The sequence below is a fragment of the Acidisoma sibiricum genome (assembly GCF_057837225.1).
In genome coordinates, this window is sequence record NZ_JBYQFD010000002.1 from 57,672 (window position 1) to 286,327 (window position 228,656).

Annotated in this window: 204 protein-coding genes, 1 pseudogene and 2 riboswitches (2 of these 207 cut by a window edge); of the genes and pseudogenes, 111 read left to right on the forward strand and 94 right to left on the reverse strand. The window is 64.0% G+C overall.

Annotated features, from left to right (window positions below; all coding sequences use genetic code 11):
* The 6 genes from AC3G7M_RS18705 to AC3G7M_RS18730 form a co-directional block, all read right to left on the reverse strand.
* A protein-coding gene (locus AC3G7M_RS18705; RefSeq protein ID WP_489216747.1) for a MarR family winged helix-turn-helix transcriptional regulator crosses the window boundary here: on the reverse strand, window positions 1–401 show its 5' portion. The gene continues 52 nt to the left of window position 1, outside the view; the window shows 401 of its 453 coding nt (coding positions 1–401); its start codon is at window positions 399–401; its stop codon lies off the left edge, out of view.
* A gap of 77 nt (window positions 402–478) precedes the next feature.
* A complete protein-coding gene (locus tag AC3G7M_RS18710; RefSeq protein ID WP_489216749.1) occupies window positions 479–1,726 on the reverse strand; it encodes an acyltransferase family protein in 1,248 nt (415 codons plus the stop codon).
* 206 nt (window positions 1,727–1,932) lie between these two features.
* Window positions 1,933–2,841, reverse strand: a complete 909-nt coding sequence (locus tag AC3G7M_RS18715) for a DMT family transporter (protein WP_489216750.1) — start codon at window positions 2,839–2,841, stop codon at window positions 1,933–1,935.
* Between the two features lie 131 nt (window positions 2,842–2,972).
* The gene (locus AC3G7M_RS18720) at window positions 2,973–3,884 is read right to left on the reverse strand and encodes a carbohydrate ABC transporter permease (protein WP_489216753.1); all 912 of its coding nucleotides are present in this window, start codon (window positions 3,882–3,884) and stop codon (window positions 2,973–2,975) included.
* The gene (locus AC3G7M_RS18725; protein WP_489216754.1) at window positions 3,877–4,767 is read right to left on the reverse strand and encodes a carbohydrate ABC transporter permease; all 891 of its coding nucleotides are present in this window, start codon (window positions 4,765–4,767) and stop codon (window positions 3,877–3,879) included. Before AC3G7M_RS18725 ends, AC3G7M_RS18720 begins: the two co-directional genes overlap by 8 nt.
* 30 nt (window positions 4,768–4,797) lie before the next feature.
* Window positions 4,798–6,063: an extracellular solute-binding protein gene (locus AC3G7M_RS18730; protein ID WP_489216757.1), complete on the reverse strand. Its 1,266-nt coding sequence runs from the start codon at window positions 6,061–6,063 to the stop codon at window positions 4,798–4,800.
* 169 nt (window positions 6,064–6,232) lie between these two features.
* On the opposite strand from AC3G7M_RS18730, the gene AC3G7M_RS18735 reads away from it, so the two are divergent.
* From AC3G7M_RS18735 to AC3G7M_RS18745, 3 genes are read left to right on the forward strand one after another with little or no spacing between them, the layout of a single operon-like run.
* Entirely contained in the window at window positions 6,233–7,450 is a 1,218-nt protein-coding gene (locus AC3G7M_RS18735) for an ROK family protein (RefSeq protein WP_489216760.1), read from the forward strand.
* 35 nt (window positions 7,451–7,485) lie between these two features.
* On the forward strand, window positions 7,486–8,568 hold the full coding sequence (locus tag AC3G7M_RS18740; protein ID WP_489217146.1) for a Gfo/Idh/MocA family protein: 1,083 nt from the start codon (window positions 7,486–7,488) through the stop codon (window positions 8,566–8,568).
* A 16-nt stretch (window positions 8,569–8,584) separates the two neighbouring features.
* Complete coding sequence (locus AC3G7M_RS18745) at window positions 8,585–9,232, forward strand: ThuA domain-containing protein (protein WP_489216762.1); 648 nt, start codon at window positions 8,585–8,587, stop codon at window positions 9,230–9,232.
* A 5-nt stretch (window positions 9,233–9,237) separates the two neighbouring features.
* Here AC3G7M_RS18745 and AC3G7M_RS18750 read toward each other — a convergent pair whose 3' ends face one another.
* From AC3G7M_RS18750 to AC3G7M_RS18810, 13 genes are all read right to left on the reverse strand, one after another.
* Window positions 9,238–10,011, reverse strand: coding sequence for an ABC transporter ATP-binding protein (locus AC3G7M_RS18750; protein WP_489216764.1), 774 nt, complete (start codon window positions 10,009–10,011; stop codon window positions 9,238–9,240).
* A 25-nt stretch (window positions 10,012–10,036) separates the two neighbouring features.
* Window positions 10,037–11,377: an ABC transporter substrate-binding protein gene (locus AC3G7M_RS18755; RefSeq protein ID WP_489216766.1), complete on the reverse strand. Its 1,341-nt coding sequence runs from the start codon at window positions 11,375–11,377 to the stop codon at window positions 10,037–10,039.
* 70 nt (window positions 11,378–11,447) lie between these two features.
* A complete protein-coding gene (locus AC3G7M_RS18760; RefSeq protein WP_489216767.1) occupies window positions 11,448–12,518 on the reverse strand; it encodes a branched-chain amino acid ABC transporter permease in 1,071 nt (356 codons plus the stop codon).
* A gap of 2 nt (window positions 12,519–12,520) precedes the next feature.
* Window positions 12,521–13,402 carry a branched-chain amino acid ABC transporter permease gene (locus AC3G7M_RS18765; RefSeq protein ID WP_489216769.1) on the reverse strand — a complete coding sequence of 294 codons (882 nt, stop codon included), beginning with the start codon at window positions 13,400–13,402 and terminating at the stop codon, window positions 12,521–12,523.
* Window positions 13,403–13,414: 12 nt separating this feature from the next.
* The gene (locus AC3G7M_RS18770; protein WP_489216771.1) at window positions 13,415–14,182 is read right to left on the reverse strand and encodes an ABC transporter ATP-binding protein; all 768 of its coding nucleotides are present in this window, start codon (window positions 14,180–14,182) and stop codon (window positions 13,415–13,417) included.
* Window positions 14,179–15,210, reverse strand: coding sequence for an AMP-binding protein (locus tag AC3G7M_RS18775; protein ID WP_489216775.1), 1,032 nt, complete (start codon window positions 15,208–15,210; stop codon window positions 14,179–14,181). The genes AC3G7M_RS18770 and AC3G7M_RS18775 overlap by 4 nt, the downstream gene beginning before the upstream one ends.
* A gap of 291 nt (window positions 15,211–15,501) precedes the next feature.
* Window positions 15,502–16,671: a Gfo/Idh/MocA family protein gene (locus AC3G7M_RS18780; RefSeq protein WP_489216776.1), complete on the reverse strand. Its 1,170-nt coding sequence runs from the start codon at window positions 16,669–16,671 to the stop codon at window positions 15,502–15,504.
* Window positions 16,672–16,682: 11 nt separating this feature from the next.
* On the reverse strand, window positions 16,683–17,735 hold the full coding sequence (locus tag AC3G7M_RS18785) for a sugar phosphate isomerase/epimerase family protein (RefSeq protein ID WP_489217147.1): 1,053 nt from the start codon (window positions 17,733–17,735) through the stop codon (window positions 16,683–16,685).
* Between the two features lie 90 nt (window positions 17,736–17,825).
* Window positions 17,826–18,647 (reverse strand): carbohydrate ABC transporter permease, encoded by an 822-nt coding sequence (locus AC3G7M_RS18790; protein WP_489216777.1) that lies wholly within the window; start codon window positions 18,645–18,647, stop codon window positions 17,826–17,828.
* Entirely contained in the window at window positions 18,644–19,546 is a 903-nt protein-coding gene (locus AC3G7M_RS18795) for a carbohydrate ABC transporter permease (RefSeq protein ID WP_489216778.1), read from the reverse strand. The genes AC3G7M_RS18790 and AC3G7M_RS18795 overlap by 4 nt, the downstream gene beginning before the upstream one ends.
* Before the next feature lie 22 nt (window positions 19,547–19,568).
* Window positions 19,569–20,795, reverse strand: a complete 1,227-nt coding sequence (locus AC3G7M_RS18800; protein WP_489216780.1) for an ABC transporter substrate-binding protein — start codon at window positions 20,793–20,795, stop codon at window positions 19,569–19,571.
* Window positions 20,796–20,849: 54 nt separating this feature from the next.
* The gene (locus tag AC3G7M_RS18805; RefSeq protein WP_489216782.1) at window positions 20,850–21,743 is read right to left on the reverse strand and encodes a sugar phosphate isomerase/epimerase family protein; all 894 of its coding nucleotides are present in this window, start codon (window positions 21,741–21,743) and stop codon (window positions 20,850–20,852) included.
* A gap of 9 nt (window positions 21,744–21,752) precedes the next feature.
* Entirely contained in the window at window positions 21,753–22,775 is a 1,023-nt protein-coding gene (locus AC3G7M_RS18810; protein WP_489216784.1) for a Gfo/Idh/MocA family protein, read from the reverse strand.
* 128 nt (window positions 22,776–22,903) lie between these two features.
* On the opposite strand from AC3G7M_RS18810, the gene AC3G7M_RS18815 reads away from it, so the two are divergent.
* Window positions 22,904–23,974 carry a LacI family DNA-binding transcriptional regulator gene (locus tag AC3G7M_RS18815; RefSeq protein WP_489216786.1) on the forward strand — a complete coding sequence of 357 codons (1,071 nt, stop codon included), beginning with the start codon at window positions 22,904–22,906 and terminating at the stop codon, window positions 23,972–23,974.
* Window positions 23,975–24,040: 66 nt separating this feature from the next.
* On the opposite strand, the gene AC3G7M_RS18820 is transcribed toward AC3G7M_RS18815, so the two are convergent.
* On the reverse strand, window positions 24,041–28,852 hold the full coding sequence (locus tag AC3G7M_RS18820; RefSeq protein ID WP_489216787.1) for a Hint domain-containing protein: 4,812 nt from the start codon (window positions 28,850–28,852) through the stop codon (window positions 24,041–24,043).
* Between the two features lie 632 nt (window positions 28,853–29,484).
* Between AC3G7M_RS18820 and AC3G7M_RS18825 the strand changes: the two genes are divergently transcribed.
* The 10 genes from AC3G7M_RS18825 to AC3G7M_RS18870 all read left to right on the forward strand — a co-directional run bounded on the left by AC3G7M_RS18825 (window position 29,485) and on the right by AC3G7M_RS18870 (window position 43,025).
* Entirely contained in the window at window positions 29,485–31,380 is a 1,896-nt protein-coding gene (locus AC3G7M_RS18825) for an alkaline phosphatase family protein (RefSeq protein WP_489216790.1), read from the forward strand.
* A 54-nt stretch (window positions 31,381–31,434) separates the two neighbouring features.
* On the forward strand, window positions 31,435–33,324 hold the full coding sequence (locus AC3G7M_RS18830; RefSeq protein WP_489216791.1) for an SPFH domain-containing protein: 1,890 nt from the start codon (window positions 31,435–31,437) through the stop codon (window positions 33,322–33,324).
* Complete coding sequence (gene hflC / locus AC3G7M_RS18835; protein ID WP_489216794.1) at window positions 33,321–34,445, forward strand: protease modulator HflC; 1,125 nt, start codon at window positions 33,321–33,323, stop codon at window positions 34,443–34,445. The genes AC3G7M_RS18830 and hflC overlap by 4 nt, the downstream gene beginning before the upstream one ends.
* Window positions 34,442–35,530 carry an SPFH domain-containing protein gene (locus tag AC3G7M_RS18840; RefSeq protein ID WP_489216795.1) on the forward strand — a complete coding sequence of 363 codons (1,089 nt, stop codon included), beginning with the start codon at window positions 34,442–34,444 and terminating at the stop codon, window positions 35,528–35,530. Before hflC ends, AC3G7M_RS18840 begins: the two co-directional genes overlap by 4 nt.
* Window positions 35,527–37,500 (forward strand): heavy metal translocating P-type ATPase, encoded by a 1,974-nt coding sequence (locus AC3G7M_RS18845; RefSeq protein ID WP_489216797.1) that lies wholly within the window; start codon window positions 35,527–35,529, stop codon window positions 37,498–37,500. Before AC3G7M_RS18840 ends, AC3G7M_RS18845 begins: the two co-directional genes overlap by 4 nt.
* Before the next feature lie 4 nt (window positions 37,501–37,504).
* Window positions 37,505–38,101, forward strand: a complete 597-nt coding sequence (locus AC3G7M_RS18850) for a hypothetical protein (RefSeq protein ID WP_489216799.1) — start codon at window positions 37,505–37,507, stop codon at window positions 38,099–38,101.
* A 93-nt stretch (window positions 38,102–38,194) separates the two neighbouring features.
* Complete coding sequence (locus tag AC3G7M_RS18855; RefSeq protein ID WP_489216802.1) at window positions 38,195–39,235, forward strand: PilN domain-containing protein; 1,041 nt, start codon at window positions 38,195–38,197, stop codon at window positions 39,233–39,235.
* The gene (gspM, locus tag AC3G7M_RS18860; RefSeq protein WP_489216803.1) at window positions 39,232–39,882 is read left to right on the forward strand and encodes a type II secretion system protein GspM; all 651 of its coding nucleotides are present in this window, start codon (window positions 39,232–39,234) and stop codon (window positions 39,880–39,882) included. Before AC3G7M_RS18855 ends, gspM begins: the two co-directional genes overlap by 4 nt.
* Window positions 39,883–39,918: 36 nt before the next feature.
* Window positions 39,919–42,198 (forward strand): type II secretion system secretin GspD, encoded by a 2,280-nt coding sequence (gene gspD, locus AC3G7M_RS18865; protein WP_489216805.1) that lies wholly within the window; start codon window positions 39,919–39,921, stop codon window positions 42,196–42,198.
* Window positions 42,199–42,209: 11 nt separating this feature from the next.
* Window positions 42,210–43,025 (forward strand): type II secretion system minor pseudopilin, encoded by an 816-nt coding sequence (locus AC3G7M_RS18870; protein WP_489216807.1) that lies wholly within the window; start codon window positions 42,210–42,212, stop codon window positions 43,023–43,025.
* A gap of 12 nt (window positions 43,026–43,037) precedes the next feature.
* Here the strand turns inward: AC3G7M_RS18870 and gspG are convergent, their stop codons facing one another.
* Window positions 43,038–43,460 (reverse strand): type II secretion system major pseudopilin GspG, encoded by a 423-nt coding sequence (gene gspG, locus AC3G7M_RS18875; protein ID WP_489216809.1) that lies wholly within the window; start codon window positions 43,458–43,460, stop codon window positions 43,038–43,040.
* Between the two features lie 93 nt (window positions 43,461–43,553).
* Here gspG and AC3G7M_RS18880 point away from each other — a divergent pair, with 93 nt between their 5' ends.
* Entirely contained in the window at window positions 43,554–43,970 is a 417-nt protein-coding gene (locus tag AC3G7M_RS18880; protein WP_489216811.1) for a lytic transglycosylase domain-containing protein, read from the forward strand.
* On the opposite strand, the gene AC3G7M_RS18885 is transcribed toward AC3G7M_RS18880, so the two are convergent.
* On the reverse strand, window positions 43,941–44,750 hold the full coding sequence (locus tag AC3G7M_RS18885) for a prepilin peptidase (protein WP_489216812.1): 810 nt from the start codon (window positions 44,748–44,750) through the stop codon (window positions 43,941–43,943). The two genes, AC3G7M_RS18880 and AC3G7M_RS18885, sit on opposite strands and share 30 nt — an antisense overlap.
* A gap of 98 nt (window positions 44,751–44,848) precedes the next feature.
* Between AC3G7M_RS18885 and AC3G7M_RS18890 the strand changes: the two genes are divergently transcribed.
* Genes AC3G7M_RS18890 through AC3G7M_RS18915 form a run of 6 tightly spaced genes read left to right on the forward strand, consistent with a single transcriptional unit; the run spans window position 44,849 to window position 49,818 of the window.
* Window positions 44,849–46,573 carry a GspE/PulE family protein gene (locus AC3G7M_RS18890; protein ID WP_489216814.1) on the forward strand — a complete coding sequence of 575 codons (1,725 nt, stop codon included), beginning with the start codon at window positions 44,849–44,851 and terminating at the stop codon, window positions 46,571–46,573.
* Window positions 46,574–46,581: 8 nt separating this feature from the next.
* Entirely contained in the window at window positions 46,582–47,799 is a 1,218-nt protein-coding gene (locus tag AC3G7M_RS18895; RefSeq protein WP_489216816.1) for a type II secretion system F family protein, read from the forward strand.
* Window positions 47,789–48,235 (forward strand): GspH/FimT family pseudopilin, encoded by a 447-nt coding sequence (locus tag AC3G7M_RS18900; protein WP_489216817.1) that lies wholly within the window; start codon window positions 47,789–47,791, stop codon window positions 48,233–48,235. Before AC3G7M_RS18895 ends, AC3G7M_RS18900 begins: the two co-directional genes overlap by 11 nt.
* Window positions 48,225–48,659: a type IV pilus modification PilV family protein gene (locus AC3G7M_RS18905; protein WP_489216818.1), complete on the forward strand. Its 435-nt coding sequence runs from the start codon at window positions 48,225–48,227 to the stop codon at window positions 48,657–48,659. Before AC3G7M_RS18900 ends, AC3G7M_RS18905 begins: the two co-directional genes overlap by 11 nt.
* Window positions 48,656–49,258, forward strand: a complete 603-nt coding sequence (locus tag AC3G7M_RS18910) for a PulJ/GspJ family protein (RefSeq protein WP_489216821.1) — start codon at window positions 48,656–48,658, stop codon at window positions 49,256–49,258. The genes AC3G7M_RS18905 and AC3G7M_RS18910 overlap by 4 nt, the downstream gene beginning before the upstream one ends.
* Before the next feature lie 35 nt (window positions 49,259–49,293).
* Window positions 49,294–49,818 carry a QcrA and Rieske domain-containing protein gene (locus tag AC3G7M_RS18915; protein ID WP_489216823.1) on the forward strand — a complete coding sequence of 175 codons (525 nt, stop codon included), beginning with the start codon at window positions 49,294–49,296 and terminating at the stop codon, window positions 49,816–49,818.
* Between the two features lie 6 nt (window positions 49,819–49,824).
* Here AC3G7M_RS18915 and AC3G7M_RS18920 read toward each other — a convergent pair whose 3' ends face one another.
* From AC3G7M_RS18920 to AC3G7M_RS18935, 4 genes are read right to left on the reverse strand one after another with little or no spacing between them, the layout of a single operon-like run.
* On the reverse strand, window positions 49,825–50,790 hold the full coding sequence (locus AC3G7M_RS18920) for an ABC transporter permease (protein ID WP_489216824.1): 966 nt from the start codon (window positions 50,788–50,790) through the stop codon (window positions 49,825–49,827).
* Window positions 50,787–51,764: an ABC transporter permease gene (locus tag AC3G7M_RS18925; RefSeq protein ID WP_489216825.1), complete on the reverse strand. Its 978-nt coding sequence runs from the start codon at window positions 51,762–51,764 to the stop codon at window positions 50,787–50,789. The genes AC3G7M_RS18920 and AC3G7M_RS18925 overlap by 4 nt, the downstream gene beginning before the upstream one ends.
* Before the next feature lies 1 nt (window position 51,765).
* Window positions 51,766–53,241 (reverse strand): sugar ABC transporter ATP-binding protein, encoded by a 1,476-nt coding sequence (locus tag AC3G7M_RS18930; RefSeq protein WP_489216827.1) that lies wholly within the window; start codon window positions 53,239–53,241, stop codon window positions 51,766–51,768.
* 32 nt (window positions 53,242–53,273) lie between these two features.
* Window positions 53,274–54,293, reverse strand: coding sequence for a substrate-binding domain-containing protein (locus tag AC3G7M_RS18935; RefSeq protein WP_489216829.1), 1,020 nt, complete (start codon window positions 54,291–54,293; stop codon window positions 53,274–53,276).
* A gap of 237 nt (window positions 54,294–54,530) precedes the next feature.
* On the opposite strand from AC3G7M_RS18935, the gene AC3G7M_RS18940 reads away from it, so the two are divergent.
* From AC3G7M_RS18940 to AC3G7M_RS18955, 4 genes are all read left to right on the forward strand, one after another.
* Window positions 54,531–55,298: a cytochrome b561 domain-containing protein gene (locus tag AC3G7M_RS18940; protein WP_489216831.1), complete on the forward strand. Its 768-nt coding sequence runs from the start codon at window positions 54,531–54,533 to the stop codon at window positions 55,296–55,298.
* A complete protein-coding gene (locus AC3G7M_RS18945) occupies window positions 55,273–56,268 on the forward strand; it encodes a LacI family DNA-binding transcriptional regulator (RefSeq protein WP_489216833.1) in 996 nt (331 codons plus the stop codon). Before AC3G7M_RS18940 ends, AC3G7M_RS18945 begins: the two co-directional genes overlap by 26 nt.
* Window positions 56,269–56,611: 343 nt before the next feature.
* Window positions 56,612–57,664: an NAD(P)-dependent alcohol dehydrogenase gene (locus AC3G7M_RS18950; RefSeq protein WP_489216834.1), complete on the forward strand. Its 1,053-nt coding sequence runs from the start codon at window positions 56,612–56,614 to the stop codon at window positions 57,662–57,664.
* Between the two features lie 108 nt (window positions 57,665–57,772).
* Window positions 57,773–57,865: riboswitch (glycine riboswitch) on the forward strand.
* A riboswitch (glycine riboswitch) is annotated at window positions 57,866–57,965 on the forward strand.
* 26 nt (window positions 57,966–57,991) lie between these two features.
* A complete protein-coding gene (locus AC3G7M_RS18955; RefSeq protein ID WP_489216836.1) occupies window positions 57,992–59,266 on the forward strand; it encodes a D-amino acid dehydrogenase in 1,275 nt (424 codons plus the stop codon).
* Window positions 59,267–59,313: 47 nt separating this feature from the next.
* On the opposite strand, the gene AC3G7M_RS18960 is transcribed toward AC3G7M_RS18955, so the two are convergent.
* Window positions 59,314–60,015, reverse strand: coding sequence for a M24 family metallopeptidase (locus AC3G7M_RS18960; protein ID WP_489216838.1), 702 nt, complete (start codon window positions 60,013–60,015; stop codon window positions 59,314–59,316).
* 237 nt (window positions 60,016–60,252) lie between these two features.
* Here AC3G7M_RS18960 and AC3G7M_RS18965 point away from each other — a divergent pair, with 237 nt between their 5' ends.
* Genes AC3G7M_RS18965 through AC3G7M_RS18975 form a run of 3 tightly spaced genes read left to right on the forward strand, consistent with a single transcriptional unit; the run spans window position 60,253 to window position 62,773 of the window.
* Window positions 60,253–61,026, forward strand: coding sequence for a MetQ/NlpA family ABC transporter substrate-binding protein (locus AC3G7M_RS18965; protein ID WP_489217118.1), 774 nt, complete (start codon window positions 60,253–60,255; stop codon window positions 61,024–61,026).
* Between the two features lie 27 nt (window positions 61,027–61,053).
* Complete coding sequence (locus AC3G7M_RS18970; RefSeq protein ID WP_489216839.1) at window positions 61,054–62,139, forward strand: methionine ABC transporter ATP-binding protein; 1,086 nt, start codon at window positions 61,054–61,056, stop codon at window positions 62,137–62,139.
* Window positions 62,120–62,773, forward strand: coding sequence for a methionine ABC transporter permease (locus AC3G7M_RS18975; RefSeq protein WP_489216841.1), 654 nt, complete (start codon window positions 62,120–62,122; stop codon window positions 62,771–62,773). Before AC3G7M_RS18970 ends, AC3G7M_RS18975 begins: the two co-directional genes overlap by 20 nt.
* Before the next feature lie 54 nt (window positions 62,774–62,827).
* Here the strand turns inward: AC3G7M_RS18975 and AC3G7M_RS18980 are convergent, their stop codons facing one another.
* From AC3G7M_RS18980 to AC3G7M_RS19005, 6 genes are read right to left on the reverse strand one after another with little or no spacing between them, the layout of a single operon-like run.
* Window positions 62,828–64,084, reverse strand: a complete 1,257-nt coding sequence (locus AC3G7M_RS18980; RefSeq protein WP_489216843.1) for an ABC transporter substrate-binding protein — start codon at window positions 64,082–64,084, stop codon at window positions 62,828–62,830.
* A gap of 40 nt (window positions 64,085–64,124) precedes the next feature.
* Complete coding sequence (locus AC3G7M_RS18985; RefSeq protein ID WP_489216845.1) at window positions 64,125–64,835, reverse strand: ABC transporter ATP-binding protein; 711 nt, start codon at window positions 64,833–64,835, stop codon at window positions 64,125–64,127.
* On the reverse strand, window positions 64,832–65,587 hold the full coding sequence (locus AC3G7M_RS18990) for an ABC transporter ATP-binding protein (protein ID WP_489216847.1): 756 nt from the start codon (window positions 65,585–65,587) through the stop codon (window positions 64,832–64,834). The genes AC3G7M_RS18985 and AC3G7M_RS18990 overlap by 4 nt, the downstream gene beginning before the upstream one ends.
* Window positions 65,580–66,614, reverse strand: a complete 1,035-nt coding sequence (locus tag AC3G7M_RS18995; RefSeq protein ID WP_489216849.1) for a branched-chain amino acid ABC transporter permease — start codon at window positions 66,612–66,614, stop codon at window positions 65,580–65,582. The genes AC3G7M_RS18990 and AC3G7M_RS18995 overlap by 8 nt, the downstream gene beginning before the upstream one ends.
* A gap of 2 nt (window positions 66,615–66,616) precedes the next feature.
* Window positions 66,617–67,495: a branched-chain amino acid ABC transporter permease gene (locus AC3G7M_RS19000; RefSeq protein ID WP_489216851.1), complete on the reverse strand. Its 879-nt coding sequence runs from the start codon at window positions 67,493–67,495 to the stop codon at window positions 66,617–66,619.
* A 52-nt stretch (window positions 67,496–67,547) separates the two neighbouring features.
* On the reverse strand, window positions 67,548–68,372 hold the full coding sequence (locus AC3G7M_RS19005; RefSeq protein ID WP_489216853.1) for a gamma-glutamyl-gamma-aminobutyrate hydrolase family protein: 825 nt from the start codon (window positions 68,370–68,372) through the stop codon (window positions 67,548–67,550).
* Window positions 68,373–68,541: 169 nt separating this feature from the next.
* Between AC3G7M_RS19005 and AC3G7M_RS19010 the strand changes: the two genes are divergently transcribed.
* On the forward strand, window positions 68,542–69,387 hold the full coding sequence (locus tag AC3G7M_RS19010) for a CmcJ/NvfI family oxidoreductase (protein ID WP_489216855.1): 846 nt from the start codon (window positions 68,542–68,544) through the stop codon (window positions 69,385–69,387).
* A gap of 24 nt (window positions 69,388–69,411) precedes the next feature.
* On the opposite strand, the gene AC3G7M_RS19015 is transcribed toward AC3G7M_RS19010, so the two are convergent.
* The 5 genes from AC3G7M_RS19015 to AC3G7M_RS19035 are packed head-to-tail and all read right to left on the reverse strand — an operon-like array spanning window position 69,412 to window position 75,782.
* Entirely contained in the window at window positions 69,412–70,797 is a 1,386-nt protein-coding gene (locus AC3G7M_RS19015) for an NtaA/DmoA family FMN-dependent monooxygenase (RefSeq protein WP_489216857.1), read from the reverse strand.
* A gap of 17 nt (window positions 70,798–70,814) precedes the next feature.
* Entirely contained in the window at window positions 70,815–72,425 is a 1,611-nt protein-coding gene (locus AC3G7M_RS19020; RefSeq protein WP_489216859.1) for a dipeptide ABC transporter ATP-binding protein, read from the reverse strand.
* On the reverse strand, window positions 72,422–73,300 hold the full coding sequence (locus tag AC3G7M_RS19025; RefSeq protein ID WP_489216861.1) for an ABC transporter permease: 879 nt from the start codon (window positions 73,298–73,300) through the stop codon (window positions 72,422–72,424). Before AC3G7M_RS19025 ends, AC3G7M_RS19020 begins: the two co-directional genes overlap by 4 nt.
* Window positions 73,297–74,259, reverse strand: a complete 963-nt coding sequence (locus AC3G7M_RS19030; RefSeq protein WP_489216863.1) for an ABC transporter permease — start codon at window positions 74,257–74,259, stop codon at window positions 73,297–73,299. Before AC3G7M_RS19030 ends, AC3G7M_RS19025 begins: the two co-directional genes overlap by 4 nt.
* A 2-nt stretch (window positions 74,260–74,261) precedes the next feature.
* Window positions 74,262–75,782, reverse strand: a complete 1,521-nt coding sequence (locus AC3G7M_RS19035; protein WP_489216865.1) for an ABC transporter substrate-binding protein — start codon at window positions 75,780–75,782, stop codon at window positions 74,262–74,264.
* On the opposite strand from AC3G7M_RS19035, the gene AC3G7M_RS19040 reads away from it, so the two are divergent.
* Together AC3G7M_RS19040 and mgrA are read left to right on the forward strand one after the other, a co-directional pair.
* Complete coding sequence (locus AC3G7M_RS19040; protein WP_489216867.1) at window positions 75,766–76,083, forward strand: hypothetical protein; 318 nt, start codon at window positions 75,766–75,768, stop codon at window positions 76,081–76,083. The two genes, AC3G7M_RS19035 and AC3G7M_RS19040, sit on opposite strands and share 17 nt — an antisense overlap.
* Before the next feature lie 132 nt (window positions 76,084–76,215).
* Window positions 76,216–77,259, forward strand: coding sequence for an L-glyceraldehyde 3-phosphate reductase (mgrA, locus tag AC3G7M_RS19045; RefSeq protein WP_489216869.1), 1,044 nt, complete (start codon window positions 76,216–76,218; stop codon window positions 77,257–77,259).
* A 41-nt stretch (window positions 77,260–77,300) separates the two neighbouring features.
* Here mgrA and AC3G7M_RS19050 read toward each other — a convergent pair whose 3' ends face one another.
* A complete protein-coding gene (locus AC3G7M_RS19050; RefSeq protein ID WP_489216871.1) occupies window positions 77,301–78,410 on the reverse strand; it encodes an ATP-grasp domain-containing protein in 1,110 nt (369 codons plus the stop codon).
* Between the two features lie 188 nt (window positions 78,411–78,598).
* Here AC3G7M_RS19050 and cysK point away from each other — a divergent pair, with 188 nt between their 5' ends.
* Window positions 78,599–79,678, forward strand: a complete 1,080-nt coding sequence (gene cysK / locus AC3G7M_RS19055) for a cysteine synthase A (RefSeq protein WP_489216873.1) — start codon at window positions 78,599–78,601, stop codon at window positions 79,676–79,678.
* Window positions 79,662–80,276: a dimethylsulfonioproprionate lyase family protein gene (locus AC3G7M_RS19060; protein ID WP_489216875.1), complete on the forward strand. Its 615-nt coding sequence runs from the start codon at window positions 79,662–79,664 to the stop codon at window positions 80,274–80,276. The genes cysK and AC3G7M_RS19060 overlap by 17 nt, the downstream gene beginning before the upstream one ends.
* Here the strand turns inward: AC3G7M_RS19060 and AC3G7M_RS19065 are convergent.
* From AC3G7M_RS19065 to osmF, 4 genes are read right to left on the reverse strand one after another with little or no spacing between them, the layout of a single operon-like run.
* Window positions 80,261–81,016 carry an ABC transporter permease gene (locus tag AC3G7M_RS19065; RefSeq protein ID WP_489216877.1) on the reverse strand — a complete coding sequence of 252 codons (756 nt, stop codon included), beginning with the start codon at window positions 81,014–81,016 and terminating at the stop codon, window positions 80,261–80,263. The genes AC3G7M_RS19060 and AC3G7M_RS19065 overlap by 16 nt on opposite strands.
* Entirely contained in the window at window positions 81,013–81,963 is a 951-nt protein-coding gene (locus AC3G7M_RS19070) for an ABC transporter ATP-binding protein (RefSeq protein ID WP_489216879.1), read from the reverse strand. Before AC3G7M_RS19070 ends, AC3G7M_RS19065 begins: the two co-directional genes overlap by 4 nt.
* Window positions 81,960–83,111, reverse strand: coding sequence for an ABC transporter permease (locus AC3G7M_RS19075; protein ID WP_489216881.1), 1,152 nt, complete (start codon window positions 83,109–83,111; stop codon window positions 81,960–81,962). Before AC3G7M_RS19075 ends, AC3G7M_RS19070 begins: the two co-directional genes overlap by 4 nt.
* 51 nt (window positions 83,112–83,162) lie before the next feature.
* Window positions 83,163–84,080: a glycine betaine ABC transporter substrate-binding protein OsmF gene (gene osmF, locus AC3G7M_RS19080; RefSeq protein ID WP_489216883.1), complete on the reverse strand. Its 918-nt coding sequence runs from the start codon at window positions 84,078–84,080 to the stop codon at window positions 83,163–83,165.
* Window positions 84,081–84,563: 483 nt separating this feature from the next.
* Here osmF and AC3G7M_RS19085 point away from each other — a divergent pair, with 483 nt between their 5' ends.
* The 8 genes from AC3G7M_RS19085 to AC3G7M_RS19120 all read left to right on the forward strand — a co-directional run bounded on the left by AC3G7M_RS19085 (window position 84,564) and on the right by AC3G7M_RS19120 (window position 93,585).
* A complete protein-coding gene (locus AC3G7M_RS19085) occupies window positions 84,564–86,087 on the forward strand; it encodes a sugar ABC transporter ATP-binding protein (RefSeq protein ID WP_489216885.1) in 1,524 nt (507 codons plus the stop codon).
* On the forward strand, window positions 86,087–87,133 hold the full coding sequence (locus AC3G7M_RS19090; RefSeq protein ID WP_489216887.1) for an ABC transporter permease: 1,047 nt from the start codon (window positions 86,087–86,089) through the stop codon (window positions 87,131–87,133). The genes AC3G7M_RS19085 and AC3G7M_RS19090 overlap by 1 nt, the downstream gene beginning before the upstream one ends.
* 37 nt (window positions 87,134–87,170) lie before the next feature.
* Window positions 87,171–88,226: a substrate-binding domain-containing protein gene (locus tag AC3G7M_RS19095; RefSeq protein WP_489216888.1), complete on the forward strand. Its 1,056-nt coding sequence runs from the start codon at window positions 87,171–87,173 to the stop codon at window positions 88,224–88,226.
* Between the two features lie 92 nt (window positions 88,227–88,318).
* A complete protein-coding gene (locus AC3G7M_RS19100; protein WP_489216890.1) occupies window positions 88,319–89,563 on the forward strand; it encodes an acyl-CoA dehydrogenase family protein in 1,245 nt (414 codons plus the stop codon).
* Between the two features lie 119 nt (window positions 89,564–89,682).
* Window positions 89,683–90,750, forward strand: a complete 1,068-nt coding sequence (locus AC3G7M_RS19105; protein ID WP_489216892.1) for a substrate-binding domain-containing protein — start codon at window positions 89,683–89,685, stop codon at window positions 90,748–90,750.
* A gap of 24 nt (window positions 90,751–90,774) precedes the next feature.
* A complete protein-coding gene (locus tag AC3G7M_RS19110) occupies window positions 90,775–92,025 on the forward strand; it encodes an LVIVD repeat-containing protein (protein ID WP_489216894.1) in 1,251 nt (416 codons plus the stop codon).
* A gap of 130 nt (window positions 92,026–92,155) precedes the next feature.
* A complete protein-coding gene (gene ssuD, locus AC3G7M_RS19115) occupies window positions 92,156–93,319 on the forward strand; it encodes an FMNH2-dependent alkanesulfonate monooxygenase (RefSeq protein ID WP_489216896.1) in 1,164 nt (387 codons plus the stop codon).
* 134 nt (window positions 93,320–93,453) lie between these two features.
* Window positions 93,454–93,585 carry a hypothetical protein gene (locus tag AC3G7M_RS19120; RefSeq protein ID WP_489216897.1) on the forward strand — a complete coding sequence of 44 codons (132 nt, stop codon included), beginning with the start codon at window positions 93,454–93,456 and terminating at the stop codon, window positions 93,583–93,585.
* A 69-nt stretch (window positions 93,586–93,654) separates the two neighbouring features.
* On the opposite strand, the gene AC3G7M_RS19125 is transcribed toward AC3G7M_RS19120, so the two are convergent.
* From AC3G7M_RS19125 to AC3G7M_RS19140, 4 genes are all read right to left on the reverse strand, one after another.
* On the reverse strand, window positions 93,655–94,476 hold the full coding sequence (locus tag AC3G7M_RS19125) for a carbohydrate ABC transporter permease (RefSeq protein WP_489216899.1): 822 nt from the start codon (window positions 94,474–94,476) through the stop codon (window positions 93,655–93,657).
* On the reverse strand, window positions 94,473–95,426 hold the full coding sequence (locus AC3G7M_RS19130; RefSeq protein WP_489216901.1) for a carbohydrate ABC transporter permease: 954 nt from the start codon (window positions 95,424–95,426) through the stop codon (window positions 94,473–94,475). Before AC3G7M_RS19130 ends, AC3G7M_RS19125 begins: the two co-directional genes overlap by 4 nt.
* Window positions 95,419–96,810, reverse strand: a complete 1,392-nt coding sequence (locus AC3G7M_RS19135) for an ABC transporter substrate-binding protein (RefSeq protein ID WP_489216902.1) — start codon at window positions 96,808–96,810, stop codon at window positions 95,419–95,421. Before AC3G7M_RS19135 ends, AC3G7M_RS19130 begins: the two co-directional genes overlap by 8 nt.
* Window positions 96,811–96,918: 108 nt before the next feature.
* Window positions 96,919–97,680, reverse strand: a complete 762-nt coding sequence (locus AC3G7M_RS19140) for an SDR family NAD(P)-dependent oxidoreductase (RefSeq protein ID WP_489216904.1) — start codon at window positions 97,678–97,680, stop codon at window positions 96,919–96,921.
* Window positions 97,681–97,886: 206 nt separating this feature from the next.
* Here AC3G7M_RS19140 and AC3G7M_RS19145 point away from each other — a divergent pair, with 206 nt between their 5' ends.
* The 7 genes and pseudogenes from AC3G7M_RS19145 to AC3G7M_RS19175 all read left to right on the forward strand — a co-directional run bounded on the left by AC3G7M_RS19145 (window position 97,887) and on the right by AC3G7M_RS19175 (window position 106,462).
* Window positions 97,887–98,702, forward strand: coding sequence for an IclR family transcriptional regulator (locus AC3G7M_RS19145; protein WP_489216906.1), 816 nt, complete (start codon window positions 97,887–97,889; stop codon window positions 98,700–98,702).
* Window positions 98,703–98,912: 210 nt separating this feature from the next.
* Window positions 98,913–99,848: an ABC transporter substrate-binding protein gene (locus tag AC3G7M_RS19150; RefSeq protein ID WP_489216908.1), complete on the forward strand. Its 936-nt coding sequence runs from the start codon at window positions 98,913–98,915 to the stop codon at window positions 99,846–99,848.
* Window positions 99,848–101,434, forward strand: a complete 1,587-nt coding sequence (locus AC3G7M_RS19155; protein WP_489216909.1) for an amino acid ABC transporter permease/ATP-binding protein — start codon at window positions 99,848–99,850, stop codon at window positions 101,432–101,434. Before AC3G7M_RS19150 ends, AC3G7M_RS19155 begins: the two co-directional genes overlap by 1 nt.
* A complete protein-coding gene (locus tag AC3G7M_RS19160; protein WP_489216911.1) occupies window positions 101,431–101,841 on the forward strand; it encodes a RidA family protein in 411 nt (136 codons plus the stop codon). Before AC3G7M_RS19155 ends, AC3G7M_RS19160 begins: the two co-directional genes overlap by 4 nt.
* 27 nt (window positions 101,842–101,868) lie before the next feature.
* On the forward strand, window positions 101,869–102,939 hold the full coding sequence (locus AC3G7M_RS19165; RefSeq protein WP_489216913.1) for an acetamidase/formamidase family protein: 1,071 nt from the start codon (window positions 101,869–101,871) through the stop codon (window positions 102,937–102,939).
* A 620-nt stretch (window positions 102,940–103,559) separates the two neighbouring features.
* A pseudogene (locus AC3G7M_RS19170) lies at window positions 103,560–105,270 on the forward strand (acetamidase/formamidase family protein); the annotation flags it as partial.
* A 103-nt stretch (window positions 105,271–105,373) separates the two neighbouring features.
* Window positions 105,374–106,462, forward strand: coding sequence for a transporter substrate-binding domain-containing protein (locus tag AC3G7M_RS19175; RefSeq protein WP_489216915.1), 1,089 nt, complete (start codon window positions 105,374–105,376; stop codon window positions 106,460–106,462).
* A gap of 11 nt (window positions 106,463–106,473) precedes the next feature.
* Here AC3G7M_RS19175 and AC3G7M_RS19180 read toward each other — a convergent pair whose 3' ends face one another.
* A complete protein-coding gene (locus AC3G7M_RS19180) occupies window positions 106,474–107,412 on the reverse strand; it encodes an AEC family transporter (RefSeq protein ID WP_489216917.1) in 939 nt (312 codons plus the stop codon).
* A gap of 182 nt (window positions 107,413–107,594) precedes the next feature.
* Here AC3G7M_RS19180 and AC3G7M_RS19185 point away from each other — a divergent pair, with 182 nt between their 5' ends.
* The 3 genes from AC3G7M_RS19185 to repB all read left to right on the forward strand — a co-directional run bounded on the left by AC3G7M_RS19185 (window position 107,595) and on the right by repB (window position 109,788).
* Window positions 107,595–108,443, forward strand: coding sequence for an oxidoreductase (locus AC3G7M_RS19185; RefSeq protein ID WP_489216918.1), 849 nt, complete (start codon window positions 107,595–107,597; stop codon window positions 108,441–108,443).
* A gap of 131 nt (window positions 108,444–108,574) precedes the next feature.
* A complete protein-coding gene (locus AC3G7M_RS19190; protein WP_489216920.1) occupies window positions 108,575–108,817 on the forward strand; it encodes a WGR domain-containing protein in 243 nt (80 codons plus the stop codon).
* A 71-nt stretch (window positions 108,818–108,888) separates the two neighbouring features.
* Entirely contained in the window at window positions 108,889–109,788 is a 900-nt protein-coding gene (repB, locus tag AC3G7M_RS19195; protein WP_489216921.1) for a plasmid partitioning protein RepB, read from the forward strand.
* On the opposite strand, the gene AC3G7M_RS19200 is transcribed toward repB, so the two are convergent.
* The 6 genes from AC3G7M_RS19200 to AC3G7M_RS19225 are packed head-to-tail and all read right to left on the reverse strand — an operon-like array spanning window position 109,785 to window position 113,851.
* Complete coding sequence (locus AC3G7M_RS19200) at window positions 109,785–110,306, reverse strand: RES family NAD+ phosphorylase (protein WP_489216923.1); 522 nt, start codon at window positions 110,304–110,306, stop codon at window positions 109,785–109,787. The genes repB and AC3G7M_RS19200 overlap by 4 nt on opposite strands.
* Complete coding sequence (locus tag AC3G7M_RS19205) at window positions 110,303–110,662, reverse strand: antitoxin Xre/MbcA/ParS toxin-binding domain-containing protein (RefSeq protein ID WP_489216925.1); 360 nt, start codon at window positions 110,660–110,662, stop codon at window positions 110,303–110,305. Before AC3G7M_RS19205 ends, AC3G7M_RS19200 begins: the two co-directional genes overlap by 4 nt.
* Window positions 110,659–111,561, reverse strand: coding sequence for a COG4705 family protein (locus AC3G7M_RS19210; RefSeq protein WP_489216927.1), 903 nt, complete (start codon window positions 111,559–111,561; stop codon window positions 110,659–110,661). Before AC3G7M_RS19210 ends, AC3G7M_RS19205 begins: the two co-directional genes overlap by 4 nt.
* A gap of 46 nt (window positions 111,562–111,607) precedes the next feature.
* Window positions 111,608–112,378: a segregation and condensation protein A gene (locus tag AC3G7M_RS19215; RefSeq protein ID WP_489216928.1), complete on the reverse strand. Its 771-nt coding sequence runs from the start codon at window positions 112,376–112,378 to the stop codon at window positions 111,608–111,610.
* Window positions 112,371–112,982, reverse strand: coding sequence for a hypothetical protein (locus tag AC3G7M_RS19220; protein WP_489216930.1), 612 nt, complete (start codon window positions 112,980–112,982; stop codon window positions 112,371–112,373). The genes AC3G7M_RS19215 and AC3G7M_RS19220 overlap by 8 nt, the downstream gene beginning before the upstream one ends.
* 2 nt (window positions 112,983–112,984) lie before the next feature.
* On the reverse strand, window positions 112,985–113,851 hold the full coding sequence (locus AC3G7M_RS19225; RefSeq protein ID WP_489216931.1) for a tyrosine-type recombinase/integrase: 867 nt from the start codon (window positions 113,849–113,851) through the stop codon (window positions 112,985–112,987).
* A gap of 185 nt (window positions 113,852–114,036) precedes the next feature.
* Between AC3G7M_RS19225 and AC3G7M_RS19230 the strand changes: the two genes are divergently transcribed.
* The 6 genes from AC3G7M_RS19230 (at window position 114,037) to AC3G7M_RS19255 (ending at window position 120,343) form a co-directional block, all read left to right on the forward strand.
* Window positions 114,037–114,774, forward strand: coding sequence for a DUF2786 domain-containing protein (locus AC3G7M_RS19230; RefSeq protein ID WP_489216933.1), 738 nt, complete (start codon window positions 114,037–114,039; stop codon window positions 114,772–114,774).
* On the forward strand, window positions 114,771–115,217 hold the full coding sequence (locus tag AC3G7M_RS19235) for a hypothetical protein (protein WP_489216934.1): 447 nt from the start codon (window positions 114,771–114,773) through the stop codon (window positions 115,215–115,217). Before AC3G7M_RS19230 ends, AC3G7M_RS19235 begins: the two co-directional genes overlap by 4 nt.
* A gap of 716 nt (window positions 115,218–115,933) precedes the next feature.
* Window positions 115,934–117,232, forward strand: coding sequence for a replication protein RepA (locus AC3G7M_RS19240; protein ID WP_489216936.1), 1,299 nt, complete (start codon window positions 115,934–115,936; stop codon window positions 117,230–117,232).
* On the forward strand, window positions 117,229–118,422 hold the full coding sequence (locus AC3G7M_RS19245) for an AAA family ATPase (RefSeq protein WP_489216938.1): 1,194 nt from the start codon (window positions 117,229–117,231) through the stop codon (window positions 118,420–118,422). The genes AC3G7M_RS19240 and AC3G7M_RS19245 overlap by 4 nt, the downstream gene beginning before the upstream one ends.
* Before the next feature lie 52 nt (window positions 118,423–118,474).
* Window positions 118,475–119,491 (forward strand): ParB/RepB/Spo0J family partition protein, encoded by a 1,017-nt coding sequence (locus AC3G7M_RS19250; protein WP_489216940.1) that lies wholly within the window; start codon window positions 118,475–118,477, stop codon window positions 119,489–119,491.
* A gap of 252 nt (window positions 119,492–119,743) precedes the next feature.
* Complete coding sequence (locus AC3G7M_RS19255) at window positions 119,744–120,343, forward strand: short chain dehydrogenase (RefSeq protein ID WP_489216942.1); 600 nt, start codon at window positions 119,744–119,746, stop codon at window positions 120,341–120,343.
* Between the two features lie 48 nt (window positions 120,344–120,391).
* On the opposite strand, the gene AC3G7M_RS19260 is transcribed toward AC3G7M_RS19255, so the two are convergent.
* The 7 genes from AC3G7M_RS19260 to AC3G7M_RS19290 form a co-directional block, all read right to left on the reverse strand.
* On the reverse strand, window positions 120,392–123,673 hold the full coding sequence (locus tag AC3G7M_RS19260) for a Hint domain-containing protein (RefSeq protein WP_489216943.1): 3,282 nt from the start codon (window positions 123,671–123,673) through the stop codon (window positions 120,392–120,394).
* 137 nt (window positions 123,674–123,810) lie between these two features.
* Entirely contained in the window at window positions 123,811–124,617 is an 807-nt protein-coding gene (locus AC3G7M_RS19265; RefSeq protein ID WP_489216945.1) for an urease accessory protein UreD, read from the reverse strand.
* On the reverse strand, window positions 124,614–125,234 hold the full coding sequence (ureG, locus tag AC3G7M_RS19270; protein ID WP_489216947.1) for an urease accessory protein UreG: 621 nt from the start codon (window positions 125,232–125,234) through the stop codon (window positions 124,614–124,616). The genes AC3G7M_RS19265 and ureG overlap by 4 nt, the downstream gene beginning before the upstream one ends.
* On the reverse strand, window positions 125,231–126,937 hold the full coding sequence (ureC, locus tag AC3G7M_RS19275) for an urease subunit alpha (protein ID WP_489216949.1): 1,707 nt from the start codon (window positions 126,935–126,937) through the stop codon (window positions 125,231–125,233). Before ureC ends, ureG begins: the two co-directional genes overlap by 4 nt.
* A gap of 1 nt (window position 126,938) precedes the next feature.
* The gene (gene ureB / locus AC3G7M_RS19280) at window positions 126,939–127,634 is read right to left on the reverse strand and encodes an urease subunit beta (RefSeq protein WP_489216951.1); all 696 of its coding nucleotides are present in this window, start codon (window positions 127,632–127,634) and stop codon (window positions 126,939–126,941) included.
* Window positions 127,635–127,644: 10 nt separating this feature from the next.
* On the reverse strand, window positions 127,645–128,322 hold the full coding sequence (locus AC3G7M_RS19285) for an urease accessory protein UreF (protein ID WP_489216952.1): 678 nt from the start codon (window positions 128,320–128,322) through the stop codon (window positions 127,645–127,647).
* Window positions 128,315–128,764, reverse strand: a complete 450-nt coding sequence (locus AC3G7M_RS19290; protein WP_489216954.1) for an urease accessory protein UreE — start codon at window positions 128,762–128,764, stop codon at window positions 128,315–128,317. The genes AC3G7M_RS19285 and AC3G7M_RS19290 overlap by 8 nt, the downstream gene beginning before the upstream one ends.
* 115 nt (window positions 128,765–128,879) lie before the next feature.
* Between AC3G7M_RS19290 and AC3G7M_RS19295 the strand changes: the two genes are divergently transcribed.
* Window positions 128,880–130,076, forward strand: coding sequence for a hypothetical protein (locus AC3G7M_RS19295; RefSeq protein ID WP_489216956.1), 1,197 nt, complete (start codon window positions 128,880–128,882; stop codon window positions 130,074–130,076).
* Between the two features lie 56 nt (window positions 130,077–130,132).
* Entirely contained in the window at window positions 130,133–130,372 is a 240-nt protein-coding gene (locus AC3G7M_RS19300; RefSeq protein ID WP_489216957.1) for a DUF2188 domain-containing protein, read from the forward strand.
* Between the two features lie 11 nt (window positions 130,373–130,383).
* Here AC3G7M_RS19300 and AC3G7M_RS19305 read toward each other — a convergent pair whose 3' ends face one another.
* The 11 genes from AC3G7M_RS19305 to AC3G7M_RS19355 form a co-directional block, all read right to left on the reverse strand.
* Window positions 130,384–131,070 (reverse strand): glycosyltransferase family 2 protein, encoded by a 687-nt coding sequence (locus AC3G7M_RS19305; protein ID WP_489216958.1) that lies wholly within the window; start codon window positions 131,068–131,070, stop codon window positions 130,384–130,386.
* Entirely contained in the window at window positions 131,058–132,110 is a 1,053-nt protein-coding gene (locus AC3G7M_RS19310; RefSeq protein WP_489216959.1) for a radical SAM/SPASM domain-containing protein, read from the reverse strand. Before AC3G7M_RS19310 ends, AC3G7M_RS19305 begins: the two co-directional genes overlap by 13 nt.
* Window positions 132,089–133,453: an MptA/MptB family glycosyltransferase gene (locus AC3G7M_RS19315; RefSeq protein WP_489216961.1), complete on the reverse strand. Its 1,365-nt coding sequence runs from the start codon at window positions 133,451–133,453 to the stop codon at window positions 132,089–132,091. The genes AC3G7M_RS19310 and AC3G7M_RS19315 overlap by 22 nt, the downstream gene beginning before the upstream one ends.
* Window positions 133,450–134,205 (reverse strand): TIGR04282 family arsenosugar biosynthesis glycosyltransferase, encoded by a 756-nt coding sequence (locus tag AC3G7M_RS19320; RefSeq protein ID WP_489216963.1) that lies wholly within the window; start codon window positions 134,203–134,205, stop codon window positions 133,450–133,452. Before AC3G7M_RS19320 ends, AC3G7M_RS19315 begins: the two co-directional genes overlap by 4 nt.
* Before the next feature lie 136 nt (window positions 134,206–134,341).
* The gene (locus AC3G7M_RS19325) at window positions 134,342–134,830 is read right to left on the reverse strand and encodes a hypothetical protein (RefSeq protein ID WP_489216965.1); all 489 of its coding nucleotides are present in this window, start codon (window positions 134,828–134,830) and stop codon (window positions 134,342–134,344) included.
* Window positions 134,812–135,588 (reverse strand): molybdopterin-dependent oxidoreductase, encoded by a 777-nt coding sequence (locus tag AC3G7M_RS19330; protein WP_489216967.1) that lies wholly within the window; start codon window positions 135,586–135,588, stop codon window positions 134,812–134,814. Before AC3G7M_RS19330 ends, AC3G7M_RS19325 begins: the two co-directional genes overlap by 19 nt.
* Complete coding sequence (locus tag AC3G7M_RS19335) at window positions 135,585–136,259, reverse strand: cytochrome b/b6 domain-containing protein (RefSeq protein ID WP_489216969.1); 675 nt, start codon at window positions 136,257–136,259, stop codon at window positions 135,585–135,587. The genes AC3G7M_RS19330 and AC3G7M_RS19335 overlap by 4 nt, the downstream gene beginning before the upstream one ends.
* A 127-nt stretch (window positions 136,260–136,386) precedes the next feature.
* Window positions 136,387–137,229: a glutathione-dependent disulfide-bond oxidoreductase gene (gene yghU, locus AC3G7M_RS19340; protein WP_489216971.1), complete on the reverse strand. Its 843-nt coding sequence runs from the start codon at window positions 137,227–137,229 to the stop codon at window positions 136,387–136,389.
* A 119-nt stretch (window positions 137,230–137,348) separates the two neighbouring features.
* Window positions 137,349–138,539 carry a M20 metallopeptidase family protein gene (locus AC3G7M_RS19345; protein WP_489216973.1) on the reverse strand — a complete coding sequence of 397 codons (1,191 nt, stop codon included), beginning with the start codon at window positions 138,537–138,539 and terminating at the stop codon, window positions 137,349–137,351.
* Between the two features lie 73 nt (window positions 138,540–138,612).
* Window positions 138,613–139,551, reverse strand: coding sequence for a 2-hydroxyacid dehydrogenase (locus AC3G7M_RS19350; RefSeq protein ID WP_489216975.1), 939 nt, complete (start codon window positions 139,549–139,551; stop codon window positions 138,613–138,615).
* Between the two features lies 1 nt (window position 139,552).
* Window positions 139,553–140,326, reverse strand: a complete 774-nt coding sequence (locus AC3G7M_RS19355) for a LamB/YcsF family protein (protein ID WP_489216977.1) — start codon at window positions 140,324–140,326, stop codon at window positions 139,553–139,555.
* Between the two features lie 159 nt (window positions 140,327–140,485).
* On the opposite strand from AC3G7M_RS19355, the gene AC3G7M_RS19360 reads away from it, so the two are divergent.
* Genes AC3G7M_RS19360 through AC3G7M_RS19370 form a run of 3 tightly spaced genes read left to right on the forward strand, consistent with a single transcriptional unit; the run spans window position 140,486 to window position 145,483 of the window.
* On the forward strand, window positions 140,486–141,211 hold the full coding sequence (locus tag AC3G7M_RS19360) for a 5-oxoprolinase subunit B family protein (protein ID WP_489216979.1): 726 nt from the start codon (window positions 140,486–140,488) through the stop codon (window positions 141,209–141,211).
* On the forward strand, window positions 141,208–143,445 hold the full coding sequence (locus AC3G7M_RS19365) for a 5-oxoprolinase/urea amidolyase family protein (protein WP_489216981.1): 2,238 nt from the start codon (window positions 141,208–141,210) through the stop codon (window positions 143,443–143,445). The genes AC3G7M_RS19360 and AC3G7M_RS19365 overlap by 4 nt, the downstream gene beginning before the upstream one ends.
* 34 nt (window positions 143,446–143,479) lie before the next feature.
* Window positions 143,480–145,483: an acetyl/propionyl/methylcrotonyl-CoA carboxylase subunit alpha gene (locus tag AC3G7M_RS19370; protein ID WP_489216984.1), complete on the forward strand. Its 2,004-nt coding sequence runs from the start codon at window positions 143,480–143,482 to the stop codon at window positions 145,481–145,483.
* Between the two features lie 40 nt (window positions 145,484–145,523).
* Here AC3G7M_RS19370 and AC3G7M_RS19375 read toward each other — a convergent pair whose 3' ends face one another.
* The 3 genes from AC3G7M_RS19375 to AC3G7M_RS19385 form a co-directional block, all read right to left on the reverse strand.
* A complete protein-coding gene (locus AC3G7M_RS19375; protein WP_489216986.1) occupies window positions 145,524–145,868 on the reverse strand; it encodes a response regulator in 345 nt (114 codons plus the stop codon).
* Between the two features lie 9 nt (window positions 145,869–145,877).
* On the reverse strand, window positions 145,878–147,269 hold the full coding sequence (locus tag AC3G7M_RS19380; protein WP_489216987.1) for a sensor histidine kinase: 1,392 nt from the start codon (window positions 147,267–147,269) through the stop codon (window positions 145,878–145,880).
* Window positions 147,270–147,812: 543 nt separating this feature from the next.
* A complete protein-coding gene (locus tag AC3G7M_RS19385; RefSeq protein WP_489216989.1) occupies window positions 147,813–149,339 on the reverse strand; it encodes an MFS transporter in 1,527 nt (508 codons plus the stop codon).
* A gap of 125 nt (window positions 149,340–149,464) precedes the next feature.
* Here AC3G7M_RS19385 and AC3G7M_RS19390 point away from each other — a divergent pair, with 125 nt between their 5' ends.
* Window positions 149,465–150,358 carry a LysR family transcriptional regulator gene (locus AC3G7M_RS19390; RefSeq protein ID WP_489216990.1) on the forward strand — a complete coding sequence of 298 codons (894 nt, stop codon included), beginning with the start codon at window positions 149,465–149,467 and terminating at the stop codon, window positions 150,356–150,358.
* A gap of 25 nt (window positions 150,359–150,383) precedes the next feature.
* Here the strand turns inward: AC3G7M_RS19390 and AC3G7M_RS19395 are convergent, their stop codons facing one another.
* Genes AC3G7M_RS19395 through AC3G7M_RS19405 form a run of 3 tightly spaced genes read right to left on the reverse strand, consistent with a single transcriptional unit; the run spans window position 150,384 to window position 153,377 of the window.
* A complete protein-coding gene (locus AC3G7M_RS19395) occupies window positions 150,384–151,202 on the reverse strand; it encodes a carbohydrate ABC transporter permease (RefSeq protein ID WP_489216992.1) in 819 nt (272 codons plus the stop codon).
* Window positions 151,199–152,092, reverse strand: coding sequence for a carbohydrate ABC transporter permease (locus AC3G7M_RS19400; protein WP_489216994.1), 894 nt, complete (start codon window positions 152,090–152,092; stop codon window positions 151,199–151,201). Before AC3G7M_RS19400 ends, AC3G7M_RS19395 begins: the two co-directional genes overlap by 4 nt.
* A gap of 7 nt (window positions 152,093–152,099) precedes the next feature.
* Entirely contained in the window at window positions 152,100–153,377 is a 1,278-nt protein-coding gene (locus AC3G7M_RS19405; RefSeq protein ID WP_489216996.1) for an ABC transporter substrate-binding protein, read from the reverse strand.
* Window positions 153,378–153,490: 113 nt separating this feature from the next.
* Between AC3G7M_RS19405 and AC3G7M_RS19410 the strand changes: the two genes are divergently transcribed.
* The 25 genes from AC3G7M_RS19410 (at window position 153,491) to pdxA (ending at window position 183,314) form a co-directional block, all read left to right on the forward strand.
* A complete protein-coding gene (locus AC3G7M_RS19410; protein WP_489216998.1) occupies window positions 153,491–154,495 on the forward strand; it encodes a questin oxidase family protein in 1,005 nt (334 codons plus the stop codon).
* Complete coding sequence (locus tag AC3G7M_RS19415; RefSeq protein ID WP_489217000.1) at window positions 154,492–155,670, forward strand: amidohydrolase family protein; 1,179 nt, start codon at window positions 154,492–154,494, stop codon at window positions 155,668–155,670. The genes AC3G7M_RS19410 and AC3G7M_RS19415 overlap by 4 nt, the downstream gene beginning before the upstream one ends.
* A gap of 239 nt (window positions 155,671–155,909) precedes the next feature.
* Window positions 155,910–156,941, forward strand: a complete 1,032-nt coding sequence (locus AC3G7M_RS19420; RefSeq protein WP_489217002.1) for a sugar ABC transporter substrate-binding protein — start codon at window positions 155,910–155,912, stop codon at window positions 156,939–156,941.
* 13 nt (window positions 156,942–156,954) lie between these two features.
* Window positions 156,955–158,445 (forward strand): sugar ABC transporter ATP-binding protein, encoded by a 1,491-nt coding sequence (locus AC3G7M_RS19425; RefSeq protein ID WP_489217004.1) that lies wholly within the window; start codon window positions 156,955–156,957, stop codon window positions 158,443–158,445.
* A gap of 15 nt (window positions 158,446–158,460) precedes the next feature.
* A complete protein-coding gene (locus AC3G7M_RS19430) occupies window positions 158,461–159,492 on the forward strand; it encodes an ABC transporter permease (protein WP_489217006.1) in 1,032 nt (343 codons plus the stop codon).
* A gap of 183 nt (window positions 159,493–159,675) precedes the next feature.
* Window positions 159,676–160,455, forward strand: a complete 780-nt coding sequence (locus AC3G7M_RS19435) for an alpha/beta fold hydrolase (protein WP_489217007.1) — start codon at window positions 159,676–159,678, stop codon at window positions 160,453–160,455.
* 19 nt (window positions 160,456–160,474) lie between these two features.
* Window positions 160,475–161,818, forward strand: coding sequence for a GGDEF domain-containing protein (locus AC3G7M_RS19440; protein WP_489217009.1), 1,344 nt, complete (start codon window positions 160,475–160,477; stop codon window positions 161,816–161,818).
* Between the two features lie 112 nt (window positions 161,819–161,930).
* Window positions 161,931–163,538 (forward strand): ABC transporter substrate-binding protein, encoded by a 1,608-nt coding sequence (locus AC3G7M_RS19445; protein ID WP_489217010.1) that lies wholly within the window; start codon window positions 161,931–161,933, stop codon window positions 163,536–163,538.
* A gap of 4 nt (window positions 163,539–163,542) precedes the next feature.
* On the forward strand, window positions 163,543–164,553 hold the full coding sequence (locus AC3G7M_RS19450; RefSeq protein ID WP_489217012.1) for an ABC transporter permease: 1,011 nt from the start codon (window positions 163,543–163,545) through the stop codon (window positions 164,551–164,553).
* On the forward strand, window positions 164,550–165,446 hold the full coding sequence (locus tag AC3G7M_RS19455) for an ABC transporter permease (RefSeq protein ID WP_489217014.1): 897 nt from the start codon (window positions 164,550–164,552) through the stop codon (window positions 165,444–165,446). The genes AC3G7M_RS19450 and AC3G7M_RS19455 overlap by 4 nt, the downstream gene beginning before the upstream one ends.
* Entirely contained in the window at window positions 165,446–166,276 is an 831-nt protein-coding gene (locus AC3G7M_RS19460) for an ABC transporter ATP-binding protein (protein ID WP_489217016.1), read from the forward strand. Before AC3G7M_RS19455 ends, AC3G7M_RS19460 begins: the two co-directional genes overlap by 1 nt.
* Window positions 166,273–167,031: an ABC transporter ATP-binding protein gene (locus AC3G7M_RS19465; RefSeq protein WP_489217017.1), complete on the forward strand. Its 759-nt coding sequence runs from the start codon at window positions 166,273–166,275 to the stop codon at window positions 167,029–167,031. The genes AC3G7M_RS19460 and AC3G7M_RS19465 overlap by 4 nt, the downstream gene beginning before the upstream one ends.
* A gap of 127 nt (window positions 167,032–167,158) precedes the next feature.
* Entirely contained in the window at window positions 167,159–170,380 is a 3,222-nt protein-coding gene (locus AC3G7M_RS19470) for a Hint domain-containing protein (protein WP_489217019.1), read from the forward strand.
* 279 nt (window positions 170,381–170,659) lie between these two features.
* Window positions 170,660–171,607, forward strand: coding sequence for a 3-hydroxyacyl-CoA dehydrogenase (locus AC3G7M_RS19475; protein ID WP_489217021.1), 948 nt, complete (start codon window positions 170,660–170,662; stop codon window positions 171,605–171,607).
* Complete coding sequence (locus AC3G7M_RS19480) at window positions 171,607–173,139, forward strand: sugar ABC transporter ATP-binding protein (RefSeq protein WP_489217023.1); 1,533 nt, start codon at window positions 171,607–171,609, stop codon at window positions 173,137–173,139. The genes AC3G7M_RS19475 and AC3G7M_RS19480 overlap by 1 nt, the downstream gene beginning before the upstream one ends.
* Complete coding sequence (locus AC3G7M_RS19485) at window positions 173,136–174,134, forward strand: ABC transporter permease (RefSeq protein ID WP_489217025.1); 999 nt, start codon at window positions 173,136–173,138, stop codon at window positions 174,132–174,134. The genes AC3G7M_RS19480 and AC3G7M_RS19485 overlap by 4 nt, the downstream gene beginning before the upstream one ends.
* Complete coding sequence (locus AC3G7M_RS19490; RefSeq protein WP_489217027.1) at window positions 174,131–175,156, forward strand: ABC transporter permease; 1,026 nt, start codon at window positions 174,131–174,133, stop codon at window positions 175,154–175,156. Before AC3G7M_RS19485 ends, AC3G7M_RS19490 begins: the two co-directional genes overlap by 4 nt.
* 50 nt (window positions 175,157–175,206) lie before the next feature.
* Window positions 175,207–176,427, forward strand: a complete 1,221-nt coding sequence (locus tag AC3G7M_RS19495) for a sugar ABC transporter substrate-binding protein (RefSeq protein WP_489217029.1) — start codon at window positions 175,207–175,209, stop codon at window positions 176,425–176,427.
* A 70-nt stretch (window positions 176,428–176,497) separates the two neighbouring features.
* Window positions 176,498–177,784 (forward strand): histidinol dehydrogenase, encoded by a 1,287-nt coding sequence (gene hisD, locus AC3G7M_RS19500; RefSeq protein ID WP_489217031.1) that lies wholly within the window; start codon window positions 176,498–176,500, stop codon window positions 177,782–177,784.
* An 18-nt stretch (window positions 177,785–177,802) separates the two neighbouring features.
* On the forward strand, window positions 177,803–178,846 hold the full coding sequence (locus tag AC3G7M_RS19505) for a LacI family DNA-binding transcriptional regulator (protein WP_489217033.1): 1,044 nt from the start codon (window positions 177,803–177,805) through the stop codon (window positions 178,844–178,846).
* Window positions 178,843–179,364, forward strand: coding sequence for a hypothetical protein (locus tag AC3G7M_RS19510; RefSeq protein ID WP_489217034.1), 522 nt, complete (start codon window positions 178,843–178,845; stop codon window positions 179,362–179,364). Before AC3G7M_RS19505 ends, AC3G7M_RS19510 begins: the two co-directional genes overlap by 4 nt.
* 37 nt (window positions 179,365–179,401) lie before the next feature.
* Window positions 179,402–180,280: an N-acyl homoserine lactonase family protein gene (locus tag AC3G7M_RS19515; protein ID WP_489217036.1), complete on the forward strand. Its 879-nt coding sequence runs from the start codon at window positions 179,402–179,404 to the stop codon at window positions 180,278–180,280.
* A 9-nt stretch (window positions 180,281–180,289) separates the two neighbouring features.
* On the forward strand, window positions 180,290–181,054 hold the full coding sequence (locus AC3G7M_RS19520; RefSeq protein WP_489217038.1) for an SDR family NAD(P)-dependent oxidoreductase: 765 nt from the start codon (window positions 180,290–180,292) through the stop codon (window positions 181,052–181,054).
* Complete coding sequence (locus AC3G7M_RS19525; protein ID WP_489217040.1) at window positions 181,051–182,304, forward strand: four-carbon acid sugar kinase family protein; 1,254 nt, start codon at window positions 181,051–181,053, stop codon at window positions 182,302–182,304. Before AC3G7M_RS19520 ends, AC3G7M_RS19525 begins: the two co-directional genes overlap by 4 nt.
* Entirely contained in the window at window positions 182,301–183,314 is a 1,014-nt protein-coding gene (gene pdxA / locus AC3G7M_RS19530) for a 4-hydroxythreonine-4-phosphate dehydrogenase PdxA (RefSeq protein WP_489217042.1), read from the forward strand. Before AC3G7M_RS19525 ends, pdxA begins: the two co-directional genes overlap by 4 nt.
* 198 nt (window positions 183,315–183,512) lie before the next feature.
* On the opposite strand, the gene AC3G7M_RS19535 is transcribed toward pdxA, so the two are convergent.
* Together AC3G7M_RS19535 and AC3G7M_RS19540 are read right to left on the reverse strand one after the other, a co-directional pair.
* A complete protein-coding gene (locus AC3G7M_RS19535; RefSeq protein WP_489217044.1) occupies window positions 183,513–184,193 on the reverse strand; it encodes a maleate cis-trans isomerase family protein in 681 nt (226 codons plus the stop codon).
* Between the two features lie 11 nt (window positions 184,194–184,204).
* Window positions 184,205–184,990, reverse strand: a complete 786-nt coding sequence (locus AC3G7M_RS19540) for an SDR family oxidoreductase (protein ID WP_489217046.1) — start codon at window positions 184,988–184,990, stop codon at window positions 184,205–184,207.
* 186 nt (window positions 184,991–185,176) lie between these two features.
* Here AC3G7M_RS19540 and AC3G7M_RS19545 point away from each other — a divergent pair, with 186 nt between their 5' ends.
* From AC3G7M_RS19545 to AC3G7M_RS19580, 8 genes are all read left to right on the forward strand, one after another.
* The gene (locus AC3G7M_RS19545; protein WP_489217047.1) at window positions 185,177–185,500 is read left to right on the forward strand and encodes a (2Fe-2S) ferredoxin domain-containing protein; all 324 of its coding nucleotides are present in this window, start codon (window positions 185,177–185,179) and stop codon (window positions 185,498–185,500) included.
* An 81-nt stretch (window positions 185,501–185,581) separates the two neighbouring features.
* Window positions 185,582–186,823 carry an aminotransferase class III-fold pyridoxal phosphate-dependent enzyme gene (locus tag AC3G7M_RS19550; RefSeq protein WP_489217049.1) on the forward strand — a complete coding sequence of 414 codons (1,242 nt, stop codon included), beginning with the start codon at window positions 185,582–185,584 and terminating at the stop codon, window positions 186,821–186,823.
* A gap of 40 nt (window positions 186,824–186,863) precedes the next feature.
* Window positions 186,864–188,477, forward strand: coding sequence for an ABC transporter substrate-binding protein (locus AC3G7M_RS19555; RefSeq protein ID WP_489217051.1), 1,614 nt, complete (start codon window positions 186,864–186,866; stop codon window positions 188,475–188,477).
* A gap of 14 nt (window positions 188,478–188,491) precedes the next feature.
* Complete coding sequence (locus AC3G7M_RS19560; protein WP_489217053.1) at window positions 188,492–189,508, forward strand: ABC transporter permease; 1,017 nt, start codon at window positions 188,492–188,494, stop codon at window positions 189,506–189,508.
* A 5-nt stretch (window positions 189,509–189,513) separates the two neighbouring features.
* Entirely contained in the window at window positions 189,514–190,392 is an 879-nt protein-coding gene (locus AC3G7M_RS19565) for an ABC transporter permease (protein ID WP_489217055.1), read from the forward strand.
* Window positions 190,389–191,396 carry an ABC transporter ATP-binding protein gene (locus AC3G7M_RS19570; RefSeq protein WP_489217057.1) on the forward strand — a complete coding sequence of 336 codons (1,008 nt, stop codon included), beginning with the start codon at window positions 190,389–190,391 and terminating at the stop codon, window positions 191,394–191,396. Before AC3G7M_RS19565 ends, AC3G7M_RS19570 begins: the two co-directional genes overlap by 4 nt.
* A gap of 4 nt (window positions 191,397–191,400) precedes the next feature.
* Window positions 191,401–192,411 carry an ABC transporter ATP-binding protein gene (locus tag AC3G7M_RS19575; RefSeq protein ID WP_489217120.1) on the forward strand — a complete coding sequence of 337 codons (1,011 nt, stop codon included), beginning with the start codon at window positions 191,401–191,403 and terminating at the stop codon, window positions 192,409–192,411.
* 59 nt (window positions 192,412–192,470) lie between these two features.
* Window positions 192,471–193,196, forward strand: a complete 726-nt coding sequence (locus AC3G7M_RS19580) for a helix-turn-helix transcriptional regulator (RefSeq protein WP_489217059.1) — start codon at window positions 192,471–192,473, stop codon at window positions 193,194–193,196.
* Between the two features lie 71 nt (window positions 193,197–193,267).
* Here AC3G7M_RS19580 and AC3G7M_RS19585 read toward each other — a convergent pair whose 3' ends face one another.
* Together AC3G7M_RS19585 and AC3G7M_RS19590 are read right to left on the reverse strand one after the other, a co-directional pair.
* A complete protein-coding gene (locus AC3G7M_RS19585; RefSeq protein ID WP_489217061.1) occupies window positions 193,268–193,984 on the reverse strand; it encodes a biotin-independent malonate decarboxylase subunit gamma in 717 nt (238 codons plus the stop codon).
* Window positions 193,971–194,891 (reverse strand): biotin-independent malonate decarboxylase subunit beta, encoded by a 921-nt coding sequence (locus AC3G7M_RS19590; protein WP_489217063.1) that lies wholly within the window; start codon window positions 194,889–194,891, stop codon window positions 193,971–193,973. The genes AC3G7M_RS19585 and AC3G7M_RS19590 overlap by 14 nt, the downstream gene beginning before the upstream one ends.
* Before the next feature lie 410 nt (window positions 194,892–195,301).
* Between AC3G7M_RS19590 and AC3G7M_RS19595 the strand changes: the two genes are divergently transcribed.
* Entirely contained in the window at window positions 195,302–195,907 is a 606-nt protein-coding gene (locus AC3G7M_RS19595) for a TetR/AcrR family transcriptional regulator (protein ID WP_489217065.1), read from the forward strand.
* Between the two features lie 103 nt (window positions 195,908–196,010).
* On the forward strand, window positions 196,011–196,700 hold the full coding sequence (locus tag AC3G7M_RS19600) for a type 1 glutamine amidotransferase domain-containing protein (protein WP_489217067.1): 690 nt from the start codon (window positions 196,011–196,013) through the stop codon (window positions 196,698–196,700).
* 57 nt (window positions 196,701–196,757) lie between these two features.
* Here AC3G7M_RS19600 and AC3G7M_RS19605 read toward each other — a convergent pair whose 3' ends face one another.
* Window positions 196,758–197,831 (reverse strand): alpha/beta hydrolase, encoded by a 1,074-nt coding sequence (locus tag AC3G7M_RS19605; RefSeq protein WP_489217069.1) that lies wholly within the window; start codon window positions 197,829–197,831, stop codon window positions 196,758–196,760.
* 233 nt (window positions 197,832–198,064) lie between these two features.
* Between AC3G7M_RS19605 and AC3G7M_RS19610 the strand changes: the two genes are divergently transcribed.
* On the forward strand, window positions 198,065–198,943 hold the full coding sequence (locus tag AC3G7M_RS19610; protein ID WP_489217072.1) for a LysR family transcriptional regulator: 879 nt from the start codon (window positions 198,065–198,067) through the stop codon (window positions 198,941–198,943).
* 2 nt (window positions 198,944–198,945) lie between these two features.
* Here AC3G7M_RS19610 and AC3G7M_RS19615 read toward each other — a convergent pair whose 3' ends face one another.
* The 6 genes from AC3G7M_RS19615 to AC3G7M_RS19640 all read right to left on the reverse strand — a co-directional run bounded on the left by AC3G7M_RS19615 (window position 198,946) and on the right by AC3G7M_RS19640 (window position 206,100).
* Entirely contained in the window at window positions 198,946–199,770 is an 825-nt protein-coding gene (locus AC3G7M_RS19615; protein ID WP_489217074.1) for a formate/nitrite transporter family protein, read from the reverse strand.
* Between the two features lie 50 nt (window positions 199,771–199,820).
* A complete protein-coding gene (locus AC3G7M_RS19620; RefSeq protein WP_489217076.1) occupies window positions 199,821–200,051 on the reverse strand; it encodes a formate dehydrogenase subunit delta in 231 nt (76 codons plus the stop codon).
* On the reverse strand, window positions 200,048–202,888 hold the full coding sequence (fdhF, locus tag AC3G7M_RS19625; RefSeq protein WP_489217078.1) for a formate dehydrogenase subunit alpha: 2,841 nt from the start codon (window positions 202,886–202,888) through the stop codon (window positions 200,048–200,050). The genes AC3G7M_RS19620 and fdhF overlap by 4 nt, the downstream gene beginning before the upstream one ends.
* A gap of 10 nt (window positions 202,889–202,898) precedes the next feature.
* Window positions 202,899–204,434 (reverse strand): formate dehydrogenase beta subunit, encoded by a 1,536-nt coding sequence (locus AC3G7M_RS19630; RefSeq protein ID WP_489217080.1) that lies wholly within the window; start codon window positions 204,432–204,434, stop codon window positions 202,899–202,901.
* Entirely contained in the window at window positions 204,431–204,898 is a 468-nt protein-coding gene (locus AC3G7M_RS19635; RefSeq protein ID WP_489217082.1) for a formate dehydrogenase subunit gamma, read from the reverse strand. Before AC3G7M_RS19635 ends, AC3G7M_RS19630 begins: the two co-directional genes overlap by 4 nt.
* Before the next feature lie 161 nt (window positions 204,899–205,059).
* Entirely contained in the window at window positions 205,060–206,100 is a 1,041-nt protein-coding gene (locus AC3G7M_RS19640; protein WP_489217084.1) for a LacI family DNA-binding transcriptional regulator, read from the reverse strand.
* Between the two features lie 198 nt (window positions 206,101–206,298).
* Here AC3G7M_RS19640 and AC3G7M_RS19645 point away from each other — a divergent pair, with 198 nt between their 5' ends.
* The 6 genes from AC3G7M_RS19645 to AC3G7M_RS19670 all read left to right on the forward strand — a co-directional run bounded on the left by AC3G7M_RS19645 (window position 206,299) and on the right by AC3G7M_RS19670 (window position 212,654).
* Window positions 206,299–207,849 carry a sugar ABC transporter ATP-binding protein gene (locus AC3G7M_RS19645; RefSeq protein ID WP_489217086.1) on the forward strand — a complete coding sequence of 517 codons (1,551 nt, stop codon included), beginning with the start codon at window positions 206,299–206,301 and terminating at the stop codon, window positions 207,847–207,849.
* A gap of 8 nt (window positions 207,850–207,857) precedes the next feature.
* The gene (locus AC3G7M_RS19650) at window positions 207,858–208,880 is read left to right on the forward strand and encodes an ABC transporter permease (protein ID WP_489217088.1); all 1,023 of its coding nucleotides are present in this window, start codon (window positions 207,858–207,860) and stop codon (window positions 208,878–208,880) included.
* A complete protein-coding gene (locus AC3G7M_RS19655; protein ID WP_489217090.1) occupies window positions 208,877–209,929 on the forward strand; it encodes an ABC transporter permease in 1,053 nt (350 codons plus the stop codon). Before AC3G7M_RS19650 ends, AC3G7M_RS19655 begins: the two co-directional genes overlap by 4 nt.
* 57 nt (window positions 209,930–209,986) lie before the next feature.
* Window positions 209,987–210,979 (forward strand): substrate-binding domain-containing protein, encoded by a 993-nt coding sequence (locus AC3G7M_RS19660; RefSeq protein WP_489217092.1) that lies wholly within the window; start codon window positions 209,987–209,989, stop codon window positions 210,977–210,979.
* Window positions 210,980–211,059: 80 nt separating this feature from the next.
* Window positions 211,060–211,956 carry an NAD-dependent epimerase/dehydratase family protein gene (locus AC3G7M_RS19665; RefSeq protein ID WP_489217094.1) on the forward strand — a complete coding sequence of 299 codons (897 nt, stop codon included), beginning with the start codon at window positions 211,060–211,062 and terminating at the stop codon, window positions 211,954–211,956.
* A gap of 14 nt (window positions 211,957–211,970) precedes the next feature.
* The gene (locus tag AC3G7M_RS19670; RefSeq protein ID WP_489217096.1) at window positions 211,971–212,654 is read left to right on the forward strand and encodes an aspartate/glutamate racemase family protein; all 684 of its coding nucleotides are present in this window, start codon (window positions 211,971–211,973) and stop codon (window positions 212,652–212,654) included.
* A 41-nt stretch (window positions 212,655–212,695) separates the two neighbouring features.
* Here AC3G7M_RS19670 and otnC read toward each other — a convergent pair whose 3' ends face one another.
* Window positions 212,696–213,379: a 3-oxo-tetronate 4-phosphate decarboxylase gene (otnC, locus tag AC3G7M_RS19675; RefSeq protein ID WP_489217097.1), complete on the reverse strand. Its 684-nt coding sequence runs from the start codon at window positions 213,377–213,379 to the stop codon at window positions 212,696–212,698.
* A gap of 293 nt (window positions 213,380–213,672) precedes the next feature.
* Here otnC and katG point away from each other — a divergent pair, with 293 nt between their 5' ends.
* The gene (gene katG, locus AC3G7M_RS19680; RefSeq protein ID WP_489217099.1) at window positions 213,673–215,880 is read left to right on the forward strand and encodes a catalase/peroxidase HPI; all 2,208 of its coding nucleotides are present in this window, start codon (window positions 213,673–213,675) and stop codon (window positions 215,878–215,880) included.
* Window positions 215,881–215,944: 64 nt separating this feature from the next.
* Here katG and AC3G7M_RS19685 read toward each other — a convergent pair whose 3' ends face one another.
* Window positions 215,945–216,484, reverse strand: coding sequence for a TetR/AcrR family transcriptional regulator (locus tag AC3G7M_RS19685; RefSeq protein ID WP_489217101.1), 540 nt, complete (start codon window positions 216,482–216,484; stop codon window positions 215,945–215,947).
* A gap of 326 nt (window positions 216,485–216,810) precedes the next feature.
* On the opposite strand from AC3G7M_RS19685, the gene AC3G7M_RS19690 reads away from it, so the two are divergent.
* The 4 genes from AC3G7M_RS19690 (at window position 216,811) to AC3G7M_RS19705 (ending at window position 223,798) form a co-directional block, all read left to right on the forward strand.
* Window positions 216,811–218,025, forward strand: coding sequence for an efflux RND transporter periplasmic adaptor subunit (locus AC3G7M_RS19690; RefSeq protein WP_489217103.1), 1,215 nt, complete (start codon window positions 216,811–216,813; stop codon window positions 218,023–218,025).
* 15 nt (window positions 218,026–218,040) lie between these two features.
* Window positions 218,041–221,181 carry an efflux RND transporter permease subunit gene (locus tag AC3G7M_RS19695; protein WP_489217105.1) on the forward strand — a complete coding sequence of 1,047 codons (3,141 nt, stop codon included), beginning with the start codon at window positions 218,041–218,043 and terminating at the stop codon, window positions 221,179–221,181.
* On the forward strand, window positions 221,178–222,629 hold the full coding sequence (locus AC3G7M_RS19700; RefSeq protein ID WP_489217107.1) for an efflux transporter outer membrane subunit: 1,452 nt from the start codon (window positions 221,178–221,180) through the stop codon (window positions 222,627–222,629). Before AC3G7M_RS19695 ends, AC3G7M_RS19700 begins: the two co-directional genes overlap by 4 nt.
* A 140-nt stretch (window positions 222,630–222,769) precedes the next feature.
* Window positions 222,770–223,798: an LLM class flavin-dependent oxidoreductase gene (locus AC3G7M_RS19705; RefSeq protein WP_489217109.1), complete on the forward strand. Its 1,029-nt coding sequence runs from the start codon at window positions 222,770–222,772 to the stop codon at window positions 223,796–223,798.
* On the opposite strand, the gene AC3G7M_RS19710 is transcribed toward AC3G7M_RS19705, so the two are convergent.
* Window positions 223,761–224,810 carry a LacI family DNA-binding transcriptional regulator gene (locus AC3G7M_RS19710; RefSeq protein ID WP_489217111.1) on the reverse strand — a complete coding sequence of 350 codons (1,050 nt, stop codon included), beginning with the start codon at window positions 224,808–224,810 and terminating at the stop codon, window positions 223,761–223,763. The two genes, AC3G7M_RS19705 and AC3G7M_RS19710, sit on opposite strands and share 38 nt — an antisense overlap.
* A 97-nt stretch (window positions 224,811–224,907) precedes the next feature.
* On the opposite strand from AC3G7M_RS19710, the gene AC3G7M_RS19715 reads away from it, so the two are divergent.
* Window positions 224,908–225,981: a fatty acid desaturase gene (locus AC3G7M_RS19715; RefSeq protein ID WP_489217113.1), complete on the forward strand. Its 1,074-nt coding sequence runs from the start codon at window positions 224,908–224,910 to the stop codon at window positions 225,979–225,981.
* Here the strand turns inward: AC3G7M_RS19715 and AC3G7M_RS19720 are convergent.
* Both AC3G7M_RS19720 and AC3G7M_RS19725 read right to left on the reverse strand, forming a co-directional pair.
* Window positions 225,978–227,963 carry a transglycosylase domain-containing protein gene (locus tag AC3G7M_RS19720; protein WP_489217115.1) on the reverse strand — a complete coding sequence of 662 codons (1,986 nt, stop codon included), beginning with the start codon at window positions 227,961–227,963 and terminating at the stop codon, window positions 225,978–225,980. The genes AC3G7M_RS19715 and AC3G7M_RS19720 overlap by 4 nt on opposite strands.
* Window positions 227,960–228,656: the end of an alpha-2-macroglobulin family protein gene (locus tag AC3G7M_RS19725; RefSeq protein ID WP_489217117.1), read on the reverse strand. Its footprint extends 4,496 nt past the window's final position; 697 of the gene's 5,193 nt are visible here — the last part of the coding sequence; the start codon falls outside the window, past its right edge; it ends in the stop codon at window positions 227,960–227,962. Before AC3G7M_RS19725 ends, AC3G7M_RS19720 begins: the two co-directional genes overlap by 4 nt.

The following is a 228,656-nucleotide window of genomic DNA, read 5'->3' on the forward strand; positions in this document are numbered from 1 at the left end:
TGCTCTTCCGGCGACAGCCGTGCCTGCAGCCTGCGCGTCAGCCAGTCCTGACGGGCCGCGCGTCCCTCCTCGACCCAGGTGCGGCAGGCATCCGTGAGTGAGAGCAGGGTCTGGCGCCCATCCGCCGGGTCCGGCGCACCGCTCACCAGGCCTGCAGCCTCCAGGGCGGCAATGACCGGCGCGACCGATTGCGGGCGCATTCCTTCCGCCCGGGCAAGGCCCGAAGCCGTCGCGGGGCCATCGCGGTCGAGGCGCAGCAACACCGATAGCTGCGATGCCGTCAGGTCGCCGCCATGCGCCTGGTCGCGCAGGCGCCGCTTCAGCTTGCCGAAGACCGCGCGAAGCGCCTGCGCCAGGCTGGCGGCGCGCATGTCATGCTGATCGTCCGGTGCATTGGTCATGCCCAGCCGCTTAACAGATATACAGGTAAACTGTAAAGTCTATCTGCGCAGGTTACCTGACTGTCTCGGAGCGCGCCTTACGCGTAGGCTTTGAAGAGTTTCCGCAGTTGGTCACCGACCCGTCGCAGGATAAAATCATCAGCGACACTGAAAATTGCAGCCACCACTGCGGTCAGCATTATGCTGCTGAAGGCGATCACTGCCGCAACGCGCCAATCTGATAGATGGTTCCTATAATGAACGATCATCCCAGACTCGAATGACGCGAGGATAGGAAACTGATACAAATATAGGCCGAAAGACAGCTTGCCCAGGACGCGCGAGACCCCTGAACGAAGAAACAAAAGCGCGGGAAGGAATAAATAACATCCCGAGACGATCAGGGCTCCCAGTATATGCTGCTCGTAGCCCATCAAAAACAAATCAAGCTGCGCAAAAACATGATGATCATTGGGTGGCGGAAGCGGATAGGCGTAGTGGCAATACTCAAGCCCATAAGCTGAAGACAGCATTATGAGTCCGGCCACAACGCCCGACCAAGAATGTCGCAGGCTCGCAAGAATTCCGCGCGCCCGCAGCTGAGCGAGGAGCATCCCAAAAAAGAATAGACCGTAGTATTCCGTCGCTATGGAAAACAGCACCGCCAGAACAAGCGTGGTCCTGATCTGGTACCTTAGTCTGTGAATGATATGTAGGTAAGAAAACACCAAAAAGGAGCCATACATCTCGACAGGCATCGTCCAGAGAAAGGTGTTCCAATTGTACGGTGCGGCGCACCATCCGTAGACACCAGCCAAAGAATAAGTGACTGCGAACTTTAGCGACGGTGAAAACTGAAGGAACGTGCCAAGCCAATCAGCCATATGCACCAGATTGCCGGCAGGCCGACTGTAAACCCATCCCATCTTCATAATGAAATAGGTGGGCAGAACAGCCAAAAGAATGGGTATCGATAAGCGGAAATATCGCTTTGCTATGATCCCATCTAATGTTCTTAGGTTTTGTTTGGAAACATACGCGGTGGACAGCGCATCTCCCGATAATAGGAAAAAGACATAAACCGCAACCGGACCGTCCATAAATATCCTGAGCCAGGGTGATACAATGCCTGGATGTAGGATACCCATGGTCTCCTGAAGCATATGAAACACAACCACACTCAACGAGGCCCAACCCCGCAATCCGTCAATCTCTTGAATGCGGTAATCTAGCCCCTGGCGTGGATCAGGCTTGACTCGCCTTGGCAGGAGAGAGAGTCTCAGGTCAGACCGCTGCAGATACTTTGCGAGCAGGCCATCGGCCGCTTTCTGTTGAATTTCGGCCAAAGTCCAATCCTTAACTGGCAGTCCGACGTTGTGACGGTCTTCGAACAATTTCCTATATTTTTTGTCATGTGAATAGGGTGCCTGCCCGACGAAAGGGCCCTTTTTGATCGCCCATGGCTTAGGGACGTGTGCGCCACTGGCGGCTGCCGAGCGCTTCCTGCGCCGCGAATCGCGGGCGAAGCTTTTGCCCGGCTGCTCCTGACAAATCAGCCAATCGTGCTCACGATTTCAACGCCTCGTATTTTTTCACGGGCAAAGGTGAAGAGCCCGGCGGCGATGATGATTACGGCGCCGATGACCATCACGCCATCCAGCTTGTCGCCGAACAGCCCATAGCCGAGGCCGATGCCCCACAGCATCTGGCTATATTGCGTCGGCGCCACGACGCTCGCCTGGACCATGCGGGACGAGACCATCATTAAGACATTTCCGGCCGCACTCAGCACGCCATAGGACAGGATGAAGATCACGTCAGCGCCACTCGGCATGACAAAATGCGGCAGGCTGAGCAGAAACCCCGCGACCAGTGGCCCGATCAGCCCCGCGCCATAAAGCGAGATGCGCCTCTCCGAATTGCCCAGGTGGCGCAGCAGCACAATCGTCACCGCACCGGCAAAGCCGCCGCCAAGGGCCGCAAAATGGCCGAGCTTGAGGGCGTGAAAACCCGGCCGCAAGACGATCAGCACGCCGATGAAGCCCGCGACCACGGCCGACCAGCGCCGCCAGCCCACGGTTTCCTTCAGAAACACCACCGACAGAATGGTCACGAACGCAGGCAGGAGAAACAGGATCGCGAAGGCCTCGGCCATGGGCAATTGCGTAAAGGCGATGACCGAGCAGACGGCCCCGGCGACGGAGGCGCCGGCCCGGATCGCCCACATGCTGCGGTTCCGGCACGTCACCAGATCGCGCCAGCGGTCGGCAGGGCCCCGCACGAAAGGCACGGCCGTCAGACCCAGCACCGCGCCAAAGAAGACCAGTTCAAAGGGCGGCACGGCGCCATGCAGCAACCTGACGGAGGCATCGCTGAGGGCATAGACGACATAGCCGAGAAAGGAGAGGGCCAGGCCCTGCGCCGTTCTCCGCCGCGTCTCATCGGCGGCCGATGGCTGCATCGCGTCAGTCTCTCCGGGGCGAGACCATCAGCGGCGCGCCAATGCGCCGCTATATCTCACGCGGGCGCCGTCGCATCCTGTGCGGAAAATGCATAGCGACCTCGATCAGGCCGACAGCCGCGCGGCCGGTCTCACCCTTTCACGGCACCCGCCGTTAGACCTTCCACAATATAGCGCTGAGCCAGCAAGAACATCAGGATCGCCGGCAGAATGGTCAGCGTGATGAAGGCCAGCACAAGCTGCCAGGCCGTGGAATATTCGCCCTGATAATCCATCAGGCCAAGAGGCCAGGGATAAAGTCCGCTGCTGTCGAGCATGATCAGGGGGACAAGGTAATTGTTCCAGCTCCCCACGAAGGCGATGACGCCGACGGTCGACAGGATGGGCCGCGACAGCGGCAGGGTGATATGGGTGAAATAGCGGATATAGCTGCAGCCATCGACCAAAGCTGCATCCAGCAATTCGGTCGGAAGCTGGCGGAAGGCATTGCGCATCAGGAGCACGGCCATCGCGAGGCCGAAGGCCGCCTGCGGCAGGATGACGCCCCAGGGCGTATCGACCAGACCCAACTGCCTGACCCGGATGAACAGCGGCAGGATGGCAGCGGCAGCCGGGAACATCAGGCCTAGCACCAGATAGTTGAATAGGAATTTTCGGCCGAAGAAGCGCAAATGGGCAAAGGCGAAAGCGGCCATGCCGGCAAGCACCAGTGTCAGCGCCACCGTCAGGCTTGCGAAGAGCAGTGAATTGCCGAGCACACGCCAATAACGCAGGCTTGCAAGAATATCCCAGTAATTATGCCACAGCCAGACTTTCGGCAGACCGAGCGGATTGGTGCGCAGCTCACCGAGCGTCTTGAATCCGCCAAGCAGCGTGGCACCCAGTGGCATGAGCACGATTCCGGCCATGACGATCAGGATAGCCGCACGCCATAGCCCGAAGGCGCGTGCCTGCGCGTGCCGCGACGTCTGAACCTCTGCGCCGCTCGCGCCGCGCCCGGACTTGCGGCGCAGATTGGCCCTGCTGAGCGATAGATCACTCATCACGCATCAAAATCCTCTGATAGAAGATCGCAAAGGTGACGCAGACGACAAACAGGATGACACCGACCGCCGAACCATAGCCCACCCGCATGCGGGTAATGCCGAAACTATACATGAAGGTGACCATGGTATTGGTCTTCTCGAATGGTCCCCCGCCCGTCAGAGGGATGATCATATCGAACAGTTGCAGCGCACCAATGACGGAGAAGAACACCGACAGTTTCAGCATGGGGGCCAGCTGCGGCACGGTAATGGACCAAAACCGCTGCCGTGCATTGGCGCCGTCAATCTCCGCTGCCTCGTAAAGCTGCCGGTCGATGCCCTGCAAACCAGCAATATACAGCATCATGTGGAAGCCGAAATATTTCCACACGACGACGATTATGATGGCGGTGAAAGCAAGATTAGGACTGGCCAGCATGAACAGCGGCTGGCCTCCCATGGCTTGGATGAAGGAGGAGATCGGTCCGTAATTGCCATCGAAGATAAAGCGAAAAATCAGACCGGCCGCGACATCCGCCAGAACATAAGGCAGGAAGAAGATCAGCCGGAAGGTTACTGACCCCCAAGCACGGCGCGCCAGCAGCAGCGCCATGCCCAAGCCAAGCGGCAGCTGGATGGCGATGGAAAAGACGATGATCAGCAGGTTATTGGTGAAGGCGGTGCGAAAGCTCGCATTCTGCAAAAGCCGACCGTAATTCTGCAGCCCCACGAAATCACGCGGCCAGCCGAGACCGTTCCATTTGAACAGACTGAACCAGACCGCCTGTCCGAGCGGCAGCATAACGAAGATGGTAAACAGCAGCACCGCCGGCGGCACGAAGAGAATGGCCGTGAGCAGCGCGCCGTTATCCCGTCGTATGCCTTGCGCAATGCCTGCCATTGCCGCCTCCCGCTCGCGCTCTGCCTCGGCTTATTGCTGCTCGTCGTCCCAGGCCTGCTGAACGGATTGGGCCGCTGCCTGTGGTGTCATCTGCCCGGCCGCGACTGCAACAGAGGCGTCATTGACCACACGACCAACGGATGGCCCAAGTTCCTGGTCAAAGAAGATCTGCAAGGTTGTGGCTTGTGCGAGCGTCTCCGCAATGTGCTGCACCAGAGGATTGGTGATCGCATCGCTGGTGCCGGACAGCGCCGGGATATAGGCGCCTGACGCGGCGGCCTCGCGCTGATAGCGGGGCTGGTAGAAGAAGGCCAAAAAGTCATCGGCAGCGGGCGGCGCCGTTTTCGTCACCAGCCAGCCATTGACGCCACCGAGTTGATCCGTGACGAGGCCCGGTGTCTGCGCAATGACCGGAAAGCTGAAAATACCGATATCGGACGTCGCGAGCCCCTTGCCGTCGGCTGCATTTCCGGCCTGGGTCGCGAGCATCCAGTCACCCATCAGCTCCATCGCCGCTTTGCCATCACCGAACATACCATCAGCCTGAAGGGCAAGGGTTCCGACATAGCCAGCCTGGAAGGGCTGCAATTTTGCGAGTTCCTGCAGGCGTTGACCGGCCTCGACAAAAGCAGGGCCGGCAAAGCCGCCATTCTTGCCGGCCTCCGCCTGGGCGATGATATCGCCGCCGCCCTCACGCATGGCGAGATAGGACCAATAGAAATGCATCGGCCACTTCTCGCCCGCGCCGACCACGATCGGCGTGATTCCGGCAGCCTTGATCTTTGCGACCGCCGCTAGAAAATCATCCCAGGTCTTGATCTGGCTGGCATCGACACCGGCTTTAGCGAAGAGTTTCTTGTTGTAGAAGAAACATACATCGTCCGTCCGGATGGGCAGGCCATAATATTTGCCGCCGACATCATAGGCCGCGGCATCGGCCGGCACGAGCTTCGGCACGACGGCCAGGGCGGCCGGCCCAAGCGGACGCAAATAGCCCGCGTCGATCTGGGCGCGCATCACGCCACCGGCCCAGCTCCAGATGATATCCGGCCGGTCGCTGCTTTGCAGCATGGTCGGCAATTTTGCCTTATAGGCTTCGTTTTCCAGATAGCGGAATCGTACGACGACGTCCGGATGACTTTTTTCGTAGTCAGCGGCGATATGATTCCAAAGACTGACCGTCGTGGGATTTGTCTCCTCATGCAAAATGGTGACGACAGTCTTGGCCTGCACCACCGCCGTCGTGGCCAGCAGGCTGAGACCAAACGAGATGGCGCCGATCATGGCTTTGAGCATGAGGTTTCCCCAGTGGTCAGGCGCGCTAACAGCGCTCTTATTTTGTGACGCGGATTAAATCTGACGTAGGCTGTGGCGAAATGTCAAGCTTTGCGAGTACACAGGTCGCTGAAGTGGCTGAATGACACGTTGACAGTGCCTGCCAACCAACGATTAAATGCGGACCACGATGAAAACCGCCGATCCCGAACTGATGCGGGCCATCAACCGCTTCCATGTGATGGATGCCATCCGTCGTGCGGGGCCGATCGCGCGGGTGGAGATTTCAGACCGTACCCAGCTCAGCCCTACCACCGTATCCGCTATCACCGCCGCTTTGCTCGATGACGGGCTGGTTGTGCCGCGTGCGCTGGGCGGTTTGCGGGACGCGAACGCTGACATGGCCCGCGGCCGCCCGCGGGTGCTGCTGGAACTGAACCCGAAGGCCGCCTATGTCGTCGGCGCCAAGCTTGCACCCGACCATATTACCGTCGCCACAACTGATTTCTGTGCGGAACCCCTGGCGAGTCTGACCTTGCCGATCCGCATCAGCCGCCAGCCGGTCACGGTCGTGGCCGATCTGGTCGAAGACGGCGTGCAGCGCTGCATCGCCGATGCCGGCCTCTCGATCGAGAAGATAGCGGGCCTTTGCGTCGGCCTGCCCGGACGGGTCGATCGCGCAACCGGGCTGTGCCATTTTAGTCCGATATTCTCCGAGCCAGATCTTCCCCTCGCCGGCTATCTTGAGCAGCGCCTCGGCATCACGACGGTCATCGAAAGCGACATCAATCTCATCACCATGGCCGAAAGTTGGTTCGGTGAGGCCCGCGGCCTGAGCGATTTTCTCGTCGTCAGTATCGAGCATACGCTCGGGCTCGGCGTCATGGTGAACGGAGAACTATACCGCGGCGCCTCTGGCCTCGGGCCCGATCTCAATAATATGCTCATCAACGCCCATCCTCCCGTGCGCCTGCATGACATCGCCTCCGCGGCGTCCATCCTCCGCCGCAGCGAAGCAATTCTCGACAGTCCGCCGCAGCGCGCAGCCTTTCGCGCCGGACGCGGCATCGCAGTCGCACGGGCAGCTGCAGAAAGTGGTGACACGCGCATCATCGCCATTCTGGAGGAAGCAGGCGCGGCCCTTGGCCTTGCCATCGCCAATCTCGCTCTGCTCTTCGCGCCGCGCATGGTGGTGCTGGCAGGTGAGGCCATGGGCAGCGGCGATATCCTGACGGAAGCCCTGCGGGTGCAGTTCTATGCCGCCCTGCCGGCGAATTATGCGCCCCTGCCTGACCTCGTGGTCCACCGCTGGAGCGAGGATTCCTGGGCACGCGGCGCGGCCGCACTGACATTGCGCGATCTCTATGGCGCGCCATGGAATACGACGGGCCCGGCAAACGCGCGCTGAAGACGCGTTCGGGCAAAGAGGAGGGAGTGACAATGATACGGCAACTCGGCATCGGCGTTATCGGATGCGGCACCATCAGTGCCGCCTATCTTAAAGCGGCAAGACACTTCCCGGTGCTCGCGATCCGCGGCCTTGCCGACGTCAATATGGAGGCGGCCCGGACCCGCAGCGCGGAATTCGGCGCACCCGCGATGACGGTGGAGTCGATGCTCGCCGACCCGACAATTGATCTTGTCATCAACCTCACCATTCCCCGCGTGCATGTCGAAGTCGGGCTCCGCGTCCTCGCGGCGGGCAAGCATGTCTATTCGGAAAAGCCCCTTGGCGTCACGAGCCTGGAGGCGCAGCGCCTGCTTGATGCTGCCGCCCAAGCAGGCCTGCGCGTCGGCTGCGCACCGGATACCTTTCTCGGTGGCGGGCAGCAGGCTTGCCGCGCTTTGCTGGATGAAGGGGCCATCGGCCAGGCCATCGGCGGCACTGCGTTTTTCATGTGCCCGGGTCATGAGCGCTGGCACCCGGCGCCGGACTTTTACTACCATCAGGGTGGCGGCCCCATGCTCGACATGGGTCCCTATTACATCACCACGCTGGTCAATCTTCTGGGCCCGGTCGCCCGTGTCGCCAGCATTACTAGCTTGATGCGCAAGCAGCGCGTCATCACCAGCGAGCCGCAGGCCGGCAAATTGATCGACGTCGAAGTGCCGACGCATGTCGCCGGCACGTTGCATTTTGTCTCTGGCGCCGTCATCTCCATCGCCATGAGTTTCGACGTGCCCAAACACAGGCATCTACCCTTGGAACTCTACGGCACCGACGGCGCCATCATCATCCCTGATCCCAACCACTTCGGGGGCGAGATTGAAGTCGTCAAGACCGGCGGCGAATGGGAACAGGTCGAAAGCCACCACGCCTATGGCGATGGCAATTACCGTATTCTCGGCGTTGCCGACATGGCGCAGGCCATTCTGACCGACAGGCCTCACCGCGCCAGCGGCGCCCTTGCCTATCATGTGCTTGAAGTCATGGAATCTTTCGAGCGCTCATCAGTGAGCGGTCAAACCGTCACCATAGACAGCAAGGTCGATCGGCCGGCACCCATGCCGCCCGGCGGCCTGTGACAGGGGAGCAGAGACAATGCAGGAAGCCTTGATTGTCTGGGGCGGCTGGGCCGGGCATGAGCCTGAGCAATGCGCGTCCGTCGTCGCCGGCCTGCTGCAGGAAGCAGGCTTCAAAACATATCTTGAAAACACGACTGAGGCTTTCGCCGATCCCTCCATCGCCGAACTCAGCCTCATCGTGCCCATTTTCACCATGTCAAAGATTGAGAAGGAGGAACTCGACAATCTCACGAGCGCGGTCGCGGGTGGTGTCGGCCTCGCCGGCTTTCATGGCGGCATGGGGGACGCGTTCCGCGAAGCGGTGGAATATCAGTTCATGGTCGGCGGCCAATGGGTCGCCCATCCCGGCAATATCATCGATTATACCGTGGATATCACCAAGCCCGATGACCCGGTCATGCAGGGTCTGCCGCTGCATTTCCCGTACCGCTCGGAGCAGTATTACATGCATGTCGATCCATCAAACGACGTGCTGGCCACCACGCGCTTCGGCGGCGACCACGCCAGCTGGATCGACGGCGTCGTCATGCCGGTCGTGTGGAAGCGCCGGCATGGCAAGGGACGGGTATTCTATTCGTCCCTCGGTCATGTCGCGCAGGAATTCGAGCGGATTGAGATGCGCGAGATTCTGCGCCGCGGCATGCTTTGGGCGGCGCGCGACTGAAGTGATCAGACCGGAATCTCTGCCTGGCGCGTTTCGCCAAAATAATAGGCCATGAAATCCTGTGACTGACGCAGATCGTCCGCCGGTCCTGACGTCACCACGCGGCCGTTTTCCAGCACGAAGCCGTAATCGGCGTAATGGAGAACAAGGTTGGCGTTTTGCTCCGCCAAAAGGAAGGTCACGCCATCGGCGCGGTTGAGATGCTGGATGATGTCGAAAATCTCTTCCACAATCATCGGTGCCAGACCCATGGACGGCTCGTCGAGCAGAACCAGCGTCGGCCGCGTCATCAGCGCGCGGCCGATCGCGACCATCTGCTGCTCCCCGCCCGACAGCAGTCCGGCGCGCGTGCGCTGCTTCTGCTTCAGGCGCGGGAACCATTCGTAGATCCGGTCCAGATCGCAGCGCAGCGCGCGGCGGCTGGGACGATGCAGGAAGCCCCCCGAGGCGAGGTTCTCCTCCACCGTCAATTGGCCAAAGCACTGGCGACCCTCCAGCACCTGAACGATGCCCTGCCGCACCACTTTGGCGGGATCGAGGCCGAGAATAGACTTCCCGGCCCAGGTGATATCGCCCCGGGTGACGCGTCCCCGTGACGCCCCGAGCAGGTTCGAGATCGCCTTCAGCGTTGTCGACTTGCCGGCGCCATTGGCGCCGAGCAGAGCGACAATGGAACCACGCGGCACGGTCAGAGACACGCCCTGCAGCGCGAGCACGGACTCACCATAGACGCTTTCGACATCGGCCACGGTCAGCATATCGGTGCCATGCGCGCTCATCGGACTGTGTCCCTTTGCGGTCGAACTAGTTGGTCGCGACGTCGCGCGGCGGCAGATTCTTCTGCTTGGCATAGGACGCGGCCTTGGCGAAGATCGCGTCATGGAACAGCGAACGGTCGCCACGCAGCCAGCCGGTGAGCAAAACCCAATGCTTGCCGTCCCACTGCTCGATCTTGGCGGCGGGTTCGCCTTCATGATCGGTGGGCGTCAGCGTCAGCGGGCTCAGCAGGCCCGTGGCACCGATCGCCGCCACCCGCTCCGGCGTGATGTTGAGATGCTCCAGCGCCCATTGGCCCTGGGCCGGTGTCAGCGGGTGATTGCCAAACTTCTGATGGCCGGTATGGAGCACTTCGCCATAAATGATCGCAGCCACAAGACCGGCATTGTAATAGACTGAGCCGAATTTCGAGGTATCGCGCAGATCGCTCTTGCCCGGATCGATGATCTCTTTCTTGATCGTCTGGCTGATTGGGAAGCTGGCGCCGGATGGGAACACGGCCACCGCCTTATAGCCCACCGCCGCCGAACCCGCAGGCTTCACGTCTTCTTCGGAGCCGCTCCAGATATCACCGATGATGTGATTGGACGGGAAGCCCACGCGGGCCGCGGTCTTGATGGCGACCGGCGTCATCACGCCCCAGGCGCGCAGGAAGACCCAATCGACGCCCTGCTGCTTGATCTGCTGCCACTGCGCCTGCTGCTGCTCACCCGGGTCCGGCACGGGGATCTGGATATCCACGAAACCGTATTTCTTGGCGAGAATGGCCAGCGGCTCGATGGTGTCACGGCCATAGCCTGAATCATGATAGACGGTCGCGATCTTCAAACCCTTCAGCTTGTCGAAGCCGCCGACCTGCTGGGCGATGTAGTTGATGACGATCGAAGATTCGGTCCAGTAATCGAACAGCACCGGGAACTGATACGGGAAGACACTGCCATCGACCGCGTCTTCGCGTCCGCCGGCAACCGATACAACCGGCAGCTTGTCGGCGCGCGCTTCGTCGGAAATCGCGGCGTCGAAGCCGCTGGACGTATCAAACAGTGCGGCAACCTGTGCGCCCTGATAGCCATGCTTGTAGCGCTCATAGCATTCAAAGGCGCGTTCCAGCGTATAGGCCGTTTCGCATTCCTGAACCAGGATCTTCACGCCGTCGATGCCGCCATGGCTGTTGACGTAGTTGAAGTAATCATTGATGCCGCCCCATTGCGGAATGCCAGCGGGCGCATAGGGACCGGTGCGATAGGAGAACAGCGGGTAGAGCTGCTCGCTGGAATGGTCCGCGGCCTGGGCCGGGGACAATGAGAAAGCAAACGCGGCAAAGGTGACGGCGGCCGCTGCGGCTTGCAGCTTTTGTTTGAAGTGCATGACGATCCTCAGAATTGAATGGGAATAGGAAGATGCGGGAGGGCGGGGCTTACCGACAGAATTGCATGATTTACCTGCGCAGCGGCCAGATGCTGAGCGCGCGCCATCTGCGCGAGACGAGATGCGCCAGCCCATCCGGTTCTTTGATGAGAAGAAAAATGATCAGGGCACCGAAGATGATCGGTTCCAGATTCGCGATCGAGCCCTGATCAATGTAGCTGTCCAGGCCGAGCACCGGCACCAGGATATCCAGCAGGATTGGCGTCAGCACGATAAAGGCCGCGCCGATGAAATTGCCGAACAGGCTGGCCGATCCGCCGATCAGCACGATGAACAGCACCTGAAATGACTTATCAAGTGAAAATGTATTGGAATCGGCGGTGCCCAGATAGGCGAAGGCCCAAAGCGCGCCGGCGATGCCCAGAAAGAAGCTGCTGACCGCATAGGCTTGCAGCTTGCGCCGGGCGATGGGCACGCCGGTGACGGAGGCTGCCACCTCCATGTCCCGGATCGCCATCCAGTCACGCCCGATGCGGCTATTGATGATGGTATGGGCGAGGAGCAGCAGCAATCCTGTCGTCACCGCCACCAGCAGGTAGCGACCGGTCGACGACGTCAGGTCAAAACCGAAGATCTCGAGCCGGGGGGCCGAGATCGTCAAAGACATGCTATTGTTGGAAAACCAGTGATAGTTGCGAAACAGCCAGGTGAAGAAGAACTGGGCGCCGAGCGTGGGCGCGCTGAGGTAAAAGCCGCGAATGCGCAGGCTGGGCAGGCCGAAGATGAGACCGCCCAAAGCCGCCAGCAGTCCCGACAGCAACAGCACCACGGGAAGGGGCAAGAACGGCAGTCTGAGCAGCAGGTTATAGGAGGAAAACGCCCCGACCGCCATGAAGGCTGCAGCACCCAAAGACATAAGCCCGGTATAGCCCATCAGAAGATTGAGTCCGAGACCGGCCAGACCCATGACGATGGTCGGAATGATCAGTGAATTCAGCCAGTATTCGTTGCCGATGACGGGAATGATGCCAAAGACCGCGACCACGGCGAGGAGGATAGCGACGCGTCGCCCCGAGACGAGGGGGGCACGGCTGACCGTTCCGCCAAGGGGCGCGGCATCGGCCGTCTTGCTTGCGGACATGGTCAGACCCTTTGAATGGGCTTTTCGCCGAACAGACCGTTCGGACGCACGAGCAGGAAGGCGGTGGCGAGGATATAGGCAAACCAGTCGGATACGGCGCCATGCACCAAAGGTCCGATATAGATATCCGCCAGGTTCTCGGTGGCGCCGACAATGAGGCCGCCCAGAATGGCACCGGGAATGGACGAAAAGCCCCCGATGATCAGCACAGGCATCGCCTTGAGCACGACAAGCGACAGCGAGAATTGCACGCCCTGCCGGTTACCCCAGAGCAGGCCGGCGATGAGCGCCACAACGCCCGCCACGCTCCAAACGATGCGCCAGATATGCGGCAGGCCGATGCCGATGGATTGGGCGGCGAGCGTATTGTCCGCCACCGCACGCAGGGACACCCCGACCCGGGTTTTACCGAACAGAAGGGCGAGCACCACGACAAGAAGGATCGAGACGACGGCGGTGAAAATATCGAATTCGCTGACTTGCAGGCCATACAGATTGAGCGGCACGTCCGGGATACCCAGATCAAGCTGATGCACATCGGTGCCCAGCACCAGCTGCGCGAAGCCTTCGATCACGAAGGACAGCCCGAGTGTGGCCATGAATAGCGTATCAGGACTGCGATTGACGAGCGGCCGCAGCACGAACCATTCGATCAGCACAGCCGTCACGATCAACACGCCGACTGTGATGATGAAGCAAAGCCAGAAAGGCAGTCCATGCTCGTTCAGTGTCACGAAAGTGAGCGCGGAGAGCAGAACCATCGCACCTTGGGCAAAATTGAACACGCCGGAGGCCTTGTAGATCAGCACGAAGCCGATCGCGACAAGAGCATACATCAAACCCGCAAGCAGGCCGGAAATGATGATATTGACGAGAAATAGCATGACTATCCGGCCTTAGTGCTTGGTGCCGAGATAGGCAGAAATGACATCGGGATTGCTGCGCACGTCGTCGGGCGTGCCGTCACCCACCTTGCGCCCGTAGTCGAGCACGACGACATGATGGGATAGCCCCATGACGACGCCGATATCATGTTCGATCAACACGATGCTCGTCCCCAACTGGCGGTTCACATCCAAAATGAACTGCCCGAGTACGGTCTTCTCGGTGCGGTTCATGCCGGCCATCGGCTCGTCGAGCAGCAACAGCTTGGGCAGGGAAACCAGGGCACGCGCAAGCTCCACCCGCTTCTGCAATCCGTAAGGCAGCTGTCCGACGACCGCATCCCGGTAGGCGGAGATGCCGAGAAAGGCGAGGATGTCTTCTGCCTGCGCCCGCGCCAGACGCTGCTCCGCCGCGTAGCGGCCCACGCGAAGAGCAATTTCAAGAAAGCTCGCCGTGCCCTCTCGGGTCAGTCCCGTCAGAACATTGTCGAGCACGCTCATCCGCCGGAACAGCGCGTTGTTCTGAAAGGTCCGGCCGATGCCGATCTTGGCCGCGCGCGATGGCGTCGGATGCAGGAAGGGCTGGTCATCGACAATGATGTCCCCTGTATCGGCCTTGTAGACACCGTTGATGACATTGAGCAGGGAACTCTTGCCGGCGCCGTTAGGCCCGATAAGTGCGCAGATCTCGCCCTGCTCCACCGTAAAACTCAAGGAGGTCAGGGCCCGCACGCCTTGAAAAGAGAGCGACACATCGCGCACGGCCAGCGCCGCCGTCACAGCAGGATCTCCGCGGTTGCCAGATGCGACAGCGCGACCGCGTGATGCACAAGGTCGTCCCTGTCATAGGCTTGGGCTGACCACGGCCGCACGGCGATGGCCAAGGCCTGGAAAATCTCCGTCTGCGGCGGCGTCGCGGCATTTGGCAAAATCTCGGCGTCGATTGTAGTCAAATGGCGGAGTCCCAGCCGATGTCGCGCGATCCGGCGAACCAGACTGTGCAGGACGGATTTTGGCCAGGCGCCCCCCGCGCTCGCAAAGCGCCGCGGCAGACGGCTTGTAAAATCATCGGCTGCCGCTGTTAGACGGTCAGCGGAGGTAAGCCAGATCGTGGGCTGAATTTCCAGCCGGTCGCGGGCTGCGGCCGCCGCAATCTCAGGCAAGGCCAGAACCGTATCGTTCTGTAGCCAGCGATCAAACACTGCCGTGATCGCGCCCGGTGAGGCGGTCGAGGCCTCTACCCACAGCACTGCCTGATCAGAACCCGCGCTCGCGGCCCGCGGCAGCGGGACGGCACTATCGCGATTGGACGCGATCCCGCTCAACAGGTCGCTGAAGAAGATGACCGCGCTATCATGCCGCTTGCCAGGGGCTGCATGATCGAAGGCAATCTGAATGGAGCCCAGTTGCAGGCGCAGCTGCAGCCACACGGCCAGGCTTTCACGCTCCTGGATGACCGCGAGCCGCGGCGGCTTTGCGGCGGTTGCCGCCAAAATCTGCTCAGCCGTCGCTGTTGGCGACAACACAATGATTTCGGCACCAATCGCATAACCGGCAAAGGCCGCCAACAAAATGCTGGGTGTAATATCACCAACCAGCGCAATCCGGTCGCTGGCCGTGACGCCGGATCTGGCAAAGCCCTGGGCAAGGGCGTCGACAGATCGCGCGACGGCGCCCCACTGCCATTCAATCCATTCACCCCGGTACTTATGACGCAGCGCAAGACCGTTCGGGCGGCCGGCAACGCAGGATAGAAGCGCATCATAGGGATTGGTGTGCTCGCCAATCACAGGTCTGAACGATGCCATCGATGTCTCACTTCCTCGCGGCCCAAGCTAAATCACAGCCAGCGGTGATGATAGCCGCAGCCGTCGCAGATAAACACCTATGTTCGATCGCGTCAAATGAAGTTACACGACAAAAATTCGTTTTATAATTCCGGGAATGGCACGCAGGCTATTTTCTCCTTCCGCTCTCGATTGAATGTTTTTTTCTTTAGGGCGTATCGGCAGGCCGCCGCCCTGGGGCTGCGGGCACAACTGCGGAGGGCGGACCTGCCCCTGGGCTAAGTCAGGCCCGAGGCAGGTCCGGCGTCGGGATTAGCCTATGGCGGGCAAAGGTTGCCATGTCCCGCCCGCGGCGGCGGAGGCGACGGCCGCTGTGATGAAGGCCATGCCAGCAAGCCCGTCCGCGATCGTGGGGTAATGCACGTCCGCCGGCGCCGCATCACCGCGCTGTGCCGCCCGGATAGCCCGTGCCGCCTCCGCATAGATGGTCGCGAAAGCTTCGAGATAGCCTTCCGGGTGGCCCGCCGGAATGCGGGACACGCGCGCGGCCTCGGGTCCCGCGCCCGCTCCTGCCCGCGTCAGCAGGCGCTTCGGCTCGCCGAAGGGCGTGTACCAAAGGTGATTCGGCTCCTCCTGCGCCCATTCCAGGCCGCCCTTGCTGCCATAGACGCGCAGCCGCAGCCCATTCTCATTACCCGGTGCCACTTGGCTGGCCCAGAGCATGCCACGCGCGCCGCCGTCGAAGCGCAGCAGGATTTGCACATCGTCATCGAGGCGCCGGCCGGGCACGAAATGGCTGAGTTCGGCGCAGAGCGCTTGCGCACGCAAGCTGGTGACGAAGGACAGCAGATTGAAGGCATGGGTGCCAATATCCCCGACCGCACCACCGGCGCCCGAACGCGCCGGGTCCGTCCGCCAGGCGGCCTGTTTCTGGCCGGTTGCCTCCAGATCCTGGGTCAGCCAATCCTGCACATATTCGGCCTGCACGACGCGGATGTCGCCCAATAGTCCCTGCGCCACCATGGCGCGGGCCTGCCGAATCATGGGATGGCCCGTGTAGTTATGCGTCAGGATAAAGAGCTTGTCGCTGGCGCGCGCCGCATCGGCCAGGGCCTGTGCCTCCGCCAGGGTCGCGGTCAGCGGCTTGTCGCAGATGACATGGATACCGGCCTTGAGGAAGGCGATGGCAGGCGCCGCATGCAGATGATTGGGCGTGACGATGGCGACAGCCTCTATCCCGTCCGTCCGGGCGGCTTCCACTTCCGCCATCGCTTCAAAACTCGCATAGGCGCGATCGGGGGCAATGCCAAGCTCGGCGGCGGAGGCGGCGGCACGGGCCGGATCGGATGACAGTGCGCCGGCCACCAGCGTGAACTGGTCATCAAGCCGCGCGGCCATGCGATGCACGGCGCCGATAAAGGCGCCCTGGCCGCCGCCGACCATGCCCAGGCGGATGCGGCGGTGCTGATTGGATTCAGCCATGATCTCTCTCCTCACAGACCCAGCAGGCGGCGATTGGTCGCCACATCCACGCCGCTCGCGGCAAAATCGTCGAAGGCGCGGGCCGCCACCTGAATGATGTGGTTTTCGATGAAGGGCGCGCCTTCGGCCGCACCCTGCTCGCTATCCTTGATACAGCATTCCCATTCCAGAACTGCCCAGCCGTCGAAACCGTATTGAGAGAGCTTGGCGAAAATGGCGCCGAAATCCACCTGCCCATCACCGAGCGAACGGAAACGGCCGGCGCGGTTGACCCAGGGCTGAAAGCCGGAATAGACGCCCTGGCGGCCGGTCGGATTGAACTCAGCATCCTTGGCATGGAACATGCGGATGCGCTGGTGATAGATATCGATATAGTCGAGATAATCGAGCTGCTGCAGCACGAAATGGCTGGGGTCATACAGCAGATTGGCGCGGGGATGATTGCCCACCCGCTCCAGGAACATCTCATAGGTCACGCCGTCGTGCAGATCCTCGCCGGGATGGATTTCGTAGCAAAGATCGACGCCGGCGGCATCGAAAGCATCCAAAATCGGGTGCCAGCGCCGCGCCAGCTCATCGAAGGCCGTTTCCACCAATCCCGCGGGCCGCTGCGGCCAGGGATAAAGAAAGGGCCAGGCAAGCCCGCCGGAAAAGGTCGCATGCGCGGTCAGGCCCAGATTGCGCGAGGCCTGTGCCGCGAGCATCAGCTGCTCCACCGCCCATGCCTGCCGCGCGCCCGGATTGCCATGCACGGCGGCCGGCGCAAAACCGTCGAAAGCCAGATCATAGGCGGGGTGAACGGCCACAAGCTGGCCCTGCAAATGGGTCGAGAGTTCCGTGAGTTCGACCCCGGCCTCCGCCAGGATACCCTTCACCTCCTCGCAATAGCCGGTGCTTTCGGCGGCGCGCGCGAGATCGAACAGCCTTGCGTCCCAGGAGGGGATCTGCACGCCCTTATAGCCATGGCCGGCCGCCCACCGGGCGATGTCCTTGAGCGAATTGTAGGGTGCGGTATCGCCGGCAAACTGGGCGAGGAAAATGGCCGGCCCTCTGATCGTGCGCAATGTCATGCGTCTTTCTCCTGATCTGCCGGCTGCACGCCGGTCTTTTCCACTCTCGTTCTAGTCTAGCCTTGCGCCATTGTCAGCTGTCCGTCATTTCAGGGCGCCGGCCGTCAGCCCGCTCACGATTTTGCGTTGCAGCAGCACGAACAGGATCAGGATCGGCGTCACATAGATGGCCGAATAGGTCATCATGCCGTTCCAATCGCTGGTATTGGGGCCGAGAAAGGCGGACAGGCCCACGGTCGCCGTCTGCAGGTCATCTTCGGAAATCATCGAGCGCGCATAGACATATTCGCCAAAGCTTTGCAGAAAGACCAGCATGCCGGTCACCAGAATGCCGTTGCGGGCCAGCGGCAGGATGATTCGAAAAAAGGCACCGACGCGGGACGCCCCATCCACCATCGCAGCCTGTTCCAGTTCCGCCGGAATCTGGCCCAGGCTCGCGCGCGTCAGCACGATATAGAAGGGCATCACCTTGGCGACCTGGGCCAGGATCACCGCCAGGCGAGGCGTTTGCAGCAACCCCGCTTCGCTGAAGCCGACGAAGAGCGGGGTGACCATCAGCGAGGAGGGCAGCACCTGCATCATGAGAATGGCGAACAGCGCCACATCCACCCATCGGTTGCGATAGCGCGCCAGCACCCGCGCGCAGCCGGTGCCGAGCACGATGCAGATGATCGTCACGCCGCCGGCGATCAGGAAGGAATTGGTGAGATAGGTCGCCATCTCATGCTGGACAAAAACCTGGCCCACAGTCCAGACGATATGGTGCGGCAGAAACCGGGGCGGATAGGCAAACAGATCCTGGCTGGATTTCAGCGCGCTGACATACATCCAGTAGAGCGGAAACAGATAGATACCGGTAATGACAAGGCCCAAGCCGAGCAGAAGATATCGCTTGGTGCTCCTCATGCCGGCTGCTCCATCCGGGTTGAGCGGACATACAGCAGAGCAACCAGGATCACGACCAGGATCATGAGGACCGCGACCACGCTGCCGCCTGCGATGTCATAGGTCTCGAAGGACAGCTGCCAGGACCAGTATTGCGCAACATTGGACGCGTTGGACGGTCCGCCCTGGGTCAGCGCCGCCACCAGATCATATTGCTGCATGGTGAAGATGATGCTGAGGGAGATGACGGCGCCGAGCGTCGCGCGCATCATCGGCAAGGTGACGAACAGAAAGCGCTGGATGGCGCCTGCACCGTCTAGCGCCGCCGCCTCATAGACATCGGCCGGAATTGCGGCAAGCCCCACTGCCAGCAGCAGCATGTTGAAGGGAATGCCGAGCCAGACATTGGCGATGACGAGGGCATAGAGCGCCACATGCGGATTGGCGATCCAGAAGATATGGCCGTGGATCAGACCGAGCGAACCGAGCAGATAGTTGATGACGCCGAAATCCCCGGCCAGCAGCCAGCGCCAGATGGCACCCACCACCAGCGCCGGCATTACCCAACCCGCCAGGAACAACCCTCTCAGCGTCGACGCACCCGGAAAATCCTGCCGGAAGTAGATGGCGAGTGCCAGACCGATGACCAGCTGGAAGAAGACTGAAAGAGACACGAAGATCGCGGTATTCGTCGCCACCCGCCAGGCGACGGGCATGGCCAGCACATGGGCATAGTTGCGCAGTCCCACGAAGGGACGCGCCAGGGTGCCAAGCGTGAACATGTCGATCTTCTGAACCGACATCAGCACCGTGTAGAGCATCGGTAATGCGGCGAAGAGAAAGAGATAGGCGAGCGCCAGCGTGACCATGGTCACGTCGAAGCCCGCGCCATCCCGCAGACGCGCCATCATGCGCCCCATGACAGACCTTTCCCGCCCGCGTCTATGGGCTGACCGCGGCGTCGACGGCCTGCTGGGCCGTCGCCAGCGCCTGGGCCGCCGTCGCCTGATGCGTCAGTGCGGCCTGAATAGCGGTCTGGATCGCCTGCGATATCTCAGCCCAATGCGGGCTTGGACCGCGCACTCGTGCCGTTTCCAGGGCCTGCAGAAAGACCGCGTAATCTACCGGCCATTTCGGATGATCCACGGTCACCTTCGCGGGCGGCAGGAACCCCCAATCATTCCAGACAGCCGGCATCTGGGTATTGAGAAACTCGATGAATTCAAAGGCTTCTTTCGGATGCGCAGATTTTGCGAGGATGACATTGTCGCCCTCGCCGAGCGCCGAGACGCGGACGCTGCCGGGGGTCATGGTCGGCAAAAGGGCCACCCGATAGTCGAATTTCGCGTCCTGCGCCATGCGCGGCAATTCCCATGGACCGGAAATGGCCATGGCTGCGTCCCCGGCGTTGAACGTCGCGGTCGAATCATATTGACTGCGCACCAGCGTATCCGGGGACGCGAGCTTCTCGTCGATCAGTTTCTGCCAGAATTTCAGCGCCTTCACGTCACCCGGCGTATCGAGCTTGTTGTAGTCGCCACCCGCCATCTGAATCCAAGGCAGAAACTGGAAGGTCCCTTCCTCGGATGCGACCGCCGAAAAAGCCAGGCCATAGACATGCTTGGCGGGGTCGGTCAGCTTCTTGGCATCAGCATAAAGCTCGGCCCAGGTCTGCGGCGGCTTGTTGGGATCAAGCCCGGCCGCCTTGAACATGTCCGCATTGTAGTAAAGTGCGAGCGTATTGGCGCCACGGGGAATGCCGTAGACCTTGTCACCGTATTTCACGGCAGCAATTGGGCCTGGGTAGAATGTCGAAAGGTCAATCGCCTTGGACGCTGCGATCATCGGTGCCAGGTCAAGCAGCAGCCCGCGCGCGCTGAACAGATCAATATACGGATTGTCGATATAGCTGATGTCGGGACCGCTGCCGGTAATCCCCGCCCGGGCAAGATCGTTGTTGATGTCCTGGAATTGCACATGCTTCACATGCACCGTGATATCAGGGTGCAGCGTCTCAAACCGCTTGGCCAGCGGGAACATATATTGGTTGTCAAGATCGACTGTCCAGACATTGAGCGTGACATGCGCGGCCTGTGCATGAGGCGCGTATGCCAGGCTGAGCGCCGCGGCGCAGGCCAGGCTCGTGCCCAGATATTTCAGACGAAGCATAAGCGTCCTCCTCTCGATTGTCGTTGAACCGGCGCCTCTTGCGGGCGCTTGTGGTCAGGCCGGATTGGGAATGACAGCGCCACCCCGGCATTGCTGCAGATAGCGCAGGCCCGCCACTTGCCCGGTCATCTCCAGCGCATCGCGATAAACCGGATCGTGCCAGCCTTCGATATCGATCGATCCGCCATAGCCGGCGAGACGGAGTTCGGAGATGATATCCGTCCAGTTGGAATCGCCGAAGCCCGGCGTGCGCATAAACACAAAAGGATGCTTGCCGAAAATGCCATGTTCACGGATCACCTCCCACCGAATGGTCGCGTCCTTGCCATGGACATGGAAGATGCGCGACGCCCATTTGCGGATCTGCGGCAGCGGGTCAATCAGATAGACCATCTGGTGACAGGGCTCCCATTCCAGCCCGATATTATCATGGGGCAAGGCGTTGAACATCAGCTCCCAGGAATCGGGGTTATGGGCGATGTTCCAGTCGCCCGACGCCCAGTTCCCGTCCATGGCGCAATTCTCGAAGGCGATGCGCAGCCCGCGGTCCGCGGCGCGACGCGCCAGCTCCCCCCAGATCTCGGTATAGCGCGGCAGGCTGTCCTCGATCGGACGGCCACGGACACGCCCGGTGAAGCCCGCAATCGTCGTCGCACCAAACAGATGCGCATGGTCGATCAGGGTCTTCCATCCCTGCAGCGTCTCGCGGTCAATCGGCCCATCCTCCAGCGGATTGCCGAACATCCCCAAGGTCGAGATGGTGACATCCCGGTCCCCGATCGTCTCCCGGATTTCTCCGGCCAGGCGGGGAATATCGACGCCACCCAGACGCTGCCAGAAGAAAGGCTGAATACTCTCAAAACCATGCGGCAGAATCTGCCGCACGTAAGAGCCCACATCTCCACCGTTGCATTTCACCATCGTGCCGATGCGCAAATCCATCACCATCCCCTTCGATCAGACTGTTACTGCCACGCGTGTGCCGCTTTCCGCGCTCAGGGTTGCGGCCATCACCATGGCGAGGCTTTTGATATTGTCCTCAGCCCTTGTCTCAGGCGGCGTGCCACCCTGTACGGCGTCCACAAAATCGCGCAGCACGCCCAAATGGCCGCCGATGCGATCCTCCGGCGCCAAAGGCGGAATGGGAATGAGCTGTGCCGTATCGAACAGATGCGTGCGTGGCGGCCCAACGATGTCCGCCCTTATCCCGTCATGCCCATCCCAGAGCAGGCTGCCGTTTTCACACTGAATGCGCCAAGCACTTTCCCAACTGGTGGCCAGGCCCTGTGCCACCCAGGAACCGCGATAGGTGAAAATTGCACCCCCCGTCAGCTCAAAGATCGCGGCGGCCGAGGAATCATGCGCAAACCATGAACCGGGCGGATTCCACTCCCGGCAATAGACCGCCACCGCATCCTGGCCAGACATGCACCGCGCTGCATCGAAGGTATGAATTGCCATATCAAGCAGCAGGACATGGTGCATCTCCTCCCGAAAGCCGCCGAAATGCGGGCCGAGAAAGAAGTCGCAATGCAGGCTGGTGACTGGCCCCAGCACGCCCGAGGCCAAAAGCCGGCTGATGCGCCGGATGGGCGCGATATAGCGGCGGTTCTGTATCACGGCATGCACGCGGCCCGCCGCCCGCCCGCGCGCCAGCAGATCCTGCGCCTGCGCCAAGGTCTCGGCCATCGGCTTTTCCGTCAGAACGTGACAGCCCTGGGCCAGCGCGTGAGACACCAGCGCATGGCGCGCTGACGGCACGGCGACATCAAACAGAATATCCGGCCGCAGGCTGTCGATCATCGCCGCCGCATCTGCGCCGATTTGGGCCGGCCCACCCCAGCGAGCCGCCGCGGCCTCGGCTCTGCTCCGATCAAGATCGATGAAGCCTTCAATCGCCAGGCCAGGGATATCCTTCGCCGCGTCGATCCATCCAGCGCTCATGGCGCCACACCCGGCCAGAACCGCGCGTAGACTCATGCCCTATTCCCTCACCCGTTTTGCCATCTCTTCTGCCCTAGGGCGGAGACTGGTCCGTAAACGTTTACGACGTTAGGATCGGGGTAGTGAGCAAGTCAAGACAAAGCTAAGGTCCCGCGGTGTCCGGCATGAAAAAGCGTCAATCGCCCCCTTCTCCCCCGCCGGGTCCGCCGGCGTCCGGCATCCGCGACCTTGCGGCGCGCCTCGGCATTTCCATCGGCACCGTCTCCCGCGCCTTGAACGACCGGCCGGACGTCAATCCCGAAACGCGGCAGCGGGTGATCGCCGCCGCGCGCGACATCGGCTATGTGCCGCAGCAATCTGGCCGCAGCCTGCGCAAAGGGGCGACCCATAATATCGGCCTGCTGTGGGAAATCCCCGAAGGCCGAGAGGCGTATGGCGAGCCCTTCTTCCTCTCCCTGTTCGGTGGCACGCAGCAGGTCCTCAGCGCGCGCGACTACGATCTGGTCATCATGCCGGATCAGCCCGGCACCACAGCCGACCCCCTGGCGCGGCTGCGCCGCATCATCCAGCGTCGCCAGGTCGATGCGCTGATCCTGCCCTGGACACGGACCAAGGACCCGCGGCTCGACTATCTGGCGGCGGTCGGCATTCCCTTCGTGTCCCTCGGCCGCAGCCTGTCAGGCGGCAGGAATCCCTGGATCGATCTGGATTTCGAGCGGGCAGGAGAGATCGCGACCGCGCGTTTCATCGCAGCCGGCCATCGTCGCATCGCCATCGGCCTGCCCGCCGACAGTCTCATGCAAAAGCGCTTCTTCCTGGCAGGCTACCGCCGCGCGCTGCACGCCGCGGGGATTCCCTTCGACAAGGCCTTGGTGGCGGAAGGTGAGGTAACGCCGGCCGGCGGCTACGCCATCGCACAGCGTCTGCTGGGACAAGATCCCAGGCCAACGGCGATCCTGGCGATAGACAGCAGCATGGCGGTGGGGCTGTATCGGCGCCTGGCGGAACTCGGCCTGCGCTGCGGTCAGGATGTGGCGATCATCGGCGGGGTGCATGACACGCCCATGACGGAATTTCTTGTCCCCGCACTAACCTGCTTCAGCTTGGATACGGCGGCCCTCGGCCGGCGTCTGGCTGAGATCCTGCTGGCCCGGCTGGAAGGCCATACGGCGCCAGAGGGGGAGCTTTGGCCGCTGACCTTGGTCGAACGCCAGAGCGACCGTATTAAAGCCTGAACGGTTTAAGCCTGAGGCGGAACGGCATGGCGGGCACAAGGCCCGCCATGCCGTATCGCGGCCGGTTTAGGCGGCAACGCTGTTGTTGTCAGTGCGACGGCTGATACCGGTAGCAAGGCGGTTGCGGATCAGCTCCACTTCAGGGCCGGTCACCTTCAGCGGTGCGCAACCCAGAACATCCCATGCGATATGCGAGAAGTCTGCATGCAGTTCAACCGGCAGACCGCCATTCTCGAACATGGCGCGGCCACCGGAGTCGAGATAGCTTTCCGTCGGCAGGCCATCCGAGAGTAGAACCTCGTGCCGGTCCAGCTCGACATGGAAGTATTCCACCGCCTTGGCGGTTTCCTCCACGCGGACCGTGCCGCCATTGACGAGATATTTGACGGGCACCAGCACGCCTTCCGCGAAAATGGCGTGGTCCGGTGACAGCAGCAGATCCCGCACCGGCATATTCGCGCCAAAGGCGCCGCGCAGCACCCGCACCGGACGCACCTTTTCTGGCGCCGGATGGCGGCTAACGTCCACCGCACGACGGCCGAGCCAGCGGATCGGGCTTGTGCGCCGGTCTCCATCCGTCACCGTCACCACGTCATCGCCGACCTGCAGATCTTCAACCGCAACCTCACCGCGAACGGTCAGGATACGCGTGCCGGTGACGAAGCAAGGCAGCACGTCCGTCGACAGGATGAGATCGCCATCGGCGTCTGTCGTGGTTGAAAAGTCGGCGGCTGTATAGTTGCCTTCAAGCTTGATGGTGCCCGTGGTGGTGATCGTCTGGCCAAGCGCGGTGCCCACCTTTGTGAAGGTCAGCACGCCATTGGCGAAGCTTTCGGTCGCGCCGGCAAAGCCCGCCAGCTCGATCGTATCGCCTGATTGGAAGCCCGTGACGGTCGCCGCAAAATCAGCCTCATCATCAAGGATGAGGCTACCATTGTTATTGAGGAAGGTGATGGTCTGATCGGCACTGGCGCCGGCGCCCAGTTCCAGAGCGCCGCCATTGCTGATCTGGCTGACACCACCCGCACCCTGCAACAGTGCATTGATGGTCAGACGGCCGTCATTGAGCGCGATGGTGCCGGTATTGGAGAAGGTATTGACGCTGTTCACCGTGCCGGTGCTGCCGCTGGTGATGCTCAGCGTGCCGCTATTGTCGAAGGCATCATAGGTCTGAACGGCAAGGCTTGCGCCGCCGGCGACGGCCACCAGGCCGGCATTGGTGAAGTCGGTCGTGCCGATCACCAGATTGCCTGAAGCCGCATCCGCCGCCACCGTGCCATCATTGATGACGGTGCCAGCGCCGGTAATGGCGTCGGTGGTAAAGGTGGACGTTGCCACGATGGCGGTAGCGCTGGTCAGCGTCAGCGTGCTGTCGACGTCCAGGGTCGTGACATTGTCGACACTGCCCATGGTGATCGTCGCATTGGCAATGGTCTCGGCATCCGCGATTTCCAGGGTGCTATCCGCCCCGGTGAGCAGAATGCTGCCACCGGCACCGCCGCTGACGTTTTCAATGGCAAAGCCGCTCTGCAGGATGAGGGTGTTACCGTCGCCGATGGTCAACGCGCCCTGGATGGTGTCATTCTGGAAGACGCTGTCGGTGCCCAGGTTCAGCACGCCGCCGTTCAGGATCAGCGTGGCATTCTCAAGCGTGCCGTAATTGTCCAGCTCCGAGAAGGCGCCGGCCGAGTCGACCGAAATGGTATTGCCCCCGGCATCGACGATGCCGTCAATCTCCAGCGTGCCACCGACCGTCTGGCCCTGGGACATATCAGGCGCATAGTCATAAAGGTTCAGCTCGGCGCCGGAACCGACCTGGATGGAACCGGTATTGGTGAAGGCCGAGGCATCCTGCAGCGTCACCGTGCTGCCGGCGCTGAGCGCGATGCGGCCATCATTGGCGAAGGTGCCGAAGACTTCAATCGTCAGCGCCTGGCCGCCGGCGACGATGAGCGCACCTTCATTGTCGAAATCCGTCGTCTCCAGAACCAGCGTCCCGCTGGTGCCATCCGCCAGGATGGTGCCACCGTTGATGACGGTGCCCGCGCCCGTGATCATGGCCGTGGTGATGGTATCGGCCGTCTCCACAACCGCGCCCGCGCCAAGCGTCAGGACATTGTCCACCTGCAGCGTATCGAGATCCGACGCATTGCCGATGACGATGGTCGCATTGTCGATGGTCTCGGCATCCGCCACTTCCAGCGTCGCGTCGGCACCCGTCAGCGCAATCGTGCCCGCGGCGCCATTCGCGTCGGTGATGGCAAAACCGCTCTGCACCACGACCGTATCACCGTCGCCGATGGTCAACGCGCCCTGGATGGTGTCATTCTGGAACACGCTGTCGGTGCCCAGGTTCAGCACGCCGCCGTTCAGGATCAGCGTGGCGTTCTCAAGCGTGCCGTAATTGTCCAGCTCCGAGAAGGCACCGGCCGAGTCGACCGAGATGGTATTGCCACCGGCATCGACGATGCCGTCAATCTCCAGCGTGCCACCCACCGTCTGACCCTGCGACATGTCGGGCGCATAGTCATAAAGGTTCAGCTCAGCGCCTGAGCCAACCTGGATGGAACCGGTATTGGTGAAGGCGGAGGCGTCTTGCAGCGTCACCGTGCTGCCGGCACTGATCGCGATACGGCCGTCATTGGCGAAGGTGCCGAAGACTTCGATATTCAGCGCTTCGCCACCAGCGACGATAAGCGCGCCTTCATTGTCGAAATCCGTCGTCTCCAGCACCAGCGTCCCACTGGCACCATCAGCCAGGACGGTGCCATCGTTGATGACGGTGCCCGCACCCGTGATCATCGCCGTGGTGATGCTGGCCGCCGTCTCCACGACCGCGCCGGCGCCGAGCGTCAGGACATTGTCCACCTGCAGCGTATCGAGATCCGACGCATTGCCGATGACGATGGTCGCATTGTCGATGGTCTCGGCATCCGCCACTTCCAGCGTCGCGTCGGCACCCGTCAGCGCAATGGTGCCGGGCGTGCCATCGGCGTTGCTGATCGCAAAGCCGCTCTGCACCACGACTGTATCGCCGTCGCCGATGGTGAGCGCGCCCTGGATGGTGTCATTCTGGAAGACGCTGTCGGTGCCCAAGTTCAGCACGCCGCCGTTCAGGATCAGCGTGGCATTCTCAAGCGTGCCGTAATTGTCCAGCTCCGAGAAGGCGCCGGCCGAGTCGACCGAAATGGTATTGCCACCGGCATCGACGATGCCGTCAATCTCCAGCGTGCCACCGACCGTCTGGCCCTGCGACATATCAGGCGCATAGTCATAAAGGTTCAGCTCGGCGCCGGAACCGACCTGGATGGAACCGGTATTGGTGAAGGCCGAGGCATCCTGCAGCGTCACCGTGCTGCCGGCGCTGATCGCGATGCGGCCGTCATTGGCGAAGGTGCCGAAGACTTCAATCGTCAGCGCCTGGCCGCCGGCGACGATGAGCGCACCTTCATTGTCGAAATCCGTCGTCTCCAGCACCAGCGTCCCGCTGGTGCCATCCGCCAGGATGGTGCCACCGTTGATGACGGTGCCCGCGCCCGTGATCATGGCCGTGGTGATGGTATCGGCCGTCTCCACAACCGCGCCCGCGCCAAGCGTCAGCACGCTATCCACCTGCAGCGTATCGAGATCCGAGGCGTTGCCGATCACGATGGTCGCATTGTCGATCGTCTCGGCATCCGTCACTTCCAGCGTCGCGTCGGCACCCGTCAGCGCAATCGTGCCCGCGGCGCCATTCGCGTCGGTGATGGCAAAACCGCTCTGCACGATGACGGTATTGCCGTCGCCGATGGTGAGCGCGCCGACGATGGTGTCATTCTGGAACACGCTGCCGCTGGTCAGGCCGAGCGTGCCGCCGCTCAGGACCAGGGTTGCATTTTCGATCGTGCCGTAATTGTCCAGCTCCGAAAAAGCGCCGGTCGGAGTAATGTCAATCGTCTCGCCGCTGGCATTGAGCAGGCCGTCAATCTCGATCGTTCCACCGACCGTCTGCGCCTGGGTCAAGGTGGAGGCATAAGTATCAAGATCAAGCTCAGAACCCGATCCGATCTGGATGGAACCCGTGTTCGTGAAGGCGTTCAGATACTGGATGGCAATGGTGCCGCCATCGCTGATGGCGAGGCGTCCGTTATTGGAGAAAGTACCGTAGGGCTGGATATCGAGATCGGCGCCGCCCGTGACAGTGATGCTGCCATTGTTGATGAAGCTTGGGCTCTCGAGCGACATGGTGCCGCTGGCGGCATCGACGAGAATAGAGCCGTCATTGATGATGGTGCCGTTGCCGCCGAGGGTGTCCGAGGCGAAGGTGGCCGTCGTCTCCACCAGAACGCCGGCGCCCAGGGTCAGGGTCCCACCGGCATCGAGACTATCGAGGCCGCTCGTGCTGCCAATAACAACCGTCGCGTTATCAAAGGTCTCGCTGTCGTTGAACAGCAGTGTGCTGTCTGCGCCGTCAATGGTGATCGTGCCCGGCGTGCTGTCTGCATTCTCGACCGTCAGGCCTGACTGCACAACCGCATCGGCGCCACTGACATCAAGCGTGCCGACGATTGTATCGCCCTGCAACAGACCATAGCCGAAGTCGATCGAGCCGCCGTTGATCACCAAGGTGGCGCCGGCGATCGTGCCATCATCGACGATCGTGCCCGCGCTGAGGGTGATGCTGGCGGCAGAAAGCAGGCCGTCAACCTCCACCGTACCGGAAGTGTCATTCAGCACCAGGCCGGAGACCACCACGCTGTCTGATCCACCGATCAGCACATCGGCCGCACTGCCCCCCGAGACCACAGCCGTGTCAGCGGAGCCTGGAACCTGCTGCGGTGTCCAATTCGTGGAATCGGTCCATTCCCCCGAGCTACCGTTCCAATTGATATCCGGCATTTCAGCGCCCTTCCCAATATCATCACGAACACAAGGCAACGCCTCGGCCGGATGACCGAGACGCGCAGAACGTCACATTGTCTGTAAATCGCGTAGAACGATCTCTCAGCGGGATGCTAGCGGAACAACACGGCCGCGTTTCGTTAACGTTCAAAGAAACCTGTCAGCGTTGACTGGCACCTCTTATTGAACGCTCATAGAGTTGCATGAGCAAATACATGACGGGTGTCAGAATTAACAAGCATCTTCCTGGCGAAAGGCCGCCTGAGAAGCGCCAGAACTGTGACATGAACCCCTGTAGTTGCGAGTCGTTCTTAGACCCCACCGATGCGGGCCTGCGAAAGTTGAGGGTGGACTCCCGCTGTTAGCTCTTTTGATCGCTGCTGCTGTGAGTTGGCTTTTTGTCAATCTGGCGCAGGCATCACGACAAGATTGCAACTGTGTCATCAAACATTAACCGTTTTGATAAAGATCGACACAGCCGCCTTCTGAGACAAGCAGCCGCCGAGGACACCGGCGGACCGTCCCGCCCAGCCTTCATGCAATCTGGAGATTATTCAATGCAGCCCAAGATGCTGTCGTGCTTTGCACGATCGCTCCGACTGTCCATGGTCGCCGGAACGGCGATCTCTTTGATTGGCAACCCCATTGTTTCCTACGCCGCGAGCACCACGGGCGTGGACAAGCTCGTCAACGATCCGGCGGCCACCACGCCGATCCGCCATATCATTGTCATCGTCGGTGAAAACCGCACCTTCGATCATGTCTTCGCGACGTACAAGCCGAAGACCGGTCAAAGCGTGTTCAACCTCCTGTCCGAAGGCATCGTGCGCGCCGACGGCACGCCCGGCCCCAATTTCGTCAAGGCAGGTCAGTTCTCCGCTCAGCAGGCCGGCACCTACACCATCAGCCCGAGCGGCAAGGTGCTTTATAGCAACCTCCCGCCGTCGATGACCGGTGGCGCCCCCACCAAGGCCGCCGACAACAACCCGCCGCCCTTCGCGACGGTCGCCGCAGTCTCCGCCACCGAATCCCTGATCCAGGACGGCCTGCCGTCAGCCGATTACCGCCTGCTGACGACCGGCGCTACGGGCTTGGCCACGGACACCATCGACACGCGCATCGCCAATGCCGCCGCTCCGGCCAACGGCCCCTACCAGCTCACCGGCGCTAAGCTCGGCTATGACAGCTACACGTCCAGCCCGGTGCATCGCTTCTACCAGATGTGGCAGCAGGAAGATTGCGCCGCCAGCCATGTCACGGCGTCCAATCCGTCCGGCTGCTTGGCTGACCTCTTCCCCTGGACCGAAGTGACCATCGGCGCCGGCAGCAATGGCGCTGCTCAGGCGGCCAACTTCACCAACAAGACGACCGGTGAAGGCTCGACCTCCATGGGCTTCTTCAACATGGCCCAGGGCGACGCGCCGACCTTCAAGTCCCTCGCTGACCAGTACACGATCAGCGACAATTTCCATCAGTCCATCATGGGTGGCACCGGCGCCAACCATATCGCGCTCGGCACCGGCCTTGCCCTTTACTACTCCGACGGCCAGGGCAATGTCGCGACCCCGCCGGCCAATGAAATCGAGAACCCGAACTCGCAGTCCGGCACCAACAACTGGTGGGTTCAGGACGGCTATTCGGGCGGTTCCTACACCGAATGCTCTGACGCCACTCAGCCTGGTGTCAGCTCCGTGCGTGCCTACCTCGCTGCCCTGCCGACCCCGGTCGCGCCGAAATGCGCCGCCGGCGCCTATTACCTCGTCAACAACTACAACCCCGGCTACTTCGGCGACGGCACGGTCAATACCTCGACCTTCACCGTACCGCCCTCCAGCGTCCCCACGATCGCTGACGTGCTCAACAAGCACAGCATTTCCTGGGCCTATTACGGCGCGGGCTGGAACAATTATGTGAAAGACCCGAACAGCGACGCCGGCAGCATCTACTGCAACATCTGCAACCCCTTCCAGTACGAAACCGCCATCATGACGAGCGCGACGCAGCGTGCGACGCATCTGAAGGACGTGACGGACCTCACCACCGATATCACCAACGGCACGCTGCCCGCCGTCTCCATCGTCAAGCCGGATGGCCTCCTCGACGGTCACCCCGCCTCCTCGAAGCTTGATCTCTTTGAAGCCTTCGCGAAGAACATCATCACCCAGGTTCAGGCTAACCCGGCGCTCTGGGCTGACACGGCTATCCTCGTCACCTTCGACGAAGGCGGCGGCTACTGGGACTCCGGCTACGTCCAGCCGGTTGACTTCTTCGGCGACGGCACGCGTATCCCGGCGATCATGGTCTCCCCCTACTCCACCGGTGGCCATGTCTCCCATGTCTATGCCGACCACGTCTCCTTCCTGAAGTTCGTCGAAAAGAACTGGGGCCTGGAAACGGTTGGCAGCACCACGCGTGACAATCTGCCCAACCCGGTCGCGACCTCCAGCAATCCCTATGCGCCGACCAATGGCCCGGCCATCGGTGATCTGATGGATATGTTCACCTTCCCGACCAACGGCTCCTAACCAACAAAGCCGGGTGCCCTTCGGGGCACCCGGCTGCCTTGCAAAGACTGATCCATGCAGCAGCCACACTCCGGCATCGACGCACCGCGTCTGTCCCTCGTTCCGGCCTTTTCCGACGGCCGGCGCATCGCACGCCTCTTGCGCGGGATTGCGGCTGTTCACGGACTCAGCCTCGTCCTCCTTCTCGGCACGCTGCTCTGGATGCGCCCTCACCGGGGCGCTGATGCCGTTTTGGCGCCCCTCGCGCAGATCGGCCTGGCCGGGGCGCTGGTAGCCGCACTGCTCGTCACCCTCACCGGCCTCGGGGCCTGTCTCCTGATCCTGAGCGGCCGTAGCCGTTCGCTGGACGCGAATGCCGCCACCCGTCCCTCGCCGGTCTCAACGCTCGCCGGCTGGCCGCAGGGCCTTCTTCTGCTGATCGGCATGGCCGCCAGCCTGATCGTCCTCCGCCAGCTTCCACCCGCCCCGGTTTTCGCCCAAACCCCACTCACCTGGCCCATACTCGCCGGCATTCTGGTGGGCCTATCTTTCGTCTTCCTCATCTGCGAACGACTGGTCGCCAGCATCGGCGTCGCCAGCCTGCCCGAGCGTGTCGCCCTGACGGCCCTGCTGCGGCTGCCAGCCGCCGTGCTGCTGGCCTATGCGGGTTTCCTCGCCGCCAGAGGCATGGGTCTGCCGGTGGGACGCTGGTTACCCCTGCTCATCCACGCCTTTGTCGGCCTGGTCGCGGCGGAACTCGCACTCCGTACGCTCGCCATCTGGTTCCTGCCGCCACGCGCGCCGCTTGACGCGCGCGCCATGATCGGGAGCCTCGCGGCCAGCCTGCTGCAGCCGGACAGCATCCAGCCCAGCCGCGTCGCGGGCAGGCTGAAGACGCAATTCGGCATCGATATCAGCCGCAGCTGGGCGCTGACCTATACCCGCGCCGCCGCCGCCCCCGTGCTGCTCGGCCTTGTGCTCTTTGCCTGGTGCCTTTCGGGCGTCGTCCGTATCGGCCTCAATGCCCGTGGCTCGTACGAACGTTTCGGTGCGCCGGTCGCCATGCTCGATCCCGGCCTGCATGTCCTGCTACCCTGGCCCTTCGGCCGCGTCCGCATGGTGGAATATGGCGTCGTGCACGCGGTGGCTTTGGATGACGTTGCCGCCGGCACGCCGGTGCCGGCTGACACCTCCACGGCTGACGGCCCCGCGCCGCAAAGCGCCAACCGGCTCTGGGATCAGCGATTCGTCAACGACGCCTCCTACATCATCGCAAGCGACAGCGCCGGCCGGGAAAGTTTTGAGACGGCGAACGTTCAGATCAACGTGCTCTATCGTGTCGGGCTGACAAATGCGGACGCGCGCCGCGCCCTCTACAGCCTTGTCGATCCTGCCACCATGGTGCGCTCCGTCGCCGGTCAGGAACTCGCGCATTTCTTCGTCAACCGCACGCTCGCTCAGGTGCTGGGCGAGCGGACCGAGGAAATCGCGACCGGGCTCCGCCGTTCGGTGCAACGGGATCTGGATGCGCAGCAGAGCGGACTTGAAGTGCTCGCCCTCATCGTCGAATCTCTGCATCCGCCCGGCGGCGCCGCTGCCGCCTATCGCGGCGTGCAGACGGCGCAGATCGCGGCGTCGATGCAATATTCGACCGAACAGGGCCGCGCCCATACGACATTGAGTTTCGCGAAATCGACCGCACAGCGTCTGCATGACGCGGCACAGGCGGCGGCGGCGGAGCGGATCGATTCCGCACGCTCGGAACAGGCGCGGTCGGCGGCGGATGTACTGGCCTATCGGGATGGCGGCCGCGCTTTTCTGCTCGAACGCTATTTCCACAATCTGCGTACCGCCTTCGCCCAAGGCAGCCTGGACATCCTCGACAGCCGCCTTGGTGACAGCCAAAGCGCGATCGTCGACCTCAGACCCGCCGCGGCCCCTGACAAGTTGAGACCACAGCCATGAACAGCGCAGCGCCCTTGGACCATGCGGACGCCCGCGCAAAACCCTCCCGCGCACGGCTCGCCCTGCGCTTGGCACTGGCGGGCGTCATCCTCGCGGGCGCCGCGGTCGTCTCCTCGGAAGTGATGGTGACGGACGGCCAGGCTGTCGTCATAACGCGTTTCGGCGATCCCGTCCGCGTGCTGACCGAACCCGGTCTCGCCTGGAAAATTCCAGCGCCGATCGACAGCACCATCAAGGTCGATCTCCGGCTGCACACAACCTCCAGCGGCGTGCAGGATGTCGGCACGCGCGATGGGCTGCGGATTTTGGTACAGGCTTTCCTCGCCTGGCGCGTGCCGGACGAGCCCGCGCATATTCAGCAATTCCTCCGCGCCACCGGCAATAACCCCGATGAAGCGGCGCGGCAGCTGCGCAGCTTCATCGGCTCGGCCCTGCAGATCACGGCGAGCGATTTTGATCTTGATGATCTCGTCAACACCGACCGCAACCATGTCCGCCTGGCAGCTTTTGAGCAGCAATTGCAGAATACCATCGCGCAGCAGGTGCTGACGATCTACGGCGTCAAGCTTGAACAGGTCGGGCTGGAACGCCTCAGCCTGCCGGCCGAGACCCTGGCCGCCACGGTCGCCCGTATGCGCTCGGAACGCGAGACGGTCGCCGCCGAACGCACTGCAGAAGGCTTGCGGGTGGCCGCCCAGATCCGGTCGGATGCGCAGCGCGACGCCCGTATCACCATCGCCAATGCGCAGGCCGATGCCGCGCAGATTGAGGCCGCGTCGCGGGAAAAGGCCGCCGCCATCTATGGTGCCACCTATGCGCGCGACCCTGCCCTCTATCTGATGCTGCGCTCGCTCGATACGCTCAACGCCATCATCGGGCCGCGCACCCGCCTCATCCTGCGCACGGATGCCGCGCCCTTCAATGTTCTGGTGCAAGGGCCGCCGCAGGCGGGCGGCATGCCCGCCGTCCCATCCCTGCCCACGCCGGCAACCCCCGGGACGAGCACGGGTGACACCACGCCGCTCTCCACCGCAACCCCACCGCCCGACCTGCCCCCGCTGCCTGCCGGCGCCGCCGAACTCGGTCTCTTCGGACGGGCTGAAAGCCAGGTCGCGCGATGACCCGGACAGCGCGCGATCCCGCTTTGGAAGGTCCGGCGGCGAGCAGTGTGCGCCTCGGCTTTCTCATGCTCTATGCCCTGGTCCTGCTGCTGGGTGCAGCCTGGGCCAGCGGCAATATCCACCAGGTGCCACCCGACAGCCGCGCCGTCGTCTTCCGCTTCGGCCGCGTCAACCGCGTGCAGGAAGCGGGGCTGCTGCTCGCCTGGCCGTCCCCCATCGAACAGGTGCGCATGCTGCCGGCAGCAGACCGGCAGATCGCCTACAAAGTCCATCCGCAGGAGACGGGGTTTCAGTCCGACGAGACCGACGTTCAGTTCGCGCCCAATGACGACATTATCCACATGCAGGGTGAGCGCGATCTCTTCAACGCGGCCTATCTCATGACCGGTGACGGCAATGTCGTTTCGCTCGATGCCACGCTCTTCTACACAATCACCGACCCCACCGCCTATCTTCTGGTCGAGGATCACGTGCTGCCGGGCCTGCAGCGCATTTTTCTCGCCAGCGCGCTGTCGCTGACGGCGTCACGCCGGCTGGATGATTTCCTCGTTGCCCAGCTGGATGAAGATACAACCGGCGCCGGCAATAACGCGGTCGCGGCGCTGGCAGCCCGCCGCCAGGCGCTGCGCACCGATCTCGTCACCGCCATGAACGCGCGCCTCAATGCGCTGCGCGAAGCGGGGGAGGATCTCGGCGTCTCCGTCAGCCGTGTCGATCTGGTCGCCCTGCTGCCGCCCGTCGCCAAAGCCGCCTTCGACGGCGTGCTGACCGCCGCGCAGATCGCGGATCAGAACGCGGCCGCCGCACAGACGGACGCCGAGCATATCATGCAGGAGGCGAACCAGCAGCGGGATGCGATCGTCTCCGCCGCCGCCGCCGCGGCCGATGAACGCATCAAGACGGCGATGAGCGAAACAGCACCCGTCGGCGCGCTGGAAGTTCAGGAAACGCCGGCCGATCGCGATACGCTGATGACCCATGCCTATCAGGATGAAATCGCCCTCATCCTACAGCATGCCGGCGACGTGACGGCCATCGATCCGCACAGCGCCCAGCAAATTCTTCTTCCGGGACCGATGCCATGAGCGCGACCGCCCTTCCCCCTGGTGCCTTCGATGCGGAGGCTGACAGCGACGGGGCCAAGCGTCCCACGCTGCTCAGCTTCGCCGAGCGCTCGTCGCTCGCCGTCCGCCTCACGCTGTCGATGATCGCGGGCGGTCTGCTCTGCATCGCGCTGGTCTGGCGCGTGGTCTTCCCGGCCGATCAGAGCGTGTCTGAGCTGGTCGCCGGCCTCGCCGCCCTGCTCGTCACCGTTCCGGTCTTCACCGCCGCCTGGGACAGCCTGCGCCACCCTAGCCTGCATGGCATGAGCGACCAGCTCGTCGCCCTCGCACTGCTCGCCTGCTGGGCCACGGGCGATCTCATCACCGCCGCCATTCTGCCCATCGTCATGATCATCGGCCATGTGCTGGAGGAGCGCAGCCTGCTCGGCTCGCGGGAGGCGATCGGCGCGCTCGGCCGCCTGGTGCAAAGCAATGCCCGCCGCCTGACCGGCGATGGCAGCATCGAGGAGGTATCGACCAAGCTGCTGCGCGTGGGCGACCGCATCCTGCTCCATGCTGGCGACCGCGTGCCGGTCGACGGCATGATCCGCGAAGGGGCGGCCAGTATCGACACCGCATCGCTGACCGGTGAATCCGTCCCGATCGAAGCCCAGGCGGGGGAGGCCATCATGGCCGGCTCCATCAATCTGGACGGCAATCTGGTGGTGGAAGTCACCCGCATCGGCGGAGAGACGACGCTCGGCAAAATCGTTGCCTTGATGCATGAGGCCGAAGCCGCCAAGCCGCCCGTCACCCGGCTGCTGGAAGCCTATTCCGGCCATTACATGGCGCTCATCCTGCTGGTCGCCGCCGGCGTCTGGTTCGCGACCGGCAGCACCGCCGCGATGCTCGCCGTGCTGGTCGCCTCCTGCCCCTGCGCGCTTGTGCTGGCCGCCCCCGCCACCGCCATCGCCGCCATTGCGGTTGCCGCGCGGCACGGCATTCTCATCAAGGGGTCGGCCTTCCTCGAGCAATTGGCCGAGGTCTCCTCCGTCATCTTCGACAAGACCGGCACCGTGACGACAGGCACGCTCAATCTTGTCGGCATACGGGCCATGCCGGGCGTGGCTGAGGGGGAGATTTTGGCCATCGCCGCCAGCCTCGGGGCGGCCAGCAGCCATCCCGTCAGCCGGGCGCTGGCCGGCGCCGTGCCGCTGGAGCTGCACCTGCCGCTGATCGACGCGCGCGAGGATCGTGGCCTCGGCATGCATGCCTATCTGGGGCAGGACCGCATCGCCATGGGCCGTCCGGCGCTGATCGCCTCGTTCGGGATCATAGCCCATGACATGCCCGACCATGACGGCCCCATGGTGGCGCTCAGCCGCGGCGACCGTTTCCTCGGCTGGCTGCTGCTGGCGGATGAGCCCCGCGCCGAATCCCTCGAAGCTCTCAATGGCCTGCGCGCGCTCGGCCTCCGGCGCCAGATCCTGCTGACCGGCGACCGCGCCCAGGTGGCCGAGCGCGTCGGGCGCCAGCTCGGCATCGAGGAGATCTGCGCCGAAGCCCTGCCCGAGCAGAAAATGCATCGCGTGCTGGAAGAAGTCCGCCAGGGCTTCAAGCCGATGGTCATCGGCGACGGCATCAATGACAGTCTCGCGCTCAAGGCCGGCGCCGTGGGTGTCGCCATGGGTGCGCAGGGCACGGATGTGGCCCTCGCCTCGGCCGATATCGTGCTGATGACGAGCGATCTGCGCCGGCTCGGCACCTGCATTCGCCTCAGCCGCCGCTGCCGCCGCACCATCCATGTCAACGTCGCCTTCGGCCTTGGCTGGACGGTGATCCTGATCGTGCTGGCGGCCTGCGGCGTGCTGGGCGCGGAAGGCGCCATCATCGCCGCCGTCATCCACAATTTCAGCACCCTGGTGGGCATGGCGAATTCAGGGCGGCTGCTGCTGTTCGATGAAACCAGCCCGGGCCAGCCGCACGCCGTGCCGCCGGCCGTGGCGGCCTGATCCGGTGCGCGCGGCCGCCGCAGGCGCCTGGCAGCGCCACCGGGAAGGATTGCTGCTGGGCGGGCTCATGCTCGCGCTCTGTGCCGCGATCGGGGTCGAGGCAATGCCGCCGCCACCCGCAGCGTCTCTGCCGCTCGCCGTCCGCCCCGGGCCTCTGGCGCGGCTCAGCCCCGGCGACGCCCAAGCTCCTCAAAACCCGGGGACAGCTGATCTATGGATGAATACCGTGCTCGAACGCCCGCTTTTCGCGCTCGACCGCCGTCCGGCAGCGATCGACGCGACCGGCGACGGCGCCCTGCCGCGCCTCTCCGGTACCATGCGTTTCGGCCATACGGCGCTGGCGATCTTCGACCCGCCCGCGGCCGGCGATGCGAGCCATGGCCCGGGCCAGCCGCTGGTGCTAGGTGCGGGCGCTGAGATCAGCGGCTGGACCATCGCAGATGTCTCGGACGAGCACGTGCTCCTCACCAAGGGCAGCGAAAGCCGCATTTTGCAGCTTGCCTTCTCCAAATCCGCCGCGCCGGCCCCACCCGCCCTGAAAGGGATCGCCGCGCTCCGCCTGCTGCACGGCAAAAAGAGCAATGTCTTCTGGCAGCCCTGATCGGCCCGGACCTTTTGGGTGGCTGGCGCAATTGTCACAGAACTGCGGTCGAACCCGCCACGCAAACCGCTAGGGTGGATCGATGAGCTAGAGATGTCTGCCATGCTGCGTGCGTTTTTAGAATGGTGGACAAGACAATGGCTGGCGCTCCTTCCGTCCTTCCTGAAGCGTGATGCGGCGAACAGTGATCTGACATTGTCCGTCAGCGCGCTGCAGCATTTCGCGGGTAGCGCCATCTCCGTCTCCGTCGCCGGCCAGGCTGCGATCCCCCTGTCGTTCGACAGAGAGGGGCTTGCGGCCGCGCGCGCCCTGCAGGACGGCCGCAAGCGCCGGCTGCGCTTGGCATTGCCGCCGGGCGCGATCCTGGAACGCGGCGTGCAGCTTCCCGCCGCGGCGGAACCCGATCTTGAGCATGTGCTGCTGTATGAGATGGATCGGCTGACCCCCTTCGCCGCTGGCGATGTGCTGTGGGACTGGAGACTGCTCGGCCATGACCGGCGGCAGGCCAAGCTCGACATCCGTCTCAGCCTGGCCCGGCGCGATAGCCTCGCCCCCCTGCTGACAGCGCTGGAGGCCGCAGGCCTCCACCCGGACTGCCTGGAATGCCCGGCTGGACGACCGGGGGCACCGCCGCGCAGGCTTTGGCTGCGCCGGACCTCCACCCGCGCCACCCGGCAAAACCCGCTGCGCGTCGCGGCCTATGGACTCTGCGCCGTGCTGCTGCTCGCGCTCTGCGTCATGCCCTTTCTACGCCAGCAGATGGCGCTGGCCGGGACCGCGGACCAGATCGCCCGTCTGCAGCCGCAGGTGCAGCTCGCGGCGCGCCTCCGTCGCCTGATGGCAGCGGAGGCCGAAAGCACTCGGGTTCTGTCGGCGGAGCGGCGCATGGCCGGCAACCCCCTGCAAGTCCTCGCCGCCGTCACCGCAGCGCTGCCGGACGGCACCTGGCTGACGCAGCTCTCCCTGCAGCAGCGCGCCCTGCATATCGAGGGCGAATCGCACGCGGCGGTTCAGCTCATCGGCCGGCTGGCGATCGTCAGCCTCATCGGCAATCCAGCCTTCGCCGCCCCTGTCACCACAGACAGCGATCATCACGCCGATGTCTTCGCGATCAGCGCGGAAGTGCAGCCGTGAGCCAGACCCTCATACGCCGTCTGCCCGAGGGTCGCGCGGGCCAGGCGCTGTGCCTCGGCATGACAGTCATGGCGATCGTGCTGCTATGGCTGGGCTGCATCGCCCCTCTGCTCGGCCTCTATGCCGATGGCGAGGAGAAGCGGCAGGCGCAGGCCGCCATGCTCGCGCATATGCAGTCGGTCGCGGCCGATCTGCCCGCCCTCCGCCAGCGCGCGGGCCACGCCCAGAGCGATCATGCGACGGATGCCGCCGCCGCCCTCCTGCCCGGGGAGACGGACGCCATCGCCGCGGCCAATCTGCAGAATGCCATTCAGGATCTATCCGTCACGGCAGGGCTTGTGCCGACAAGCATCGAGGTTCTGCCGGCCACGCCGCGCGGCGCCTTCCGCCGCATCGGGCTGCAGATTGAGACCACGACCACCTGGCCCATCTTCATGGCGCTGCTCCGCGCCATGAACGACAGCGCCCTTGGGCTGATTGTGGATGACCTCACGCTGCATGCGATCGCCGTCAGCGGCACTGGCACAGACGCCAGTCACCCCATGCTCGACGCCAGTTTCATGGTTTTCGCCTTCCGTCTGGGCCTGGCGGGCGGGAATCCAGGCTTCGCCCGCTCCGCGGCGCTTGCCAACGATCAGACGAACTGACCTGCCCGGCCCATGACCCAAGGATACAATCTTCGGATGCCATTTGCCTTGTCCACGCATCGCCTGCGCTGCTTCGTGCTCTCCCTCATGGCCGCAAGCAGCCTTGTCGGATGCGCCCGGCCGTCCCCGCCGCCGCCCTTGGCACCCCTGCAATCGGTCTCCGCCAGTGCCGGCATGGCCTCTGTCCGCGCAGACGGTTCGGTCGGCCGCACGACGTCGCTCGGCAGCGGTGCCGTAAGCTATGGCACCAGCACGGCCGCGGCCCAGGCCAATACGCCAGCGATCACCGCGCCCACGGCAGGCGGTCCGGTGACGCTCGACTTTGCCGATACCGATATCCGTACCGTGGCGGCGCAAATCCTGGGTTCCGTTCTTCACGTCAACTACACGATCGATCCCGGCGTTCACGGCAATGTCTCGCTGCATACCTCGACGCCGGTGGGTAACGACCAGCTTCTGCCGACGCTCGAAGTGCTGCTGGCGCAGGTCAACGCGACCCTGGTCTCCACCGGTTCGCTCTATCGCATCGTGCCGTCCAATGCTGCGAATGCCTCCGGCCTTGCCGCAAGCCCCGATGCTGCAGGCAGCGAAATCATCCCCCTGCATTATGTCGGCGCCGACGATCTCGTGCGTGTCCTGCAGCCCTTCGTGACCCAGGGCAGCCGGGTTGCGACCGCACCCGGCGGCAATGCAGTGCTGATCGCGGGGGACCCTACCGCGCGCGAAGCCCTCGCCGCGCTGATTGCGGCTTTCGATGTGGACAGTCTGGCCGGGCAGTCTTTCGCCCTGTTTCCGGTCGATATGGGCAGCGCCAAGGATATGGCCAATGCCCTGCAGCAGGGATTGCAATCCTCCGGCACCGGCGCCGCCCGGGGGCAGGCCGCCACTCAGTCGGCTGTGAATGTCATCCCCATGGAGCGGATCAACGCCGTTCTGGTCACGGCCCGCAATCCTTCCGCCGTGGCTGCCGCACAGCGCATATTTTCATTGATCAAAAACCGCCAGGATACGACCACGCGCAGCTGGTCCGTCTATTACCTGCAGAACGGCCATAGCAACGACGTTGCCTATATCCTTCAGCAGGCCTTCACGCCTGACCATGTAACCGCAACGCCGACAGCGACTGCGACGCTCAAATCCATGAGCAGCAGTTCGCAGAGCGGCGGCAGCGGCATAAACAGCGCGGGCAGCGGCGGCTTGGGCAGTGGCGGCGTGGGCGGTATCGGCGGCGGCAGCCTGGGCGGCCTGGGCGCCAGCGGTAGCGGCATGGGCAGCAACACCGGCAGTGGCAACTCGTCCAGCAGTTCCAACCCGCTTCTGGGCGGGCTCGATTCCTCGGGCGGGGGCGATTCCTCCAACAACGAAATGCGCATCATTCCCGATACGCAGAACAATGCCCTGCTGATCTATGGCACGCCGCAGGAGATGAACACGGTGCAGGCGACGCTGCACAAGATCGACATCATCCCGCTGCAGGTGCGCATCGATGCCGTCATCGCCGAAGTGCAGCTGAATGACCAGCTGCGCTACGGCACGCAGTTCTTTTTCAAGTCCGGCGGTTTGAACGGCACGCTGACCTCCGTCTTCAACGCCACCAACAGCTTCAGCGGCTATTTCCTGGCCGGCAGCAATGCCTCCCAGGTCGCGCTCGACATGCTACAGGCCGTCAGCACGGTGCATGTTCTGTCCTCACCCGAACTCATGGTGCTCGATAATCAGCCTGCGCGCCTGGAAGTCGGCGATCTTGTGCCCTATCTCACATCGCAGTCGCAAAGCACGCTGACCAGTTCGTCTGAGATCATCAACTCCGTTTCCTACGAACAGACCGGCGTCATCCTGGAAGTGACGCCGCGCGTGAGCAGCGATGGGCTGGTCACGCTCGATATCGCCCAGGAGGTCAGCAATGTCAGTACTTCCTCCACATCGACCTCATCCACGACCTCCATCAACTCGCCGACCTTCGCACAGCGGGATGTGCAGTCCCGCGTGGTGGTGCAGGACGGTCAGACCATCGGCCTGGCCGGGCTTATTCAGGATAGCGTGACGCGCAGCAATCAGGGTGTGCCCTTCATCAAGGACATTCCGATCATCGGCGCACTGTTCGGCCAGCAGAACAACACGCGCACGCGGAGCGAGCTACTGGTCCTCATCACGCCCCATGTCATTCATGATCAGCGCGACGCGCTGGATCTGACGCAGGATCTGCGCGAGCAACTGCCCAATGCCGCCGCCGTGCCGCAGATTTTGCAGCAGCTGCCGCTCAGCGGTTCGGATGACCCGACCGCTGCACTGCGCAGCCGCCTGGGCGCGCCCTGACAAGGGCCGGTTTGCGCAGGACCCGCATCGCGCGAGGGGAGCGCGGCTTCGCGCTGCTGATCGTGCTATGGTCGCTTATTCTGATTTCCCTTATCATCACCCAGCTGCTCTCGGCCGGACGGGGAGAGACGCAGCTCGCCCACAATCTGCGACAGGCGGCGGTGGCTGAAACCATCGCGGACAGCGCCGTGCAGGACACCATCTTTGGTCTTCTGACAAACCCTGAACCGCCGGGCGCGGGCAGCCCGCGCATCCTTGCCATGCCAGGCGGCTCTGCGCGTATCAGCCTTCGCGACACGGCCGGGATGATCAATCCCAATATCGCGCCTGAGCCGCTTCTCTCAGCCCTGTTGCAAAGCTGCGGCGCCTCTGCGGGTCAGGCCGCGCAGCTCACACAAGCCATCACCGACTGGCGTTCCCCCGCCAATGACATGCGTCCACTCATCAACGCCTATCGCGCGGCGGGTCTTGCCTATGCACCGCAAGGCCAGCCCTTCCAGTCGCCGGATGAGATCCGTCTTGTTCTGGGCATGAAGCCCGGCCTGGCCGGTTGCCTGGTGCCGCAGCTGTCGGTCTACGCAGACCAGGAAATCCCCCTGCTGATGCTTGCCAGCCCGCTTGTCCGCACCACGCTGCTCCGCATGATGCGCGATACGGGCGAGGCCCTGCAGATGGCGCCCCCCGAGCGCCAGGGCGCGCGCGTGGTGGAAATAACAGCGGAGGCTGAGAGTCACGGCGCGCGTTTCACACGCCGCGCCATCGTGCGCCTGGGCGGCAGCGATCCTGCGACACCCTATCGGATTCTGACCTGGCAGGATGGCAACTGAGCCAGCCTGGCCTCAGTGATTGCAGATCGCATCGCTGCTGTCGGCCGAAGCATCCTGCCCCTTGGGCCCGAGCGAACAAAGATCGTAATCCAGCCCGCTGCGGTTGGACGGGCTGCGGTAGATGTAAGCGTGATTCCACGGATCGAGCAGCGTGCCGCTGCTCTTCAAATATGGGCCGTTCCAATTGTCTGCGTCAGACGGCTTGCTGACGAGTGCCGCCAGACCATCCGCGCTCGACGGATAGGAACCGACATCGAGCTTATACATGTCCAGAATGGAGCCCAGACGCTCGATGGATTGCTTGGCGACGGAAACACGCGCGCCACCCAATTGCCGCAGCACGGCAGGCGCGACAAATCCCACCAGCAGGCCAATGATGACGATCACGACAAGAACTTCGAGGAGCGTAAAACCCTCGTCCGTTGCTTTCTTCAAACGCTTCCGCGATAGACGCATTCTGTTCACCTCACGTAACTCGCTGCTATAGAGCGGAACCGCCCCCATAATCCTCGCCGCCGGAGACGACGGATGCCCATTCGCTATCTTGCCTGCATGGCGCTCGTCGCCAATCTCTATGGCCTGCCGCCACGGGTGCTGCCCTCTATCCAGCATGTCGAAGGGGGAGAGGCCGGGCTGGTAAGACCGGATTCCAATGACAGCGCTGATCTGGGGGTCATGCAGGTCAATACGATCTGGCTCGGCCCGCTCTCAGCCTATTCCGGCCTGTCGGAAGACCGCGTCTATCGCCGCCTGGTGAGTGATCCCTGTTTCAACATCGCGGCAGCCGGCGCCATTCTGCGGTCCTATCTTAACGAAGCCCATGGCGACCTCATGAAGGCCGTCGGCTACTATCATTCCCATACGGCCCTGCTCGGCGACGATTACCGGCAACAGGTCCTGCGTGCCGCCCGAGAGCTATTTCAAAACCGGCAGCAAGTAAGGTGATAGTTTGAAGACATCGCTTGAGGCGTAAAGCCAGAGAAGCCAGGTCGCGAGCGACAGAAACGGACCGAAGGGCAGCCTGCTGCGCGCATGGATCGCAACGCCGCTCAGGCGCAGACCGAGCAGCACGGTCAGCGCCACCACCGCCGCCAGCAGAATGAGATACGGGAGGGCCGCCAGGCCAAGCCAGGCGCCGGCCGCCGCCACCAGCTTGGCATCGCCCTGGCCCAATCCCGATTGACCGCGCAGTCTCAAATAAACCTCATCAATCAGCCGGAAACCGAGATAGGCGACGGCGGCGGCCAGCGCATGATCCAGCATCGCTGCCGGCATCAGCACCGCTATCATGATAAGCCCGCCCACCAGCAGCGGCAGCGTGAGGATATCGGGCAGACGATAACTCACGAGATCGGAAAAGGTCAGTGCCACCAGCACCCAGCCGAGACAGCAGGAAGCGGCCAGCCAGGCGCCATGCGCGGCCGATATCGCCCAGAATGCGACCGCTAGCGACGCCACTTCGATGCCGGGATGAAACCAGGATATCGCACTGCCGCAATGTCGGCAGCGCCCACGCAAAACAGCGAAGCTCACGATCGGCAAAAGATCCCGGGCCGCGAGCGATGTGCCGCAGCTTTCGCAGGCGGAGCGCTGCCACAGCCATGACCGGCCGGCAGAATCACGGCGCAGGACGACGCCCAAAAAACTACCGATGAAGGGTGCCAGAACCAGCATCCACAGCCAAAGCGGCACGACCGCCGCTTGGCTGTGCGCATCGCTCGTCATCGTTCTGTCACTTGCGATCTGCCAGTCATTGCCTTCACCACATCTAAGCCTTCTGTCGCTCAGACCGGAGGCATTGAGAGGACAGGCATTAGAACGCGATGGCGGTCACGACAATCCCGAGGGCCGAAATTGAGGAAGAAACCGCGCCGCAGCTGGAGCGGCTGATCGCTTTGCTTATGGAAGACGGGCACTGCGATCTTCGCGCCGTGGAGCGTGCCAGGCGTATGGCCGATGAAAATGGCGACCGTCTTGATATTGTCATGAGCCGGCTTGGCATTGTCAGCGAACGCAGCCTGGCGGCCGGCTACGCCCGCCTGCTCGGCATCCCCGTCGCCCAGCCCGCACGCTATCCAGCCGAACCCCTATGGCCGGACCGGCTCTCGCTTGCCTTTCTGCGCGCCGTCCGCGCTATTCCTGTCGCGGAAGACGCAGGATGCGCGGTAATCGTCGTGGCCGATCCGCTCGATGATTTCGTGTCAGACTCCCTGTCTGCCGCCCTCGCGCGGCCCGTCCGCATCGAAATCGGCATACCCATCGATATCGAAGCGGCATTCAGCCGTCTTTATCCTACTGACGATGACGAGTCGGCGGCGGATACCCGGGGCGACGCCGCCGTTGAAGACGATGCCGAAAAGCTGCGTGACCTCGCCAGCGACGCGCCGGTCATTCGCCTTGTCAACCAAATCATCTGGCGCGCTGTGGAGACCCAGGCGAGCGACATTCATGTCGAGCCGCAGGAAGATCGTCTGCGTATCCGCTACCGCTATGATGGCGTGCTGCATGAGGTGGAAAACCCGCCGCCGCAGCTGCGGGCCGCCATCACCTCGCGCATCAAGATCATGGCGCATCTCGATATCGCCGAACGGCGCCTGCCGCAGGATGGGCGCATCCGCATGGCCGTCCGCGGCCAGGAGGTAGATTTCCGCGTCTCCACCATTCCAGCCCTTCATGGTGAAAGCATCGTGATGCGCGTGCTGGACCGCGGCGCCGTGACATTTGATTTCGCGAAACTCGGCCTGCCCGCCGTCATCGCGGGCGCGTTCCGCACGGCGCTGGAACTGCCGAATGGCATCGTGCTTGTCACCGGCCCCACCGGCAGCGGCAAGACCACGACGCTCTATACCGGCCTGCTCGGCCTCAATGCCGTCAGCCGCAAAATCGTCACCGTCGAAGATCCGATCGAATTTCAGCTCGGCGGGATCAATCAGATTCAGGTGCGGCCGCAGATCGGCCTCACCTTCGCAGCCCTGTTGCGCTCCATCCTGCGTCAGGACCCGGATGTCATCATGGTCGGTGAAATCCGTGATCTGGAAACGGCGCAGATCTCCGTCCAGGCCGCACTGACCGGACATCTTGTACTCTCGACGCTGCATACGAATTCAGCCGCCGCCTCTATCACCCGCCTGCGCGACATGGGGCTGGAAGATTATCTGATGACCGCCGTGCTGCGCGGCGTTCTGGCGCAGCGGCTGGTGCGCCGGCTTTGCGCGCATTGCAAGCGTGAGGCGGCGGCGGCGCCTGAATTGATCGCCCGCTTCCAGTTGGATGAGAGGGCGCAATCCGGTTCCGTGCCGCTCTGGCATCCGGTGGGCTGCGAGCATTGCCGCGGCACCGGCTATCGCGGCCGCCTGGCGATCGCTGAATTCCTCACCCCGAATGATGAGATCGAGCGTTTGATCTTCAAGCGCGCCGATCATAGCGAGGTGGAGCGTGCCGCCGTGGCGGGCGGCATGGTGACCATGTTTCAGTCCGGCATCTCTGCGGCGCTGGATGGCGTGACAACGATCGAGGACGTCATGCGCAGCATTCGCGCCGAGGCCTGAGGCCGACCATGGCCCGTTACCACTACAGGGCCATCGCCACGGGTGGCAAGATCGTCGAAGGGGTGATGGAAGCCCCCGACGAAGCAAGCCTCGTTAGTCAGTTGCGGCGGCAAGGCAGCATCGTCATGCGCGCCTCGCCGGAGCGCCTGCAGAAGAGCAGCGGCTTCAACCTGACCCTATTGCCGCGCAAAAGCCTGACCCGCCCGGAAATTACCAATATTACCAGCGAGCTGGCCGCCATGCTCGGCGCTGGTCAGGATCTGGATCGCGCCCTGCTGTTTGCAGCCGAGATCGCACCGAACAAGCGCGTCGGGCAGGTCTTGCGCAAAATTCGCGATACCGTGCGCGACGGCAGCAGCTTCGCTGACGCGCTCGCCCAGATCCCGAACAGCTTCTCGCGGCTTTACATCGGTCTCGTCCGTGCCGGTGAGGTCGGCGGCACGTTAAGCGAAACGCTTGCGCGACTCTCGGAGTTGCTGGAGCGGGAGCGGGCGCTGGCCGCGACCGTCACCTCTGCCATGATCTATCCTGCGGTGCTGCTTGTCGCCGCCGGCGGCTCCATCATTCTGCTGCTCACCCATGTTCTGCCGCAATTCGTGCCGATGTTCGAGCAAACGGGCGCTGCCCTGCCGCTCTCCACCCGTATGATGATCGGTGCCGGCAATCTCATCGGCCAATGGGGAATGCCTGCGCTGATTTTGCTCGCCGGCCTCACCCTTCTGGCAAGGCGCATCCTGCAGCAGCCGGGGCCGCGCCTAGTGTTTGACCGCGCCCGCCTGCGGCTTCCCATCCTGGGGTCCCTCGCGCGGGAAATCATGGCCGCACGCCTCACGCGGACCTTGGGCACGCTGCTGCTCAACGGCACCTCGCTGATTACAGCCCTTGAAATCACCCGTGACGTGCTGGGCAACACGGCGGGCGTCGCCGCGCTGAACACTGCGACCGAAGGTGCGCGCCAGGGCAGCGGCCTCGCCAGGCCGCTTGCCCAATCGGGGCTTTTTCCGAAGCGCACCATCCATCTTCTGCAGCTGGGAGAGGAGACCGCACAATTGGGGGCCATGTCGCTGCGCGCGGCCGCCTTGCATGAGGAGCGTACGCGCCTTGCCGTGCAGCGCCTGGTCTCGCTTTTGACGCCTGCCATCACCATCGGCATGGGCGGTATCGTCGCCCTTATCGTCGGTTCCGTCATGCAGGCCATGCTGGGGCTCAATACCCTTGCCCAGTAGCGCACGGGACGGGGGGTTCACGCTCATCGAGATGCTCGTCGTCATCGCCATTATGGGCCTGACCGCGGTGCTGATCCTATCCCATGGCGCACCGCGCAGTGCCGGCGCCCGCGAAACCGCGGCAGCGTCCGAGATTGTGCAAAGCCTGCGGCTCGCGCGCAGCCGCGCCATCGCAGATGGCGCGCCATCGACGGTTGTTATTGATACGGCGACGCATACCCTTCTGCTCGATGGCCTGGCACCAAAACCCCTGCCGCCAGAGATTCCCCTCAGCCTTGATCCCGGTGACGGGCACGGAAGGACCCTGGCTCAGTTCCGTTTTGCGCCCGATGGCAGCGCGCAAAGTGGCGTTATTGTTCTCGGCCTGCCACCGAAGCGGATTCGGATTGCGGTCCAGTGGCTCAGCGGTGCTGTGGAGACCCGCTATGTGCAGTAAGCCAAAGCTCACAGCCGAGGCCGGCTTCACCCTGCTGGAAGTTCTGGTGGCCTTTGTCATTGCAAGTCTCGCGCTGGCCGTGCTGGTCAATGCCGGATTGACGGGCATTGGCTCGGCCAAACTCTCGAACCGCTATCAGGAGGCTTTGGCACGCGCGCAATCGCATCTGGCCGCCGTGGGCCCCCGGCCGGAACCGAGCGACCGTCAGGGCGATGAGGCGGACGGGTTCCATTGGCATGTCCGCATCGTGCAACGCGCGGCAGGTCCGGTCATGACCGGACAACCCGGGGATCTCGCGCATCCCCCCGGCCAGGTGGCGCTCTATGATGTGAGCGTCGGCATCTCCTGGGGACATGGACCCGTGCGGCAACTCCGCCTGGATGCCGAACGCATCACTGCGATGCCGCCGGGACGCGCGCCATGATGAAACATCCGCGTGATGACGGCTTCACGCTGGTGGAGACGCTGGTGGCGCTTGTCGTACTGGGCTTCATCATCGTCGGTCTTGCCCAGGGTCTGCGCTTCGGCTTGACCGCCTGGGGCCTGCAGACCAGGACCATCGCCGATGACAGCGCCCTGGATACGACGGACCGTGTCCTCCGCTATCTTCTGGCAGGTATGGAGCCTGGCTACGATCCGCATCAGCCCGCCATCCACGGCAGCGCCCACGCGCTGGCATTTACGTCCGAACTGCCCGCCAATGCGCCGATCGGCCCCTCGCGCCTCGCGGATATCGCCCTCGGTGTGCAGCCCGGTGCGGGGCTGGTGCTGCATTGGGTGCCCAATTTTCACGCGCAATGGATCGTGCCGCCGACGCCGCAGGTGACATCCCTCCTGCCCGGCGTGACCGGCATCACCTTCGCCTATTTCGGGCCACAGGGTAAAGGGCCGGCCGGCTGGGCGGATGCCTGGACAAGCAATGTGCCCCCCGCGCTAATCCGCATCCACCTCTCGCTGATCCCGCCGGGCCGGCATTGGCCGGACATCATCGTCGCCCCCATGCGCCTGCCCGACAGCGGCTAGGCCCGACCAACACCCGAGAGAGAAAGACCGCAACCATGGCCTGTTCACGCCGATCACTTTTGCAACTGAGCCTCGGCGGCGCTCTGGCCGCAGGCCCCGCACAGGCGATGAATTTCGGCTCGACCGATTGGCCGCAGCCCGGAGACCGCCTGGTGCGGGCCAACGACCCGCAATCCATCCTGCGCGACACGGACATCATCGCGGGCGCGCCACCGGTTCTGGCCTTTCCGCTTGACACGGCAACGGGCAAGCCCCGCGCCGCACTCTTCAGCCAGATCTTGCTGCTACGGCTCGACACGCCGGACACGACGGCCATCCTCGCTTATTCCGCGGTCTGCAAACATGCCGGCTGCATCGTCTCAGCCTGGGTGGCCGACCGCCGGCTGCTGCTATGCCCCTGCCACGGCTCCGAATACGATCCGGCCCAGGCTGGCGCCGTCGTCATGGGCCCGGCAGACGCGCCCCTGCCGACCATTCCCGTCGCCGTTCACGGTGGCACACTCGTCATCGCCGGTGCCTTCTCAAGCCATCCGGGCGGAGACACGGGCCGGACAGATTAGAGGCCGCTATCGCAGCCGCTTCTGGCCGCCTGCGATGGTGATGACGGCGATGATGATAAGGCCCGTCAGCACATCGCGGATGCCGGCGCCGAAACCCGCGGTATTGAGCAGCGTCACCACCATGAACAGAAACAGCGATGCGCCCCAGATGCCGGGCAAATTGGCGGCACCGCCCGCCACCGCGGTACCGCCGATAACGACGACGGCGATGGAGCTGAGCAGATATTCTGTGCCCATATCGAGCGACGAGCCACCGGTGAAACCGGCGAGCAAAGCGCCGCACAGCCCGGCCAGCGTGCCGCACAGCACATAGGTCAGCAGGCGAACGCGCGCGACCTTGACCCCGGCCAGCCGCGCCGCACGCATATTCTGGCCCGTCGCGAGCACGGACCGGCCATAGACGGTGCGGTTGAGCAGAATTGCGGCCGCGACCGTCAGCATCAGTGCGGCGACGGCCAGAACCGGCACACCCGCGATGCGCATGGTGGTAAAGGTCGCGAAGGCCGGTGGGGGCGCGATCTGCAGGCCACGGCCATAGCTGATGCCGACCGAGACGAGAATGAAGCTTGCCGCGAGCGTCGCGATGATGGGCGGGATGCGCAGCAACCGGATGAGCAGATAGTTGAAGAGACCGACCAGGGCACCCGCGATGAGCGCGCAGACCAGGCCCAGCAGAATGCGCCCGTCGGCATTGCCCATCACCGTCATGGCGACCGCACCCGACAGGCCGATATTGGCCGGGAGCGACAGATCGATATTGCCCGGTCCAAGCGTAATCACGAACATCTGGCCAATGCCCACCAGCACGGTGAAGACCGAGAAGGCGAGCGCCGCCGAAATCATGCCGCCGGCGCCGCTGCCATGAGCGACCAGCACCGCCAGAACCCAGACCGCGATGGCGCCGATGAAGGACCACAGCCAGGGCTTGCGCCGCAGCCACACCCAGCTGCGCCCGGAGAGAGAAGCGCTCATCTCTGGCCCCTATTGATGATGGCGCGCGCCGCCAGGATGATGATGAGAATGATGCCCTGCGCCCCCACCTGCCATTCCTGGGGAATGCGCAACCCCGGCAGGGCCGCGATATGGAAGAAGTTCAGCGCGACGGCGGCCAGTTGCAGCGTCAGCGCGCCGATGACGGCGCCGATCGGCGAGACCCGTCCGCCCACGAATTCGGCCCCGCCGAGGATAGCCCCGGCAATCGAGAGCAGCGTATAGCCATTCGCCATATTGGCGTCGGCTGAGGTTGAAACGCCAACCAGGGCCATGCCGGCCAGAACGCCGAACAGCCCCGCCATGGCATAGGCCACCATCTTGGCGCGCAGCAGCGACCAGCCGGCCCGCTCGATCGCATGGGCATTGCCGCCGACGCCGCGCAGCGTGGTGCCATAGGTCGTGCGCATAAGGCCGAAATGCACGATCAGCGCCAGGACCGCTGCCGCCACGATGGGAAAGGGAATGAAGGGAATGTGCAGGCTGACAAAGCCCTGCAGCCAGTCGGGCGCCGTGCCACCCGGCGTCGGGCGGATCAGGATGGCGAGGCCCAGCCAGACGAAGCTCATGCCAAGCGTCACCACAATCGAGGGCAGCTGGCGCAGATGGATCAGCGCACCCAGCCCGGCATAGACCGCGATGGCGGCAAGCAGAATAGCACCGCCCAGAACGGGCTGCTGCGGCAGCCAGGTCGCCGTCACACTACCCGTAAAGCCGACAAAGGCACCGATCGACAGATCAAGGTCATTGACCGTGATCACCATCAGCTGCGCGATGGTGGCCAGCGCCACCGGCACCGCCAGATTCAGCATCAGCGTAAAGCCCATATAGCTGATGGCGCGGGGATTGAAGCTCGCGATCGCCAACAGCACCAGGGCTAATGAAAGGGCGGGAAGGGCGGTGCGTAGCAGCCGCGCCGCCGAGATCGGGCGCACGGCGGAGGGGGCAGCCGTCATCTTAGGCGACATCCTGGAAGGACGCATGGATCAGATTTTGCTCGGTCAATGCGGCACGCTCCAGTTCCGCCACGATCCGGCCATGCCGGAAGACATAGACATGGTCGCAGTGGCGCAGCTCCTCCAACTCGGTCGTGTACCACAGGAAAGTGCGGCCACTTTCAGCCTCACGCCTAATAAGATCATAGACATCAAGCTTGGTGCCAATATCGACGCCACGCATCGGATCATCCATGACGAGAATGCGCGCATCAGAGCCGAGAGCGCGGGCGAACAGCGCCTTCTGCTGATTGCCACCCGACAGCGACAGGATGGAATTGTCGAGATCATTGGTGCGGATGCCGATGCGGCCGCGCCAATCCTCGGCCATGGCGTCCTCCTTGACCGGCGACAGCAGCAATCCCTGGCGCAGCCGGCTGAGCGAACGGACGGTGATATTCTCGGCGATCGACCAAAGGGGAAAGACACCATCCACCTGCCGGTCCCCGGCGACGAGAGCGACGCCCGCCATGGCACTGACGCGCGCCGCAGGGCGTGCCGCGGCTTCCAGCACCTCCAGCAGCAGCTCGGTCTGGCCATGGCCGGAGAAGCCGGCAAGGCCGACAATCTCACCCTGATGCGCGCGCAACACCAGGCCACCCGTCTGCACGCGGGGCCGCGCCTGCACCATCAGCGGCCGCGACTCGCGTTCCTCCGGCCGTGCCTCGGGCGCCGCGTCGCCATCCAGCGGCCGGGCACCGCCCATCGTCTCCACCAGCCGGTGCCGGTCGAAGGACGCGGCGGTATCGGCCGCCACCACGCGGCCGTCGCGCATCACCACAATGCGGTCGCAACTCTGCAGGATTTCTCCCAGGATATGGGAAATCAGAATGACGCTGCCGCCGCTGGCCACGAAACGCCGGGTGAAAGCCAGCAGCTGCTCGGCCGTCGCCGCGTCCAGCGAGGAGGTGGGCTCATCCAGAATGACGATGCGCGGCGGCGTCTCGGAAGCGCTGAAGGCACGGGCAATTTCCACCATCTGCCGGCGGCTGATGGAGAGGTCCGCCACCAGCATGTCGGGCCGCAGACCATGGCCCGGAAAGATGGTGTCCAATTGTGCGCGGATCAGCTGTCCTGCGCGGCCCCGCCAGCCCGGCCCGCTTATGCTCGGATGCATGATGCGGGCATTCTCGGCAATGGTCAGGTTGGGGCAGAGCGACAATTCCTGAAAGACGCAGCGGATGCCCAGGCGCTGCGCGGCCGCGAGGGAATAGCGTGCCCCGTCCTCAAGGCCCGTCACGGCCAGGCGCCCCTCACTCGGGGCGATGGCTCCGGCCAGCACATGCATCAGCGTCGATTTACCCGCACCGTTATGACCGACGAGGCCCACAGCCTCGCCGGCCACGATCGTGAGATCGACGCCGCGCAAAGCTTGCACGGCGCCGAAGCGCTTGGTGACCTCGGTCAGCGCAATGATCGGCACTTGTCGATCGGTCATCCCTCGGCCACTCCGCCTAGACGAGTAATAGGCTAGTTCTTGGCGCTCGCGGCGATCGCCTTGATCGCATCGTCCTGGCTGTATTCGGCGTTGTAGACGCCACCAACCGGTGCGGCGGCGAGTGCTGCGTCAAGATGGGCCTGATCGACCGTGAGGGCCGGGAAGGTAATGTCATGGGGCACCTTCTTGCCGGCGAGGATCTGCTGCGCCACCCAGAAGCCGAGCGTCACACCACCCGGGGCGATCGAGGCGGACCAGGTCTCATAGCCGTTGGCCGCATGCTGCTTCTTCCACCAGGCCAGCTCATCCTGGCGGTTGCCCATGATGATGATGGGTACCGGGCGACCGACGGCAGCAAAAGCCTGGGCGGCGCCATAGCCGTCACCGCCCTGATCGACGACTGCGGCAATCGGCGGCAGAGACGGCAGCACGGTCGCCACCGCCTTCTGGGCAGTCGCTTCGTCCCAGTCGCCGGTGACCGAGCTGACGATCTTAAACTGCGGATGCGCCTTCACGCCGTCCACGATGCCCTGATGGATCAAACCGTCGATGGAGGTGCCGGCAAGACCACGAATTTCGAGCAGGTTGCCGCCTTGGGGCAGGCGCTTTGCCAAGTAGTCGACCTGCGCCCGACCCATACCGGCGTAATCGATACCCACGCGATAGGCGCAGGGCGCGCTCACGGTGCCGTCGAAGGATACAACGGTAATGCCGGCGTCGCAGGCAGCCTTCACAGCACCATTCAGCGCTTCGGGCGATGCTGCATCGATAACAATGGCGTTATAGCCTTGCAGAATGAGGTTCTGCAGCTGAGCCGCCTGGGTCGGCACTTCCTTGTCGGCCGTGGTGAAGGCATCGGCCGCTGCCACCGTGTGATTGGCGACGGCCGCACTTCCTACCTTCGCCCAGCTCTGCAGCATGGCCTGACGCCAGGAATTGCCGGCGTAATTGTTGGAAAGAGCGATCCTTTGACTGGCCGTATCGGCCATGGCCGGCCCGATCCCAACGCTCAAAGCACCGACAAGTGTCGCCGTTGTCACCAGAAATTTCATGGCGCCGCCCTTCCCCGTTTTGTTGCCTTATCGGCTTTTATTGTGCCGGCTGCCGCCAATTGGTGGCGCCGCCGGTAGGCACTCTATGCCCAGAAAAATCCATTTGCAACCGGTTGCATTCGGTGTCTATGGTTTTGCCTGACGGCGCGTGATGCTGCGGTATCACACGTCTCAGGGCAGAAAAATAACAAAAACCCATCCGCGCATGAAGCGATCCTGCGCAAAGGCCAAGCACGATTGACCCATTTCTGGAGCCTGCTGTCATGGATGACATGGGGCATTACGGGGCGCCCCCATGTCACCCCCCTGCCCTGGGTCTATTGGCATGCGCGGCTGATGGTCGGCGCATGGACCATCTGCTTCCCCTTAGCAGCTCTGATCGCGCGCTTTTTCAAGGTCTTGCCGCGGCAGGATTGGCCGCGGCAGCGGGATCACAAATTGTGGTGGCATTGCCATCGCTCTCTCGTCTCGCTTGGCGCGCCGCTGACGCTTCTCGCTTTGCTCATCGCCTATGTGAATGGTATCGCGTACACCACGATCCAGACAATCCATACTGTCACCGGCTTCAGCATCGTGGCGCTGTTATGTCTGCAGATCGCGTCCGGCCTTGTCCGCGGCACAAAAGGCGGCCCGACGCACACAACTCTCCGTGGCGACCATTATGATATGTCACCCCGCAGAATCCTCTTTGAATATGTTCACAAGAATCTCGGCTGGATAGTGATCTGGCTGGCGACCGCCGAAACCTATCTGGGTCTATGGATGGTCAATGCCCCACGCTGGATGGTGCTCGTCATCTCGCTCTGGTGGCTTTTGTTTCTCGTGGGCTTTGCACGCCTTCAGACCGGAGGGCGTTGCATCGACACCTACCAGGCAATCTGGGGTCCCGATCCTATCCATCCTGGCAATCGCCGCCGTCCCATCGGCTGGGGCATTCGCCCGCACCCCAACCATCACAAGATCGGAGCTTCGGAGCGCCATGCTGAAAGCCGTGACGATCGATGATGTTGCAAGTCATGCCGGCGTATCGCGGTCAGCGGTCTCGCGCACCTTCACGCCCGGCGCCAGCGTCTCTCCGACGATGCGGGCAAAAGTCTCCGCAGCCGCCCAAATCCTGGGCTACCGTCCCAATCTCGTCGCGCGGTCGCTCAGCAAGAGCCAGACCAATATCATCGCGGTCGGCGTCACGCGTCTGGAGAACGGCTTCAACGCTGAACTGCTGCAGGCCATAGCGAAAGGGCTCGCGAACCACGGATTTCGCATACTCCTTTTCGGCAGTGATGCTTTCATCGATGCCGACCCCTTGGTCGAGGATATTCTGCGCTACCGGCCGGACGGCTGCCTGCTCCTGGCCAGCCGCAGTTCTTCGCGGTTCGCCGATGAATGCGCCAAGATCGGCGTCCCGCTCGTGCTGGTGAACCGCTCGGCCAAGCGGACCGCCTGTGCCGTGGTCGGGGACAATCTGGCGGGCGGCCGCAAGATTGCGGACTTCCTGCTCGCAGGCGGGCACCAGCGCTTTGCCTTCATGGCAGGGATCGATGGCGCGTCCACCAGTGAGGAGCGCGAGACCGGCTTTACCCGGCGTTTGCGCGACTCCGGCCACCGGGTCGCGATCCGCCTCAGCGGGCAGTATGATACCGAGACCGCCCGGCACGCCGCGCGCGAAATCCTGAGCCATAGCGCACGCCCAGACGCACTTTTCTGCGCCAATGACCATATGGCGGTCGCCGCCATGGATGTCGCGCGGCGGGAATTTGGCCTGATCGTCGGCCAGGACATCTCGATCGTCGGCTTCGATGATTCCGCGGTCAGCCGGATTGCCGGCGTCGATCTCACCACCTATGCCCAGCCTCTGGCGGAGATGGCGCACACGGCTGTCGATCTTCTGCTAGAGCGTCTTGGCAATCACCAGACGCAGGTCGTTCGCAAGGTGATCCGGGGCAAATTGATCGTCAGAGGATCGACCCGGCAATAGCCCACGCACTATTGCGCCATCAACCCCTTCGCAGGGAATGAGCCGGTAACTCTCAGCCCGCCGCATGGGGCGCCCGCAGGTTTCGTCCATTTCATAACGATCGAACATCACTTATGCGCATTATGGTGGTTATACGCGCGGCAAGGACATGCCATACATGCGTTGTGCGGCCGGTCCCCTGAGATGCTGGCGGCCAGACATCCCGCCATGGCTGACCAAGGCACCGCCCGATAGCCACCCCTTTTTCCCACCACGCTGGCCAGCCGGTCGCGCATCCCGCGACCCGGTTATGCGCAAAGCGTTTCAGGATGCCGTCGCGTCCTGATATTTTCTCGAGGACATCATGAAGACATCTGGTTACGCGGCGCTGAGCTGCGACACACCCCTGGAACCCTTCAGCTTCGATCGCCGCGAGCCCCGCGCGAACGATGTCGCCATGGAAATTCTCTACAGCGGCGTCTGCCATTCCGACCTGCATCAGGCTCGCAATGACTGGGGCTGGAGCAGCTATCCCATGGTCCCCGGCCATGAGATCGTCGGCCGCGTCACTGGCGTCGGCTCCGCGGTCACGCGCTTCAAGATCGGCGATGCCGTGGCCGTCGGCTGTATCGTCGACAGCTGCATGAGCTGCGACCAGTGCCGGCGCGGCGAGGAGCAGCTGTGCCGCGCCAGTGTCACCCAGACCTATAATGATCGGGACCGGGTCGACGGCACGCCGACCCATGGCGGCTATTCCAAGCATGTCGTGGTGCGGGAGGAGTTCGTTCTCCGCGTGCCGGAGAGCCTGGATCTGTCTCGTGCGGCCCCGCTGCTTTGCGCCGGCATCACCACCTATTCGCCGCTCCGCACCTGGAATGTGGGGCCCGGCAGCAACGTGGGCGTTATCGGCCTTGGCGGTCTCGGCCATATGGCGGTGAAGCTTGCCGTGGGCCTCGGTGCAGACGTCACGGTCATCAGCCGCTCTGCGGATAAGGAGGCCGATGCCCGCGCATTGGGTGCCGACCACTTCCTGATCTCCAGCGACCCGGATGCCATGGCGGCCGCCGCCAATCGCTTCCAGGTGATCATCGACACGGTGCCGGTCGATCATGATCTGACGCCCTATCTGCCGCTGCTCGACGTCGATTCGACGCTCGTTATCGTCGGCGTCGTGGGGCCGATCCAGGCCACCAATACCGTGCCCCTGCTCATGGGCCGCCGCCGCGTCGCGGGTTCGCCCATCGGCGGCATCGCCGAAACGCAGGAGTTGCTCGATTTTTGTGCCAAGAAAGGCATCCTGCCGGAATGCGAGATAATCCGCATGGATGAAATCAATGAGGCGTTCGAGCGGATGGAGCGGGCCGATGTGCGCTACCGCTTCGTGATCGACATGGCGACTCTGCCCACCGCAGCCTAAATCGTCGTCCTCCTGCCGGACCTGGGCCCTTGCGGCACTGGCCCGGCAGGCGATGAAGCGCCTCACCCGCACGCATCATGCTTGACCCCGACGCTCAGGGTGCCGATAAAGCCGCTAGCGGAAGAGCCCATCCTTCAGGGGGTGGCACCGAAGGAGCAACCGCCCCGGAAACTCTCAGGTAAACAGGACCGCTGCTGGTTTCGACTCTGAAAAGTGGGCGTCAGCCCACGCCGACGGTGTAAGCTTTCATTCCAGTGACTGGATGAAGCGATACTCTCAGGCCAATGACAGAGGGGGCAAAGGCCGCATCTGCGGCACGGAGCCCTTATGTCTACCCATCAGTCCTATGCGCCCGCGGGGTCGCGCGTCGCCGTCATCGGCGCCGGCGTTACCGGAATCACCACCGCCTATACTTTGCTGCGTCTTGGTCATGCGGTCACGGTCTTTGACCGGCTTCCCTATGCCGCGATGGAAACGTCCTTCGCCAATGGCGGTCAGCTTTCCGCGTCTAATGCGGAGGTCTGGAATAGCTGGGCCACCGTGCTCAAGGGCATCAAATGGATGTTCACGCCGGGCGCGCCCCTGCTGCTTAACCCCTCCCCCTCCTGGCACAAGCTCTCCTGGATGGCCGAGTTCGTCGCCGCCATTCCGCGCTACGAGGAGAATACGGTCGCGACCGTGCGGCTGGCCATTGAAGCGCGCCGTCACCTCATCGGCATGGCCGAGGCCGAGGGCATCGACTTCGATTGCGAGCAGCGCGGCATTCTCCATTTCTACGCCACGAAAGCCGAGTTTGACGCGGCGGGCCGCGTCTCCGCTCTCCTGGCCCGCGGCGGGCTGGAACGCAGGGCCGTGACACCCTCCGACATCCAGACCATCGAACCGGCCTTGCACGGCAACATCTACGGGGGCTGGTACACGCCGTCGGATTTCACCGGCGACATCCATAAATTCACCTTTGGCCTGGCCGCCGCCTGTCAGCGCCAGGGCGCCGATCTGCGCTTTGGCCGGGACGTGACCTCCGTCAGTGCCGGCTCGGCTGGAATCGGGGTTCGCTCCATCGACGCGGACATGCCCAAGGATCAGGCAGAAGAGGAAACGGCACAGTTTGACCGCATCGTCATATGCGGCGGCGTCCGCTCGCGCCGGCTCGCCGCTATGCTGGGGGACCGCGTCAACATCTATCCTGTCAAGGGCTATTCTATCACCGTTGATCTATCTACCGCTGAGGACCAGGCGCGAGCCCCCTGGGTCAGCCTGCTGGATGACCGCGCCAAAATCGTCACCAGCCGCCTTGGCCGCAGCCGCTTCCGTGTCGCGGGCACGGCGGAATTCAATGGTGAGAACAAGGATATCCGCGCCGCCCGCATCGACCCACTGCTCTCCTGGTGCCGCGCCCATTTCCCGGGCATGAGCACGCGGCAGGCGATTCCCTGGGCCGGGCTGCGGCCGATGCGGCCCAATATGCTGCCCCATGTCGGCCAGGGCCGCGATCCGCGGGTTTTCTACAACACCGGCCACGGCCATCTCGGCTGGACGCTGTCGGCGGCCACCGCCCAGGGTGTCGCTGATCTGATGACACGGCAATCGCAGGCTGCCTGATTCAGCAAACATATCTCCGGGCGAACAATGTTGCCCGGAGACATAGCCTACCGCAGTGTCAGCAGCTGCTCGTAAAACCCCCCAATCTCGCGCGCGCGGTCAACCAGATGGATCTCCAGTATCCAATGCAGGCGCCGTCCGGCGGAATCGCGCGCCTGCAGCAGAGTCTGGCTGCCCTTCATGATGTATGAGCCGATCCGCTCACCGGGAATCATCTCATGCGGAAAGTCGCCCACCAGATGCCCGGCAATCGTGCCGCCGAACTCCCACCCGGCGCGCGCGGCGGCACGGCAGGCACAGTCATACAGGGCCTCGGCCGTCATCGCCTCCGACGCCTCGAATTCCGCCTGGACGCTCAGGAAGACCGGCTCCAGCGCGTCGCGCAAGGCACGCTTCCTGGGATCGTCACCCAGCACGAATGTCCTGCCGAAATCGGCCTCCCAGGCCTCGAAAACCGGGCCGAGATCGACGAACAGACTATCATCCGGCGCAATCAGCCGGTCGGGCGGGTTTTCCGCATAGGGCAGCAACGTATGCGGACCGCTGCGCACGACGCGTCTATGCCAGTGACTGGTCACCCCAAAGCACGCTGCGGCAAGACGATAAATCTCTTCGCTGAGCGCAGTTTCGGAGATGCCCGGCCGAACCAGCTCACGCGCGATGGCGTCAAACAGTGTCAGCGCCTTGTCTTGCGCCGAGAGCAGATGCGCGGCCCGCGCAGCATCCTCCGGGTGGACGGTCTCAGGCATAGCCTTCCAAGCTCCTCTATTATGCCAGAAAAACCCCTCGCCCCGGGCTTGTCCATGCCTCTGAGGCCGGGTAGCCCAGGCTCATGACCGGAATGGTGGGCAGGATGCCTGATTTTTTCGCACTTGACGCCTATTCCATGATCAAGGATAGAATTACGCCATAAGTGAACGTTGATTTGGAATTTCACTATGACACCAGCAAATACCCGCCGCTTCCTGCTCCTTGGGCTGGGTGCAATGGCCCTCACCACTGCCGGCCTGCTGCCTGCGCGGCCGGCCAAGGCGGCGGACCAAACCCTACGGATCGGCATCATGTCGGGTGAGGATGAGGATGTCTGGCGCATAGTCTCGGCCAATGCGCAGAAATACGGGCTCACCATCAAGATCACGACCTTCGAGGACTATACCCAGCCGAACGAGGCCCTGGCTGAGCATGATCTCGACGCCAATTCCTTCCAGCACAAGCCTTATCTTGATGCCCAGATCCAGGCGCGCGGCTACAAGATCGTGCCCGTCGGCTATACCTATGTGCAGCCGATCGGCCTCTATTCGCGCAAATACACCTCCGTGAACGCGCTGCCCAATGGCGCCGTCATCGGCGTGCCGAACGACCCGAGCAATGAAGGCCGGGCGCTCCGGTTGCTACAGGCGCAGGGGATCATCAAGCTGCGCGCCGATGTGGGCCTGCTGCCGACGGCCCTCGACATTGCGGACAATCCGAAGCATATCCAGATCAAGGAACTCGACGCGGGCATCGTCGGCCGCTCGATCGGCGATCTGGACGCGGCCGTCGTCAATACGGATTGGGCCATCAAGGCCGGCATCAAGATCCCGCAGGAGCGGATCGCCCAGGAAGCCGTGCAGGGTAACCCCTATCGCAACTTCATCGCGGTGAACACGGATGACGCCAACAAGCCCTGGGTGCAGCAACTGGTCGCCAGCTACCAGCAGCCTAATGTCGCGGCCGAGATCCTCAAGGTCTATCACGGCGCCACGCTCCCGGCGTGGTAACCGCTGGCTATGCTGGCGCATAAGTTGATGCTGCAAGCAGAACTACACCGGGATGAGCGGACCGCGGAAGCGGCGCCGCTCATCCTCAATGCCCGCGGCATCTCGCGTCGGCTGGGCACGCATCAGGCCCTGGACGACATCAGCTTCTCACTCCACGCGGGTGATATCCTCGGCATTATCGGCCGCTCGGGCGCCGGCAAATCGACGCTGATCCGCTGCCTGAGCGGTCTCGAAAGCGTCGATGCAGGCTCGATCATTGTCGAAGGCACGGATATCACGACGCTTTCCGAGCATGGCTTGCAAAAGCTGCGTCAGCGGATCGGGATGATTTTCCAGCATTTCAATCTGCTCTCCGCCAAGACCGCGGCAGAGAATGTGGCTTTGCCCCTGCTCATCGCCGGCTGGCCCAAGCCCAGGCGTGACCAGCGGGTGGCCGAGTTGCTTGATCTCGTGGGCTTGAGCACGCAGGCACGGCGCTATCCCAGCCAGCTTTCCGGCGGCCAGAAGCAGCGCGTAGGCATCGCCCGCGCCCTTGCCGCGTCTCCCGCCTTGCTGCTCTGTGACGAAGCGACCTCCGCGCTCGACCCGGAGACGACGGCCTCCATCCTGGCCCTGCTCGAGGATATCAATCAGCGGCTTGGCGTTACCATCATCCTCATCACGCATGAGATGAGTGTCATCCGCTCACTCGCGCGCCAGGTCATCGTGCTGGATCACGGGCGCATCGCTGAATCGGGCTCGGTCGCGGAGATTTTCGCCGCGCCGCAAAGCGAGGTCACGCGCAGCATGCTGCGGGGCTTCCGCCCGGAATTGCCGGATCATCTGGCGGCGACGCTGCGCCCGGTCGCCTCGCCCGGCTCCGCCCCGCTGTTTCGCATCGATGTTGCGGGCGACGCCGCACGCGCGCCGTTTCTCTCCGATCTGGCAGAGGTCTTCGGCGTCAGGCCCCGCCTGCTGCATGGCGGCATAGACGATGTGCGCGGTGTGGCCGTCGGCACGCTGTTCGTGGCGCTCGATGGGGGCGCGGATACCGCCCTGCCGGATATCGTCGCCTTCCTTCTCTCCCGCGTGCAATCCACGGAACATCTGGGCTATGTGGCAAATTCTGCTTGATCTTCTGTGGCTATCCCTGCTGCAGACGCTGGAGATGACCTTCGCCGCGGGCGCCATCTCCTTCGTCCTTGGCCTTCCGCTCGCGATCCTGCTGGTCACGACCGACCGTCAGGGCATCCGGCCCATTCCGGCGCTGAGCCATAGCGCCAGTTGGATCGTCAATGCCGTGCGCTCCGTGCCCTTCATCATCCTGCTGATCATTCTCATCCCTGTCACACGATTGATCGCAGGCACGTCACTGGGCACCGAGGCTGCGATCATCCCGCTCTCCATCGCCTGCATTCCGTACTACGCGCGCATCGCCGAAGTCTCGCTGCGTGAGGTGGACCGCGGCCTGATCGATGCCGTGCGCGGCATGGGTGGCAGCCGTTGGACGATCATCCGCCATGTCCTGGTGCCGGAAGCCCTTCCCGGCCTGATGTCGGGCTTCACGGTCACTCTGGTCACGCTGATCGGCGCCTCCGCCATGGCCGGGGCCATCGGCGCCGGCGGCTTGGGCGATCTCGCCATCCGCTACGGCTATCAGCGGTTTGAGACGAATGTCATGATCGCCGTGGTCATCGTCCTGATCATACTGGTCTGCGCCATTCAATGGCTGGGCGACCGGCTGGCCCTTCGCCTCAGCCACCGCTGACATAGATGGCACGCCGCGCTTCCGCAGGGGAGACGCGGCGGCCTTTGGCAGGACTTAGTTCGTGGCCGTGCTCGTGCAGCGCGGATTGCCGGTATTCTGCGGCGCCACGGCGATCGCGCTCAACGGTGCCGTGAAGGCCGTGCCGATGAAGGGGAAGGGGTACGGATTATTGGTGGTCGGCACCACCTGTCCGGTCGCCTGCCCAATCTGCACCTGATGGTCACAGGCGCGGATGACCAGCGGACCGGCCACCGACTCATAGGTGAAGCCTTCGCCTGCTTTGATCACGCTATCGAAATCCGTCGACCCGGCCTTGGTGATAATGGCGGCCGCAAGCTCGGTCGTGATGAAGGCCTTGCCGACCGAGGCTGTCGGCCAGGGCACATCGGTCGTCGCGTGGCTCGCATGCCAGTCCGCGACGAAGGTCTTGTTTGCGGGCGTATCGATGGTCGGCTCGTAGACGTCGGCGCCGATATCGCCGATGCCGGCCGTGCCGATACCCTTCAGAATTTCGGGGTCAGCCACAAAGGTGCCCCCGATGCGCGGCTTCAGCCCAAAGCTTTGCGCCTGGGTCAGCAGTTTGACGAGATCGGCGCCCCAATCCGCCGTCAGCACGAAATCCGCGCCCGAAGCCTGGATCTGCTGCAGATAGGGTGAGAAGTCGGCAAGCCCGCGCGGATGAAACACGCTGGCGGCCACTTCCACGCCTGGCGCGATCGTCTTCAAGGCTGCCTTGAACCCCGTCTCGGACTGGTGGCCGAAGGCATAATCCTCATTCAGCAGGAAGACTTTCTTCACATCGGGATAGAAATGCTTCATCGCATAGACGATGGCGGACGCATGCATGCTGGTATTGGACGCGAAGCGGAACAGCGCCGGCTGAAAATGCGCCCCCGTCATCTCATCGGCCTCACCGGCAAAGGCGAAGACCGGCACGTGGTTCTTCTGTCCGACCGAAACCAGGGCGTTGACGATATCGGAGCCCGAGGCGCCGATGATCACCTTTGCATTGTCATTCAGAATGGCATCCGTCACCTTGCGCCGCGTCGCCGCCGCATTCAGCTCGGTGTCGATCACTTCAAGCTTGATCGGATGGCCATTCACGCCGCCGCTTTTGTTGATCTGGTCAACTGCATAACGCACACCGGCCAGGTTCTGGTTATCCGTCACCTTGAACGGCCCGGATTCAATGATGGCGGCGACAAAGACGATCGGCGTCGCGTCCGCGGCGCGGACCGGTGCCGCATGGGCAAGTCCGAACACCGCGGTGGCGGCCATCAGCATCGATCGGAACAGGGGTAATCCTCGCATGGCGCATCCTATGTCATGTGTTGGGGTGACAGTTGATGGTCTAGACCTGCAGGTGTTCCCGGCAGATCGCCTCATCGGCGGCAAGTGCCGCCGGAGAACCGTGAAAGACCGTGCGGCCCTTGGCCATCACGTAGATATTGGCCGCGATCCGGCGTGCGACCGCGAGCTTCGACTCCACAACCAGCACTGCCATGCCCGAACCAGCCAGTTGCATGAGGGCGGTTTCCAGAGCGCGCACGATGACGGGGGCCAGGCCTTCGGTCGGCTCATCCACCAACAGCAGTCGCGGCTGTCCCATCAGCGCCCGGCCGATTGCCAGCATCTGCTGTTCCCCGCCCGACAAGGTGCCCCCGCGCGCCTGCAGCCGGTCGCGCAGCCGGGGAAAGATGGTCAAAACCTGCTCGGTCGCTGTCGCAATCGCGGCTCTCTGGCCACTGCGCCAGACGCCCATGCTCAGATTTTCGAGCACTGTGAGGTTGGGAAAGACCAGCCTTTCTTCGGGCACATAGCCCAGCCCCGCGCGGGCCACGGCATGCGGTGCGAATCCCGTGATCGGCCGGCCATCCAGGCGAATGTCGCCAGCATGGGGTGCGAGCAGGCCCATCAGGCATTTCAGCGTCGTGGACTTGCCAACGCCGTTGCGGCCCAGCAGGCAGACAATCTCCCCCGGCCCGACGTCCAACGAGACATCATGCAAAACCTGGCTGCGGCCGTAGCGCGCCTGCAGCCCGCTGACATCCAGCAAGCTCATGCTGCTTCCTCACCCAGATAGACGCGGCGCACGGCAGCGTCGGCACTGATTTCGGCGGGCGTCCCCTCCGTCAGCACGCGGCCGTAATCCAGCACGGTGATGCGGTCGGACAAGGAATAGACCACGTCCATGTCGTGCTCGACCAGGAGCAGCGCACAGTCGCCGATCCGCGCCTGCAGCAGATCGATCAGATCGCGCGTCTCAGCGGCGGAAAGGCCGGCCGCCGGCTCATCCAGCACGATCAAGGTCGGCGCCTGGACCAGAACCAGCGCGATATCCAGCCGCCGCTGCATGCCATAAGGCAGCGTATCGACGCGTGCCTGCAGCACACCTGCCAGATCAACCAGCTCGGCGGCTGCGACAATCTCCGTCTCCAGTTCGCGTCCCTGTGCGCCCAGACGCCAGGGACGGACATGCAGACCGCGATGGCGCAGCAATGCGTTGCGGATATTCTCCCGCACCGTCATCTCCCCGAACAGGCTAAGGATCTGAAACGAACGGCCGATGCCAAGCCGATTGCGCCGATGCGGAGCAAGCCCGTTGATGCGTCGTCCTTGGAAGAAGACGTCACCGGCATCGGGCGCCAGACCACCGGTCAGGATATTGATCAGCGTCGTCTTGCCGGCACCGTTCGGGCCAATCAGCCCTCGGCGCTCACCCGGCCGCAAGGTGATGTTGACATCCTGCAGCACGGGGCCGCTGCCGAAGCTTTTTGAAATATGCGACAGATGAAGAACCGGCAGGTCAGACATCGCGCGGCCTTTCACGCAAGGCGCGCTGCCATATCACCTGCCCCAAACCGGCCAGGCCGCGCGGCGCCAGCAGCACGATGCCGACAAAGGCGAGGCCGAGGAAAATCTGCCAATGCGGCGTCAGCGCCGATAGCCAGTCGCTGGCCGCGATATAGACAACGCTGCCTATCATCGGTCCCCAGAACCAGCCGCTGCCCCCGATGAAGGTAATGATGATCACCGTCGTCGAGAAGGACAGGTCAATGCTGTCGGTCGAGACGAAGCTGTTGTCGATCGCCCATAATGCGCCCGCCACACCGGCGAGCACGGCGGCAAGGACGAAATTCGCGAGTTTCACCGCATGGGTGTCATAGCCCAGAAAGGCCGCCCGCTTCTCGTTGGACCGCACCGCCACCACGGCATTGCCCCAGGGCGTGTGCTCCAGCAGGGCCCAGGCGGCCAGCGCGACCGGCACCAGGATCGCCATCAAAAGCCAATAGGTCTGCGCGCTGCCGGGATTGGTGAGGCTCCAATGCGGCAGCAGCAGCAGATTTTGCGGCATGAAACTGTCCAGTCCATCCGTCCCGCCGGTCACGCTGTGCCACTTGAAGGCGAGGGAATAGAAAAATGCGCCGATGGCGAGTGTCATCATGGAGAAGTAGGCGCCGCTCCGGCGCACGCAGACAGCCCCGAGCACCAGTCCGAGCAGAGCGCTGGACAGTCCTGCGCCGATTACCAGAAGCGGCAGCGGCAGGCCTGGAAAACTCTGCAGCAGCACGGCCTCCAGATAGGCGGCACAGCCAAAGAACGCCGCATGACCGAAGGACAGCAGACCCGAATATTTGAACAGCAGGTTGAAGCTAATGGCGAAAAGACCCAGGCAGACGGCCTGGCCCAGATCGTTGACGACCGACCGGCTGAACAGGACCGGGGCCAGGATCAGTGTGCCCAGCAGCACAACGGTCAGCACCGCTTCCGCCATACGCGTGACGGATCGGTCAGGCCCCCGATCCATACGGGATGTCCGCGCGAGAAGGGTCTGCGACATGGTCAGGCGGTACGGCTGCCGAAAAGCCCATGGGGCCGCACCAGCAGCACGCCACCGAGCACGATAAAGGGGAAAAAGATGGCATAGCTTGAAAAGAAGACGCTGCCGAAACCCTGCACCACACCCATCAGGCCGGCGACGATGAAGGCGCCGGGCAGGCTGCCCAGGCCGCCCGCGACCACGATGATGAAGGACTGCACAAGCGCGTCATCCGCCATCCCAGGATAAACGCCCGCCAAGGGTGCCACCACAACCCCCGCACAGGCTGCCAGATAGATGCCCACGGCGAAGACCAGTGTGTAGATATTGCGCACCTTGAAGCCGAGCGCACCCACCATGTCGGGATGGACGGCGGCGGCACGCACCACCATGCCCAACCGGGTCCCGAGGAGCAGCGCGGAAATGGCGGCGAGAAGCACCGCGGCCACGGCGATGATGAACAGGTGATACACCGGCAGCGTCGCACCCAGCAGCGTGAAACGGCCACTCAGGATCGGTGGCGGCGCAACGGTGAAAGCGCTATCACCCCAAATGAGTTTCGCGCCCTCCGCAATCACATAGGCAAGGCCGATGGTCAGCAGCAGCTGGGCCGCATGGCTCGCCCGGTACAGGCGCGTAAATAGCAGCCGCTCGATCACGACACCCAGAAGTGCCACAATCACGGGACCCGCCAGCAATGCCAGCCAGAAGCTGCCAGTGAGCCCGGCAATGGCATAGGCCGCATAGCCCGCCAGCATGTAGAAAGCGGTATGGGCAGCGTTGAGGAAACCGAGCATGCCGAAGACGACGGTCAAACCCGCCGCGATCATGAAAGACAGGCTCCAGAAGGTCAGCGTATCGAGTCCGCCGGCAACGAGGAGGCTGGCGAATTCATACGTCATGCGACCCCGTTTTCACGAACAATAAACGTTTATTTATAAGCGATCGACACTATTATAGGACATTCGTCCGGTTGTCCAAGTCTCCTTGCCAGATGTACGAAGTTCGTTCGCTAAATCTAGGCCGCCTTGGCACCGCTGCCCGTTTTTCCCGCACGACATCGCCAAAAACCTCGAAAATCCGGCGAGATTGGGCGTTGACCTCCATATCGTATTCCGGGTGCCATTGCAGGCCGACCGCAAAACTGTCGCCCGCGAGACTGACCGCCTCTACCGTGCCGTCGGGCGCATAGCCCTCCACCCGCATCCCCGCTGCCAGCCGGTCGATGCCCTGATTGTGGTAGGAGTTGACGGTAAGGTCATGGCCGCCGGTCACGCCATGCAGCCAGCCGCCGGGCACGGGATAGACGGAATGGGCCTTGGCGTCGCGCAGCTCATCCAGTGGCCCCAGATCGTTCCAATGGTCCAGCCGGCGCGGCAGCTCCTGCAACTTCTGGTGCAGGCTGCCCCCAAGCGCCACGTTCAGCTCCTGCAGGCCGCGGCAGATGCCTAGCAGCGGCAATCCAGCCTGGGTCGCGGCACGGATCAGGGGCAAGGTCATGCCATCACGCTCGCAATCCTCCGGCGTTTCGGGCGGATGCGGCGGGCCACCGTAATGCCCCGGCCCCACATTGGACGGACTGCCGGTCAGGATCAGCCCGTCCAGAACCAGCAGCAGCCGTTCGATATCCTCGGCACCGCCGCGCGCCGGGATCAGCACGGGAATGCCGCCGATGAAATCGGTCACGGCACGCACATACGTGTCGGAGGCCGCATGCGCGAGGTCGTCCTCGCCATCGAAATGCTTCCGGCAGCAGGAGATGCCAATCACAACCGTCATCTCACGTCTCTCTGCCTCCTTCGCATTACCGCGGGGTCGCCCATCGCTTCACCGGGTTGTGTCGTGCATAGGCCTGTTATGCATATTCGTACGGTTTTATAATGTATATCACTTTTTTAACAGGCTATTATTGCGGCGTGTCCCCGCGCTACCGCGATAGGAGAGTCCCATGCCCGATGGTGTTGCCGTCCTGACGCAGGATCAGTTTGCAGGTCCTGTTCCGGCCTCCCTGAACTTTCTCAAGCCAATCAACGCAAAACCCCAGACCTATAACTATGACCCGCCGCCGGGCGTCCCCCGCCAGAACTTTGAGAATGAGGCCCATACGGTTCTGATCCAGGATATCCGCGGGCGTGAGGCGGAGTTCTCGCTGGACCAGCACGGTTTCGCGACGATCCGCCACACCAGCCAGGAAACCGCCTTCATCGACGATGCGCAGATCCGCGCGCTCTATTATCCAGAGTCGGACGCATTGCTGCGCCATACCCTGGGCGCGCACCGCGTCTTCATTTTCGATCACACCATCCGCAGGCGGGATACGACGGCGGTCGATCGTGAAGGCGCGCGCCAGCCAGTGGCCCGGGTTCATGTCGATCAGACCATCCAATCAGGCCGCGATCGGGTCTATCGCCATCTGCCGGAAGAAGCGGAGGCTTTGCTGCAAGGCCGTGTCCGCGTCATCAACCTGTGGCGGCCGATCCGCGGCCCGGTGATCGATCATCCGCTTGCCATGGCCGATGGCTCCAGCCTCAAACCCGGCAATCTGGTCGCCACTGACCTGCTCTATCGCGACCGCGCCGGAGAAACCTATTCGGTGACCCATGATCCGGCGCAGCGCTGGTACTATCTGTCGCAGATGCAGCCGGACGAAGTACTGCTGTTGAAATGCTATGACAGTGACGAAAGCGGCGTCACGCGCTTTTCCCCCCATACGGCCTTTGCCGATCCCAGGGTGGATGTGTCTGCACCGCCGCGGCAGAGCATCGAACTGCGCGCTTTGGTCTTCGGCGGATAGGCGCCCAATAGCGCCCGCGCGGCGTCAGGCGCGGCCGGGCGTCTCCGCGGTCCAGCGGAAGCGCGCACCGGGATGCGCATCGGGCAGGCGGTCCTGGCCGTCTGCCCGTATCCGTGACCGGAAGGTGCCGCTGGCCGGCGCGGTGCGATACAGCCCGCGCACCTGCAAAGCCGGCACCGCAAGCTCTGCAAAATCTTCAAAGGAGCCGGGGGCGATGAACTGGTGCAGCAGAAAGCCGTCGATGCCGGACGCATCGGCATAGGCTTCAATCTGCCCTGCCACGTCATCGGGCGCGCCGATAAAGGTGAGCGCGCTATTGCCGTCAACCTTCGCATAGCGGCGGCGGATCTCTCCGGCCAGAAGCGGCGCCTTATCCGCGGCTGACTGGGTATGGTTGCTCGCCCGCTCAATGGCGTCCTCATTCCCATACTTGGCCACATCCAGGCCGCTCCAGCCCGCATAGGCCGCAAGCGAGGCTTCCGGCCTGTAATAGCGCTGATAATCGGCGAGCTTGGCTTCTGCGGCTGCGCGGGTTTTGCCGACAATCACCTGCGCACCGGCCAGCGCTTTGATATCTCCACCATCCCGCCCTTGCTCTGCGGCCAGCGTGCGGATCTCCTGCATGCCCTGGCGGACGGCCGCAGGATCGGAGTCACCGACAAAGACGATTTCGGCATGGCGCGCGCCGAACTGCTTGCCGCGCGGTGACCATCCCGCCTGAATCAGCAGCGGCGTCCGCTGCGGCGAAGGAAAGCTGACATGCGGACCGGCGGAACCGAAATGCAGGCCGCGATGATCGATCGTCCGCACCCGGTCCGGCCGCGCGAAGCGCTGACCTGCCTTGTCGCCCAGATAGGCGTCGTCCGCCCAACTGCCTTCCCACAGCTTATAGGCGACCTCCATGAACTCCTCGGCGATGGCATAGCGTTCGTCATGCTTGACCATCGTCTCCAGGCCAAAGTTGCGTGCGGCACTGGGCAGATAGGAGGTGACGATATTCCAGCCGATGCGGCCCCCGGTCATATGGTCCAGCGTGCTGAGCCGGCGTGCATGCGCAAAAGGATGGTCATAAGAGGTTGAAATCGTCGCCCCGAAGGCGAGCGATGTGGTAGCCGCCGCCAGCGCCGGAATGATCATCAGCGGATCATGCGCCGGCAGTTCCACACCCCATGCCAGCGCAGTGTCCGGCGACTGTCCATAGGTGTCATAAATGCCAAGCACGTCGCCAAAGAACATGAGATCGAGATGAACGGCATCGGCAATACGCGCCAGATGCAGCCAGTAGTCATAGGATTGAACGGAGGTGGTGCGCCTATCCTGCGGATGCGTCCACAGGCTCGCCGCACCTGAACCATCACCGATATTGGCTTGTTCATAGAGGCCGAAGAAAAGCGGTTTCCGTGTCGTCACGCTCTATCCTTACGTCGTCAGGCGGCAGAACGGACGCGCAGCGTCGCGTCGAACAACTGCCGCGTATACGCATGCTGCGGGTTGGTCGCGATCGCCTCTGCCGGCCCGGATTCCACCACGCATCCATCGCGCAGAACCATGATGTCATCGCTGACCTGCCGGATTACATCCAGATCATGGCTGATGAAGATCATGCTGAGGCCAAGTCGCGTCCGCAGGTCCGCGAGCAAATCCAGGATCTGCGCCTGGGTGAGAAGATCGAGGGCCGAGACCGGCTCGTCGCAGATCAGAATGGCGGGCTCGGTCGCGATCGCGCGGGCTATCGCCACGCGCTGGCGCTGGCCGCCCGATAGAATCCGCGGACTATGCGACACCAACCGATCGGCGAGGCCTACTTGCGCAAGCAGGTCCGCGGCCCGGTCGCGCGCCTTCCTGCGGTCCCTCAGGCCGGCGGCGCGGAGCGCATCCAGCAGAATCTGCACCACGGTCAGGCGCGGATCGAAGGAACTCAGCGGGTCCTGATAGACCATCTGAAGGGTCGGCCGGCGCGGGCGGCGCGCAGCCTCGGCCACGCCCGACCAGGGCTGGCCGAACAGCGAAACGGTGCCGCGATCGGGCTCCGTCAGTCCCAGCAGCATCCGCGCGAGTGTCGATTTCCCGGCCCCTGACTCGCCAACCAGGCCCAATGTCCGCCCCTGCCGCAATTCCAGGCTGACATCCTGGACAACGGTCACCGGGCCGCCGCCAGGTCGCGGATACTGCTTCGTCAATCCCTCAGCCGAAAGCGCAACAGGCGCCTGCTCTGCCTTGAGGGCAACCGGCCCCCGCGATGCGCGTCCCGTACGGATGCTCGGCAGGGCGGCCAGCAAAGTCTGCGTATAGACATGCTGCGGCGCCCGCAGAACGCGGTCAACCGGCCCCTGCTCGACCACGATTCCGTCTTTCATCACCAGCACATCGTCGGCGACGGCGGACACGACGCCCATATCATGCGTGATCAACAGAATGCTGTCGCCGCGCGCCGCCATATCGCGCAGCAACGCCAGAATTTGGCGCTGTACTGTGGGGTCCAGGGCCGTCGTCGGCTCATCGGCGATCAGAATGCGGGGCCGCGCTGCGATGGCGGCCGCAATCAGCGCGCGCTGGCGCAAGCCACCTGACAACTCGCCGGGCCGCTGGCGCGCACGCTCCTCAGGGCGGGGCACGCCGGCTTCCGTCAGCGCTGCGATCACACGCGCCGGGCGCCCGTGCCGGTCACCCAGGCGATGCACGGCCAGAACTTCGCCAATCTCCGCACCCACCGGCCGCAGGGGGTCCAGCGAGACCATCGCATCCTGCAGCACCAAACCGATCTGCACGCCGCGTCGGGCACGCCAGGCCCGGTTGGAGAGGCCGAGCACCGATTGCCCTTCCACCTCCAGCCGCGTCGCGCGGACCTCGGCATGGGCGCCGGCCAGGCCCAGCAGCGCCCGCGCGGTGACGGATTTGCCGGAGCCCGACTCCCCCACCAGCGCCAGAATGCGCCCGGCTTCTAGCGTGAAGGAGACGTCGCGCACGACAGGCCGGTAGGCGGGACGCCGGAAGGCGACGGTCAGACCCTCCACGCGCGCCAGAACCGAGGCGGTCATGCCGCGTCCCTTCCGTCAAAACGAGCCTGCAGATAGCGGCCCAGGATCGTCAAAGCGAGCGCCGTCAGGGCGATGGCACTGCCCGGAAACACCGTCAGCCACCAGGCCATGGCCGTATAGTTGCGGCTATCTGCCAGTAGCGCGCCCCATTCGGCCTGCGGCGGCTGCACGCCCAGCCCCAGGAAGCTGAGGCCCGTTGCCCAGACAATGCATTGGCCCACGCCAAGCGTAAAAAGCGGCAGCAAAGGTCGGGTGATATTGGGCAGCATCGTCAACAGCAGAATGCGGGCGGGCGCGGTGCCGAGCGTTCGGGCCGCCGCCACATAGCCGGACTGCGCGACCGTCAGCGCCTGCGCGCGAATGATGCGCGCATAGCCCGCGGCACTGCCGACGCCGACCGCGATCGCCAAGGTCTCAGGCGACGCACCAAGGATCGCAATGCAGATCAGCGCGAGAATAAGGCCAGGGAAGGCGAACAGCACGTCGATGATGCGCCCGATGGCAAGATCCGCAATCCGCCCGCCGAGGGCGGCGGTCAGCCCCAGGACGGCCCCCAGAGCCAAGGCGACCACGATTGCCACCAGGCCGATCAGCAGCGACGCACCGGTGCCGTAGACAACGCGGCTATAGGCATCGCGCCCGCTTTGATCGGTGCCAAACCAATGCGCCGCCGAGGGCGGCAGGAAGGCCGATGTCGGGTCAATGTCGTAAGGGTCGATCCGCGCCAGAAGATGCGGCCACACGGCTGCCAGCAGCACCAGGATCAGTATGACAGCCGCCGCACAGGTCGTCGGGCCCGCGCGGCGCCGCAGCGGGTGCAGGCGTCCGTCACCGGTACCGGTCGTCGGCTGCTCGATGATCGCAATGCCGCTCACGATTGTGCCTGTGCTTGCCGGTGCGATGGATCAACCCAGAAGGTCAAAACATCGGTTACGATATTGGTGACAACATAGATGAGCGCGATCAGAACGACGCTGCCCATGATCACCGGAAAATCCCGCCGCTCCACCGCCGTCAATATCAGCGTGCCGATACCCTGGCGGGCAAAGATCTGCTCCATGGCGACGGAACCGCCGATCAGCCAGCCGATCGCCCAGTTGGACAGGGCAATGCCCGGCAGCAAGGCGTGGCGCAAGGCGTGCCGCAGCCGCAGCCGCGTTTCACTTGCACCGCGCGCGCGGACGGAGAGGGCGAAGGGCTGGTTCATGGCGTCCGCAAAGGACTGCCGCGTGATCTGCCCGAGAAACCCGGCGAGCGGCAGGCCGAGCGCGAGCGCCGGCAGAACCAGTCCGCGCAGGCCATGGCCGATGGACGGAAACCAGTGCAGGGTGAAGGCGAAGACGGTCACCAGCAGCAGCCCGACCCAGAAATCCGGCAAGGCCGCCGTCACAACCTCGAAAGCACGGCCGATCCCATCCACCAGGGGCGCCCGCGCCGCGGTCAGCAGGATCACCGTGATCGCCACCACCCAGGCCACAGCAAGAGCGGCCAAGGTCAGGGCCGCGGAACTGCCGAGCTGTGCCAGGATAAGACCCGTGACCGGCTGCTGGCTCTCGTAGGAGATGCCCAGGCTGCCATGGGTCAGCCCCAGCAGATAGTGCAGATAGCGTTCCGGCGCGGTCTGATCGAGACCGAATTGCTTGCGCAAAGCCGCCACCGCATCCGGCGTCAAAACCGCCCCCGGTCCCGCGATGATCTTGACCGGGTCACCCGGCACGACCTGTAGAGCGAGGAAGGTCAGGGTCACCGAGACCCAGAGTACGAGCAGGCCGGCGGTGAGACGCTCCGCCAGTCTGCGCGTGACATTCAGCAAGACGAGTCCCGGCGACAGCATGGTCAGTTCTTCGGCACCCAGGCGTCGTACAGGGTAACCGAATGCACAGACCAGTCATTGCGCACGTCACGCACCTTGTCCGTGTTGAAGGCGGCGATCGACGGATAAACATACAGCGGCGCGGCCAGGGCCTTGTCGGACACGATCTGCTGCGCCTCATCATAGATCTGCTTCTGCTTGGCGGGGTCGGATGTCGCCGGCCCTTCATTCAGCAGCGCATCGAGATGCGGATCGTTGATGCCGGCCTCATTATTGTGATAGCCGCCATCCAGGCTGGTGAGGCCGTCGCTGTGATAGATGAAGGTCATGGCACCCGGCGTATTGACCGTCCAGTAATCGACATAAAGGTCATAGTCCCAGCTATACTGGCGGCTATAGACTTTTGAGTCGTCCGCCTTCTCGATCTGCAAATCGAAGCCTGCTTTCTTGGCGGTCGCCTGAAGCTGCTCGAACAGACCCAGATCGGCCGGCTGCGTCGATGCATAGACCGGGAAATGCACGGTCAGACGATGGCCGTCCTTGGTGCGATAACCCGCAGAATCGCGCCCGGTCCAGCCAGCCGCATCCAGCAATTTGGCGGCCGCCGCCAGATCATAGGGATAGGCGTGCTCAACCGCCGGATTATAGAAAGGCGTGTTCGGAGACAGCACGCCGCCGGCCGGAAGATAGGCGCCGAAGAAGATGCTGCGCAGGCCTGCGGGCGCGTCCAGGCTGAAGCGGAAGGCCTGCCGCACGCGCACGTCATCGAACGGCGCACGCTTGGTGTTCAGATCAAGCTGCCAGGGAACGCCAGGCTGAAAATCGTTCAGGATGGTGATATTGTCGGATGACTTGGCGCGGATGAAGTCTTCCGGCGGCAGGCCGTTCAGGACGCCCACTTCACCAGACAGAAGGGCGTTGAAGCGGGTCGCAGGCTCCTGAATGATCTTCCATTCCACCCGCTCGGCATAGGCCGGCCCGCTATGCAGCGCCTGCGGCGGCGGCGAATTGTAATTCGGGTTGCGCGTGAACACGACCTCGCTGTTGCGAATCCATTTCTGCACGATGAAAGGCCCGGAGCCCACGGGCGAGACGCAGTTCAAGGTATTGCCCCGCGCAAAGGCGGTGGGGGACTGCATGCCCGCACTCGGGTTCGCGAGTGTCGTCAGAAAGAAAGAATTCGCGCTCTTCAGCTTCACGACCAGGGTTGCGTCATCGACCACTGTGATGCTGCCGAGATTGGTCAGCTGCGGCGCGATATTCGCCGATCCGGTCTTGGGGTCCAGCCAGTGGTCGAAATTCGCCTTCACCGCGGCAGCGTTGAACGGCGTGCCGTCGGTAAATTTGACGTCGGTGCGGAGATGGAACGTATAGGTCAGCCCATTGTCGGTGACGTCCCAGGACTTGGCCAGCCAAGGATGATAGGAGCCGTCTTCGTTCTGCGAGATCAGGCTGTCGGTGAACATATGCGCGATGATGTCCTGCGGCACATCGCCGCCGACCGTCGGGTCAAGGCAGACCGGCTCCTTGAAGGTCGCCAGCACGATCGTGCCGCCGGGTTGGGGCTTATCAGCCGCCCAGGCGGCGCTGGTCGACAATCCGAGCAGAGCCACGGCAAGCCATCTCGCCGATACGGCGGCCACCGGTCCAGTTGCAAATTTTCTCATGGCGTTTGTCGCTTGTCTTTCGGGTCAGGTGGCGCTGGCTGTTCTGATGCTGGGATGCGGGATCAATCGAACGGAAGATCCGAACCTGCCCTGGCATCGCCGCGGCAAGCGGCTGGATGGGCCCGGGCAAGGCATATCGCTATTGTGTGTCGGTGTTTGGATATTCCATGACGATTGACGCGAACCGTTTAGCGTGAGACCATAAATATACGTACTACAAATCGTTGTATATATAATATTGCTATCAATTGTCGTTTTTCTTGCCCACGGCCGCCGGCCCGCCTTTCCAAACAAAGGATCGACCTGCCCCATGACCACCGACCTCGCCTATCGCGCCGCGGCCGACCGCTACGACGCCATGCCCTACCGCCGCACCGGCCGGTCTGGTCTGGACCTGCCGGCCATCTCCCTCGGCCTTTGGCACAATTTCGGCGGTGAGGACGTGTTTGAAACGGGTCGCGCGGTTCTCCGGCGCGCCTTTGATCGCGGCGTCACCCATTTCGATCTCGCCAATAACTACGGGCCGCCCTATGGCTCGGCGGAAGAGAATTTCGGCCTCTGGCTGGAGCGGGACTTCCGCCCGTATCGGGACGAACTGGTTATTTCATCCAAGGCCGGCTGGGATATGTGGCCTGGCCCCTACGGTGATGGCGGCAGCCGCAAATATCTCATCGCCAGCTGCGAACAAAGCCTGAAGCGGATGAAGCTCGACTATGTCGATATCTTCTATTCGCACCGGCCGGATTTCTCGACCCCGCTCGAGGAGACCATGGCCGCCCTCGCGCAGCTCGTGCGGCAGGGTAAGGCGCTGTATGTCGGCATCTCCTCCTACGGTCCCAAGCGCACCAGAGAGGCCGCGGCTATCCTGCAAGACCTCGGCGTGCCACTGCTCATCCATCAGCCCTCCTATTCCCTCATCAACCGATGGATCGAAGACAGCCTGCTCGATACGCTGACCGAAATCGGCGCCGGCACGATTGTCTTCTCGCCTCTCGCACAGGGCCTGCTGACCGACAAATATCTGAATGGTGTGCCCGCGGGCACACGCGCATCGAAGAACAGCTCCTTCGATCCGGCTTTGCTCAGCGAGGAGAATCTCGCGCGCGTGCGGGCTTTGGGGGAGATTGCGCATCGGCGCGGCCAATCTCTCGCGCAGCTCGCCATCGCCTGGGTCTTGCGCAATCCGGCGGTGACATCGGCGCTCATCGGGGCGCGCAGCGTGGCCCAGCTGGACAATGCGCTCGACGCGTTGAACCGGCTTGACTTTACACCCGATGAACTCAGCGAGATTGATCGGCATGCGACCGAAGGCGGCATCGACCTGTGGCGCGAGGTCGCGACCCGCGGGGAATAGAATGCGGTGCCCACGCCGTGCGGCGGCGTGGGCACCGCGCTTCAGCTGCTGACCGGATAGGTTGCAATCAGCGCCCGCTGCCGCCGCCATGCACGCAGGATATCGAAAATACCCTTGCTGCGATGGCCACGCTTACGCATGGCCGCCCCGATCGCAAAACCGCGCCCATAGAAACTGGCAAGATCACGGAACAGATCCAGCAGACTGGCATCCGGGTCCCACATATGGATGGGCTCCGCGCCAATACCGTTGATTTCGATGATCTCGAAGCCCTTGCCGTGCTGCAGGGCGGCCAGGCTTTCGAATCGCAAATCGACCCGGCCATGATGGAAATCGGGCATTGCCTGCGCCACCTTCTCGATCGCCGCCTCAAGCTCCGCCGTCACCAGATGGGTCGCATTGCGGAACACCGCACCTTTGGAATGGTTGCCGGTAAAGACAAGCGGAATCGTCGTGCCAATGGCCGGCACTTCCTCCAGCCGATCCGCGAAACGCGGCAGGAACACGTCAGGAATTCGTCCCGCCCGCGGATGCGCATGGATAAGCTCCGCCAGCGTGCTGCGGCCATCGCCCACGATATAAGGAAAAAACTTGAAGGTCATGGACAGGATGCGCCCGCGGCCACCCCCTGGCTCGCGCGAATAGAACACGCCCGCTTCATTCGGAAAGGGAATGAGCTTCTGGACCAGAAGCACCGTTCCGCGTGCGAAACGCGCCAGCGTCTCGCGCAATTCCGCTGCATCATCGACGCGCCGTACGCCAGACCCCTTGCAGCCGATATCGGGCTTGATGACGATGGGAAAGGTCAGCCCCAAGCGGTTCATGATGGACGCTACCTGAGCGGCCGCATCCGTCCCGGCCGTGAACGTGCCGTAGGCTGCGATGACAGGATGCTGGTCGGGATGAACCTGATCGAGGATTGCCGATTTGCTCTCGCCGCACAGGCCGCCCGCAGGAATAGCAGGATTGGCCAATGCCGGCAGCGCGAAATCGCGATAGCGCAGGCCTAACACAATCCAATAGAGCGTGAGCGGCCCGTAGATCACCCAATTCGGCAAAAACTCAAAGCCGGCCGGCGCCCTGTGCTCCTGGTCCATCGCTGCCAACCTATGCCAGCCGCCGTTGACGGTATTGACCTCGTCCATAGGCATATTCACTCCTCATCGTGAGCCGCTCACGGCCTGCGCTGCGCGTCACGCGCGCAGAGACATTTCAGAACGCGGGTGCCAACACGATTTTGTTTCGCATTATATCGTGAGTTGTATCGTGAATAAATTTTACATACTTCCTACTATAGTGCAATAAGTGGATATCGAAAGCCAGTGAGGCCAAGATCGACATGTATTCCGATGACAAAACGGCCAGCCTCGCGAAGGACAGCGCTGACTGTCCTGTCTCTCCGCCTCAGCCAGATATCCATGGCAGTCACGCTATCGCGCCGCGGCCGCAAGGCCGTATTCTTGACAGCATCGTTGATGCCGTCGGCCATACCCCGCTCGTCCGTCTCAGCCGTATCGCCAAGACCTTCGATCTTTCGGCGGAAATTCTTCTCAAGCTGGAACATCTCAATCCGCTTGGCTCCATCAAGGATCGCATCGGTATTGCGATGATCGCGGATGCCGAAGCTCGGGGACAAATCACCCCGGAGCGCACGCTGATTGTCGAGCCGACCTCGGGCAATACCGGCATCGCCCTCGCCTTCGCCGCTGCAGCAAAAGGCTACCGGCTTCTCGTCGTCATGCCTGATTCGGTCTCCAGCGAACGCATCAAGCTGCTGCACCTGCTCGGCGTGCAGGTCGAATTGACGGATGCGGAACTCGGCATGGCACACGCCATCCGCCGGGTCGAAGAAATCGTCCGGCAGATACCGGGCGCCTGGTCACCACGGCAGTTCGACAATCCTGCCAACCCCGCCGTTCATGAAAAGACCACGGCGGAAGAGATCTGGCTTGATTGCGATGGACGCGTCGATATCGTGATCGCGGGCGTCGGCTCGGGCGGCACCATCAGCGGCATTGGCGCGGCGCTGAAGCCGCGCAACCCTGCCCTTCAGGTCGTGGCCGTCGAACCGGCCGAGAGCGCGGTTCTGTCCGGCGATGAGCCTGCCTCGCATGATATCCAGGGCATCGGCGCCGGCTTTATTCCAGCGACCTTGAATATGGCGATCATCGATCGCGTCATGCGGGTGACGACGGCTGAGGCCGGCGCCGCGGTGCAACGTCTCGCCCGGCGGGAAGGCATCGCCTGTGGCCTGTCCACCGGCGCGGTGCTTAGCGCTGCCATCATCCTGGCGCGCGATCCGACCAATGCGGGCAAGCGCATCGTCGCGATTGCGGCCTCCTCCGCGGAACGCTATCTGTCGATGCGCATCTTCAGCAGGATTGCCGAGGCCCCGGATAGTTATGCAGACCGTGACTAGCCTGCTCGCCGCCTTCCAGGATCGTCTTGTGCGGTCGCGTGAGACGGACCCTGTAGCTCTGGCCGAAATTGCGGCCATGCTGCACAATTGGCCGCAGCCTTTTGCGCTCAGCCAAAGAACGGTGCCTTATCAACAGCCTGTCTGCCGCCATCTGGACGCGGCTTTGGACGCTGCGTTGCGCGGACCGGAATCCGCTATCACGGCCGCCATCATACCGGCTATCGCCACGCTGCGCTGGACCTATGGCTACCCGTTCCAGCCGCGCTGGCCCGATCTCGCCAATACTATCGGCTTCGCGCAGCTGATTGGACCCACCGGCCTGATGGATGATGCGCAGCTGCATATTGGCCTCACCTTGATGGCGCCGGCCACGCATTATCCCATGCACAGCCATCCGGCGATCGAGACCTATCTCGTCCTCTCCGGCACCGCCCTGTGGCGGGTCACCGGCGCCCCCTTTGTCGCAAAACCTCCCGCCAGTCTCATCGTCCATGCCGATGGTATCGGCCATGCGATGGAGACAACCGATACACCGCTGCTGGCGCTCTTCGTCTGGCGGGGTGACCTCGTCACCGCGCCCGTCTATCTCGATGACTGACCGAGACCGGACCGCCGCGCCAGCGCCGCCTCGATCGCGCGCAGACCGTCAAAGACAAGGATAGCGAGCGCACCCACCATCAGGCCGCCCTGCACGACGAAGGCAAGATTGTTGGAGGTCAGCCCCGCGATGATGACAGCGCCAAGCGTGGAGGCCGCGACGGTGGAGCCGATCGTCGCAGTCGCGATGCTGATCACGACCGACAGGCGAATGCCCGCCAGAATGATCGGTGCGGCCAGCGGCAGTTCTACCTGCCACAGGCGCTGACGGCCGGTCATGCCCACGCCGAGCGACGCATCCATGATCGTGGGCGGCAGCGTGGACAGGCCCGTTAGCGTATTCTCAAAAATCGGCAATAGCCCATACAAAAACAGCGCGATCAGGGTTGGCCTGTCGCCGAAACCCAAGATCGGCACGGCCAGGGCCAGCACAGCCACGGGCGGAAAGGTCTGGCCGATATTGACCAGGCTACGCGCCAAAGGCAGAAATTCGCGCCCCGCGGGACGCGTCACCAAAACTGCCATGCCGATCGCCAGCACCGCGGCAGCCAAGGTTGCGACCGCGACGATTTCCAGGTGATGCAGCGTGAGCACGGCAAGACTGCCCTGGTCATAGATCGCCGGCGCCCCGTTTTCCGTCAGCGGCCGCAGCAGCGGCGCGAACCAGGCCGGGTGCCACAGGAAAGCGACCAGCACCGCAAGCAGAACAAGCCGCGGGATGACAGACCAACGCAGCCTCATGCCGCGGGCGGTCCGGGCGGGCGGCTCGCCGCGATCAGCCGTGCCCGCGTCACCCTGCCAAGCTGGGCGCCATCCGCCTGCCGCACCGGGGCTGCGTCCCGCCCGCTCCATAACAAGGCGGAGAATGCGTCGCGGGCTGAGATATCGGCGTCCAGCGCCTCCCCCCCCGCCTCCCCGGGCTCCAGCAGGTCACGCACCTTCAGCAAGGACAGCAGCCGTAGCGGACGGTCCCCCGCACCAACCAGACTATCCACGAAAGGCGTCGCCGGCGCCGAGAGAATCTCGGTCGGCGTCGCATATTGCAGCAGCCGGCCGCCATCCATCACCGCGATGCGGTCACCCAAATGGATCGCCTCTTCCATGTCATGCGTCACCATAATGATGGTGGTGCCGAAGCGCTGCTGGATGGCGCGCAGATCCTCCTGCGCCTTGGCGCGGATCACGGGGTCCAGCGCGCCGAAAGGCTCGTCCATCAGCAGCACATTGGGTTCGGCGGCCAAGGCGCGGGCCACGCCCACCCGCTGCTGCTGGCCGCCCGATAAGGCGGCCGGGTAGCGCCCTCCATATACCGCAGGGTCCAGCTGGAACAGGGTCAGCAGCTCCTCCACACGCGTCTTGATGCGCGCCCGGTCCCATCCCAGCAATGCCGGCACGGTGCCGATATTCTGTGCGACCGTACGATGCGGAAACAACCCATGACCCTGAATGGCGTAGCCTATCCTGCGGCGCAGCAGATAGGTGGGCAGGCTGCGCGTATCCTCCCCATCGATGCGAATGCTGCCCTCAGTCGGCTCCACCAGCCGGTTTATCATGCGCAGCAGCGTCGTCTTGCCTGAGCCTGATGTACCGACAATGACGGCAATGCTATGGGCGGGAATAGTGAGCGATACACGGCTCACCACCTCTGTCCCGTCATAGCGCTTGGTGACGTCGTCAATCTCGATCATGCAGTGCTACTAGGGTTGGAGGGTGGGGAGAGCGCGTCGACCACGGCATCCAGCAGCACGGCGGCCGCGAAAGCCAGCGCCACCGTCGGTACCGCGCCCAGCAGCACCAGATCCATCGCCGTCTGGCCGATGCCCTGGAACACGAAAACGCCGAAGCCGCCGCCACCGATCAGTGCGGCGATCGTCGCCAGCCCGATATTCTGCACAAGCACGATGCGAATGCCGGTGACGATGGTCGGCAGCGCCAATGGTAACTCCACCTGCCACAGTCTCTCGAAACTCGTCATGCCCATGCCCCGCGCCGCATCGATGGCCGCGGCCGGAACGGAGGCGAGACCGGCCACCGTATTCGCCACCACGGGCAGCAGCGCATAGAGGAACAGGGCCAGAAGCGCAGGCGCCATGCCGATGCCCTGAATGCCGATGGCAGCCGCGCCCGGCACATGCAGCGCAATCCAGCCGAGCGGCGCTATCAGAATGCCGAACAGCGCGATGGAGGGAATGGTCTGCACCAGGTTCAGCGTATTCAGCACGGCATTGCGCAGCGATGCGACCCGGTAGCTGAGCACGCCGAGCGGCAGTCCGACGATGGCCGCCGCAATCAGAGAGCCGAAGGCCAATTCCAGATGCGCGCCGGCGGCCGCCCAAAAGCTGTCGCTCCGCACCGCGTATTCTTTCATGATCGACAGGTGGCTCCACAAGCCGCTGTCGAGGATCAGGCCGACCACCACGGCCGTCGCTACCAGCGCCGCAACGCGCCCCAAGGGACCGGGCCGCAGCCGCGTCAGCCCATCGGCCAGAAGCAGGGCCATGGCGAAAGCCAACAGCCAGAAACCGGCAGCCGGTGCAGCGCGCGCATAAGGATTGCCGGGCGGCGTGAGGATGGCGCAGCTGCACCCAATCGCGACAGCCAGCGCCAGAAGGGCAATCACCGCGGCGGCAATGCGCAGCAAGACACGCCCGCGCAGGCATCCCAGCCCAAGCGCCACGATGACGATAGCCAGCAAGAGACCAGCGCCCCACGCCGGCAACGCCTGCAGCAGGTCATGCGCCACACCGGGCAGGATGCGATTAGGCCGGACGGAGACGAAGGGCAGGGCCAAGCCGCCACAGACCACCACGGCGATAACAAGGCCGACGCGGTTCACCTGGAACCGCGCCGGAGCAGCCTCTCCATACCCGAGCCTGGATCGCGCCACTTACTTCAGGAAGCCGTTCTTCTTGAGAAAGTCTTCGGCCACCGCCTGGGCCGGCTCGCCGCCCACCTGCACCCGCCCGTTCAGCTCCTGTAAGGTCACCAGATCGAGCTTATCGAAAACGGGTTTCAGTAAAGTCGCGATCTCGGGGTGCTGCTTCAGCACGGCGTCACGGATGATCGGCGTGGGCTCATAGACCGGCTGCACATGCTTGTCGTCTTCCAGCACAACCAGTCCCGAAGGCGCGATGCCGCCATCAGTGCCATAGACCATGGCGGCATTGGCGCCGTTCGTCTTGTTGGCGGCGGCCGCAATGGTCGCGGCCGTGTCACCGCCCGACAGAACGATGAGCTGGTTGGGCGTCAGGGTGAAGCCGTAGGTCTTCTCGAAAGCCGGTAGCGCGCCGGCGGAATTCACGAATTCGGCCGAGGCGACCAGCTTCACGGTGCCGCCGCCCGTCACCCATTTGCCGAAGTCGCTGAAGGTCACGACATGGTTCGGGCTTGCCACATCCTGCCGCAGCGCCACTGCCCAGGTATTATTGGCGGGCGCGGGCGTCAGCCAGACGATCTTGTTCGCGGCATAGTCCAGGGACTTCGCGAGTTCGTAGCCCTGATGGGCATCTTTCCAGGCCGGGTCATCGGGCTTGTTGAAGAAGAACGCGGCATTGCCGGTATATTCGGGGTAGATGTCGATCGCGCCGGAGATGATCGCCTTGCGCACCACGGGCGTGGTGCCGAGCTGAATGCGATCTTTGGTCTGGATGCCGTGGGCCTTGAGCACATCCAGAATGATATTGCCCAAGACGCCGCCTTCGGTATCGATCTTGGAGGAGACCACGACCTGGGCCTGGGCCTGGGGCATCGCCGCCATCAGTGACAGCGTGAGCGCCGCTCCGCCCAGAATATTCCGTAAGCCCATCGCGACAAATCCCCCATAAAACACGCGAATAAATAGCTATTTCATCTCGCGCTTTGTTGTTTAGACTTTTGGCATACGTATAAAGCCCGAGCAAGATGCATAACGGATATCTTGCGTGGCCCGCATGGACCCGCCGATCACAATCTCGAAACCGCATAGCGCGCGGCAGCTTACGGCCAAATCTAGCCCCAGCCGCCGTCCTCAAGGCAAGCGTATCTAGCGAACGAAAAACGCTAATAATGGCGTGACATTGGACATTGACCACTTTTCATGCGTTATGGATGCGTGTATTGCACGTTTAGCGAATGAGAAGGCGTGATATGATCTGGTTTCGGCGGCCCCACTCCTGTCGGTGATCACGCGCATCCTCGCGGTCCGCCTTCCTATCACCACGCTCGGACAGATCTCCATGAATAGCTCTCTCGTGCCCCAGCCGGCACAGCACCTGATGGCGCGCCCACCGCGCCCCGCGCGTCCCCAGCCATGACAGCGACCGCCATTCGCGCCCAGGCGATCAGCAAAAGCTTCGGCTCCAACCGGGTTTTGGACGGCGTGTCGCTGTCCCTGGCGCCGGGTGAGGTTGTGGCCCTGATGGGTGCCAATGGGGCCGGCAAATCCACGCTGGTGAAGATCCTCGCCGGCGTCCATGCGCCGGACGAGGGCAGCATCGACATCGGCGGACAGATCTGCCGTTTGGCAAGCCCGGCGCAGGCCCAGGCGGCCGGTATCCTCTCGGTCCATCAATCCGTGATCGAAGGCGGCGTCGCCGCCCTTTCGGTCGCCGAAAACCTCGTGCTCGACGAAATCTGCGGCGCCCGCCTGCCGGTCTATCTCAGCCCCCGCCGCATACGCCGCCGCGCGGCCGAAATCGCCGCGAAGACCGGCCTTACGGTTGATCTATCACAGCCGCTCTCCGCCCTGAGCCTCGCCGAACGGCAGCTGGTTGCGATCGCCCGTGCTTTTGCGGGTCAACCGCGGCTGCTGATCCTGGACGAGCCGACCGCCTCTCTTTCGGCGGCCGAGGCCGAGCGGCTGTTCACCCTGGTGGAACGCGTCAAGGCCAGCGGCATTGCGGTGCTGTTTATCTCCCACAAGCTCGCCGATCTGCGCCGCATCGCCGACCGCGCGGTGGTGCTGCGCCATGGAAGGGTGCAGGGCGAATTCACCCGTCCGCTGGATCTCGCGGCCGCCACGCGCGCCATGATCGGGCGTGACGTCGTGCCGACCGCACGCATCCAGACCACCGCCGAACGGACACCGCGCGCCACCCTCCACGGCGTGCAGCTGCGGAGCGACGCGCCCGCCATCGATCTCGATCTGTTTCCGGGCGAAATCACCGTCGTCACCGGCCCGCTCGGCGCCGGCAAAAGCAGCCTTCTGGAAGTGCTCTTCGGCCTGCGTCCGCCCGCTGCCGGCGAGGTGACGCTCGACGGCCGGCCGTGGAGGCCGCGCGGCCCTTCGGACGCCATCGGCTCAGGCGTCTTCATGGCGGGCGAGGACCGCTGGCGTACCTCTCTTGCCCCGGCGGAGACGCTCGGCGCCGATCTCGCGGGCACCATCGCGCTGCCGCATCTGCAGCACTGGTCGCATGCCCTCGGCTTTATCGGCTTCGGCCGCGAACTGGCGGCAGCGCAAGCCGCCATCCGTCGCCTCGGCATCGTCTGCCGCGGCCCGCGCGACCGGCTGGACCACCTCTCGGGCGGCAATCAGCAGAAGGTCGTGGTCGCCCGCTGGCAGGCCCAGCCCGCCAATCTGCTGCTGCTCGACGAGCCTTTCCAGGGCGTCGATCTCGGTGCGCGGCATGATCTCATCGCCTCTCTGCGCGCGATGGACCCCAAGGCCGCCATCCTCATCGCCACCAGCGACGTCGAGGAGGCGCTGGAAGCCGCCGACCGCATTCTCATCCTGCGCGACCGCGGCATCGCCGCCGAATATCGCCCCGGCCAGGAGGATTTCCTGAGCCGCCTGACCAATCTCGAAACGCTTGTTGCCGGAGCCGCCGACTGATGAGTGATTTGGCTCGATCCACGACATCCGAGGGCGCGCAGCGGCGCGGGACACAGCATCCGGCCGCCATCCTGGGCAGCCTGGCCGGAAAGGGCGCGATCTTCATCATCCTGATCGCGCTCCTCGCGATCTTCGCCGTCATCCAGCCGGTCTTTCTGCGCGCCGCCAATCTGCTCGACATTCTCGAAGCCGTCTCCGTCACGGCGCTGCTGGGCCTGGGCATCACCATCAGCCTCGCGGTCGGCGGGTTCGATCTCTCGGTCGGCAGCACGGCCGCCATGGGCGTCATGACGGCCGCCTATGCCCAGGTCGTCTGGGGCTGGGGCGCGGTGCCGACCGTCCTGCTCGTGCTCGGCGTCGGCATCGCCATCGGTCTCTTCAACAGCCTGCTCATCATCGTGCTGCGCGTGCCCGATCTGCTCGCCACACTCGGCACGCTGTTCCTGGTCGGCGGTTTGCAGCTCATTCCGAGCGCGGGCAATTCCATCTCCACCGGCATGGTCTTTGCCGACGGCACCGAAGCGGACGGCATCTTCTCCCCCGCCTTCCTTGCCCTCGGCCGCACGCGCCTCTGGGGTCTGGTGCCGCTGCCGGTCGTCATCCTCGGCATCGTCGCCATCCTGCTCTGGGTGCTGATGGAGCGTCTGCGGTGGGGCCGCGCCATCTATGCCGTCGGCGGCAATGAGCGCGCCGCCCATCTCGCCGGCGCGCCCACGGCCCGCCTCCGCGTCTTCGCCTATGCGCTGTCCGGGCTGCTGTCCTCGCTCGGCGGCGTGCTGCTCGCCGCCCGCGTCGGCCGCGGCGATATCATGACCGGCGGCTCCCTGCTGCAGGACAGTTTCGCCGCTGCCCTGATCGGCTTCGCCGTGCTCAACCTGCGGCGGCCGAATATCCTCGGCACCGTTGTCGGCGCCATTCTCGTCGGTGTGCTGCTCAACGGCCTCACCATGCTCAACGCGCCGTACTACACGCAGGATTTCATCAAGGGCGCGGTCCTCGTGGGCTCGCTTGCCCTCACCTATCGGCTCGGCCGCGACCGGCGCTGAGCGCCCATCACGCATCGTCAACTGAGGTAAAATTCCCATGAGGAAACGTCTTCGCGCCCTGCCCCTGCTGCTTTCGGGCGTCATCCTGGCCGCCGCCGGCATCCTGCCCGCCCGCGCTGCCGGCTTGCCCGGCGCACCGGCCCCCTTCGACCAGGGCGACGTCAAGGTCGCCCTGATCAGCCTGATTTCGCAGGGTGATTTCTTTCAGGCCTACCGTGTCGGCGCCGTGCGCCAGGCCAAGGCGCTCGGCATCAATCTGCGTCTCTTCCCCGGCAATGGTGACGGTGCGGTGGAACGCGATGCCGTGCAGCAGGCGATCAACCTTGGCGTGAAGGCCATCATCATCGACCATGGCCGTCTCGATACGTTGTCCGACCTCGTCAACCAGGCGCTCAAGGCCGGCATCAAGGTCGTGGCCTTCGACGTCAACCTGAACAACCCCGCCATCCCGCAGGTTGAGCAGAGCGACAAGGACCTCGCGACCCTCGTGCTCGGCCAGGCGCTGAAGGATAACGGCACGTCCTTCGATGCCGGTCTCGTCTTTGTCGCGGGCTTCGCGCCGCTCGATCGCCGTCGCGCCGTCTGGGACGATGTGCTGAAGCAGAACCCCAATATTCATCAGGTCGCGCAATGGGGGTCGGTCAGCAACCCGGTCGCGACCAATGTCGCCGATCAGACGGCCGCCGTCTTCCGGGCGCATCCCGATATCTCGGTGGTCTTCGCGCCCTGGGACGAATTCGCCCGCGGCGCCAATCTGGCCGTGGCCGAGAACAAGCTTTCCTCCAAGGTGAAGATCTACAGCGCCGATATCTCGACCGCCGATATTCAGGCCATCCGCGCCCCTGACAGCGCCTGGGTCGCGACGGCTGCCACGAATCCGGCAGTGGTGGGAGAAGTCTCCGTCCGTGCCGCGGCCCTGCTGCTCGCGGGCCAGGACCCAGGGCATGAAATCCTGGTCGAGCCCGCGCTCGTCACCCGCGATCTTCTCGTGAAGGACAATATCCAGAACGTGAAGGATCTGGAGGAGAAGGTGCCGTCCTTCGCCGGCAGCTCCGCCGCGACCGCCGCCTGGATTCCGGTTCCGCGCAGCTAAGCCTGCCCGGACCACGCAAGTTGTCTTGTCGCCGATGCTCTCGCGCATCGGCGACGGCAGCTCACACCGCCGAATGATGGGACAAACCGATCATGGCCTATGACCGTTCCAACCTGCCCGAGGATTTCAAGCTGGGCTCCGCCTGGGGCGGCTCAGATGATGCTGAATTCGATCGGCTCAGCCAGCGCTTCCGCCCGCTCTTCACCCGCATCCGCGAGAACGCCATCAAGCGCGAGCTTGACCGCGACCTGCCCTATGATGAGATCGACTGGCTGCGGGACGCAGGTTTCACGGCGCTGCGCGTGCCCAAATCTGCGGGCGGTCTGGGTGTCAGTCTCAAGACCTTCTTCGCCCTTCTGATCGAACTGTCGGAGGCGGACTCCAACATCACCCAGGCTTTGCGCGCCCATTACGGCTTCGTCGAACATATCCGCACCGAAGCCCCGCCCGAACGTCAGGCCCGCTGGTATGAGCGGCTATTGCGCGGCGATGTCGTCGGTGCCGGCTGGTCGGAACTCGGCAATGCCAAACAGGCCCGCTTTTCCACCGAGGTCCGGCAGACGGCGGAAGGATGGCGGCTCAACGGCTCCAAATTCTACACCACCGGCACGCTCTTTTCAGACTGGGTGCATGTCGGCGCGTCGGATGCCGATGGCAATGGCGTCAGCGTCGTGGTGTCGCGCCGCGCGCCGGGTGTCGAGGTTGTGGATGACTGGAATGGCATGGGCCAGCGGCTGACCGCCAGCGGCACCACGCATTTCCAGAACGTCGCTGTCGACGAGGCGGACATCGTCGCGGAGCGCGCCCCCTTCTCCTATTCGGAAGGGTTCTATCAGCTGGTGCATCTGGCGACCCTCGCCGGCATCGCCCGCGCGGCGGCCAGCGACACCGCTGCCATCCTCCGCGCCCGCAAGCGCAGCTACAGCAATGCGCCAACATCGAGTGCGGCCGACGACCCGCAACTGCTTCAAGTCATCGGCCGCGTGCGGGCCCATGCCTATTCCGCCGGCGCCATTGTGCATCAGGCAGCGCGCGCGCTCGACCGCGCGGCGGACGCCGTCGGGCAGCATGACGAACTGGCTGTGGTGGCCGAGGCCGAAATCGAAATCTGGCAGGCACAGACTGTGGTGTCTCAGCTTGTCATAGACGCGACCGCCGCTCTGTTTGATGCGCTCGGCGCCTCGGCCACGCTGCGCGATACCGGGCTTGATCGCTACTGGCGCAATGCGCGCACCATCAGCTCCCACAATCCGCGCGTCTATAAGGATCGCATCGTCGGTGACTTCGCCGTCAACGGCCGCATTCCCCAGGGGCAATGGCGTATCGGACGGGCCTGACGTCGTTAACAACTAAATTCCATCGTTTATTATAAAAATCACGTTGCCATGTGATGGTGCATCCTATATCGCTCACGCATTCGCGATTATGCGTCCTCCGTTTGCGATATAGGTGTGCTATGCGCGTTGCTTTCAAAAACCGGCTTCTCGCCGCTTCTGCTGTTTTCGCCTTTGGCGTGGCCTCACTCGGCGCGGGCCGCGCCCAGGCCGCTGGCCTGCCCGGCGCGCCCCCGCCCTTCGACAAGGGTGGTGTGACCATCGCGGTCGTGAACTATCTCAGCGGCAGCGATTTCCTCCAGGCCTATGAGGCGGGCGCCGCGCGCCAGGGCAAGGCCCTTGGCGCCTCTATTCGTCTGTCGGAAGCGCAGCAGGACCCCAACCGGCTGCGCGCCCTGGTGCAGCAGGCGATCGACCTGCATGTCCAGGGGATCGTCATCAACAACGGCACCAAGGAAGCGCTGCGCGACGTTGTGCAGCAGGCGCAGGCTGCGGGCATCAAGGTCGTCACCTATGACCTCGATCTCGGCCTGCCCGGCGTGCCTGTGGTCGAGCAGAACGACCACACCATGGCCGATCTCGTGCTCGCCCAGGCGCTGAAAGACAATGGCGATCACTTCAACGCCGGCGAGGTCTATGTCGCGGGCTTCCTGCCGCTGGACCATCGCCATGCTGCCTACCGCGCCTTCCTGGCCGCCCATCCCGGCATCAAGAACCAGGCGGTCTGGGGAATCGTCAACAGCACGACCCCCGCCTCCGTCGCCGATCAGACCCAGGCAGTCTTCCGCGCGCACCCGGATATCACGGTCGTCTTCACGCCTTGGGACGAATTCGCGCGCGGCGTGAAACTCGGCCTTGGCGAATCGGGTCTGAACGCCAAGGTCCGCATCTATGGCGTCGATACCTCAACCTCTGACATCCAGGCGATGCGCGAGCCGAACAGCCCCTGGGTCGCAAGTGCCGCGACCAATGCCGCCGTCGTGGGCGAAGTATCGGTCCGCGCCGTCGCCCTGCTGATCGCGGGCCAGAATCCGGGCGCCAAAATCGACGTCAACCCGCATCTCATCACGCGGGACGAGCTGCTGAAGAATGATATCAAGACCATCCAGGATCTGGCCGCCAAGGACCCCGATTTCAGACAAAGTGATGCGGCGACCGCGTCCTGGATTCCTGTGGTTTCGGCGAAGTAACAGCGGCGGAGTGGCCCCCGGACCATGACGGATCTCGTTCCTGACTATGCCCGCAACATGCGGCTGATCGGCCATAGCGACCAGGCCGGCCGGTCGGATGGCGTGCAGCTCATGGTCCATCGCGGTTATGCCTATATCGGCCAGTTCGTCTCCGAAGGCTTCAGCATCGTCGATGTGCGTGACCCGCGGCGCCCGCGCGCTACGGGCTTCGTCGCCGCGCCGCGCAATACCTGGAATAACCATCTGCAGGCCCATGATGACCTGCTTTTGGTTGTCCATGCAAAGAACCTGTTCGCCGATCCTGCCTTCGCGGATGAGCACGCCTATTACGGCGGCTCGGTGGCGGAGACGCTGGCCTCGGCCCAGCCCGCCAAACCGGCGCGGAACTGGAGCGCGGGTCTGGCGATCTATGATCTGAAAGACCCCGAAGCCCCGCGCCAGATCGGCTTCATGCCGGTCGAGGGCGTCGGCCTGCACAGGCTTTGGTATACGGGCGGGCGTTACGCCTATGCCTCCGCCCTGCCCGACGGGTTCAGCGACTATATCCTGATGACGATCGACGTCTCCGAGCCCACCCGCCCACGCGAAGTCGGCCGCTTCTGGCTGCCTGGCATGAATCTCGCGGCCGGCGAGCGGCCAGGCTGGCCCCCCACGCAGCGCGTCGCCCTGCACCACGCGACCGTCTCCGGCACCACCGCCTATGGCTGCTGGCGCGATGGCGGATTGACGCTGATTGACGTGGCCGACCCCGCCGACCCCAAGCTGATCGTGCATCGCAACTGGGCGCCGCCCTATGGCGGCGGTACCCATAGCGCACTCGCTCTCCCCGGCCGCGATCTGCTCATCGTGGCGGATGAGGCCGTGCTCGACAATCAGGAAGACGGTCTCAAACTCACCTGGGTCTTCGATATTCGCAATCCGCAAAATCCCGTCAGCATCAGCACTTTCCCGACACCGGCGGAGCGTGACTACAAGGCCAAGGGCGCCCATTTCGGCCCGCACAACCTGCATGAGAACCGGCCCGGCAGCTTCATCAGCGACACGCTGATTTTCGCGACCTACCAGAATGCCGGCGTGCGCGCTTTCGACATCTCCAACCCCTACCAGCCGGTGGAGACCGCGGCCCTAGTGCCCCCGGCACCGACGCGCATGATAGACCGGCGGCCCGGCCGCCCGCCCATCATTCAAACCTGCGACGTTTTCGTGGACGAGCGCAGCCTCGTCTATACGACGGACTATAATGCCGGGTTGCATATCATGGAGTATCTCGGCTGACGGCGGCTTTGCCGCAGGCGACGAGCAGGATAGTGATCATGGCCGTTCACAGGGGCGGCCGCCGGCCGCATCATCGGGTATCGCCGCATCGGTCCCCGACGCATGCGTCGATTTTGAAATGAGGCATGACATGGCGCGCGATCCGCTGGATTTTCTCTGGTTCATCCCCTCCTCCGGGGACGGGTCCTATCTTGGCTCGAACACGCTGGCGCGCACCTCGGACCCGGCCTATTTCGCGGAAGTGGCCCAGGCCGCGGACCGGCTCGGCTATTCAGGCGTGCTCATTCCCACGGGGGCGGCCTGCGAAGAGTCCTTCGTGCTCGCGGCCTATCTCGCGGCCTATACCGAACGGCTGAAATTCCTGGTCGCCGTCCGGCCGGGCACCGCCTCCCCCAGCCATTACGCGCGCCTCGCCTCCACGCTCGATCGCGTCTCGCACGGCCGCCTTCTGCTCAATATCGTCGTCGGCGGCAGTACCCACGAACTGGCGGGTGACGGCATCTTCCTGCCCCATGATGAGCGGTACGACCACGCGGCGGAGTTCTTTCAGGTCTTCAACAGCCTGATCGAAACCGGCCAGGGTCATCTCGACGGCAAATACATCACAGCCCATCATGCGACGCTCGGCGTGCCGCCGGTGCAGGAGCCGCGTCCCCCGATCTATTTTGGGGGCTCATCGGATGCCGCGGTCGATTTTGCGGCTGGCATCATCGACAAATACCTCACCTGGGGTGAGACGCCGGCCCAGGTGGCCGAAAAAATTGCGCATGTGCGCCGCGCTGCGGCGAAGCACGGCCGCGAGGTCACCTTCGGTATCCGCCTGCATTTCATCGTCCGTGAAACCGATGAAGAGGCCTGGGCAGCGGCGGACCGGCTGATCTCCCATCTGACGGATGAGACCATTGCGGCCGCGCAGGAAGTGCTCAGCAAGCAATCTGATTCCGTGGGGCAGGCACGTATGCAGGCCCTGCATCAGGGGCGCCGCGACAAGCTGGAAGTCTCGCCCAATCTCTGGGCGGGTGTCGGCTTGGTGCGCTCCGGCGCCGGCACCGCGCTGGTCGGATCACCCAAGACCGTCGCCGCCCGTCTGCGGGAATATCAGGATCTGGGGATCGACACGGTCATCGCGTCAGGCTTTCCGCATCTCGAGGAAGCCTATCGCGTGGCGGAGTTGCTGTTCCCCGAACTCGGCATCGCCTCTCCGGTGGCGCCGCTGCGCGCGACCTTTGGCGAGGAGCGCGTCTTCGGCGGTGGCGGCCATGCCGGCAACGTCAAGCGCGGCACAGCATCCTGACAGTGCGGTGGCGGCGGTGGGCCTCGCCATTTATTCTGGAACAAAATTAGTTACCATGGGCGTTGTATTTGACCTGCATTTGCAACCGGAATAATGAAATGGTCTCTGGCATTTGACCGATAAAGGACCATGACATGACCAAGCCCATGGCTATCATTCTCCTGGTTTGCACGATGGCTGTCGCCGCCTGCACGGAAAAGCCGGTCTCGGCGCGTCTCACCAACCCCGCCCCGGGCTCGAACGGCGCGGCTGCTGAAGCCAAGTAATCTGCCACCCTCAGGCTGCATGCGCCGCCTGAGGGTCCTTTGCAGCGCGACAAGGGCGCCTAGCCTGTCTTATTTGCCGATGCCCGCCGTCATGCCGCGGACAAAAAATCGCTGGCTGGCGAGATAGAGAATGAGAAGTGGCAGAATGGAAAGCAGCGCACCCGCCATCATCATCGGCTCGTTGGTGGCAAAGCGCCCCTGATACAAAGCCAGTCCCGCCATCACGGTCCGCTGCCGGTCATCCTGCAGAAAGACGAGTGCAAACAGCAGTTCGTTCCAAACCCAGATGGTATTGACGATCACCAGGGTGAAGGTCGTCGCGACCGACAGGGGCATGACAATCCGCAGCAGAATGCGCGTATGCGAGGCGCCGTCGATGGTCGCCGCCTCGATCAGCTCCTGGGGCAGCTCGCGAAAGAAATTGGCGAGGAAGAAGATGGAGAAGGGAATGAGCAGCCCCGTATAGACCAGCGTCACTGACGGCAGGGTATTGATCAGGCCCGCCTGCACCATCACCGTGAACAGCGGCACGACCAAAGCCACCGGCGGCAGTGCCATCAGGGCAATATTGATGTTGAAGAAGGTGCGCCGGCCGACAAAGCGGCCAAAGGCAATCGCATAGGCCGCGAAGACCGCAATCACCGTCGCCGCGACCACCGCGACCAGCGCCACCAGGATACTGTTGAGGGTCCATCGCCCGAAGGGCATGGTCTGAAAGACGTCCATAAAGCCATGCAGGCTGGGCGATGTCGGCAAGCCGGTCGGATTGCTGACATAGGCTTGCTGAGTCTTCAGCGCCGTCTGCATGATGAACCAGAGCGGATAGATCGAGACGACCGTCAGTCCAATCAGCAACAGCTGCTGCAGGCCCGGCACAAGCAACCGTTTCATAATCCACCCTCGGAGGACTGGGCTCGCATGCGCAGATAGACAAAAATCAGCACGCTTGCCAGGCCAAGCAGCACGACCACGGCCGCGGAGGCGACGCCGATGGCGCCATTCTCAAATCCATTCTCAAAAATATAGAATTCCAGCACGCTGGAGGATTCCGCCGGGCCGCCCTTGGTCAGCACATAGACATAGGTAAAGATGGCGGAGAGGACGGTAATCGCTTCCACAATCATGAAGAATTCGATCACCCGTCGTATCTGCGGCAGCAGGATCGACCATTGAATCTGCCAGCCGCTGGCGCCGTCAATCCGCGCGGCCTCGACCAGCTCTTGCGGCACCGCGAGGAGAGCGGCCGCGAAAACGACGATGCCGAAGCCCAGCTGCTGCCAGATGATGACGCCGCCGATCGTGGGCACCACATTGGAGGCTGAGCCAAGCCAATCCGCCGCCAGGAAACCCAGATGCCAGTGCAATAGCTGGGTATTGAGCACGCCACGCTGCTCCAGCAGAAAGCTGAAGGTGAGCCCGATCGCGGTGGCCGGAAGGATGTAGGGCAGAAAGACGATCGCGCGGTAATATTGCCAGCCACGCACCTGCGCATTGAGGATGAGCGCGATGATCAGGGCCAGCACCGTCATAATCGGCACAGTCAACAGCAGCTTCAGATTGTTGAGCAAAGACCCAACAAAAACCGGGTCCTGCCACAGGCCTTCATAATTCGCTGTACCCACATAGGTCAGATCACCCACCGCGCCCGAATAGAAACTGAAGCGGATGACCTCAACCAGCGGATAGCCGAAGGCCGCCACCAGCGCCAGCACAGCCGGCAAGACAAAGGCATAGGCCCAAAGACACCGGCCATCGAATCGCTTCTGTTTGGAAAGGCGGCGAAGGGTCTCTTCGCCGCCGCTCGCCAAGGCTCGCCGGACCGAATGGTCGGCTTCAGCCATGAGTCGCTGCCCAGGTCTTGAACTGCCGGAATTCCTGCACCTGCTGCAGACGCCATTGCTTGATCACGCGGTCCCAAATCGCGACCGCCTGGTCTGGCGTGCCGGCCTTCGAGGTAATCAGCTGCCCGGCCGGAATATCGGCATTGTTGTCGACCTGCGGCGGCAGATAGTTTTCCAGCCAGATTGAGACCGGCGCAGTATCCAGCTCATAGAGCTGCTTGGCGAGCGGATCGGAAATCGCAGAAACCGGAAACCGCTTGTCGGCCGGAAAGGCGTTGGTCTGGCTGTAGAGCGTCTTCAAATTATCCGGCTGGTGCAGCCAGGCCAGAAAGGCCGCGGCCGCAGGCTTGTTTTTGGACCAGCTGGTGATGAACTCGTCCGAGGATTGCGTGACGTCATAGGTATCGGCCAGCTTGCCATTGCCCCAGATGGGCGGTGCCGCCACGCCGATTGACTTGGCACCCAGCGTCTGCTCCCAGGTCAGCACATTGCCGTCGGTCGCAAAGGACATCGCGACCTTTTTCTGCGGGAACAAGGTCCAGCCCTGGGTCAGGCTGAGCGAGGCGACGTCGGAATTGACATAGCCCTTCGCGATCATATCCTGCATCAGGCCATAAAGGTTGCGCAGAACCGTATCGAACTGCGCCATCTTATAGGTGCCGGTATTGGCGATCGCCGATTTGAGCTGGTCGAGCGAGTCGAGTTCCTGCTTGGCGTAGATCGCAAACATCCAGGCGCCGAAAAACCCGTCGCTATTGCCCATGCCGAACGGCGTAATGCCATGCGCCTTCAAGGCCGCGCAATCGGCCAGGAAGTCTGTCCAGGTCTTGGGCGGCGTCTCGGGGTCAAGACCGGCCTGCTTGAAAAGATCCTTGTTCCAAACAAGTGGCACGCCAATCAGATACAGCGGCATGGCGATGATTTTGTCGCCCGCCACATTCTCATTGGTATTGAGCCATTGCGAGGTCTCGGCTGCCGGCACGTAATCCGAAATCGGCACGGCAGCACCGGTCCAATAGGGCGTCAGCGTCGGCAGCGTCGCCCATTGCGTATCCATATCGGGGCCAGACTTGCTTTGGGCGGCCAGGCGGAAGGCGCCGATCAGCGTGTCTGAGGATTGCGGCACGATATCGAGGCTGACCTTCGGATTGAGCGTCTCATAGGTCTTGACCGCGCCTGCGAGCCATTTGTCGATGCCTGGCACATCGCTCTCACCCCAGAACCAGAAGGTCAGCTTGGCCGCTTCTGCGCTGCTGGTGGACGCGCTTTGGGCGAGCGCGGCATGACCGCCAAGGCCCAGCATGGCGCCGACCGCGAGGGCGGCACGAAGCCCCCGGCCGCGGAGCCGTCGCCAGCCTATCCGGTGAAGGGTATGCGAGATCATCGTACTTATCCCTTGCTGCTATGAGTGTGATGGCTTCTCTTCAGTCACGCGCGCCGGGCCTTGGCAGCATGGCGCCTGGGCAATGTCTTTTTTGGTATCAGAACGATATTATGGCTTGCTCTCACAGACGATTTGGCCGCCATCGACCACAATCGTCGTTCCGGTGACATAGCTTGCCTCGTCTGAGGCAAGATAAAGACAGGCGTTGGCGACATCGGACGGCGTGCCCAATCGGCCCAAAGGCACCGACCGCTCCATGCCCGCGATGAAGTCGAGCGTGCGCGACCGTCTGATTTCATCGGTCAAGACATTCCCCGGCTCGACGCCATTGACGGTAATGCCGTAGGGCGCGAGTTCCATACACGCGCTGCGGATCAACCCGACAATACCCGCCTTGCTCGCAGCATAATGGCTATGGCCGGGACTGCTCACCCGCGGCCCGGTAATGGAGGAGGTGAAAATCATGCGGCCGCTGCCTTGACGCTTCATCGCCGGCAGGCAGGCGCGCAGCGACAGAAAGGCGCCCTTCAGATTGACCGCCAGAACATGGTCCCATTCTTCTTCGGTCACGTCCTCGATCATCGTCCAGGGATAGATGCCGGCATTCTGGCACAGAATATCCAGCCGGCCGAAGGCGCTTTCGGCTTCCCCGGCAATGCGCGCGTTATCCGCAGCCGAGGTCACGTCCATCTGGACGAAGCGGATCGGGGCTGAGTCCGGCAGGCTGACCATCAGCGCTGCGCCAGACCGCTCGTCCCGATCACCGATCACGACAGAGGCGCCTTCTTCCAGGAAGCGCGTGACAATGCCGGCACCAATGCCGCGGGCACCGCCGATCACAATGGCCACTTTCCCCGCGAGACGTTTCATGACCACCCCGAATACACAAAGCCATTGGCACAAAACATGCCTTCCGAAATGCGGCATGTGTCGAAGATCTCAGGAGCCTGCTTGAAGCGAAACCTGATTCGCTTAGTTCCGAATAATTTGTCCAACAGACAAGACAGCAGTTCAATATACTGGACAAGCTTACGATAGGCTTTAAAACAGCGCAACGACATATTCGGAAGACTGACGTGGGTGATTCGACTGAAAACGCGCGGGTCCGGGGCGTGGATCGCGTGCTCGACCTGCTCAAGGCGCTGCACAGCGCGGGCAAGCCGCTGCGCATCGGCGAACTTGCCCGGCACCTGAACGCACCGCGCTCGACGACCTATAATCTTGTCAATCGCCTGCTCGAAGGCGGCATTTTAGAAATCTATGACGATCATTCACGCGTTTTCTTCGGACGGACGCTGCATTTCTATGGGGCCGACTATCTGAACAACCACCGGCTCAGCCGCCTGGCCAGCGAAGAAGTGGCGGCGCTCGCCAGGCTGACGGGGCAGACGAGCCAGTTCTGCACTCTCAACGGCAATAAGTTCACCGTTCTGCACATGAAGACCGGCCGCGCCTTCTTCAAAATCAGTTCCGACGTCGGCCGTGACATGCCCATCCCCTGGACCGCGTCCGGGCGCCTATTGGTCGATCACCTCAATGCAGAGGCGATCAAAGCCTTCATCCCTGCGGAGGACTTCGTCCTGCCCGACGGACACAGTCTTGATGCCGACCAGTTCTGCCATGAGGTTGCGCAAGCCCATGCGCAGAATTTCTTCACGACCAGCGGGCTCGTCGATGATTTCGCGGATTGTCTTGCCGTGCCGGTGCGCGGCAAGACCGGAATCACCCTGGGCTGCATGTGCCTCATCATTCCGCGCGACCGCGCCGTGGATGACCGCAGCCGGTGGGAGGATGCGCTGAAGGACAGCGGCAAGCGCCTGGCCCAGAAGCTCAACGAAATCGCGCCGTCCGCCGAAGACAAAAGCGACACGGCATCCCTTGACATAACCTAGGCTTGCTTCCTCATCCTCTCATCGGGTCTGACCCGGCACGGCTGGCCGGGTATCGCCACAATAACCGGCACAATATTCGTCCTTTGCTTATCAGACGGGCAATCTCCGTCTGATCGCCCTGTTTTGGCAATGCGCCGCGCCGGCCGTCCTAAAGCGCGCTCCCCGCCCCTGCCTAGGATGCGCCCCGATCATAGAGAGGAGCGACCTAGGATGATCTTGCGAGCCAATCCTTCCCAGCCGCGCGCCGCCTGGGCGAACCCGTGGCGCCAGACCCTGCGCCTGGTGGCGCTTGGCGCCGCCGGCCTGCTGCTCTGCGCGGCCCCGCACCGCGCCCATGCCGCCGCGAGCGACCTGCCACCCACCCCGGCCGCCTGCACCGCGCTGCAGGCGAAATACCCGATGTTCCAGGGCAAGACGCTGATCAATGTCATCAACCCGCATACGCCGGGCTATGAGGCGCTGGACCCGCAAGACCCTAGCCAGTACATCGGCTTCGACATCGATCTTGGCGAATCCATCGGCAAGTGCTTGGGCTTCAAGGTTGACTATAAGCCCGTCGCTTTTGCGGCCCTGCTGCCCACGCTGCAAAGCGGCCAGGCCGATTTCGTGATCTCGGATATCTACGCGACGTCCGACCGCGCGAAGGCCGCCGACTTCATCACCTATTCCAAGGTCTTCGATGGCGTCCTGGTGGTGAAGGACAATCCGAAGAAAATCACCGGCATCAATACCTCGCTGTGTGGCCTGACGGCGGCTGAGAATACCGGCTTCGTCGAAGTGCCGCTGGTGCAGAACCTGGCGCCCGCCTGCAAGGCCGCCGGCAAGCCCGCGCCCGCGCTGCAGCTCTATGACAACAACGCCGATTGCATCCAGGCCATCCTCGCCGGCAGGGCCGACACCTATATCAACGACGTCAATACGGTCGATCAGGCGGTCAAGGCCTATCCGACCCAGCTTAGCAAGGCGCTCGCCGTGACGCTGCCCTATTACATCGGCATCGGCGTGCCCAAGGGCAAGACGGAGATGCGCGATGCCTTTGTCGCCGCCCTCACTGCGCTGCAGGACTCGGGTGCTCAGCTCACGCTCATCAAGAAATGGTCGCTTGACGCGGGCAGCATCGCCGCCCCGCATCTCGTCATCAACTGATGCAGCTGTTTCTCCATTATCTGAGCCTGCCGTATCTTCTCCAAGGCACCCTCTTCACGATCGAAGTGACGGTGCTGGGGCTCATCGGCGGGCTGATATTGGGGCTTATCCTGGCGAGCATGCAGCTCGCCAGGTTCGCGCTTCTGGCAGCCGTCGCACGCGCCTATACCGTCATCTTCCGCGGCACGCCGTTGATCCTGCAACTTGTCTTCGCCTATGACGCGCTCCCCCACATCGGGGTCAGGCTCTCCGCCGCCATGGCGGCCGCCCTCGCGCTCTCGGCCAATGAAGCGCCCTTCATCGCGGAAATCCTGCGCTCCGGCATTCTCGGCGTCGATCGCGGCCAGCGCGCCGCGGGCCAGGCGCTCGGCATGACGCCCATCGTGCTGATGCGGCGCATCATCGCCCCCCAGGCGATCCGCGTCATGGTCCCGGCCTTCGGCAATGAGGCGGTGTCCGCGCTCAAGAACTCGTCCCTCGCCAGCGTCATCTCGGTGCAGGAACTGACCCTGCGCAGCACGCAGCTGGCCTCTTCCACCTTCGACTTCTTCTCGATCTTCTTTGCCTCCGGCATCCTCTATCTGGTGCTGACGGGTGCGGTCAGCGGCTTGCAGCTGATGGTGGAGCGCGCGCTCGATCTCGATCGCGGAGGTTCGGAATCCCGCCTCATGCGCCTGATGCCCTGGTATCGCGCGCAAGGCCCTATGTCGGTGCCGGTAACACCCGACGTCGCAGAAAAAGACTCCGCGCCTGATCCGCTGCCCGTCGATACAGCGCACCGCGCACCGCGCGCGTTAGGGGAAACGGTGCTGGACGCGCGCGACTTGCGCAAACTCTATGGCGATCAGCTGGTGCTGGACCGTGTCAGCCTCACCGTCCGCGCGGGCGAGGTCGTGGCGCTGCTCGGTCCCTCGGGTTCCGGCAAAAGCACACTGCTCCGCTGCCTGGACGGGCTGGAGAGCTGGGATTTCGGCAGCGTCCAGATCGCGGGCCAGCCCTTTGGCACTGCGGCCGGTGGCAAGCCGCCCTCCCCCCGCGCCCTCGCCCAGGCCCGCGCCCGGCTTGGGATCGGCATGGTCTTCCAGCATTTCAACCTCTTCGCCCATCTCAGCGCGCTCGAGAATGTCGCGGGGCCGCTACGCTGGATTCACGGCGCGCCGGCGGCTGAAGCCCGGGCGCGCGCCATGGCGCTGCTGACGCGTGTGGGCCTGGCCCATCGCGCCCATGCCCTGCCGCGCCATCTCTCAGGCGGTCAGCAGCAGCGCGTCGCCATCGCGCGCGCCCTTGCCCCCAATCCGCGCGTTCTGCTGCTGGATGAACCGACCTCGGCCCTCGACCCCGAACTGGTGGGCGAAGTGTTGGAGGTGATCCGCCGCCTGGCAGTCGAAGACGGGCTGACCATGGTCATCTCCACCCATCAGCTGCGTTTCGCGCGCGATGTGGCAGACCGCGTTGTCTTTCTCGCGGGCGGAGTCATCGCCGAAGAAGGCCCCGCGCGGGAGGTTCTCACCCATCCCAAGCATCAGCTCACCCGCCGCTTTCTGAACGTGATGAGTGCGGCTGAGCCCGTGGAGGCCCTGACATGACTGCCAAGGAAAGCTTCACCTTCACCCCGGCCCAGGGCGTGCCGCCTGGCGTCGCCCCCTTCTCCCACGCCACGCGATGGGGTGATCTTCTGTTCATTACCGGCCAGATGCCGACACAGCCAGAGACCGGCACAATGGTTGCGGGCGATGTCGTAACCCAGGCCGAGCAGGTGCGGCGCAACCTCGCAGCCGTGCTCGCGCAATTCGGCCTGACGATGGATGACGCGCTGATGGTGCGCGTCTACCTCACCGATTTTGAAGGTGACTACACGGCCTTCAACGCCGCGTACCGCGCCTGGTTCACCGGGCCCCTCCCCGCCCGCACCTGCGTCGGCGTCACCGGACTTGCGGTGGGTGCCATGGTTGAGATCGACCTCATCGCCGGCCTTCGCGCTGACCGCACCTGAACCCTTCTCGCCTGACGGAACCCGAGCATGACCCTGATCCAGAACGAACACGCCGCCGAACAGGAGAGCGGTCAACCGGCTCTGCATAATCTGCGCGCCACCACAAAGACTGTGCATTGGGGCTATTTCGATGCGGATCTCGCGCCCGCGCTGACGGTCAAAAGCGGTGACATCATCCGCGCCGAGGCCATCACCCATCATGCCGGAGATGCGCCGGAGCTGATGATCGATGGCGGGATCGATGCCATCTTCCGCGGCGTGCCCGAGGCTGACCGCAATCCGGGCGTGCATATCATGACAGGGCCAATCTTCGTGGACGGCGCCAAGCCCGGCGACATGCTGGAAGTGCGCTATCTGCACATGACGCCGCGGCTGCGCTACGGCTCCAATCTCGCCGCCCATTGGGGCCATCTCTATAAGGAATTCGGCGAGAAGGAGCGCGTGACCATCTACCGCATGGATGAGGCCGGACAAACCGCCGAAGCCGTCTTCGCCTATGACTTTCCGGGCAAGTATCTGACCCCCGGCGCCATCACGCATGAAAAGGATTTCTGCCGCGTGCCGGCGCTTGCCGGCATTCGCGTGCCGGTACGTCCGCATCTGGGCACGGCGGGGGTCGCGCCCGATGCCCAAGGCCGCGTCAGCACGGTGCCGCCGGGCAATCACGGCGGCAATATCGACAATTGGCGCATCGGGGCGGGGGCCACCATGTTCTATCCCGTGCAGGTCGATGGCGGGCTGTTTTCGATCGGCGATCCGCATATTTCCCAGGGCGATGGGGAGATTAGTGGGACGGCCATCGAAGCCTCGCTCGACGTCACCTTTCAGATCTTCCTGCGGCGGGATTTCGCTTTCCCCTCGCCGCTGCTGCAGACGCCGAAATACTGGATGACGCATGGCTTCGACGATGACCTCAACATCGCCATGAAGAACGCAAGCCTGGAGATGCTGCGGCTATTGACCGAGCATCGCGGCCTCAGCCGTGACGACGCCTATTCGCTCATGAGTGTCGCGACAGATTTCAGCGTGACCCAGGTGGTAGACGGGCGGCAGGGCGTGCATGCCCGCATCTGCCGCGCGGTTTTCCCTCCCGATTGAACGCGGCAGCAACACTGCCGCTTGCGCCGCTTGGCCATGGCCCGCATGATCGCGCCATGGCCATTGAGCGGTTCAGCACCGACCCGTTCCCCTTGGACCGCCGCCCTGCGGCCTGGGCCGCAGCGCTACGCCAGCAGGCTCTGGCGGCTGCCGAAAGCGGGCCGCCTCCACGCGGACAGATCTGGAGCCATCAGGCACCGCGCGGCAGCCGCTTCATCCTGATCGCGACCGACAGTCCTGCGCTGCATCGCCTGGAAACCGGGACGCCCGCGCAGATGTGGCTCGGCATCCTGCTGGCGGGTGTTGCCCGGCTGGACAGTGGTGAGGCGCCGAGCTTGCGCGACTTGCTCATCTGGCCGGGCCAGGCGGGTCCGCTCTTGCGGCCAACCGAGCCCTCCCGGCTCCTCCTTTTACGCCTGCCGCGGCGTGACCCGCGATGGGGCGGCTTCGGGGAGAGCGAAGGCCTGGCCGAGGCCGGCCCGCTGCGTCCCGGTGCCTCCCCCATCCTCACCGGCCTGCTTGCCACCTTGGCCGAAGCGCTGGAGACGGGCGCGGAGGCGATGCTCTCCACCTTGGAGACGGCGCTCGCCGAGATCATGCCCGCGGCCCTGGCACCGCTCGCCGGCGGCACCGCGCAACGCGCCGCTTTGCGGCAGCGCATCCTTGCCGCCATCGAACGCCAACTCGGCGAACCCCATCTTAACCTCGCCCGCTTCGCAGCCGAGGAAGGGATTTCGGAACGCGCCGTGCAGAAACTGCTGGAGGCTGAGGGCCGCAGCTTCAGCCAGTATCTGCGCCATCGCCGGCTGATGCGCGCGGCCGAGGCCCTGGCCGATCCGGCCCTGGCGCGCCTCTCGGTCGCTGACATTGCCTTCCGCTGCGGCTTTGAAGACCCCGCCCATTTCAGTCGCGCCTTTCGCCAGCGCTTCAGCCTGACACCGGCCCAGCACCGGGCACAGGCAGCGCCGAAAGCCGAGAGCCATGAGCCCCGCAGCCGCGGCAGACCCGTCTCTGGCGGCCGCGCGGAAGCGCCCCCTGCCCCGGCGCTTGCCACCCTGCCAGTCCCACGCGCCGAGGGGCCGCTGCACCATCATCTGCGTGCCACGCCTGAGACCGTGCATTGGGGCTATTTCAGCCGGACCCTGGCGCCTGCTCTCTCAGTCCGCTCCGGCGATACGGTGACGGTCGAGACATTGACCCAGCACGCTTCCGACGATGCGGCGCGGATGATAGCGGGCGATGCCGATGCAGAAGCGGTGTTTCAATGGACGGCGACCCATAAGGCGGTGGACCGGCGCGGCGCCGGACCGCTGGATGCCTCCATCTACGGCCGCGGCGCGGGCGAAGGTTTTGGCGTGCATATCCTGACCGGACCGATCGCGGTGGAAGGCGCGCGGCCGCGCTACGTGCTGGAGGTGGAAATCCTCGCCATCGAACCCCGTCCGAGCCGTGCCCCCGGCTATGAGGGGCGCAGCTTCGGCAGCCATGCCGCTGTATGGTGGGGCCGGCATTATGACGAGCTGCTGACCGAACCGCGCCCGCGCGAGGTGGTGACCCTTTATGAAATCCTGACCTGCGGCAACCGGCTCTGCGCCCATGCCGCCTATAGTTTCCGCTGGACACCGCAGCGCGACCCGTTCGGCGTGGTTCACGTCACGATGGACTATCCCGGCGTCGTCGTAGACCACACAACAATCATGCCGGTGCCCGATGTCCTGAACGGCGTGCATGTGCCCGTCCGGCCGCATTTCGGTACCATCGGCCTGGCCCCGGACCATCCCGGTCCGCTCGATTCCGTGCCGCCCTCGGCTTTCGGCGGCAATATCGACAATTGGCGCCTGGGTCCGGGTGCGAAGATCTTCCTGCCGGTTTCGGTCGCGGGTGCGCTGCTCTCCTTAGGCGATCCGCATGCGGCGCAGGGCGATGGTGAGGTGTCGGGCACGGCTATCGAATCCTCGATGACCGGTCATCTTCGCCTCACGCTGCATCCGCGGGAGACCGCCAGTGCCATGCTGCGCGACCTCAGCTATCCGCTGATCGAGACCGAGGAGCATTGGATCGTCCAGGGCTTCAGCCACCCGGATTACCTGGCCGATTTCGGGGAAACCGCACAGAGCGAGGTCTATAAGCGGTCTTCCCTCGATGCCGCGATGCGGGGATGCCTTTCGCAAGGCGCGACGCTTCCTCATGACAGCGCGCGGGATGAGCGAGGATGAGGCGCTCTCCCTGCTCTCCGTCGCCGTCGATTTCGGCATCACCCAGGTGGTGGACGGCAATTGGGGCGTGCATGCGAGCATCCCGAAATCCCTGTTCCAGCCGCCGCCCGACTGACGCACGGCATCCCGCGGCCCGCCTTCGGGTCGCCAGCTATTGCCAAATCCCACCGTTCCTGGCTTCAAGCGAATGACGCAGCCGCCTTGATCCGGGACCATCCATGACACGCCACGCGCTTCGCCTTGCGATGCTCGCCCTTTGTCTCCTGTCCCTGACCCTGGGCAGAGCGACGGTGCAGGCCGCTGACCTGCCCGCCTCCGTCAAGGTCGGCATCCTGGTCCTGCCACCCTTCGTTGAGCAGACGACCCAGGGTTACGGCGGTATGGCGATCGACCTTTGGCAAGCAGTCGCGGCCAAGATCGGCGTCAATTACCAGTATCAGGCTTTTGACACGCTGCCGGCTTTGCTCGACGCGGTCTCGGCCGGCCGGGTCGATGTCGTCGCCGGCAATCTCGCGGTGACGGAGCCGCGCCTTTTGCGCATGGACTTCACGCAGCCCTGGTTCGATTCCGGCCAGCGCGTCATGGTCGACCGCACCCATCATTCCGGCTTGATCAGCCTCTGGAATAATCTCGCACAAAGCGGACATCTGCAGATCTATCTGTGGCTGGCGATCCTGATCGGCATCGCCACCATCGGCCTCACGGTGTTCGACCGCTATTTCGACGAAGAGTTCCACCCGGAATGGCATAAGGGCTTCATCGAAAGCTTCTATCATGTGGTCTCGGTCACGACCTCGGGCAAAACCTCCCATAAGCGGCTGTTCGGCGTCTATGGCCGCATCATCGCCGCGCTCTGGATGATCTGCGGGGTTGCGGTGGTCGCCTATATCACCTCCTCCATCACCAGCGTCATGACGACAAGCAGCCTCACCAGCCAGATCACCGGCAAGGCCAGCCTGACGGGCAAGGTAGTGGGCGTGCTGAAAGGCACGGTCGGCGCGGATTATTGTTTTGATGAAGCGCTGACCTGCGTCAGCTATGATGAGCCGATCACGCTGATCGCCGCACTGCGCAAAGGCGCGGTTGACGCCATCATCGGTGACGCCGCCATCCTGAGTTTCTATCAGCATAGCCATCCCGACGTGCCGGTGACGGTGGTGGGCTCCATCTTCCGCCCCGAGAAAATGGCTTTCGCGGCACCGCTCGGCAGCCCGCTGATCCGGCCGATGAACCTGGCGATCGTGGCCGACATGCAGAGCGGGCTGATCGACCGCCTGCGCGCCAAGTATTTCGGCGCCGAACCCTGATTTGACCAGCGCTAACCGACCCAGGCGAGATAGGCGGAGACCGTCACCAGGGAGACGATTGTGGACATCAGGATGGCGCGCGCCGTCACCGCGGCTTCGCGTCCATAGAATTCGGCGAGCATGAACGGGCCGGTGCCGGTGGGCAAAGCCGCCAGCACCACGACGAGATGGGTGAGCGGCGGAGCAAGACAGAAAACCTGCGTCGCCAGAAGCCAGGCGATGACCGGCTGGCCGATCAGCTTCAGTCCAACCAGCAGCCAGACACCGCCATCCGGGCGCGCTGGCGTGACCGCGCGGCGCTCGCCCAGGAAAAGCCCGAGCGCCACCAGGGCGCAGGGTGACGCGGCTTCCCCCAGTAGCTTGAGAAAAGTCTCGGCACTGCCCGGCAGTGCGATACCGGTCGTGGCCCAGAGCGCACCCAGCACGGGCGCGACCAGCAGCGGGTTGCGGATCAGCGAGCGGCCGACTTTCAGCATGAGACGCGCCGGATGCGCCTCGGTCTGCAGCCCGATCTCGATCAGCACGATGGCGACCGCGAAGAGCACGCAGACGGTGACGATGGCGGCGATGGTGGTGAGCGTCAGACTGTCGCGGCCGAAGACGATCAGGCTAAGCGGGAAGCCGATGAAGCCGGTATTGCCATAGCCCGCATTCAGCGCATCGATGCTGACATCCGCGAGGTGACGGCCGCCGCCCCGTCGCAGCAGGATGGTCAGGCCGAAGACGAGAAAGCAGCTGAGGGTAAAGACCGCCGTAAAGCCCGGCTGATCGAGCGCCGTCCAGCGCGCATGGGCCATGATATCGAACAGCAGCGCCGGCAGAGCGAGATAGACCACGAAGCGATTGAGTTCGGTGGTTGCATGGGGACCGAGAACCCCGGTCCGCCGGCAGAAGAAGCCCACCAGAATGAGGGCGAAGATGGGCAGGATGACGAAGAAGGTGGTGAGCATGAAGGCCTTCGGCTAAGCACCCGGCGAGTGGCAGCGGGCACGGGTCCTGCCTGCATAGCCATGCCTGCCGGTCTGGTCCAACCTGCGACAGCGGGACCCGGCACACGCTTTTGTCACACGGCCGCGTCCGGCCTGGCATCCTACATAATCGGTCTAGTGCGTTCGCAGGAAAGGTCTTCCCCATGGCATCCGACTCCACCCCCGTCTGGTTCATCACCGGCTGCTCCACCGGCTTCGGCCTGGACCTCGCCCGCCTCATCGTCTCCCGCGGCTGGCGCGCCGTGGTGACGGCGCGGGATCAGGCCCGTGTCGCCGATATCGCCAAGGGGGCTGAGGATCGGGTGCTGGCGCTGAGCCTTGATGTCACCGACGCGGCCCAGATCAAGGACGCGGTGGCCGCAGCCGAGTCCCGCTTCGGCCGCATCGACGTGCTGGTGAACAATGCCGGCTATGGCTATCAGGCCTCGATCGAAGAAGGCGACGACGCCGAGATCCGCGCCCAGTTCGACGCCAATGTCTTCGGCCTCTTCGCACTGACCCGTGCCGTGCTGCCGATCATGCGCCGCCAGCGCCAGGGCCATGTCATCAATATCACCTCGGTCGCCGGCTTCATCGGCTTCCCGGGCTCGGGCTATTACGCTGCCAGCAAGCATGCGGTGGAAGGGTTCTCCGACGCGCTGGCCGCCGAGGGCAAGCCGGTCGGCATCAAGGTGACCTGCGTCGAGCCCGGCCCCTTCCGCACCGATTGGGCGGGACGGTCTCTGCGTCAGACGCCGAGCAAGATCGCCGACTATGCTGAGACGGCGGCGGCCCGGATGAAGGCGACCGCCGATATCAGCGGCAAGCAGGCCGGCGACCCGGTACGTGCGGCCGAAGCGATGATCCGCGTGACGGAGGAACAGAACCCGCCGCGCCACCTCGTGCTGGGCGGGTTCGGCGTCAATGCGGTGACCAACAAGCTGCGCGAGCGTCTGGCCGAGGTTGAGGCTTGGCGCGAGGTCGGCCTCGCCACCGACTTCCCGACCAATTGAGCAATCCGCACGCGCGAGCCATGCAGGCCGGGAATCCGCGGGATTCCCAAATGACTCGGCTGTCCTCCCACCGGGAGGACTAGCCTCACCCCGGGTAATGACAGGCGTGAGCCCTGTCTATGCGGGGTGGAATGGCAAGCAGGATCGCGCTGCAGCGCATCCGGCCGGAGCGCAATGAACGGCGCTTCTACCGGATGGAGGTGATGACCGATCTCTTCGGCACGGTCCTGCTGCTCCGCCGGTGGGGGCGGATCGGCACGGACGGACGGCAACGCGACGAGCCCTTCGCCGACGAGACGGCGGCCGTCGCCGCACTTGACCTCTGGGCCGCGCGCAAGCTGCGGCGCGGCTACCGGCATATAGGACCGAATTGAGACGAGTTGACAGCTGACAACTAGGACAGCATATGGTTACGATATCGTTCTGATCAAGGATGGATCCTGCCATGCCGCTTCGACGCCGGATCGCGAACCAGACGGCCATGGCTAGACCCGATACCGGGCCGGGCGAGATCCGTGACCTTGATCCCGGGCAGATCGACCGGTCTTTCATCACCGACCGCATGGAACCGGAGGATGCCCGCTACCGGAGCCTGCGGGAGAGCATTGCGGTCAAGGGCCAGGCTTCGCCCATTCTCGTCCGACCCCATCCGACGGAGCCCGGCCGCTATCAGGTCGCCTTCGGCCATCGCCGCCTGCGCGCCGCCGCCGAACTCGGCCGGACGGTCCGCTGCATCATCAAGCCGCTGAGCGATCTGGACCTCGTGATCGCCCAGGGCCAGGAGAACAGCGTGCGGGCCGACCTCTCCTTCATCGAGCGCGGGCGCTTCGCCCAGGCGCTTGAAGAACGCGGCTATCGCCGGGAGACGATCATGCGGGCGCTCAATATGGACAAGTCAACCACGTCGCGTCTGATCTCGGCGGTCAACCGTCTGCCCACGGATATTGTGGAGGCCATAGGCCCGGCACCCGGCGCCGGACGGGATCGCTGGATGGCCCTCGGCCGCGCCTTTCGCCGCCATGCGGTAGAGCGGCCGGTCGATCCATTGCTGGAAAGCACCGACTTCATCTATGCGCCATCGGACCGGCGGTTCGAGATGCTCTATCGGCATCTGAAGCCATTGGCCTACCGCCCGCCGAAACCCGTGACGCGCCGCTGCCTGTCCCGCACCGGGCAGACCATCGCGACTGCAACGGTCACGAACAAGACCGTCATCCTGACGATGGACCGGGCGGCGACCAGTGGTTTCGCCGAGTTTCTGCTCGGCCGGCTCAGTGCGCTCCATGCGGATTACATCGCGGGACCGAACGCGCCGTCGGCCTTCCGGCATTCGATCAACCGCTAGATCCGCCAGGAACGGTCGTCGCGCGGCAGCCGGCCCTCATCGTCGATGACGGTGACGCTATGGGGCGGCGTCGGGCTCCATTGCCAGAAGACGAGATTGACATCCTCGGCCGTGGCGCCGGCCGCGAAGCTTGGCACCATGATGGCGGCAATCCCCGCCGCCTGCAGCCGGCGGGCAAGATCCCAGCTGGGCGGCGTCTGCCGCCGGCTCGCCAGATCTTCCCAGGGACAGGCGAGCATCTCCCGCGTCACGCCGAGACTGGCGACAACCGCGGGATCGGTAAGGTCCGCGACATCCGCACAATCGACCTCATAGGCACAGAGGGTCATGGGCTGTGCCTTGAAGGGGAAAGCCTGCTGCGCCTCGGCCCAGGCGGTCTGCATCCGCCGTGCGGTATAAAGGGCGGGCATGCCGGTGGGATTGAAGCGGCCGCCGTAGCGGGCCGCGCCTTCGCCGGACAAGGGCGAGAAAGCCCAACGCGGATGATGCGCGCGGTAGACGAAGCCGCGAAACCTCACGCGTAGCCGCCGACCGCGATCCGATCGAGATAGCGCTTCACCGCCTCGGCCCGGCCTTCCTTGACCAGAGCCTCGGCCGTCTGATCTCCGAAGGAGGGCAAGGGCTGCGACCGGTACCAGGCGAAAGCCTGCTGCGGCGAGCCCGCCCAGGGCCGCACGCGGTTGAGGATTTCGACGATGTCGCGCAGGCGCGACTGCGTGGCGGGGGCGGCGACCCGCGTGGTTTTGGCGATGGCGTCCCGCGACAGGCCAAGTGTACTCGCCAGCTCCGCCCGCGTGATATGCAGCATGGAGCTGAGCCGGTCTGCCGCGATCAGCCCATCCGGCGAGGCCGTCGCTTCAATGAAACTCGTCATGTCTTGCATCGCACTGCCCCATACTTTGCCCCGAATTGGGTCAATTTATAGGGTAGAAGCAGCCATGGCGCCATGACAATAACCGCAGCGCAGGCATCGGCATCGGCCTCATCCCGCGCGGTCAGCACAGCCGGCCGCTGTTCCTGGCCGCGCCAGGACGCATAGAAGACCAAAGCCAGGATCAGAACCGTGAGGATGACGGCGAGCCTGCCTTTGGGAAAGCCGAGGTCGCCATGCGCGGGCTTGCCGTCGATCCAGTCGGCGAAGGAAGCACCGAGCGGCCGCGTCATGACATAGGCGAACCAGAAGGCGAAAATGTCGTTCAGCCTGAATTTCCAGTAGCCGATGGCAGGCGCGATAAACAGGACCAGGAACAGCACACCGGACCAGAAATTGCCCAGGCCCAGGTTGCGTGCGGTCCAATCCCCCGCAGCGGTGCCGAGAGCGAAACTGACGAAGACCGTCGTCCAGTAAAACCCCTCCCGCCGGCGCGTGACAATGCTGTGGATGGAGAGCGTGCCTTCGACCTTGCGCCAGGTGCTGAAGACCGCGATCAGCAACAGGCCGAAGACGAGCGTCGTGACCGTATGGGGCACGCCCATCTTATGGATGGCGTCCGCGACCATGGTGCCGAAGACCGCGATCATGGCGACGACGAACCAATAGGCCCAAGGGTTGAAGCGCCGGGTGGCAAACTGGATGACGAGGGCCAGGACAAATCCCCCGCTGGCAAGTGCCAGCGCCACCCCCGGATCGCGATGAACCCCGTAATCGGACGCAGCCTCGCCCATCGCCGTGGTGAGCAGCTTGATGACCCAGAACAGCCCGGTGATGGCGGGAACTTTCGCGAAAGCCGCCGTCCTGAGCATAGTATCGGAGGCGCTGGTCTGCACGGTCACGGTCGGTCGCTCCAGGCCCGGTTGTAGACGCTCCGAGCTAGCGCAATCACCGGATCGCGTCATCGGCAAAAACGTGGATCGGTCCGAAACTTTCCTGCTGTGCCAGGCCGATTTCCGCGCAGCGGGCGAGTTCCAGCGCGGCGAGAACCGTACTGGCAAGGGCTGTCCGCCGGCGCGTTCCGTGATGCGGATCATCCGGCGCGAGGGAGGGCAGGAAATCGGTCAGCTCGCCGCCTTCCGGGTGCCGGGCCAGCCACGCCGACAGATGCGTCATGGCATCCGGCACCCGCCAGAGGTCCGGGATGGTTCTGGTATAGACCGGTTCGGCCGCCTGTCGCGCAGCCTGACCCTGCAGGACCACGAGGCAGGCTTCCATCAGCGCCACATAGCCGCCTTCCCGCGGTGGCGCGGTGTGGACCCGCGTGAAAACCTCCATCCCCAGCAGCGGGCGGCGACCGAGCCAGGCGCCGCCAGCACGCATGGCGATGCGTTCGTCCAGGCGCTGGATTTCCGCTGCCGCTTCGGCCTCCGCCTCGGCGGCGGCTTGCGGGCTTGGCGGAAACAACAGGCGCGAGCGCAGCAGCACGAGACGGGTTGCCAGCACCAGCCAATCGGCCCGCCGCTCGAGCGGGACTTGATCTGCGAAACGCTCCATCGCGTCGCTGAACTGCTCCGCGAGACCGAGGATCGATATCCGCCCGAAATCGATCCTCTGCCGCTCCGCCAGATCAAGCAGCAGGTCCATCGGACCCTCAAAACCGTCCAGATGCAGGATGGGACTGGCGGGCAGAGGCGCGCTGTCCGCCCTGTCATCCATGGGCGTAGTCGGGCCGGCAGTCGAAGACGAGGCTCGGCCAGAGACGGCGGAGCGCGACCAGGGCCTGCCAGGGGGTCCAATCGGCCGACCAGAACTCATAGGCGATGGTGACCGCACGCTTGCGGCTGTGCGGCGCCACGCCGGTCACGCGGCGGACCTGGCGGAGCGACTGTAGGATGCCCCAGTGACGGCGGAGCCAAGCCTGGCTTGCGGCATGATCCGGCCCCAGGTGCAGAATGGTGGCAGGGACGGGCAGCAGGGCATGCAGATCGAACGGGCAGGCCTGGCTGGTGCGGCTGGCCAGAATAACGCGATCGGCGTGGCTTTCCGTGGCAGACCGCAGCTGGCGGGCGAGAATGCGTGCGGCGACAAGGCTGAGTCCGCGCGAACCGTCCGGCGGGTTGAGCAAAGCATGCAGCCGGTCTTCCTCGGCGAAGGAGAGATCGGGCAGATGCCAGGGGATGGCCCCTGACCCGGCGGCCTGCGCCTGGAAGGCCGCGACATCCGACCCCGGCCCTGAGACCAGCAGGTCATGGCGAAGCCAGTCAGGCTGCGCCATCGCCATGGGGTCAAACCTGTCCTCCGTGAGGACCGCGACTGGCATGATCATGCCTCTGCCCGCGCCAGAGACGCGTTATCCCGCGCGGCTGCGGCCATCATAAAGCCGGCGCGAAGGCCATGGGGCGAGAGGCGACCACCGTCCGGCGCCTGCAGCCCGACCAAGGCCGCACGCCGGCGGAGAATTTTCCAGACGCCATTGCCGGTAAGACGGCCTTCGATGGTGCCGGCCGCAGTGAGCCGGGGAAAGACCGGCCCGTAGGCGATCTGCGACCGGCGCAGCCAGATTTCCATCGCCCGCACGGGGCAAAGCTGCGCCTGACTGGCGCGGCCGATCGACAGACTTCTCCCCTGCCCGTCCCGACCCGCTTTGCGGCGGCCAATATGCAGGGTGAGACCGGACGACGCGAAATGCAGATCCTCGACATCCAGCGCCACCAGTTCGGACCGCCGCAGCCCGCCCGCGAAGCCGAACAACAGCAAGGCGCGATCACGGAGATTGGCGAAAGCGGCGCGGCCGCCCGGATCTGCATCGCAGCTGCTGAGCAGGAGCTGCATCTGCTCCGCCGTGAGCGCGGCCGCCGGGCGGGGCTTGCTGTCCGCCTGTCGCGCGCGGAGGAGTGCGATGATGCGGCCGTCGGACGCGGACCAGGCCTGGCCCGCCTGACGGTGATGGGCGGCGATGGCCGCCACCACAATACGCAGGCCGCTGGACCCGAGACGATCCTGCCGTGCAGCAAGATAGGCCGCGACGGTCGCGGGCTCAGCCGGCAGTGGCGCCAGGGCATGCGCCGCGCACCAGGCCGAGAAAGCCGCCCAGTCATCGGCATAGATTTTTTGGGTCGTGGGGGAGAGTGCTGCTGTTGCCCGAGACCTGCCGGGCGCGGGTGTTGCGGCTGCGGCCCTGTCGCTCAACGGCATCTCCCCTGCGCTTGCCCCTCAGCAGCTTGGCAGACTTGCCCCAATCACGGCAATAGCCCCTTCTTCCAGGGTTAGGCACGGTAATTTACGTAACAGTTCGATTTCAGTCGCTGGATCGGGTCCGGGGCACGCCCCCGCCCGGCTTTGCCTTTGCAAAGCGGCAGGCTAGCCTGACCGTCATGGCACAGATTCCCGAAATTGACAGGGTGAAGGCGCGCATCCGCGCCCTCACCGAAAAGACCGTGCAAAATGGCTGCACGGATGCCGAAGCCTTCGCCGCCGCTGAAATGGTGGGCAAGCTGCTGGATCGCTACATGCTGACGATGAGCGAAATAGACGTCCGGGATGCGATCTGCATCCAGGCGCGAATCGCCATGGCGGGGCGCCGGCGTGGCCCCATCGACGGCTGCGTGCCGGCAATCGGGCGGTTCTGCCATTGCATCGTCTGGCTGGACCAGAGCCAGGAGCCGGATACCGCAGCAAAGCACTATGTCTATTTCGGCTTCGAGGCCGATGTGCAGATGGCGGTCTATCTGTATCGGATCATCGAGCGCGCCATCGCGACCGGCACCACTCAATTCAAGGAATCCCACCCGCAGCTGAAAGGCACGCGGCTTCGTCTGGCGACGCGCAGTTTTCAGCATGGGCTGGTCAAGCGCGTCGACGAGCGGCTCGACAGTCTCCACCAGGAGCGGGAGGAGGCGATGCGCGCAGGCACGGGACGCGGCACGGCGCTTGTTCTGGTGAAACAGACGGTGGTGGCGGAAGCCTTCCGCGAGACCAAGATCCGCCTTCGCTCCCGCCGTATCGCCGCCATTGCCATTGACCGGCGCGCCTATGCTGCCGGCGAGGTGGCGGGGGACGGGATCAACCTCGCGCGGCCCGTGACCGAGAACGGACCCGCGCGCCTGCGATGACCGGCCTGCGGGATCATCAGCGCGGCAGGACCTATGCCTGGGAAAGCCGTGAGGTCGCGCCGCATGACACGACCACGATCAACCGCGCGGATGCGCAAGCCATGGTGGATACCCTCTGGGCGGAGCTTGGCCTGCGCTACCCGCCGCGGATTGCATCCCTGCCGGGCCAGGCCAAAACCCTGATCGGCCGCGCCGACCGGCTGACCATTGAACTGGCGCCCCGCGTGCCCTCCTGGTGCCTGCTGCATGAGCTGGCCCATAGCCTGACCTCCTCGGTGGAGGGAGAGAGCGACGGTCACGGCGCCCGCTTCCTGGCGACCTATATCTTTCTGCTCGGCCGTTACCTGCGGCTGGATGAGCAGGCACTGCGCCGATCGGCAGCACGCGCGGGGTTGCGAGTGGCGGCGGACGGCCGCGATTTCAGCCAGATCAGCGGGTCGTAAGCCGCTCGTCCCGCCGGAAGCCGGAAAATAACGCCATTTCAGGTGGTTATCCCGATTTTGCAGGTCTGCAAGACAGCGCACCATGATCATCGGTTCCAGATGCGTGATGCGACCGCGACGCGATCCGGCGCCTGAGCGCGACGCCATTCTCGGTGAGCTATCCCGAGTTGCCGGGAAGAAGGATGTCCGCCTGCGCGGGCCTGACAGGTAAAAGGCGTAAGCTATCGTTTGTCAGCTTCTGTCAGAGTCGCCCATTCAACACCGTCATACCCGCGCAAGCGGGTATCTTCTGAGGGCGCGACGCCTGTCCCGGCGCGCGCCGGCTGCGACAGTCAAGAAGATGCCCACTTCCGTGGGCATGACGGGGTAGCTGTATTAACCAAACCCTGACAGACTCTAAGGCCGATGAGCGACACTTCGCCTCAGGACGGCAACCGATGCCCGCGGTACAGACCGATGATCTTGGTACGCGCCTTCGATGATGATGGTGCGGCGACTCGGCCAAGACCGATGAGATGGGTACGGTTTATCCGGCCATTCCGATGACTTAGGTACCATACCTAAGACTCTCTCCTAAGATTCACCTGAGAAAGACCGTACCCAGATCATCGGTGGATTTGCGATTTTTTTGAAAAACGAGTTTTGCTTGCGAAAGCCAGCTGGGTTGGCTTAGGTTCCGGTCACCTTACCGTGCACCGATTCCCCCGGAGAGACCCATGGCCTCCCCCCGATACCCGCTGGGCCAGCAGATCCACCTGGAACTGGTCCAGCGCGGCCCTGATGCCGCCCATCAGCTGGCCACCTCGCTTGGCCAGCCTGACCTGTTCGACCGCGTCCTGGCGGTGCAGGACGAGACGCCAAGCCCGGGCTTTTTGCACTCTGCCCTATGCGCCATGTCCCTGCCGGTGCGCCGGCCCAAGGACGAGTATGCGCCGATCATGCGCCAGGATGGGCAATATACCCTTGTCATCAACCCCAAGCCGCGGCTGGACCTGGTCAATGGCCAGCAGCAATTCCAGAGCCTGGGCATTCCCTTCGGCTCCCTGCCCCGGCTGATCCTCATTCATATCATGACCGAAGCCGTCAAAGCCAATTCCCGCCATATCCATCTGGGGCGGAATTTCAGCGACTGGATGCGGCGGATGGGCTTCAAAACCGTGAGCTACGGGCCACGGGGCTCGGCGACCCTGATCCGCGATCAGATGGACCGCCTGCTGTCCTGCGAATGGATGATCCGCTGGGACAATACGGCCCAGAATGGCGAGCATGAATTCGGCATCCGGGAAATCAAGCTGACCAACGAATATGGCGGCCAGGACGGGCCGAAATCCGGCTTTCAGCGTGAAATCCTGATGACCGACGGGTTTTTCCATCACCTCAAGGAACATGCGGTGCCGCTGAACGAGGTGGCGATCCGCCAGCTGCGCGATTCGGCCACCGCGCTGGATCTCTACACCTGGCTTGCCTACCGGCTGCCGCGCATTGGCGCGAAACGCCCGGCGAGCCTGAGCTGGGATCAGCTCGCCGTGCATTTCGGCAATGACGGCAAAAACATCCGCAAATTCCGCCAGACCATCCGCGATGCCTGGGAACGCCACGTCTCGGCGGTCTACCCCGAGGCCAAGGCGGAATTCGATACAACCGTCATCCGGCTCTATGGCTCCCCCGCGCCGCTGCAGCAAAAGCTGGTCCAGGGCGCCAATCTGCGTCTGGTGACAGCCGATGATAAGGGTACGGGCGAAAACGCCGATGATGCGGTGACGCCAGATTTGCCGGCGGTCTTTCTCCAGAAGCTGCGCGACACTCTGGGCGATGCCGCCTTCAATGCCTGGTTCAAGCGCGCGGTGCTGGAGCAGCGGGACGAGGAATGGTTCCTGCTGGTGGAGCGGCGTTTCCACTCCGACTATATCCGGGCCCAGTTCAAGCAGCAGCTGGATTGGGCGGCGCGGGCCGTGGGGCTGGAGACTGTGCGTGTCGATGTGACGAAGAAACCTTCGGGTGTGACCGCCTCATGAATGATGCCCGCGTCGAATCCTCGACCCTGCGTTCCGTGGGGGAAATTTACGGCAAATGCCTCAATGTTCTGGAGGGGCTGCGTGACCAGGCCCTGCATGAAAGCGGCGTCCGCCAGTCCCCCCGCTTTCCCATTACGCGCGTGGCGGAACTGGTGGGGCGCACCACGGCCGCCATCCGCGAGGCCGAGAAGGACGGTCGCATTCCGGCGGTGGAGCGGACCACCACCGGCCGCCGGATCGGCTATACGCTGGCCGAGGTCAACCAGCTGCGCGAGGCTTTCGGCACCCGGCCGTGGCGCAGCGCGGAAGATCCGGTGTCGGTCATCGCGGTGCAGAATTTCAAGGGCGGGGTAGGGAAGTCCACCGTCTCGGCCCATCTCGCGCAATATCTGGCGATCCAGGGCTACCGTGTCTGTCTGGTGGATTGCGACAGCCAGGGGTCCTCCACCGCCTTGTTCGGCTATGTGCCCGACCTCGATATCCATGAAGACGACACGCTGTATCCGTTCTTCCGCAATATGGAGATGAGCAGCCTCGCCTATGCCGTGCGCGAAACGCATTGGGACAATCTCTATCTTATCCCGGCCAATCTGAAGCTCTATTCGGCGGAATATGAGCTGGCGGCCCGCATCTCCCGCTCCGAGCCGCGGCTGCTCAACCGGCTGGCGGAGGGCCTGTCCTCCATCGCCGACCATTTCGACGTCATCGTGCTGGACCCGCCGCCGGCGCTCGGCACCATCTCGCTCTCCGTCATGCGCGCGGCCAATGCGCTTCTGGTGCCGATGCCGCCCACGGTGGTGGATTTCGCTTCCACCACGACCTTCCTCGCCATGCTGTACGAGACGCTGCAAATTTTGGAGGAGCGGCATTTTCCGGTCGACTTCTCCTGGATACGGTTCGTGGCCACGCGCGCGGACGAGGGCAAGTCCATGCAGCGAGAGCTGCTGGGGCTGATGCGCAACCTGTTCGGCGAGAAAATGCTGCGCACCGTGCTGCGCGATAGCGCTGAGATTGACAATGCCTCCGCCCGTCTGATGACGATCTATGAGCTGGCCGCGCCGGTCACCTCCCGCGAGACCTATAATCGTGGTCTCGCCTATCTGAACGGGGTGAATGCGGAGATTGAGACACAGATCCGCATGACCTGGCCCAGTCACGAGCCAAAATTGCGGGCAGAGGGCAAAATCTGACCGCCTTGCAGACTCGCAAGATTTGTCTAACTGATTGATGTGGAACAGTTTTATGGCTCTAGGCAATAAGGGCTTTGCGGCCGGTCTGGCCGGCGGCGTGCAGCCGGCGGCGGGCGGGAAACTGCCGCCGCGCACAGGCGTTTTGCAGAATCGTGGCAATCGACTGGCGGAACTCGCCTCCGGCCAGACCCAGACCCGCGAGCATGAGCTGGTGGACCCGGCGATCTGCCGCGTGTGGGAATTTCATAACCGCGACTATGGCGCCCTCAATGAAGAGAGCTGCGGCGACCTGATCGAGAGTTTCCGCGCCCAAGGCCGGCAGGAAGTGCCGGCCATCGTCCGCCGCCTGCTGGGTGACGAGACCTATCAGTTTGAGGTCATTTGCGGCGCCAGGCGACATTGGACCGCGAGCTGGATGCGCGCCCATGGCATGCCCAGTTTCCGCTTTCTGGTCGAGCCGCGGGAGCTGAGCGACGAAGAAGCCTTCCGCATCGCCGATCTGGAGAATCGCAGCCGGCAGGATCTGTCAGATGTCGAGCGCGCCCGCGATTATGCCGGCGCGCTGACGCGCTACTACGGCGGCAATCAGGCGCGCATGGCCGAGCGGCTGGCTGTCAGCCAGAGCTGGCTGAGCCGCTATCTCGACCTCGCCGATTTCCCCCCTGCCCTGGTTGCGGCTTTTGGCGGCCTGGCTGCGATCAAGATAAGCCATGGCGCGGCGCTGGCCCCTTTGCTGCGCCATCCTTTGTCGCAGACGGCCGTGGTGACAGAGGCGGAAGCGCTGGCAGCTGAACAGGCTGAGCGGGCAGGGGCCAAACAGGCGCCGCTCTCCGCAGCCGAGGTTGTGAAACGCCTGCAGCAGGCGACACGAAAGAAGGATGCGGCACGGGTCGTGGCGCGGGCTGTGGAATTCGCTGTGCGCTCGCCCTCTGGCGCCTTGCTCGCGCGGGGCACGCGGCCGCAGCGCGGCAGCACTATCGTCATCAGCATCCCGCGCAGTGCGGCGGCAGATCGTGAACCGCTGCTGCAGGCGATCAACGACGTGCTGGATAAGCTGACCCAAGCCTAGGTCAAGCCGACCGATGATAATGGTGCAATACAATTACCGTGCCTGACGGGTGAGGAAGCTGGCCTTGCCCGAATTGTGGCGACCGATCCGGGCTTCTGATGCGTGCAGGCAGGGGCAGGACTGCCGCCACCCGCAGTCCTGCCTGCGGTCGGACATAGCGACGCCTCACTCTATCCCCGCGCGTACCCTTATCATCGGTCCGCGGCGTGGCGGCGCCCGTGGCCGTCGTGATAGTCAGGGAAGGATAAGATCATGCGCGTGATCATTGTGGGGGCCGAAGGCGATATCGGCACGGCCGTGTGCGATTCTCTGGGCCAACGCCATGAGATCATCAAGGCCGGGCGCAGCCGGGGCGATCTTCTGGTCGATATGACGGATCGCGCGTCGGTCGATGCGATGTATGCCAAATGCGGTGTGGTGGACGCGGTCGTCTCAGCCGCAGGTCACGCGCATTTCGGCCCGCTGGCCGATTTCACCGAAGAGACCTTCATGCTGGCGCTGCAGAACAAGGTCATGGGGCAGGTCAATCTCGTGCTCGGCGGATTGGACAAGGTCAGTGACGGCGGCAGCTTCACGCTGACCAGCGGCGTGCTGGACCGCGACCCGATCCGCATGGGGGCGAGTGCCGCGACAGCGAATGGCGCACTGGCCGGTTTCGTCACGGGTGCCGCAATCGAAATGCCGCGTGGATTGCGCATCAATGTCGTGAGCCCCGGTGTGCTGGACGTCTCCATGCCGCGCTACGGAGCCTGGTTTCCCGGTCACGAACCCGTCGCGGCCCACCGCGTCGGTCTGGCCTATGCCAAGAGCGTGGAAGGGGCGGTCACCGGCAAGGTCATGATCGTCGCCTAGCCCTGATCAAGCGGCGGCCGGCGATCATACCGGCCGCCCCTAGCCAGATCAGGCAGCGGCGAGCGTGCCGACGCTGCGTTTCGCCCGGGCCGCGAGATGCGCGCGCACACGCTTAACCTCGATGCCCGTAACACGCAGCGGTGCGGCGCCCAGGGCATCCAGAATGAGCGTGACATCGCCCGCCACGCTGCCCCAGCTGGGATGCAGGGCGATGGCGCCCGGCGCATTCGCGAAGGACCGTCGATCACCCGTGTCGAGATAGGTCTCCGAGGGCAGGCCTTCGGCCAGGATGATGTTGTGGTCTGCCAGCTCCACATGGAAATAGCTCACCGTCTCCACATCGATCTGCCGGATGGTGGTGCCGTTGACGAGCTGCTTGACCGGGATCAGCACGCCTTCCGCGAAGACCGCATGATCGGGCGAGAGATAGAGATCGCGGGCGGGGCTATTTTCTGCAAAGGCATGCGCCGCGATCCGCACTGGCAGGACGCGCTCAGGCTCCACATGGCGGCTGCAATCGATCTGGCGATGACCGATCCAGATGATCGGCGCAGTCTCGCCCGAGACCGTGACCAGACGATCGCCGACATTCAGCAATTCGACCGGAACCTCGCCACGATCGGTCAGCACCGCGGTGCCGGCCCGGAAGCAGGGTGCCTCGGTTGCCGCGATCTCAACCCCGCCGGCGCCGTCGGCGGTCAGCTGGAAATAGGCCGCGTTATAGGTGCCGGCGAAGGTGAAGGACTCGCTCACGCCGCCGCTGGACACGGTCTCCACCGTATTGCCGCTGACGACAGCGCTGGTGAGGGTGGCGGCAGCGCCAAACTGCGTCAGGTCGATGGTATCGCCGGAGCCGAAGTTGGAGATCGTGGCCGAGACACCGTAACCCGCGCTGATGACGGCGGTTTCTTCCAGCTTGGCCGCGCCGGAAAAGACCAGGCTGCCCAAAACAGTCGCCTTGGGCGATTGCAGCTCAATCACACCGCCGCCCAGGATGACTGTATCAGTCGCTGAGGCATTGCCGCTGATGGCGAGTGTGCCGCCGCTGGAGATGGTGGTGTCGACGACACTGCCACCCTTCAGATAGAGATCGATGACGCCGCCATTATAGATGGTCTCGCTGGTGGCGATCGCGGATGCCGCGCTGATCAGCTGTGTGCCGTAGATCTGATCCCCGGTCGCGGAGCCTAGGAGCAGTTCGCTACCGCCGGCCGAAATTGTAGTTGCGCTATCAACGCCGGTGACCGTGGCGCTGCCGCCCGAGAGCACATGGGCGCTGACAGCGGTGCCGCCGGCATCGACGATGAGCGACCCGCCGCTGCTGACGGTGATGCCCGACTGAGTGGCGCCGCTGGAGACGACCGTCACCACCGGGGCCGCGGCGGAGAAGACGATTTCCTGGCCCGTGCCGCCGTCGCCGATCAGCGCCAGCGAGGAGCCGACGTCACCCGCGAAGGTGAAGGTCTCGGAATTGGAGCCAACGGTGACGGTCGCGACGGTATTGCCGCTGATGAGAGCTGTCGTGAGCGTGCCGCCCGTCGTGGTGGTGAGGTCGATCACGTCACCCGTGCCGAAGCCGGAAATGACGGCGAGATCGCCATAGCCCGCGCTGACGAAGGTGGTATCTGCGAGTGTTCCCGAGCCGATGAAGGTCAGGCTGCCGGAGAGCACGGCTTTGGCCGATTCCAGCGTGACGGTGCCGCCATTGCTGATGACCGTGTCGATGGCGGTCGCATTGCCGCTGATGACGAGCGCGCCGCCATTGGTCAGCGTGATGTCCCGGGCGACCGCGCCCTTGAGGAACAGGTCGATCGCGCCGCCATTATAGACGGTCTCGCTGGTGACGGTCGCGGAGGCCGCGCTGACCAGCTGGGTGCCTTGGACGATGTCGCCCGACGCCCCCCCCAGCACCGTCTCCTTGCCGCCACGGGCGATGGTAGCGCCGCTATCGCTGCCACCCGAGGAGACGATCAGCGTGCCGCCCGAAAGCACGGTGGTGCCGGTCGCAGTGCCGCCGGAAGCGACCGTCAGCAGGCTGCCGCTGGTGACCGTAGCGCTGCTGACCGGCGTTCCGCTGGAGACGGTGGCCGAGGTTGCCGAGGTGGTCGCTGCCGTGGGTGCGAAGGAGATGCCGCGGATATTGGTGTCTGCCGCCGCCGTCACCAGGGTGACGAAGCTTTCGTCGGTGGGGGCGGTGGTTGCACTCAGCACATCGGTGATGCCGTAAAGATAGGTCTGGTCGAGATCGCCGATGGTCGAGTTCGTCGCATAGAGTTCGACGACGCCGCCCACGACGGTGCCCGTCAGGCCGATCAGGCCGGTGGTGCCGGCCGTGGCCGTATTCGCGACAAGGTTGAGGCCTTCGGACAGGGTGTAATCCAGCACCCATTTGCCGTCCACGAAGCTCCACTTCTGGAGGCCGCCGTCACCGAGGCCACCTTCCTTGGGATTGCCGCCGTCTGCGACATAGAGCGTGGTCGCATCGGCGAAGAAATAGCTTTCCGGGCTAAGATTGACGGCCGTGCCGATGGCGCCCACGTTGACGGTATTGGCCTCTGCTGCGGTCAGCGTGACGGTGCCCGAAATATTGGGCAGGACTTCCGCCAGCGTGTCGGACACTGGCAGAAGCGTGCCGTAGGAGGCGATGTCTGAGGTGCCGCCGTGCTGCGTGCTGTCCCGCGACACATAGAGCACGCCGTCGACGATCTCGACCTCGCGGGTGTCGGTGGTGGTGTCGATCGCGGTCGCGCTGTTGGCGCCATCCTGGGCGTAGAAGACGCCCTGCGTGGTATCACCCTTGACGCCCTGACCGGAGACATAGAAGCTTGTGCCATCAACGGTCGCGACGCTGCGGATATTGTTGGTATTGAAGACATCATAGAGCGCGGTGCTGGTATCGACGCTGCCGCTGTAGCTGATATCGGCGACGACGCGCGCGACCGGCGTATAGGAACCGTCGAGCAGGCTGGTGGACTGTGCGAGGGCCGCATTGCCGTAGACGGCGGCGCCGCCGGTATTATAGGCCGCGGCATTGACGCCATAGCCGCCGATGACCAGCGATGTGCCGTCTGCGGAGAGCTGCAGAATGCCTTCCGAGGAAGATCCGTATTCGCCGGAGATTGCGTATTCGGTGGTGCCGCCCACGGTCGTCGTTGTCTGCGGCAGTGTCAGCTCACCGACGATGGTGCCTGTTGTCGTCACTTCGTCAAGCGTGATCGGGGTCGCCTGATTGTCGGTATAGGTGCCGCTGCCATCGGAATCCCCCACCACGCTGATGACGAGGTCGCCTGCGGTAAAGGCGGTCAGAGTCTGATATTGATTGGATGACATTCGACAGCTCCCTCGCCGGGCACGGCGGCGCGTCTCCTGTAAATGACGTTGTCGATCTTGAATAATGACACTTCAATGGCAGTTGATCACGGTGCCTGCTGTGTCCGGTCTCTTTATCGTTCCAACGTCGGACGCTATCAGTCTAAAGTATGACTCAGCGTCTGCCGGAAGGCGGTCATCGCCATGTCGAGATCGCCGCCATCGGCGGCGGCGATGCGGATCATCATTCCATGCTCCGCGCGGAGCGGGGTTACGCCCCAGTAGCAGGACGGATGACGGGACGAAACATCGGTGACGGCCGCTTTGACATGCCGGTAGTCTTGAGATGTCATCTCCTGCAGCAGCCACAGCGTGCCGAAGGCGCGATAGGCGCCGGTGACGCGCGGGGTGATATCGGCGTCCGTGATGCGCATCCGGTCCAGCGCGATCAGGCGGCCACAACCGTCGCGGATACTGATGCGGCTGTCCAGATTGCGTGCGGCCGCGGCGATCGTCGCCGGATCGTGCATCAGCATGCCGTCCTGAAGAAGGGCTGTTGAACCGGCGCCGACCGAGAGGTCGATGGATTGCACAAGTCCGCTGCCGGGCAGAAGAATGACCGGCCGCGGCAGATAGTGCAGGCGGGCGCCGGTGCCCACCCGCAGCGACACAGCGAAGCGGGCCGCCGCCTTGTCACGCCGGTCATGCACGATGGTGGCCGAGGGCATGCGGATGACGGCCGAAGCGCCGTCGCCCACGGCAATACGCTGCGCGACCTGCTCATCCCCGAACAAGCCGCCCGAGACCGATTGCAGGATGATCTCGGCCGCGGGGCCTCGGCCGCGCAGGGGGGCGGTGACGAAGAAAGGATAGGTGACGTGCCGCTGTGCCAGCACCGTCTGGCCGCCGCGCGTCGCGAAAGCAAGATCGAGCGGCGCCAGCGCCACCGGCGGCATTGCGTTCATGCGGTCTGATACAGCACGGCGGCGCAGAGCGCGTCCGCTACCGCGTCGATCCCCTCATTCGCGCGGCAATTGGTGCAGAGAACCGGGCGCCCCTGGCGGGCAGCGGAGGCCTCGCGGATCATCGGCTCAAGTGTCACGCCGACATAAGGGGCGAGATCGGTCTTATTGATGATGAGCAGATCCGACTGGATGACGCCGGGGCCGCGCTTGCGGGGTATATCGTCGCCACCCGCGACGTCGATGACGAACAGCCAATAATCGACGAGATCGAGCGAGAAGGTGGAGGCGAGATTGTCTCCGCCGCTCTCGATCAGGATAAGATCGAGAGCGGGGAAGGCGCGGTCGAGGCTGTCGGCGGCCTCCATATTCAGGGTCGGGTCCTCGCGGATGACCGTATGCGGGCAGGCGCCGGCTTCGACCGCCAGAATACGCTCCGGCGCGAGAAGATTGGTACGGCGCAGCCGCTCGGCATCTTCCTGGGTGACGAGATCATTGGTGATGACCGCGAGATCGATGCCGCGCTGATGCAGCGCGGGGATCAGCCGCTCGACCAGCGCTGTCTTGCCGGAACCGACCGGGCCGCCGATGCCGATGCGCGCCGCGCCGTTCTTGGTCATCGCAGCATATACTTCCGGTTGAGGGGCACTTCGGCCGCGGGCGGACATATCAGCAGCCGCCCGTCCGCGCGCACCTCGAAGGTCGCCGAGTCCACTTCGATATTGGGCTGCGCGTCGTTATGGATCATGTCGCGCTTGCCGAGGCGGCGGACCGAGCGGATGGGCACCATGCGCTTGCCGACGCCGAGCTTGGTCTGAATATCCGCCTCGATCGCAAGCTTGGAGACGAAGGTGACGCCGAGATGCTGGGGCGAGACGCCGGTCGAGCCCCACATCGGCCGCTGGATCATCGGCTCGCTGTCGATCTGGCTGGCATTGGCGTCACCCATCACCGCCCAGGCGATGAAGCCGCGCTTCATGACCAGCCAGGGTTTGATGCCGAAGGCCGCCCGCTTCCAGAAGACGAGATCGGCCATCTTGCCGGGGGCGATGGAGCCGACATGGCCGTCTATCCCCGCCGCAATCGCCGGATTGATGGTATATTTGGCAATATAGCGCTTGATCCGCTCATTATCGGCGCGCGCCGTCGTCTCCTCCGGCAGACGGCCGACGCGATCCTTCATAACGGCGGCGAGCTGCCAAGCCTTGGCGACATTCTCGGCAAGCCTGCCCATGCCCTGGCTGTCGGTCGCGAAGATGGAAATGGCGCCCATATCGTGCAGGAAATCCTCCGCCGCCATGCTTTGCGGCCGGATGCGCGATTCTGCAAAAGCCAGATCCTCGGCCAGGCGCCAGTTCATGACATGCGCGAGCATGGTCATGGGCAGGCCTTCATTGAGGGCATAGGCGGTGAAGGGATTGGTCGGGTTGGTGGAGGAAGGCAGGACGTTGGCGAAACTGTTGACGCGCAAGAGATCCGGCGCGTGGCCGCCGCCCGCGCCTTCGGTGTGGTACATGTGGATGGTGCGGTCGCGGATGACGCGCAGCGTATCCTCGCAGAAGCCGAATTCGTTGATCGTATCGGTATGCAGGTTGACGCAGAAATCATTCCGGTCAGCCGCGATCAGCGACCCGTCGATGACAGCACCCGATGCGCCGAAATCCTCATGGATTTTCACGCCGAGCGCGCCGCCCGCGACCGATTCCTCAACCGCGCCGGCGTCCGAACAGCCGCGGCCGAGGAAGCCGAAATTGAGACAGGAATGGTCCGCCCCCTGGATGAGCTGGCCGAGCACATTGGGGCCGGAACAGGTAACATCGAAATGCGGTCCCGGGGACATGCCGATGATGGTGGTGGTGCCACCCGCGAGCGCATGCTCGCTTTGCTGCGGCGAGAGGAAATGGGCATGCGCCTCCACCGCGCCGGCGGTCACGATATAGGGCTCGCCGTGATAGACGGTGGTATTGGGACCGGTGCGGAGATGCGGATCGACCCCGGCCATGATGTCCGGGTTACCGGCCTTGCCGATGCCGACGATCAATCCGTCGCGGATGCCGATATCGGCTTTGACGATGCCGAGCACGGGGTCGATGATGGTGGCATTCTGGATGACGCTGTCGAGCGCCCCGGAAGCATAGGTGCCGGTGGTCTGGAACCCTTCGCCGTCGCGCATCATCTTGCCGGCGCCGGTGGTCAATTCCTCCCCATAGAGCGTATAATCCCGCTCGATCTCAGCGAGAAGATTGGTGTCGCCCAGGCGGATCATGTCGCCCGTGGTGGGGCCGAAGGTCGCCGCATAATCGCGGCGGGAGATCTTTGCCATGTCAGATGCCCCGGTAGCCGCGCGTGCGGGCTGCCGCGAAGGCTGCCTGCCGCACGGCGTCATCATCCAGCGCGCCCTGCGTCAGCCCGGCCTGGCCGCGGACGATGCGGTCACCGGCCATAGGGATGAGAGTGACGCGTTTACGCAATCCGGGCTCAAACCGGACGCCGCCGCCCGAAAGCACATCCAGGCGCTTGCCGAAGGCCTGGGCGCGATCGAAATCCAGCGCCGGATTGACCTCGAAAAAATGGGTGTGACTGCGCACCTGAATATCGCGGTCGCCGGTATTGATGACGTCGAGCACCGTCTGGGGCCGGCCGGCATTGAGTTCGATCTCGCCCTCCAGTGTGATGATCTCTCCAGGTTCCTCGGTTTCGGGGGACGCCGCCTGGCCCGGCCCGATCGGGTTGAAGACGATCACCATCTTGGTGCCTTCGGTGAAATTCGCCTCGACCGAAATCATGTCGACCATGGGTGCCACACCCGGTTCCACGTCATCGGCCGTGAGCAGCTGGCCCGCCATATTGACGATCGCCTCATAGGTCATGCCCTGTCGGGCCGCGAGCATCATCTCATCCGCGATGAGGGCGACAGCTTCGGGATGCGAGAGCTTGATGCCGTGGCCGCGCAGGCGCCTTGCATGTTCGGCCGCCATGAAGATGGTAAGGCGTTCCATTTCGGTGGGGGCGAGATTCATCGGCGGTCCCTCAATTGGAGAACAGATGCTGTGCCTGGTCGGGGTGGCGCATGGCGGCGATATCAGCGAGCGGCGTGAAGCTGGCGACGGCATCCAGCTCCGGCAACAGCTCTGCAATCAGCGTGCCGAGCACCGGGCTGAGCGCGGAGAGGGCGCGCTGCGCATCTAGATGACTGATCAAACCAAGGCGGATCGCGGCCGTGCAAAGCGATTGCGCCATGCCATAGGCGCTGACGGCGAGGGCGGAAGCAAGGTCCAGTCCGACGCCCGCCAGAACCACGCCCTGCACGATGGGCAGATGGCCGTAGGCCTCACCCGTATCGATCGCGTCCTTCAGCGGCCGGGCAGTCTTGGTTCCGAGGCGGAGATGGGTACCAAGCAGCGCGGCCCCGGCCCGTTTCGAGCCCTGGCGGATCGCGTCCACCACCGCCCAGGCCTCGGCCAGATCATCGAGTGCGCATAAAGCGGGCAGGTCGTGCGCCGCCGCATGCGCGTGGCCGGCGATGATGCGGTCTGACGCGGCCCACCGGTGCCGCATCTGCCCGGCCAGAAAATCGCCGAAGCTGGCGCGCGACACCTTGCCGTCCGCGATCAGCGATTCCAGCCCCCAGGAAAAGGCGAAGCCGCCACCGGGAAACTGGCCATCCCCGAATTGCAGTGCCGTCAGCAGCCCGGCTGCGTCATTCAACGACCGAGACTTTGCCGGCGTTCTGCAGATCCACCAGCCGCGCCAGATACTGCTCGCGCGGATGATCGAGAGCGACCAAAAGGCAGCCGTCCTCGAACCTGACCTTCCAATGCAGATTGCCGGCGAGATAGCCGAGTTCCAGCCCGCCCGCCGCGCTCGGCCGCAGGCGCAGCCAGTTCTGCTGGCCGACGCGCAGGATGATGGCGCGTCCCTCCGCCAGGTGCAGCACGGCGCCGTCAAAAAGCTGTGCCGCACGCGGCAGAGAGACGAAGCAAGGCGTCCCGCGATCGGTTTGGCTGTGAAATCGCCGCCGCGGCAGGTCGGCGGGTTCAACGAACAGCGTCTCGACCAGCCCGTGATGGCTGATATCGTGCAGGCGCTCGGCCAGCGCCGGATCGGTCTGAGATCCCAGTATCGCTTCGATCACAATGGGATTGTTCATGAGCAAAAGTTCCCTCACAAACGGAAAGGGTGTCAAGGCGTTGCTCGAAAGGTTTCTGGCCGCGCGCCGCGCGCAGTCGCGCTGAGAATAACTGATTGCATGGCGGGAGATGCCGATGACGCGGCCCATTCGTTCACTCTGGACCTATCCCTGGGACGTGCAGGATATCGGGCTGGAGACTGTTGCGACGGAGCTGCGCGAGCGGGCCGGGGTCAACCGCATCAGCCTGGCGAGCGCCTATCACGCCGGACGCTTCCTGCAGCCGCGCAGCCCGCGCCGGCGGACCTTCTCGCCCGAGGACGGCACGCTCTATTTCCGTCCCGATGCGGCGCGCTGGTCACAGTCGCGCCTGATGCCGCAGGTCGCGTCCTTGGTCGAGCAGAGCGACGTGCTGCGCGATCTGGTGGCGGCGCGGGACCGCACCGGGCTGAGTGTCGCCGCCTGGACGGTCTGTCTGCATAATAGCCGTATTGGCGCGGCCTATCCCGAGGTCGCGACGATGAGCGTCTTCGGTGAGCGCTACGCTCATGCGCTGTGCCCGTCCCACCCGGATGTGCGGGATTATGTCTGCAGGCTGGTGGAGAATCTGACCCATGGCTGTCGCGTCGATGCGGTGGAGCTGGAGACGATCGGCTTCATGGGCTACGCGCACGGGCTGCATCACGAGAAGGACGGCGTCGGGCTGACCGCGGAGGATGATCTGCTGCTGGGCTTGTGCTTCTGCCCTTTCTGCCGCGCGGGCGCTGCCAAGGCCGGGGTGGATGTGGCGGGCGCGGCCGGCATCGCGCGCGCCTGGCTCACCGAGAGTTTTGGCCATGCGACCCCGCAGCCGCGCCTGCCGGGGCTGCTGACGGAGGGGCTGGACGCCTTCGCGCCATGGCCGGCGCTGCAGGCCTATCTGCTGTGGCGGCAGGCGCCCGTCATGAGCCTGATCGCGGAGGTGCGCGCCCGCGCCCACCCCGACAGTGCAATCTACGTGATCGACCTCGCGGCCGGCTGGCTGGGCGGCATTGACCAGGCCCGGCTGCGGGATGTCTGCGACGGGCTCATTCTCTGCGCCTATGACATCGGGCCAGCCGAGATTGCGCGTGAGACGGAAGCGGCGCGGCAGGCATTGGGGCCGGACCGCTATCTGGGCACCGGCCTCAGGGTCTTCTACCCGGAGGTGACGGAGGCCGCGACCTTGGCAGCCAGCGTCGCGGCGGCGGCCGGGGCGGGGGCTAAGGGGGCGAATTTCTACAATTACGGCCTGATCCCGCAGGCGCGGCTGGACTGGATCAAGCTCGCGGGAGCGCAGCTGTCGCGGACTTAGCCGCCGCGGCCTTTCCTGCTAGGGATGATGCTTCCCAAGAATAAGCGAGACAGGGCATGGCAAAACTCCACTATCGGATCGTCCAGCATGATGGCGGCTGGGCCTATAAGCTCGGCGACGGGTTTTCCGAGCCGTTCCGCAGCAAGGACGCAGCGATTGCGGCGGCCCACCGGGTAGCGGCCGAGCAGCATGTGCCGGGCGACCCCGCGCTGATTTCCTATCAGGACGAGGCCGGCAACTGGCATGAGGAATTCTCGAAAGGCAGTGACCGGCCGGAGGCCGATGTCATCGTCTGACCAGACAGCCGTCAGCGGGTGGCGGCGACGCGCAGAAAGGTGCTGACGATGCGGGACCCGGCCTTCATCGTGCCGCGCAGCGATCCTGCAACCTTGGATGTGCCGCCGCCCCGGCAGCGATAGGGCATCGGCACTTCGAGAATGCGCAGGCCGGCGCGGGCGGCGCGCATCTGCATTTCGATATTCCAGCCATAGGTCATTTCCTGCAAAGCCAGCGCCTCGAGGGCGGTGCGGCTTATGGCCCGGAAGGCGCACATATCGGTGTAGCGGACGCCATAGCGCGCGCCGATGCCAAAGCCCGCCAGACGGCCGGCGAGGACCTGATGCCAGAGCATGGCACCCGGATCACGCTGGCCCAATGTCCGTGATGCGAGGACAAAATCCTGCGCGCCAGACAGAACGGGGTCTGCGATGCGCGCAATCAGGTCACCCCGATCAGCGCCGTCACCATCCATGAAGACGATAACGCTGCTTTCCGGCCGAGCTGCGGCGGCGCCGAGTGCGCAGGCGCGGCCATAGCCGCGCCCTGCGTTAATGACGCGCGCGCCTGCGGCGGCCGCGATCTCCTGCGTGCCGTCACGGCTGCCGCCGTCCGCCACGATGATGTCACCCCGATAGGGTGCCGGGATTTCCCGCACGACGCCTGCGATGGTCTCGGCCTCGTTGAAGGTCGGGATGACGAGGCTTACAGGCTCCATCGCATACCGCAATTCTGGCAAGGGGCGGGGGGCGTGTCTGACAGCAGGTTGGTGCGGAAATCCTGATAGGCCGGGCCGTTCCAGATTTCCCGCAGATCCTGCTGGGTGGCGTCGCCGAGCGTATAGTTGCTGTAGCCGCGGACCGAGAAGGGCGCGATGCAGCAGGGCAATGCGCGGCCATGGGCCGTGAAATACATGAGCGACCAGGGCCGCCGGCAGGTCGACCACGCACGGTCATCCTGGCGCTGCAGGCTGAGGCCGGGCTCGGTCGCGCCGGAGGCGTCGAGCATGACGCCAAGCGGGCCGGCGATGGCCTGGGCCGCCGCGATCGCCGCACGTTCCTCATCCTGCGTGCTTTCAAACAGGGAATTCGCGGCGGTCGCCATGCCGTAGCCCTGGTCATCGAAGACCAGGCGCTGAAGATGCACTTCAGTGATGCCCATCTGCGCTGCCAGGCGGACGAAGGCCGGCAGCTGCTCAACTGTTTCCTTCAAGCCTGTGAGCCACAGCGAGACGCGCGGCGTGGTGGCACCGACCTGCTTCTGGTAGGCGATGAACTTGCCGACATCGCGCACGATGCGATTGAAGAAGTCCTTGCCGCGCACGCGGGCATAGGATTCGCGATCGGCGGCATCCAGCGAGACGCGCAGCTCATCCAACCCGGTATCGATCAGTTCCTGAAAGCGCTTCGGCTGCATCAGGGTGCCGTTGGTGTTGAACAGGACATAGGTGCCGCGGTCTTTGAGATAGCGGATCATCTCGGGCAGCTGTTTGACGAGCATCGGCTCGCCCACGCCATGCATCACCACGCGGGCGATATTGGGCACCTGATCGACGATCTTGGTGAAAAGCTCCCAGCTCATATCGGCCGGGGGCTCCAGCTCCTCGAAGGTACGGGGACAGGTCTCGCACAGCAGGTTGCAGCGATTGGTGACCTCCAGATAGAGGCAGACGGGCGGCTTTTCCGCGGTCCGTGAGCGATCGCTTGCGATCTCCTCAAAATAGCGGCGCGGGTCTTTCAGCGCGACGGTCGCGGACATGGCGTGTCTCCGGCTTGGGTTTGCAGGCTGTGGCGCGCTGTGCGTCGCCTGAGCAGGTCAATCAGCAAAAGTGCTGCGGCGGGCAGATAGATCAGGGAAGGCCAGATGAACCGGTCCTGTGGGATAGGATCGTTGATCAGGAGTAGCGGCGCGGTCGCGAGCCACAGCAGGGCGGCGGAGGGCGCGATGACGGCTGGCAAGGCGAGCCAGGCAAAATACCAATGGTAATGCGCGCTGATCGCGACCATGGTGACCGCGCCGAGCGTGGCGGCATCCTGGCAAAGTTGCCGCGCGTCATGGGCCTGTGGCGGGCGGCGCAGGATGGCGATGGAGACAGCGCCAAAGATCGCCACCACGGCTATGGCGTATATGGCGCTGGCCGAAGCGGGCAGGGTAACGACGCGGCTGAGTCCGGCGAGCAGCCAGAAGCCGCCGCCGCCCTCCAATCCCTCCTCCGCCCCGTAGCCGGGTAGAAAGCCCAGGACATGACGGCCGGCGCCGCTATAGGCCGCGTAGCCGACCAGAATGACGGCGAGACCGGCCAGCACAGGACGCCAGAAGCGGCCGCCGCGCAGAAAGGCGGGGACCAGCACAACGGGCAGAAACTTGGTCAGCACGGCGCCGGCCAGAACCGCGCCCGCCCATCCGTCACGATGGCGCGCGCGCAGCAGAAGTGCCACACCGATCAGGCCGACGGCGATGCCATCGACATGGCCGTCGCTAGCAAAAGACCAAAGTGCAAGGGGATTCCAGGCATAGATGAGAATGCGTTCCGGCGGCAGCGCGGCCAGACGCAGCAGCAGGATCAGCGCGGCGACGCCGAGTGCTTCAAAGAACAGGACCGCGAGCCGGATGCTGTTGATGCTGTCATGCACGCGGCCGGCGATGCCGAGAACCATTTCGGCCACCGGCGGATAGATCGTGCGCGCATATTCCTTACGGTTGATATGCGGATAGATCGTCGGGTCGCGCAGAGAGGAGAGCGCCGGATCGGCGGGGATATAGCGATAGGGGTTGATGCCCGCCGCCTGAACCCGGCCGTCCCAGACATAGCGATAGATATCGGTCGAGAGCATCGGTGGTGTGGTCAAAAGAATCAGACGCAGCAGCACGGCGACCGCGAGCACAAACCACAGGGTGAATTTGGGCCAGGGATGGCGCTGGATGAGCAAGACCGCGCCGAAATAGACCGCAGCACTGAGGCAGAGCAGGCCGACGAGCGCAGGCAGATGCGCGACATGCGCGCGTGCTGCAACGGCCGGCGGATCAATCCACAAAGCAGCTATGGTCAAAGCCACGAGGGCCCCGGCGCAGAGCAGCAGAAGGCTCAGCCGGCGTGTCATGCAGCGCGCACGCCCTGCAGGACGGAGCCAATCTCGAGCGTATCGATGGTCTTGCGAGTGAAGGGCGCGGCATAACCGCCGTCATCGGCCAGAAGCTGGCGCAGCGACATGGCGTCGTCGATGTCGTACCAGGGCGGCAGCTCAACCACCTCCAGACCCAGTTCCTGCGCGCGCAGACGGGTGCCAGCGGCCACCGTCTCCGTGCTCCAGGCGATATCCGCGAAGAGCCTAGCATAGGGCGCGCGCATGCCGAGAAGGTAATAGCCGCCATCGTCGCAGGCGCCGAGGACGATGCGCCGGTCATGGCCGGTGAGGAGGATGTTGGCGGTCTGGATCAGATAGTCTGTCGGCAGATTGGGCGTATCGGAACTCAGCACGCAGGCGGCGGCATGGCCGAGGGCAAACTGACCGGCAATCGCCTGGAATAGACATCGGCCGAAGCCTTCGACGCCGGCGACCGCGTCCAGGCTGCCATCGGCCAGAATGGGCTGCGTGTTGTGTGCGATATGGGGACGCAAAGCCTCTTCCGTCCCGAAGGGCGCATAGGCCGCATAGGCGGAGATTGCAGCGGACGCGGATGCCAGCGCGATATTTTCTGTCGTGTCGCGCAGGAAGGCGGCACTCATGCGTGCCGCCTGATGATAGTCGAGCGGCGGGCAAAGCCGTGTTTTGGAATGGCCGGGGCGCGGCGCTTTCGCCATGACCGCGATGGCACAGTTTGCCTTCCCTGCAGGCGTCTCGCGCAATGTCATGACGGCCCCTTTGATGTGCGATCACGCGGTCGAGAGGCCCGATGGGGCTTCGAGGCTGATCGTTCTCATCACTATACGGAGCAGACGGCGTCTGGTTACACTGTCCCACAGAAACGTGAGGGCGGAGATAATTTTTTCAGTGTGACGGCTTGGCGAGGCCAATTTTAATTGTCGTGTCATCCGGCACCGGCTGCGCGTCCTGCGACACGAAGGTCGGGAACTGGGCGAGTTGCGCGGGCGTATAGGCCACGACTTCCATATCCTGACCGAGCAGGACCATGGCATCGACCGGCACGGCGATCAGCCGTCCGCCATAACCGTAGACGCCGCCGATATTGAGGATGACCACGATCTGGCCTTGGTCATTCCGCAAAATGGCGTGAACGCGCCCCAGAATATCCTGGCTTTCGACCGGCCGCAGGACCAGGCGATGCAACAGGTCGCCGACTCGCACGGGCTGCGGAAAGCGCATGGCCGTGGATTGGGCGAGGCTCATGCCGGGCGGTGGCGGCATGCCGCCGGGCATTGGGCTTTGCGCGTAAGCCGCGGGGCTCAGGGCCAGACAGCCGGCCAGGGACAGCAGGCGCATGGAACGGCGCATGGGCGTCATAATCCGGCGAACCATGGAAAGCCCTTGTCCTCCCAAAACCCGCCCGGATAGGTTTTGGTGACTTCGATGGCCGTCACCCATTTCGGGTTCTTGTAGCCGAGCTTGGTCGCCATGCGCAGGCGCATGGGAAAGCCGAAGGGATCGGCCAGCGGATCTCCGCCATATTGCAGGGCAAGAATGGTTTGCGGATGCAGCGCCGTCGCCATGTCGATGCTGCTTGGGTAATTGTCGGCGGTCTTGAAGGCGACATAGGGCGCGCGCAGGTCCGCGCCGACGCGCTCCAGAAAAATGCGCAAGGGAACGCCGGTCCAGCCGCCGATATAGCTCCAGCCTTCGACGCAAATATGCTGGATGACCATGGAGCTTTGCGGCAGCGTCTGCAGCTGCGCCAGCGTCCAAGGCCGCTTATCCTGGATGAGGCCGCCCAGTTCCAGCCGCCAATCGGCGCCGCCCACCGGTTTCACCTCCGTGACATCGTAATAGGCGTTGAATTTGGGCGGACGCAGAATCATCGACGCCGGATAGGTCGGCGCGAGCTTGTTCGGGTCGAACAGCAGGGCCTGCACGCGGTCATTCATGCGGGATATGGCCAGCAGCGCCGATTCCACCGCCTCCGGCCGCTTCACGTCGCAGCCCGTCAGCATGACGAGCGAGCCGAGCGACAGGCCGGCGCGCAGCAGGCCGCGCCGCTGCAGCGAGCGGACCAGCGGGCGGTGCAAGTCGAGCACGGATGCGTCCGGCGCATCATCGGGGCGGAAGGGCGACCGGGTCATGGTTTTGGCCCCTGGCCAGAGGGCGATGGCTTGAGGCGGGGGCCGCCGGCGAGCATGGCCCAGATTGTCTTCGGCACCAGAAGGGCGAGCAGAACGTGGACGACCAGAAAACCCACGATGACGACCATGCCGCCGAAATGAAAGACGCGGACCGATTGGAATCCACCGTACAGGGTCACAAGTCCTGAGAACTGGACCGGCTTCCACAGCGCGAGGCCGCTGATGGCCTGATTGATGCCCGCTAGAATGACAATGACATACAGAAGCTTCTGCACCGCGTTGTAGACGGTCAGATCCTCGTGCGCGATTTTGAAATGTAGCGTTTCCACCACCGTCGCCGCCAACTCGCGCGGGCGAATGGGCAACAGGCGCTCTCGAAACCGGCCTGTCGCGAGACCATAGGTCAGATAGACCAAGCCGTTGATGCCAAAAAACCACATGCCGGCGAGGTGCCAGTTCAGGCTCCAGGCGGCCCATTCGCCCAGGCGCCAGAAGCCGCTGAAACGCAGGCCATGAATAATGACATCATCATTATAAATGCCCCAGCCCGAGGTGATCATCACCAGAACGGCGACGGCGTTGAGCCAATGCATGATGCGGATGGGCACCGGGTGCAGCCGCCGCGCAGGCGGCGCGACGGCCCTTGAGGCCTGCTTATCCTGACGGGTCACGGCCTGTCATCCTTGCTGCCTGGTTCGGCTTACGAAGGCTATTCGGCACGACCAGAGATCAGGTTACAGCCGGACGCGGCGCCGTATCAATTAGGGGGAGCGCCGCTCCCCCTTTGGCCGCTCGTGATCAGCCGAAATCAGCGGCCGAGTGACGCTCGGCCAGCTGCTCGGCCTCCGGCCCCATGACGCGGTTGACGCGGCGTCCGCGCTGGACGGCGGGGCGGGCCGCGATCTCTGCCGCCCACCGGCCGAGATGGGTGTAATCCTGCACCGAGAGGAATTCGCCTGCGCCATAGAGCTGGCCCAGAGCCAGACCGCCATACCAGGGCCAGATCGCGATATCGGCGATCGTATACTCGGCGCCCGCGATATAGGGCCGCTCGGCCAGTTGCCGGTCGAGCACGTCCAGCTGCCGCTTCGTCTCCATCGCGAAGCGATTGATGGGATACTCGAATTTCTCGGGCGCATAGGCGTAGAAATGTCCAAAGCCGCCGCCGACAAACGGGGCCGAGCCCATCTGCCAGAACAGCCAGTTCAGCGTCTCGGTGCGGCCGGCGTGATCCCTGGGCAGGAAGGCGCCGAATTTCTCGGCAAGGTAGAGAAGGATGGAGCCGGATTCGAAAACCCGCGTCGGCGGCTGCGTGCTGTGGTCCAGCAGTGCCGGGATTTTGCTGTTGGGATTGATATCCACGAAGCCGCTGGAGAACTGGTGGCCCTCATTGATGCGGATAAGCCAAGCGTCATATTCCGCGCCGGTGAGGCCCAGGGCGAGCAGCTCCTCCAGCAGGATCGTGACCTTCTGCCCATTGGGCGTCCCGAGCGAATAGAGCTGCAGCGGATGCTGTCCGACCGGCAGGGTCTTGTCATGCGTCGGCCCCGCAATGGGGCGGTTGATATTGGCGAAGGCGCCGCCGGAGGGCGCGGCCGCGGTCCAGACTTTGGGGGGCGTATAGGGGGCCGTTTCGGTCATTCTGCTCGACTTTCATGCCAGTTGAAGCCGGCGGCACGATGGCCGCCGGCGGACACTAAGACGATCATCTCACCGTCACCGCCGAAGCGCCAGGGGCGGTCCGATGGATCAGGCGAGCCTCAGGACAGGATGTCGAGCGCTGCCCGGACCAGTGCCGCCGTGCCCAGGCCGATGCAGCGCTCATCCGGCTGGTAGTTGGAATTATGGACGCGATCCTGCCGACCCGGCTGCGAGGCGCCGACCAGCAGCTGGCAGGATGGGATGCGGTCGGAGAAATAGGAGAAATCCTCGGCCCCGAAGCGGCCTTCGAGCTGTTCCAGCTGTGCCGCGCCGAATTGCGCGGCGACGGCGGCGACCGTCGCATCGACCACGCGGTCGTCATTCACCAGAGCAGGCGGGCCGCGGTGATAGGTGATCTCGACGGTCACGCCCATCGCGGCGGCGATCCCGTCGACGATGCGGCGGAAGGTCGTCTCCATCAGATCACGCGATTCGGCTGAGCGGCAACGGACCGTGCCCTGGAAGAGGCAGGTATCGGGGATGATGTTATGCGTGCTGCCGCCTTCGATATGGCCGATGGTGAGCACCGCCGAATGCGATGGGTCCATAACGCGGGAGACGGCGGTTTGCAGTTGCGTGATCATGGCAGCGGCCGCGACGATGGGGTCGACGGCGGCATGCGGACGTGCGGCATGGCCGGATTTGCCACGCACGACGACGTCGATCTCATCACTGGAAGCGGTGGCGGCCCCGCGCGTATAGGCGAAGCGCCCGACGGCCAGTTCCGGCCGGTTGTGGAAGGCGAGTGCGATATCGGCGCCATCTGCCGCGCCGGCCGCGACCATCGCTGCAGCGCCGCTTTCGACCGTTTCCTCGGCCGGCTGGAAGACCAGGCGCACCGTGCCGCGCAGCATCGGTGCCAGATCCTTGAGCACCGTGCCGACGCCGAGGAGCGTTGCCGTGTGTATGTCATGCCCGCAGGCATGCATGCGGCCGGGAACGGTGCTGGCGAAGGGCAGGCCGGTCAGTTCTTCGATCGGCAGCGCATCCATATCGGCGCGGATCAGCAGGCATGGGCCGGGCTGGCTGCCTGTGATTTCAGCCACGACTCCGTGACCGCCGACGCCGGTCTGGGGAGTGAGGCCGAGGCGGGTCAGCTCGGCCGCCACGACGCCGGCGGTGCGCACCGTCTCCATCCCTAGTTCGGGATGGGCATGAAGATCACGCCGGATGTCGATCAACCCGGCTTCGATCGCCGCGACGCGGTCCTGCACCAGTGTTGTCACATCGTTCGGGCGGTCGATCTGCATCGGTGAAAGTCCATGATCGTGGAAAGACCAGGAAGCCTATCACCTCGGCCAGCACAGGGGAAATCCAGGCGCGTCAGTAACCCAGGCTGCGGTCAACGACATGCAGCAGGTTCAATCCCGCGCGGTCACGGCCGATATTGTCGGCAATCATGGCCGCCGCCGTATGTGGCTGCGTGAGCGCCGCGACATGCGGTGTGACGGTGATCCGCTCATGATGCCAGAAGGGATGATCCGGTGGCAGCGGTTCGGTCGCAAAGACATCGAGCGTTGCATGGGCGATCTGGCCGCTGGCCAGCGCCGCGAGAAGATCAGCCTCGACCAGATGGCCGCCGCGGCCGACATTGATGAGGTGGCTGCCGGGCGGCATGGCCGCAAACGTCTTGGCATTGAGAATGCCCGCTGTATCGGACGTCAGCGGCAGAAGGCAGACCAGAATTTCGCTCTGGCCCAGGAAATCCTGCAATTGCCCGGCGCCCGCAAAGCAGCGAAGACCGGGCGCGTCTTTCGGCCGGCGCGACCAGACCGCGATATCAAAGCCGAAGGGCGCCAGGCGTTCCGCACAGAGCGCGCCGAGCTGGCCATAGCCCAGAATGCCGATGGTGCGGTCCTGCGCCATCGGCACATCCAGATCCTGCCAGGATGCCTGCCGCTGGTGGCGCGCGAATTCGGGCATGCGGCGATGATAATGGAGCACCTGCATGGTGACATAGATCGCCATATCGGCGCCGAGTGACGGATCAACCATGCGGATCAGTGCTACATCGGGCGGCAGGTCGGTGCGGGCCAGAAGACGCTCGACCCCGGCGCCGAGCGAGACGATGGCGCGCAGGCCGGTGAGGGCTGAGAACAGATCCGCCGGCGGATGCCAGACGAAGGCATAGGCGATGTCTGCGGGATTGCCGATATCTGGCCAGACACGAACCTCCAGGTCAGGCATCGCGTTTTGGAAGGCCGCAAGCCAAGGCTCGGCGAGGATGCCAGGGCAGGCGTAGAGCAGAACGGGCTTTGCCATGTCAGGCGCGCAGGAAATGGGAGAAGGGGGCGAGCGTGCAGCCGGCAGCCACGAGCGCCTGCCGAAGCGACGCCGCCATCGCGACTGCATGGGCGTTGTCGCCATGCACGCAAATGGTGTCGATGGTGACAGGCAGGCGCTGGCCGGTGACGGTTGTGATGGCACCATCATCAAGCATCGCAAGGATGCGCCTGGTGGCGAAGTCAGCATCCTCGATGACGGCGCCGGCTTGCTTGCGCGATGTCAGATTGCCGTCATCGTCATAGCTGCGGTCGGCATAGACTTCACGCGCGACCAGAAGTCCTTCGGCAAGCCCGGCCTTTTCCAGCGCCAGACCGGGCATGACGACGAGAATGAGGTCGGGGTCGACGGCGCGGGTGGCACGGGCGACGGCGCGGGCGAGATCGGCATCGACCATCGCCATATTGGCGAGCGCGCCATGGGCTTTGACATGGGCGAGGCGATAGCCGGCAGATTGCGCCAAGGCAGCGGCCGCACCGATCTGATAGATCATCATCTTTTCAATATCATCCGGGCGGTCGCCCAGGATCGGCCGCCGCCCGAAGCCCCAGAGATCGAGAAAGCCGGGATGGGCGCCGATGCTGACGCCGCGTGCCCCGGCGGCCGCCATCGTCTGATGCATGATGACGGGGTCGCCGGCGTGGAAGCCGCAGGCAATATTGGCCGAGGTGACGATATCCAGCATTGCCGCGTCATTGCCCATGGTCCAGGCGCCGAAACTCTCACCCAGGTCGGAATTGAGGTCGAGTTTCATGGGCGTGCTCGCTGTCCTGATCCGGTCTTGCGTCGTCTCTTGTAGTATCGCCCGGGTCTCAGTCAAACGCGGCGTGGGGTTTTGATGGCGGTCTGGGATAGGGTAGAGCTGATCCATCCTGCCTTCGCAAAGTCCCGAGGTCGCGCTGATGGCTGCCGCATGATTTATCCCGAGCCCCGCTTTCTGGATGCGGGCGAGGCGGCCCTGGTGGTCGAGTTCGGCCATGAGGTCGACCCGGCGGCGAATGATCTGGTGCTGGCGCTGGACGCCGTGCTGGCGGCCGAGAGAGCCCCCGGACTGCGCGAGCTGGTGCCGACCTATCGCTCGCTGATGATCCATTACGATCCGCTTGTGTTGCCGCGGGGCGATCTCATTCAGCGGGTGCGGCAGGCGCTGCTGCACCCTGCAGGTGAGAAAGGGGCGGCCCAGACCTGGACCGTGCCCTGCTGCTATGACCTGCCCCATGGCGAAGATCTGGATGAGGCCGCATCCCTGCTCGGCTTGACCCGCGACCGCGCCATCGCCCTGCATACCGCTGGCCGCTATCGCGTCTATATGTATGGTTTTGCACCGGGCTATGCCTATCTCGGCGGCCTGGCCACAGAGCTTGCGATATCGCGCCGGCCGAGCCCGCGCCCGCCGCACCCTGCGGGCGCGGTGATGATCGGCGGGGGTCTATGCGGCGTCGCGACCTTCCCCATGCCCACCGGCTGGTACGTGCTGGGGCGCACGCCCGAACGTCTTTATGCACGCGACCGGGATGAGCCCTTTCTCATCAGCCCCGGCGACACGATCCGCTTCGAGCCAGTGGACGCGGCGAGCTTCGACGCGCTGGAGGCGCGCGCGGCCCGGGGCGAGCCGATCGCGCGGCGGGCGCCGGCATGACGGAAACTGTGGAAAAGGCCGCGCTGCGCATTCTGTTCGCGGGGCCCGGCGTGACCCTGCAGGATGGCGGGCGGCATGGCTATCTGCGCTTCGGTGTCACGCCGGCGGGGCCGATGGACCCGCTGGCTTTCGCGACCGTCCATCATGCGCTTGGCAATGCGCCGGACATGACGGCGATCGAGATCGGGCTCGGCGGTCTGCATGTCACAAGCGAAGACGCGCCCCTGTCCGTCGCGGTGGCGGGCGGGGATTTCGTCGTCACCCTCGATGGCAGGCGGGTGCCGCCTGCCGTGCGGCTGCGGCTGGAGCCCGGCGCGATACTGCGCATCACGGCCGGCGCGACCGGCGCCTGGTGCTATCTGGCGGTCGCGGGCGATATGCGGGTGCCGCCCATGCTGGGGTCGACCGCGAGCCATACCCGGTCGGGCTTCGGCGGATTGGACGGGCGGGCTTTGGCGAGCGGCGACCGCCTTGGCATCGCGGCACCGCGCCTGATGGATGCGGGTGTGCTGGCGGCGCCGTGGCTGGACCGGCCCGGTGAGGTCATTCGCGTTCTGCTTGGTCCGCAGGATGACTATTTTGCCGGGGAGCAGGTCGCGTCCTTCCTGGACGGGCCGTGGGTACTCTCGGCACGCGGCGACCGCATGGCCTACTTCCTGGAGGGCCCGAGGCTGGAACACGCGCAGGGCTTCAATATTGTTTCGGACGGCATTGCCATGGGTGCGATTCAGGTGCCGGGCGAGGGCCAGCCGATCATTCTGATGGCGGACCGGCAGCCGACCGGAGGCTACCCCAAGATCGCAACCGTGATCGGCCCGGATCTGGGCCGGCTTGCCCAATTGCGCGCGGGCGCGCGGCTGCGGTTTCAGGCGGTGACGATCGAACAGGCGGTGGCGGCGCGGCGCGCGGACGCGGCCGTGCTGGCTGCGCCCGTCACCTTGTCGCCGCTGCGCCGCCGCGATTTCCCGTCCGGTTTCGTGCGCGGCCTGGATTTGACCGATGGGCTTTTCGACACCGCCGTGATGCCCGTGATGACGGAACAGGACCCGCATGCGGCGGGCAAGCTGAGCGCGGCAGAGCGGTTCGGCGTTCTGTTCGATGACGGGCGGTATGAGCGGCGTCCGGGGCCGTCGCCGTCCGCCCTGCTGCTGGGCTGCGGCCGGGTGGAAGGGCGGCTTGTGTACGCCGCCGGCCGTGACGGCGCGGTCCGTAGCGGGGCTCTCACGGCGGCCGACATGCGCGCGCTGGCGGGGTTTCTGGATGAGGCGGCGGCGTGCGGCGCGCCTGCCGTGCTGATTTTCGACGGTTGTGCCATGATCGAGGGTGCGGATGCCCTGGAAGCGATGCTGGCGCTGCAGGCGGCCTTCCGGCCGGTATCGTCTCCGCGCATCGCGCTGGTGCTGGGGCCTTGCGTTGGGCCGGATGCCCTGCTCGCCGCGCGGGCCGATATCATGGTGATCGCAACGGACAGTGGCTTCATCGCCAGCGCCGGGCCGGACCTGGTGCGTAAGGCGACGAACGAAATGCTGACTGGGGCGGAGATAGGCGGTGCCGCCATCCATGAAGCGGGTGGCGGATTGGTGGATGCGGTCGCGCATGATGTCGCGGCCCTGCTGCGGGCGCGGCAGTTGTGTGATCTTATGCCCGATGCGGAGCGCGCGCGGGTCGCGAGCCCCGACCCGGCGATGCGCGCGGCGCCAAGCCTGGACCGTCTGGTGCCGCAGGCGGGGACCGCGGTCTACGACATGCGCGAGGTTCTGCGGGCGACGGCGGATGGCGGCGATTTTCTGGAAATTGCCGCGCTGGCTGCCGCCAATATCGTCACCGGTCTCGCGCGCTTCGGTGGCCGCACGGTCGGCGTGCTGGCCAACCAGCCTCTGGTGCTGGACGGTGCGCTGGATGCGACCGCGCTGGTGAAGGCGTCAGGGTTGGTCGCGCTCTGCGCGTCTCTCAAGCTGCCTCTGCTGACCCTGGTCGATTGTCCCGGGCTTTTGCCCGGCCCTGATCAGGAAGCGGCCGGGTTGTTGCGTCAGGCAGCCCTTCTCTCGCGTGGCCTTGCCGCATTTAAGCCCCCGCGGGTGACGCTGATCACCGGCATGGCGGCCGCACCCGCCTCTGGCGTGATGGGGATCGGCCAGGGTGTGCTCTATCGCTGGCCCTCGGGCCGCGCGGCGCTGGGTACGACCATTCTGCCGCGGGAAACACGCCGGTGGATTGTTGAAGGTCTGGGCTGATGCCAATTTTGTTCAGACAACCGCAGTGAGCCGCATGTTCAGAAAAATTCTTATCGCCAATCGCGGTGAAATCGCCTGCCGCATCATCCGCACCGCGCGGCGCATGGGGATTGCGACGGTCGCGGTCTATTCCGAGGCCGATCGTGACGCGCTGCATGCGCGGATGGCGGATGAGGCGGTCGCCATCGGTCCGGCGCCGGCTGCGCAATCTTATCTGTCAGTGGCAGCGATCATCGCCGCCTGCCAGGCGACCGGGGCTGAAGCTGTGCATCCGGGCTATGGTTTTCTGTCCGAGCGCGCGAGTTTCGTGGCAGCACTGAAGGCCGCCGGTATCGTCTTCATCGGCCCGCATGAAGCGGCGATCGCGGCCATGGGCGACAAGATCGAGTCCAAGAAGGCGGCAGCCGAGGCCGGGGTGCGGACCGTGCCCGGCTTTCTGGGCGTGATTGACAGCACGACACACGCCATCACCATTGCCGACGATGTCGGCTATCCGGTGATTATCAAGGCCTCGGCCGGCGGCGGCGGCAAGGGCATGCGCATTGCGCGGTCAAGCGATGAGGTGGCGGAAGGTTTTTCGCGTGCGCGGTCGGAAGCCCAGTCGGCGTTCGGCGATGGTCGCGTCTTCATCGAAAAATTCATCGAAAATCCGAGGCATATCGAAATTCAGGTGCTGGGTGACAGGCACGGGCATGTCATCCATCTGGGTGAACGGGAATGTTCCATTCAGCGCCGCCATCAGAAGGTGCTGGAAGAGGCGCCGTCCCCCTTGCTGGATGAGGCTACCCGCGCGGCGATGGGCGCGCAGGCCGTGGCCCTCGCGCGGGCCGTGGCCTATGATTCCGCAGGCACGGTGGAATTCGTCGTCTCGCAAGACCGCAGCTTCTATTTTCTGGAAATGAATACCCGGCTTCAGGTCGAGCATCCGGTGACTGAGCTGGTCACGGGGATCGACATCGTGGAGCAGATGATCCGCATCGCGTCCGGTGAGCGCTTAAGCATCGCCCAGGCGGATGTGCAGGTGAAGGGTTGGGCGGTGGAGGCGCGGATCTATGCCGAGGACCCGGCGCGGGGCTTCCAGCCTTCCACCGGGCGCGTCTTGCCGTTTCGGCCGCCGGCCGAGGCTGAGATCGACGGCGTGACGGTGCGGGTGGATAGCGGTCTGGTCGAAGGTGACAGCGTCACGGTCTATTACGATCCGATGGTCGCGAAATTGATCACCCATGCGCCGACGCGCGGCCAGGCGATCGACGCGCAGATCAGCGCCTTGGACCGTTTCGCGATTGGCGGGGTTCGCCACAATCTCGCGTTCCTCTCGACCCTGATGGCGCTGCCGCGCTGGCGGGAGGGACGGCTGTCGACTGGGCTGATCGCCGAAGAATTCGGCGAGACGGCGCAGGAGCGGCGGCCGGATGGGGCCCTTGCCAGGACCATCGTGGCGCTGGTCGCGGCGATGGAGCATCTGGCCGAGACGGCGCGTCATGCGCGGCCGGGCCGCACGGCGCTGACGGGACAGCGCGCGCGGGTGGTGGTGCTGGGCGGCGATGAGCGAGAGGCTTGGACGGTAACGACCGAAAGTGCCGAGGCCGACGGGGTGACTGTCATACTGGCAGATGGCGTTGCGCTGGTGTTGCAGAGCGCCTGGCAGGCCCCGGGGCCGATCTGGTCCGGGACCGTCGGTGGCGTGGTCCTAGATGCGCAGATCGACCGCACTGACGCGGGTTGGACCATCCGCCATGCCGGCACCGTCACCGCGGTCGCAGTCTGGGCACCGCTGGCCTGGGACCTGTGGCGCATCATGCCCAAACCCGCCGTCATGGATTCGGACCGTGTGCTGCGCGCGCCCATGCCAGGACTGCTGGTCAAGCTGCTGGTGCAGGCCGGAGATGAGGTCGTGGAAGATCAGCCCTTGGCTGTGATCGAAGCGATGAAGATGGAAACGATGCTGCGCAGCCGGGCGGCGGGCCGGGTGGTGGAGATCACGGCGCGACTGGGCGACATGCTGCCCGTTGATGCGCCAATTCTGCACATCGTATGAGGTGGCCGGGACATTGCCAGGCCGCGAGGCAGCCCCGGGATCAGCGTGCGGTCGTCTGTGACAGCAATCGCCTGAGATCCGCGGAGAGGAAGGGTTTCGCCAGCACCGGCCGGTCCTGATAGGCCTCCCCCAGCCCGGCCGCGCCATAGCCTGTCGCGAAAGCAAAAGGGATCGACCGCTTGATCAGGATATCGGCGACGGGGAAGGACCGGTGACCGTCCAGATTGACGTCGAGAATGGCCAGATCGATGTCGGCGCGTTCGGCGGCCGCCAGCGCTTCGGGCAGCCGCATGGCGAGTTCGACGACCTCATGACCAAGTTCGAGAAGCATGTCCTCGATCATGAAGGCAATGACCATCTCATCCTCGACGATCAGGATCTTCAAAATTCCCGCCTATCCCTGGGCCCAAAACGTGACCGGCGCCTCAATAAGGCAGCGCAGGCCAAGGGGATCGAATTGCAACGCGACCGTGCCGCCCAGTTCCCCCGCCAAACCCCGTTCGATCAATCGCGATCCGAACCCCCGCTGCAGGGGCAGGGTGACGGCCGGTCCGCCCTGCTCGCGCCATTCCATGGTCAGAGTCTCATGGGCAACGGTCCAGCTTATGGTGACGGTACCGGACTCATTGGACCAGGCGCCATGGGTCACCGCATTGATCGACAGCTCGTGCATGGCCATTGCCAAGGCGAGGGCCGTCTTGGGCGAGATGCGGAGGTCCGCACCCTGGATGACGCAGCGATCATCGGCCGGCTGATGCGGCCGGACGGCTTGCTCGATGGTGGATAATAGGGAGGCGCCGGCCCACCTTTCGCCCGTCAGCAGGTCATTGGCTTTCGCTAAAGCCACCAGCCTTGCAGCGAACTGTTCCTGCGCCTGAGGCAGATTGTGCGGAGAGCGGAAAGTGCGCATGGCCATGGCCTGCACCATGGCGAGCGTATTTTTGACGCGATGGTTCAGCTCGTTGACGACACGTGTGAGATGTTCGGTCGTGCGAATGCGCTCGGTGATGTCAGAGGCGGCGCCAAACCATTCGATCACCGCGCCATCCTCGTCGGTGACAGGTACAGCGCGGGAGAAGACCCAGCCGGTGGAGCCGTCAGCCCGGCGCACCCGATGTTCCTTCTGGAAAGGCTGCATGCGAGCGACGGCTTCACGGATCGCCGTCTGCACCGCCGCACGGTCCTCGGGCACGAGATAGTCGTCCATCCAGGCGATGCTGGGCTGATCGGTATCGACCATGTGGGACCGGCCATCCAGCTGCCGCAATTCCCGCCAATCCGGGCTGACACGATAGATCATATCCGATGACGCTGTGGTCAGCGCGCGGAAGCGCCGCTCACTTTCCAGGACGCGGCGCTGGGCCATCACCTTTTCGGTCGTTTCGACGACGATAGCAATAACACCGGCGGGTTTCCCCGTCTCATCCAGAACGGGCGAGTAATCGAGATCCATCCAGGCGGGTTCGAGCTGACCCCGGCGTTCGAGCGACAGTTCCAGGTTGCGGAAGGCCAAAGTGCCGCCGGACAGCCCGACGCGCATGACATTGTCGTTGAAATCGGCCACTTCCTGCCATCCTTCGCGGACCTTCGAGCCGAGAATTCCGGGGTGACGATTGCCGGCGAAAACCGCGTAGGCATCATTGTAAATCATGATGCCGTCCTCGCCCCATAACAGCACTATCGGCACGTCGGAGAGCAGCAGCAGTTCGGTCACGGTTTTGAGGCTTTGCGGCCAGTCCTGCAGCGGTCCGATCGGCGTCGTGCTCCAGTCGTACTCACGGATCATCTGACCTAACGGGCCGGCAACATGCGGAAACATCAGCTCTACGCTTTCCTGACCAACCTCAACCCAAAGCCCGGCTTGGGGCCTGATGCGACACGTGTTCAATCATGCCGGGATGGCAATGCCTAAACAGGTTGCGCTTGCCAAGATGTTACTGGGAAAAGAGGGCGCGAGGGCTTCGCGCCGAGACGCGTAAGGCAAACCCGTGCAATTCACGCATAGTTGATGGGTGAAAAGGCTTTTTCAGCGGTTCTTCCGGCTCGCACGATGCTGCGGCGCACAAAAAAACTTGCAAAACAACTCGCAGCGCCATACACAGGACGGGACGGCAACGGCGGTCCTTGATCGTGTTGCTGCTTTCTTGGACGTTTCCTCCCTAAACTTGGCGGCGCTTCGGCGCCGCCTTTTTTTCGTCCAGGGCGGGGACCTTAAACCACAGAGGCGCCGGTGCATCAAGCGCCAATACGTAATCCGTTTGATATACGCAAGACAGTTTAAAATTCGCAGTTACGAACATTCCTCTAGCGCTCCCATGGCCTCTCCGGGCTAATCGCCGGCCGAAGCCGGACAATCCGCCCGCGCCAAGCCAGGCGCCCGCACGGCGCGTCCCAGAACCAGGAAGACAACAATCGCCGTCACCAGGGTCACGCCCGTGAGGAGCAGCAGCAGCGAGGTGAAGGCGGCCGAATAGCTGTGCTGCAACGCAGCCAGGGAGACGCCGGGCAGACGATGTGCGCTGCCGGCCAGATCGCCGGTTGCAAGCCTTTGCGCGGCGGTGGCATCGGCGGTGGGCAGATGGGTTGCGGTCAAAGCGGATAGGATTGCGCTGACCACGGCCAGTGCCACGCCTTCGCCCGCGACCCGTGTTGTGCTGAAAATGCCGGTCGCCATGCCCGCGCGTTCCTTAGGCACGACGCTGACGGCCAAGCCGTCCATCAGACCCCAGGGCAGGCTGATGCCGAGGCCGATCGTGATCATCGGTGCCACGATCAGACCATGGGAAGCGCCCACCGGATATCGGCTTAGCCAGAACAGGCCAGCTGCGGCGATCAGTAGCCCAAGGCCGCAGATGGCGGCGGGGGACAGAAACCGCGTCAGCATGCCGGCCGCAATCGGCAGTATCAGCAAGGGTGCGGAAAGCGCGATCATGAGCTGTCCGGCGGCGATGACGCTCATGCCTTCGATACCGACGAAACGGATTGGCAGAAGGATCAGCAAGACCACGAAGGCATAGGCGGGTGCGGCGGCCAGCAGCTGCACCCCGACGAAACGCGGGTAGTGGAAGAGCGACAGGTCCAGCATGGGCCGAGCCACCTGCCGCTCCACCTGGCCGAAAACCACGAAGAGAAGGACAGCAGACGCCAGCAGGGCGACCACCCGGCCATCAGCCCAGCCGCGTTGTGGCGCCAAGAGGATGCCGAAGGTGAAAAGCGTCAAAGCCGCGGTGAAGGTCAGTGCGCCGGCCCAATCCAGCCCCTTCGCCGCCGGATCGCGGGATTCCCGCAGCACGCCGACGGCGAGGAGGAAACTCGGGCCGACAAGCGCGAGCCCAAGCACGAAGATGCTGCGCCAGCCGAAGGCGTCGATCATCATCGCGGCGGTGATCGGGCCGAGCGACAGGCCGACGCCGAAACTTGTGCCGACGATGCTGAAGGCGCGCGTGCGCGCAGGACCGTCGAATTCCTGTGCCAGCGCCGCCATGCCCCCGGCAAAGGCGGCCGCGGCCGCTAGCCCCTGGGCTGCCCGCAGCAGATCGAAGCAGAGGATACTGGGTGCTGCGATCAGCCCGAGTGAGATCATCGCGAAAGCCCCCGTGCCGATCAGGAAGATCCGTTTGCGGCCGTGATGGTCGGCGAGGCTGCCCGCGGTCATCAGCGCGCTGCCGAAGGTCAGCATGAAAGCATTGGTCACCCAGTTCAGGGCAATCGGGCTGCCGCCGAGCGCGCGGTGGATATCGGTCAGGGCCACGGCCGGGCCGGTAAAGGTCAGCGGCATGGCGGCGGCGGCGAGGCAGACCGCAAGCAATGCGACAGCTTTTTCGGCGCGCGATGGCGCGATGGCGGATACAGTCATGCGACCCCTGCTGGCTAAGACGTGGCGATAAGCCTTTCGGGACGCACGATAGTTTCGCTACAATCCTCCTGAAACAGGGTTTTTGTCCGAAGATTGCGGAAGGAAACGCTCGAATAGGAGGGTGAATGGACCGGCTCAGCGGCCTCGACGCTTTTGTCAGCACGGCCGATCTCGGCAGTTTCGCGGCCGCCGGACGGGTGCTCGGCCTGTCTGCTTCCGCTGTCGGCAAGGCGGTGAGCAAGCTGGAGGCGGCATTGGGTGCGAGGCTGTTCCAACGCTCGACCCGGAGCATTCGCCTGACCGAAGAGGGGCGCATGTTTCATGAGCGGTGCCGGCGCATTCTGGACGATCTGGATGACGCCGAAGCCGCGCTGGCCCGCGCGCTTGAGGCGCCGCGCGGCCGGCTGCGCCTGAGCGTGCCTTTGGTGAGCTATCATCTCATACTGCCGCTGCTGCCCGATTTCGTGGCGCGCTATCCAGAGATTGAGCTTGACCTAGACTTCAACGATCGCATCGTCGATTTGATCGACGAAGGCATCGATGTGGCCATGCGGAGCGGAGACCTGCCCGACTCTCGCCTCATGGTGCGCGCGCTGAGGCCCTTCCAGATGCTGCTTTGTGCCGCGCCCGCCTATCTGCAGCGGCACGGCGTGCCGGAAACGCCGCGCGACCTCGACGGCCATCTGGCCGTGCGCTTCCGTTTTCCCAATAGCGGCAAATTGCAGGAATGGCCTTTGGCGCTGCCGCAAGGCATGGCCGAGCCACGGACGCGCACCATCATCACCTGCAACAATATGGAGGCGCTGCGGCATGCGGTGATCGGCGGTCTGGGCATCGGCTGCATGCCGGAATTTCTGCTGCAGGAGCCGCGGGCGCATGGCGCGCTGCAGACCATCCTGATGGCGCATATGGACGCGCCGGGAAAGTTCAGCCTGCTATGGCCCTCAAGCCGCAATCTCTCCCCGAAGATTCGGGTCCTGGTCGATTTTCTGAGCGAGCGGCTGTTTGCGACACAATGAGAAATCGCGCCCGAGGCGCGGCCATCTAATGCAGTCCGCGCGTGAGGCCCGAGACCAGATAGCGGTGAAGCACCAGGGCCGCTGCGATGATCGGGATGGTGCTGATATGGGCCATGGCCCCCAGACTGCCCCAGCCGCTGGTGGTATTGCCGCCGAAGGCCGTCAGCAGTGCCACCGATAGCGGCCGCGTCTCCGTCCGCGTCAGAAAGGCCGGGTTAAGAAAGTCATTCCATGCGAACATCATGCAGAGCAGGGCCGCGGCGATGACCGATGTCTGCACAAGTGGCAGGGCGACGCGCCAGAAGGCGCCGAAGGCCGTGCAGCCGTCGAGGATCGCGGCGTCCTCGACCTCGCGCGGGACGGCGCGAAAGGCCGAAAACATCATCCAGACGACAAAGGCCGTACTGAGCGTGGCATTCATCAGGATGACCGCCCACCAGGTGCCGAGCAGCCCCAGCTTCTGCATGAACAGATAGAAGGGGATGAGGGTCACGACCGTCGGCACGCCGCGGATGGCGAGCAGGGCATAGGCGATGCCGATGGCGGCGCGGCTGCGTGTGCGGGCGAGCGCATAGCTGCATGGAATGCCCAGGAGCAGCGATAGCAGGGTGGAGCCAAGGCTGAGCACAACGCTGCTCAGCGTCAGTCTGGGCAGATCGAAATTCGCGGCGATGGCTGCGAAGTTGCTGAAAGTGGGCCTGAACCACAGGGTCGGCGGGGTCGCCTGGATGGCCCGCGACGGTTCATAGGCGGTCATGATCAGCCAGAGGACGGGTGCCAGAAAAAGCGCCAGCGCCAGCATCAGGGCCGACCGCTGTGCGAGCATGGCGGGCCGGCGGTTCATGACGGGTTGAACCGCCGGCCGAGACCGCGCAGGGCGAGGATGATAGCGCCCGCCATGACGGCAATCGCGAAGGTCATCAGAATGGCAATGGCCGCGCCGTAGCCGATATCAAAGAACTGCAACCCCTGCTTGACGGCGGCCAGCATCAGCAGGTTTGTGCTGTCGCCGGGTCCGCCGCCCGTTGCGGCGAAGACGATGTCATAGGTACGGAAGACGTCCGTGACGCGCAGAACCAGGACCAGAAACACGGAGGGCAGCATCATCGGCAGGATGATGCGGCGCAGACGGGCGACCGGCGCGGCGCCGTCTATCGCGGCCGCGTCCAGAATCTCGGCGGGCAGCGATTTCAAGCCGGCCAGCAGGATGAGCGCGACGAGCGGCGTCCATTCCCAGACATCGACAGCCATCATCGTCACCAGCGCCGTCCGCGTATCCCCCAGCAGTCCCTGCGGGGGTGCGAGATGCGCCCAGGTCAGCCAATAGCCGATGAGACCGAAACTCGGGTCCAGCAGCGCGCGGAAGATCAGCCCGACGACGATGGGAGTGACGGTGATCGGTACCAGCATGAGGATGGTGGCAATCCGGTTGAAGCGGCTGTCGGCCCAGAGCAGCAGGGCGAGACAGAGGCCGAGTGCCAGCTCCATGGCGACGCAGGCGGCGGTGAAGATAAGCGTCACGGCCAGCGAATGGCGGATCGCAGGATCGTTCAAAGCATCCGTGTAGTTGCGGAGTCCGATGAAGCGATGCAGCCAGGGCTGCATGAGGTTCATCTGGAACAGGCTGAAACCGGCGCCGCGCAGGATCGGATAGACCGCAAAGATCGTGACATGGATGAGGGCGGGCGCCGCCATCAGACAAAGGAAGACGGCGCGTCGGCGCGATAGGGACAAGGCGCGCCTAGAAATATCGCTGTACCTGGGTCTGAGCGGCGGCGAGTGCGGCCGCGGGCGTCATGGCGCCGACCAGGGCGGAATTGACGGCGGTGCCCAGAATATCCTGGATTTCCGGGTATTGCGGCACACGCGGCCGGAAATCCGCGTCGCCATGGGTGAAGCTTTCGTCGATCACCGACAGAAACGGATATTTCCGGTTGAGGGACGCATCCCGCAGCTCACTCCGCCGCAGGAAACTGCAGGCATTGAGCTGATTGAGTGCGATATGGATCTCAGGACTGGTGATCCATTTGATATAGGTCCAGGCGGCTTGCTTGCGCTTGTCATCGATATCCGCGTTGATGGCGATCCCCCAACCGCCGATGCCGTAGCGCGGCGCCATGCCGGCGGCGGTCGGTGTCACCATGAGTGCGGCACTTTCCGTCACCTTCGATTGTGCGGGATCGAAATAGCCGAGCGCGCCGACCGACCAGGTTTGCATATTGGCAGCCAAGCCGCTGCGGAAGCTCGCTTCCCGCCCGTCCCAATCCCAGTTGACGGCACCCGGCGGGGCGGCCTTCTGGAACAGGTCGCGATAGGTCTGCAGGCTTTGCACATTCAACGGCGCGTTCAGGGTTGGCTGACCGTTACTCACCAGGACGCCGCCGATCTCGGCCAGATACTGCATCCAATCCTGAGCGCAGGCCGCGCCCTTCTGGCCGTTAGCGACCCAACCATATTGGTTGCGGGACTTATCGGTCAGTGTATAGGCATTCGTGACCAGTGCCTGCATGGTCTGTGGCGGCTGCAATTTCGCGGCCGCGTAGAGGTCTTTGCGATAGGCCAGCACATTGGCGTAGCCCGCAAGCGGAAAGGCGACCTGTTTGCCTTTGTAGTTGCCGAGAGCAGTGAAGAGCACGGGATAGATGTCGTCGAGCTTCATCTCCACCGCGTCGCGCGTCATCCAGTCATTCAGCGGCACGGTATAGCCGGCTTCGGCGAATTGCGGCGCCCAGACGTTATCGGTGGTCGCCAGATCATAGCCCTTGGTATGGCCCACGTAATCGGTCGTGAGTTTCGTCTGCAATTCGCCGTAGCCCAGAATATCGACGATGACGGTGATGCCGGTTTCCTGGCGGAAGCGCTCGCTGAGCGTCTTGAGGCCGGGTGAATACTGATCATTGACGCTGGCGAGATGCAGCACCATGCCGTCGAAGGGCTTGCTTTGGCTGCGGCCCGGGCTGCTCCAGGCCAAGGTCGCTGCCGTGCCCAGGCCCGCGGCCAAGAGGGATCTGCGCTTCATCGCCATACTCCATGGGGCCTGCCTCAGCGCCTTCAGCCTAAGCCAGGCTGAAACGATACCGCAAGGTTGAAACCCGCTCGTTTGGCGCGCATTCTGCGGCCATGGACGCAAGCTTGCACAGATTGAAGGCAGAGGGACGCCAAGACAGCGCGGAATTTCCGCTATTCCTGGCCAACCATCTGCCCATGATCCTGATTGCACTCGATCACCTCGGTGCGCCCCCGACGCGTCTGGCGGCGTTTGCGCAAACCTACCGTATGGGGAATGGGCTGGTGCCCTGCCCAACGGCCGCGACCGCACTCACGGCCGAGACCTGGGAGTCCGCGCTGGGTGCGCGCGATCAGGAAGGGGCACTGCGCGCCTATTTCGGGCAGGAAGTGGGGCGCCTTGGCGGTGCAGCGGCAATCGCGACCTATCTGCCCCGCCTGGCGCCGGGGGTTGCGGGCAGCGCCTTTCATCCGCTGATGCGTCTGGCCTATGCCGTGATGGAGAGGGACGCGGCGGAGACGGGCGTGGCCCTCGGCTATTGGGCCGCGACCTATCTGACCCTGGACCGGGAAAGCGGCGCGGCTGGCGTGACCGCCGATCCGGCCGAGGTTCTGGTGCGCGCGGCCAGGATTGCGGGCCTGACGGAGGCCGCACCGGAAAGCGACCTTGTGTGGCATCACATGCGGGCCGTCGCGCGCATGCCGGGCTTTGCCGGGGTCGCAGATTGGCTGATCATCCGCGAGGATACGCTGGACCGTATGGCCGCAGCGGCTCTCGTGCTGTACGCCGAGACGATGAGTTTTGAAGCGCTGCATGCTTTGACCGGCTGCCATTGGCTGCGCAAGCTGGGCCCCGTTCTATCGGACCCGTCACCCTTGCTGCGGCATTTCTGGGTGGGTATCGCGGCGCTGATGCCCAAGATGGGCTTTCCCACCCTTCCGCGTGACGCGCAGATTGCCGTGTGGCGAAGCCTGTCAGCGCCGGACTGGATCGAGATAAAACATGCGGCCGTCGCGTCCGATGACGAGCATGACATCAGCCTGTGTTTTTCGGCTTTTGAGGAATATCAGCGGACGGGCGACCTTTTGTACCGGGTCGTTGCTGCCCGCCGCCTGGGATTGATGGAATGACGATGCTGAGTGGCCTGGCCAATGCCCGTCTGGCCGATGGGCGGCTGGTGGATATTGCCTTTGCCGATGGCCGGATCACAGGGATCGATGCCGCAGCCGGTGCCGCGCCGGCATCAGGTCAGCGCGATCTGGCGGGCCAGCTGGTGTTGCCGGCTTTCGTCGACGGCCACGTGCATCTCGACAAATCTCTGCTCGGCCTGCCCTGGCAGCCGCACCGGCCGGGCGGCTCCGTCGCTGACCGCATCGTCATCGAAAAGGCGCTGCTCAGCACTCTGTCGGTATCGGTGGAGGAACGGGCGCAGACGCTGATCGCCCAACTGTCACGGCATGGCACCACCAGCCTGCGCAGCCATGTCGATATCGATACTGACTGGGGCCTGTCGAATCTGCAGGCAATTATGCAGGTGCGCGACGCTATGCGCGACATCATGGATATCCAGATCGTTGCTTTTCCACAGAATGGCATTCTGCGCGATCCCGGAACGGCGGCATTGCTGGATGCTGCGGTGTCTGAAGGGGCCGATCTGATCGGCGGGCTTGACCCCGCCGGCATTGACGGGGACATCGGCGGCCATCTCGACGTCGTTTTCGGCATCGCCGAGCGCCGGGGTGTGGGCGTCGACATCCATTTGCATGACGGCGGTGCGCTCGGCTGTTTCGAATTGCGCGCCATCGCTGCGCGCACCATCGCCGCCGGGTTGCAGGGCCGCGTCGCCGTCTCGCATGCTTTTGCGTTGGGGTACGGTGACGATGCGGATGTCGGTGTCACCATCGACGCGCTGTCGCGGGCCGGGATTGCGATCATGACCAATGAACCAGGGCCTGTGCCAATGCCGCCCGTGGCGCGCCTGCGCGCGGCGGGTGTGACGGTCTTTGTGGGCAGCGACAATATCCGCGATGCCTGGTCACCTTACGGCAATGGTGACCTGCTGGAGCGGGCGATGCTGGTGGGCTATCGCCAGGGTATGATGAGCGATACGGCCCTGTGTGACGCGGTCAGTCTGGTAACGGAAGCGCCGGCGCGGGTGCTGGGCGTGGACGAAGACTATGGTCTGCATATTGGCGCCCGGGCGGATATCGTTGCCTTGCAGGCGGGATCGGTGCCCGAGGCGCTGGTCACCCGGCCGGGCGGCCGCGTAGTCATCAAACGCGGTCGTGTCGTCAGCCAGGATTAGGCTTGGCTCAGCCAGCCGAAGGCAATAGCCACAAAATTTCCGTGGCAAGACAATTGCGCATAAATAACGGTATTGGTAATTGAGGATCGGGTCGTAACGATCCCGGTTGTCTCGCAATAAAAAATAAGATTAACATCCGCGGACAGGAGCGATATCGCCGTGGCTGGGGCCAATCAGCCCCGGCGGCGGCCAACACGCACGGGCCCGTCTGAAGGCACCGGCACAACAGGGAAACGACCATGACCGATGACTGCATCGAGCAGGGATCTGCGCGCCGTCGCTTTCTACAACTTGCAGGATTATCCGCCGGCGCCGCCAGTCTGGCGGTCGCGGCCATGCACGCGACCCCGGCCTTGGCGGAAGCGGCCGGGCGGTCCGGCAAGCCGCTGAAGGCGGCCTTCTCCAATGCCGGCCTGCAGGCGACCTGGTGCGCCCAGGGCAAGCGCGCCGCGGAATATTGGGGCAAGCTGTTCAATGTCGAGGTCACCTGGTTCGACGGGGAACTGTCCGCCCCGAAGCAGCGCGCCGCGGTCGACAATATGGCGTCCGAGAAATGGGATTTCGTCGCGATTCAGGCGTTTGGCATTGGCACGCTGACGGCGCCGGTGAACCGCATGATCGACGCCGGCATTCCGGTGATCGACATGGATACGCTGATCGCGCCCCTGGCCACGCTCAACGTTCATAGCTTCATCGCCCCGGACAATGAATTCATGGGCGCGTCGGTGACCCAGGCGCTGGTGAGCGCCATCAATGGCGAAGGCAATATCGTGATGACGCAGGGCGCGCTCGGCCATACCGGCGCGCAGGGACGGGCGCGCGGCTTCCGCTCAGTGATCAAGAACTATCCGAAGATCCAGGTGCTGGACACGCAGCCGGGCGATTGGGACGTGACCAAGGTCGCCCGCATCTGGGAGACGCTGCTCAACAAATATCCCAAGATTGACGCAGCCTATTTCCACAATGATGACATGGCGCTGGCCGCCTATAACGTCATGAAGGCGCATGGCCGTACCGGCATCAAAATTGGTGGCTGCGACGCGATGCCGCCGGCGCTGGTCGCGATCGAAGACGGGCGGATGACGGCGACGGTGCGCAACCCGTCCTGCCGCATTCATGCCGGGGCGCTGATCGCGGGGGTTGCGGCCGTCGTGGATGGTCAGAAGACCGGACCGGGCGGCATTCCCAAGAACATCATCGCCGACGGGCCTGTCGTCACCCAGGCCAATGCGCCCGGCTTGTTGTGGATGGAGGATCAGTTCCTGATCTGAGGTGGGCCGGGCCATGTCCGCCCTTCTGCAGCTACGCGGCGTCTCCAAGGCGTTTGGCGGCGCAATCGCGCTGCGGGAGATCGACTTCACGCTTGGCGCCGGGGAAATTCACGGCCTTGTCGGCGAGAATGGCGCCGGCAAGTCCACCCTGATGAAGATCATCGCGGGTGTGCACACGAACTATGGCGGCGTGATGGAACTGGAGGGCAAGCCGGTTCATTTCTCGTCGCCCGCCGCCGCCCTCGCGGCCGGCATTGGCATGGTGCATCAGGAATTGTCGGCGGTGCGCAATCTGACGATCGCCGAGAATGTCTTTCTCGGCGTGCAGCCGCTTAATCGGTTCGGTCTGGTCGATTGGCCGGCGATGATGCGAGACGCGCGAACCTTGCTTGACGGTCTTGGCATCGATGTCGATCCGCGCGCGCTCATGGGGTCGATTTCGCTTGGCACGCAGCAATTGGTGGAGCTTGCCCGCGTGCTGTTTTCGGGCGCGCGCATCATCATCCTGGATGAACCGACCTCGGCCCTGTCGCCGCCGGAAACGCAGCGCCTGTTCACGGTGCTGCGCCGCCTGCGGGCGGAGGGGCGCAGCCTCATTTTCATCTCGCACTTCCTGGATGACGTGCTTGATATCTGCGACCGGGTCACGGTGTTTCGCAATGGCGGCAAGGTGGCTGACGCCGATACGGGTGATATCGACAAGTCCTGGCTGATCCGCCAGATGATCGGTCATACCCATGGCGAGCTGGAGGAAAGCTATACCGGTGCGCTGTATCTAGACAGCAAGCCTGATGCTGCCGTCATACTGCGCGCCGAGGCGCTGAGCCAGGACGCGGCCTTCGCCGAGGTTTCGTTCGATATCCGCGCCGGGGAGGTTCTGGGCATCTACGGCTATCTCGGCTCTGGCCAGCTTGATTTGCCGCGTAGCCTGTTCGGCAAGCAGCCGCTGCAGAGCGGTCGTGTCAGTATCGATGGCCGGCTTGTCCGGCTGACCAGCACAGCCCGCGCGCGGGCGGCGGGGCTTGCTTTCGTGCCGGAAAGCCGCCGGCTCATGCTCTTCGCCGAGGAGCCGGTCTATAAGAACATGACCATCAGCATTCTGGATCGCATCGGCCGCTGGCTGCTGCATCCGGGGGCCGAGCGCGGCATCGCGCAGGGCCATATCGGCAGTCTGCATATAAGGCCGCCGAGCACCGAGCGGCCGCTCGGCGCGCTGTCGGGCGGCAATCAGCAGAAGGTGGCGTTGGCACGCTGGCTGACCCATTTGCCGCGCGTGCTGATGCTGAGCGAGCCGACGCGCGGCATGGATGTGGGCGCCAAGGAAGATGTCGTTCATATCGTGCGGGGGTTGAAGGCGCAGGGTATCGGCATTCTCGTCGTCTCGACCGAGCCGGAGACGGTGCTGTCGATGGCCGACCGCATTCTGGTGATGAAGAAGGGCCGCATCGTGCATGAATTTGCGGGCGAAGCCATCAGCAAGGACCGCCTTCTCGCGGCCGCCTAAGGGAGCAGACAGACGATGGCCGAAGTGTTGCGGGGAACGGGCGGTGGCGGTGTGAGGCCTTTGGCCTGGGTGCGGGCGCGGCTGCGCAATATCGCGCCTTTCGTCACGCTCATCTTTCTGGTGGTGTTCTTCGCTCTTGCCAGCCCGAGCTTCGTGAGCGTCGGCAATTTCTGGAATATCCTGACGCAGATATCGGTCACCGGCATCATTGCCGTGGGCCTCACCTTCGTCATTCTCTGCGCCGAGATTGACCTGAGCGTGGCCAGTGTCGCGAATGCCATCGGCATCATCGCCGCCTATTTCACGCTGCAGGACCCGAGCGTGAACATTGCCAATGTGGCGCTGCCGGGCTGGATTGCGATCGTCATCGCGCTGGCGGCGGCGGTGGGCCTGGGGCTGGTGAATGCGATCGGCATCACCTGTGTGGGCATTCCGTCCTTCATCATGACGCTTGCGATGCTGCAAATCGGTGCCGGCATCTGCGCTTTGCTTGTGCGCGGACAGATTGCCTATGCGATGCCTAATCTGGCGGTGACGCTCGGCAGCAAGTCGCTTGGCCCGGTGCCCTGGATTGTGATCGTTCTGGCGGTGACGCTCGCGGTCGGCCATGTCGTGCTGACCTATACGCGCTTCGGCCGCTATGTGTACATGGTCGGCGGCAACAGGGAGGCGGCCGAATATTCCGGCGTCAATGTCAAGCTGATCATCTCGGCGGTGATGGTGATCTCGGCCGTCTGCGCCGGGGTCGCGGGCATGCTGGGTGTGGCCTATTTCGGCAGTGCGCAGCAGAACGAATTCGATACCTACCTGCTCGACTCGATCTCAGCCGTCGTCGTCGGAGGAACTAGTCTTTTCGGCGGGCAGGGCGGCATCGGCAATACGATCATCGGGTTGTTCGTGCTGGGCGTGCTGAACAATGGTCTTGATCATGTCAATATCGACAGCTTTCTGAAGATCCTGATCCGCGGGCTGATCCTGCTGGCGGCACTGGTGATCAATGTCTATGCGCAGCGGATGAAGGCGACTTCGGCGGCGGCGGAGGGCTGACGCGGGGTCGCGACCGTCAATTGCCCATCGATAACGGCTGTCGCAGCGGGCGAGGAGGATTGCAGAACCGTTTAGAAACAACAAACTAACGCGAGAACCTTACGATTTCGGCGCAAACGCTTCCCAAACCTTATGTAAATTGCATAAGTTTGGTAAGGCGAACATTGCCCTGGAGTTGTTAGTTTGACGCGTCGTTTGCAGAGTCCGGTCGTCGTGCTGTCTCATGGTTTCGGCACGGATCAGACCGCCTGGTCCGCGATTCGTCCCTGGCTGGAAGAGCGGTTCGACGTCATCTCCTACGATCTGGCGGGTGCCGGGCCGGATGGCGCCAAGACCTATGATTTCCGCCGCCACAGCACCCTGTTCGGCTTTGCCGACGATCTGCTGGCCCTTTTGGCCAGCCAGCATATCGAGCGCTGCATCTATATCGGCCATTCGATGAGCGGCATGATCGGTGCGGCGGCAGCGGTGGCCCGGCCCGACGCCTTTGCGAAGCTCGTGATGATCGGCGCCTCGCCCCGCTACCTCAATGACCATGGCTATCATGGCGGTTTCGAGCAGTCGGACCTCGATGCCGTCTTCGACGGCATGGCGACGAATTTTCAGGCCTGGGGGGCGGGTTTTGCGCCGGCGGTGGTCGGCGTGCCCGACAATGCGGTCGTCGACGAATTCTGCCGGACTTTGTTTCTGATCCGGCCGGATATCGCTTTGGCGACGTCACGCACGATTTTCCAGTCCGATATGAGGGCGATAGCCCGCCGCCTGGAATGCCAGACCCATATCCTGCAGACGGCACGCGACCTCGCGGTGCCGCAGGCAGTCGCAATCTGGCTGCAAAAGGCGATCGACGGTGCGACCCTGGATATTCTCGATGCCGCGGGGCATCTGCCCCATATGACTGCCCCGGATCTGGTCATCAGCGCGCTCGAGCGCCGCTTGCTGCCGACTCCGGGCGGGGTTTGAGCCTGTGGCCCTGCCGCCGATGACCCCGTCTGGAGGCTCCGGCCTTGCGGCGCTGACCGCCTTTGCCAGGATGGCGGCCGGGGCGGATTTCGCCCTGGCCTTTCAAGCCGATGCCGATGGCCTGGCGCTGCCCCTGGCGTCCGACCCCGGCCCATTGCCGCAGCCTTTCGCGCTCGGCCGGGCCCGCTTCGAGACGCTGGACTGGGCGGCCGGCCCCCAGGATGTCGCCGGCCTGAACCTGCCCAGCAGTGTGCTGCTGGCCTTCGATCAGCCGGCGCAGCAGGTCATGTTCGTGGCGAGCCCCTTCTCCGCCGCGCAGCGGAGCGGCGTATTGCTGATCTGGTTCGCCAATAGCGCGCGCCGCTGCGACTGTCCGTTTCGCAACAAGGTCGGCGAGAGCGTGCATCTGCTGCAAACCGCCTTCGGCCAGATCATGTCGGTCCAGCATGAGATGATGGACAGCCAATTGGCGAGCGATCGCTTTTATGACCTGTTTGAAACGGTTCCGACCGGAATCGTGGTCATTGATGGTGGTTCGACGACCGCGCTGGTCAATAAGCGCGCGGCGGCGCTGCTCGGCCTGCCGCCCGGGGAGGTCGATGCGAGCCAGGTCGGCGCGCATATGCGCGGTCTGCGCGACCGCTGCGGCAATCACGCTGCTTTGGCGGAGATCTATGCTCCGCTGCAGCAGAATCTTGACTACTCATCGACCGCCGTCTGGGCGGCGCCCGGGCAGCATATCGAGGTTGATACGCATCCTATTCTTGGCCGTGGCCGCAATGGGCGCATCTGGCTGTTCCATGATGTCACAGCGCGGGAAAGGTTCGAGGAGGAGCTGCGCCATCGGGCGGATACGGATGCGCTGACCGGTCTCGCCAACCGGCGTCGCTTTTTTGAAATCGGCCAGGCGGCGGTTCAGCGCGCGCAGGTGAGCCAGGGGACCAACGGCCAGCTTGCCATGCTGCTTCTGGACATTGATCACTTCAAAACGGTCAACGACCAGCACGGCCATGCGATCGGCGATGCCGTGCTGCAAGAATTGGCGTTGCGATGCCAAGTGATTTTACGCACGCGATCCCGAGACCTGATCGCCCGCGTGGGCGGCGAGGAATTCGCCGTGCTGCTGCCCGCGACCGGTGCGGCGGAGGCCAAGATCATTGCCGAAAGGCTGCGCGCTGCCGTCGCCGACGTTCCCATGATGCTGGGCAGCAAACCTTTGCCGGTGACGATGAGCCTGGGCGGCGCCGCACTATCCGCCGCGGGTCGCGCGTCTCCGCAAAGCCTTGAGGCGCTGATGAAGGTTGCGGACGAAAATCTGTATCACGCCAAACGGCAAGGCCGGGATCGGGTTGTCTTCGATTAGACGGCCGTCGGCTAGACGGCTGTTGTCCATCCGTCCGTCCGGGAGACACGCCCCCTCTACCGCTCTGCACCATAGCTGCTATGGTCGTGTCACATTGGCGGAGAGAGACCTAATGCTGACGCGTCGTATACTGCTGACCACCACGGCCGCCTCGGCCGCGGCCTTGGGCCTGGCCCCGCTGCTGGCGGGCACGGCCTGGGCCAAGACACCCAAGAACATGGTCGTGATGGCGAAGCAGATCGACGACATGGTCAGCCTGGACCCGGCCGAATCATACGAGTTCACCGATAATGAGGTGGACAGCAATATGTATGCGAAGCTGGTGATGCCGGACCCGACCGACCCGGCCAAGCTGGTGGGCGACCTTGCGCAGTCATGGGACGTTTCGTCCGACGGGTTGACGGTCACCTTCCACATCAAGCCCGATGTGCTGTTCGCCTCCGGCAATGCAGTGACGGCCGAGGATGCCGCCTATAGCCTGCAGCGCGTCATCAAACTCAATAAGGCGCCGGCTTTCGTCATCGGCCAGTTCGGCTTTACCCCGGACAATGTCGATAGCCTGATCACGGCGCCGGACAGCCACACCCTGGTCGTCAAGCTGCCGGCGCTGCAGGCGACCAGCTTTCTGCTGTACTGCCTGTCGGCGAATGTTGGCGGCATCGTGGAAAAGGCGGTGGCCGAGGCCCATGCCACCGGAGGCGACTTCGGCAATGGCTGGCTGAAGACGAACAGCGCCGGCAGCGGCCCCTTCAGCCTGGTCTCCTGGGTCGCGAGCGACCACATCATCCTCAACGTTAATCCCCATTTCAAGCCGGAGCCGGCGATGAAGCGCATCGCCATCCGCCATGTCGGCGATCCTGCCGCCCAGCTTCTGCTGGTGCAAAAAGGCGATGTCGATATCGCCCGCAACCTGACCTCGGACCAGCTCAAAACGATCTCCGGCAATAAGGATCTGCATCTCATCTCTGCCGCCCAGGCGGCGCAGATGTATGTGGCGATGAACGAATCGGTGCCGCAACTGGCCAAGCCCGAGGTACGCCAGGCGATCAAATGGGCGATCGGCTATGATGACATCGCCCAGAACATCACCCCCAATACCTGGAGCGTCTCGCAATCCTTCCTGCCGAAGGGCCTGCCCGGCACGCTGAATGATACGCCCTTCCATAAGGATACGGCGAAGGCCAAAGCCTTGCTGGCCAAGGCCGGTCTTGCCGACGGCTTCTCCATCTCCATGGACTACATTTCGGATGCGCCCTTTTCGGATATTGCGCAGGCTATTCAGGCCGATCTCGCCGCCATCGGTATCAAGGTCACCCTCGTTCCGGGATCGGAAAAGCAGGTCATCACCAAAACCCGGGCGCGCAGCCATCAGCTTGCCATCCTGGAATGGTTCCCCGATTACTTCGATCCCAATTCAAACGCCCAGGGCTTCTGCTACGACCCTGACGATACCGATGCCAGCAAGGTGCGGGTGCCGGCCTGGCGCAGCCATTTCTCGGACAAGATAGTGTCCGACGATGTCATCGTCGCGACGAAAGAGACGGATACGGCCAAGCGCCTTGCCATCTATGCCGATATGCAGCGCCGCTTCTGGGAGATTGCCCCTTTCGCTTTCGTGCTGCAGAAGAATGACGTCGCGACCCTCCGCACCGGCGTTGAGGGCCTGTCGCTCGGCGCTCTGCCGGACTTCACGCATTATCGCGGCATCACCAAGAGCTAAATACGTGCGTCGCGTTAAAAGTCTGGCGACGACCCTGGGCAGCGTGCTGGTCACGCTGTTGGGGCTTGTTCTGGTGACCTTCATAATCGGGCGCGTGGTGCCCATCGACCCCACGATCGCCATTGTGGGTGACCACGCACCGCCCGATGTGGTGGCCCATGCCCGTCTGGTGCTGGGGCTGGACCGCCCGCTGCCGGTGCAGTTTGTCATCTATCTGAACCATCTGCTGCATGGCGATCTGGGCCGCTCGGTGATGAGCAGTCATCCCGTCACGCAGGATATCGCGCAGTATTTTCCGGCAACCCTTGAGCTGGCGACGGCGGCCATCATCCTCGCCATGCTGGTCGGCATTCCGGCGGGCGTGCTGGCAGCGGCCCGGCCGGGATCGCGCTTCGACCAGATCGTGCGCGTCATAAGCCTGGGCGGCCAATCCATCCCCGTGTTTGTGCTGGGGCTGCTCGCGCTGCTCGTCTTCTACGTCAAGCTGGGCTGGGCGCCCGGCACCGGCCAGCAGGACGTGCTGTTCGATGGCACGGTGCCGCGCGTCACCGGCATGCTGGTGGTGGACGCCGCGTTGAGCGGCGATTGGGATGCGACGTCCGATGCGCTGGCGCATCTGGCCTTGCCGGCTTTGGTGCTGGCCTTTTTCAGCCTGTCCACCATCACGCGGATGACGCGCGCCTTCATGCTGGATGCTTTGGGCGGCGAATATATCGTGACAGCCAGGGCCAAGGGCCTGTCAGGCACGCGCATTCTGTGGCGCCATGGTTTTGGCAATATCGCGGTGCCGCTGATCACGGTGCTCGCACTTGCCTATGCCGGGCTGCTGGAAGGGGCGGTTTTGACCGAAATTATCTTCTCCTGGCCGGGCATTGGCCAATATCTCACGGTCTCCCTGCTGAATGCCGATATGAATGCCGTGCTGGGGGCGACGCTTGTCATCGGCTGCGTCTATGTCGGGCTCAATATGCTGGCCGATCTGGCCTATCGGCTATTCGATCCGAGGGTCCGATGAGCGGCACGCGCGATTGGCTGCTGACGGAGGCGCCTGCGTCCCGGCGCCAGGCCGCCTGGGGGCGGCGCTATCGCCGCTGGCTGCAATTTCGCGCCAATCGGCTGGCGATGCTGGGCCTGGTGGTGGCCGCTATTTTAATCCTCGCGGCGATCTTCGCGCCCCTGATCGCCCCGCAAAGCCCCGATGCGCAGAACCTCGCCGCCCGGCTGCAATCGCCGAGCGCCCAGCATTGGCTGGGGACCGACGAACTGGGCCGTGACCTGTTTTCGCGCCTGCTCTATGGCGGCCGGGTGACGCTCGGCATGGTGGTGGCGGTCGTTATTCTGGTCGCACCCCTCGGCCTTTTGGTCGGCAGTGTCGCGGGCTATGCCGGTGGCTGGGCGGATCGCGTGCTGATGCGCATCACGGATGTCTTCCTCGCCGTGCCGCAGCTGATCCTGGCGCTGGCTTTCGTCTCGGCCCTGAAGCCCGGCATCACCAGCGCTATCGTTGCCATCGCGCTGACCGCCTGGCCGCCCTATGCCAGGCAGGCGCGGGCAGACACGCTGACCATCCGCCAGAGCGACTTCATCGCTGCCGCCCGGCTGACCGGGGCCTCGGGTCCGCGCATCGTGCTGCGCCATATCATGCCGCTCTGCCTCTCGAGCGTCATCGTGCGCATGACGCTGAGCATGAGCGCCATCATTCTGACGGCCGCCGGACTTGGCTTTCTCGGCATGGGTGCGCAGCCGCCGATGCCGGAATGGGGCACCATGATCGCGACCTCCCGCGCTTTCATTCTGGCGCAGTGGTGGGTGCCGGCCATTCCGGGTGTCGCGATCTTTGCCGCCTCCCTCGCCTTCAACCTATTGGGCGACGGATTGCGTGACGTGCTTGACCCGAGGCAGCGCTGATGCTGGTGAGGATGGAGAATCTGCGCGTCGGCTTTCCGACGCCACAGGGCGTCAGCGAGGCCGTGCGCGGCGTTTCGCTGACGGTGGGGCAGGAGAAGCTTGGCATTGTTGGCGAAAGCGGGTCCGGCAAGTCCCTCACCGCGCGGTCCATTCTGCGGCTGCTGCCGGGAAGCGCCCGGCTGACTGCGGATCGGCTGGAATTCGACGGCATCGATGTCCTGACGGCGCGCGAGCGGCAGCTGCGCCATATCCGCGGCAAGCGCGCCGGGCTGATTATGCAGGACCCGAAATACTCGCTGAATCCGGTGATGACGGCGGGTGCCCAGGTGGCGGAGGCCTGGCGCGCGCATAAGGGCGGCAGCCGGCGTGTGGCGCGACAGGCGGCGGTCGATCTGCTGGCGCAGGTGCGCATTCGTGACCCTGACCGTGTGGCGGGCCTGTATCCGCATGAGCTGTCGGGGGGCATGGGACAGCGTGTGATGATTGCAATGATGCTCGCGCCCGACCCCGAGCTGCTCATCGCCGATGAGCCGACCAGCGCGCTGGACGCGACGGTGCAGGCCGAGATTCTGCGGCTGATCGAGGATCTGGTGGCGCGCCGCGGCATGGGGCTGATGCTGATCAGCCACGATCTGCCGCTGGTCAGCCATTTCTGCGACCGCGTGCTGGTGATGTATGCCGGGCGGGTGGTGGAGGAAGTGCGGGCGGCCGATCTGCACCGGGCGAAACACCCCTATACTCGCGGATTGCTGGAATGCCTGCCGTCCCTGGTCAAGCCAAAAGCCGCGCTTGCCGTGCTGAAGCGCGATCCGGCCTGGAGTGCGGCATGATTGCGGTGGAAGACCTGCGCGTGCGCTTCGGCACGCAGGAGGTTGTGCGCGGCGTCTCCTTCGCGGTGCCGCGCGGCGGCAGTTTCGGCTTGGTGGGGGAAAGCGGGTCCGGCAAATCCACCATCCTGCGCGCTCTCTCCGGCCTCAATGCCGATTGGAAGGGGCGCATGGCGGTGGATGGCGCGCCGCTGACGCCGAAGCGAAGCCGCGCCTTCTTTCGCCGCGTGCAGATGGTGTTTCAGGACCCCTATGGCTCGCTGCATCCGGGCCAGACCATCGACCGGGCGCTGAGCGAGCCGCTGCTGGTGCATGGCATCAGCGATATCGAGACGCGCATTCTGCGCGGTCTGGCCGAAGTCGCGCTGCCGCCCCAGGTGCGCTTTCGCTTTCCGCATCAGCTGTCGGGCGGCCAGCGCCAGCGGGTCGCTATTGCCCGCGCGCTGATGGCCGAGCCCGAGGTTCTTCTGCTTGATGAGCCGACAAGCGCGCTGGATGTATCCGTGCAGGCGGAAGTGCTGAACCTGCTTGCCGCGCTGCAGGCTGCGCGCAATCTCACCTATGTCATGGTCAGCCACAACCTCGCGGTCGTGGCGCATCTTTGCCCGATGGTGGGTGTGATGCAGGCGGGGCAGTTGGTGGAGACGATCTCGGCCGAGGATTTGCGCGCCGGCCGCACGCGTCACCCGCATACGACCGAGCTGCGGGCGCTGAGCGTGGAACTGGAAGACCCGGAGGATGCCGGCATTCCGCTGTAGATGTTCAGTGCCAAGATGGGATGCAGCGGGTTCACGATATTAACGCAACGAAACGTGGCCAGCCGTATGTTCAGGCGTCCGCCGGGCCGTTATGATTGTCCATCGTAATCATACTCCAGGGATGCCGATGTCCTCCTTCACCGTCAGCGCCGGCGCGGTCAGCAGCGGCATTGTGCTCTCAGCCGCCGATACGCTTAACGTCCTGCCGGGCGGCACGGCCGTGTTCAGCTTCCTCAGCCATGGCGGCGTGGCGACCGTGTCTGGCACGATCATCGATACCGACAATACCCGTGGTGGCCAGGAACTTATCGATGCTGGCGGGACTGCGCTCTTCACCACGCTGAGTGGCGGGTTCGAGCGGGTGCTGAGTGGCGGTATCGCCAGCGGCACGACGCTCGATGATCTCGGCTTTCTCCTGGTGTCCTCGGGCGGCACCGCCATCGGGCCGACCCTGACCAATGACAGCGTTGCTATAGTCAATTCGGGCGGCACGGCGACGGGGGCGGTGGTGAGCAGCGGGGGCGCGCTCGCCATCGTGGGGGGCATCGCCAGCGGGACGGTGGTCTCGGCCTTTGGCGCGGCGCAGGTAATCGGCGGGACAGAAAGCGGCGCCGTGATCAGTTCCGGCGGCAACGAGTATGTTTCCAGCGGCGGCACGGCGGTCGCGACCGAGGTCAGCAGCGGGGGCGCCGAGATCGTCCTGTCCGGCGGCTTCGTGGCCAACACAACGATCCTCCGTGGCGGCGTTGTTGATCTGCTGCGCGGTGCGGCGGCCAGCGGCATCATTGTTGAAAGCGGCGGCACGCTGATGCTGACCTCGGGCAGTGACGCCAGTTATACCAGCGAGACTGGGGCGACGATCATCGTCTCCGGTGGCGTGACCGCCGACGCGGTAAGCGCTTCTGTCCTGACAGTCACCTCCGGCGGGAGCGCGGATTCAGTGCTCTCCTTTGGCACCGCAACCTCGTTCACAGTTTCAAGTGGGGTGATAAGCAGTACGAGCAGCGGGGCCGTCGTGTCCGGCGGGTCGGCGAGCCCATCCTGGAACCTCTTCAACAGCTCGAGTGAATCCTATTTCGTCCCCTATGCGAGTGCATCCTTTGGCCATTCGAGTGCCGCGGACCCGCAAATCTCCCTGACGCTGACGACGCTCGGCGGCCAGCAGGTCTTTACAGGTGTTGGCAGTCTGGACACGGGCTCGCGCGGCATCACCATCAGCCAGGCCTCGGTGCCGACGATCACCCAGGGGGCTGACGATCCTTCCGGCTCTATCTTCTATTGGAGCAGCGGCATCCTGCGCCTGGGCTATTGGCACGACTTCCAGGTGACCTTCAATAATGCGAGCGGCACGAATACGGACGGCGCTGCTGCCACGGCCACCGTGCGGGTGCTGATCGTGCAGGAGGAGGTGCATCTCGCCGGCAACTGGCCCAATGACACAACGGCCGAAACCACCGTCTCGGTTCCCGGCGCTACCGGCATCGGCTTGATCGGCATCGGCTTCGATCGCACCGGTGATGGCGATACGCCGGAGAATAATGCCTTCAACCAGAACTACAATCCGCTGCTCAATCTGACCCAGATGCAGACGGGCGCGATGACCGCAGGCTTCATCATCACCACTTCAGGGCTGGAGCTGGGCCTGACGGCCGCCGATACCAGCGCCGGTGCCAACGGCGGCTCGGGCACCTTCTCCTATGAAAAACTATTGCCGACGCCCTTCACGGCGGTCAGCAGTGGCGGGTCCGGCAGCCCCGATGACTGGCAGGCGCCGACCGGCAGCGTCGTCTATAATGGCGGCTCCGCCTCGCCGGTCGGCCAGGTGGTTCTGGATACCGGCATCAACAATGCGCTGCTGACGCTCAGCGGCAATGCCGCCCAGCCGGCCGACCCGTCTGAAAACACCACCGTTGCCAATGGCACGACGATCACCACGAACCTGCTCGGGACCTCGGGCGGGGTCAGCTACACCTATGTCGCCGGCGATACGAGCAACGCCATGGCGCCGACCAATACGACCTGGTCGGCGATCCAGAGCGGCAATCAGGCTTTCAGCGAAAACCAGAACCAAACGGTGCTCGACAATACTGGCGTCGATGCCTTCAACGGCTTCAACTATCTGTATGACCCGACGGATGGCTATCTCGGTCTCCAGCTCAACGGGAACTCCTCCGCCGCCACGGCCGCGCAGGCGACGGATGATCCCGTCATCGTCTATCAGGGCACAACGACGCTCAAGGACGGCTTCGAGACCAGCTATCCGATTCAGCTGGCCGATGCCTTCGATACGCTGGCCAGTGTCGGCTTGCTCGCCGCGGGGACTGCGACCTTCGCGGGCGACATCACCGGCGGCACGGATACGATCACCGGTACCGCGGTGCCGATCACGCTCGATATTCTCGGCGGCGATATCCATCTCACCGGCAGCAATGCCTATGCCGATGCGCTGATCGCGCCGGGGGCGACGCTCGATCTTGGGAATGACGCCGCGGGCGGCGGCCAGCGCATCACCTTCGGCGGTGGTGGCACCCTCGTCATCGACGCGGGCATCGTGCCGGATGAGACGCTGTGGGACCTCGGCCATGGCGGCGCCATCGATGTCCTGGGCATTACCAGCGCGAGCGCTACCGCCACGGGCGATTCTCTCGTCATTACCGGGACCGGCGGCAGCCTCACTCTGTCGCTCGATGCGCCTGTCACCGCCCAGATGACCACCAGCGCCGATCCATCCCGAACCGGGACGCTGGTCACCATCGCCTGCTTTGCCGCCGGCACGCGGATCGCGACACCGAGCGGTCCGGTGCCGATCGAAAGCCTGCACATTGGGGATAGGGTTATGACAGAGGGCGGTGCCGCCATGCCGATCCGCTGGCTCGGGCAACGCCATGTCGACTGCCGGCGTCACCCCATGCCCGCCGCCATCCTGCCGGTCCGCATCGAAGCGCATGCCTTCGGGCTGGGGCGGCCCGCGCATCCCCTGCTGCTCTCGCCCGATCACGCCATCTTTGCCGAAGGGGTGCTGATCCCGGTGAAATACCTCATCGATGGTGCCCTGATCCGTCAGGTGACGGTCGAGGAGATCAGCTATTTCCACCTCGAATTGCCGCAGCATGCCGTGGTCTTCGCCGAGGGCCTGCCGGTCGAGAGCTATCTCGATACCGGCGATCGGCTGAGCTTCGATGGCGCCGTCACTGCCCTGCATCCGCTCTGGGGGCAGGAGGCGCGGGATGTCACCCTGATGTTCGACGCGCTTGGCTATGCGCCGCTACGTGTCGCGGGGCCAGAGGTCGAACGCCTGCGCGCCATGGTGCAGGCAGCGGCACCGCGGTTGATGGCACATCAGAGATGACCGGGGCGCTTGAGGGCTGGGCGATCTGTCCTGGCAGGGGTGGACGCCCAGGGGGCGGCGGCCAGGAGGTGCCGCTGCCGGCAGGCCCGGAAACGCCCGGATCTGGCACCATATAGCGCCAATGACAGTGGCGTGCATACGGATGCAAATAGCGCTTGCATCCGTATGCAAAGTGCATAAAGTGCGATCGTCCAAGAAAGCTCGAGCATCACCGAGCATTAAATAATAACGGTCGCATGGCAGCGGACCTTTGGTTCGTCCTGCGACAGGGAAGGGTACGTGGTCGGCGAAATCTCCAAGATCGCTATCATTGGAGCCGGTCTTGTCGGGCGCGGCTGGGCGATCGTCTTCGCTCGCGCCGGATGCACGGTGGCGCTTTATGACGGGCAGGCTGGGACCGCTGCTTCTGCCCGCGGCCTCATCGCGACAAGCCTGGACGATCTGCACAGCAACGGCCTGATCACTGATCCGGCGGCCGTCCTGGCCCGGATCACGGCCGCCAGCACTCTGGCCGAAGCGCTGGACGGCGCTGGCTATGCCCAGGAAAGCGTCTTCGAGAGAGTGGATGTCAAGCGCACGATCTTTTCTGAGATCGATGCGGTGATCGGGGCAGATACGCTGGTCGGCTCATCCTCCTCAGGCATCCCCGCCTCATCCTATACCGATCATGTCGCCTGCCGGTCCCGCTGCCTTGTCGCGCATCCCGTCAACCCGCCCTATCTGGCTCCCATTGTCGAACTCGTGCCTGCGCCGTGGACCGAACGTGAAACGATTCTTGGCGTGCGCCGCCTCATGGAATCCGTCGGGCAGATCCCGGTTGAAATGACACGGGAGGCAGACGGGTTTCTGCTCAACCGGCTACAGGCCGTTCTGCTCATGGAAGCCTGGCGGCTGGTGGATGCGGGTCTGGCCTCTGCCGAAGATATCGACCGCACGGTGAAGCACGGGCTAGGCCTGCGCTGGAGCTTTATGGGGCCTTTCGAGACCATTGATCTGAATGCGCCGGGCGGCATTGCGGATTATGCCCGCCGGTTGGGCCCACTCTATCAAAGCATTGCCGCAGCAACCGCTGCCCATGAGGTTTGGGACGAGCGGCTGATTGCCAAGGTCGAGGCCGAGCGGCGGGCGCTGCTGCCGGAGCATCAGCTGGCGGCGCGCATGGCCTGGCGGGATCGCCGGCTGATGGCCCTGGCGCGCCATAAGCGGGACATGGAGAGCGAAGCGTAATGAGCGATGCGGCATCTCCGCCGGCCCGTCTGACGGTCGAGACTTTATCAAAAGCCTATGGTGCCACGATTGCCCTGCGCCAGGTCACGCTCGATCTGCGCCAGGGCGAAGTGCATGCGCTGCTGGGAGAGAACGGCGCCGGAAAATCCACGCTCGTGAAGATCTTGAGCGGCATCGTCAGGCCCGATCGCGGCACGCTGCTTCTGGATGGTGCGCCCTACAGACCCGCGTCATTGATGGAGGCACGGCGGGCGGGCGTGTCCACGGCGTTTCAGGAACTCAGTCTGCTGCCCAATCTGTCAGCCGCGACCAATCTGCTGCTGCCGACCCTTATCAAAGGCAGGATGGGTCTGGCCGACAGCCGCCGCAATGTGGAACGCGCGTCAGCCATCCTTGGTGAATTCGATGCCGCCGATATTCCGCCGCGCGCGCTGGTGCGGGATTTGTCGCTCGCGCAAAAGCAGAGACTGGAAATTGTGCGTGCATTGAGCCATCGCCCGCGTGTGCTTATCCTGGATGAGCCGACTGCGGCGCTCGCCGAACCTGAATGGCTGTTTCGCCTGATTGCGCGCGTGACGGCGGAAGGCGCCGTTTCCATCCTCTATATTTCCCACAGGCTGGCGGAAGTGCGGCGGCTGTGCCAGCGCGGCACGGTGTTGCGCAACGGCGAAAGCATCGGCACCGTCGCTCTCGCCGGTACGCAGGATGCGGACATCTTCCGCATGATGGTGGGCAGCGCGCCAGAGGGGCACCAGCCCGGGCAGGCCGCGATTGACCATACGACGGCCGCCCCCGCGATCGCCGCGCGCAGCCTGACCGGTCGCACGGTCACCGATGTCAGCTTTACGCTGCGGCGGGGCGAGATTTTGGGCGTCGCGGCCCTGGAAGGGCAGGGACAGCGTGAACTCCTGCGCATGCTGGGCGGTGTGGTGCCACCGGTCTCCGGCAGTATCGAGGTGGATGGCCGGCCGCTGCGGGCGGCGACGCCCGCGGCAGCACTGGCCGCGGGCATCGGCTTCGTGCCGGAGGAGCGGAAGACCGAGGGCATCTTCCTGACACTTGGCACGGCCGCCAATATCTCCTTTCCTATTCTCGCCCGGCTGCGACGCTTCGGGCTGATCAGTCGGCGTCGGGAAGCGCTCGCCGTGCGCGCCGAAGCAGCGCGCGTTGAGCTTGCACCGCGCTATCTCGACATGCGGATTGACGCGCTCTCGGGGGGCAATCAGCAGAAGGCCCTGATCGCCCGTGTGCTCACCTCTGGCGCGCGCAATCTTGTGCTGTTCGATCCCACGCGTGGCGTCGATGTCGGCACGAAGCAGGTAATCTATGGCGTGATCCGCGATTTCGTGGCCGCCGGGGGCAGCGTGCTGATCTATTCCACCGAACTCGCGGAGCTTGTCCAACTCGTGCATCGCTGCCTCACCCTCTACCAGGGCCGGGTGACGGGGGAAGTCTCCGGTGCTGCCATGACTGAGGAACGCCTGGTGTCGCTCGCGACCGGGCATGGTGAAAGCCGGAGGGAAGCGGCATGAGTGCGACAGGCACCGCCCGGGCCGGCCGATCCATGGCCGCGCCCCGCAAAGGCCGCGCCTTGGCCAATGGCACGGTCAACGTTTTCCTGGTTTTTCTGCTTCTGCTCGTGGTGCAGGTGGTCAAGCAGCCTGATACGCTGAGCGCCTCGGGCCTGACCGATCTTTTCAACAATGCGCTGCCGCTGGCGCTGGCCGCGGCAGGCGGCGCGCTTGTGGTGCTGACCCGCGGCTTCGATCTCTCGGTCGCGGGCGTGATCGCGCTGACCAATGTTCTGCTGGCCACAACCCTGCCGGATGGCGCCTGGGGGGCTGTTCTCGCGCTGATCATTGCGGTGGTCACCGGCTTCGTGGTGGGCGCGATCAACGGCTGGCTTGTCGCCTATGTGCGGTTGCAATCCATCGCCTCCACCCTTGCCACCATGATCGTCTTCTCGGGCATCGCCTTGCTTGTGCTGGACGCGCCGGGCGGACAGGTGCCGGATGCCGTCGTCTACGGCTTCTCAGGCGTACTGCCCGGCAATGTTCCGGTAGCCGCGGCCATCGCTGCGATCGTCATTCTCCTATGGCTTGCGCTACGCAAGACCGATTGGGGCATTGCGATCTATGCGATCGGCGCCGATGAGACGGCGGCGGCGCTTGCCGGCATTCCGGTGCGCCGCGCCAAGTTCTTCGCCTATTGCGCCGCCGGCGTGCTCTATGGCTTGGCCGGGCTGATGCTCAGCGCCGTGACGGCCACCGGCAATCCCAATGGCGGCACGCCCTATCTGCTGCTCATGTTTGCGGCCATCGCGATTGGTGGCACGGCCTTTACCGGCGGACGGGGCGGCGTCGTCGGCGCCATGATCGGCGCCGCCACGCTGACCCTGCTGCAGAAGGTGCTGTTCTCCGCAGGGATCTCGTCCTTCTACACCGGCATATTCCAGGGCATCGTCATGATCCTCGCTGTCGTCATCGGTGCGGCCACCGCACGGCTCGCGGAGGGGCGGGGCCGATGAGCGGCATGGATACCGTCCAGACAAGCCCGACCGGGGATGAGCGCAGCGCCCCCCGCCGGCGCATCAGCAGCGACGTCTGGACGGTGATTGCGCTTTTCGCCGTGACCATCGTCATGATCCTGGCCTCGCGTCTGATCAGCCCGTCCTTCGGTGGCTGGGATCAGGCACGGGCGATCATCGTGCTGGCATCCTTCGTCATGGTCATCGCCTTCGGCCAGCAATGCGTCATTCTCCTGGGCGGGCTGGACCTCTCGGTCGGATCGATGATGACGATGGGCGGTATCCTCACCTTCAGCTGGATCGGCGGTTCGGTTCCCAATCTCATCTGGGGCATTCCCGCCGTGCTGCTGGTGACGGCGGTTGTGGGTGTGGTCAACGGCATCGGCGTCACGGTCTTCCGCGTGCCGCCTTTCATCATGACGCTCGCCATGGGCATTATTGTCTATAGCGCGGCCCTCGGCATTACAGGGGGCACACCATCGGGCCAGTCCGTCCCGGCGCTTGGCGCGCTCTTCAGCCACCGCATTCTGGGTATTCCCTGGGTCATCCTGCTGATGGTGGTGCTTGGCGTGCTCGGCACGATCTTTCAGCAATCCACCGCCTTCGGCCGGCGGCTTTATGCGATCGGGACAAGCGCGGAGGCGGCGGCGATTGCCGGCATGCCGGTGCGCCGGATCGTGATTTTGACCTATGCCATCAGCGGCGCTTCTGCGGGGCTCGCGGGCATCCTCATGGTCGGCTATAGCGGCGGCGCGACGCTGACCATGGGGGATAGCTACCTTCTCCCATCGATTGCGGCGGTGGTGATCGGCGGGACCTCCATCATCGGCGGCCGGGGTCTTTATGCCGGCGCTGTGGCGGGCGCCTTTTTGTTGACAACTCTCTCCACGGTCATCTCCTCCATCGGCATCGCGCAAGGGTGGCGGACCATCATCTATGGCCTGGTGATCCTGGTCGCGCTCGTTGTCCTGCGCGAAGAACTCTCCCTCTGGTTCGTCCGCCTGAGGGTGCGTGGCCGCTGATCAAGGCGGTAATGGTTAGATCCAACAACAAGAAAATCGAGGAAACAACGATGCGAAGCTGGACAAAACTCAAGACTGCGCTGTTCGCGCTTGGCTGCGGCCTGGGGCTGGGTGCGGCCCTCGCGGGCCCCGCCCAGGCGCAGGAGAAGCTCAAGATCTATCTCAGCCTGAGCTATAGCGGCAATGCCTGGCAAAGCGAGGCCGCGAATATCGTGAAGGCTTTGGCCGCGACCCCGCCCTATGACAAACTTGTCGATCTGCGGGAGGTGATTTCCGGCACCGACGTGCAGGCGCAGATCTCAGCCTATCAAAGCATGATCGATGCTGGTGCGCAGGGCATTATCAGCTTTCCCGTCTCGCCCACGGGGCTGAACCGCATCATCAAGCGCGGTTGCGCCAAAGGCGTGCTGTTCTTCATGTATGATGCGACGGTGACGGAACCCTGCGCTTATAATGTGAGCTACATCACCGCAGGCTTCGGCGAGAATACCGCCCAGGCTCTCGTCAATGAGCTTGGCGGCAAGGGCAAGATTTTCCTCAGCCGCGGCGTGCCGGGCAATTCGGTCGATAAGCGCCACACGGATGGCGCGATGTCGATCTTCAAGAAATATCCGGGCATTCAGGTCGTCGCCGAATACTACGGCATGTGGTCCGATCAGACGACGCAGTCTGAAACCGCCAAGGCGCTTGCCGCGCATCCCGATGTCGATGGTATCTGGGCCCAGGCCGGTGAGGATGGCGCCATCAAGGCCTTGCTTGCCACGGGCCAGAAGAAGCTCATCCCGGTGACGGGTGAAAATTCCAACGGCTTCCGCCTGGCGCTGGCCAACCCCGATTATCAGGCGCGCGGGCTGAAGGGCGTGTCCTCGGGTTCGCCGCCGGCGACCGCCGGCTACGCCTTCAAGCTGATGATGGAAGTGCTGACAAAGAAGCGTGATCTGACCACGCACAATATTCAGTATCCGCTGCCCTGGGTGCCGGCATCGGGTGTGAAGCTTTGTGCGAGCGACACATTCGAGAACGGCTGCAATACCTTCCCGCAGGGCAAGGTACCCGATTCCTTCGTGACGGAAGTATTCGAGCCCACTCTGCTGCCGGAACTGTCGCTGGTGACGGCGCAGGAAGGCAAACCCACGCCGGGTGCGACCATCCAGCCCCTGCCGCAAGCGGTCATTGCGGCGCCTGACACACCGGGCATCAATTGCGCCCACTGCAATCCGCCCGCCAATCTCTACCCTCTGACCAAGGTTCAGCCCACCGTCCAGCCCTGAGCGGCATGGCAGCATGCCGGGTTTCGGGCGCGTGCCTGGAACCCGGTTGCCCAATAGAGAGAAAGACAGGATGATCACATACCTCAAGAAAGCCCAGACTGCAGCTGAAACCGCTGAGGCTGACCGGAAGGTCCGCCAGACGGTCGAAGGAATTTTGGATGATGTGGCCGCCCGGGGGGATGAGGCTGTCCGCGACCTCTCTGAACGTTTCGATAAATGGAGCCCAGCCTCCTTCCGCCTGACGCAGGCCGAGATCGACTCCCTGATCGCGAGCCTGCCTGCCCAGGTGATCGAGGACATCACATTTGCCCAGGCGCAAATCCGCCGTTTCGCCGAGGCCCAGCTCGCTACCATCCATGATCTTGAGATTGAGACCCTGCCGGGCGTGCGGCTGGGCCACCGCAATATTCCGGTGGCCAGCGTCGGCTGCTACGTGCCGGGTGGACGCTACCCCATGGTTGCCTCCGCGCATATGAGCGTGCTGACCGCCAAGGTGGCGGGCGTCAAGCGCGTGGTTGCCTGCACGCCGCCGCTCGGCGGCAAGGCCCCGGCGGCGACGATTGCCGCAATGGCGATGGCGGGGGCGGATGAAATTCATGTCCTGGGAGGCATTCAGGCCGTCGCTGCCATGGCCATCGGCACCGCCAGCATCGCGCCGGTGGATATGCTGGTAGGTCCGGGCAATGCCTTTGTGGCCGAAGCCAAGCGCCAGCTCTACGGCCGGGTCGGCATCGATCTCTTCGCCGGTCCGACGGAGACCCTGATCATCGCCGACGACAGTGTGGACGCCGAAATGTGCGCGACCGATCTGCTGGGCCAGGCGGAGCATGGGCCAACCTCACCCGCCATCCTGCTCACCACATCCCGCCGCATCGCGGACCAGATTGAAGCGGAGATTGCGCGCCAGCTTGAAACCTTGGCGACCGCGGATGTGGCCTCGGTCGCCTGGCGGGACCATGGACAGGTCATCCTGTGCGACAGCGAGCAGGAATTGCTGGAGGAGGCCGATCGCATCGCCTCGGAACATGTTCAGGTGCTGACGCAGAATCCGCGCTGGTTCCTGGAAAATCTGACGAATTACGGTGCGCTGTTTCTGGGGCCGCAGACCAATGTCGCTTATGGTGATAAGGTCATCGGCACAAATCACACACTGCCGACCAAAAAGGCCGCGCGCTACACCGGCGGGCTTTGGGTTGGCAAATTCATCAAGACCTGCACCTATCAGGAGGTGGACGAGACTGCGAGCGCGCTGGTGGGCGAATATTGCTCGCGTCTCTGCGCCATCGAGAATTTCGCGGGGCACAAGGCTCAGGCGGATCTGCGGGTCCGTCGCTACGGAGGCCGCAACGCCGCGTGAGCAGGTCAGTGGGGTGTGATGGACGATCAGTCGGAGAAGGCGGCCGGGGCGCTGCGGCCGGGGCGGCAGCCCGTCACCGCGCGTCAGCTGGCGCGCAAGCTCGGCGTCTCCCAGTCCATGGTCTCGCGCGCGTTCAGCCCCACGGCGAGCATCGCCCCGGCGATGCGGGACAAGGTGATGGCGGCGGCGCTGGCGCTCGGCTACCAGCCCAATGTCATCGCCCGCAGCCTATCCACACGGCGCAGCAATATCGTGGGAATCGTCATGGCGAGCATGACCAACCCCTTCTATCCAGAATTGCTCGAACAATTGACGCGCGCCCTGCAGCAGGTCGGGCTGCAGACGCTCCTCTTTCACGCGCCGCCCGGTGAGGATGTGGACAGCCAGCTGCCGCTTCTTCTGCAATATCAGGTGGATGCCGTGGTCATCGCCTCCGCCACCATTTCCTCTGCCATGGCGCGGGATTGGACGGCGACGGGCCGGCCCGCGATCCTGTTCAACCGCACCGTTCCCGGTGCCGATGTGACGACGGTTTCCTGTGACAATCTGGCGGGCGGCCGGGCAGTGGCAGACCACCTTGTGGCGCTCGGTCGGCGGCGCATCGCCTATGTCGCGGGACGGGCCGATACCTCCACCAATGCGGAACGCGAGGCGGGCTTCGTCACGCGTCTGCGCGAACTCGGCTGTCCGCTGCACGCGCGGGAGGGGGCGGCCGATTATGGCTATGAGGAGGGATATCGGGCGACGCTCAAACTTGCGGATGCACGACCCGATGCCATTTTCTACGCCAATGACATCACAGCCCTCGGCGGCATGGACGCGCTGCGCCAGGCGCTGTCCTTACGCATACCGGAAGATGTTGCGGTCGTCGGCTTCGATGACATTGCAATGTCCGCTTGGCCTTCCTATGCGCTCACGACTGTCCGGCAGCCGATCAGCGTGATGATTGAGGCGACGGTCGCGCATCTCGGCGCGGACATGAACAGGGTAGGGGCGGGGGCGGCCCATGAGGTCTTTGCGGGGCCTCTGATTCGTCGTGGATCGACGGGAGGTGCCGCATGAGGCAGGTCGAGGACGGCATCCATCTGCCGCGGCCAGGCCTGTGCGTCGCGGTGACGCCTGATATTGGCGCGGCTGAGATGCCGGAAGGGCTTGATGACCGCACGCTTGACTATATCGAGCGCGCGCGCGCTGTGTTCGACGGCATCGCCCGCATCAGCGGACAGCTCGCGGGCCTTCTCATCCTCGCAGCTGCCGGGGCACGGAGCGCCCAAGGCCACCCGATGTTCGCGCTGATCGAAGAGGCCCGAGACGAGGTCGTCTCAGCTTTGGCAGCCCTGCGGCCGACGGAGGCCGCGCGCCATCACCACCGACACTTGATGCGGGCCGCGCGTGCTTTGTCCAAAGCGGTGGAAGCCGCCGCGCGGGATCTGCACCGGTGGGACGGTCCCATGATGGAGGATGTGACGCAGGCGCTGCGCCACGCGAACCAGCAACTGCAATGGGCCACGCGGGCCTTGCCCGGTTTTGCCGTCGTCGATCTGCGCCAGTCCTGCTGCGCCATGCACATCAAGATTTAAGCCAACAACAGCCATAAAATAAAAAAAGGGGAGAGAAATGGCCGAGTATTCGATCTGGGTTCTCGAATATGCCTATGTCCAGAACTATCATCTGAGCGGTATTGTTTATGGCGCGCATAATCAAGGCTACCGCAAGCTGCCTTACTGCTATGTCCTGATCAAAGGCAACGGCATCACCGCCATGGTCGATGTCGGCTACAACAACACGGACTACGGCAAGGCCATGGCGGATGCCTTCGCGGTGGAGCACTGGCACGATCCGCGTACTGTCCTGGCAGAATGCGGCGTAACGCCCGAAGAGGTCACGGATGTCTTCATCACCCACGGCCATTTCGACCATATGGGGGGCACCGATCATTTCCCGAATGCGCGATTCTACATCCAGGAACGCGAACTTTCCAAATGGGTCTGGGCGATGGCGCTGGACCGCAAGTTCCGCTGGCTGATGGTCGCGACCGATCCGGGTGACGTGCTGCGCGTGGTCGATCTCGCGCGGCAAGGGCGGCTCGTCGCGATCGATGGCGACCGGGAAGATGTGCTGCCAGGGATCGATCTGCGCGCGGCTTTCGATACCCATACCTGGGGGTCGATGTATGTGACGGTGCGCAATTCGACCGGTGCCGGCACCGAGGACCGCTGGATTCTTGCCGGGGACCTTGTCTATTCGTTCGACAATCTGCGCGGATGGGATGAGGCCGACCCCCAATACCTGCCGGTGGGGCTTGGCATGGGCAGCCAGACCAATCTGATGCTGGCGACGGACCAGATGGTGCAGGAGGTGGGTGGCGATACGAACCGTGTCATCCCCATCCATGAGGCCGATCTGCCCAAAGTCTTCCCCTCCCGGACCACGGATCGGGGGCTTGTTATCACCGAAATCACCCTCGCCGAGGGCGAGAGCAGCAAAGTGAGCTAAGGACACAGCATGCAACTGCCACGGCTTCCCTCTATGCGGCTGGACGGGCGGCGCGCCTTGGTGACAGGCGCGGGGCGCGGGCTTGGAGTGGCCTGCGCGGCGGCGCTTGCCGAGGCAGGTGCCGCCGTCACGCTCGCCGCGCGCAGCCGGGAGGAAATCGAAGCCGTGGCAGAAAGCATCCGCGCCGCCGGCGGCGCGGCGCGGGCTTTGGTACTGGACGTGCTGGATGCCGATGCGGTGCAGGACGCCATCGCCACGCAGGAGCCGTTCGATATTCTGGTCAACAACGCGGGCACTAATCGGCCTGCCGCGTTTCTGGATGTGGCGCTTGGTGATTTCGACGCCGTGATGGCGCTCAATCTGCGCGCGGCTTTCTTCGTGTCGCAGGCCGTGGCGCGGCGCCTGCGCGACGACAGCAAGCCAGGGTCCATCATCCATGTGTCAAGCCAGATGGGCCATGTCGGTGGCCGCAACCGGACGGTTTATTGCGCCAGCAAGCACGCGCTGGAGGGGCTGACCAAAGCGATGGCGATCGAACTCGGGCCGCTCGGCATTCGCGTCAATACGCTGTGCCCGACCTTCATCGAAACGCCGCTGACAAAGCCTTTCTTCGAGAACGAAGCCTTCGCCCGCGACGTCATCGGCCGTATCAAACTCGGACGCTTGGGGCAGATCGAGGAGATCATGGGCGCGGTGGTGTTTCTGGCATCCGATGCCGCGAGCCTGATGACCGGCTCGGCTGTCATGCTGGATGGTGGATGGACGGCAGAATGACGTATGCGGCCGCGCCGGCTTGGCTCATTCTCGCGGATGATCTCACCGGCGCCTGCGATTGTGCGGTCCCTTTCGCGGCGGTGGGCGATGGCGCCTCCGTTCTCTGGAACGGCGCGGTGCCATCGACAGGCACGGTTGCGATCGATACCGACAGTCGCAGGCTGAGCGCCACTGCGGCAGCTGAGGTGCTCAGGGTCGTGCTCGGCCGCGCCGCGCCTTCGGGTCGGCGCCTGTTTAAAAAGATTGATTCCACCTTGCGCGGCCAACCGGCAGCGGAAATCGCGGCGGTGATCGGGCAACGGCGCGCTGCGGGGAAGGCGGGACTGACGCTGCTCTCCCCGGCTTTTCCGGCGACTGGCCGGACCATGCAGGGCGGCCAGGTCTTTCTCCATGGCGTGCCGCTGACGGACACGGCACTCTGGGCCCGCGACCACAGTTACCCCACGGCCGATCTTGCCGCGATCCTGCGTGCGGAGGGGCTGCGTGTCCTGCCCTTGGGGGTGGAGACGGTGCGCGGGGACGCTGAGAAGTTGCGGGGCAGGCTGCGTGCCGCGGCGGAGGACAGGACGGAGGTTGTGCTGTGCGATGCAGAGACAGCCGACGATCTTGAACGGATGGCGGCGGCGGGTCTCCCTTTGCAGGATGAGATTGTCTGGGCCGGGTCTGGCGGTCTGGCGCTTGCGCTGGCGCAAGCCATGCCGGCGCGGGCCTCTTCTCCGCCTCCGGCCGTGCCGCGCTTGCGCGGGGGCAATCTCTTCGTCGTCGGCAGCATTGCGGAAGCCTCTCGCGCGGCCGCGGCCGTGCTGGCGGCGGATGCCGGCGTGCGCCCGGTGGCCATTCCGGCCCATCTCCTGCGGGCAGCCGCCGCGTCTGGGATGACGGACGAGATCGCAGCGACCTTGGCCGCCGGATCGGATGTGCTGGTGACGATTGTAGCGGACGAAGCGCCGGATCTTGCCGAAGGGGCGGTGATCGCCGCCGGTCTGGCGCGGCTGCTGGCGCCGGCGGCGCCCGCCCTTGGCGCGCTGTTCGCGACCGGGGGAGAAACCGCACGGGCCTTGCTGCAAAGCTTTGGCGTGACGGCCATCCGGCTGCTGGGCGAGATCGAGCCAGGAATGCCCTGGGGCATGACCCAAGGCGCCATCCACTGCCCGATCGTGACTAAGGCCGGCGGCTTCGGCAACGCCGAAACGCTACGGCGCTGCCTCAACTATTTACGTGATCTGCGCCGACAGGAGACCGCTCGATGACGTTAGTCCAGGACACGCGCCCTATCGTCGCGATCACCATGGGAGACGCCTCGGGCGTCGGGCCCGAAGTCATCATGAAGGCACTGGCGCGGCCAGACGTCTATGCGTTATGCCGGCCGCTGGTGGTGGGTGACGCGGCACGGCTGCGGGAAGCAGCCGGGATCTGCGGCCTGGACCTTGCCGTCCATGTCTGCGCGACAGCCGCAGATGGGGACTATCAGATCGGCGTGGTTGATTGCATCGATCTTGGCCTGATCCCGGAAGGGCATCCCTTCGGAACGCTCTCCGCCATTTCGGGTGAGGCGGCTTATCGCTATATTGAGCGGGCAACGGCTCTGGTCAGCGCGCATGAGGCGGACGCGATCTGCACCGCGCCATTGAGCAAGGAAGCGCTGCATATGGCCGGTCATATCTACCCCGGCCATACCGAGCTGATCGCGGATCTGACCGGCACGCCGGAAGTCTCCATGCTGCTCGTTTCGCCAAAGCTGCGCGTGGTTCATGTGACGACGCATATCGGCCTGATCGATGCTATCCGCCGCATCGAGCCCGGCCTGGTGGAGCGCACGATCGCGCGCGGACACCAGACGCTGGTCGCTGCCGGCATCCCCGATCCCCGTATCGGCGTTTGCGGTATCAACCCTCATGCCGGAGAGAACGGCCTGTTCGGGTATGGGGAGGAAGAGGAGAAGATCGCCCCCGCCGTTCGCGCCTGTCAGGCGCGCGGCTGGCAGGTCACCGGACCATTACCGGCCGACACGCTGTTTTTCCTGGCGGCACGGGGCGATTATGATCTTGTGGTCGCCATGTATCACGATCAGGGCCATGGACCGATCAAAGTCCTCGGCCTCGAATCGGGCGTGAATGTCACGATCGGGCTGCCGGTGGTCCGCACCTCGGTGGATCATGGCACGGCCTTCGACATTGCCGGGCGCGGTGTAGCGGACGAGCGCTCGCTGGTGGAGGCCTTGCGCCAGGCCGTGGCGCTGGCGCCGATACGGCGGCACTGACGACAATCCGCGAAGGCGACAACAGGGCGGCCGCCAATGGGCCCGATAGAGCCGTTTGCGTCTCTTCCCATCGGTTGAGCCAGCCTGGGTCCTGATCCGGCACCGATGGGAGGCCTGATGGCCTGAGCGATCAGTAACGGCCGAGCTGCGGGCGCCGAACGTGGATCTGGAAGACCCGGAGGATGCCGGAATGCCGGTTTAGGCCGCAAGCCGTGCCAGGCTATGTTCGACCGCCACGACCACGGAATCCAGCACCGGGATGCCCAGTTCTGCGGTCAGCGCTGTGGCGACCGGCGCGCCGGCCATATTGGTGCAGAGGATGAGGATCGCATCGAGCGGCGCCACCGCCACGCGTCGCACCATAGCAGCGACCTCATCAGGCGCGATGTCCGCGAAGCTCGCATTATCCGTGCGGTCAGCGCGCGCGGCCGCGACAATCTCAATGCCAATTGCGCGGTAATTGGCGATGATCTGGCGTTCGATGTCAGCGACGTAAGGCGTGACCAGCCCGATGCGCCGCGCGCCGAGATCTTGCAGACGCTGATTGAGGGCGATGACGGCGGTGGTCGCCTGAATGCCGGTGCGCGCCGCGATGGTGGTGGTGATGGCCTCATCCCGCGCAAAGCCCAGCCATGCGGCGGCCGTGCCGTTCCACAGGATGAGGTCAACCTTGGCATCCGCCAGCAGGTCTGCCGCCTGCAGCATGGGCTCGCTATCGAATTGGCTCTGGGTGCTGTCATCATCGGCGATGCGCAGGACGCGGAGGCGCGAGACATGCGCGGTGACCGACCCATCCGGCGGCAACAAGCCGACGGTCACCGGTTCCAGGATGGTGTTGGAGGAGGGCACAAGCATGCCAAGCCGTCGTGGTCGTGACATGGTCAGCATCCTTATACGATGGACCGGCGGGAGGCGATGCCGCCGTCGACGGTGAAAATCGTCCCGCTGGTATAGCCGGAGCGGAAGGAGGCGAGGAAGACGATCAGATCGGTGACCTCATGCACATGGGCCGGGCGGCCGAGCGGATACTTGGCCGCAATTTCCTGAAAACGACTGGCATCGCCCAGAACAGATTGCGCGCGCTTCTTAAGCATTGTGTAGATGCGGTCCGTATCGACCGGGCCGGGATTGACGCCAACCACGCGAATATTATCGTCAAGACTTGATCCGCCGAGGGCGCGGGTGAAGGCCATGAGGCCGGCATTGCCGACAGCGCCGGCCATATAGCTCGGGTCGCAGACTTCACCGCCATTGCCGATATTGTTGACGATGACGCCGCCGCCTTGGGCTTTCATACGCGGATAGTAAATGCGGCAGAGGTTGATATAGCCGTAGACCTTGAGTTCCCAACCCGCGCGCCATTTTGCCTCATCGATATCGAAAAGTGAGCCCGCCGGAATCGCGCCGGCGTTGTTGACCAGTATATCGACGTCGCCCACGGCTTGGGCCAGGTCTGCGCAGGCGCCGTGGCCGGTGAGGTCTACCGGGTGAAGCGTGACCTGCACGGATGGGGCGGTGGCGGCGATCTCAGCCTGCAGCGCACCAAGGTTTTCCACGCTGCGGGCGGTCAGATGCAGATGGCAGCCTTCATCGGCAAAAGCACGGGCGAGGCCGGCTCCGATCCCTTGCGAAGCGCCGGTGATGAGGACGGTCTTGCCGGAAAGTTGAAGATCCACGGATGGGCTCCTGCGGGCTGGTCGGAGGATGGACGGGCAGCGGCCGTCCGCGCGATGCGAGAGAGAAGCTTACGCCATCGAGGCGTTCGATCAAGGATGGGTCTTGATCAGCCATACGATGACAGATGGCGGCAATGAGCTGCTGTGATCCCTTACCCTGGGCCATTGCATCACCATATTTCTGTCATGCCCCGTCTCGTTCAGTCACGCCCGACGCCCTGGACCAATGTCATTCTGCTGTGCCGAAAATGCTCCGGCAAGATGAAGGGCGGCTATGGGCCTGACCGCCGCCAGGGCCTGCGGGAGGTGCTGCGCAGCGCGCTGAAAGCCCAGGGACAGGGCCGCCGCGTCCGGCTGGTGGAGGTTCCTTGCCTGGGCCTTTGTCCCAAGAAGGCGGTGGCGGTCGTCAATACCGGGGCACCCGGGCGCATTCTCTCCGTGCCCAAGGGCGTGGAGGATGTGCTGACACAGATTCTGACGACGGATTGCGGGTCTGACGGGCAAACCTAGGCCGCAGGTCTTACTTTCGGCTGATTGGCGGCTCATTCCGATCTCCCTAGGCTCCCCTGACCAATAGGCAGTGGGAACCCCATGTCCAGCTTGACCAACTCCCGCGATATCAGTCTGCGTGAGCGCGCCCGCGCCGTCGTGCCCGGTGGCATGTGGGGCCATATGAACGCTGTGGCGCTGCCCGAAGGCTACCCGCAATTCTTTGCGCGGGGGGCCGGCAGCCGGCTGTGGGACGTGGACGGTCACGAATATGTGGACTTCATGTGCAGCTGGGGACCGGTCATCCTCGGCCATCGCCACCCGGAAGTGGATGCCGCCGCGCGCCGCCAGTGGGAGCAGGGCGATTGCCTGAACGGCCCGAGCGAAGCGATGGTTGAGCTGGCCGAGATGCTGGTGGAGATCGTGCCGCATGCTGACTGGGCGCAGTTCCAGAAGAACGGCACGGATGCGACGACGACGGCGGTGACGGTCGCGCGGGCCGGCACGGGTCGTCGCAAAATCCTGGTCGCCAAGGGAGCCTATCATGGCGCCGTGCCCTGGTGCTCGCCGTCGCTGGTGGGTGTTACGGCCGAGGACCGCGCCCATATCCTGACCTATACCTATAATGACATCGCCAGCCTGGAGCAGGCGGTGGCCGAGGCCGGCGATGACCTGGCCGGCATTATCGTCAGTGCCTTTCAGCATGATTACGGCCAAGACCAGAACCTGCCGACGGTGGCTTTCGCTAAAGCCGCCCGCGCGCTATGCGACACGGCGGATGCGGCGCTGATTCTGGATGACGTGCGGGCGGGCTTTCGCCTGAACCTTGGAGGTAGCTGGGAGAATGTGGGTGTGCAGCCCGATCTTTCGGCCTGGAGCAAGGCCATCGCCAATGGCTTTACCCTGGCCGCCGTCACCGGCAACAACCGCTTTCGCGATGCCACCTCATCCATATTCACCACCGGCTCCTTCTGGTGCTCAGCGATTTCCATGGCGGCGGCAGTCGCGACGCTGAGCGTGCTGCGGCGGGATGACGGCGTCGGCCATATGACGCGCCTGGGACAGAGCCTGCGTGACGGGCTGGAAAATTTGAGCGCGCAATACAGCTTGCCCATCCGCCAGACCGGCCCGGTGCAAATGCCGATGGTGCTGTTCGATGACGATGCCGATCATCGCAAAGGCTTCGCTTTTTGTGCGGCGGCCATCCGGCAGGGCGTCTACTTCCATCCGCTGCACAATATGTTCCTCTCGGCCGCACACACGGAGGAAGACATCGCCCGCGCCCTTGATGCGGCCGAGCATGGTTTCAAGGCGGCCCGCGCGGCCGCTCCGGCTCATGACTGACGCCTAACGCCCGCAACGACGTCAACCAACGGAGTCTGTGATGATGGCGACTAGAAATCTGTGGCGGCGGGGCCTGTTGTCTGCGGCCTCTCTGATGATCATGGCGACGGGCGCTGCGCTGATCGCCGCGCCCCATGCCGAAGCGGCCGATAGCGAGATCGTGGTGGCGCGCGCCATGGACCTCAATTCGCTGGACCCCGCCCGCGCCTATTGCGATACCTGTCAGATCTATCTCTCGGCTGTCTATGACACGCTGCTAACGCTCGGGCCTGACAACAAGACGATTGTGCCGGATCTCGCGACCAGCTGGGAGGTGAGCCCCGATGTCACCACCTTCACCTTCCATCTCAACCCGGCCGCGACCTTCTCGGACGGTACGCCGGTCACTGCGACCGATGTCAAATGGTCGATGGAGCGCTTGAAGAATATCAAGGGTGGCGCTGCCTATCTGATGGACAGTCTAAAATCCATCGACATCAAGGACCCGCATACGCTGGTGGTCACCACCAAGACGCCGAATTCGGAATTCCTGGGCATTCTGTCGGCAACCTATGTCGGCATCATCAACAGCAAGCTCGCCATGGCGCATGGCGCCAATGCGGACGCGAATGCGGCCACCAGCGATACTGCCGACACCTGGTTCCTGTCCCATTCCGCGGGCAGCGGCGCTTTCGTGCTGCAAAGCTATAGTGCCGACGATGCGCTGCGGCTGAAGCGGAATAATAGTTACTGGGGCAAGAAGGCCTCCGTCAGCGGCGTCATCCTCAAGCAGACGGCGGATGCGGTGACGCAGGCGCAGATGCTGCAGTCAGGTGCGGCCGATATCGCCATGCAGATTGATCCCGATACGGCGAAGACGATCCATGATCCGAATATCGTTTTCCAGACCGTGCCATCCTACAATTACGTCTATGCTGCCTTCAGCCCGATTGCGAAGGGCGCGCCGGTGCCCCTGACCCATGATGTGCGCGAGGCGATTGCACTCGCGATCGACTACAAGGGCGCGATCGACTTTACGGTGGGTGGCGCGGGCAACCTGCAGCCCTCCGCCATTCCCAATGGCTTTCCCGGGACTGCCGATCTGCCGGCGCCGGTCACGGATGTGGCGAAAGCCAAAGCGTTGCTCGCCAAGTCCGGCTACCCGAACGGCTTCAAGCTTGGCCTCGAATTTCCGGCGATGGATGTCTATGGCATCGACATCTCCCTGCTCGCCCAGAAATTGCAGCAGGATCTGGCCAAGATCGATGTGACCCTGGTGCTGAAGCCGCAGACCTTCAATGTTTGGGTTGGTGATATCGACAGTCCTGGCGTGCCCTTCACCATTGGTTTCTTCGCCCCCGACTACTTCGGTAGCGCGCAATATGCGCAATATTTCGGCATGATGGCCGGCATGCCCTGGGGCAAGCGCGCGGGCGTGGGCACCACGCCGGGTCTGGACGGGGCGGCGGAACTCACGGCCTTCAACAAGGCTTTAGCTGCGGCCGGCCCGGCGCAGGAAGCCGCCTATCAGGCGATCGGCCTGCAGATGATCGCAGATAAGATCATTCTGCCCATCGTCAGCCCCGATCTGGTGCTGGCCTATGCCAAGGATATCAGCGGCATGCGCTACAGCGCCTGCTGCAACCTGCCGCTCGCCGAAATCGTGAAGCACTAAGGCGGCCGCGCGCGATGCTCAGGATCATCCTCAAACGGCTTGTTCTTATGCCGTTCCTGATCCTGGGCATTGTCACGGCAACCTTCGTTCTGGCGCAGTTCACCAAGGGCAATCCGCTGATATCGATCATCGGTGCGCGGGCGCTCGACAACCCCGATATCGTTGCTGCCGCCAAGGCGCGTTGGGGGCTCGATCGGTCAGTGCCGGAACGCTATCTCATCTATGTCGACAATCTGGCGCATGGCGACCTGGGCACGTCCTTCCGCACCAAGCAGCCGGTGCTGCAGGATCTGGCGGTGCGCCTGCCCGCCACCTTGGAGCTGGTGATCTGCGCGATGATCGTTGGTGCCGTGACGGGCATTCTGCTCGGCGTCGTCTCTGCGCAATTTCGTGATACCGCGGCCGATCATGCGGCGCGGCTTTTCGCGCTGCTCGGCTCCTGCGTGCCGATGTTCTGGCTGGGTCTGCTCGCGCTCTTCCTCTTTTCGGTGCAGACGCATTTGCTGCCCGGACCGGGGCGGCTTGATATCCGTAGCGATCCGCCGCCGACGGTCACGGGTTTCATGCTCATCGACACGCTGGTGGCGGGCGACTGGGATGGTTTCGTCGATGCCGTCCAGCATCTGATTCTGCCGTCGCTGGTGCTGGGTTGGTCGGTTACCGGCATCGTCGCCCGCATGGTCCGCGCCAGTATGCTGGATGTGCTCGGCCAGGATTTCGTCACCATGGCGCGGGCCAAAGGGGCCGGGGAGGGACGGGTGCTGTTCAACCACGCCTTGCGCAATGCGCTGATTCCGGCGCTGACAATTCTGGGCTTCACCTTTGCCTATCTCATCACCGGGTCGGTGCTGGTGGAGACGATCTTCTCCTGGCCGGGCATCGGCTCCTATGCCGTCGATGCCGCCCGCGCGCTTGACTATCCCGCCATCACCGGGGTTACGATCGTGGGCGGCCTCGGCTTTCTGATTGCCAATCTGCTGACGGATATCGCCTATGCGGCGGTCGATCCGCGCATGCGGTCGGCGGCCTGACCGCGATGTCCGCCAATACCATCCTCGCCATCGGCCCTGGGCGGCGCCTGTATGGCCGCTTCGCGGGACGGTTGAGCTGGCGCTCGGCCCCCGTCATTCTGGGGAGCCTCATCATCCTGGCCGCCATCGTCATTGCCGTCACCATTCCTTGGTGGTCGCCCTATGATCCGATCGCACTTGCCGGCCGCCGGTTGCAGCCGCCGAGTGCCGCGCATTGGTGCGGCACCGATGCCCTGGGGCGCGATGTGCTTGTCCGCACGCTGTATGGCACCCGCTATTCCCTCACGATCGCGGCTTTGGTTCTGGCGGTCGGCGTCAGCATCGGCACGCTGCTGGGGGCAGTGGCGGGCTTCGTCGGCGGGTTGCTGGATAGCGTGCTGATGCGGCTGGCGGATATCACACTGTCCTTCCCGCCCATTCTGCTCGCCATGGCGATTGCCGCCTCGCTCGGGCCGGGGCTGGTGCATACGGCGATTGCCCTGATTATCGTCTGGTGGCCGATCTATGCGCGGCTGATGCGGGCGCAGGTGCTGAACGTCAAAAGCCTGGATCATGTGGATGCGGCGATCGTCTCCGGCGCCCTGCCGGGCCGCATCCTGTTCAAGCATATCGTGCCGCTGTGCTGGAGCCCCATCTTGGTCAATATGACGATGGATGTCGGCCAGGTCATTCTGCTTGCCAGCGGCCTCAGCTTCATCGGTCTCGGCGCCCAGCCGCCGACGCCGGAATGGGGTCAGATGATCGCGGAAGGGGCGAGCAGCTTCTATTCCTGGTGGATCGCCATGGGGCCCGGCCTAGCCATTTTCCTGATTTCGCTGTCCTTCAACTTCCTGGGCGACGGTGTCCGCGACTTTGTGGACCCCCGCGCGCGGATGGCCGCATGACCGCGCCGCGTCAGAATCTGCTTGACGTGCGTGGGCTGCGCATTGCGATTCCAGGCCAGGGTGGTGAAAAGCTCGCGGTCTCGAATGTCGATTTCGAGGTCGCGCGCGGCGAGGTGCTGGGCCTGGTGGGCGAATCCGGCTCGGGCAAAAGCCTGTCGATGCTGTCCGTCATGGGGCTGCTGCCGCGCAGCATGCAGGTCTCGGGCTCGATCCGCTTTGATGGGCAGGAGCTGCTTGGTCTGCCGGCACGCCAGATGCGGGCGATCCGCGGCAAGCGCATCGCGATGGTGTTTCAGGACCCAATGACGGCGCTGAACCCCGTGATGACGGTCGGCGCGCAGATCACCGAGGCCCTGCATCTGCATAACCCGTCGCTGTCCCGCCGCGCGCTGCGGGTCCGCGCGGTCGAACTGCTGGAGCTGGTCGCGATCCCGATGGCTGAGCGGCGGTTTGACCAGTATCCGAATGAGTTCTCGGGCGGCATGCGCCAGCGCGTGGTGATTGCGATCGCGGTCGCCAATGACCCGGAGCTGCTGATAGCCGATGAGCCGACAACAGCGCTGGACGTCACCATCCAGGCCCAGATCGTGGAGATTTTCGACCGGCTGCGGCGCGAGAAGGGACTGGCCATTGTGCTGATCACGCATGATCTGGGCCTGGTCGCCGGTCTCGCGGATCGCGTCACCATCCTCTATTCGGGGCGGGTGGCCGAACGCGGAGAGATCGAGCCGGTGTTCCGCCATCCGCGCCACCCTTATACCGCCGGGCTGCTGGCGGCCGTGCCCTCCATCGACAGCACGATCGAGCGGCTGCATGCGATTGACGGTTCGCCGCCGTCGCTGTCGGCGCGTCCATCGGGCTGCCAGTTTCATCCGCGCTGCGCCTTCGCTCTGCCGGTCTGTGCCGAGCGCGACCCGGATTTCCAGTGGTTCGATGGGTCCATGGTCGCCTGTCATCGCGCGGCGGAAGATCTGCCCATGGCGGGAGGCGCCCATGCAGGGTGAGTCGATGGCCCCGGCTGTGGCTAATGCACCAACGGCGGTTTCGCCGCCGCTGCTGCAGGTGGATGAGGTGCGGGTCGATTTTCCGGTGACCAAGGGTCTGCTGTTTCAGCGCAAGGTCGGCAGTATCAGCGCAGTCGCGGGCGTGTCCTTCACTCTGGCGGCCGGGGAGACGCTGAGCCTGGTGGGCGAGTCCGGCTGTGGCAAATCAACCCTCGCGCGCGCGGTGCTGCGTCTGGGCACGCCCAGCACGGGGCGCATTCTGTTCAAGGGCCAGGATCTGTCGCAGCTGACACCGGCCGAGATGCGCCCCTATCGCCGGCATTTGCAGCTTGTCTTCCAGAACCCCTATGCCTGCCTGCATCCCCGCATGACAGCACGCGACATCATTGCCGAGCCTTTGCGCATGCTGGGTCTGGACAGGCCAGCACAGGATGCGCGGGTGGCCGAGGTGATGGCGCGGGTGCAGCTGCTGCCGGAACAGGCCGGCCGCTACCCCTTTGCCTTTTCCGGCGGTCAGCGCCAGCGCATCGGCATTGCGCGGGCGCTGGCCGTCAATCCCGATATCGTGGTCCTGGATGAGCCGGTGTCGGCGCTGGATGTGTCGGTGCAGGCGAGTGTGCTCAACCTGCTCAAAGATCTGCAAGCCAGGCACGGTCTCGCCTATCTGTTCATCGCGCATAACCTGTCGGTGGTGCGGCATATCTCGGACCGGGTGGCGGTGATGTATCTCGGGCGCATCGTCGAGACGGCGCCGCGGGACAGGCTGTATGCGCGGCCGGCGCATCCCTATACCGAGGCCTTGCTCTCGGCCGCTCCGGTGCCGGACCCGGTGCGGGAACGGCAGCGGCAACGCATCGTGCTGCGGGGCGAGATCCCAAGCCCATCCAATCGGCCGAGTGGCTGCGGTTTTCGCACGCGCTGCCCGAAAGCGACGCAGACCTGTGCGGATTTGGAGCCGCCCTTGCTGCCTATGGGCGAGGGACATCTGGCAGCCTGCCATTATCCGGCGCGCTAGGCCTGCTCCTCATCTGGTATGATATCTGCATGGCAAAATGATCACCAGGAAGGTCATCCATGCCGCAGAACATGCGTCTGACGCCCAAGCCGCCGGATGCGCGTATCGAAGAAGTTCGCCGTTTTGCGCTTGAGGCGCTGCGCGCCACCTCGTCGATCTTCTACTGGATCGACGAGCGGCAGGAGATGCAGGATGTTCAGCATTCCGGCTTCGCCGGCCGGAATTTCCCTCTCTACCAAGGCAGTATGAAAGCGTACGATCCGCTCAATATCGCGCGCCTGGCGGGGTCCAGCAAACGCGTCGCCACCCTTGGCCAGGATCATGTTCTGGCCTCGCCGGCGGAATTTGCGCATTATAAAACCTATCTTGAGGCAAGCCGCATTGCCGATGTCCTGGACTTCATGTTCTGGAACGGCGATCGTCCTTTTGCAGGGCTGGGGATTCTGAAATCCCCCGAGGACCCACCTTTTTGTTCGGAATCCCTGGGCTTCGCCGAAGCGATGCAGCCCTATATCGAATTCAACCTGGCGGCCCACCCGCGGCTGGGCCGCCAAAGGCTGACCGCGCATCTGAGCGCGTCCTTCAAATTCACCCGGCGGGAAATTGAAGTCACAACGCTTCTGCGCGCCGGCTGCACCAATCATGATGTGGCGGATGAGCTTGGCATTTCGCTCGGCACGGTGAAGACGCATGTCACGCGGATTTTCGACAAGCTGGGCGTGGAAAACCGGGCCTCGCTGGTGTCCTGCGTCACTCAGATGGAAGGCGAAGCCGCATTGTCCTAGCGGTCGCGTCCCGACACGGAGAGACGCCACGCCCGCCAGCGTCGGCAGGGCCTGTCATAGCAGGGGTGGCTTCAAACGGATGCCAGCCTTTGCACCCGCGCCGCAATCGCCGCCGCTTTCAGCCTGCCGCCACGATCGGCGCCGCGCGCGCCACGCCCGTCCGCGCCCGGTGGCTGCGCCAGGATCGGAAGGACCTGGGCCGCCAAGCTGAGGTGCGGGTCCAGCGTCGCGTCGATCGCGCCCATTTGCGCCAGATTGTCGAGACCCGGCGCGAAAACGGGCGTGGTTCTGGCCATTTCCCGCAGCCGCGCGAGAGACAGTTTCGTGATCCGTGCGATGGAGGGAAGATCCATCACGGACGGCTGCGCGCCCGGCAGGGCGAGCAGCGTTTCGCAGGCGAGGGCGGTCGCGATGAAGGCGCCCGCCGCGCTACCGCCATAGAGCAGACCGATGGTGCGATGCCCTTCGGAATGCGCCAGAAGCAGGGCCTTGGCGAGATGGGCGAGATATTCGTTCAGGCCCATCAATTCGTCATGGCGGCTCATGCGCTGGCTGCTGGAATCGACCAGGACCAGAAGCGGGCGCTTGTTCCCCGCACTGATCAGGCCGAGCACCTGGCGGGCCAGGATAAGCGCATCTTCCACACCCAGCATTTGGCCTTGCGTGACGCCGATGATGTCGGCGGTGATGATGGCGTCGAATGCGCCTTGACCCAGGAGGAGCGCCCCACGCTGCGCCACCTGGTGGCCGGACGGGAAAAGGCTGACGATAACCTCATCGAGCGTCATCGGATGGCTCCCGCTTATCCATCGCGCGATCCAAAAACGCCGCGAGCGGCAGATCGGGTATCTCGGCCGGCGCCACGATACCCATGGCCTGCCAGACCTCATGTCCATCCCGAGCGGCGCCATACTGCGCCAATCGCCGCGTCAGCCGTTTCTGCTCGGCATCCAGCACGGCGTGGGAGAGGGGCAAGGCCGCGCCCACGGCGCTGATCGCCGCCGCCCGAAACGCCGCGCCACAATCCGCGACGAACTGGTCGGCGCCGCCCAGCAGAAACCGGTGCTTGCCACCCATGCTGCGCCAGACGAGCCCGCGGTCGCGGGAATCGAATTCTTCCGCGCCGCGATTGGTCTCGATCACCTCCGGGCCGCTGACGCTGATGCGGCCCTGTTCGGACATGATGAGCCGCGCGCAGCAGCCGGCGATGATGCCGCCGCCGCCATAGCAGCCTGCGCGACCGCCGATCAGCCCGATGACCGGCACGCCTGTGAGGCGCGCCTCGGTTAGGGCGCGGATGATTTCGCTGGCCGCGACTTCGCCGGCATTGGCTTCCTGCAGCCTGACGCCCCCGGTATCGAACAGGATCAGCACCGGCAGCTTGAGCGACCGGGCCGCGCGCAGCAGCCCGGTCAGTTTGGCGCCATGCACTTCGCCGATGGCGCCGCCCATGAAACGCCCTTCCTGGGCAGCCAGCAAAACCTTGCGACCGCCGAGGGCTGCCCGTCCGACGACGATGCCGTCGCCGAACTGCACGGGCAGATCGAAAAGACCGAGATGAGGAGAGAGTTCCTGCTGTTCCGGGCCGAGAAATTCGCTGAAGCTGCCAGGGTCTGCCAGAGCGTCGATACGCTGCCGGGCGGTTGCTTCAAACCAGCTCATGGTCGCGGCGGGAGAGGTGACAGGCTTGTTCATAGCACGGGCGCCGCGCTCAGGCGGAGAATCTGGACCAGGCACAAGGCCACCCTGTCCGGCCGGGCTCCGTGATAGCCGATCGTGGACGTTGCAATGTCAACTTTACAGGCCGGTGCGAAAGCCGAGTCACGTGAAATCTGTTCCTTGGACAGAATCCGCGCCGGGCGCGCCGCCTGCCCGGCGGACAGGCGTTTCCTCTTTGCGGTCCGGCGCGTGGTCCAGGTCTTCATGGCGCCTTCATCGATGCATCATCGCGTTTCAGATGCGTAACTATGCCGTAGGCCGACGCACTATGACAAGCAACGCACATGCGGGCGACACGACCCGGCGGCGAAGGCCAGGGCGTGGGTGCGGATTGGCCGTGCATTTTGACACTAGACGACCGGTCTAATTCCATCTATAGGATGGGGATGAGCAGTTCAACCGAACATCAGGCTTTGGATGTGCGTCAGGGCATCCTCGCGACGGGCCAGCGCATTATGGCGGGAAAAGGATTCTCCGCCGTCGGGCTGAACGAAATCCTGACCACGGCCGGCGTGCCCAAAGGGTCCTTCTATCACTACTTCGCCTCGAAAGACGCCTATGGTGAGGCTCTGCTTGAGAATTACTTCGCTGTCTATTTGGCAGAGATCGATGAAACGCTGAGCCGGCCGGGCCTGACCATGGCGCAGCGTTTGATGACGTATTGGGCGCAGTGGCGGGACAATCAGTCCGTGCTGGATTGCCAGGGCCGCTGCCTGGCGGTGAAGCTGGGGGCGGAGGTGGCAGACCTGTCGGAGCCGATGCGCCTCGCCCTGAAGCGCGGCACCGCGGCCATCATCAGCCGCCTGAAGGGCGCCATTGCAGCGGGTGTCGCGGAAGGTTCTCTGTCCGTGACCGACGATCCCCATTGCATTGCGCAAAGCCTTTATCAGCTTTGGCTGGGGGCCAGTGTGATGGCGAAGATCGTTCGCGGCATGCAGCCTTTGGATACGGCGATGATCACGACACGCCAGATCCTGCAACTGTCATCCTGACAGCGGGACAGTCCAGGCAAGGTCACTTCGTTGCTGTCGTTTCGGCGCTCACATCGGAGACGACTGGTCTACTGGAATAACTCTTAACGAACGGAATACATACATGAAAATCCTGATGGTCCTGACCTCGCATGACGAACTGGGCGATACCGGGCACAAGACCGGCTTCTGGCTCGAGGAACTGGCCGCTCCCTATTACACATTCCGCGATGCCGGCGCCGAGATCGTTCTGGCCTCGCCCAAGGGTGGCCAGCCGCCGCTTGACCCCAAGAGCAACGAGCCCGCATCCCAGACCGAGGCGACCCGTCGTTTCGAGAGGGACGAGGTTGCAACCAAGCAGCTGGCCAGCACGGTCCGTCTCGATAGCGTCGACCAGGCTGAGTTCGACACGGTCTTCTATCCGGGCGGCCATGGCCCGCTCTGGGATTTGGCCGAGGACAAGAATTCGATCGACCTGATCCAGTCCTTCATCGCAGCCGGCAAGCCTGTCGCTCTGGTCTGTCACGCGCCGGGCGTGCTGCGTCATGTTCAGGGATCAGACGGCAAGCCGCTGGTCTCGGGCAAGAAGGTGACGGGCTTTACCAATACCGAGGAAGCCGCGGTCGGGCTGACCGATGTGGTGCCCTTCCTGGTGGAGGATATGCTGAAGGCCAACGGTGGCATCTACTCCAAAGGCGCTGACTGGTCATCCTACGTGGTCAGTGACGGTCTGCTGATCACAGGCCAGAATCCGGCATCTTCTGCGGAAGCCGCGAAGCTGCTGATCAGCCGGCTGAGCCCTGCCGCTGCCTGATAGTGGGCAGAGTGAGAGGCATGGCGCCTCTCACTCTGCGGATAGGCGCGTGAGGAATTATTGTCCGAGATGTTCGCCGAAAAAATGAGCGATTTCGGTGAAGGCCTCTTTCGTCTCCGGCACGGTGTCGTCGAACTGATACTGCGCGTGGGACTCACCCTCGAACACTTCCAGTTCGGCAGGCACGCCCGAGCGCAGCAGCTTGCGATGGGTGCGCACGGTGTTGCTGAGCAGCAGGTCTCGCGTTCCGGTCGTCAGGATCGCCGGCGGGAAGCCGTGCATGTCACCATTGATGGGCGAGATCAGCGGGTCGGCCAAGTCATGGCCCTGGGCATAAATGACGGTTGCCGCCTGGCAGAAGCCATTGGGCGAGACAAGCACGTTGTCGACCTTCTCATTCGTGTAGAAGCTGTCGCCGGTATTGGTGGCATCCGCCATCGGCGTGCCGGGCGCGATGGCGCCGGGCATGGGCAGTCCATCCTGGCGGGCACGGAGCACCATCTCCAATGTCAGCGCGCCGCCGGCAGAGGTGCCGAAGAAGGCGACATTCTTGGGCGGGGTCGTTTTCAGAACATCCTTATAGACGGCGACGGCATCATCGAGTGCGGCCGGAAAATAGGCTTCGGGCGGCATGCGGTAATCGACGGAAATCACTTTGTAATGGCCGAAGCCCGCCATCATGATGCCTTCCGTGGTGCCGGATTCGCCCGGGAACAGAACGTAGCAGCCGCCATGGACGTGAATCAGAACCTTGTCCTTGTTGGCGGGATCGATCGTGTCGGGTGTCAGCACATAGACATGAACGCCACCCATCGTCGTTGACTGCATTGTCACATGCAGCCGGGCGAGCATGGCGGGAATGCCGGGCACCACGCCCGCGGCCTGCTTATTGGCAAAAGCGCGGGCTTCCGCACCGGTCTTCCACTGGTCGTTCCAGGCGGGATTGAGCGGGCGGGCAATGATGGCCTGCATCTGCGGGCTGATATCGGCATAAGGCACCGCCAGCGTTTTGGCCGGGACATCCAGCGGGTGCAGCGGTGGGTTGGGCGGGGTTGCCGCCTGGGCGAAAGCGGTGATGGGTGCGAGGGCGACGGCGCCCAGGGCAAGGCAGATCAGAGCTGACGATTTCATGACGTTTCTCTTTATTGTTACTTGTGCAGAGGCATCGTGAGGGGCCTCCGGTATCCGATGACAGCGTTACCATTTCAGATAAAGATACCGCAACCATTTCTTTGCCGCAGCGTGCCGGTGGCGTTTCTGCGAGCCACTGGTGACGGGGCGGACGCCCGGGTGCACTATGACGGCCGTCAAGATTGAATGGCCGCAAAGCGGCCGGCCTTTCCGCTGAGGAGCGTCGGAATGTGATGTTCGGCAAACTGGAATACCTGATCGCCCTGTCGCGCGAGCGCAATTTCAGCCGCGCAGCCGAGGCCTGTGGCGTCACCCAGCCCACTTTCTCCGGCGGTATCCGCGCCCTGGAAGATGAGATGGGAATGCCGCTGGTGCTGCGATCCTCGCGCTTTCTGGGCTTCACCCCGGAGGGCGAGCGCGTGCTCGTCTGGGCGCGCCGGATCGTGGGCGATTTTCAGGCGATGCGCGCGGATGTGGGCACCATCCGCCGGGGTCTGACCGGCCATCTGCGCATCGCGGCCATACCGACGGCCCTTGCGGCCGTTAGCACCTTGACCACGCATTATCGCGCTCGGCATCCGGCCGTGCGCTTCACGATTCTGTCCTGCACGTCAAAAGAAGTGATCGAGCGCATCGGGAATTTGGAAGTCGAAGCCGGCGTCACCTATCTCGACAACGAGCCGATCAGCCATGTCCGCAGCGTGCCACTCTATGACGAGCGATACCGGCTGTTGACGGAGGCGGGCGCGCCGCTCGGCGACCGCGCGCAGGTGACCTGGGCGGAGGTGGCACAAATTCCACTCTGTCTGCTGACGCCCGACATGCAAAATCGCCGTATTTTAGACCGATTGCTCTCGCGCACCGGAGCCTTGGTGCAGCCAACCATGGAAAGCAATTCCATCGTCGCTTTGGCATCCCATGTGCAGACCGGGGCCTGGGCTTCGATCCTGCCCGAGAAGACGGCGGCGATGTTCGCCTTCGACGCCAGCCTGCGCTCTATTCCGATTGTCGCACCGGAGGCGGTGCATAGCGTGGGGCTGGTGGTGCCCGATCGGGATCTGCTGCCGCCGATGACGGCGGCGCTGCTGCTTGAAGCGCAGCGCCGCGCCTGACCCTATTCCGCGGCGGCGTGCAGCCCCCCGTGCTCGACGGCCGCCGTGGCACCATGGCCGGCATAAAGCCCGATCGCGGTGATCACGATGGCGCCGACCAGATTGCCGATCGTCACCGGAATCTCGTTCCAGATCAGCCATTGCCCGATCGAGACATGGGCGCCCAGCATGATTCCGCCGGGTATGACGAACATATTGACCACGCAGTGTTCATAGCCTTGGGCGACGAAGGCCATGATCGGCAGCCACATGGCAAAGATCTTGCCGATGACCGAGCGCGATAGCAGCGCCATCACGGCTCCGAGGCTGACCATCCAGTTGCAGATAATGCCTTTGACGAGCGCTGTCGCCCAGCCTGCGGCACCCGCATCCATATAGGGCACGACCTTGGCCGTCGCGACCGCCACCAGTTTGGCGCCGACCGGATCGGGCGCGCCGGAGAAGAATTTCGTGCTGGCAAGCGCGAAGAGCAGGGCATAGATCAGGCTGCCGATGAGATTGGCGATATAGACCAGCACAAGGCCTGAGATGACCTGGCCGCTGGTCAGCCGTCCGGCCAGCCGCGCATAGGGCAGCAGGGCCGCATTGCCGGTGAACAGCTCCAGCCCCAGCAGCACCAGCATGACGAAGCCGACGGGGAAGAAGACCGCGCCCACCAGCGTGCTGCCGGAGGCGACGACCGCCGAAAGGTAGAGTGTGGTCGTAAAGCCGAGAAACATGCCGGCCAGAATGCCGGTTATGATGATCGTCTTCACCGGCAGAAGAGCCTTCTTGGTGCCGGCGTCGGACATGGCCGCGGCGAGTGCCGATGGGTTGAGCCAATCCACGTCTCATATCTCCAAGCTGCGCGCCGTATCGACGCGGGTGAAAGAAAGGGTCAGCCCGCCAGCCGCATGATGGCTTTGCGCGCGAGGGGCGTCAGCCCGTCGCCGCCGGCGGCCAGAAGCCCAAGGATCTTGCCGCGCATGCGCGGGTCCCAGAACTTACGGATATGGCTTTCGATGCCCGCTACCGCATCTATATCCGGCTGGGTGGCAAAAAAGGTTGCGATTTGATTGGCCATGGTCACGAGTTTGAGGTCGGCGGCGGCTGGATGCGGCGGGCTCATTCCGCGGCCTCCGCAGCGATTTGCCGTGTCTGCAGGCCGAGCGCGGCATAGTCGCGCTGCGCTTCGGTCGGCCCGTTGGAGGGCGAGACCTGCACGGCGGTCACTTTGTATTCCGGGCAGTTGGTCGCCCAGTCGGAATAATCCGTGGTTACCACATTGGCCATCGTCATCGGATGGTGGAAGGTGGTGTAGACAACGCCCGGTGCGACGCGATCGGTAATCTTGGCGCGCAGCGCGGTTTCGCCCGCTCGGCTGGCGAGCCTCACCCACTGTCCATCTACGATGCCGCGCTGCTCGGCGTCATGCGCATGAATTTCGAGCAGATCTTCCTGATGCCAGGCGGTGTTTTCGGTCCGCCGCGTCTGCGCCCCGACATTATACTGGCTGAGGATGCGCCCCGTCGTCAGCAACAGCGGGAAGCGCGGCCCGACCTTCTCGTCTGTGGGCACATATTCAGTGATGAAGAAACGCCCCTGGCCACGTACGAAGCCGGCTTCATGCATCACCGGCGTGCCGAGGGGAGCGGCGTCATTGCACGGCCATTGCACCGAGCCTTCGCGGTCCAGCTTGTCATAGCTCACGCCGGTGAAGGTCGGTGTCAGGCGCGCGATCTCATCCATGATCTCCGACGGATGCGTATAGGCCATGGGCAGGTCGAGGGCATTGGCGAGCATCTGGGTGATCTGCCAATCTTCGTAGCCGTTCTTGGGCGCCATCACGCGCCGCACGCGCTGGATGCGGCGCTCGGCATTGGTGAAGGTGCCGTTCTTTTCCAGGAATGTGCTACCGGGCAGAAACACATGCGCGAATTGTGCCGTCTCGTTCAGGAACAGATCCTGCACGACGACGCATTCCATGGCCGAAAGCCCGGCAGTGATGTGGCGGATATCGGGGTCGGATTGGGCAATATCCTCGCCCTGGATGTAGATACCCTTGAAGGTGCCGTCGATCGCCGCATCCAGCATATTGGGAATGCGCAAACCGGGCTCGGGGTCCATCGGCACGCCCCAGGCGGTCTCGAAGAGTTCGCGCACACCCGGCGTCGAGACATGGCGGTAGCCCGGAAATTCATGCGGGAAGCTGCCCATGTCGCAGCTGCCCTGGACGTTGTTCTGGCCGCGTAGCGGGTTCACGCCGACACCGGGCCGGCCGATATTGCCGGTCGCCATGGCGAGATTGGCGATGGCCATGACCGAGGTCGAGCCCTGGCTGTGCTCGGTGACACCGAGCCCGTAATAGATGGCCCCGTTGCCGCCGCCCGCAAAAAGCCGCGCTGCTTCGCGGATCGCTTCAGGCGCCACGCCGATGGTCTCAGCCAGCGCCTCGGGGCTGTTGCGGTCCAGCGCCACATATTCCGCCCAGAGTGCGAAAGCATCAGGCTCGCAGCGTTCGGCGACGAAGCGATGATCGACGAGATCTTCCGTCACGATGACATGGGCGAGCGCTGTCAGCACGGCGACATTGGTGCTCGGGCGGATCGGCAGATGCACCGCGGCCGCGATATGCGGCGAGCGCACGAGATCAATCCGGCGCGGGTCAATGACGATGAGTTTCGCGCCCTCCCGCAGCCGCTTCTTCATGCGTGAGGCGAAGACGGGATGTCCGTCGGTCGGGTTCGCGCCGATCAGCAGAATGACATCCGTGTGCTCGACACTGTCGAAATCCTGCGTCCCGGCCGAGGTGCCGAAGGTCTGGCTAAGGCCGTAGCCGGTGGGTGAGTGGCAGACACGGGCGCAGGTATCGACATTGTTGTTGCCGAAACCGGCGCGGATCAGCTTCTGCACGAGGAAGGTTTCCTCGTTCGTGCAGCGGGAGGAGGTGATGCCGCCGACCGCACCTCGGCCAAAACTCGCCTGGATGCGCCGGAACTCCGAAGCGACATGGGTGATGGCCTCGTCCCAGGAGACTTCGCGCCAGGGATCGGTGATCTTCGCGCGCAGCATCGGCTTGGTGATGCGGTCCCGATGCGTCGCATAGCCCCAGGCGAAGCGGCCTTTGACGCAGCTATGGCCGTGATTGGCCTGACCGTCCTTCCAGGGCACCATGCGGACCACGGTGTCGCCACGCATCTCGGCCTTGAAGGCGCAACCGACGCCGCAATAGGCGCAGGTGGTGACGACGGAATGCTCGGGCTGGCCGAGGCTGACGACGGATTTTTCGATGAGCGTGGCTGTCGGGCAGGCCTGCACGCAGGCGCCGCAGGAGACGCATTCGGAAGCGAAGAAGCTTTCATCCATGCCGGGGGAGACGTGGCTGTCAAAGCCGCGGCCGCCGATGGTGAGTGCGAAAGTGCCCTGCACCTCCTCGCAGGCGCGGACGCAGCGCGAGCAGACGATGCATTTGCTGGGATCGAACTGGAAATAGGGGTTCGACAGATCCTTGTCAGCTTCGCAGTGGCTGGCGCCTTCGTCGCCATAGCGGACTTCCCGCAGACCGACCGCGCCCGCCATATCCTGCAACTCGCAATCGCCATTGGCGCCGCAGGTGAGGCAATCGAGCGGATGATCCGAGATGTACAGTTCCATGACGCCGCGGCGCAGCTTGGCGAGCTGCGGGGTTTGCGTGCGCACCACCATGCCCTCGGCCACCGGGGTTGTGCAGGAGGCCGGCGTGCCGGCGCGGCCCTCGATCTCGACCAGGCAGAGGCGGCAGGAGCCGAAGGCGTCGAGCGAATCCGTCGCACAGAGTTTCGGGATTTGCGTGCCCATCTCAGACGCCGCACGCATGATGGAGGTACCGGCGGGTACGCGCCGCTCCTGCCCGTCGATCACCACGCGCACCGTCTCAGCGGCCCGCGACGGTTTGGTGCCGTAGTCCGTCTCGTGGATCAGGCCCATGGGAAGCTCCTCATTCGGCGGCCAGCGGTAGGGGGGTGGCACCGAAATCCTCGGGGAAATGGTTCAGCGCGCTGAGCACAGGATAGGGGGTGAAGCCCCCGAGGGCGCAGAGCGAGCCGAATTTCAGCGTCTCACACAGGTCCCGCAGCAGGCCGAGATTGGCCGCGCGATCACGGTCGGCGATGATGCGGTCGATCACCTCCGTGCCGCGCGTGGAGCCGATGCGGCAGGGCGTGCATTTGCCGCAGCTTTCCAGTGCGCAGAACTCCATCGCGAAGCGCGCCATGCTGGCCATATCGACAGTATCGTCAAACACCACCAGCCCGCCATGGCCGATCAACCCGCCGGCAGCGGTGAAGGCCTCGTAGTCATAGCGCGTGTCGAACAGGCTGGTGGGGAAGTAGGCGCCGAGCGGGCCGCCCGCCTGCACCGCGCGCACCGGGCGTCCGCTCGCGGTGCCACCACCGATGTCGTCGATCAGCTCGCCCAGGGTGATGCCGAAACCTGTCTCGAACAGGCCGCCCTGTTTGACATTGCCGGCGAGCTGCACGGCCATGGTGCCGCGCGAGCGGCCCATGCCGAAATCGGCATAGGCCGGCCCGCCTTCGGCGAGGATGAACGGAATCGCCGCAAAGGACAGCGTGTTGTTGATCACCGTCGGCTGGCCGAACAGGCCGCGCAGCGCGGGGATGGGCGGCTTGGCGCGCACCTGGCCGCGACGGCCTTCGATGCTTTCCATCAGCGCCGTTTCCTCGCCGCAGACATAGGAGCCGGCACCGACGCGAAGCTCGATATCGAAATCCACGTTACTGCCGAGGATGCGCTGTCCCAGCAGGTTCTCACGTCGGGCGGTGGCGAGCGCGTGCTCCATGGCCGCGATGCCATGGGGATATTCGGAGCGGATATAGGCAAAGCCTTTCACGGCGCCGGTAGCGACGGCGGCTATGGTCATACCTTCGATGAGCATGAACGGGTCGCCTTCCAGCACCATCCGGTCTGCGAAGGTGCCGCTATCGCCTTCATCGGCGTTGCAGACGATGTATTTGCGTGGGCCGCTGGCGCGGGCCACCGTCTCCCACTTGATGCCTGTTGGAAAACCGGCGCCGCCACGGCCGCGCAGGCCCGATGCCTTGACCGCTTCGATGGTGCCGGCGCTGCCAAGCGAGAGGGCACGCTCCAGCCCCTTGTAGCCGCCATGGGTGCGGTAGTCGGCCAGCGACAGCGGATCGGTGATGCCGGCGCGGCCGAAAGTCAGGCGGGTCTGCCGCTTGAGGAAGGAGATGTCCTCCACCGGGCCGAGCGCGATGGAGGTCGCCGTGCCATCCAGGATGGCTGCGGCGTCAGCGGGGGTGGCTGGGCCAAAGCCGACGCGCCCTGCGGGTGTCTCCAGCTCCACCAGCGGCTCCAGCCAGAAGAGACCCCGCGAACTGGTGCGGACCACGGTGAGGTCAATGCCGCGGGCCTGGGCGGCCTGGCGCAGCGCTTGCGCCACGCGATCGGCGCCGACGGCGATGGCAGCGGCATCGCGGGGGACGAAGATCTTCATGCCGCGTCTGCCAGGGCCGCCAGCGCCGCTGCATCGAGCCGGCCATGGGGTTCACCGTCCAGCATCGCCGCCGGGGCCGTGGCGCAGAGGCCGAGGCAATAGACCGGCTCTATCGTCAGCCGGCCATCGGCGGTTGTCTCGCCCGCGCTGAGCCCGAGCTGGGCGAGCAGGCGGGCGGCATTCTCCATCGCGCCCATCGCGCGGCAGGCCTCCGCCTGGCAGAGTTTCAGCACATGGCGGCCGGCGGGGGCTGCGCGGAAGTCATGATAGAAAGTGACGACGCCATGGACTTCGGCGCGGCTGAGATTGAGGCGGGCGGCGATCAGCGGCACGGCGGCTTCCGGCACATGGCCAAACGCTTGCTGCATGGCATGGAGAACAGGCAGCAACGGCCCTTCCAGCGTCAACAGAGGTTCCATGATGGACTCGGCGAGCGCCGGATTCCACGTGGCGTGACTGGGCATGGACGTTCCTCTGAGCCGCCGAGACTTGTCGTTGCCCAATGTTTGAAGAGCATCGAACAAGGGCGCAAGAAAGCTGCCCCATGCTGCGATAGCAAAAACCTATGAAGCCCGCCTCGGCCGAGACGTTCTCCACTGCAGTATTGGCCCTTGCGGCGACCGCGTCAGGTACTCTCGCCAATATGCAAGGAGAAGCCGATATCGACGCTTTTGCGCCCGGGGTCCTCGCCGCGGATGCGCGCGACCAGTTTCGTCGCCGCGATCTGGCCCATCTGGTGACGGGGAGAGACGATAGTGGTGAGCGACGGGCGGACCAGCCCGCCGATGCCGAAGCCGTTGAAGCCGGCAATAGCCACCCGGCCGGGAACGGCGATGCCTTGCCGCTGCGCGCAGAGGATGGCGCCCACGGCCAGATCGTCATTCGCAAAGACGATGGCATCCAATTCGGGGGCGGCTTCCAGCGCACGCAGAAAGGATTCCGCCCCGACCTGCGCGCTGGACTTGCACTCATGCGCAAAGGGCGGCCGCTGGCGCAGGCCGTGCCGCGCGAGGCAGCGGTCGAGCCCCTTGAAGCGGTGCAGGGCGCGGTAATCCGCCTGCAGCCGGCCGCCAATGAAGCCGATGTCGCGATACCCGCGGGAGACCAGATGCTCCCCCATGCTGTCGCCGGCCTTGTAATGCGACAGGCCGACATTCATGTCGATCGGACGCGCGCCATGCTCCATCATCTCGATGACGGGGCGGTTCCAGGCTTTCAGCAGGGACCGTGTGCGGTCCGTGTGCTTGAGCCCGGCCAGCATGACGCCGGCCGGCGACCAGCCGAGAAGAGCCGCGACCAGATCCTGCTCGCGGGCCAGGTCATACTGCGTATTGCCAAGCAGCATCTGATAGCCGGCGACTTCCAGAACCTCCTGGATACCCTGGACGACCTCGATGAAGACCGCATTGGAGAGCGAGGGCACGATGACAATGACGGCGCGACTTTCCGCCGTCGCCAGGGCGCCCGCGACCCGGTTGGGCACGTAGCCGAGCGTCTGAATCGCGCTCTCGACGCGGGCGCGCAGGACATCCGAGACAATGGCAGGCGTATTGACGACGCGTGACACCGTGATGGCCGAGACGCCGGCGTGGCGTGCGACATCCTTAAGGGTAATGGCGCTCGGCCGGGTCATCTTACGGCTGAACGGCTGCGCGGTATCGTTCATACCGGCACCCTAGCGCGTTCAATCCGGCTCCGCTATGACGGGTGAGGCTGGTAGCGCTACCAAAACGGCTCAGATAACAAATGTTTGCGGAACCAGAAAACGGGCGGCGACAAAATGGTTGCGCTAACAGACGTGCCTGGGTATAGAGGCTGAAGGCGGCCTTGGCATTTTATAAGAAGCTGTCGCGGAGGAAGCTGAGTGGCATTAACCGCCCCAAGTGACGCCTATTCGCTCGAAACAGGGGCGTATGAGGCGCGTCATCTCATGAAGCGCTACGGCAACGTCGTGGTTCTGCGTGACGTCAGTCTTATGATGAGGCCCGGCCGCGTTCATACCATTATGGGTGAGAATGGTGCCGGCAAGTCGACCGCGTTCAAAATCCTGTCCGGCCTGGTTCGTCCAACAAGCGGGTCTTTGCATCTGAGCGGGGCGGAGCTGTCGCTCGCGTCACCGGCGGCCGCCCATCATGCCGGCATCTATCTGGTGCCCCAGGAGCCGGCCGTCATGCCAGAACTGACGGTCACGGAAACAATGTTTGTCGGACAGTTGCCGACAGTTGGCCGATTCCCGCGCCGCATCGACTGGAAAGGCGCGCGGGTGCGCGCGCTGGAGGCGCTGGCGACCCTTAAACTCGACATTGATCCCGATCAGCTGGCGCGCAATCTCAGCATCGCCCAGCAGCAGCAGCTGGAATGCGCCAAAGCCCTGCTGCGGGGCTGCCGCGTTATTCTGTTCGACGAGCCGACCTCACCTTTGACGACGCATGAGGTCGAGCGGCTTTTCGCGACCATGCGCCGGTTGCAGTCCGAAGGCTATACGCTGGGGTTCATCAGCCACCGCATGGATGAGGTGCTTGAGATATCAGACGATATCAGCGTCCTCCGCGATGGCGCCTTGGTGGATACGGCGGAGAAGAAGGATTTCGATCGTGTGCGGCTGATGTCGCAAATGGTCGGTCGTGAAATGCGCGTGATTCCGCGCCGCCAGATCAGCCACGCGACCAGCACACCTATTCTTCATGTCGAAAATCTGGCGCATGAACCGCGGTTTCAGAACGTAAACTTCACGCTTCACAAAGGTGAAATTCTTGGCTTCGCCGGATTGGTGGGTGCCGGTCGCACTGAAATTGCAGAGACCATTTTTGGTGTCAGACGACGGGACGCGGGCACCGTGAAGCTGGAGGGCGCCGATATCGGCGACCTCAGCACGCGTGACATTATCCGCCAGGGCCTGGTTTATGCGCCGGAAGATCGTGCCAAGCATGGTGCCGTTCTGCCGATGACGATTACCGAGAACCTGACCTCGGGGCTGATCGAGCGCGTCAAGTCAAGCATGGGCCTGCTCAGCCAAAGCGACGAGGACCGTATCGGGGCCGAGACGGTGCTGCGTTACCGCGTGCGCTGCGCCGGTATCGACCAGAAGCTGCGCCAGCTTTCGGGCGGTAATCAGCAAAAGGTGGTCTTCGGCAAATGGATGGGCACGAACCCGAAAGTCGCCATTCTTGATGAGCCGACGCGCGGCGTCGATGTCGGCGCCAAGGATGAGATCTACGAACTGATCGACGGGCTCGCTCAGGAAGGCATGGGGATCATCGTCATCTCATCGGAACTCGAAGAGCTTGTGCGTTTGTGTGACAGGATATTGTCGGTCTACGAAGGGCGCATCGTGGCAGAGCTGCGCGGCGACGAGATTACGCCGGAACGCGTCTCCTCCTCCTATTTGAGCAGTGCCGAGGCTTCCGGCCGATGAAAGCGAGCATGGTCGAACAAAAGACGTTCGCGGTATCGGCGCGCGCTGCGGCCGCGCCAGAGCGCCGCACCAAAATGCGCGGTGAAACGCGCGAGATTACCCTGATTGTCGCGACCATCGTGACGCTGGCGGCGGTCGGACTGTACAGCCATCGCTTCGTCTCTGTGGAAAACATCCGGTTCATGGTGCTGAACTCGGTTGTTCTGTCTTTGGTTGCCCTGGGGCAGACCTGGGTGATTGCGACCAAAGGGATCGATCTCTCGGTCGCACCCATCATGGGCCTGACGGCCGTCGTGACCGGCCTGCTGGCGCAGACGAACGGGCTGCCGCTGTATCAGGCCTTCGCGATCGCACTTGTCATCGGCGCGGTGCTTGGTGCGATCAATGGACTGCTAGTCGCGAAGATAACCATTCCGCCGATCATCGTGACCCTCGGCACCTATAGTATCTATAGCGGCCTGATGTTCATCTATTCCAACGGCACCCAGGTGACATCCGTGCCACCGGCCTATGCGACCTTCGGCAATGGTATCATCGCATCCTGGTTTCCGGTGCCAATCCCCGTGCTGACTTTGGCGGTGGCCGTGCTTATCTGCTGGTTCGTGCTGGGCTACACCTTGTTCGGCCGGGCGGTGCTCGCCATCGGCAATAATACGACGGCGGCCTATAATGCCGGCGTCTCGGTGATCTCAACCCAGGTCTATGTCTATGTCATTTCGGGTGTGCTCGCCGCCCTCGCCGGACTTGTGTTTGTCTCCTATACCGGCTCGGCGACCGTCACGACCGGCACAGGCGACCATGTCGAGCTGCAGTCGATTGCAGTCGCCCTGATCGGCGGCACCGCGATTGCGGGTGGGCGTGGCAATATGCTGGGCACCGTGCTGGGCGGCCTGTTCCTCAGCGTCATCCTGACCGGCCTGGTCTTTATCCATGTTCCGCCGATTTGGTATTCAGCGGGCGAAGGGGCGATGATCCTTCTGACCGTGACGCTTGGCATGCGCAAAACCGCTGCAGGAAAGGCGTCACGATGAAAGACCTTGCCAATACCGTGACCGCGCGGCGCATGGGCTCCCGCTTTCCGCTTGGCGGCTGGGAACGTGCGCTCGTTATTCTGCTGGTCGTTGAGATCCTTGGGTTTTGCGTCGGCATTCCAGGCTTTTACGATGGGCTCGGGTCTTTGCTGGGGCTGACGCAGAACTTCCTGCCCTTCGGCATTGTGGCCCTGGGCCTCAGCGTCGTGATCCTGACCGGCGGCATCGATCTGTCCGTGGGCTCCGTCGCCGGGCTTGGCGCCATCGCCATGGCCGAGCTGTGGCAGGGGGCCCATCTCTCGATCTGGCTTGCCGCGCTATGCGGCGTAATCCTGGGTGCGGTCCTGGGCGGGATCAACGGTTTCATCATCACCCGCTTCAAGACCGAACCGCTGATCGCGACGCTGGCGACGAGCTTTATCTTTGGCAGCATCGGCACTGCCCTTGCGGGCGAATCGCCGCCTTCGGGATTTCCCGATAGTTTCAATGCGCTCGGGCAAGGCCTGATTGGCGGGATTTTGCCCTATCAGCTGCTGCTGTTCGCGGTCCTGGCGATCTTCTTTGCGTTGCTCATGTCGCGTACCGCCTATGGCCGCAAGATCGTCATGGTCGGCTATAACAGCGACGCGGCGCGCTATTCCGGCATTCGTACCGGCCGCATCATCGCCAGCGCCTATATCATCAGCGGTGCCATGGCGGCGCTCGCGGGCATTGTGCTGGCTTCCTATTACAGCGCGGTCCGACCGGATATGGGCGATATTCTTTTGTTGACGACCATTACCATGGTCGTCTTAGGCGGCATCAGCATCTTCGGCGGTGAGGGCAGCATGACCGGTGTCGTGGTCGCCGTTCTTCTGCTCGGCTTTCTGCGCCAGGGCATGCTGATCGCAGGGATTTCGGACATGGTGACCACCATGCTGACCGGCGCGATCCTGCTTGCCGCCATTGCCATACGCAATCTCCTGTCTGGACGTGGAACAGGGATTGCGCTGCTCGTCCGGCGCCTTCGCTTCTGGGGCGCCGACAAGGTGACGGAGCCGGCAAATTGACGGGATCGTCCCGTCAAACAGCTCGGTTGATCAATAAAAAACGCTCAGGGACATAGAATGAAACATCTCAAGAAGGCCGCTTTTCTCGCTGCCGCCATGCTCGGCGTTTCGATGACGGCGCATGCCGCCGATATCGATACATCCAAGCGCATCCATGTGGCGATGGTGCCCAAGCTGATTGGTCTTTCGGTATTCAAGGCCAATGAAAAAGGTGCCGAGGCTGCCGCCAAGGCACTCAACATCAATTTCCTCTATACCGGTCCGGTGACCGCCTCGGCGCAGGGCCAGGTCGACGTGTTCAACAGCCTGATCGCGCGGCGCTTCAACGTCATCACCACGACGTCCAATAACCCGACGGAACTTGCCCCCGCGCTGCGGCGGGCGATGAAGATGGGCATCAAGGTCGTGTCCTATGACAGCGACGTGGCGCCGGATGCGCGCGACTTCTTCATTCAGAACACCGCCTATCCGGCCTTCGGCAAGGCGCTGGTCGATTCGGTTGCCAAATATACCGGCCCGAACGCCAAGATTGCGATCCTCTCCTCGACCCCGGACGCGACCATTCAGAACGCCTGGATCGACGCCCTCAAGACCTATATGAAGGCGACCTATCCGAATATGACGATCGTCACGACGCAGTATGGGCAGTCGAGCCCGTCACAGTCGCTGACCGCTGGCCTCAATATCCTGCAGGCCAATCCGGGCGTGACCGGCATCATCGCGCCCGACGGTGCGGCGGAAGTGGGTGCGGCAGCGGCCGTGCAGAAGCTGGGTCTGACCGGTAAGGTTTTCGTGACCGGCTGCTCGGACCCGGATTCCATTCGCCAATATGTCAAGGCAGGCATCATCAAGGAAAGCCCGCTTTGGGATGAGGTGAAGGAAGGTGAGCTGGTGATGTATGTGTCGCGCCTGGCCTATAACAACGCGATCACCAAGAACAGCACCTTCACGGCGGGCGATCTTGGCACCTTTACCGCCAAGGACGGGGTCATCATTTTCAGTGACCCGCTGATCTTCGACGCTCAGAATATCGACCAGTACCAGTTCTAATCGGCTGCACCGGCTCCGCCCTCGGTAGGGCGGAGCCATTGCCCCGGCAGCGTGCGGCCGTCTTGCAGAAGGGAATGACTATGAAGCGAATTATCTTCACCGGAGGCAGCGGCAAAGCCGGTCGCCATGTCGTGCAATATCTCGTCGACAGCGGCTACAGGGTCCTCAACCTTGACACCAAGCCGCTGGATAACCCGGCCGTACGCACGCTGATCACGGATATCACCGATTCGGGCCAGGTCTTCAACGCCCTGTCGAGCTACACCGGCCTGCATGAATTCGACCCCGATCTGCGGCCTGAAAAGATTGATGCAGTGGTGCATTTCGCGGCGATCCCGCGCATCATGATCACGCCGGACAATGAGGTCTATCGCATCAATGTGATGGGGACCTACAATATCATCGAAGCCGCGGTGAAGCTTGGCATCCCCAAGGTCATCATCGCCTCCAGCGAGACGACCTATGGTATCGTCTTCGCCAATGGCCATCGCGATCCAGAATATTTCCCGCTGGATGAAGAATACCCCGTCGATCCGATGGACAGCTACGCGCTTTCCAAGATCGTCAATGAAAAGACGGCGCAGGCCTTCGCCCGCCGTAGCGGCACCGATATCTACGCGATCCGCATCGGCAATGTGATCGAGCCAAGCGAATACAAGCTGTTCCCGGGATGGTTCGCCAAGCCCGAATTCCGCCGTCGCATTGCCTGGAGCTATATCGATGCGCGCGATCTGGGTCAGATCGTCAAGCTCGGCATCGAGAAGGACGGGCTCGGCTTTCAGATCTTCAATGCTGTCAATGATGACACATCGTCGGATCTGCCGACCGCGGAATTGCTGCGCCGCTATTACCCGAATGTGCCGGTCAAGGGCGAGCTGGGCGAATTTGAAGGGCTTCTGTCCAACAAGAAGACCCGCGACGTCCTGGGCTTCAAGGAAGAGCATAACTGGCGCAAATACGTGCCGGATGCGAAATAGAGGGATATAGGACCGTGAATCAGCAGACGCTCGTCATCATTCATACCGGACCGGTCACGGTGCAGCCTTTGAATGCACTGGCGCCGGATTTGCTGCCAGGCGTGCGCGTGGTCAATCTGGTGGACGATAGTCTGCTGAAAGACACGATGGCGGCGGGCATGGTGACACCCGCCGTGACGCGGCGCCTGACGCAATATATGATGATCGCGCAGGATATGGGTGCGGACCTCATTCTCAACGCCTGCTCCTCGGTGCGGGAGGCCGCCGATGTCGGTGCGAAACTCGTCTCCGTGCCGGTCACCAAAATCGACACCGCCATGGCGCGCCATGCGGTTGGCAGCGCCAGCCGGATCGGCGTCGCCGCCACCGTGCAGACGACGCTGGACCCGACGGTGCGGCTGATCGAGCAGACGGCGCGCGAAAGCGGCAAGTCTGTCACGGTGACGCGGCAGCTGTGCGAGGGTGCTTTTGCGGCGCTGCTGGCCGGCGACGGCGCCCGTCATGACGAAATCGTCTCCCGCAATTTGATTGAGCTGGCGCAGCATGTGGATTTGATCGTGCTCGCCCAGGTCTCGATGGGGCGGGTGGCCGATAGTCTGGGTGACCAGGTCTCCGTCCCGGTGCTGACCAGCCCGCGGCTGGGCATGGAACAGGTGGCCAAGGATATGGTCGCTCTCGCCCAGCCCAAGGCGGCCTAACGGCTAAGGAACGGGCGGCAGAGATGCCGCCCGTTCAGCGTTTAATGATGATGGTCGTGCAGATCGGTCTCGTCGCCGATCTCCGGCAAAGTCAGATTGAAGTGACTGACCAAGTCATCGACCTGCGCCTGGTTCAAGCAGCGCGGGTCAAGCCCGCGCAGCATCAAGTATAGGCGCGCGGTTTCTTCGAGTTCTTCGGTTGCATAGACCGCGGCGTCGAGGCTTTCTCCGGCCACGACCGGGCCGTGATTGGCAAGCAGGACCGAGGAATACCGGCCCGCGAGGCCGCGTATGGCGGCGGTCACCGCATCATCGCCTGGGCGGTAATAGGGCACCAGGGCCGTGCGCCCCAATTTCATCACGTAATAGGCGGTCATTGGCGGTAGCACCGCTGCGGGATTGATCTCCGGCAGCATGGAGAGCGCGACCGAATGGGTGGAGTGCAGATGCACGATCGCCTTTGCCTCCCGGCGGGTTTCGTAAAGCGATGTGTGGAGAGGCACTTCCTTGGTTGCCTTGTCGCCGGAGAGATGCCGACCGTCGCGGTCGATATGCGACAGTGTGGCGGGATCAAGAAAGCCCAAGGAGGCATTGGTGGGCGTGGTCAAATAGCTGCCGTCATCGAGCCTGATGCTGATATTGCCCGAGGAGCCCGGCGTCAGGCCGCGCTCGAACAGCGATCGGGCAAACATGCAAATTTTTTCACGGATTTTTGCGTCACTCATGCCGCGCTCCCAAGCACTATGATGGTCAAGGGCGTGCCAGTTTCGACCGGCATTGTCGAGTGGCAAGCTGCGTGTCCGCGCCATCCCTTTCAGGCGCCAGGACGGCCCTGGCCAGGGGGCCACCCTCCGCACGACTGGCATGCCCGTTGGGCCTGCCTTCGACATCCATTTTACCGATGGCGCAGAGAGGCGCTAGGATGGCCGGCGTGGAGATCGGCGAGGGGGTTTTCCCCGGCGCTTGGACTGTCAGAGGCTCGCCGGAAGAACAATAAGCCACGGGACGGGAGAAGAAGATGGACGGAATGAGCGACGATTCTGGTGCTGGCGGCCAATGCCCGGTAGCGCATGGCGGTGGCGGAGCCCCCCGCAAGAGCGCCCGGCGCGGTAACCGGGACTGGTGGCCCAATCAGCTGAGCCTGCATACGCTCAGCCAGCATGCGCCGCGGGCCAACCCCATGGGACCCGATTTCGACTATGCCGAGGCGTTCAAAACCCTGGACCTGAACGCGGTCATCCAGGACCTGCATGCCCTGATGACGGATTCCCAGGATTGGTGGCCAGCCGATTTCGGCCATTACGGCGGCCTGTTCATTCGCATGGCCTGGCATAGTGCCGGCACCTATCGCACGACCGACGGGCGCGGGGGCGCCGGCGGCGGTCAGCAGCGCTTCGCGCCCCTCAACAGCTGGCCGGACAATGCGAGCCTGGACAAGGCGCGGCGGCTGCTATGGCCGATCAAGCAGAAATACGGCGACAAGCTGTCCTGGGCCGATCTTTTCGTCCTGACCGGCAACGTTGCCCTGGAATCAATGGGTTTCAAGACCTTCGGCTTTGCCGGGGGACGCGCCGATACCTGGGAGCCCGAGGAACTCTATTGGGGTCCTGAAGGCACCTGGCTGGGCGATGAGCGCTATAGCGGGGAGCGTCAGCTGGCGAACCCGCTCGGTGCCGTGCAGATGGGTCTGATCTACGTCAACCCGGAAGGGCCGAATGCTCAGCCCGATCCGCTCGGCTCGGCGCGGGACATCCGGGAGACATTCGCGCGCATGGCGATGAATGATGAAGAGACCGTGGCACTCATCGCGGGGGGCCATACCTTCGGCAAAACCCATGGTGCGGGCGACCCGTCCTTTGTGGGCGCCGAGCCGGAAGGTTCCGTGATCGAGGATCAGGGTCTGGGCTGGCACAGCAAGCATGGCACCGGCATCGGGGCGGATGCCATTACCTCCGGCCTGGAAGTGATCTGGACGCAGACGCCGACGCAGTGGAGCAACCACTACTTCGACAACCTGTTCAAGTTCGAGTGGGAATTGGTCAAGAGCCCGGGCGGCGCCTGGCAATGGCAGGCCAAGGACGCCCCGGCCGATATCCCGGACCCGTTCGATCCGGCCAAGAAGCGGGTTCCGACGATGCTGACCTCGGATCTCGCCCTGCGCCAGGACCCGGCCTATGAGAAGATTTCGCGTCGTTTCTACGAAAATCCCGATCAATTCGCGGATGCCTTTGCGCGGGCCTGGTTCAAGCTGACGCATCGCGATATGGGGCCGATCCAGCGCTACCTTGGGCCGCTTGTCCCGAAAGAGGTGCTGATCTGGCAGGACCCGATTCCGGCGCTCGATCATCCGGTGATCGACGAGCAGGACATCGAATCCCTCAAGGCCAAGATCCTCGCGACGGGTCTCACGGTCGCGCAGCTGGTTTCGACCGCCTGGGCCTCGGCTTCGACCTTCCGCTACTCCGACAAGCGGGGGGGTGCCAATGGTGCGCGTATCCGGCTGGCGCCGCAGAAGGACTGGGCGGTGAACAATCCGCCTGAACTGGCGCGTGTGCTGCAGCAGCTGGAAGCGGTGCAGGCCGCCTTCAATGCCTCGGCCACCGGCGGCAAGAAGGTGTCGCTGGCTGACCTGATCGTCCTCGGCGGCTCGGCGGCGATCGAGAAGGCAGCGGCCGATGCCGGGACGCCGACCAAGGTGCCCTTCACCCCTGGCCGCATGGATGCGAGCCAGGAGCAGACTGACGCCCATTCCTTCGCGCCACTGGAACCGACGGCGGATGGGTTCCGCAATCACTATGAGGGCGCGCATTTCATGGCGCCGGAAGAGGCCCTGGTGGATCGGGCTGAGCTGCTGCGGCTGTCAGGACCGGAGATGACCGTGCTGATTGGCGGTCTGCGCGTGCTGGGCGCCAATGCGGGCGGGTCAACACACGGCGTCTTCACGCATCAGCCAGGCAAGTTGACGAACGACTTCTTCGTCAACCTGCTCGACATGGGCACGGAATGGAAGGCAGTCGCCGGCGACAACACCTATGAAGGCCATGACCGCAAGACCAAGGCGGTGAAATGGACCGCGACCCGGGTCGACCTCATCTTCGGCTCGCATTCGCAACTGCGCGCGCTAAGCGAGGTCTATGCCGCCCAGGGTTCGCAACAGAAGCTGGTGAAAGACTTTGTCGCGGCATGGCATAAGGTGATGGACGCCGACCGCTACGACCGCCAGTAAGGGCATCGATCAACTGGCGGCATCGCAAGGTGCCGCCAGAGTGTTCAGGGCCGCCCGGCGGCCCTTACCCTTCCTGCATGAGCCGGGAAAGTTCCTTCTGGGTATGCGCCAGAATGGCATCCGACATCGCTGTGTCGGTCATGATCCGCGACATTGTCAAAGCGCCGACCATGGCCGAGACCGCGACAATGGCGCGGCCCTTTGCCGTGTCGGAGGACGTATCATCCAACCGTTTAGATAACGTATCGATCAGGGCCAGAATGCGGGCGGAAGCTGCTTCCCGCGTTTCCGGGCAGGCGCGCGCCAGTTCGCTGCCGAGGGCCGCGAAGGTACAGCCGGCTGCAATATCATCGCGATGCGCCGGTGACAGATAGGTGTCGATGATCGCCTCGGCGATATCCCGATCACATTGGCCGCCGCTGGCCTTCGACGGCGTGTCGATCACGGCCGGGCCGGACTCGCTGCAGGCTTCGGCGATCAGCTGATCCTTGGACGCGAAATGCCGGTAAAAGGCGCCGTGAGTCAGACCTGCCGCCTGCATCACATCCGCAATGCTCGTCTCATGGATGCCTTTGCGGCGAAATTCCGCGACGGCGCTACGCATGATCCGCCGCCTGGTTTCGACCGTTTCGGCCTTTGATTTCTTCATCCCGAGGATTCTCAATGCGCTGGCGCAGACGCATCTTTCTGCGCTTTTGCTTATAACCGACATCTAAAACGCTGTCGACCTCTGTCCGGCTCGGGGCACCCATCCCGCTAGGGACGGTCACGAAGCCTTGACCCTTTAGCTGTCGAGTGACCTCTATAACCTCAATTAGATGTTTATCTAACGACGCCCCGGCGCCAGCGCAAGCCGCGTGGCCGCAGGGTGATCAGCCCGATACGGCGTCCCGGACGCCTTTTGTGACACGCGCATTGAGGATGAAGTTGATGAGCAGATCGGATGAGACGGAGGCGCGCCGCTGGCGCCGGCCTGTCGCCCGCTATCTAGTCGGAGCGACGTCACTGCTGGCCATCCTGGCAGGGTCAGGGCTGGTGTATTTTCAGGGCCATAGCCAGGCGGCGATACCGACGGCGGCCGCCCCCCTGCCGCAGGTGGTGGCCAGCCGGCCGCTGGTGCAGGACCTGGATCAGCGTCTTGGCTTTCTTGGCCAGTTTTCGCCAGTCGACCGGGTAGAGCTGCGCGCGCAGGTCGGTGGCACGCTGACGCAGATTGACTTCAAGGACGGGGATATCGTCAAAGCGGGGCAGCTGCTGTTTGTCATTGACCCGCGCCCCTACGACATCCGTCTGGATGAGGCCAAGGCCGCCTATGAGACGGCGACGGCGCGGCTGGCCTTGGCCAGTCGCGAACTGTATCGCGCCCAGGCCCTGGTGCGGGGCAGTGCCGGCACGGTGGAGGATGTCGATCAGCGCGTGGCCGATCAGCGCGCTGCACAGGCCGCGGTCGATGATGCGACGGCTCGTATCCGCGATGCGCAGCTTGACCTGGAACATAGCCGGGTCACAGCACCTTTCACGGGCCGGATCGGCGACCATCAGGTCTCGATCGGCAATCTGATCGCCGGCAGCCGGGCCGCGACCAGCCCGACGACGCTGCTGGCAACCATCGTCTCGCTCGATCCGATCCATCTGGATTTCGATATGAGCGAAGCGGATTACATCGCCTTTTCCAACTATCATGCCCAGGAAAAGGGGCCTCTCGCCGACAGGGTGGAACTCGCACTGACCGGAGAGACGCAGTATGGACATGAAGGCACGCTCGACTTTGTTGACAATGCGCTTGACCGGTCCAGCGGCACCATCCATGCGCGCGCAACCGTGCCCAACCCGGATCTCATGCTCACACCCGGAGAATTCGCGCGGCTGCGGGTGGCGGTAGCGCCGCCTGCGCCGACGCTGCTGGTGCCCGATGCCTCCGTTCTGCCGGACCAGTCGCAATTCATCGTGCTGACGGTCTCACCCGATGGCGTCGTCGTGCCCAAGCCGGTGACGCTCGGCGACATGCGGGGTGGGCTGCGCATCATCCGCTCGGGGCTGAGCCCGAATGACCTCGTGATCACCGACGGCCTGGCCTATGCGGCGCCGGGGTCCAAGGTACGCGTGCAGAGCGGCGATATCCGCTTCGCCTCGGCCCAGCAGTAGGATCGGGCCACACCCATGCGACTGACGCATTTTTTCATCGACCATCCGCGTTTTGCGACGGTACTCAGCGTCTTCGTGACGCTGCTGGGCCTGGGCGCGCTTCTTGTTCTGCCGGTCGCGCAATATCCAGAGGTTGTGCCGCCAACCGTGCAGATCACCACCTCCTATCCCGGTGCTTCGGCCGAAACTGTCGCGAAGACGGTGGCGACACCCCTGGAGCAGGAGGTCAACGGTGTCGAGAACATGCTCTATATGGGCAGCCAATCGACCGGTGACGGCAAGCTGACGATTACGGTGACCTTCAGGATAGGCACCGATCTGAATATCGCGCAGATGTTGACGCAGAACCGCGTGGAGGACGCGCTGCCGCGATTGCCCGAAGACGTGCAGCGCCTGGGCGTGCAGGTGCGCAAGTCTACGCCGAGCATTCTGCTTGCTGTGCATATCTATTCGCCCGACAAATCCCGCGATCTGCTCTATCTCTCCAACTATGTCACGCTGCATATTAGGGATGCGGTGGCGCGGCTGCAGGGCGTGGGCGACGTGCAGACTCTCGGCGGCCGCGAATATGCAATGCGCATTTGGCTCGACCCTGACAAGGTCGCCGCCCACGATCTGGATGCGTCCGAGGTTCTGGCCGCCTTGCGCGCCCAGAATATTCAGGTCTCGGCCGGTATTCTCAATCAGCCGCCTGTCGCCGGCGCGGAAGCCTATCAGATCAATGTCGAGGCGCTTGGACGGCTGACGACACCGGATCAATTCGCCGATGTCGTTGTCAAATCGGATGGCAAAGGCCGCATCACGCGCGTGCGAGACATCGGCTGGGTGGAAGTCGGCGCGGCCGATTACGGCTCATCAGCCTATGTCGATCGCACCGATGCGGCGTCACTGCTGTTCTATGCTGAGCCTGGCGCCAATTCGCTGGCCGTGGAGCATGAAGTGCTTTCGACCATGAAGGCTTTGAGCACCGATTTCCCGCCCGGCGTCGCCTATGAAATTGTTTATGACCCGACCATCTTCATCGCGAAATCGGTGCATGAGGTCATCGTCACCATCTTCATCGCGATTCTGCTCGTCATCTGCGTGGTCTTCGTTTTTCTGCAGACCTGGCGCGCGACCATCATTCCCGTCATCGCGATTCCGGTCTCATTGGTCGGCACCTTCATCATTCTGGCCGCCTGCGGCATTTCGCTGAACAATCTGTCTCTGTTTGGCCTTGTGCTGGCGGTCGGTATCGTCGTCGATGACGCGATCGTCGTCGTCGAAAATGTCGAGCGCAATATCCGCGCCGGCATGTCGCCAAAGGAGGCCTCGCACCGCACGATGGACGAGGTCGGCGGCGCGCTGATATCCATCGCCCTCACGCTATGCGCCGTCTTCGTGCCGGCAGCCTTTCTGTCCGGCATCACCGGCCTGTTCTTCAAGCAATTCGCCGTCACCATTGCGGCCTCTACCGTCATTTCCTGTCTCGTTTCACTGACGCTCAGCCCCGCTCTCTGCGCGGTCTTGTTCAAGCCGCATAATGCACATGAAGCGGCAGGGTACGGCTTTGCCCGGCGCCTGCTCGATCGCGGGTTTGCGGGCTTCAATAGAGGCTTTGAGAGGATGTCGGCGGGGTACGCGACGCTCACGCGGCGGCTGATCCGCGGCATGGCGCTGGTGCTGGTGGCCTATGTCGCGCTGATCGGTCTGGCGGGCTTTCAGTTCTCGCGCGCGCCGACCGGGTTCATTCCTGAGCAGGATCAGGGCTATCTGATCACCATCATTCAACTGCCGCCCGGTGCGACGCTGGCGCGCACCGAAAAGGTCGTGAAACAGGCGACGGACATCATTCTCACCACTAAGGGGGTCGAGCATGCCGCACCCTTCGCGGGCCTGGATGCCATTACCTCGACTGTTGCCTCCAATTCCGGGACGATCTTTTCGGGCCTGCCGTCGCTCTACAATCACTCCTTGAAAGGGGTGACGGCGGAGACGGTTCTGGCCGATCTGCGCCGACGCTTGTCGGTCATCAAGGATGCCTATGTGTTGACGGTGCCACCACCGCCCGTTCAGGGCCTGGGCAGCGCCGGCGGCTTCAAGATGATGCTGGAGGATCGCGCGGGCCTGGGGCCGGATGCGCTGGTGCAGGCGACGAAAACGCTGGTCGGTGCCGCCAATCAGGACCCCGATTTTGCCGGTGTCTTCACTCTGTTCAATGCGGGTTCGCCCTCGGTCTATGCCGATATTGACCGCGAGAAGATCGAGAAGCTTGACCTGACGCCGACGGATGTCTTCTCGGCCCTGGAAGTCTATCTCGGCTCGCAATACGTCAATGACTTCAACTATCTGGGCCGCACCTATCAGGTCATCGTGCAGGCGGACGGGCAGTTCCGGCGCTCAGCCGATGACGTGTCACGCCTGAAGGTGCGCAACAGCCTGGGTGAGATGGTGCCGATCGGCTCGGTCGCCGAGCTTAAACACGACACCATCCCCTATCGCGTGCCGCGCTACGATCTGTTCCCGGCGGCGGAGGTGCAGGGTGTGGCCGCACCCGGTATTGCCACGGGCACGGCGCTGCACCGGATGGAAGAACTGGCGCATAAGGTTCTGCCGCGCGGCGTGACCTTTGAATGGACGGAACTTGCCTTCCAGCAGCAGGAGAAGGGCACACCGACGCTGCTTGTCTTCGGTGCCGCTGCCCTGTTCGTCTTCCTCGTGCTCGTCGCGCAATATGAAAGCTGGCGCCTGCCACTCGCGATTGTGCTGATTGTGCCGATGTGCCTGCTGGCCTCCGTCACCGGCCTGCTGGGGCGCGGCATGCCGATCGATATCCTGGCGCAGATCGGTTTCGTGGTGCTCGTCGGTCTGGCCGCCAAGAATGCGATTCTGATCGTCGAATTCGCGCGCCAGAAGGAGGATGACGACCATGCAACGCCCGCGGAGGCGGCGGTGCATGCCGCACGCACCCGTCTGCGTCCGATTTTGATGACTTCCTTCGCCTTCATCCTGGGCGTGGCACCCTTGGCAGTCGCGACCGGGGCGGGGGCCGAAATGCGGCAGTCGCTCGGCACTGCCGTGCTGTTCGGCATGCTGGGAGTGACCGTCTTCGGTCTGCTGTTCACGCCGACCTTCTACACGCTGATACGCAAGCTCGGCCGGAGGGCGCAGTCATGATATCCCGCACCCTTCCGCTGATGGGTCTTGTCCCAGCGCTGATTCTGGCCGGCTGCATGGTCGGGCCCGATTACAAAAAGCCGGTCGTCGATCTGGTGCCGTTCCATAATCAGGTGCCGGGTGAGGGCGCGGCACCCGCACCTCAGCTTGATAGCTGGTGGACTGGTTTCAACGACCCCATGCTGGTGACGGTGGTGCAGCGGGCCCTGGACCAGAATCTGGATCTCGCCGCCGCCTTTGCCCGCGTGCAGCAGGCGCGCGCTTCCGCCAATGCGGCGGGGGCGGCACTTCTGCCGACCTTCGACGCCAACGGCAGTGCCACGGCCGAGCATCAAAGCACGGTCAGTCCCCTGGGCACGCTGGCGCAGACCCTGCCGGACTACAACCGCGATAGCCGGGAATTTGACCTGGGCCTGGGTGCGAGCTGGGAGATAGACCTGTTCGGTGGCTTGCGGCGCGGTGCGGCATCAGCCAGGGACGAGGCGCAGGCGGCGCGGGCCGAGCAGGCGGGCACGCGGATTACGGTGGCGGCAGACGCGGCGGATGCTTATCTGCAAATCCGTGCCTATCAGGCGCGGATTGCCGTGACGAATGATCAGATCGCGACCGACACCAAGCTGGTGGGCATTGTGCAGCTGCGGCAGTCTCTGGGTAAGGGCGAGGATCGCGAAGTCGCACAGTCTCAGGCCGTGCTGGAACAGGCGCAGTCAATCCTGCCGCCGCTCCGCATTGGGCTGGAAGCGCAGCTCAACCGGCTGGATGTGCTGATGGGTGTGCAGCCCGGCACCTATGCGCATGAACTGGCAAGCCCGCAGCCGATCCCGGCCATTCCCAATATCGGTGGGAATGACCAGCCGCTGGACGTGCTGCGGCGCCGGCCGGATGTGATTGCCGCCGAGCGGCGTCTGGCCGCGCGCAACGAGCAGATCGGCGTCGCGATTGCGGACTATTATCCCAAAATATCCCTGTCCGGCGCTTTGGGCTTTGACAGTATCAGCGCCAATCAGCTGTTCACGGCCAAGGCCTTCCAGCCGATCGGCACGGGGTTGCTGCGCTGGCGGCTGTTCGACTTCGGCAAGGTGGATGCCGAGGTGGCCCAAGCGCGTGGCGGCAAGGCGGAGGCATTGGCGCAGTATCGCCAGTCGGTGCTGAAGGCGACCGAGGATGTGGAGGACGCGCTGGTCACGCTGTCGCAAACCCAGCAGCAGGTTGTCGCCCTGCAGCAGGAAGTGACGTCGCTGGAGCGCGCGCGAAAACTCTCGCAAATCGCCTATGAGGCGGGCGCCATTCCGCTGACGGACGTGCTGGATGCCGACCGGCAGTTGCTGACGGCGCGGGATGCCCTGGATGCCGACCGGGGCGATGCGGCCCGCGCGGCGGTCAAAACCTTCCGGGCTTTGGGCGGCGGCTGGGATATTCCCAAACCGGCCGAGATCGCGGCGAAATGACCTGGGCGCATCGCATGCCGCACTATTCTGCGGGGCATGCGGTGCGCGCAAGCCTGCCGCCATAACACCCGCCGCGCTGGCGGGGGTCTCGCTCCCTATATTACGACAAGCATCTAAATTGAACGGGACGAGATAGAACCATGCCCCAGCTGTCCATCCTCGACCTTGTTCGCGTCCGCGAAAATGGCACGCCGCGCCAGGCGCTCGATAATGCCCGCGACCTGGCCCGCCACGCTGAGGGATGGGGCTACCGGCGCTTCTGGGTCGCCGAGCATCATAATATGCCGGGCATTGCCAGCGCTGCCACGGCGCTGGTGGTGGGCCATATCGCGGCCGGGACGGAGACGATCCGGGTCGGCGCCGGTGGCATTATGCTGCCCAACCACGCGCCGCTGGTGATTGCCGAGCAGTTCGGGACGCTCGCGCATCTTTTTCCCGGACGGATCGATCTGGCTCTGGGCCGCGCGCCGGGCACGGATCAGACGACCGCCTATGCGCTGCGCCGGTCTTTGACCAATTCCGACAATTTTCCGCAGGATGTTCTGGAGCTGCAGGCCTATCTGGCGCCGGCGCAGGAGGGGCAGCGCATTCAGGCGGTGCCGGCGGCCGGCACCGAGGTGCCGCTGTGGATTCTCGGCTCCAGCACTTTCGGCGCCCAGTTGGCCGCCGAACTGGGCCTGCCATACGGTTTCGCCTCCCATTTCGCACCCGACCTGTTGCTGCCGGCGCTTGAGATCTATCGCCGGCGGTTCAAGCCTTCGGCGCAGCAGGCCAAGCCCTATGCCGCGATCGGCGTCAATGTGATTGCGGCAGAGACGGATGCGGAGGCAAAGTTCCTGGCCACCACGCAGCAGATGTCCTTCGCCAATATCTTCCGTGGCGCGCGGGGCCTTAGCCAGCCGCCGATTGCCGATATCGAGGCCTATTGGTCGCCGATGGAAAAGGCGCAGGCTTTGCGCATGCTGCAGCTGAGCGTTGTCGGCTCCCCCCAGACGGTGAAACGGGGTCTGGACGCCCTCATTGCCGAAACCGGGGCGGATGAGCTGATGATCGTCTCTGACGTCTATGACCATGCCCGGCGGTTGCAGTCCTACCGCCTGATCGCCGAGGCGATGGGTGCGGCAGGCGCGATCAGCGAAGATTTTCAGGCGTCTCGATCTGCAGCGTGAGGAGGTGCGGCGCCAGGGCGTCCGCATGGCCGCGCGCGGCGTCTGTCATGCGGTCCAGCAAGGTGCTGCACAGGATCGGCAGGGGATGTGACAGCAGCAGGCGGATATGGCCGTCGAGCAGACCCTGATGGGCAGCGGGCGTGCGGTCATTCCCAATAACGACAACTGACTTTGCCTGCGGGCTTTCGCGGAGCGCGGTCAGAGCCCCGTCCATGCCGCCACCCGCGATATAGAGGCCGCGCAAATCCGGCTCGCGTTGCAGCACATGGCGGACGAGTTCGGCCGCAATGGCGCCGTCTTCCAGCGTCGCGCCCGGTTCGATGACCTCATAGTCCGGCGCATGTTCCCGGAAGTAGGAGCGAAACCCGCTTTCATTGAGATCCTGGCAGCGGAAACGATGCGTGCCGACCAGCACCGCGACCTTGCCCGGCGCTTTCGCCATCTGCGCCACGGACCAGCCCGCCGTGCGCCCGACGGCATGATTGTCGAGGCCGACATAGCCGACACGAACGCCCGCGCTGATTTCTGAGATGAGCGCGAAAACGGATACGCCCTGCGCCACGACCCCCGCGATCGCTGTGGCAATGAGGGGGTGGTTGGCGGCCACCACCGCCAGGACATCGACCTCGGCGCCGAGTGCCTTGATTTGGCCCGCGACGGCTGTCGGCGCCAGATTTTCAGCATGCAGAATACGGACGGAAATGCGGGCGCGGGTGGAGGTTTCGGCCGCCTGGGCAATGCCCCGCGCGAGCGCCTGGTAGAAGGGGCGGTGCTTTTGCAGCAGCAGAAAGCCGAAGCGCAGCATGGGCAAATCTGCCGACCAGCGGCGCCCGATCACGGCCGCCCCCCGGAACCCCAGGGATTCCGCGGCCTGCATGACCTTTTCCGCCGTCATGCGGCGGACCGGGTTGCGGCCGTTGATGACCCGATCGACGGTCGACACGCTGACGCCCGCGGCCCGAGCGACATCGGTGATCAGCGGCCGGCCATCCAATTTGCGAGATTCTTTCATTTCCTGACCGCTTCTTTGACGGATTTGAGAGAAAGTAGCGCCCTTTGCTTCGGCCGCAAACCGCCGGGTGCTACCGATGTGCCAGGGAGTAAGGCCAATGACACAAAGCTGGAAAAACTACGCGCTGCGTGACGATCAGGCCGGGGCCGCAACCCCCAATGCCGATGGCGATCTGGGCACGGCGGTTGAGGCGGTCTGGTATTCCTGCCCGGTCGGCCGCACGGAGCTGAAGGCGCTGATCCGCCGGTCCAATGGTCCGGCCCTGAGGGTATTTGCGTTATGGCTGGGGCTATTGGCGGTGGCCGGGGTCGTCGCCTTTTTCAGCTGGGGCACTTGGTGGGCGGTGCCGGCCTTCTTCGTCTATGGCGTTCTGTATGCGGTGGCCGACCATCGCCATCATGAACTGTCCCATGGCACGGCCTTCCGTACACGCTGGCTGAATGAGATGTTTTATCATCTCTGCGCCTTCATGACGCTGCGTGAAGGATTCTATTATCGCTGGAGCCATAGCCGTCACCACACGCATACGTTGCTGGTGGGGCGTGACCCGGAGATTGCCGCACCGCGGCCGCCCAAAGTCGTGGCACAATTCCTGGATTTCGTCTTCCTCCATGACGGCTACATCCAGGCCGGACGCCTGCTGCGCAATGCGAGTGGCGATCTGACGGAAGACGGCAAGCACTTTGTGCCCGAGGGACAGCGCCGCCCGGTTATCTGGGCGTCACGCGCCTATATCGCCATCATCCTGGGCGTTATTGCTGCGTGCATCGTGACCGGCAGCATCCTGCCCGCGATGTTCGTGGTGCTGCCGCGCTTCTATGGCGGTTTTTTCTGCCAGGTTTTCAACCTCACGCAGCACGCCGGGTTGGATGAGGATATCTTCGATCACCGGCTGAATACGCGGACGGTGATCATGAACCCGGTTTTCAGCTTTCTGTATGCGAATATGAATTACCATATCGAGCATCACATGTTTCCGATGGTGCCCTTCTATCGCCTGCCGGAACTGCATGCCCTGATCAAAGCGGATTGCCCGCCGCCCTATGCCGGCGTCTGGGCGGCCTGGGCCGAGCTGCTGCCCACCTTGATCCATCAAAGACGGGACCCGGCTTTTTTCGCCGCGCGGCAGTTGCCCGCGCATACAGCGCCGATGGACCGGGCGGCGGCCTAGCTGCCGTCCGTCACGCGGATGGTTGCATGCACCGCCGAGCCGGCGGCATCCAGCACCGTGACGTGGTAGAAGCCGGGGCCGGGCGGCAGCCACTGTGTCTGCCGCAAGGCGCCGATCGAGGCGATGGGCGCGTTGTCGATCAGGAAACTCAGCGGCCGCTCACCGCCCATGGCTTTGAGGTCGAGCGGACCGAGCCCTTCGATGATCGCACCGGGCGGCGGAAACAGCAGGCGGAGCGGATCAGCCGCAGGCACGGTGGCCAGGGACAGCATCTGGACCTGTGGCACGATGCGACGCGGCGCTGCGGGCACGGCGCTGAACAGGCGGGCCAGGATGGGCAAGGCATGATCGGCGGCGGCACCGCCATCCATCGCCGTGCCATCCGGCCGCCCGACCCAGACACCGATGAGATGGGCGCGATCAAAGCCGAAGGCCCAATTGTCGCGGTCGCCCCAGCTGGTGCCGGTTTTCCAGGCGATGCCGCGCGCGGTGGCCTCACCGGGGAAGGGCCGCGTGAGGATGTCCGCGACCGTTTCAGCAGCCGCCGGCGGCAGCAGGGGGCGGCGGGTGGACGAGCCATCGAAAAGGCCGAGCGGCTGCACGCGCCCGTCGGTCGCTAGTCCTGCATAAAGCGCCATCAGCTGCCGCATGGAGAGGCCAGCGCCACCCAGGATGATGGGCAGGCTGGGGGCCGCGTTCCGCGGCAGCACAAGCGGCGTGCCGGCCGCGGTGAGCGCCGCACTGAAGCGCAGCGCGCCATAGCGGGCGAGCAGGCCCACGGCCGGCAGGTTGAGGGACCGACGCAGAGCCTCGGCCGCGGTCACGCGTCCGGCGAAGCGGCCAGTGAAATCCTCCGGCCCATAGCTGCCGAAATGTTCCGGTGCATCGGCCAGAAGACTATCGGGATGCGCAAGCCCATTGGCGAAGGCCAGCGCGTATAGAAAGGGCTTCAGCGTCGAACCCGGACTCCGCCGCGCGCGCGTCAGGTCGGTGCGGCCGGCGCGCGCCGTGTCGTTCCAACGCCCTAGCCAAAGGGCCGTCAGCTGGCGGGTTTTGAGGTCGGCGACCATCACCGTCAGCGCCACGTCCGGCGGCAGACCGGTCAGCGCCGCTTGCGCCGCGGTATCGACGGCCGCCTGGATCACCGGGTCGATGCTGGTGCGAAGCGTGGGCGGGTGACCGACGGATGCCAGCAGCTGCGGCAGCGCCCGCGGCAGGGGGAAGCGGTGCTGCGGCAGCGGCTCGGCCTGGGCTGCCGCCGTTTCAGCCGGGGTCAGCAGGCCGCGCTCCTCAGCCAATGCCAGAATACGGTCGCGCAGCCGCTTGGCGGCCGCCGGGTGCCGGTCAGGCCGCAGCGCCTCCGGCCGGCGGGGGAGGGCGACCAGCAAAGCCGCCTCGGCCGCATCCAGCGCGCCGGGCGGCTTGCCGAAATAGGCGTAGGATGCGGCCTCAACCCCCACCAGATTGCCACCGAAGGGGGCAAGGGATAGCCACAGTCCCATGATGCGATTGGCGGGCAGACGCCGCCACAGGTCGATGGCGCGCGCTGCCTCCAGCACCTTGGCCGAGAGCCGGCGTGGGCGCGGGTTCAGCAGCTTTGCGACCTGCATGGTGAGCGTGGAACCGCCGGAGACGATATGGCCGGTGGAGGCCCATTGCAGTCCGGCGCGGAGCACGGCGCCGGGATCGACCCCCGGCTCCGCGCCAAAATGCCGGTCTTCGACGGTCACCAGAAGCTGGCGCAGAAACGGGGATACATCATCGGCTGATGTCTCAAACCGCCAGACGCCGCCCGGCGCGGGCGAGAGCGCGAGCAGGGACCCGTCGGCGGCCAGGATATGCGTCCCCCAGCTGCCCGCGCGCGGCATCGGCGCCGGGTCAGTGTGACCGAGCGCCGCGAGGCCGACGGCGCCGACCGTCAGTGCCACGACGGCGCCGAGGCCGGCCGCCGTGAGCCGCCGCTTCGTGGTCCAGCGGGTCACGGGGCGGGCGGTGTCACCGTGATATGCACCGTGCCCTGGCGTGCGAAGATCGCGGGCCGGTACATATCTGTCACCGTGATACCGGGATATTCGTAGGCGCCCGGTGTGACAGCCCGCAGGATGACGGCCAGGTGGAAGGACGGATGATCCCCCGTCAGGCTGATCGCGGCGGCGTAGCGGTCATCCGCGGCCGCCTCGCTATCAGTGTCGGTCAGCGTGCCGAGCCAGTCCATGCCGGCCACCGTGCCGGAAGGGAAGCGCCCGGCGATTTCCCAGCCCGCCGGCAGGCCCGCCAGGACCACGGCGTGATGGTCCTGCCCGTCGGTCGCTTGACCGTCGATCACCAGCGCGAAGGTCGTGTTCTGCGGCAGCTTGTCCGGGTCGAGGGCGGTACCGTCCATGGCGAAGAAGTGCCGGTGAACGACCATCGCGGCATGGGCGGCGGCCGGCGGCGTGAGCGGCACGCCCTGCACCACCAGACTGCCCGGCAGCATCACCTTGCCGGGGTTTTGCACGGTCAACGGGTCAGCGAGCGAGAGGTTGATGCTGGGCGCGGGGCCGAGATGCTTTCCGTTCGCGATCAGCGACACCGGGCCGCTGCTCGCTTCCAACGCGGCAGCGGCCGCACCGGCCCAGGCCTGTTCCTGGGTATTGAGGTCATCGGGGTTGAGATCGGCGCCGGGCAGGGCTTCG

What these genes read in the sequence shown, in the direction of transcription:
- AC3G7M_RS18715 (WP_489216750.1), bottom strand. Translation starts at nt 2,841, where the DNA reads ATGCAGCCATCGGCCGCCGATGAGACGCGGCGGAGAACGGCGCAGGGC.
- AC3G7M_RS18720 (WP_489216753.1), bottom strand. Translation starts at nt 3,884, where the DNA reads ATGAGTGATCTATCGCTCAGCAGGGCCAATCTGCGCCGCAAGTCCGGG.
- AC3G7M_RS18725 (WP_489216754.1), bottom strand. Translation starts at nt 4,767, where the DNA reads ATGGCAGGCATTGCGCAAGGCATACGACGGGATAACGGCGCGCTGCTC.
- AC3G7M_RS18730 (WP_489216757.1), bottom strand. Translation starts at nt 6,063, where the DNA reads ATGCTCAAAGCCATGATCGGCGCCATCTCGTTTGGTCTCAGCCTGCTG.
- AC3G7M_RS18735 (WP_489216760.1), top strand. Translation starts at nt 6,233, where the DNA reads ATGAAAACCGCCGATCCCGAACTGATGCGGGCCATCAACCGCTTCCAT.
- AC3G7M_RS18745 (WP_489216762.1), top strand. Translation starts at nt 8,585, where the DNA reads ATGCAGGAAGCCTTGATTGTCTGGGGCGGCTGGGCCGGGCATGAGCCT.
- AC3G7M_RS18750 (WP_489216764.1), bottom strand. Translation starts at nt 10,011, where the DNA reads ATGAGCGCGCATGGCACCGATATGCTGACCGTGGCCGATGTCGAAAGC.
- AC3G7M_RS18755 (WP_489216766.1), bottom strand. Translation starts at nt 11,377, where the DNA reads ATGCACTTCAAACAAAAGCTGCAAGCCGCAGCGGCCGCCGTCACCTTT.
- AC3G7M_RS18760 (WP_489216767.1), bottom strand. Translation starts at nt 12,518, where the DNA reads ATGTCCGCAAGCAAGACGGCCGATGCCGCGCCCCTTGGCGGAACGGTC.
- AC3G7M_RS18765 (WP_489216769.1), bottom strand. Translation starts at nt 13,402, where the DNA reads ATGCTATTTCTCGTCAATATCATCATTTCCGGCCTGCTTGCGGGTTTG.
- AC3G7M_RS18775 (WP_489216775.1), bottom strand. Translation starts at nt 15,210, where the DNA reads ATGGCATCGTTCAGACCTGTGATTGGCGAGCACACCAATCCCTATGAT.
- AC3G7M_RS18780 (WP_489216776.1), bottom strand. Translation starts at nt 16,671, where the DNA reads ATGGCTGAATCCAATCAGCACCGCCGCATCCGCCTGGGCATGGTCGGC.
- AC3G7M_RS18790 (WP_489216777.1), bottom strand. Translation starts at nt 18,647, where the DNA reads ATGAGGAGCACCAAGCGATATCTTCTGCTCGGCTTGGGCCTTGTCATT.
- AC3G7M_RS18795 (WP_489216778.1), bottom strand. Translation starts at nt 19,546, where the DNA reads ATGGGGCGCATGATGGCGCGTCTGCGGGATGGCGCGGGCTTCGACGTG.
- AC3G7M_RS18800 (WP_489216780.1), bottom strand. Translation starts at nt 20,795, where the DNA reads ATGCTTCGTCTGAAATATCTGGGCACGAGCCTGGCCTGCGCCGCGGCG.
- AC3G7M_RS18805 (WP_489216782.1), bottom strand. Translation starts at nt 21,743, where the DNA reads ATGGTGATGGATTTGCGCATCGGCACGATGGTGAAATGCAACGGTGGA.
- AC3G7M_RS18810 (WP_489216784.1), bottom strand. Translation starts at nt 22,775, where the DNA reads ATGAGTCTACGCGCGGTTCTGGCCGGGTGTGGCGCCATGAGCGCTGGA.
- AC3G7M_RS18815 (WP_489216786.1), top strand. Translation starts at nt 22,904, where the DNA reads ATGAAAAAGCGTCAATCGCCCCCTTCTCCCCCGCCGGGTCCGCCGGCG.
- AC3G7M_RS18820 (WP_489216787.1), bottom strand. Translation starts at nt 28,852, where the DNA reads ATGCCGGATATCAATTGGAACGGTAGCTCGGGGGAATGGACCGATTCC.
- AC3G7M_RS18830 (WP_489216791.1), top strand. Translation starts at nt 31,435, where the DNA reads ATGCAGCAGCCACACTCCGGCATCGACGCACCGCGTCTGTCCCTCGTT.
- hflC (WP_489216794.1), top strand. Translation starts at nt 33,321, where the DNA reads ATGAACAGCGCAGCGCCCTTGGACCATGCGGACGCCCGCGCAAAACCC.
- AC3G7M_RS18840 (WP_489216795.1), top strand. Translation starts at nt 34,442, where the DNA reads ATGACCCGGACAGCGCGCGATCCCGCTTTGGAAGGTCCGGCGGCGAGC.
- AC3G7M_RS18845 (WP_489216797.1), top strand. Translation starts at nt 35,527, where the DNA reads ATGAGCGCGACCGCCCTTCCCCCTGGTGCCTTCGATGCGGAGGCTGAC.
- AC3G7M_RS18855 (WP_489216802.1), top strand. Translation starts at nt 38,195, where the DNA reads ATGTCTGCCATGCTGCGTGCGTTTTTAGAATGGTGGACAAGACAATGG.
- gspD (WP_489216805.1), top strand. Translation starts at nt 39,919, where the DNA reads ATGCCATTTGCCTTGTCCACGCATCGCCTGCGCTGCTTCGTGCTCTCC.
- AC3G7M_RS18880 (WP_489216811.1), top strand. Translation starts at nt 43,554, where the DNA reads ATGCCCATTCGCTATCTTGCCTGCATGGCGCTCGTCGCCAATCTCTAT.
- AC3G7M_RS18885 (WP_489216812.1), bottom strand. Translation starts at nt 44,750, where the DNA reads ATGACGAGCGATGCGCACAGCCAAGCGGCGGTCGTGCCGCTTTGGCTG.
- AC3G7M_RS18890 (WP_489216814.1), top strand. Translation starts at nt 44,849, where the DNA reads ATGGCGGTCACGACAATCCCGAGGGCCGAAATTGAGGAAGAAACCGCG.
- AC3G7M_RS18895 (WP_489216816.1), top strand. Translation starts at nt 46,582, where the DNA reads ATGGCCCGTTACCACTACAGGGCCATCGCCACGGGTGGCAAGATCGTC.
- AC3G7M_RS18905 (WP_489216818.1), top strand. Translation starts at nt 48,225, where the DNA reads ATGTGCAGTAAGCCAAAGCTCACAGCCGAGGCCGGCTTCACCCTGCTG.
- AC3G7M_RS18910 (WP_489216821.1), top strand. Translation starts at nt 48,656, where the DNA reads ATGATGAAACATCCGCGTGATGACGGCTTCACGCTGGTGGAGACGCTG.
- AC3G7M_RS18915 (WP_489216823.1), top strand. Translation starts at nt 49,294, where the DNA reads ATGGCCTGTTCACGCCGATCACTTTTGCAACTGAGCCTCGGCGGCGCT.
- AC3G7M_RS18920 (WP_489216824.1), bottom strand. Translation starts at nt 50,790, where the DNA reads ATGAGCGCTTCTCTCTCCGGGCGCAGCTGGGTGTGGCTGCGGCGCAAG.
- AC3G7M_RS18925 (WP_489216825.1), bottom strand. Translation starts at nt 51,764, where the DNA reads ATGACGGCTGCCCCCTCCGCCGTGCGCCCGATCTCGGCGGCGCGGCTG.
- AC3G7M_RS18930 (WP_489216827.1), bottom strand. Translation starts at nt 53,241, where the DNA reads ATGACCGATCGACAAGTGCCGATCATTGCGCTGACCGAGGTCACCAAG.
- AC3G7M_RS18935 (WP_489216829.1), bottom strand. Translation starts at nt 54,293, where the DNA reads ATGAAATTTCTGGTGACAACGGCGACACTTGTCGGTGCTTTGAGCGTT.
- AC3G7M_RS18945 (WP_489216833.1), top strand. Translation starts at nt 55,273, where the DNA reads ATGCTGAAAGCCGTGACGATCGATGATGTTGCAAGTCATGCCGGCGTA.
- AC3G7M_RS18950 (WP_489216834.1), top strand. Translation starts at nt 56,612, where the DNA reads ATGAAGACATCTGGTTACGCGGCGCTGAGCTGCGACACACCCCTGGAA.
- AC3G7M_RS18955 (WP_489216836.1), top strand. Translation starts at nt 57,992, where the DNA reads ATGTCTACCCATCAGTCCTATGCGCCCGCGGGGTCGCGCGTCGCCGTC.
- AC3G7M_RS18960 (WP_489216838.1), bottom strand. Translation starts at nt 60,015, where the DNA reads ATGCCTGAGACCGTCCACCCGGAGGATGCTGCGCGGGCCGCGCATCTG.
- AC3G7M_RS18965 (WP_489217118.1), top strand. Translation starts at nt 60,253, where the DNA reads ATGGCCCTCACCACTGCCGGCCTGCTGCCTGCGCGGCCGGCCAAGGCG.
- AC3G7M_RS18970 (WP_489216839.1), top strand. Translation starts at nt 61,054, where the DNA reads ATGCTGCAAGCAGAACTACACCGGGATGAGCGGACCGCGGAAGCGGCG.
- AC3G7M_RS18975 (WP_489216841.1), top strand. Translation starts at nt 62,120, where the DNA reads ATGTGGCAAATTCTGCTTGATCTTCTGTGGCTATCCCTGCTGCAGACG.
- AC3G7M_RS18980 (WP_489216843.1), bottom strand. Translation starts at nt 64,084, where the DNA reads ATGCGAGGATTACCCCTGTTCCGATCGATGCTGATGGCCGCCACCGCG.
- AC3G7M_RS18985 (WP_489216845.1), bottom strand. Translation starts at nt 64,835, where the DNA reads ATGAGCTTGCTGGATGTCAGCGGGCTGCAGGCGCGCTACGGCCGCAGC.
- AC3G7M_RS18990 (WP_489216847.1), bottom strand. Translation starts at nt 65,587, where the DNA reads ATGTCTGACCTGCCGGTTCTTCATCTGTCGCATATTTCAAAAAGCTTC.
- AC3G7M_RS18995 (WP_489216849.1), bottom strand. Translation starts at nt 66,614, where the DNA reads ATGTCGCAGACCCTTCTCGCGCGGACATCCCGTATGGATCGGGGGCCT.
- AC3G7M_RS19000 (WP_489216851.1), bottom strand. Translation starts at nt 67,495, where the DNA reads ATGACGTATGAATTCGCCAGCCTCCTCGTTGCCGGCGGACTCGATACG.
- AC3G7M_RS19005 (WP_489216853.1), bottom strand. Translation starts at nt 68,372, where the DNA reads ATGACGGTTGTGATTGGCATCTCCTGCTGCCGGAAGCATTTCGATGGC.
- AC3G7M_RS19010 (WP_489216855.1), top strand. Translation starts at nt 68,542, where the DNA reads ATGCCCGATGGTGTTGCCGTCCTGACGCAGGATCAGTTTGCAGGTCCT.
- AC3G7M_RS19020 (WP_489216859.1), bottom strand. Translation starts at nt 72,425, where the DNA reads ATGACCGCCTCGGTTCTGGCGCGCGTGGAGGGTCTGACCGTCGCCTTC.
- AC3G7M_RS19030 (WP_489216863.1), bottom strand. Translation starts at nt 74,259, where the DNA reads ATGCTGTCGCCGGGACTCGTCTTGCTGAATGTCACGCGCAGACTGGCG.
- mgrA (WP_489216869.1), top strand. Translation starts at nt 76,216, where the DNA reads ATGACCACCGACCTCGCCTATCGCGCCGCGGCCGACCGCTACGACGCC.
- AC3G7M_RS19050 (WP_489216871.1), bottom strand. Translation starts at nt 78,410, where the DNA reads ATGCCTATGGACGAGGTCAATACCGTCAACGGCGGCTGGCATAGGTTG.
- cysK (WP_489216873.1), top strand. Translation starts at nt 78,599, where the DNA reads ATGTATTCCGATGACAAAACGGCCAGCCTCGCGAAGGACAGCGCTGAC.
- AC3G7M_RS19060 (WP_489216875.1), top strand. Translation starts at nt 79,662, where the DNA reads ATGCAGACCGTGACTAGCCTGCTCGCCGCCTTCCAGGATCGTCTTGTG.
- AC3G7M_RS19065 (WP_489216877.1), bottom strand. Translation starts at nt 81,016, where the DNA reads ATGAGGCTGCGTTGGTCTGTCATCCCGCGGCTTGTTCTGCTTGCGGTG.
- AC3G7M_RS19070 (WP_489216879.1), bottom strand. Translation starts at nt 81,963, where the DNA reads ATGATCGAGATTGACGACGTCACCAAGCGCTATGACGGGACAGAGGTG.
- osmF (WP_489216883.1), bottom strand. Translation starts at nt 84,080, where the DNA reads ATGGGCTTACGGAATATTCTGGGCGGAGCGGCGCTCACGCTGTCACTG.
- AC3G7M_RS19085 (WP_489216885.1), top strand. Translation starts at nt 84,564, where the DNA reads ATGACAGCGACCGCCATTCGCGCCCAGGCGATCAGCAAAAGCTTCGGC.
- AC3G7M_RS19090 (WP_489216887.1), top strand. Translation starts at nt 86,087, where the DNA reads ATGAGTGATTTGGCTCGATCCACGACATCCGAGGGCGCGCAGCGGCGC.
- AC3G7M_RS19095 (WP_489216888.1), top strand. Translation starts at nt 87,171, where the DNA reads ATGAGGAAACGTCTTCGCGCCCTGCCCCTGCTGCTTTCGGGCGTCATC.
- AC3G7M_RS19100 (WP_489216890.1), top strand. Translation starts at nt 88,319, where the DNA reads ATGGCCTATGACCGTTCCAACCTGCCCGAGGATTTCAAGCTGGGCTCC.
- AC3G7M_RS19105 (WP_489216892.1), top strand. Translation starts at nt 89,683, where the DNA reads ATGCGCGTTGCTTTCAAAAACCGGCTTCTCGCCGCTTCTGCTGTTTTC.
- AC3G7M_RS19110 (WP_489216894.1), top strand. Translation starts at nt 90,775, where the DNA reads ATGACGGATCTCGTTCCTGACTATGCCCGCAACATGCGGCTGATCGGC.
- ssuD (WP_489216896.1), top strand. Translation starts at nt 92,156, where the DNA reads ATGGCGCGCGATCCGCTGGATTTTCTCTGGTTCATCCCCTCCTCCGGG.
- AC3G7M_RS19120 (WP_489216897.1), top strand. Translation starts at nt 93,454, where the DNA reads ATGACCAAGCCCATGGCTATCATTCTCCTGGTTTGCACGATGGCTGTC.
- AC3G7M_RS19125 (WP_489216899.1), bottom strand. Translation starts at nt 94,476, where the DNA reads ATGAAACGGTTGCTTGTGCCGGGCCTGCAGCAGCTGTTGCTGATTGGA.
- AC3G7M_RS19130 (WP_489216901.1), bottom strand. Translation starts at nt 95,426, where the DNA reads ATGGCTGAAGCCGACCATTCGGTCCGGCGAGCCTTGGCGAGCGGCGGC.
- AC3G7M_RS19135 (WP_489216902.1), bottom strand. Translation starts at nt 96,810, where the DNA reads ATGATCTCGCATACCCTTCACCGGATAGGCTGGCGACGGCTCCGCGGC.
- AC3G7M_RS19140 (WP_489216904.1), bottom strand. Translation starts at nt 97,680, where the DNA reads ATGAAACGTCTCGCGGGGAAAGTGGCCATTGTGATCGGCGGTGCCCGC.
- AC3G7M_RS19150 (WP_489216908.1), top strand. Translation starts at nt 98,913, where the DNA reads ATGATCTTGCGAGCCAATCCTTCCCAGCCGCGCGCCGCCTGGGCGAAC.
- AC3G7M_RS19155 (WP_489216909.1), top strand. Translation starts at nt 99,848, where the DNA reads ATGCAGCTGTTTCTCCATTATCTGAGCCTGCCGTATCTTCTCCAAGGC.
- AC3G7M_RS19160 (WP_489216911.1), top strand. Translation starts at nt 101,431, where the DNA reads ATGACTGCCAAGGAAAGCTTCACCTTCACCCCGGCCCAGGGCGTGCCG.
- AC3G7M_RS19165 (WP_489216913.1), top strand. Translation starts at nt 101,869, where the DNA reads ATGACCCTGATCCAGAACGAACACGCCGCCGAACAGGAGAGCGGTCAA.
- AC3G7M_RS19175 (WP_489216915.1), top strand. Translation starts at nt 105,374, where the DNA reads ATGACACGCCACGCGCTTCGCCTTGCGATGCTCGCCCTTTGTCTCCTG.
- AC3G7M_RS19180 (WP_489216917.1), bottom strand. Translation starts at nt 107,412, where the DNA reads ATGCTCACCACCTTCTTCGTCATCCTGCCCATCTTCGCCCTCATTCTG.
- AC3G7M_RS19185 (WP_489216918.1), top strand. Translation starts at nt 107,595, where the DNA reads ATGGCATCCGACTCCACCCCCGTCTGGTTCATCACCGGCTGCTCCACC.
- AC3G7M_RS19190 (WP_489216920.1), top strand. Translation starts at nt 108,575, where the DNA reads ATGGCAAGCAGGATCGCGCTGCAGCGCATCCGGCCGGAGCGCAATGAA.
- repB (WP_489216921.1), top strand. Translation starts at nt 108,889, where the DNA reads ATGCCGCTTCGACGCCGGATCGCGAACCAGACGGCCATGGCTAGACCC.
- AC3G7M_RS19205 (WP_489216925.1), bottom strand. Translation starts at nt 110,662, where the DNA reads ATGACGAGTTTCATTGAAGCGACGGCCTCGCCGGATGGGCTGATCGCG.
- AC3G7M_RS19215 (WP_489216928.1), bottom strand. Translation starts at nt 112,378, where the DNA reads ATGGATGACAGGGCGGACAGCGCGCCTCTGCCCGCCAGTCCCATCCTG.
- AC3G7M_RS19220 (WP_489216930.1), bottom strand. Translation starts at nt 112,982, where the DNA reads ATGCCAGTCGCGGTCCTCACGGAGGACAGGTTTGACCCCATGGCGATG.
- AC3G7M_RS19230 (WP_489216933.1), top strand. Translation starts at nt 114,037, where the DNA reads ATGGCACAGATTCCCGAAATTGACAGGGTGAAGGCGCGCATCCGCGCC.
- AC3G7M_RS19235 (WP_489216934.1), top strand. Translation starts at nt 114,771, where the DNA reads ATGACCGGCCTGCGGGATCATCAGCGCGGCAGGACCTATGCCTGGGAA.
- AC3G7M_RS19240 (WP_489216936.1), top strand. Translation starts at nt 115,934, where the DNA reads ATGGCCTCCCCCCGATACCCGCTGGGCCAGCAGATCCACCTGGAACTG.
- AC3G7M_RS19245 (WP_489216938.1), top strand. Translation starts at nt 117,229, where the DNA reads ATGAATGATGCCCGCGTCGAATCCTCGACCCTGCGTTCCGTGGGGGAA.
- AC3G7M_RS19250 (WP_489216940.1), top strand. Translation starts at nt 118,475, where the DNA reads ATGGCTCTAGGCAATAAGGGCTTTGCGGCCGGTCTGGCCGGCGGCGTG.
- AC3G7M_RS19255 (WP_489216942.1), top strand. Translation starts at nt 119,744, where the DNA reads ATGCGCGTGATCATTGTGGGGGCCGAAGGCGATATCGGCACGGCCGTG.
- AC3G7M_RS19260 (WP_489216943.1), bottom strand. Translation starts at nt 123,673, where the DNA reads ATGTCATCCAATCAATATCAGACTCTGACCGCCTTTACCGCAGGCGAC.
- AC3G7M_RS19265 (WP_489216945.1), bottom strand. Translation starts at nt 124,617, where the DNA reads ATGAACGCAATGCCGCCGGTGGCGCTGGCGCCGCTCGATCTTGCTTTC.
- ureG (WP_489216947.1), bottom strand. Translation starts at nt 125,234, where the DNA reads ATGACCAAGAACGGCGCGGCGCGCATCGGCATCGGCGGCCCGGTCGGT.
- ureC (WP_489216949.1), bottom strand. Translation starts at nt 126,937, where the DNA reads ATGGCAAAGATCTCCCGCCGCGATTATGCGGCGACCTTCGGCCCCACC.
- ureB (WP_489216951.1), bottom strand. Translation starts at nt 127,634, where the DNA reads ATGAATCTCGCCCCCACCGAAATGGAACGCCTTACCATCTTCATGGCG.
- AC3G7M_RS19290 (WP_489216954.1), bottom strand. Translation starts at nt 128,764, where the DNA reads ATGAACAATCCCATTGTGATCGAAGCGATACTGGGATCTCAGACCGAT.
- AC3G7M_RS19295 (WP_489216956.1), top strand. Translation starts at nt 128,880, where the DNA reads ATGACGCGGCCCATTCGTTCACTCTGGACCTATCCCTGGGACGTGCAG.
- AC3G7M_RS19300 (WP_489216957.1), top strand. Translation starts at nt 130,133, where the DNA reads ATGGCAAAACTCCACTATCGGATCGTCCAGCATGATGGCGGCTGGGCC.
- AC3G7M_RS19305 (WP_489216958.1), bottom strand. Translation starts at nt 131,070, where the DNA reads ATGGAGCCTGTAAGCCTCGTCATCCCGACCTTCAACGAGGCCGAGACC.
- AC3G7M_RS19310 (WP_489216959.1), bottom strand. Translation starts at nt 132,110, where the DNA reads ATGTCCGCGACCGTCGCGCTGAAAGACCCGCGCCGCTATTTTGAGGAG.
- AC3G7M_RS19315 (WP_489216961.1), bottom strand. Translation starts at nt 133,453, where the DNA reads ATGACACGCCGGCTGAGCCTTCTGCTGCTCTGCGCCGGGGCCCTCGTG.
- AC3G7M_RS19320 (WP_489216963.1), bottom strand. Translation starts at nt 134,205, where the DNA reads ATGACATTGCGCGAGACGCCTGCAGGGAAGGCAAACTGTGCCATCGCG.
- AC3G7M_RS19325 (WP_489216965.1), bottom strand. Translation starts at nt 134,830, where the DNA reads ATGGTTCGCCGGATTATGACGCCCATGCGCCGTTCCATGCGCCTGCTG.
- AC3G7M_RS19330 (WP_489216967.1), bottom strand. Translation starts at nt 135,588, where the DNA reads ATGACCCGGTCGCCCTTCCGCCCCGATGATGCGCCGGACGCATCCGTG.
- yghU (WP_489216971.1), bottom strand. Translation starts at nt 137,229, where the DNA reads ATGACCGAAACGGCCCCCTATACGCCCCCCAAAGTCTGGACCGCGGCC.
- AC3G7M_RS19345 (WP_489216973.1), bottom strand. Translation starts at nt 138,539, where the DNA reads ATGCAGATCGACCGCCCGAACGATGTGACAACACTGGTGCAGGACCGC.
- AC3G7M_RS19350 (WP_489216975.1), bottom strand. Translation starts at nt 139,551, where the DNA reads ATGGCAAAGCCCGTTCTGCTCTACGCCTGCCCTGGCATCCTCGCCGAG.
- AC3G7M_RS19355 (WP_489216977.1), bottom strand. Translation starts at nt 140,326, where the DNA reads ATGAAACTCGACCTCAATTCCGACCTGGGTGAGAGTTTCGGCGCCTGG.
- AC3G7M_RS19360 (WP_489216979.1), top strand. Translation starts at nt 140,486, where the DNA reads ATGATTTATCCCGAGCCCCGCTTTCTGGATGCGGGCGAGGCGGCCCTG.
- AC3G7M_RS19365 (WP_489216981.1), top strand. Translation starts at nt 141,208, where the DNA reads ATGACGGAAACTGTGGAAAAGGCCGCGCTGCGCATTCTGTTCGCGGGG.
- AC3G7M_RS19370 (WP_489216984.1), top strand. Translation starts at nt 143,480, where the DNA reads ATGTTCAGAAAAATTCTTATCGCCAATCGCGGTGAAATCGCCTGCCGC.
- AC3G7M_RS19380 (WP_489216987.1), bottom strand. Translation starts at nt 147,269, where the DNA reads ATGATCCGTGAGTACGACTGGAGCACGACGCCGATCGGACCGCTGCAG.
- AC3G7M_RS19385 (WP_489216989.1), bottom strand. Translation starts at nt 149,339, where the DNA reads ATGACTGTATCCGCCATCGCGCCATCGCGCGCCGAAAAAGCTGTCGCA.
- AC3G7M_RS19390 (WP_489216990.1), top strand. Translation starts at nt 149,465, where the DNA reads ATGGACCGGCTCAGCGGCCTCGACGCTTTTGTCAGCACGGCCGATCTC.
- AC3G7M_RS19395 (WP_489216992.1), bottom strand. Translation starts at nt 151,202, where the DNA reads ATGAACCGCCGGCCCGCCATGCTCGCACAGCGGTCGGCCCTGATGCTG.
- AC3G7M_RS19405 (WP_489216996.1), bottom strand. Translation starts at nt 153,377, where the DNA reads ATGAAGCGCAGATCCCTCTTGGCCGCGGGCCTGGGCACGGCAGCGACC.
- AC3G7M_RS19415 (WP_489217000.1), top strand. Translation starts at nt 154,492, where the DNA reads ATGACGATGCTGAGTGGCCTGGCCAATGCCCGTCTGGCCGATGGGCGG.
- AC3G7M_RS19420 (WP_489217002.1), top strand. Translation starts at nt 155,910, where the DNA reads ATGACCGATGACTGCATCGAGCAGGGATCTGCGCGCCGTCGCTTTCTA.
- AC3G7M_RS19425 (WP_489217004.1), top strand. Translation starts at nt 156,955, where the DNA reads ATGTCCGCCCTTCTGCAGCTACGCGGCGTCTCCAAGGCGTTTGGCGGC.
- AC3G7M_RS19430 (WP_489217006.1), top strand. Translation starts at nt 158,461, where the DNA reads ATGGCCGAAGTGTTGCGGGGAACGGGCGGTGGCGGTGTGAGGCCTTTG.
- AC3G7M_RS19440 (WP_489217009.1), top strand. Translation starts at nt 160,475, where the DNA reads ATGACCCCGTCTGGAGGCTCCGGCCTTGCGGCGCTGACCGCCTTTGCC.
- AC3G7M_RS19445 (WP_489217010.1), top strand. Translation starts at nt 161,931, where the DNA reads ATGCTGACGCGTCGTATACTGCTGACCACCACGGCCGCCTCGGCCGCG.
- AC3G7M_RS19455 (WP_489217014.1), top strand. Translation starts at nt 164,550, where the DNA reads ATGAGCGGCACGCGCGATTGGCTGCTGACGGAGGCGCCTGCGTCCCGG.
- AC3G7M_RS19460 (WP_489217016.1), top strand. Translation starts at nt 165,446, where the DNA reads ATGCTGGTGAGGATGGAGAATCTGCGCGTCGGCTTTCCGACGCCACAG.
- AC3G7M_RS19465 (WP_489217017.1), top strand. Translation starts at nt 166,273, where the DNA reads ATGATTGCGGTGGAAGACCTGCGCGTGCGCTTCGGCACGCAGGAGGTT.
- AC3G7M_RS19470 (WP_489217019.1), top strand. Translation starts at nt 167,159, where the DNA reads ATGTCCTCCTTCACCGTCAGCGCCGGCGCGGTCAGCAGCGGCATTGTG.
- AC3G7M_RS19480 (WP_489217023.1), top strand. Translation starts at nt 171,607, where the DNA reads ATGAGCGATGCGGCATCTCCGCCGGCCCGTCTGACGGTCGAGACTTTA.
- AC3G7M_RS19485 (WP_489217025.1), top strand. Translation starts at nt 173,136, where the DNA reads ATGAGTGCGACAGGCACCGCCCGGGCCGGCCGATCCATGGCCGCGCCC.
- AC3G7M_RS19490 (WP_489217027.1), top strand. Translation starts at nt 174,131, where the DNA reads ATGAGCGGCATGGATACCGTCCAGACAAGCCCGACCGGGGATGAGCGC.
- AC3G7M_RS19495 (WP_489217029.1), top strand. Translation starts at nt 175,207, where the DNA reads ATGCGAAGCTGGACAAAACTCAAGACTGCGCTGTTCGCGCTTGGCTGC.
- hisD (WP_489217031.1), top strand. Translation starts at nt 176,498, where the DNA reads ATGATCACATACCTCAAGAAAGCCCAGACTGCAGCTGAAACCGCTGAG.
- AC3G7M_RS19505 (WP_489217033.1), top strand. Translation starts at nt 177,803, where the DNA reads ATGGACGATCAGTCGGAGAAGGCGGCCGGGGCGCTGCGGCCGGGGCGG.
- AC3G7M_RS19510 (WP_489217034.1), top strand. Translation starts at nt 178,843, where the DNA reads ATGAGGCAGGTCGAGGACGGCATCCATCTGCCGCGGCCAGGCCTGTGC.
- AC3G7M_RS19515 (WP_489217036.1), top strand. Translation starts at nt 179,402, where the DNA reads ATGGCCGAGTATTCGATCTGGGTTCTCGAATATGCCTATGTCCAGAAC.
- AC3G7M_RS19520 (WP_489217038.1), top strand. Translation starts at nt 180,290, where the DNA reads ATGCAACTGCCACGGCTTCCCTCTATGCGGCTGGACGGGCGGCGCGCC.
- AC3G7M_RS19525 (WP_489217040.1), top strand. Translation starts at nt 181,051, where the DNA reads ATGACGTATGCGGCCGCGCCGGCTTGGCTCATTCTCGCGGATGATCTC.
- pdxA (WP_489217042.1), top strand. Translation starts at nt 182,301, where the DNA reads ATGACGTTAGTCCAGGACACGCGCCCTATCGTCGCGATCACCATGGGA.
- AC3G7M_RS19535 (WP_489217044.1), bottom strand. Translation starts at nt 184,193, where the DNA reads ATGTCACGACCACGACGGCTTGGCATGCTTGTGCCCTCCTCCAACACC.
- AC3G7M_RS19545 (WP_489217047.1), top strand. Translation starts at nt 185,177, where the DNA reads ATGCCCCGTCTCGTTCAGTCACGCCCGACGCCCTGGACCAATGTCATT.
- AC3G7M_RS19550 (WP_489217049.1), top strand. Translation starts at nt 185,582, where the DNA reads ATGTCCAGCTTGACCAACTCCCGCGATATCAGTCTGCGTGAGCGCGCC.
- AC3G7M_RS19555 (WP_489217051.1), top strand. Translation starts at nt 186,864, where the DNA reads ATGATGGCGACTAGAAATCTGTGGCGGCGGGGCCTGTTGTCTGCGGCC.
- AC3G7M_RS19560 (WP_489217053.1), top strand. Translation starts at nt 188,492, where the DNA reads ATGCTCAGGATCATCCTCAAACGGCTTGTTCTTATGCCGTTCCTGATC.
- AC3G7M_RS19565 (WP_489217055.1), top strand. Translation starts at nt 189,514, where the DNA reads ATGTCCGCCAATACCATCCTCGCCATCGGCCCTGGGCGGCGCCTGTAT.
- AC3G7M_RS19570 (WP_489217057.1), top strand. Translation starts at nt 190,389, where the DNA reads ATGACCGCGCCGCGTCAGAATCTGCTTGACGTGCGTGGGCTGCGCATT.
- AC3G7M_RS19575 (WP_489217120.1), top strand. Translation starts at nt 191,401, where the DNA reads ATGGCCCCGGCTGTGGCTAATGCACCAACGGCGGTTTCGCCGCCGCTG.
- AC3G7M_RS19580 (WP_489217059.1), top strand. Translation starts at nt 192,471, where the DNA reads ATGCCGCAGAACATGCGTCTGACGCCCAAGCCGCCGGATGCGCGTATC.
- AC3G7M_RS19585 (WP_489217061.1), bottom strand. Translation starts at nt 193,984, where the DNA reads ATGACGCTCGATGAGGTTATCGTCAGCCTTTTCCCGTCCGGCCACCAG.
- AC3G7M_RS19590 (WP_489217063.1), bottom strand. Translation starts at nt 194,891, where the DNA reads ATGAACAAGCCTGTCACCTCTCCCGCCGCGACCATGAGCTGGTTTGAA.
- AC3G7M_RS19595 (WP_489217065.1), top strand. Translation starts at nt 195,302, where the DNA reads ATGAGCAGTTCAACCGAACATCAGGCTTTGGATGTGCGTCAGGGCATC.
- AC3G7M_RS19600 (WP_489217067.1), top strand. Translation starts at nt 196,011, where the DNA reads ATGAAAATCCTGATGGTCCTGACCTCGCATGACGAACTGGGCGATACC.
- AC3G7M_RS19605 (WP_489217069.1), bottom strand. Translation starts at nt 197,831, where the DNA reads ATGAAATCGTCAGCTCTGATCTGCCTTGCCCTGGGCGCCGTCGCCCTC.
- AC3G7M_RS19610 (WP_489217072.1), top strand. Translation starts at nt 198,065, where the DNA reads ATGTTCGGCAAACTGGAATACCTGATCGCCCTGTCGCGCGAGCGCAAT.
- AC3G7M_RS19620 (WP_489217076.1), bottom strand. Translation starts at nt 200,051, where the DNA reads ATGAGCCCGCCGCATCCAGCCGCCGCCGACCTCAAACTCGTGACCATG.
- fdhF (WP_489217078.1), bottom strand. Translation starts at nt 202,888, where the DNA reads ATGGGCCTGATCCACGAGACGGACTACGGCACCAAACCGTCGCGGGCC.
- AC3G7M_RS19630 (WP_489217080.1), bottom strand. Translation starts at nt 204,434, where the DNA reads ATGAAGATCTTCGTCCCCCGCGATGCCGCTGCCATCGCCGTCGGCGCC.
- AC3G7M_RS19635 (WP_489217082.1), bottom strand. Translation starts at nt 204,898, where the DNA reads ATGCCCAGTCACGCCACGTGGAATCCGGCGCTCGCCGAGTCCATCATG.
- AC3G7M_RS19640 (WP_489217084.1), bottom strand. Translation starts at nt 206,100, where the DNA reads ATGAACGATACCGCGCAGCCGTTCAGCCGTAAGATGACCCGGCCGAGC.
- AC3G7M_RS19650 (WP_489217088.1), top strand. Translation starts at nt 207,858, where the DNA reads ATGGTCGAACAAAAGACGTTCGCGGTATCGGCGCGCGCTGCGGCCGCG.
- AC3G7M_RS19655 (WP_489217090.1), top strand. Translation starts at nt 208,877, where the DNA reads ATGAAAGACCTTGCCAATACCGTGACCGCGCGGCGCATGGGCTCCCGC.
- AC3G7M_RS19660 (WP_489217092.1), top strand. Translation starts at nt 209,987, where the DNA reads ATGAAACATCTCAAGAAGGCCGCTTTTCTCGCTGCCGCCATGCTCGGC.
- AC3G7M_RS19665 (WP_489217094.1), top strand. Translation starts at nt 211,060, where the DNA reads ATGAAGCGAATTATCTTCACCGGAGGCAGCGGCAAAGCCGGTCGCCAT.
- otnC (WP_489217097.1), bottom strand. Translation starts at nt 213,379, where the DNA reads ATGAGTGACGCAAAAATCCGTGAAAAAATTTGCATGTTTGCCCGATCG.
- katG (WP_489217099.1), top strand. Translation starts at nt 213,673, where the DNA reads ATGGACGGAATGAGCGACGATTCTGGTGCTGGCGGCCAATGCCCGGTA.
- AC3G7M_RS19685 (WP_489217101.1), bottom strand. Translation starts at nt 216,484, where the DNA reads ATGCGTAGCGCCGTCGCGGAATTTCGCCGCAAAGGCATCCATGAGACG.
- AC3G7M_RS19690 (WP_489217103.1), top strand. Translation starts at nt 216,811, where the DNA reads ATGAGCAGATCGGATGAGACGGAGGCGCGCCGCTGGCGCCGGCCTGTC.
- AC3G7M_RS19695 (WP_489217105.1), top strand. Translation starts at nt 218,041, where the DNA reads ATGCGACTGACGCATTTTTTCATCGACCATCCGCGTTTTGCGACGGTA.
- AC3G7M_RS19700 (WP_489217107.1), top strand. Translation starts at nt 221,178, where the DNA reads ATGATATCCCGCACCCTTCCGCTGATGGGTCTTGTCCCAGCGCTGATT.
- AC3G7M_RS19705 (WP_489217109.1), top strand. Translation starts at nt 222,770, where the DNA reads ATGCCCCAGCTGTCCATCCTCGACCTTGTTCGCGTCCGCGAAAATGGC.
- AC3G7M_RS19710 (WP_489217111.1), bottom strand. Translation starts at nt 224,810, where the DNA reads ATGAAAGAATCTCGCAAATTGGATGGCCGGCCGCTGATCACCGATGTC.
- AC3G7M_RS19715 (WP_489217113.1), top strand. Translation starts at nt 224,908, where the DNA reads ATGACACAAAGCTGGAAAAACTACGCGCTGCGTGACGATCAGGCCGGG.